The organism is Mycobacterium sp. NTMscope_MAC_12 (assembly GCF_976985675.1).
Genome location: NZ_CDRJYY010000001.1, coordinates 2,240,755 through 2,467,698, shown reverse-complemented (window position 1 = coordinate 2,467,698; position 226,944 = coordinate 2,240,755). Strand labels below are relative to the sequence as shown.

The 226,944-nt window shown below is 67.3% G+C and carries 216 protein-coding genes, 6 pseudogenes, 2 riboswitches and 1 other annotated feature (2 of these 225 cut by a window edge); of the genes and pseudogenes, 110 read left to right on the top strand and 112 right to left on the bottom strand.

The genetic code is table 11. The features are described 5' to 3' along the window. The 10 genes from AC0KS4_RS11370 to AC0KS4_RS11325 form a co-directional block, all read left to right on the top strand. Positions 1-889 carry the 3' portion of a PPE family protein gene (locus tag AC0KS4_RS11370; RefSeq protein ID WP_225329212.1) on the top strand. The gene continues 371 nt to the left of window position 1, outside the view, so 889 of the gene's 1,260 nt are visible here — the last part of the coding sequence; the start codon falls outside the window, past its left edge; the stop codon is at positions 887-889. Between the two features lie 67 nt (positions 890-956). Then, the gene (locus AC0KS4_RS11365; RefSeq protein ID WP_238955876.1) at positions 957-2,360 is read left to right on the top strand and encodes a PPE family protein; all 1,404 of its coding nucleotides are present in this window, start codon (positions 957-959) and stop codon (positions 2,358-2,360) included. A gap of 58 nt (positions 2,361-2,418) precedes the next feature. Further along, positions 2,419-2,745, top strand: a complete 327-nt coding sequence (locus AC0KS4_RS11360) for a DUF732 domain-containing protein (protein WP_238955875.1) — start codon at positions 2,419-2,421, stop codon at positions 2,743-2,745. Between the two features lie 112 nt (positions 2,746-2,857). Continuing rightward, complete coding sequence (locus tag AC0KS4_RS11355; RefSeq protein ID WP_225329215.1) at positions 2,858-3,181, top strand: DUF732 domain-containing protein; 324 nt, start codon at positions 2,858-2,860, stop codon at positions 3,179-3,181. 283 nt (positions 3,182-3,464) lie between these two features. Further along, positions 3,465-4,709 carry a PPE family protein gene (locus tag AC0KS4_RS11350; RefSeq protein WP_238955874.1) on the top strand — a complete coding sequence of 415 codons (1,245 nt, stop codon included), beginning with the start codon at positions 3,465-3,467 and terminating at the stop codon, positions 4,707-4,709. Between the two features lie 163 nt (positions 4,710-4,872). Further along, positions 4,873-6,264, top strand: coding sequence for a PPE family protein (locus AC0KS4_RS11345; protein WP_238955873.1), 1,392 nt, complete (start codon positions 4,873-4,875; stop codon positions 6,262-6,264). Further along, complete coding sequence (locus AC0KS4_RS11340; RefSeq protein WP_238955872.1) at positions 6,261-6,578, top strand: DUF732 domain-containing protein; 318 nt, start codon at positions 6,261-6,263, stop codon at positions 6,576-6,578. Before AC0KS4_RS11345 ends, AC0KS4_RS11340 begins: the two co-directional genes overlap by 4 nt. A gap of 121 nt (positions 6,579-6,699) precedes the next feature. Beyond that, positions 6,700-7,416, top strand: coding sequence for an MgtC/SapB family protein (locus AC0KS4_RS11335; protein ID WP_225329219.1), 717 nt, complete (start codon positions 6,700-6,702; stop codon positions 7,414-7,416). 31 nt (positions 7,417-7,447) lie between these two features. Next, positions 7,448-8,383: a sterol desaturase family protein gene (locus tag AC0KS4_RS11330; RefSeq protein ID WP_238955871.1), complete on the top strand. Its 936-nt coding sequence runs from the start codon at positions 7,448-7,450 to the stop codon at positions 8,381-8,383. A gap of 94 nt (positions 8,384-8,477) precedes the next feature. Then, the gene (locus tag AC0KS4_RS11325) at positions 8,478-9,155 is read left to right on the top strand and encodes an Rv1815 family serine proteinase (RefSeq protein WP_225329221.1); all 678 of its coding nucleotides are present in this window, start codon (positions 8,478-8,480) and stop codon (positions 9,153-9,155) included. A gap of 18 nt (positions 9,156-9,173) precedes the next feature. On the opposite strand, the gene AC0KS4_RS11320 is transcribed toward AC0KS4_RS11325, so the two are convergent. Next, positions 9,174-9,620 (bottom strand): nitroreductase/quinone reductase family protein, encoded by a 447-nt coding sequence (locus tag AC0KS4_RS11320; protein ID WP_225329222.1) that lies wholly within the window; start codon positions 9,618-9,620, stop codon positions 9,174-9,176. 122 nt (positions 9,621-9,742) lie between these two features. Between AC0KS4_RS11320 and AC0KS4_RS11315 the strand changes: the two genes are divergently transcribed. From AC0KS4_RS11315 to AC0KS4_RS11305, 3 genes are all read left to right on the top strand, one after another. Beyond that, entirely contained in the window at positions 9,743-10,426 is a 684-nt protein-coding gene (locus AC0KS4_RS11315; protein ID WP_225329223.1) for a TetR/AcrR family transcriptional regulator, read from the top strand. Between the two features lie 132 nt (positions 10,427-10,558). Beyond that, positions 10,559-11,062, top strand: a complete 504-nt coding sequence (locus AC0KS4_RS11310) for a VOC family protein (RefSeq protein ID WP_225329224.1) — start codon at positions 10,559-10,561, stop codon at positions 11,060-11,062. Continuing rightward, positions 11,059-12,552: an FAD-binding protein gene (locus AC0KS4_RS11305; protein WP_225329225.1), complete on the top strand. Its 1,494-nt coding sequence runs from the start codon at positions 11,059-11,061 to the stop codon at positions 12,550-12,552. The genes AC0KS4_RS11310 and AC0KS4_RS11305 overlap by 4 nt, the downstream gene beginning before the upstream one ends. 67 nt (positions 12,553-12,619) lie before the next feature. On the opposite strand, the gene AC0KS4_RS11300 is transcribed toward AC0KS4_RS11305, so the two are convergent. Then, complete coding sequence (locus AC0KS4_RS11300; protein ID WP_238955870.1) at positions 12,620-14,539, bottom strand: ABC transporter ATP-binding protein/permease; 1,920 nt, start codon at positions 14,537-14,539, stop codon at positions 12,620-12,622. Positions 14,540-14,608: 69 nt separating this feature from the next. On the opposite strand from AC0KS4_RS11300, the gene AC0KS4_RS11295 reads away from it, so the two are divergent. The 12 genes from AC0KS4_RS11295 to gcvP all read left to right on the top strand — a co-directional run bounded on the left by AC0KS4_RS11295 (position 14,609) and on the right by gcvP (position 28,092). Next, the gene (locus tag AC0KS4_RS11295) at positions 14,609-16,258 is read left to right on the top strand and encodes an acetolactate synthase (RefSeq protein ID WP_238955869.1); all 1,650 of its coding nucleotides are present in this window, start codon (positions 14,609-14,611) and stop codon (positions 16,256-16,258) included. A gap of 37 nt (positions 16,259-16,295) precedes the next feature. Next, on the top strand, positions 16,296-18,620 hold the full coding sequence (gene secA2 / locus AC0KS4_RS11290) for an accessory Sec system translocase SecA2 (protein WP_225329227.1): 2,325 nt from the start codon (positions 16,296-16,298) through the stop codon (positions 18,618-18,620). 94 nt (positions 18,621-18,714) lie between these two features. After that, positions 18,715-19,344, top strand: a complete 630-nt coding sequence (locus AC0KS4_RS11285; RefSeq protein WP_225329228.1) for a CDP-alcohol phosphatidyltransferase family protein — start codon at positions 18,715-18,717, stop codon at positions 19,342-19,344. Continuing rightward, positions 19,337-20,251 carry a DUF881 domain-containing protein gene (locus AC0KS4_RS11280; RefSeq protein ID WP_225329229.1) on the top strand — a complete coding sequence of 305 codons (915 nt, stop codon included), beginning with the start codon at positions 19,337-19,339 and terminating at the stop codon, positions 20,249-20,251. The genes AC0KS4_RS11285 and AC0KS4_RS11280 overlap by 8 nt, the downstream gene beginning before the upstream one ends. A gap of 49 nt (positions 20,252-20,300) precedes the next feature. Then, positions 20,301-20,633 carry a small basic family protein gene (locus tag AC0KS4_RS11275; RefSeq protein ID WP_014942127.1) on the top strand — a complete coding sequence of 111 codons (333 nt, stop codon included), beginning with the start codon at positions 20,301-20,303 and terminating at the stop codon, positions 20,631-20,633. Positions 20,634-20,657: 24 nt separating this feature from the next. After that, positions 20,658-21,494: a DUF881 domain-containing protein gene (locus tag AC0KS4_RS11270; protein WP_225329231.1), complete on the top strand. Its 837-nt coding sequence runs from the start codon at positions 20,658-20,660 to the stop codon at positions 21,492-21,494. Positions 21,495-21,522: 28 nt separating this feature from the next. Next, positions 21,523-21,921, top strand: coding sequence for a glycine cleavage system protein GcvH (gcvH, locus tag AC0KS4_RS11265; RefSeq protein WP_225329232.1), 399 nt, complete (start codon positions 21,523-21,525; stop codon positions 21,919-21,921). Positions 21,922-22,159: 238 nt separating this feature from the next. Then, positions 22,160-22,633, top strand: a complete 474-nt coding sequence (gene garA, locus AC0KS4_RS11260) for a glycogen accumulation regulator GarA (RefSeq protein ID WP_014382626.1) — start codon at positions 22,160-22,162, stop codon at positions 22,631-22,633. After that, complete coding sequence (ftsR, locus tag AC0KS4_RS11255; protein WP_225329233.1) at positions 22,633-23,400, top strand: transcriptional regulator FtsR; 768 nt, start codon at positions 22,633-22,635, stop codon at positions 23,398-23,400. The genes garA and ftsR overlap by 1 nt, the downstream gene beginning before the upstream one ends. A gap of 111 nt (positions 23,401-23,511) precedes the next feature. Beyond that, a complete protein-coding gene (locus tag AC0KS4_RS11250) occupies positions 23,512-24,006 on the top strand; it encodes a bifunctional nuclease family protein (protein ID WP_008256980.1) in 495 nt (164 codons plus the stop codon). A gap of 293 nt (positions 24,007-24,299) precedes the next feature. Continuing rightward, positions 24,300-24,929: a MerR family transcriptional regulator gene (locus tag AC0KS4_RS11245; protein ID WP_225329234.1), complete on the top strand. Its 630-nt coding sequence runs from the start codon at positions 24,300-24,302 to the stop codon at positions 24,927-24,929. Between the two features lie 61 nt (positions 24,930-24,990). Further along, positions 24,991-25,088, top strand: a riboswitch (glycine riboswitch). After that, positions 25,089-25,214, top strand: a riboswitch (glycine riboswitch). It begins immediately after the preceding riboswitch. Positions 25,215-25,266: 52 nt separating this feature from the next. Further along, positions 25,267-28,092 carry an aminomethyl-transferring glycine dehydrogenase gene (gcvP, locus tag AC0KS4_RS11240; protein WP_238955868.1) on the top strand — a complete coding sequence of 942 codons (2,826 nt, stop codon included), beginning with the start codon at positions 25,267-25,269 and terminating at the stop codon, positions 28,090-28,092. Positions 28,093-28,111: 19 nt separating this feature from the next. Here gcvP and AC0KS4_RS11235 read toward each other — a convergent pair whose 3' ends face one another. The 7 genes from AC0KS4_RS11235 to AC0KS4_RS11205 form a co-directional block, all read right to left on the bottom strand. Beyond that, the gene (locus AC0KS4_RS11235) at positions 28,112-28,756 is read right to left on the bottom strand and encodes a TetR/AcrR family transcriptional regulator (protein ID WP_238955867.1); all 645 of its coding nucleotides are present in this window, start codon (positions 28,754-28,756) and stop codon (positions 28,112-28,114) included. A 109-nt stretch (positions 28,757-28,865) separates the two neighbouring features. Next, positions 28,866-29,849, bottom strand: a complete 984-nt coding sequence (locus tag AC0KS4_RS11230; RefSeq protein WP_238955866.1) for an oxygenase MpaB family protein — start codon at positions 29,847-29,849, stop codon at positions 28,866-28,868. 31 nt (positions 29,850-29,880) lie between these two features. Further along, positions 29,881-30,771, bottom strand: coding sequence for an oxygenase MpaB family protein (locus AC0KS4_RS11225; protein ID WP_238955865.1), 891 nt, complete (start codon positions 30,769-30,771; stop codon positions 29,881-29,883). 250 nt (positions 30,772-31,021) lie between these two features. Then, positions 31,022-33,130: a substrate-binding domain-containing protein gene (locus AC0KS4_RS11220; protein WP_225329239.1), complete on the bottom strand. Its 2,109-nt coding sequence runs from the start codon at positions 33,128-33,130 to the stop codon at positions 31,022-31,024. Positions 33,131-33,233: 103 nt separating this feature from the next. Continuing rightward, positions 33,234-35,438, bottom strand: coding sequence for a malate synthase G (locus tag AC0KS4_RS11215; RefSeq protein WP_225329240.1), 2,205 nt, complete (start codon positions 35,436-35,438; stop codon positions 33,234-33,236). Between the two features lie 312 nt (positions 35,439-35,750). Next, on the bottom strand, positions 35,751-36,791 hold the full coding sequence (locus AC0KS4_RS11210; RefSeq protein WP_238955864.1) for a hemolysin family protein: 1,041 nt from the start codon (positions 36,789-36,791) through the stop codon (positions 35,751-35,753). Then, positions 36,788-38,158, bottom strand: a complete 1,371-nt coding sequence (locus AC0KS4_RS11205) for a hemolysin family protein (RefSeq protein WP_225329242.1) — start codon at positions 38,156-38,158, stop codon at positions 36,788-36,790. Before AC0KS4_RS11205 ends, AC0KS4_RS11210 begins: the two co-directional genes overlap by 4 nt. A 307-nt stretch (positions 38,159-38,465) precedes the next feature. Here AC0KS4_RS11205 and AC0KS4_RS11200 point away from each other — a divergent pair, with 307 nt between their 5' ends. Next, a complete protein-coding gene (locus AC0KS4_RS11200) occupies positions 38,466-39,098 on the top strand; it encodes a GNAT family N-acetyltransferase (RefSeq protein WP_238955863.1) in 633 nt (210 codons plus the stop codon). Here the strand turns inward: AC0KS4_RS11200 and mbtN are convergent. The 7 genes and pseudogenes from mbtN to AC0KS4_RS11165 all read right to left on the bottom strand — a co-directional run bounded on the left by mbtN (position 39,056) and on the right by AC0KS4_RS11165 (position 46,227). Beyond that, positions 39,056-40,240, bottom strand: a complete 1,185-nt coding sequence (mbtN, locus tag AC0KS4_RS11195; RefSeq protein WP_238955862.1) for a mycobactin biosynthesis acyl-ACP dehydrogenase MbtN — start codon at positions 40,238-40,240, stop codon at positions 39,056-39,058. The two genes, AC0KS4_RS11200 and mbtN, sit on opposite strands and share 43 nt — an antisense overlap. Continuing rightward, a pseudogene (gene mbtM / locus AC0KS4_RS11190) lies at positions 40,241-41,492 on the bottom strand (long-chain-fatty acid--ACP ligase MbtM). Beyond that, positions 41,485-41,739: an acyl carrier protein gene (locus tag AC0KS4_RS11185; protein WP_238955861.1), complete on the bottom strand. Its 255-nt coding sequence runs from the start codon at positions 41,737-41,739 to the stop codon at positions 41,485-41,487. The pseudogene mbtM and the gene AC0KS4_RS11185 overlap by 8 nt, the downstream one beginning before the upstream one ends. Positions 41,740-41,796: 57 nt before the next feature. Continuing rightward, positions 41,797-43,233 (bottom strand): GuaB1 family IMP dehydrogenase-related protein, encoded by a 1,437-nt coding sequence (locus AC0KS4_RS11180; protein ID WP_225329248.1) that lies wholly within the window; start codon positions 43,231-43,233, stop codon positions 41,797-41,799. Between the two features lie 39 nt (positions 43,234-43,272). Beyond that, the gene (gene gndA / locus AC0KS4_RS11175; RefSeq protein ID WP_238955860.1) at positions 43,273-44,742 is read right to left on the bottom strand and encodes an NADP-dependent phosphogluconate dehydrogenase; all 1,470 of its coding nucleotides are present in this window, start codon (positions 44,740-44,742) and stop codon (positions 43,273-43,275) included. Between the two features lie 100 nt (positions 44,743-44,842). Continuing rightward, positions 44,843-45,793 (bottom strand): M56 family metallopeptidase, encoded by a 951-nt coding sequence (locus AC0KS4_RS11170; protein ID WP_225341308.1) that lies wholly within the window; start codon positions 45,791-45,793, stop codon positions 44,843-44,845. Between the two features lie 14 nt (positions 45,794-45,807). Continuing rightward, positions 45,808-46,227 carry a BlaI/MecI/CopY family transcriptional regulator gene (locus AC0KS4_RS11165; protein WP_238955859.1) on the bottom strand — a complete coding sequence of 140 codons (420 nt, stop codon included), beginning with the start codon at positions 46,225-46,227 and terminating at the stop codon, positions 45,808-45,810. Positions 46,228-46,562: 335 nt separating this feature from the next. Between AC0KS4_RS11165 and AC0KS4_RS11160 the strand changes: the two genes are divergently transcribed. Beyond that, on the top strand, positions 46,563-46,985 hold the full coding sequence (locus AC0KS4_RS11160; RefSeq protein ID WP_225330536.1) for a PaaI family thioesterase: 423 nt from the start codon (positions 46,563-46,565) through the stop codon (positions 46,983-46,985). 70 nt (positions 46,986-47,055) lie between these two features. On the opposite strand, the gene AC0KS4_RS11155 is transcribed toward AC0KS4_RS11160, so the two are convergent. The 3 genes from AC0KS4_RS11155 to AC0KS4_RS11145 all read right to left on the bottom strand — a co-directional run bounded on the left by AC0KS4_RS11155 (position 47,056) and on the right by AC0KS4_RS11145 (position 50,285). Next, a complete protein-coding gene (locus tag AC0KS4_RS11155; RefSeq protein WP_225330537.1) occupies positions 47,056-48,441 on the bottom strand; it encodes an NAD(P)/FAD-dependent oxidoreductase in 1,386 nt (461 codons plus the stop codon). Between the two features lie 185 nt (positions 48,442-48,626). Next, positions 48,627-49,550, bottom strand: coding sequence for an LLM class F420-dependent oxidoreductase (locus tag AC0KS4_RS11150; protein ID WP_238957285.1), 924 nt, complete (start codon positions 49,548-49,550; stop codon positions 48,627-48,629). A 57-nt stretch (positions 49,551-49,607) separates the two neighbouring features. After that, positions 49,608-50,285: an SDR family oxidoreductase gene (locus tag AC0KS4_RS11145; RefSeq protein WP_225330538.1), complete on the bottom strand. Its 678-nt coding sequence runs from the start codon at positions 50,283-50,285 to the stop codon at positions 49,608-49,610. Between the two features lie 188 nt (positions 50,286-50,473). Between AC0KS4_RS11145 and modA the strand changes: the two genes are divergently transcribed. Further along, complete coding sequence (gene modA / locus AC0KS4_RS11140; RefSeq protein ID WP_225330539.1) at positions 50,474-51,247, top strand: molybdate ABC transporter substrate-binding protein; 774 nt, start codon at positions 50,474-50,476, stop codon at positions 51,245-51,247. A 27-nt stretch (positions 51,248-51,274) separates the two neighbouring features. On the opposite strand, the gene AC0KS4_RS11135 is transcribed toward modA, so the two are convergent. Continuing rightward, positions 51,275-51,958, bottom strand: coding sequence for a DUF2510 domain-containing protein (locus AC0KS4_RS11135; protein ID WP_225330540.1), 684 nt, complete (start codon positions 51,956-51,958; stop codon positions 51,275-51,277). A gap of 204 nt (positions 51,959-52,162) precedes the next feature. Here AC0KS4_RS11135 and AC0KS4_RS11130 point away from each other — a divergent pair, with 204 nt between their 5' ends. The 5 genes from AC0KS4_RS11130 to AC0KS4_RS11110 all read left to right on the top strand — a co-directional run bounded on the left by AC0KS4_RS11130 (position 52,163) and on the right by AC0KS4_RS11110 (position 56,900). Beyond that, entirely contained in the window at positions 52,163-52,960 is a 798-nt protein-coding gene (locus AC0KS4_RS11130) for an ABC transporter permease (RefSeq protein WP_225330543.1), read from the top strand. Positions 52,961-52,993: 33 nt separating this feature from the next. Then, positions 52,994-54,097 carry a sulfate/molybdate ABC transporter ATP-binding protein gene (locus tag AC0KS4_RS11125; protein WP_225330541.1) on the top strand — a complete coding sequence of 368 codons (1,104 nt, stop codon included), beginning with the start codon at positions 52,994-52,996 and terminating at the stop codon, positions 54,095-54,097. A 142-nt stretch (positions 54,098-54,239) separates the two neighbouring features. Further along, positions 54,240-55,376: an alanine and proline-rich secreted protein Apa gene (locus AC0KS4_RS11120; protein WP_225341309.1), complete on the top strand. Its 1,137-nt coding sequence runs from the start codon at positions 54,240-54,242 to the stop codon at positions 55,374-55,376. Between the two features lie 148 nt (positions 55,377-55,524). Further along, positions 55,525-55,824, top strand: a complete 300-nt coding sequence (locus tag AC0KS4_RS11115; protein ID WP_225328828.1) for a GlsB/YeaQ/YmgE family stress response membrane protein — start codon at positions 55,525-55,527, stop codon at positions 55,822-55,824. Between the two features lie 47 nt (positions 55,825-55,871). Beyond that, entirely contained in the window at positions 55,872-56,900 is a 1,029-nt protein-coding gene (locus tag AC0KS4_RS11110) for a zinc-binding alcohol dehydrogenase family protein (protein ID WP_225328829.1), read from the top strand. 6 nt (positions 56,901-56,906) lie between these two features. Here AC0KS4_RS11110 and AC0KS4_RS11105 read toward each other — a convergent pair whose 3' ends face one another. The 4 genes from AC0KS4_RS11105 to AC0KS4_RS11090 all read right to left on the bottom strand — a co-directional run bounded on the left by AC0KS4_RS11105 (position 56,907) and on the right by AC0KS4_RS11090 (position 62,069). Continuing rightward, entirely contained in the window at positions 56,907-57,668 is a 762-nt protein-coding gene (locus AC0KS4_RS11105; RefSeq protein ID WP_225328830.1) for a CPBP family intramembrane glutamic endopeptidase, read from the bottom strand. Positions 57,669-57,773: 105 nt separating this feature from the next. Next, a complete protein-coding gene (locus tag AC0KS4_RS11100) occupies positions 57,774-60,155 on the bottom strand; it encodes a phosphoketolase family protein (RefSeq protein WP_238955858.1) in 2,382 nt (793 codons plus the stop codon). A 30-nt stretch (positions 60,156-60,185) separates the two neighbouring features. Next, the gene (locus AC0KS4_RS11095; protein WP_238955857.1) at positions 60,186-61,034 is read right to left on the bottom strand and encodes an SDR family oxidoreductase; all 849 of its coding nucleotides are present in this window, start codon (positions 61,032-61,034) and stop codon (positions 60,186-60,188) included. A 111-nt stretch (positions 61,035-61,145) separates the two neighbouring features. Then, positions 61,146-62,069 (bottom strand): undecaprenyl-diphosphate phosphatase, encoded by a 924-nt coding sequence (locus tag AC0KS4_RS11090; protein WP_225328833.1) that lies wholly within the window; start codon positions 62,067-62,069, stop codon positions 61,146-61,148. A 212-nt stretch (positions 62,070-62,281) separates the two neighbouring features. Between AC0KS4_RS11090 and AC0KS4_RS11085 the strand changes: the two genes are divergently transcribed. The 3 genes from AC0KS4_RS11085 (at position 62,282) to AC0KS4_RS11075 (ending at position 68,534) form a co-directional block, all read left to right on the top strand. Further along, entirely contained in the window at positions 62,282-64,684 is a 2,403-nt protein-coding gene (locus AC0KS4_RS11085) for a CaiB/BaiF CoA-transferase family protein (protein WP_275254124.1), read from the top strand. Positions 64,685-64,777: 93 nt separating this feature from the next. After that, positions 64,778-66,262, top strand: a complete 1,485-nt coding sequence (locus AC0KS4_RS11080; protein ID WP_238955855.1) for an acetyl-CoA acetyltransferase — start codon at positions 64,778-64,780, stop codon at positions 66,260-66,262. A gap of 112 nt (positions 66,263-66,374) precedes the next feature. Then, on the top strand, positions 66,375-68,534 hold the full coding sequence (locus tag AC0KS4_RS11075) for an NAD-dependent epimerase/dehydratase family protein (RefSeq protein WP_225328836.1): 2,160 nt from the start codon (positions 66,375-66,377) through the stop codon (positions 68,532-68,534). Here the strand turns inward: AC0KS4_RS11075 and AC0KS4_RS11070 are convergent. From AC0KS4_RS11070 to AC0KS4_RS11040, 7 genes are all read right to left on the bottom strand, one after another. Continuing rightward, positions 68,508-69,740: an NAD(P)/FAD-dependent oxidoreductase gene (locus tag AC0KS4_RS11070; protein WP_238955854.1), complete on the bottom strand. Its 1,233-nt coding sequence runs from the start codon at positions 69,738-69,740 to the stop codon at positions 68,508-68,510. The two genes, AC0KS4_RS11075 and AC0KS4_RS11070, sit on opposite strands and share 27 nt — an antisense overlap. Before the next feature lie 46 nt (positions 69,741-69,786). Beyond that, positions 69,787-70,512 carry a DUF72 domain-containing protein gene (locus tag AC0KS4_RS11065; RefSeq protein WP_238955853.1) on the bottom strand — a complete coding sequence of 242 codons (726 nt, stop codon included), beginning with the start codon at positions 70,510-70,512 and terminating at the stop codon, positions 69,787-69,789. Positions 70,513-70,519: 7 nt separating this feature from the next. After that, complete coding sequence (locus AC0KS4_RS11060; protein WP_225328839.1) at positions 70,520-71,146, bottom strand: endonuclease; 627 nt, start codon at positions 71,144-71,146, stop codon at positions 70,520-70,522. A 41-nt stretch (positions 71,147-71,187) separates the two neighbouring features. Next, positions 71,188-71,520: a TfoX/Sxy family protein gene (locus AC0KS4_RS11055; RefSeq protein WP_238955852.1), complete on the bottom strand. Its 333-nt coding sequence runs from the start codon at positions 71,518-71,520 to the stop codon at positions 71,188-71,190. A gap of 8 nt (positions 71,521-71,528) precedes the next feature. Further along, on the bottom strand, positions 71,529-71,906 hold the full coding sequence (locus tag AC0KS4_RS11050) for a nitroreductase family deazaflavin-dependent oxidoreductase (RefSeq protein WP_374109746.1): 378 nt from the start codon (positions 71,904-71,906) through the stop codon (positions 71,529-71,531). Positions 71,907-71,967: 61 nt separating this feature from the next. Beyond that, complete coding sequence (gene lon / locus AC0KS4_RS11045) at positions 71,968-74,289, bottom strand: endopeptidase La (RefSeq protein WP_238955851.1); 2,322 nt, start codon at positions 74,287-74,289, stop codon at positions 71,968-71,970. A gap of 122 nt (positions 74,290-74,411) precedes the next feature. Further along, entirely contained in the window at positions 74,412-75,671 is a 1,260-nt protein-coding gene (locus tag AC0KS4_RS11040; RefSeq protein ID WP_225328843.1) for an alpha-hydroxy acid oxidase, read from the bottom strand. Between the two features lie 19 nt (positions 75,672-75,690). On the opposite strand from AC0KS4_RS11040, the gene AC0KS4_RS11035 reads away from it, so the two are divergent. Continuing rightward, positions 75,691-76,128 (top strand): DUF1810 domain-containing protein, encoded by a 438-nt coding sequence (locus AC0KS4_RS11035; RefSeq protein WP_225328844.1) that lies wholly within the window; start codon positions 75,691-75,693, stop codon positions 76,126-76,128. 107 nt (positions 76,129-76,235) lie between these two features. On the opposite strand, the gene AC0KS4_RS11030 is transcribed toward AC0KS4_RS11035, so the two are convergent. Genes AC0KS4_RS11030 through AC0KS4_RS11020 form a run of 3 tightly spaced genes read right to left on the bottom strand, consistent with a single transcriptional unit; the run spans position 76,236 to position 78,737 of the window. After that, a complete protein-coding gene (locus AC0KS4_RS11030) occupies positions 76,236-77,564 on the bottom strand; it encodes an alpha-amylase family protein (protein WP_238955850.1) in 1,329 nt (442 codons plus the stop codon). 10 nt (positions 77,565-77,574) lie between these two features. After that, positions 77,575-78,111 carry an alkyl hydroperoxide reductase gene (locus tag AC0KS4_RS11025; protein ID WP_225328846.1) on the bottom strand — a complete coding sequence of 179 codons (537 nt, stop codon included), beginning with the start codon at positions 78,109-78,111 and terminating at the stop codon, positions 77,575-77,577. Between the two features lie 38 nt (positions 78,112-78,149). Next, the gene (locus AC0KS4_RS11020) at positions 78,150-78,737 is read right to left on the bottom strand and encodes a peroxiredoxin (RefSeq protein WP_225328847.1); all 588 of its coding nucleotides are present in this window, start codon (positions 78,735-78,737) and stop codon (positions 78,150-78,152) included. Positions 78,738-78,839: 102 nt separating this feature from the next. Here AC0KS4_RS11020 and AC0KS4_RS11015 point away from each other — a divergent pair, with 102 nt between their 5' ends. Genes AC0KS4_RS11015 through AC0KS4_RS11000 form a run of 4 tightly spaced genes read left to right on the top strand, consistent with a single transcriptional unit; the run spans position 78,840 to position 81,735 of the window. Beyond that, positions 78,840-79,775, top strand: coding sequence for a hydrogen peroxide-inducible genes activator (locus AC0KS4_RS11015; RefSeq protein WP_225328848.1), 936 nt, complete (start codon positions 78,840-78,842; stop codon positions 79,773-79,775). 36 nt (positions 79,776-79,811) lie between these two features. Further along, on the top strand, positions 79,812-80,513 hold the full coding sequence (locus tag AC0KS4_RS11010) for an EthD domain-containing protein (protein ID WP_225328849.1): 702 nt from the start codon (positions 79,812-79,814) through the stop codon (positions 80,511-80,513). A gap of 10 nt (positions 80,514-80,523) precedes the next feature. Next, complete coding sequence (locus tag AC0KS4_RS11005) at positions 80,524-80,967, top strand: TIGR03618 family F420-dependent PPOX class oxidoreductase (RefSeq protein WP_225328850.1); 444 nt, start codon at positions 80,524-80,526, stop codon at positions 80,965-80,967. An 18-nt stretch (positions 80,968-80,985) separates the two neighbouring features. After that, entirely contained in the window at positions 80,986-81,735 is a 750-nt protein-coding gene (locus AC0KS4_RS11000) for an enoyl-CoA hydratase/isomerase family protein (protein WP_225328851.1), read from the top strand. A 14-nt stretch (positions 81,736-81,749) separates the two neighbouring features. Here the strand turns inward: AC0KS4_RS11000 and AC0KS4_RS10995 are convergent, their stop codons facing one another. Further along, complete coding sequence (locus AC0KS4_RS10995) at positions 81,750-81,935, bottom strand: (2Fe-2S)-binding protein (protein WP_225328852.1); 186 nt, start codon at positions 81,933-81,935, stop codon at positions 81,750-81,752. 339 nt (positions 81,936-82,274) lie between these two features. Between AC0KS4_RS10995 and bfr the strand changes: the two genes are divergently transcribed. From bfr to AC0KS4_RS10965, 6 genes are all read left to right on the top strand, one after another. Continuing rightward, positions 82,275-82,754 (top strand): bacterioferritin, encoded by a 480-nt coding sequence (gene bfr / locus AC0KS4_RS10990; protein WP_225328853.1) that lies wholly within the window; start codon positions 82,275-82,277, stop codon positions 82,752-82,754. Positions 82,755-82,790: 36 nt separating this feature from the next. Further along, positions 82,791-84,863, top strand: coding sequence for an MDR family MFS transporter (locus tag AC0KS4_RS10985; protein WP_225328854.1), 2,073 nt, complete (start codon positions 82,791-82,793; stop codon positions 84,861-84,863). 65 nt (positions 84,864-84,928) lie between these two features. Then, complete coding sequence (locus AC0KS4_RS10980) at positions 84,929-85,423, top strand: carboxymuconolactone decarboxylase family protein (RefSeq protein ID WP_225328855.1); 495 nt, start codon at positions 84,929-84,931, stop codon at positions 85,421-85,423. 112 nt (positions 85,424-85,535) lie between these two features. Continuing rightward, positions 85,536-86,417 (top strand): TIGR03854 family LLM class F420-dependent oxidoreductase, encoded by an 882-nt coding sequence (locus AC0KS4_RS10975; protein WP_225328856.1) that lies wholly within the window; start codon positions 85,536-85,538, stop codon positions 86,415-86,417. Positions 86,418-86,481: 64 nt separating this feature from the next. Next, complete coding sequence (locus AC0KS4_RS10970; protein ID WP_225328857.1) at positions 86,482-87,834, top strand: type I glutamate--ammonia ligase; 1,353 nt, start codon at positions 86,482-86,484, stop codon at positions 87,832-87,834. Positions 87,835-87,844: 10 nt separating this feature from the next. Continuing rightward, positions 87,845-88,978: an amidohydrolase family protein gene (locus tag AC0KS4_RS10965; RefSeq protein WP_225328858.1), complete on the top strand. Its 1,134-nt coding sequence runs from the start codon at positions 87,845-87,847 to the stop codon at positions 88,976-88,978. A 415-nt stretch (positions 88,979-89,393) separates the two neighbouring features. On the opposite strand, the gene AC0KS4_RS10960 is transcribed toward AC0KS4_RS10965, so the two are convergent. The 8 genes from AC0KS4_RS10960 to ag85B form a co-directional block, all read right to left on the bottom strand. Further along, positions 89,394-89,837, bottom strand: a complete 444-nt coding sequence (locus AC0KS4_RS10960) for a nuclear transport factor 2 family protein (RefSeq protein ID WP_225328879.1) — start codon at positions 89,835-89,837, stop codon at positions 89,394-89,396. A gap of 87 nt (positions 89,838-89,924) precedes the next feature. Then, the gene (locus AC0KS4_RS10955; RefSeq protein WP_225328859.1) at positions 89,925-91,247 is read right to left on the bottom strand and encodes a cytochrome P450; all 1,323 of its coding nucleotides are present in this window, start codon (positions 91,245-91,247) and stop codon (positions 89,925-89,927) included. Positions 91,248-91,302: 55 nt separating this feature from the next. After that, positions 91,303-91,725, bottom strand: coding sequence for a lipoprotein LpqH (locus AC0KS4_RS10950; protein WP_225328860.1), 423 nt, complete (start codon positions 91,723-91,725; stop codon positions 91,303-91,305). Between the two features lie 12 nt (positions 91,726-91,737). After that, positions 91,738-92,571 carry an SDR family oxidoreductase gene (locus AC0KS4_RS10945; protein ID WP_225328861.1) on the bottom strand — a complete coding sequence of 278 codons (834 nt, stop codon included), beginning with the start codon at positions 92,569-92,571 and terminating at the stop codon, positions 91,738-91,740. Next, positions 92,568-93,047, bottom strand: coding sequence for an SRPBCC family protein (locus AC0KS4_RS10940; RefSeq protein ID WP_225328880.1), 480 nt, complete (start codon positions 93,045-93,047; stop codon positions 92,568-92,570). Before AC0KS4_RS10940 ends, AC0KS4_RS10945 begins: the two co-directional genes overlap by 4 nt. A gap of 35 nt (positions 93,048-93,082) precedes the next feature. Continuing rightward, entirely contained in the window at positions 93,083-93,520 is a 438-nt protein-coding gene (rpfC, locus tag AC0KS4_RS10935; RefSeq protein WP_374109747.1) for a resuscitation-promoting factor RpfC, read from the bottom strand. A gap of 105 nt (positions 93,521-93,625) precedes the next feature. Beyond that, positions 93,626-94,216, bottom strand: coding sequence for a chorismate mutase (locus AC0KS4_RS10930; RefSeq protein WP_225328863.1), 591 nt, complete (start codon positions 94,214-94,216; stop codon positions 93,626-93,628). Positions 94,217-94,304: 88 nt separating this feature from the next. After that, positions 94,305-95,297, bottom strand: coding sequence for a diacylglycerol acyltransferase/mycolyltransferase Ag85B (ag85B, locus tag AC0KS4_RS10925; protein WP_225328864.1), 993 nt, complete (start codon positions 95,295-95,297; stop codon positions 94,305-94,307). 502 nt (positions 95,298-95,799) lie between these two features. Here ag85B and AC0KS4_RS10920 point away from each other — a divergent pair. Beyond that, complete coding sequence (locus AC0KS4_RS10920; RefSeq protein WP_238955849.1) at positions 95,800-96,942, top strand: DUF7159 family protein; 1,143 nt, start codon at positions 95,800-95,802, stop codon at positions 96,940-96,942. Positions 96,943-96,960: 18 nt separating this feature from the next. On the opposite strand, the gene AC0KS4_RS10915 is transcribed toward AC0KS4_RS10920, so the two are convergent. The 3 genes from AC0KS4_RS10915 to AC0KS4_RS10905 are packed head-to-tail and all read right to left on the bottom strand — an operon-like array spanning position 96,961 to position 99,843. Then, positions 96,961-97,521, bottom strand: coding sequence for a YceI family protein (locus AC0KS4_RS10915; RefSeq protein ID WP_238955848.1), 561 nt, complete (start codon positions 97,519-97,521; stop codon positions 96,961-96,963). Between the two features lie 12 nt (positions 97,522-97,533). Further along, positions 97,534-98,547: an alcohol dehydrogenase gene (locus AC0KS4_RS10910; protein WP_238955847.1), complete on the bottom strand. Its 1,014-nt coding sequence runs from the start codon at positions 98,545-98,547 to the stop codon at positions 97,534-97,536. A gap of 9 nt (positions 98,548-98,556) precedes the next feature. Beyond that, on the bottom strand, positions 98,557-99,843 hold the full coding sequence (locus tag AC0KS4_RS10905) for a cytochrome P450 (RefSeq protein ID WP_238955846.1): 1,287 nt from the start codon (positions 99,841-99,843) through the stop codon (positions 98,557-98,559). A gap of 245 nt (positions 99,844-100,088) precedes the next feature. Between AC0KS4_RS10905 and AC0KS4_RS10900 the strand changes: the two genes are divergently transcribed. The 3 genes from AC0KS4_RS10900 (at position 100,089) to AC0KS4_RS10890 (ending at position 101,105) form a co-directional block, all read left to right on the top strand. Beyond that, a complete protein-coding gene (locus AC0KS4_RS10900; RefSeq protein WP_238955845.1) occupies positions 100,089-100,493 on the top strand; it encodes a hypothetical protein in 405 nt (134 codons plus the stop codon). 11 nt (positions 100,494-100,504) lie between these two features. After that, on the top strand, positions 100,505-100,795 hold the full coding sequence (locus AC0KS4_RS10895; protein WP_238955844.1) for a hypothetical protein: 291 nt from the start codon (positions 100,505-100,507) through the stop codon (positions 100,793-100,795). Positions 100,796-100,883: 88 nt separating this feature from the next. Beyond that, complete coding sequence (locus tag AC0KS4_RS10890) at positions 100,884-101,105, top strand: Rv1893 family protein (protein ID WP_008256834.1); 222 nt, start codon at positions 100,884-100,886, stop codon at positions 101,103-101,105. Between the two features lie 27 nt (positions 101,106-101,132). Here AC0KS4_RS10890 and AC0KS4_RS10885 read toward each other — a convergent pair whose 3' ends face one another. After that, positions 101,133-102,263 carry a nitronate monooxygenase gene (locus AC0KS4_RS10885; protein ID WP_067248280.1) on the bottom strand — a complete coding sequence of 377 codons (1,131 nt, stop codon included), beginning with the start codon at positions 102,261-102,263 and terminating at the stop codon, positions 101,133-101,135. Positions 102,264-102,514: 251 nt separating this feature from the next. Here AC0KS4_RS10885 and AC0KS4_RS10880 point away from each other — a divergent pair, with 251 nt between their 5' ends. Further along, positions 102,515-104,464 (top strand): flavin-containing monooxygenase, encoded by a 1,950-nt coding sequence (locus tag AC0KS4_RS10880; protein WP_225328871.1) that lies wholly within the window; start codon positions 102,515-102,517, stop codon positions 104,462-104,464. A gap of 10 nt (positions 104,465-104,474) precedes the next feature. Next, positions 104,475-105,500 (top strand): alcohol dehydrogenase catalytic domain-containing protein, encoded by a 1,026-nt coding sequence (locus AC0KS4_RS10875; RefSeq protein WP_225328872.1) that lies wholly within the window; start codon positions 104,475-104,477, stop codon positions 105,498-105,500. A gap of 4 nt (positions 105,501-105,504) precedes the next feature. Here the strand turns inward: AC0KS4_RS10875 and AC0KS4_RS10870 are convergent, their stop codons facing one another. After that, entirely contained in the window at positions 105,505-106,416 is a 912-nt protein-coding gene (locus AC0KS4_RS10870) for a class I SAM-dependent methyltransferase (RefSeq protein WP_225328873.1), read from the bottom strand. Positions 106,417-106,433: 17 nt separating this feature from the next. Further along, positions 106,434-106,865: a D-aminoacyl-tRNA deacylase gene (gene dtd, locus AC0KS4_RS10865; RefSeq protein WP_225328874.1), complete on the bottom strand. Its 432-nt coding sequence runs from the start codon at positions 106,863-106,865 to the stop codon at positions 106,434-106,436. Between the two features lie 50 nt (positions 106,866-106,915). On the opposite strand from dtd, the gene AC0KS4_RS10860 reads away from it, so the two are divergent. Further along, complete coding sequence (locus AC0KS4_RS10860; protein WP_225328875.1) at positions 106,916-107,221, top strand: MTH1187 family thiamine-binding protein; 306 nt, start codon at positions 106,916-106,918, stop codon at positions 107,219-107,221. On the opposite strand, the gene AC0KS4_RS10855 is transcribed toward AC0KS4_RS10860, so the two are convergent. After that, positions 107,218-107,712 carry a macro domain-containing protein gene (locus AC0KS4_RS10855; protein ID WP_225328876.1) on the bottom strand — a complete coding sequence of 165 codons (495 nt, stop codon included), beginning with the start codon at positions 107,710-107,712 and terminating at the stop codon, positions 107,218-107,220. The two genes, AC0KS4_RS10860 and AC0KS4_RS10855, sit on opposite strands and share 4 nt — an antisense overlap. Positions 107,713-107,752: 40 nt before the next feature. Here AC0KS4_RS10855 and AC0KS4_RS10850 point away from each other — a divergent pair, with 40 nt between their 5' ends. After that, on the top strand, positions 107,753-109,042 hold the full coding sequence (locus AC0KS4_RS10850; RefSeq protein WP_472408512.1) for a competence/damage-inducible protein A: 1,290 nt from the start codon (positions 107,753-107,755) through the stop codon (positions 109,040-109,042). A gap of 2 nt (positions 109,043-109,044) precedes the next feature. Here the strand turns inward: AC0KS4_RS10850 and AC0KS4_RS10845 are convergent, their stop codons facing one another. Further along, positions 109,045-110,397, bottom strand: a complete 1,353-nt coding sequence (locus tag AC0KS4_RS10845; RefSeq protein ID WP_225328877.1) for a sialate:H+ symport family MFS transporter — start codon at positions 110,395-110,397, stop codon at positions 109,045-109,047. Between AC0KS4_RS10845 and AC0KS4_RS10840 the strand changes: the two genes are divergently transcribed. Continuing rightward, complete coding sequence (locus AC0KS4_RS10840; protein ID WP_225328878.1) at positions 110,396-111,463, top strand: amidohydrolase family protein; 1,068 nt, start codon at positions 110,396-110,398, stop codon at positions 111,461-111,463. The two genes, AC0KS4_RS10845 and AC0KS4_RS10840, sit on opposite strands and share 2 nt — an antisense overlap. A gap of 73 nt (positions 111,464-111,536) precedes the next feature. On the opposite strand, the gene AC0KS4_RS10835 is transcribed toward AC0KS4_RS10840, so the two are convergent. Beyond that, positions 111,537-112,922 (bottom strand): HNH endonuclease signature motif containing protein, encoded by a 1,386-nt coding sequence (locus AC0KS4_RS10835; protein WP_472408511.1) that lies wholly within the window; start codon positions 112,920-112,922, stop codon positions 111,537-111,539. A 212-nt stretch (positions 112,923-113,134) separates the two neighbouring features. On the opposite strand from AC0KS4_RS10835, the gene AC0KS4_RS10830 reads away from it, so the two are divergent. Then, positions 113,135-113,524 carry a phage holin family protein gene (locus tag AC0KS4_RS10830; protein ID WP_225329249.1) on the top strand — a complete coding sequence of 130 codons (390 nt, stop codon included), beginning with the start codon at positions 113,135-113,137 and terminating at the stop codon, positions 113,522-113,524. Positions 113,525-113,526: 2 nt separating this feature from the next. Here AC0KS4_RS10830 and AC0KS4_RS10825 read toward each other — a convergent pair whose 3' ends face one another. From AC0KS4_RS10825 to AC0KS4_RS10805, 5 genes are all read right to left on the bottom strand, one after another. Beyond that, positions 113,527-114,489, bottom strand: coding sequence for an FAD-dependent oxidoreductase (locus tag AC0KS4_RS10825; protein ID WP_238955842.1), 963 nt, complete (start codon positions 114,487-114,489; stop codon positions 113,527-113,529). A gap of 16 nt (positions 114,490-114,505) precedes the next feature. Then, positions 114,506-115,162 (bottom strand): hypothetical protein, encoded by a 657-nt coding sequence (locus AC0KS4_RS10820; RefSeq protein ID WP_225329251.1) that lies wholly within the window; start codon positions 115,160-115,162, stop codon positions 114,506-114,508. 69 nt (positions 115,163-115,231) lie between these two features. Further along, the gene (locus AC0KS4_RS10815) at positions 115,232-115,861 is read right to left on the bottom strand and encodes a nitroreductase family protein (RefSeq protein ID WP_225329252.1); all 630 of its coding nucleotides are present in this window, start codon (positions 115,859-115,861) and stop codon (positions 115,232-115,234) included. A gap of 155 nt (positions 115,862-116,016) precedes the next feature. Then, positions 116,017-116,988 carry an NAD(P)H-dependent flavin oxidoreductase gene (locus AC0KS4_RS10810; protein WP_238955841.1) on the bottom strand — a complete coding sequence of 324 codons (972 nt, stop codon included), beginning with the start codon at positions 116,986-116,988 and terminating at the stop codon, positions 116,017-116,019. Between the two features lie 77 nt (positions 116,989-117,065). Continuing rightward, positions 117,066-117,665 carry a TetR/AcrR family transcriptional regulator gene (locus AC0KS4_RS10805; protein ID WP_238955840.1) on the bottom strand — a complete coding sequence of 200 codons (600 nt, stop codon included), beginning with the start codon at positions 117,663-117,665 and terminating at the stop codon, positions 117,066-117,068. Positions 117,666-117,769: 104 nt separating this feature from the next. On the opposite strand from AC0KS4_RS10805, the gene AC0KS4_RS10800 reads away from it, so the two are divergent. Next, the gene (locus tag AC0KS4_RS10800; protein ID WP_238955839.1) at positions 117,770-119,338 is read left to right on the top strand and encodes a phytoene desaturase family protein; all 1,569 of its coding nucleotides are present in this window, start codon (positions 117,770-117,772) and stop codon (positions 119,336-119,338) included. A gap of 10 nt (positions 119,339-119,348) precedes the next feature. Here AC0KS4_RS10800 and AC0KS4_RS10795 read toward each other — a convergent pair whose 3' ends face one another. Continuing rightward, the gene (locus tag AC0KS4_RS10795; protein WP_238955838.1) at positions 119,349-119,951 is read right to left on the bottom strand and encodes a YbhB/YbcL family Raf kinase inhibitor-like protein; all 603 of its coding nucleotides are present in this window, start codon (positions 119,949-119,951) and stop codon (positions 119,349-119,351) included. A 61-nt stretch (positions 119,952-120,012) separates the two neighbouring features. Next, entirely contained in the window at positions 120,013-120,459 is a 447-nt protein-coding gene (locus tag AC0KS4_RS10790) for an SRPBCC family protein (RefSeq protein ID WP_225329257.1), read from the bottom strand. A gap of 84 nt (positions 120,460-120,543) precedes the next feature. On the opposite strand from AC0KS4_RS10790, the gene AC0KS4_RS10785 reads away from it, so the two are divergent. The 4 genes from AC0KS4_RS10785 to AC0KS4_RS10770 all read left to right on the top strand — a co-directional run bounded on the left by AC0KS4_RS10785 (position 120,544) and on the right by AC0KS4_RS10770 (position 125,803). Then, on the top strand, positions 120,544-121,263 hold the full coding sequence (locus AC0KS4_RS10785; RefSeq protein ID WP_238957283.1) for an MBL fold metallo-hydrolase: 720 nt from the start codon (positions 120,544-120,546) through the stop codon (positions 121,261-121,263). Positions 121,264-121,393: 130 nt separating this feature from the next. Further along, positions 121,394-123,682 (top strand): isocitrate lyase ICL2, encoded by a 2,289-nt coding sequence (gene aceA / locus AC0KS4_RS10780; RefSeq protein WP_238955837.1) that lies wholly within the window; start codon positions 121,394-121,396, stop codon positions 123,680-123,682. 408 nt (positions 123,683-124,090) lie between these two features. After that, positions 124,091-124,468: a hypothetical protein gene (locus AC0KS4_RS10775; RefSeq protein WP_225329259.1), complete on the top strand. Its 378-nt coding sequence runs from the start codon at positions 124,091-124,093 to the stop codon at positions 124,466-124,468. Between the two features lie 171 nt (positions 124,469-124,639). Further along, entirely contained in the window at positions 124,640-125,803 is a 1,164-nt protein-coding gene (locus tag AC0KS4_RS10770; RefSeq protein ID WP_238955836.1) for an LLM class flavin-dependent oxidoreductase, read from the top strand. A 61-nt stretch (positions 125,804-125,864) separates the two neighbouring features. Here the strand turns inward: AC0KS4_RS10770 and AC0KS4_RS10765 are convergent. Further along, positions 125,865-126,333 (bottom strand): annotated as a pseudogene (locus AC0KS4_RS10765) (SRPBCC family protein). A 201-nt stretch (positions 126,334-126,534) separates the two neighbouring features. Here AC0KS4_RS10765 and AC0KS4_RS10760 point away from each other — a divergent pair. After that, a complete protein-coding gene (locus AC0KS4_RS10760) occupies positions 126,535-128,379 on the top strand; it encodes a fatty acyl-AMP ligase (RefSeq protein WP_238955835.1) in 1,845 nt (614 codons plus the stop codon). A gap of 61 nt (positions 128,380-128,440) precedes the next feature. Beyond that, entirely contained in the window at positions 128,441-129,118 is a 678-nt protein-coding gene (locus tag AC0KS4_RS10755; protein ID WP_238955834.1) for a hypothetical protein, read from the top strand. A 7-nt stretch (positions 129,119-129,125) separates the two neighbouring features. Here the strand turns inward: AC0KS4_RS10755 and AC0KS4_RS10750 are convergent, their stop codons facing one another. Continuing rightward, the gene (locus AC0KS4_RS10750) at positions 129,126-129,896 is read right to left on the bottom strand and encodes an SDR family oxidoreductase (protein WP_238955833.1); all 771 of its coding nucleotides are present in this window, start codon (positions 129,894-129,896) and stop codon (positions 129,126-129,128) included. 59 nt (positions 129,897-129,955) lie between these two features. Between AC0KS4_RS10750 and AC0KS4_RS10745 the strand changes: the two genes are divergently transcribed. After that, on the top strand, positions 129,956-130,432 hold the full coding sequence (locus tag AC0KS4_RS10745; protein ID WP_238955832.1) for a nuclear transport factor 2 family protein: 477 nt from the start codon (positions 129,956-129,958) through the stop codon (positions 130,430-130,432). Between the two features lie 76 nt (positions 130,433-130,508). On the opposite strand, the gene AC0KS4_RS10740 is transcribed toward AC0KS4_RS10745, so the two are convergent. Then, positions 130,509-131,252 carry a DJ-1/PfpI family protein gene (locus AC0KS4_RS10740; RefSeq protein ID WP_238955831.1) on the bottom strand — a complete coding sequence of 248 codons (744 nt, stop codon included), beginning with the start codon at positions 131,250-131,252 and terminating at the stop codon, positions 130,509-130,511. 18 nt (positions 131,253-131,270) lie between these two features. Continuing rightward, entirely contained in the window at positions 131,271-132,221 is a 951-nt protein-coding gene (locus AC0KS4_RS10735) for a GlxA family transcriptional regulator (RefSeq protein ID WP_238955830.1), read from the bottom strand. Between the two features lie 122 nt (positions 132,222-132,343). Between AC0KS4_RS10735 and tpx the strand changes: the two genes are divergently transcribed. After that, entirely contained in the window at positions 132,344-132,838 is a 495-nt protein-coding gene (tpx, locus tag AC0KS4_RS10730; protein ID WP_238955829.1) for a thiol peroxidase, read from the top strand. 13 nt (positions 132,839-132,851) lie between these two features. Here the strand turns inward: tpx and AC0KS4_RS10725 are convergent, their stop codons facing one another. Beyond that, positions 132,852-133,823, bottom strand: coding sequence for an NAD(P)H-dependent flavin oxidoreductase (locus AC0KS4_RS10725; RefSeq protein ID WP_275254119.1), 972 nt, complete (start codon positions 133,821-133,823; stop codon positions 132,852-132,854). Beyond that, complete coding sequence (locus AC0KS4_RS10720) at positions 133,820-134,200, bottom strand: NYN domain-containing protein (protein ID WP_238955828.1); 381 nt, start codon at positions 134,198-134,200, stop codon at positions 133,820-133,822. Before AC0KS4_RS10720 ends, AC0KS4_RS10725 begins: the two co-directional genes overlap by 4 nt. Before the next feature lie 76 nt (positions 134,201-134,276). Between AC0KS4_RS10720 and AC0KS4_RS10715 the strand changes: the two genes are divergently transcribed. Both AC0KS4_RS10715 and AC0KS4_RS10710 read left to right on the top strand, forming a co-directional pair. Next, the gene (locus AC0KS4_RS10715; protein ID WP_238955827.1) at positions 134,277-135,461 is read left to right on the top strand and encodes an acyl-CoA dehydrogenase family protein; all 1,185 of its coding nucleotides are present in this window, start codon (positions 134,277-134,279) and stop codon (positions 135,459-135,461) included. Between the two features lie 62 nt (positions 135,462-135,523). Beyond that, positions 135,524-136,426: an NAD-dependent epimerase/dehydratase family protein gene (locus AC0KS4_RS10710; protein WP_225329271.1), complete on the top strand. Its 903-nt coding sequence runs from the start codon at positions 135,524-135,526 to the stop codon at positions 136,424-136,426. Positions 136,427-136,474: 48 nt separating this feature from the next. Here the strand turns inward: AC0KS4_RS10710 and AC0KS4_RS10705 are convergent, their stop codons facing one another. After that, a complete protein-coding gene (locus AC0KS4_RS10705) occupies positions 136,475-137,044 on the bottom strand; it encodes a TetR/AcrR family transcriptional regulator (protein WP_225329272.1) in 570 nt (189 codons plus the stop codon). 79 nt (positions 137,045-137,123) lie between these two features. Between AC0KS4_RS10705 and AC0KS4_RS10700 the strand changes: the two genes are divergently transcribed. From AC0KS4_RS10700 to AC0KS4_RS10670, 7 genes and pseudogenes are all read left to right on the top strand, one after another. After that, the gene (locus tag AC0KS4_RS10700) at positions 137,124-137,942 is read left to right on the top strand and encodes a class I SAM-dependent methyltransferase (RefSeq protein ID WP_225329273.1); all 819 of its coding nucleotides are present in this window, start codon (positions 137,124-137,126) and stop codon (positions 137,940-137,942) included. Then, entirely contained in the window at positions 137,935-138,789 is an 855-nt protein-coding gene (locus AC0KS4_RS10695) for a lysophospholipid acyltransferase family protein (protein ID WP_238955826.1), read from the top strand. Before AC0KS4_RS10700 ends, AC0KS4_RS10695 begins: the two co-directional genes overlap by 8 nt. A gap of 69 nt (positions 138,790-138,858) precedes the next feature. Next, complete coding sequence (locus tag AC0KS4_RS10690; RefSeq protein ID WP_238955825.1) at positions 138,859-139,311, top strand: helix-turn-helix transcriptional regulator; 453 nt, start codon at positions 138,859-138,861, stop codon at positions 139,309-139,311. A gap of 4 nt (positions 139,312-139,315) precedes the next feature. Next, positions 139,316-139,726 (top strand): VOC family protein, encoded by a 411-nt coding sequence (locus tag AC0KS4_RS10685; RefSeq protein WP_238955824.1) that lies wholly within the window; start codon positions 139,316-139,318, stop codon positions 139,724-139,726. A gap of 110 nt (positions 139,727-139,836) precedes the next feature. Then, positions 139,837-141,291, top strand: a complete 1,455-nt coding sequence (locus AC0KS4_RS10680) for an aldehyde dehydrogenase family protein (protein ID WP_238957281.1) — start codon at positions 139,837-139,839, stop codon at positions 141,289-141,291. Positions 141,292-141,408: 117 nt separating this feature from the next. Beyond that, positions 141,409-142,644: pseudogene (locus AC0KS4_RS10675) on the top strand (IS30 family transposase); the annotation flags it as partial. A gap of 128 nt (positions 142,645-142,772) precedes the next feature. Next, positions 142,773-143,618 (top strand): class I SAM-dependent methyltransferase, encoded by an 846-nt coding sequence (locus tag AC0KS4_RS10670; RefSeq protein ID WP_238955823.1) that lies wholly within the window; start codon positions 142,773-142,775, stop codon positions 143,616-143,618. A gap of 10 nt (positions 143,619-143,628) precedes the next feature. Here AC0KS4_RS10670 and AC0KS4_RS10665 read toward each other — a convergent pair whose 3' ends face one another. Then, positions 143,629-144,477 carry a glycoside hydrolase family 16 protein gene (locus AC0KS4_RS10665; protein WP_225329279.1) on the bottom strand — a complete coding sequence of 283 codons (849 nt, stop codon included), beginning with the start codon at positions 144,475-144,477 and terminating at the stop codon, positions 143,629-143,631. Between the two features lie 254 nt (positions 144,478-144,731). On the opposite strand from AC0KS4_RS10665, the gene AC0KS4_RS10660 reads away from it, so the two are divergent. Then, the gene (locus AC0KS4_RS10660; RefSeq protein WP_238955822.1) at positions 144,732-144,938 is read left to right on the top strand and encodes a hypothetical protein; all 207 of its coding nucleotides are present in this window, start codon (positions 144,732-144,734) and stop codon (positions 144,936-144,938) included. Between the two features lie 440 nt (positions 144,939-145,378). On the opposite strand, the gene AC0KS4_RS10655 is transcribed toward AC0KS4_RS10660, so the two are convergent. Continuing rightward, positions 145,379-145,678 carry a PE family protein gene (locus AC0KS4_RS10655; RefSeq protein WP_225329282.1) on the bottom strand — a complete coding sequence of 100 codons (300 nt, stop codon included), beginning with the start codon at positions 145,676-145,678 and terminating at the stop codon, positions 145,379-145,381. 400 nt (positions 145,679-146,078) lie between these two features. Between AC0KS4_RS10655 and AC0KS4_RS10650 the strand changes: the two genes are divergently transcribed. After that, positions 146,079-146,690, top strand: coding sequence for an LLM class flavin-dependent oxidoreductase (locus tag AC0KS4_RS10650; RefSeq protein ID WP_275254311.1), 612 nt, complete (start codon positions 146,079-146,081; stop codon positions 146,688-146,690). A 456-nt stretch (positions 146,691-147,146) separates the two neighbouring features. Here AC0KS4_RS10650 and AC0KS4_RS10645 read toward each other — a convergent pair whose 3' ends face one another. The 3 genes from AC0KS4_RS10645 to AC0KS4_RS10635 form a co-directional block, all read right to left on the bottom strand. Then, positions 147,147-147,797 (bottom strand): UbiX family flavin prenyltransferase, encoded by a 651-nt coding sequence (locus AC0KS4_RS10645; RefSeq protein ID WP_238955821.1) that lies wholly within the window; start codon positions 147,795-147,797, stop codon positions 147,147-147,149. After that, positions 147,797-149,281 carry a UbiD family decarboxylase gene (locus tag AC0KS4_RS10640; RefSeq protein WP_238955820.1) on the bottom strand — a complete coding sequence of 495 codons (1,485 nt, stop codon included), beginning with the start codon at positions 149,279-149,281 and terminating at the stop codon, positions 147,797-147,799. Before AC0KS4_RS10640 ends, AC0KS4_RS10645 begins: the two co-directional genes overlap by 1 nt. Positions 149,282-149,408: 127 nt before the next feature. Beyond that, complete coding sequence (locus tag AC0KS4_RS10635; protein WP_225329297.1) at positions 149,409-150,104, bottom strand: cutinase family protein; 696 nt, start codon at positions 150,102-150,104, stop codon at positions 149,409-149,411. A gap of 119 nt (positions 150,105-150,223) precedes the next feature. Between AC0KS4_RS10635 and AC0KS4_RS10630 the strand changes: the two genes are divergently transcribed. After that, positions 150,224-150,886: a class I SAM-dependent methyltransferase gene (locus tag AC0KS4_RS10630; RefSeq protein WP_225329285.1), complete on the top strand. Its 663-nt coding sequence runs from the start codon at positions 150,224-150,226 to the stop codon at positions 150,884-150,886. A gap of 13 nt (positions 150,887-150,899) precedes the next feature. Here AC0KS4_RS10630 and AC0KS4_RS10625 read toward each other — a convergent pair whose 3' ends face one another. Genes AC0KS4_RS10625 through AC0KS4_RS10615 form a run of 3 tightly spaced genes read right to left on the bottom strand, consistent with a single transcriptional unit; the run spans position 150,900 to position 153,965 of the window. Then, complete coding sequence (locus AC0KS4_RS10625) at positions 150,900-151,976, bottom strand: prenyltransferase (RefSeq protein ID WP_238955819.1); 1,077 nt, start codon at positions 151,974-151,976, stop codon at positions 150,900-150,902. Further along, positions 151,963-152,721 (bottom strand): class I SAM-dependent methyltransferase, encoded by a 759-nt coding sequence (locus AC0KS4_RS10620; RefSeq protein WP_238955818.1) that lies wholly within the window; start codon positions 152,719-152,721, stop codon positions 151,963-151,965. Before AC0KS4_RS10620 ends, AC0KS4_RS10625 begins: the two co-directional genes overlap by 14 nt. Continuing rightward, positions 152,715-153,965, bottom strand: coding sequence for a glycosyltransferase family 4 protein (locus AC0KS4_RS10615; protein WP_225329288.1), 1,251 nt, complete (start codon positions 153,963-153,965; stop codon positions 152,715-152,717). Before AC0KS4_RS10615 ends, AC0KS4_RS10620 begins: the two co-directional genes overlap by 7 nt. A gap of 290 nt (positions 153,966-154,255) precedes the next feature. On the opposite strand from AC0KS4_RS10615, the gene AC0KS4_RS10610 reads away from it, so the two are divergent. Beyond that, entirely contained in the window at positions 154,256-155,059 is an 804-nt protein-coding gene (locus AC0KS4_RS10610) for a DUF1906 domain-containing protein (RefSeq protein ID WP_238955817.1), read from the top strand. Positions 155,060-155,182: 123 nt separating this feature from the next. Here AC0KS4_RS10610 and katG read toward each other — a convergent pair whose 3' ends face one another. The 3 genes from katG to AC0KS4_RS10595 all read right to left on the bottom strand — a co-directional run bounded on the left by katG (position 155,183) and on the right by AC0KS4_RS10595 (position 159,252). Continuing rightward, on the bottom strand, positions 155,183-157,423 hold the full coding sequence (gene katG / locus AC0KS4_RS10605) for a catalase/peroxidase HPI (RefSeq protein WP_225329289.1): 2,241 nt from the start codon (positions 157,421-157,423) through the stop codon (positions 155,183-155,185). A 50-nt stretch (positions 157,424-157,473) separates the two neighbouring features. Next, positions 157,474-157,914, bottom strand: coding sequence for a Fur family transcriptional regulator (locus AC0KS4_RS10600; RefSeq protein WP_238955816.1), 441 nt, complete (start codon positions 157,912-157,914; stop codon positions 157,474-157,476). A 111-nt stretch (positions 157,915-158,025) separates the two neighbouring features. Next, positions 158,026-159,252, bottom strand: coding sequence for a L,D-transpeptidase (locus AC0KS4_RS10595; protein WP_238955815.1), 1,227 nt, complete (start codon positions 159,250-159,252; stop codon positions 158,026-158,028). 99 nt (positions 159,253-159,351) lie between these two features. Here AC0KS4_RS10595 and AC0KS4_RS10590 point away from each other — a divergent pair, with 99 nt between their 5' ends. Together AC0KS4_RS10590 and AC0KS4_RS10585 are read left to right on the top strand one after the other, a co-directional pair. Beyond that, positions 159,352-160,104: a hypothetical protein gene (locus tag AC0KS4_RS10590; RefSeq protein ID WP_238955814.1), complete on the top strand. Its 753-nt coding sequence runs from the start codon at positions 159,352-159,354 to the stop codon at positions 160,102-160,104. A gap of 60 nt (positions 160,105-160,164) precedes the next feature. Beyond that, entirely contained in the window at positions 160,165-161,655 is a 1,491-nt protein-coding gene (locus tag AC0KS4_RS10585) for an FAD-dependent oxidoreductase (RefSeq protein ID WP_238955813.1), read from the top strand. A 13-nt stretch (positions 161,656-161,668) separates the two neighbouring features. Here the strand turns inward: AC0KS4_RS10585 and AC0KS4_RS10580 are convergent, their stop codons facing one another. Both AC0KS4_RS10580 and AC0KS4_RS10575 read right to left on the bottom strand, forming a co-directional pair. After that, positions 161,669-162,715, bottom strand: a complete 1,047-nt coding sequence (locus AC0KS4_RS10580) for a class I SAM-dependent methyltransferase (protein WP_238955812.1) — start codon at positions 162,713-162,715, stop codon at positions 161,669-161,671. A 49-nt stretch (positions 162,716-162,764) separates the two neighbouring features. Further along, positions 162,765-163,946, bottom strand: coding sequence for a glycosyltransferase (locus AC0KS4_RS10575; RefSeq protein WP_238955811.1), 1,182 nt, complete (start codon positions 163,944-163,946; stop codon positions 162,765-162,767). 461 nt (positions 163,947-164,407) lie between these two features. Between AC0KS4_RS10575 and AC0KS4_RS10570 the strand changes: the two genes are divergently transcribed. Together AC0KS4_RS10570 and AC0KS4_RS10565 are read left to right on the top strand one after the other, a co-directional pair. Further along, positions 164,408-165,784, top strand: a complete 1,377-nt coding sequence (locus tag AC0KS4_RS10570) for a PPE family protein, SVP subgroup (RefSeq protein ID WP_238955810.1) — start codon at positions 164,408-164,410, stop codon at positions 165,782-165,784. Positions 165,785-165,883: 99 nt separating this feature from the next. Beyond that, positions 165,884-166,729, top strand: coding sequence for an MOSC domain-containing protein (locus AC0KS4_RS10565; RefSeq protein ID WP_238955809.1), 846 nt, complete (start codon positions 165,884-165,886; stop codon positions 166,727-166,729). Positions 166,730-166,812: 83 nt separating this feature from the next. Here the strand turns inward: AC0KS4_RS10565 and AC0KS4_RS10560 are convergent. From AC0KS4_RS10560 to AC0KS4_RS10550, 3 genes and pseudogenes are all read right to left on the bottom strand, one after another. Next, positions 166,813-166,971: pseudogene (locus AC0KS4_RS10560) on the bottom strand (glutathione-dependent formaldehyde dehydrogenase); the annotation flags it as partial. Positions 166,972-167,051: 80 nt separating this feature from the next. Beyond that, positions 167,052-167,306 (bottom strand): hypothetical protein, encoded by a 255-nt coding sequence (locus AC0KS4_RS10555; protein ID WP_225328885.1) that lies wholly within the window; start codon positions 167,304-167,306, stop codon positions 167,052-167,054. Between the two features lie 45 nt (positions 167,307-167,351). Continuing rightward, positions 167,352-168,368, bottom strand: coding sequence for a zinc-dependent alcohol dehydrogenase family protein (locus AC0KS4_RS10550; protein ID WP_238955808.1), 1,017 nt, complete (start codon positions 168,366-168,368; stop codon positions 167,352-167,354). 323 nt (positions 168,369-168,691) lie between these two features. Between AC0KS4_RS10550 and AC0KS4_RS10545 the strand changes: the two genes are divergently transcribed. Next, positions 168,692-169,249, top strand: coding sequence for a CsbD family protein (locus AC0KS4_RS10545; protein ID WP_238955807.1), 558 nt, complete (start codon positions 168,692-168,694; stop codon positions 169,247-169,249). A 26-nt stretch (positions 169,250-169,275) separates the two neighbouring features. Next, positions 169,276-169,950, top strand: coding sequence for an IF2 family translation initiation factor (locus tag AC0KS4_RS10540; protein WP_238955806.1), 675 nt, complete (start codon positions 169,276-169,278; stop codon positions 169,948-169,950). 7 nt (positions 169,951-169,957) lie between these two features. Here AC0KS4_RS10540 and AC0KS4_RS10535 read toward each other — a convergent pair whose 3' ends face one another. The 3 genes from AC0KS4_RS10535 to AC0KS4_RS10525 form a co-directional block, all read right to left on the bottom strand. Next, the gene (locus tag AC0KS4_RS10535) at positions 169,958-170,620 is read right to left on the bottom strand and encodes a cutinase family protein (RefSeq protein ID WP_238955805.1); all 663 of its coding nucleotides are present in this window, start codon (positions 170,618-170,620) and stop codon (positions 169,958-169,960) included. Between the two features lie 67 nt (positions 170,621-170,687). Next, positions 170,688-171,461, bottom strand: a complete 774-nt coding sequence (locus tag AC0KS4_RS10530; protein ID WP_225328890.1) for an enoyl-CoA hydratase/isomerase family protein — start codon at positions 171,459-171,461, stop codon at positions 170,688-170,690. A gap of 59 nt (positions 171,462-171,520) precedes the next feature. Further along, positions 171,521-172,543: a YhjD/YihY/BrkB family envelope integrity protein gene (locus tag AC0KS4_RS10525; RefSeq protein WP_238955804.1), complete on the bottom strand. Its 1,023-nt coding sequence runs from the start codon at positions 172,541-172,543 to the stop codon at positions 171,521-171,523. A 133-nt stretch (positions 172,544-172,676) separates the two neighbouring features. Between AC0KS4_RS10525 and hrpA the strand changes: the two genes are divergently transcribed. The 3 genes from hrpA to AC0KS4_RS10510 all read left to right on the top strand — a co-directional run bounded on the left by hrpA (position 172,677) and on the right by AC0KS4_RS10510 (position 179,282). Then, entirely contained in the window at positions 172,677-176,582 is a 3,906-nt protein-coding gene (gene hrpA, locus AC0KS4_RS10520; RefSeq protein ID WP_238955803.1) for an ATP-dependent RNA helicase HrpA, read from the top strand. A 153-nt stretch (positions 176,583-176,735) separates the two neighbouring features. After that, positions 176,736-178,208, top strand: a complete 1,473-nt coding sequence (locus AC0KS4_RS10515) for an FAD-dependent monooxygenase (RefSeq protein ID WP_472408544.1) — start codon at positions 176,736-176,738, stop codon at positions 178,206-178,208. 96 nt (positions 178,209-178,304) lie between these two features. After that, complete coding sequence (locus AC0KS4_RS10510) at positions 178,305-179,282, top strand: DUF1444 domain-containing protein (protein WP_238957278.1); 978 nt, start codon at positions 178,305-178,307, stop codon at positions 179,280-179,282. Between the two features lie 4 nt (positions 179,283-179,286). Here AC0KS4_RS10510 and AC0KS4_RS10505 read toward each other — a convergent pair whose 3' ends face one another. After that, entirely contained in the window at positions 179,287-179,457 is a 171-nt protein-coding gene (locus AC0KS4_RS10505; protein ID WP_238955802.1) for a hypothetical protein, read from the bottom strand. Positions 179,458-179,601: 144 nt separating this feature from the next. On the opposite strand from AC0KS4_RS10505, the gene zwf reads away from it, so the two are divergent. Further along, positions 179,602-181,101 (top strand): glucose-6-phosphate dehydrogenase, encoded by a 1,500-nt coding sequence (gene zwf / locus AC0KS4_RS10500; RefSeq protein ID WP_238955801.1) that lies wholly within the window; start codon positions 179,602-179,604, stop codon positions 181,099-181,101. Between the two features lie 10 nt (positions 181,102-181,111). Here the strand turns inward: zwf and AC0KS4_RS10495 are convergent, their stop codons facing one another. Next, entirely contained in the window at positions 181,112-182,035 is a 924-nt protein-coding gene (locus tag AC0KS4_RS10495; protein ID WP_238955800.1) for a class I SAM-dependent methyltransferase, read from the bottom strand. Between the two features lie 197 nt (positions 182,036-182,232). Here AC0KS4_RS10495 and AC0KS4_RS10490 point away from each other — a divergent pair, with 197 nt between their 5' ends. Continuing rightward, entirely contained in the window at positions 182,233-183,114 is an 882-nt protein-coding gene (locus AC0KS4_RS10490) for an HpcH/HpaI aldolase/citrate lyase family protein (protein ID WP_238955799.1), read from the top strand. A gap of 82 nt (positions 183,115-183,196) precedes the next feature. After that, a complete protein-coding gene (locus AC0KS4_RS10485) occupies positions 183,197-184,432 on the top strand; it encodes an osmoprotectant NAGGN system M42 family peptidase (RefSeq protein WP_225328897.1) in 1,236 nt (411 codons plus the stop codon). Here AC0KS4_RS10485 and AC0KS4_RS10480 read toward each other — a convergent pair. Together AC0KS4_RS10480 and AC0KS4_RS10475 are read right to left on the bottom strand one after the other, a co-directional pair. Beyond that, entirely contained in the window at positions 184,429-185,196 is a 768-nt protein-coding gene (locus AC0KS4_RS10480; protein ID WP_238955798.1) for a class I SAM-dependent methyltransferase, read from the bottom strand. The genes AC0KS4_RS10485 and AC0KS4_RS10480 overlap by 4 nt on opposite strands. A gap of 52 nt (positions 185,197-185,248) precedes the next feature. Beyond that, the gene (locus AC0KS4_RS10475) at positions 185,249-185,932 is read right to left on the bottom strand and encodes a GAP family protein (RefSeq protein WP_238955797.1); all 684 of its coding nucleotides are present in this window, start codon (positions 185,930-185,932) and stop codon (positions 185,249-185,251) included. A 396-nt stretch (positions 185,933-186,328) separates the two neighbouring features. Between AC0KS4_RS10475 and AC0KS4_RS10470 the strand changes: the two genes are divergently transcribed. After that, a complete protein-coding gene (locus AC0KS4_RS10470; protein ID WP_238955796.1) occupies positions 186,329-187,090 on the top strand; it encodes an SDR family NAD(P)-dependent oxidoreductase in 762 nt (253 codons plus the stop codon). A gap of 165 nt (positions 187,091-187,255) precedes the next feature. Further along, positions 187,256-187,699, top strand: coding sequence for a limonene-1,2-epoxide hydrolase family protein (locus AC0KS4_RS10465; RefSeq protein ID WP_238955795.1), 444 nt, complete (start codon positions 187,256-187,258; stop codon positions 187,697-187,699). 28 nt (positions 187,700-187,727) lie between these two features. On the opposite strand, the gene AC0KS4_RS10460 is transcribed toward AC0KS4_RS10465, so the two are convergent. Continuing rightward, positions 187,728-188,270, bottom strand: a complete 543-nt coding sequence (locus tag AC0KS4_RS10460) for an FKBP-type peptidyl-prolyl cis-trans isomerase (RefSeq protein WP_425326367.1) — start codon at positions 188,268-188,270, stop codon at positions 187,728-187,730. 384 nt (positions 188,271-188,654) lie between these two features. Between AC0KS4_RS10460 and AC0KS4_RS10455 the strand changes: the two genes are divergently transcribed. The 3 genes from AC0KS4_RS10455 (at position 188,655) to AC0KS4_RS10445 (ending at position 190,314) form a co-directional block, all read left to right on the top strand. Then, complete coding sequence (locus tag AC0KS4_RS10455) at positions 188,655-189,011, top strand: type II toxin-antitoxin system prevent-host-death family antitoxin (RefSeq protein ID WP_308011570.1); 357 nt, start codon at positions 188,655-188,657, stop codon at positions 189,009-189,011. Between the two features lie 31 nt (positions 189,012-189,042). Continuing rightward, positions 189,043-189,678: an AAA family ATPase gene (locus AC0KS4_RS10450; protein WP_275254301.1), complete on the top strand. Its 636-nt coding sequence runs from the start codon at positions 189,043-189,045 to the stop codon at positions 189,676-189,678. Between the two features lie 171 nt (positions 189,679-189,849). Further along, complete coding sequence (locus AC0KS4_RS10445; RefSeq protein WP_238955792.1) at positions 189,850-190,314, top strand: SRPBCC family protein; 465 nt, start codon at positions 189,850-189,852, stop codon at positions 190,312-190,314. Positions 190,315-190,425: 111 nt separating this feature from the next. Here AC0KS4_RS10445 and AC0KS4_RS10440 read toward each other — a convergent pair. The 5 genes and pseudogenes from AC0KS4_RS10440 to AC0KS4_RS10420 all read right to left on the bottom strand — a co-directional run. Next, a pseudogene (locus AC0KS4_RS10440) lies at positions 190,426-190,623 on the bottom strand (DUF732 domain-containing protein); the annotation flags it as partial. A gap of 22 nt (positions 190,624-190,645) precedes the next feature. Beyond that, a protein-coding gene (locus tag AC0KS4_RS10435) for an IS3 family transposase (RefSeq protein ID WP_472408499.1) occupies positions 190,646-191,886 on the bottom strand; the annotation gives its coding sequence in 2 pieces (ribosomal slippage) (positions 190,646-191,599 and positions 191,602-191,886; 1,239 coding nt in all). Then, positions 191,494-191,611, bottom strand: a sequence feature (AL1L pseudoknot). It overlaps the preceding gene by 118 nt. A 48-nt stretch (positions 191,887-191,934) precedes the next feature. After that, positions 191,935-193,173: pseudogene (locus tag AC0KS4_RS10430) on the bottom strand (PPE family protein); the annotation flags it as partial. A 14-nt stretch (positions 193,174-193,187) separates the two neighbouring features. Continuing rightward, on the bottom strand, positions 193,188-194,453 hold the full coding sequence (locus tag AC0KS4_RS10425; protein ID WP_238955790.1) for a PPE family protein: 1,266 nt from the start codon (positions 194,451-194,453) through the stop codon (positions 193,188-193,190). Positions 194,454-195,037: 584 nt separating this feature from the next. After that, positions 195,038-196,000 carry a LysR family transcriptional regulator gene (locus AC0KS4_RS10420; protein WP_238955789.1) on the bottom strand — a complete coding sequence of 321 codons (963 nt, stop codon included), beginning with the start codon at positions 195,998-196,000 and terminating at the stop codon, positions 195,038-195,040. A 78-nt stretch (positions 196,001-196,078) separates the two neighbouring features. Between AC0KS4_RS10420 and AC0KS4_RS10415 the strand changes: the two genes are divergently transcribed. The 6 genes from AC0KS4_RS10415 to AC0KS4_RS10390 all read left to right on the top strand — a co-directional run bounded on the left by AC0KS4_RS10415 (position 196,079) and on the right by AC0KS4_RS10390 (position 203,505). Then, a complete protein-coding gene (locus AC0KS4_RS10415; protein WP_238955788.1) occupies positions 196,079-198,433 on the top strand; it encodes a CehA/McbA family metallohydrolase domain-containing protein in 2,355 nt (784 codons plus the stop codon). A 203-nt stretch (positions 198,434-198,636) separates the two neighbouring features. Further along, entirely contained in the window at positions 198,637-199,656 is a 1,020-nt protein-coding gene (locus AC0KS4_RS10410; protein ID WP_238955787.1) for an ABC transporter substrate-binding protein, read from the top strand. Positions 199,657-199,731: 75 nt separating this feature from the next. After that, the gene (locus tag AC0KS4_RS10405; protein WP_238955786.1) at positions 199,732-200,466 is read left to right on the top strand and encodes an ABC transporter ATP-binding protein; all 735 of its coding nucleotides are present in this window, start codon (positions 199,732-199,734) and stop codon (positions 200,464-200,466) included. A 118-nt stretch (positions 200,467-200,584) separates the two neighbouring features. Next, a complete protein-coding gene (locus AC0KS4_RS10400; RefSeq protein WP_275254299.1) occupies positions 200,585-201,322 on the top strand; it encodes an ABC transporter permease in 738 nt (245 codons plus the stop codon). 29 nt (positions 201,323-201,351) lie between these two features. After that, positions 201,352-202,509 carry a hypothetical protein gene (locus AC0KS4_RS10395; RefSeq protein ID WP_238955784.1) on the top strand — a complete coding sequence of 386 codons (1,158 nt, stop codon included), beginning with the start codon at positions 201,352-201,354 and terminating at the stop codon, positions 202,507-202,509. A gap of 21 nt (positions 202,510-202,530) precedes the next feature. After that, entirely contained in the window at positions 202,531-203,505 is a 975-nt protein-coding gene (locus AC0KS4_RS10390) for a PPE family protein (RefSeq protein WP_238955783.1), read from the top strand. A 15-nt stretch (positions 203,506-203,520) separates the two neighbouring features. On the opposite strand, the gene AC0KS4_RS10385 is transcribed toward AC0KS4_RS10390, so the two are convergent. From AC0KS4_RS10385 to AC0KS4_RS10360, 6 genes are all read right to left on the bottom strand, one after another. After that, positions 203,521-204,231, bottom strand: a complete 711-nt coding sequence (locus AC0KS4_RS10385; protein WP_238955782.1) for a cutinase family protein — start codon at positions 204,229-204,231, stop codon at positions 203,521-203,523. Between the two features lie 121 nt (positions 204,232-204,352). Beyond that, complete coding sequence (locus tag AC0KS4_RS10380) at positions 204,353-205,495, bottom strand: PP2C family protein-serine/threonine phosphatase (RefSeq protein ID WP_238957277.1); 1,143 nt, start codon at positions 205,493-205,495, stop codon at positions 204,353-204,355. Positions 205,496-205,572: 77 nt separating this feature from the next. After that, positions 205,573-206,328 carry a GAF and ANTAR domain-containing protein gene (locus AC0KS4_RS10375; protein WP_238955781.1) on the bottom strand — a complete coding sequence of 252 codons (756 nt, stop codon included), beginning with the start codon at positions 206,326-206,328 and terminating at the stop codon, positions 205,573-205,575. 27 nt (positions 206,329-206,355) lie between these two features. Further along, on the bottom strand, positions 206,356-207,297 hold the full coding sequence (locus AC0KS4_RS10370) for an MEDS domain-containing protein (RefSeq protein ID WP_238955780.1): 942 nt from the start codon (positions 207,295-207,297) through the stop codon (positions 206,356-206,358). Continuing rightward, positions 207,297-208,043, bottom strand: coding sequence for a cutinase family protein (locus AC0KS4_RS10365; RefSeq protein WP_308193078.1), 747 nt, complete (start codon positions 208,041-208,043; stop codon positions 207,297-207,299). The genes AC0KS4_RS10370 and AC0KS4_RS10365 overlap by 1 nt, the downstream gene beginning before the upstream one ends. A gap of 186 nt (positions 208,044-208,229) precedes the next feature. Continuing rightward, the gene (locus AC0KS4_RS10360; protein ID WP_238957275.1) at positions 208,230-208,988 is read right to left on the bottom strand and encodes a TetR/AcrR family transcriptional regulator C-terminal domain-containing protein; all 759 of its coding nucleotides are present in this window, start codon (positions 208,986-208,988) and stop codon (positions 208,230-208,232) included. A gap of 458 nt (positions 208,989-209,446) precedes the next feature. Here AC0KS4_RS10360 and AC0KS4_RS10355 point away from each other — a divergent pair, with 458 nt between their 5' ends. Beyond that, positions 209,447-210,085 (top strand): maleylpyruvate isomerase family mycothiol-dependent enzyme, encoded by a 639-nt coding sequence (locus AC0KS4_RS10355; protein ID WP_238957274.1) that lies wholly within the window; start codon positions 209,447-209,449, stop codon positions 210,083-210,085. Positions 210,086-210,101: 16 nt separating this feature from the next. Here AC0KS4_RS10355 and AC0KS4_RS10350 read toward each other — a convergent pair whose 3' ends face one another. From AC0KS4_RS10350 to AC0KS4_RS10340, 3 genes are all read right to left on the bottom strand, one after another. Next, positions 210,102-211,412, bottom strand: a complete 1,311-nt coding sequence (locus AC0KS4_RS10350; protein WP_238955779.1) for a cytochrome P450 — start codon at positions 211,410-211,412, stop codon at positions 210,102-210,104. A gap of 154 nt (positions 211,413-211,566) precedes the next feature. Beyond that, positions 211,567-212,043 (bottom strand): SRPBCC family protein, encoded by a 477-nt coding sequence (locus AC0KS4_RS10345; protein WP_238955778.1) that lies wholly within the window; start codon positions 212,041-212,043, stop codon positions 211,567-211,569. Beyond that, complete coding sequence (locus AC0KS4_RS10340) at positions 212,040-212,750, bottom strand: DUF899 domain-containing protein (protein ID WP_238955777.1); 711 nt, start codon at positions 212,748-212,750, stop codon at positions 212,040-212,042. Before AC0KS4_RS10340 ends, AC0KS4_RS10345 begins: the two co-directional genes overlap by 4 nt. Before the next feature lie 213 nt (positions 212,751-212,963). Between AC0KS4_RS10340 and AC0KS4_RS10335 the strand changes: the two genes are divergently transcribed. From AC0KS4_RS10335 to AC0KS4_RS10325, 3 genes are all read left to right on the top strand, one after another. Continuing rightward, positions 212,964-213,764 (top strand): PPOX class F420-dependent oxidoreductase, encoded by an 801-nt coding sequence (locus AC0KS4_RS10335; RefSeq protein WP_308193053.1) that lies wholly within the window; start codon positions 212,964-212,966, stop codon positions 213,762-213,764. A gap of 338 nt (positions 213,765-214,102) precedes the next feature. Further along, complete coding sequence (locus tag AC0KS4_RS10330; RefSeq protein WP_238955775.1) at positions 214,103-214,531, top strand: cellulose-binding domain-containing protein; 429 nt, start codon at positions 214,103-214,105, stop codon at positions 214,529-214,531. Between the two features lie 206 nt (positions 214,532-214,737). After that, the gene (locus AC0KS4_RS10325; protein WP_238955774.1) at positions 214,738-215,613 is read left to right on the top strand and encodes an SAM-dependent methyltransferase; all 876 of its coding nucleotides are present in this window, start codon (positions 214,738-214,740) and stop codon (positions 215,611-215,613) included. Between the two features lie 158 nt (positions 215,614-215,771). Here the strand turns inward: AC0KS4_RS10325 and AC0KS4_RS10320 are convergent, their stop codons facing one another. From AC0KS4_RS10320 to AC0KS4_RS10310, 3 genes are read right to left on the bottom strand one after another with little or no spacing between them, the layout of a single operon-like run. After that, the gene (locus tag AC0KS4_RS10320) at positions 215,772-216,758 is read right to left on the bottom strand and encodes an NAD(P)H-quinone oxidoreductase (RefSeq protein ID WP_238955773.1); all 987 of its coding nucleotides are present in this window, start codon (positions 216,756-216,758) and stop codon (positions 215,772-215,774) included. A gap of 11 nt (positions 216,759-216,769) precedes the next feature. Then, entirely contained in the window at positions 216,770-217,831 is a 1,062-nt protein-coding gene (locus AC0KS4_RS10315) for an AraC family transcriptional regulator (protein WP_472408510.1), read from the bottom strand. After that, a complete protein-coding gene (locus tag AC0KS4_RS10310; RefSeq protein WP_338341728.1) occupies positions 217,828-218,898 on the bottom strand; it encodes an AraC family transcriptional regulator in 1,071 nt (356 codons plus the stop codon). Before AC0KS4_RS10310 ends, AC0KS4_RS10315 begins: the two co-directional genes overlap by 4 nt. Before the next feature lie 103 nt (positions 218,899-219,001). On the opposite strand from AC0KS4_RS10310, the gene AC0KS4_RS10305 reads away from it, so the two are divergent. Continuing rightward, positions 219,002-219,691 carry a type 1 glutamine amidotransferase domain-containing protein gene (locus AC0KS4_RS10305; protein ID WP_238955771.1) on the top strand — a complete coding sequence of 230 codons (690 nt, stop codon included), beginning with the start codon at positions 219,002-219,004 and terminating at the stop codon, positions 219,689-219,691. Here the strand turns inward: AC0KS4_RS10305 and AC0KS4_RS10300 are convergent. After that, on the bottom strand, positions 219,688-220,797 hold the full coding sequence (locus AC0KS4_RS10300; protein ID WP_238955770.1) for a saccharopine dehydrogenase family protein: 1,110 nt from the start codon (positions 220,795-220,797) through the stop codon (positions 219,688-219,690). The genes AC0KS4_RS10305 and AC0KS4_RS10300 overlap by 4 nt on opposite strands. A gap of 36 nt (positions 220,798-220,833) precedes the next feature. Continuing rightward, positions 220,834-221,235, bottom strand: a complete 402-nt coding sequence (locus AC0KS4_RS10295) for a nitroreductase family deazaflavin-dependent oxidoreductase (RefSeq protein ID WP_275254295.1) — start codon at positions 221,233-221,235, stop codon at positions 220,834-220,836. A gap of 309 nt (positions 221,236-221,544) precedes the next feature. Here AC0KS4_RS10295 and AC0KS4_RS10290 point away from each other — a divergent pair, with 309 nt between their 5' ends. Both AC0KS4_RS10290 and AC0KS4_RS10285 read left to right on the top strand, forming a co-directional pair. Further along, positions 221,545-222,459 (top strand): acetoacetate decarboxylase family protein, encoded by a 915-nt coding sequence (locus tag AC0KS4_RS10290; RefSeq protein ID WP_238955768.1) that lies wholly within the window; start codon positions 221,545-221,547, stop codon positions 222,457-222,459. 235 nt (positions 222,460-222,694) lie between these two features. After that, on the top strand, positions 222,695-223,303 hold the full coding sequence (locus tag AC0KS4_RS10285) for an LGFP repeat-containing protein (protein WP_225330418.1): 609 nt from the start codon (positions 222,695-222,697) through the stop codon (positions 223,301-223,303). Positions 223,304-223,332: 29 nt separating this feature from the next. On the opposite strand, the gene AC0KS4_RS10280 is transcribed toward AC0KS4_RS10285, so the two are convergent. The 3 genes from AC0KS4_RS10280 to AC0KS4_RS10270 all read right to left on the bottom strand — a co-directional run bounded on the left by AC0KS4_RS10280 (position 223,333) and on the right by AC0KS4_RS10270 (position 226,519). Further along, on the bottom strand, positions 223,333-223,764 hold the full coding sequence (locus AC0KS4_RS10280; RefSeq protein WP_225330415.1) for a ParB N-terminal domain-containing protein: 432 nt from the start codon (positions 223,762-223,764) through the stop codon (positions 223,333-223,335). Positions 223,765-223,843: 79 nt separating this feature from the next. After that, on the bottom strand, positions 223,844-225,307 hold the full coding sequence (locus AC0KS4_RS10275; RefSeq protein ID WP_238955767.1) for a flavin-containing monooxygenase: 1,464 nt from the start codon (positions 225,305-225,307) through the stop codon (positions 223,844-223,846). Positions 225,308-225,922: 615 nt separating this feature from the next. Then, positions 225,923-226,519 carry a TetR/AcrR family transcriptional regulator gene (locus tag AC0KS4_RS10270; RefSeq protein WP_225330413.1) on the bottom strand — a complete coding sequence of 199 codons (597 nt, stop codon included), beginning with the start codon at positions 226,517-226,519 and terminating at the stop codon, positions 225,923-225,925. Between the two features lie 61 nt (positions 226,520-226,580). On the opposite strand from AC0KS4_RS10270, the gene AC0KS4_RS10265 reads away from it, so the two are divergent. Then, a protein-coding gene (locus tag AC0KS4_RS10265) for an ABC1 kinase family protein (RefSeq protein WP_238955766.1) crosses the window boundary here: on the top strand, positions 226,581-226,944 show its 5' portion. The gene runs 1,055 nt beyond the window's last position; the window shows 364 of its 1,419 coding nt (coding positions 1-364); its start codon is at positions 226,581-226,583; its stop codon lies beyond the right edge, outside the window.

Below are 226,944 nucleotides of genomic sequence, written 5' to 3'. Positions count from 1 at the left end.
CAACATCCTGGGCCAGAACACCCCGGCGATCGCCGCCACCGAGGCCCATTACATGGAGATGTGGGCGCAGGACGCCGCCGCGATGTACGGCTATGCGGCATCCTCGGCGAGCGCCTCCCAGCTGACCCCGTTCGCACCGCCCCCGCGCACCACCAACGATTCGGCCGGGCCCGCCCAAGCCGCAGCGGTCGCTCAGAGTAGCGGCCAGTCCGGCACCACCACCGCCACCCAGCTGTCGCACCTGAGCGGCACGCTGCAGCCTGCGGTGCAATCCGTGGCGAACGCCGGCTCGTCGGGAACGTCATCCGCCGAACTGACGACGCCGAGTTTCATCACCAACTGGAACGAGTTCTGGTCGGTGGTGACCGGGGTGTACTCGCCGCAGTCGTGGACCACCATCCCCGGCGGCCCATTCCTGTCGTTCGGCCAGGCGTACGCCTGGGGGCAGAACGGGCAGGGCGCGGCCGCCTATCTGGCTGGGCCGAAAGCCATCTCGGGCGCGTTGGCCCCGCTCACCGGTGGCGCCGATGCCGTCAAGCCCATGCTCAGCTCCGCGGTCGGGGCGGGGCAGGTGTCGGGATCGATGGGCAAAGCCGCTCTGGTCGGCGGCATGTCGGTGCCGCAGGGCTGGACGGAAGCCGCCCCGGCGATCCGAACGCTGGCCCAGGGGTTGCCGACGAACTTGGCGGCGGCGCCGGCCGCGTTGGCCGGCGAGGAGGGCGTCTTCAGCCAGATGGCCCTGTCGAGCTTGGCCGGACGCGCCGTCGCCGCCGCCGCAACCCGTCCGGTCGGCGGCGCCGCCACGGCAATGGGAGCGCTGGGCGGCGTTGCCGCGGAGGCCGATCCGGCCGCGGCCACCATCATCGTGATCCCGTGCATCGAGGAATGACCGCGATGACCAAACCGCATGGCAGCCAGGTGCTTTCGCTCGAATTCCGAGGTAAGGGGTAACACGGATGTTTTACGGAGCCTTTCCGCCGGAGTTCAATTCGGGCCGGATGTACAGCGGCCCGGGCGCCGGATCGCTGGTGGCCGCGGCGACGGCCTGGCAGGGCCTGGCCACCGAATTGCAGTCCACCGCGACCTCCTACGCGGCGACGATCTCGAGCCTGACCGCCGGCCCCTGGGCGGGTCCGTCGTCGTTTGCCATGGCGTCCGCGGCCGCCCCGTACGTGGCCTGGATGCAGCAAACCGCCGCCGCCGCCGCGCAATCCGCGACCCAGGCCACCGAAGCGGCAACCGCCTACGAGGCGGCCTTCGCCGCCCATGTGCCGCCGGCGGTGATCGCCGAAAACCGGGCGCTGCTGGCGCAATTGGTGGCGACGAACCTCTTCGGGCAGAACACGTCCGCGATCGCCGCGAACGAGGCCCAATACGGCGAGTTCTGGGCGCAGGACGCCACGGCGATGGACACCTACTTCGCCTCCTCGGCGACCGCTTCCAACAAATTGACGGAGTTCAGCCCGGCGCCCCAGACCACCAGCGCGGCGGCCGAACCGATGCAAGCGGCCGCGGTGACGTCGGCGGCCGGCACCCCCGCCGCCAACGTGGCGAACGCCGCGGCGACGGCGGCGACCACCACGCTGCCCTACAGCGGGCCCTTCTCCGGGGCGGCGAACCTGGCGTACCTCTATCAGACGTTCATGACGAATCTCTTCAACACCGTCCCGGGCGGGGCGAGCTTCTACACCGCGATGTACAACGCCGTGAAGGTGCCATTGGGACTGACCACCCAGTTCAACGACGTCGGATTGCTGGTCAACTTTCCGCTGTCACAGTGGCTCAAGTTCGCCCCTCCCGTCGCGTACGGTGCGTTGCCCAAGGACGCTCTCGGCGCGGGGCTTGGGGCGTTGGGCTTCGGTCGCGGGACGCTCTACAGCGCGATCAGCCCCATCGCCGGCATGGGCAATGCCGGCACCCTGGTGGGCAAGCTCTCGATCCCGCCCAGCTGGGCCACGGCCACGCCGTCGGTGAGGACCGTCGCGGCCGCCCTGTCGGCCGCCGGGACCGAGGCCGTGCCCGCGGCGGCGCTGGGCGAGGGAAGCCTGTTCAGTTCGATGGGCCTGGCCGGGATGCTGGGCAGCGCGCTGGGCTCCGGGGGGCCCACCGCGGTCCGCGGTGGGGTGCGCAACCGGATGGCCGCGATCAAGGACCTCAAGGACAAGCAATCGCCCGAACAGCTGAAACGCCTTGTCGCACAGATCTCGGAGAAGCCCGAAAGCGTGCAGCACCACAACGTCGATCAGGAAAACCTCGACGCGCTGCTCGAGCAGCTGGCCAAGAAACCCGGCATCCACGCGGTGCATCTGAAAAAGGGGGGCAAGTCCAACGTCCTACCGACCGACGCCCAGTCGGGTTAGGGGACAGCGCAATCCGTGTTCACGCCGCCGGCCGCGCGTGATGACAGAAGGGTGATGAGTGATGACAAAACTACTGGCGCTCCTGGGTGCGTTCGCGATGATCGGCCTTGCCGCACCGGCTTACGCCGATCCCGGGCCAGAACCGAACGGTGACGACGGCGGCTTCATCACGGCGCTGCACCAAGCCGGATTCAGCTTCGCCAGCCCGGGTTCGGCCGTCGCCGCCGGACAGGCCGTGTGCTCGTGCTTGAACAACGGTGAACCGGGATTGGAGGTCGTCCACGACGTGAAGGCCCGCAACCCCGGCATGGATATGGAGATGGCGTCGAATTTCGCTGTGCTGTCCGCGAAGTTCTACTGCCCCAACCAGCTCTCCAAAGCCTGATCCGCAGGCGGCCCTTCGGGCCGGTGACGCTGAATGTTTTGTCGCGCAGCATGTCTGCGGCCTCGAGGCTGGGCGCTGCGCGCGTCGCGGCGGCATGGGAGAATCTCGAGTCATGAGACTGCTGCTGGCGCTGGGCGTCGGCGTTTCGGCCGCCATCGGTCTGTCCCCGCTCGCGCATGGCGAACCGGGGTCGACCGGTGGCGACGAGGCCGGGTTCCTCGCTTCGCTGCGCGGCGCGGGCATCACGTACGCGACCCCGGATGGGGCCGTAAAGTTCGCCAAAGCCGTCTGCGTGTCGATGGGAAACGGCGAGTTGGGCCCCCAAATGGTGGACGAATTGAAGAGCCAAAACCCCGGACTCACCGACGACCACGCGACGTCGTTCTTGGCGATCGCGGCGAAATTCTATTGCCCGCAGCAACTTAACAGAAGATAGCTGCGTAGCACGCGGCGACCGTGCAATCGGCCGGGCCGGTTTCGCGCCCGAAATCCCTTGCGCGCGGCGCGCATTCACCTCGCTGGCATCAGCGGTTGGCGGAGCGGACTGCCGATCCTGAGAATTTCTCAGCCGAAGGACGCTTTGCAGCGCTGCCGTAAACACATGGAATACACATATGCTCCATCGGCGAATCTCATGAATTCCATGTGAGCCGCACCTTGTTCGCGGGATGCCCGCGTATCCGCTCCTACCCTGGCGCCAGAAGGACGGGAGGCAATGGGTGGACTTCGGGGCGCTGCCACCAGAGGTCAATTCAGGACGGATGTACGTGGGTGCCGGATCGGGGCCCTTGCTGGTCGCCGCCGCGGAATGGGATGCCTTAGGAGCCGAACTGTATTCCTACGCGGCGGCCTACGGCTCGACGGTCGCCGGCATGACCGCGGGGTCCTGGCTGGGACCGGCAGCGTCGTCGATGAGCGCCGCGGTCGCGCCGTACGTGGCGTGGGCGACGGCGACCGCTGCCCAGGCGGAGCAGGCGGCGACGCAGGCCCGGCTCGCTGCCGCGGCCTACGAGACCGCGTTCGCCGCGACGGTTCCCCCGCCGGTGATTGCCGCCAACCGCAGCCTGTTGATGACGCTGATCGCCACCAATATCCTTGGCCAGAACACCGCGGCCATCGCGGCGGCCGAAGCGGAGTACGCCGAGATGTGGGCGCAGGACGCCGTGGCGATGTATACCTACGCCGCCTCGTCGGCGGCGGCCACGCAGCTGGCGCCCTTCACCGAGCCGCCGCAGACCACCGATTCATCCGCGGCGGCACGGCAATCCGCCGCCGTGGCGCAAAGCGCCGGTTCGGATCTCCAATCTGAGCTGTCAGCGATGGTCAACGCGGCGCCCATCATGTTGCAAGCCCTGGCGACGACCCCGTCGGCCGCGGCGGCGACGCCGGCGGCGTCGATCATCGAAGCCATCTACCCGATTACGGCCGCTCTGCGGCCCTTTTTCGCCGCTGTCACCGGTGCTTACAGCCCCATTGGGGCACTCATCGTGCCCGGCGGCTGGTTCCTGTTCGCCCTCCAGCCCTTAGGCGTAGCCCAGAACGCGCCGGGTGTCGCCGAACTGCTCGGCGGCGGGAAGGACATCGTCGGGGGACTCTCGCCGCTGGCGCCGCTGCGGGGCGGCTACGTCTCCGCGGTGACACCGGACATCGGGGGCGTGGCGGGGTCGATGGGCCGCGCGACCCTGGTCGGATCGCTGTCGGTTCCCCAAGCCTGGGCCACCGCCGCGCCCGTGATGAAAACGATCGCGTCGATACTGCCGGGTGCGAGTTTGGGCGCCGTCCCGCCGATGACCGCCACGGCGCAGGGGGCGATGTTCGGCGAGATGGCCATGGCGAGCGTGGCCGGACGCGCGCTCGCGGGCGCCGGCGTGCGCACCGTTAGCAACGGCACGACCGGCGTCGCCGCGGCGGCCGCCGACGGCGTCGCGACCACCGCCACGATCATCGTGGTGCCGGCGGATTGAGGGGCTTCGACATGACACCTCAGACCGCGTTCGACCGTGCAGGACGGCCCATGTCAGCCGTGACTCCACCGCCGCAAACGCCCGCGCTGCACGCGATGTTTGCCGGCACCCTCGCTTCGTCCGCGGCGGCCACCGGCCCGGCAGGCGCGGGAAGGCCATCGCCATGACTTTCGCCTTCCAGCCACCCGAAATCACCTCCGGCCAGATGTATACGGGTCCGGGGGTGGGGCCGATGTTGGCGGCCGCCGCCGCGTGGGACGCGCTCGCGGCCGAACTGCAGTCCACGGCGTCGTCCTACGGCTCGATCGTCGAGGGCCTGGCCAACGAGGCGTGGGCCGGCCCGTCGGCAGCCGCCATGGCCGCGGCGGCCGCGCCGTACGTCGCATGGATGTCGGCGACCTCGGCGCAGGCCAAGACGGCGGCCGTCCAAGCCACGGCGGCCGCGGGCGCCTACGAGAGCGCATTCGCGGCGGTGGTGCCGCCGCCCGAGATCGCGGCCAACCGCGTCCGGCTGGCAACGCTGTTGGCTACCAACGCTTTTGGGCAGAACACCGCAGCGATCGCCGCCACCGAGGCCGAATACGGGGAAATGTGGGCCCAGGACGCCGCCGCGATGTACGCCTACGCCGGCGCGTCCGCTGCCGCCACGCGACTGGCACCGTTCACCGAGCCACCCCAGACCACCAACCCGACGGGGATCGCCGCCCAGGCGGCCGCGCTGGGCGAGGCAACCGGCGTGGCAAGCGGCACCGCCGCCACCGCGGAGGCCGCGGCCCCACCGTCGGGCATCATCAGCCAGCTGCTCGAGGCCATCGGCAACGCGTCCCGCGGCTACATGGACTTCTGGGACCAGGTGCTCAACACCCTGACCGGGTCACCGTTGGCCGGGACGACGTGGCAGAACACGTTCGGGATCCTGGCCGACATCGGCCGGTTCAACACGGTAGCCAGCGAAGCCCTGGCTCCGATCAATCTCGGCATGACCGAGTTCAAGTATTTCTACAACCTCCCGGTTGAGGGCCTGGACATCCCGAAGTCCGCGCTGGGAGCCGGGCTCGGGATGCGGTCGGCCGGCGCGGGCCTGACCAGCGCGGTATCGGCGGGCATGGGCGAGGCGAACGTGGTGGGCAAGCTATCGGTGCCACCGACCTGGGCGTCGGCGACCCCGGCCATCCGGCTGGCCAGCGGCCTGGCGCCGAGCGCCGGCATCGCCGCGGCGCCCGCGGCCGGAATTCCGGGCAGCCTGCTGGGTCAGATGGCGCTGGGAAGCCTGACCGGGGGCGCACTCGGCGCCGTCACGCCGCAGGTCGTGAGCGGCAGGGGGGCCCGCGCCGGGGGCGCGGCGAAGCCCGCCGAGCCCGTCAAACTCGACGACGTCATCGCGAAGCTGCAAAAGCAACCGGAAGCCGTGCAGCACTGGAACGTCGACAAGGCCGGACTCGACGATCTGCTCGACCAACTGTCGAAGAAACCCGGCATCCATGCGGTGCACGTGTCCGGCGGAGACAAGCCCAAGGTGACGTTGCCAACTCTCGGAAAGGCGGGATCGGCATGAAAAGTCTCGTTGCGCTGCTGTGCGCCGCCGGCGTGGTCGGTTTCGCGGCGCCCGCGCACGCCGAGCCCGAGGGCGACGATGCGGCGTTTTTGGCCAACCTCAGCAACTCCGGCATCACCTACAGCAGCCCGAGCCAAGTCATCACGTCCGCCAAGGCCGTGTGCGGGTTGATGGGCAGGGGCGAAACGGGTTTGCAGGTCGTCAGCGACATCAAGGACCAAAATCCCGGCATGACGATGGACGCCGCCGCCAAATTCGCGGCACTCGCATCGAACGCCTACTGCCCCCACCACCTCACGCCCAAAGCCGGTTAGCCTGAGACTCGCCGCCCGCCGGGGGACATACCCGACGCCAGCGGTTCGGTTGGGCTCCACTTGCGGTTAACCCGGATTTGGTTGGCTCCCTTCGCCGTCTGCAACCGGGAAGGAGCGGGTCGTGGAAACGCTGAGCGCCGTCGATTTCGCGCTGCGCCTGGGCGTCGGTGTGGGCTGCGGCGCCCTCATCGGCCTGGAACGGCAGTGGCGGGCCCGTCGGGCCGGCCTGCGCACCAACGCGCTGGTTGCCGGGGGCGCAACCCTGTTCGTCCTCTACGCGGCGGCCACCTCGGATTCCAGCCCGACCCGGGTCGCGTCCTATGTGGTGTCCGGTATCGGCTTCCTCGGCGGTGGGGTGATCTTGCGGGAGGGGGTCAACGTCCGGGGCCTCAACACGGCCGCCACCCTGTGGTGCTCAGCGGCCATCGGCGTGCTGGCCGCTTCCGGGCACCTGGTCTTCGCGTTGATCGGCACCGGCACGGTCATCGGCATTCATGTGCTGGGGCGCCCGCTCGGCCGGCTCATCGACCGCGATAACAGCGCCGACGAAGACGAAAGCCTGCTGCCGTATCTGGTGCAGGTGGTCTGCCGCCCCAAGCACGAGAAGTACGCGCGCGCCCAGATCGTCCAGCATGCCGGCGGCAATGACATCACGCTTCGCGGGATCCACACCGGGCATCCCGCCGACGACGAGATCACCCTGACCGCCCACCTGCTGATGGATAGTGACGCCCCGGCCCGGCTGGAGCGGCTGGTGGCAGAGCTCTCCCTGCTGCCCGGCGTTCGGGCGGTCCAGTGGTATGCCGGGAACGACGTGCAGTCCGACGATCGCCGGTGAGCATCACGGCGTTCGTCGTAGTCTTACCTGTGTGAGTGCCCTTTCCGGCGTCCTGTCCGCGCTGCCTCCGCAGATGCGGGACCCGGTGCTGTTCGCCATTCCGTTCTTCGTGTTGCTGCTGACCCTCGAATGGACCGCGGCCCGCAAGCTGGAACACCTCGCGGCCGACGCCGAGCGTCCGGCTTCGGGGGCGCACCGCACCCGCGACTCGCTGACCAGCATCTCGATGGGGCTGGTCTCGGTGGCCACCACCGCCGGCTGGAAGACGCTGGCCCTGCTCGGCTACGCCGCGATCTACGCCTACCTGGCGCCGTGGCACCTGTCGGCGACCCAGTGGTACACCTGGGTGATCGCTATTCTCGGCGTCGACCTGCTGTACTACGCCTACCACCGAATCGCCCACCGGGTGCGGTTGATGTGGGCGACGCACCAGGCCCACCACTCCAGTGAGTACTACAACCTCGCCACCGCGCTGCGTCAGAAATGGAACAACAGCGGCGAGATCTTGATGTGGATTCCGTTGCCGCTGTTGGGAATTCCGCCGTGGATGGTGTTCTTCAGTTTCTCGGTGAACTTGATCTACCAGTTCTGGATCCACACCGAGCGGATCGACAAGCTGCCCCGGCCGTTCGAGTTCGTCTTCAACACACCGTCGCATCACCGGGTGCACCACGGAATGGACAAGGTGTACCTGGACAAAAACTACGGTGGCATCTTCATCATCTGGGACCGGCTCTTCGGCACCTTCCAGCCCGAGCTGTTCCGCCCGCACTACGGCCTCACGAAGCAGGTGGACACCTTCAACATCTGGAAGCTGCAGACGCGCGAATACGTTGCGATCGCCCGCGACTGGCGGACGGCCACCCGGCTGCGGGACCGGCTGGGCTACGTGTTCGGCCCGCCCGGCTGGGCGCCGCGCACCGCCGGTCAAACCGGTGCGACGGCCCCGCTCGTGACCACTCTGTAACATCGGCGCTGCCCGGCGCGAAAAGCTGAACGTGGAGGCCGGTTACGCCGTAACCTCGACCTCCCGTCGGTATCCGCCCGATGGATCGGAGTGAATGGTGCATCGCCTGGCAATGCGCGCCTTCGCCGCGTCGGTTACTGTCGCGGCGCTCGCCTCCTTGCTGCCGGCGGCGCCGGCAAAAGCGGACGTCGTGGTGTATCCCGGCATGGAGATACGCCAGGACAACCGCGTCTGCACGTTGGGATATGTCGACCCCGCCCTGAAAGTCGCGTTCACCGCCGGACACTGCCGCGGCGGGGGCGGAGTGGTCACGGATCGGGGCGGCGCCGTGATCGGCCGTCTGGCGGCCTTCCGGGACAACACACCCAGCGGGACGACGGTGTCCACGAGCCAGGTGATCAACGATTACGAGGCGATCGTGCTGGACAACGACGTCACGGCGAACAACATCCTGCCGGGCGGTCGTCCGCTGGTCTCCGACCCCGGCCTGGCGCTGACGCCCGGGCAGCCGATCTGTCATTACGGCGTGATCACCGGGGAAACCTGCGGGACGGTGCAAAGCGTGAACAACGGCTGGTTCACCATGTCCAACGGCGTGCAGAGCCACAACGGTGACTCCGGTGGGCCGGTGTATCTGGCGCCCAGTGGCGGCCCGGGACAGCTCGTCGGGATCTTCAACAGCGTGTGGGGGGACTTTCCGGCGGCGGTGTCGTGGGGGGCCACCTCGCAGCAGGTCCGCGAGGATCTCGGGGCGCGCGACAACGCGCGTTAGCGGCCCGGCCGGATCGCCTCAGCCCGCCTTGGTGAGCGCAAACACCGGAATCGTCGGCGCCGCGGCGCGGAACTGCTCGTCGCTGCTGTCCGGCGTCAGCCCCGCGACGTAATCCTTGACCTGCCAATACCACCGGGCCAGGTAACGCCTCAGCAGATCGGGCTTGACCGCGTCGTCGACCTCGCTGGCCCGAACGCGTTGGCGACGCCACCGTGGACCCACCTCGACGACGGCCGCAGCCCGGACGTTGCGCGCCCACTGGGTGTTGCCCCGGGGCGAGACCAGGTAGTCCACCCCGTCGACCGTCAGCAGGTTGACCACGACCGCGCGCTGCTTGCCCGACTTGCGCCCACGAACGCGCAGCGCGCGGGTGCCGGCGATGCTGATCCCCGCGTCGGCCAGCCAGCGGATCGCCAGGTTGGCCGCGCGGGCGGCCCGGTTCGGCTCCTCATAACGCGTGGACATGGTGCATCCTCTCGGCTAATCCCGTCAGAATTGTTGAGAGCGGCGCTCTCACTTCTGATGAAGCTGCCACAACGCGCTCCAGAAAGCAAGAGCAGTGTTCTCGGTTGTGTCAGACTGATCGCGTGGGCAAACGCCAGGAGTCACGGGAACAGATCGAGGCGCGAATCATCGAACTCGGTCGCCGCCAACTGGTCGAGCGCGGTGCGGCCGGATTGTCGGTGCGGGCGATAGCCCGCGACCTGGGCATGGTCTCCTCAGCGGTGTACCGCTACGTCTCCAGCCGCGACGAGCTGCTGACCTTGCTGCTGGTCGACGCCTATTCCGACCTGGCCGACACCGTGGAACGCGCCCGCGAAACCGCGGGGGAGCTGTGGAGCGACGACGTCACCGCCATCGCGCGGGCGACCCGGCGGTGGGCCGTCGCCCACCCGGCGTGCTGGGCCCTGCTGTACGGCAGTCCGGTCCCCGGCTATCACGCGCCGCCGGAGCGCACGGTCGCCGTCGGCACCCGGGTGGTCGCGGCCCTGTTCGACGCCGTCGCGTCCGGCATCGCCACCGGGGACATCCGGCTCACCAATGATCTTGCGCCGCAACCGATGTCCTCCGACTTCGAGCGGATTCGACACGAATTCGGATTCCCCGGTGACGATCAGGTGCTTGCCAAGTGCTTCTTGCTATGGGCCGGGGTGCTCGGCGCCATCAGCCTCGAGGTGTTCGGGCAATACGGCACGGACACCCTCACCGACCCGGAGGAGATCTTCGACGCCCAGCTGCGGCTGCTGGTGGATGTGCTGAGCCAACATTGATGCCCCGGGGACCGGCGAACACACGGAATTAGAACGTGTTCACCCGGGGATTTCCGGCGCGGAACGGCCCGGCATGGCAAAGTCGTTCGGCCCCTTTCTGGCGGCCCGGCGGCTGGACTATTCTGCGAGACGATGACCCTTCCCGTTGAATCGCCAACGCAGATCGCGTGGGTTACCGCCGACCTCGACGCCACAGAAACGGCGCTCACCGGCCTGTTAGGTGTCCGGAAGTGGGTGCGAATACCCGACGTGCACTTTGCTCCGGAAGCCTGCAGCTACCACGGCAAGCCCGCCGATTTCGTCGCCAGCATCTCTTTGAGCTACCTCGGCGACATGCAGTTAGAGCTGATCCAACCGGTGCGCGGCGAGAACATCTATAGTGACTTTTTGCGCGATTGCGGGCCGGGTTTGCACCACATCTGCATGGAGGCCGAAAGCCCCGAGCAATTCGAGGCGGCGTTGGTCCAGGCGGCCGAGCGAGGCGCCGCGATCGTGCAGCAAGGCGTGATGCCCGGCGGAATCCAGTTCGCCTACGTCGCGGCGCCACAGGCGGGTGTGCCGTTCGTGGAGTTCGCGTACATCGCGCCCGAAATGAGGGCGTTTTACGACTACATCAAACAGGAGCAGCGCCAATGAGCACCGAGATTCCGGCGACAGTCAGTGCCAACGACGTGACGTCGTGGTCCGACGAGGTCGACGTACTGGTGATCGGCTTCGGCATCGCCGGCGGCTGCGCCGCGGTCAGCGCGGCGGCCGAAGGGGCGCGGGTGCTGGTGCTCGAACGCGCGGCCGCGGCCGGCGGCACCACTTCGCTTGCCGGGGGCCACTTTTACCTCGGCGGCGGGACCGCGGTGCAGCAGGCGACCGGTCAGGACGACTCGGCCGAGGAGATGTACAAGTATCTCGTCGAGGTCTCGCGTGAGCCCGAACTCGACAAGATCCGCGCCTACTGCGACGGCAGCGTCGAGCATTTCAACTGGCTGGAAGACTTGGGCTTTCAGTTCGAGCGCAGTTACTACCCGGGCAAAGTCGTCGTGCCGCCGGGCACCGAGGGACTCAGCTACACGGGCAACGAAAAGGTGTGGCCCTTCTGCGAGCGGGCCAAGCCGGCGCCGCGCGGGCACTCCGTGCCGGTCCCCGGCGAGCTGGGCGGCGCGGCCATGGTCATCGACCTGTTGGTGAAGCGGGCCGACTCGCTGGGCGTGCAGACCCGCTACGAGACCGGCGCCACCAATCTCATCCTGGACGACGACGGCGCCGTGGTCGGCGTCGCCTGGAAGCACTTCACCGAAACGGGCGCCATCAAGGCCAAAGCCGTCATCATCGCGGCCGGTGGTTTCGCAATGAACCCGGAGATGGTCGCCGAGCACACTCCCGCTCTGGGCCAGCCGCGGCGCACCAAGCACCACGGCCTCGCGGCGCCCTACATCCTGGGCAACCCCAACGACGACGGGCTGTCCATCCGGATGGGGGTCTCGGCGGGTGGCGCCACCAAGCACATGGACGAGTTGTTCATCACCGCGGCCGCCTACCCGCCCGAGATCCTGCTGACCGGTGTCATCGTCAACAAGGAGGGCAAGCGCTTCGTCGCCGAGGACTCCTACCATTCGCGCACTTCGGCTTTCGTGCTCGAGCAGCCGGAGCAGACCGCATACCTCGTCGTCGACGAGGCGCACACGGAGATGCCGGCGATGCCGCTGATCCGTTTCCTCGATGGTTACGAGACGATCGCGGAAATGGAAGCCGCGCTTGGCATCCCGGCCGGCAACCTCGCGGCCACCCTGGACCGCTACAACGAGTTCGCCGCCGCCGGTGAGGATCCCGACTTCCACAAGCAGCCGGAATACCTTGCGCCGCAAGACAACGGCCCGTGGGCGGTGTTCGATCTGTCGCTCGGGCGTGCGATGTACTCGGGCTTCACGATCGGCGGCCTCGCGGTGACCGTTGACGGCGAGGTGCAGCGGGCCGACGGCACCGTGGTGCCCGGCCTGTACGCCGCGGGCGCGTGCGCGTCCAACCTCGCCCAGGACGGCAAGGGTTACGCGAGCGGGACGCAGCTGGGTGAGGGATCGTTCTTCGGGCGCCGCGCCGGAGCGCACGCGGCCCGGCGGACCGGGGCAGCGTAGGCGCGCGACGACCCAGCGCCGGAGTGTACGCGGCGCGCAGGCGTTAAGGGCCGGGGCAGCGTAGGCGCTAGACCTGCGCGGGCTCCTTTTCGACGGGCCCCAGCTGCCACGCGCCGCCGCCGAGCAGGTGGAGCTGCTGCTCGTGGTGCTGTTCGACGGCGGGCCGATGGCTCACGCTGACCATGACGCACTCCGGCAGCTCCGCCCGAACCAATTGATACAGGGCGAATTCCAGGCCGGCGTCCAGCGCGGAGGTCGCCTCGTCGAGGAAGACCGCCTTCGGCCGGGTGAGCAGGACGCGCGCGAACGCGACGCGCTGCTGCTCGCCGGGGGACAGCACCTTGGCCCAGTCCTGTTCCTCGTCCAGCCGGCTGATGAGCGGCGCCAGAACAACCTTGGTGAGCACGTCGCGCAGTTGGTCATCGGAGACGCCGTCCGGCGAATTCGGGTAACACACCACGGTGCGCAAAGTGCCGAGCGGCACATATGGCAACTGCGACAAGAACATCGTCTCGTTGTCGCCATCCGGACGGCACAGCGTTCCCGAGGCGTACGGCCACAATTCGGCCAGGCTGCGCAGCAGCGTCGTCTTGCCGGCTCCGGAGCGTCCGGTGATCACCAGGCTGTCGCCCAAATCGAGCTGGATGTCCAGCGAGTCGACCAGCTGGTCGCCCTCCGGCGTGCGCACCTCGATGCCGCGCAGTTCGACCGCGGTCTCCTCGCTGGGTTTGACGAGAATGGTGGGCAGCGCGCGGCCCTTGTCGTTCGCGTCGACGAGGCCGTGCAAACGGATGATCGCCGCCCGGAAGGCCGCGAACGCGTCATAGTTGTTGCGGAAGAACGACAGTGAGTCGTTGATGTTGCCGAAAGCCTGCGCGGTCTGGGTGACATCGCCGAAAGCGATCTCCCCGCTGAACAGGCGCGGCGCCTGAATCGCCAACGGCAGCGGAATGATGGTCTGCGTCGCCGACCAGTTCCATCCATTGAAGATGATGGTCCGGCGGACGTACCTGCGGTAGTTGTCGATGATCGGCGTGAAGCGCCGCCACAATTGGGTGCGTTCGACGCGCTCGCCACGGTAGAAGCCCACCGCCTCCGCGGCGTCGCGCAACCGCACCAGGGCGTAACGGAACGCGGCGTTGAGTTTCTCGTTGTTGAAGCTCAGCCAAATCAGCGGGCGCCCAAGCCAAATCGCGACCACCGTCACGATCAAGACATAGACCAGGACGGTCCAGAACATCGCACGCGGCACGTTCACACCGAAGAGATCGAAGTCCCCGGACAGGTTCCACAGGATCGCGGCGAACGAGATCACCGACGCCACCGCGTTGACGGCACCGAACAGCAGGGTGCTGGTCGTCCCGTTGGACGGGATGTTCGGGGTGCCACCCACCCCCGCGGTGAAGATGTCGATATCCTGTTGGATGCGCTGATCGGGGTTGTCAATCGTCTTGTCGATGAACAGATCCCGGTAATAGGCCCGGCCCGCGAGCCAGTCGTCGGTGAGATGGCCCGTCAGCCACATGCGCCAGGCGATGATGAACCGCTGCGTCAGGTAGATGTCGAGGATCACCCGGGCGATGAAGATGGCCGCCAGCAGGATGAAGATCCCGAGCGAGACCCAAAAGTTGTGGATCCCGGAATGTTTGACTTCGTCGTTACCCGTGGCGAGCCCTTTGAGTGCCACCTGCAACGCCGTGTACATGTCGTTGCTCTGATAGCTGAACAGCACGTTGAGCCGGACCGAGAACAGCACCAGCAGTAGCAGCACACCGAGCCCCAGCCACGCCCTGACGCTGGTCGGCCCGACGAAGTAGCCGCGCGTGATCCGCCAGAATTGGCGGCCCCACGGGGTCAGATACCTGGCGGCGACCAGCGCGGCCAACAGGCAGACGGCACCGATGACCCACGCGATGGCGAGCCACTGCAGGGAATCCTGAAATGCCGACGACCAATCGATGGACGGTTTGAACAGCTTCGAGTCCAATTTCGGCGTCTCCTTCTGCGGTCGGCACTTCCCCGCAAGCTACCCGAGCGGTTCTCGCTAGGCTGCGAGATGAGCGCCGATCTGTCCAGCCAGACCGTACATGCCGGCCGCCTCGTCGCGCGGCGCCTGCGGGCCAGCGGAATCGACACCGTCTTCACACTGTCCGGCGGTCACCTGTTCTCGATCTACGACGGCTGCCGCGACGAGGGTATCCGGCTGATCGACACCCGCCACGAACAGACCGCGACCTTCGCCGCCGAGGGCTGGTCGAAGGTGACCAGGAGCCCGGGCGTGGCGGCGCTGACCGCGGGGCCGGGCATCACCAACGGGATGAGCGCGATGGCGGCGGCGCAGCAGAACCAGTCGCCCCTGGTGGTGCTGGGCGGCCGCGCGCCGGCACAGCGCTGGGGGATGGGCTCGCTGCAGGAGATCGACCACGTGCCGTTCGTGGCGCCGCTGGCGCGGTTCGCCGCCACCGCGCAGTCGGCCGACGAGGCCGGGCGCCTCGTCGATGACGCGTTGCGCGCCGCGGTCGGTGCGCCGTCGGGCGTGGGTTTCGTCGACTTCCCGATGGACCACGTGTTCTCCATGTCGGACGACCCCGACGTGTTGGGGCGCCCCGGGGCCCTCGTCGACGTGCCGCCGGGGCCCGCACCGGATGACCAGGCGCTGACCCGAGCCGTCGGTCTACTGGCGGCGGCGAAGCGCCCTGTCATCATGGCCGGCACCAACGTGTGGTGGGGGCACGGCGAAGCCGCGCTGCTGCGCCTGGCCGAGGAACTCCAGATCCCCGTGTTGATGAACGGGATGGCCCGCGGCGCGGTCCCGGCCGACCATGCGTTGGCGTTTTCCCGGGCGCGCGGAAAAGCCTTGGGGGAGGCCGACGTTGCGCTGATCGTCGGCGTGCCGATGGATTTCCGGCTCGGCTTCGGCGCGGTGTTCGGGCAACAGACCCAGCTCGTCGTGGTCGACCGTGTCCAACCCGAGCGACGCCATCCGCGGCCGGTGCAGGCCGAGCTCTACGGCGACCTGCTGACGATCCTGGCGGCGCTGGCCACCGCCGGCGGCGCCGGGCACCGAGAGTGGATCGAGGAACTGCGAGCGGCCGAGACCGCGGCGCGCGCCAAGGAGACTGCCGAGCTCGCCGACGACCGCGTCCCCCTGCACCCCATGCGGGTGTACGCGGAGTTGGCGCCCATGCTGGACCGCGACGCCATCGTCGTGATCGACGCCGGCGATTTCGGGTCCTACGCCGGCCGGGTGATCGACAGCTATCTGCCGGGGTGCTGGCTGGACAGCGGGCCGTTCGGCTGCCTGGGTTCGGGCCCGGGCTATGCCCTGGCCGCCAAGCTGGCCCGGCCGGAGCGCCAGGTGGTCCTGTTGCAGGGCGACGGCGCGTTCGGCTTCAGCGGGATGGAATGGGACACCCTGGTCCGGCACAACGTGCCCGTCGTGTCGGTGATCGGCAACAACGGAATCTGGGGTTTGGAAAAGCACCCCATGGAGGCGTTGTACGGCTATTCGGTGGTGGCCGAGTTGCGCCCGGGGACCCGCTACGACGAGGTGGCGCGCGCCCTGGGCGCCCACGGCGAGCTGGTCGCCGCGCCCGGCGAGCTGCGGCCCGCCCTGGAACGGGCCTTCGCCAGCGGCCTGCCCGCCGTCGTCAATGTGCTCACCGACCCGAACGTCGCCTATCCACGCCGATCCAACCTCGCGTGATGGAAGTGCGCGGCGGCCCACCGCGTACCGTTGACCTGTGCCTAAGACGACCCGCGCTCAACCCGGCCGGCTGAGCAGCCGCTTCTGGAAGCTGCTCGGCGCCAGCACTGAAAAGGACCGCAGCCGCTCTCTCACCCAGGTCACCGACTCGTCGGAATACGACGACGAGGCGGCCGGTCTGACCGACGAGCAGCTCCGCAAGGCGGCCGGGCTGCTCAACCTCGAGGACCTCGCTGACTCCGAGGACATCCCGCAGTTCCTCGCGATCGCCCGGGAGGCGGGCGAGCGGGCCAGCGGGTTGCGTCCATTCGATGTGCAGCTGCTCGGGGCGCTGCGGATGCTGGCCGGCGACGTGATCGAGATGGCCACCGGTGAGGGCAAAACCCTGGCCGGCGCGATCGCCGCGGCCGGGTACGCGCTCGCCGGGCGGCACGTGCACGTGGTGACGATCAACGACTACCTGGCGCGTCGTGACGCGGAATGGATGGGCCCGCTGATCGAGGCCATGGGGCTGACGGTCGGCTGGATCACCGCCGAGTCGTCCAGCGAAGAGCGCAAGGCGGCCTACGGCTGCGACGTCACCTACGCCTCGGTCAACGAGATCGGCTTCGACGTGCTGCGCGACCAGCTGGTGACCGACGTCGACGACCTGGTGTCGCCCAACCCCGACGTGGCCCTCATCGACGAGGCCGACTCGGTGCTGGTCGACGAGGCGCTGGTGCCGCTGGTGCTGGCGGGGACCACCCATCGGGAGACGCCGCGACTCGAAATCATCAGGCTGGTCGGCGAACTGAGCGCCGATACCGACTTCGACACGGACTCCGACAGCCGCAACGTCCACCTGACCGAGGCCGGCGCGCGCAAGGTCGAAAAGGCGCTCGGCGGCATCGATCTGTACTCCGAGGAGCACGTCGGCACCACGCTGACCGAGGTCAACGTCGCGCTGCACGCGCACGTGCTGCTGCAACGCGACGTGCACTACATCGTCCGCGACGACGCGGTGCATCTGATCAATTCCTCGCGCGGCCGCATCGCGCAACTGCAGCGCTGGCCCGACGGGCTGCAGGCCGCCGTCGAGGCCAAGGAGGGCATCGAGACCACCGAGACCGGCGAGGTGCTCGACACGATCACCGTGCAGGCGCTGATCAACCGCTACGCCACCGTGTGCGGCATGACCGGCACCGCGCTGGCCGCCGGCGAGCAGCTGCGCCAGTTCTACAAGCTCGGTGTGTCGCCAATTCCGCCGAACAAGCCCAACATTCGCGAAGACGAGTCCGACCGGGTCTACATCACGGGCGCGGCCAAGAACGACGCGATCGTCGCGCACATCGCCGACGTCCACGAGACCGGGCAGCCGGTGCTGGTCGGCACCCGCGACGTCGCCGAGTCCGAGGACCTGCACGAACGGCTGTTGCGCCGCGGCGTGCCCGCGGTGGTGCTCAACGCGAAGAACGACGCCGAGGAAGCCCAGGTGATCGCCGAGGCCGGTAAGTTCGGCGTGGTCACCGTGTCGACACAGATGGCCGGGCGCGGCACCGACATCCGGCTCGGGGGATCCGACGAAGCCGACCACGACCGCGTCGCCGAGCTGGGCGGGCTGCACGTCGTGGGCACCGGCCGGCACCACACCGAGCGGCTGGACAACCAGCTGCGGGGCCGCGCCGGGCGCCAGGGCGACCCGGGGTCGTCGGTGTTCTTCTCCAGCTGGGAAGACGACGTCGTGGCGGCCAACCTCGACCACAACAAGCTGCCGATGGAGACCGACGAGGACGGCCGGATCGTCAGCCCCAAGGCGGCCGGGCTGCTCGACCATGCCCAGCGGGTCGCCGAGGGCCGCATGCTCGACGTGCACGCGAACACCTGGCGCTACAACCAGTTGATCGCCCAGCAGCGCGCCATCATCGTCGATCGACGAAATACGTTGCTGCGCACCGCGACCGCGCGTGAGGAACTCGCCGAGCTGGCGCCGAAGCGCTACGAGGAACTGGCCGAGGAAATCTCCGAAGAACGCCTCGAGACGATCTGCCGGCAGATCATGCTCTATCACCTGGACCGCGGCTGGGCCGACCATCTGGCGTACCTGGCCGACATCCGCGAGAGCATCCACTTGCGGGCGCTGGGCCGGCAGAATCCGCTGGACGAGTTTCACCGGTTGGCGGTCGACGCGTTCGCGTCGCTGGCCGCGGACGCGGTCGAGGCGGCCCAACAGACCTTCGAAACCGCGAACGTCCTCGAAGAGGAGCAGGGACTGGACCTGTCCAAGCTGGCGCGGCCGACGTCGACGTGGACATACATGGTCAACGACAACCCGCTGTCGGATGACACGCTGTCCACCCTCAGCCTGCCCGGCGTGTTCCGCTAGACCCACTCGCCGAGCGTGCGGCCAGCCGGGCGTTCGCGCCCGAGTGTGCGCCCAGCCGGGCGTTCGGCGTGGAGTCGCGTTAAGGTCACGGCTCATGGAGCCGGTGCTTCCGCCCAACCGGGTGCTGACGGTCCCCAACGCGCTCAGCGTCATCCGCCTGGCGCTCATTCCGGTGTTCATCTACGCCTTGCTGGTGACGCACGCCCACGGATGGGCCGTCGCGATCTTGATGTTCAGCGGCGCCTCGGACTGGGCCGACGGCAAGATCGCGCGGCTGCTCAATCAGTCCTCGCGCCTGGGTGTGCTGCTCGACCCCGCCGTCGACCGCCTCTACATGGTCGCCGTCCCCGTGGTGATGGCGTTCAGCGGGATCGTGCCGTGGTGGTTCGTCGTCATCCTGCTCGCCCGCGATAGCCTGCTGGCCGCGACGCTGCCCCTGCTGTGGAGCCGCGGACTCACGGCGCTGCCGGTGACCTACATCGGCAAGGCCGCGACGTTCGCGCTGATGTCGGGCTTCCCGCTGGTGCTGCTGGGCACGTGGGACGCGCTGTGGAGCCGCGTGGTGGGCGCCTGCGGGTGGGCCTTCCTGATCTGGGGCTTGTATGGCTACCTGTGGGCGTTCGTGCAGTATGCGGTCCAGATGACGCTGGTGCTGCGCCGCATGCCCAAGGTCGATCGCGGGTCGCGCCCGTCGGCCGTGGCGAAAGCGACCGACCATGGCTGACGTGGACCGCAGGCTCGGCGGCTACGACCCCAACGCCGGTCACAGCGCGCACGTGGCGGCGCGGCCACAACACATTCCGGTGCCCTCCCTGCTGCGCGCGCTGCTGTCCGAGCACCTGGATCCCGGCTACGCCGCGGCGGCGGCCAGGCGAGCGACCACCGAAGGACGCCAACGTGCCTTCGGCTGGCTCTGGCAGGCGTTGGCGGCGCTGCTCATCGCGACGGTCTTCGCCGCCGCGGTCGCGCAGGCCCGTTCGGTCGCGCCCGGGGTGCGCGACGCCCAGCAACTGCTGTTGGGCAACGTGCGGTCGGCGGAGGGCTCCGCGACCAAGCTGGCCCAGCGCCGCAACCAGCTCTCCACGCGACTCGACGACGTGCAGCGCCACGCGCTGGCCGACGACGCCGAGGGGCAGCGGCTGCTGAAACGCCTCGACGCGCTCAGCCTCGCGGCCGGCAGCACGGCGATCATCGGTCCCGGCCTGAAGCTGACCGTGACCGATCCGGGCGCCAGCCCGAACCTTTCCGACGTGTCCAAGCAGCGGGTCAGCGGCAGCAGGCAGATCATCCTCGACCGCGACCTGCAGCTGGTGGTCAACTCGTTGTGGGCCAGCGGCGCCGAGGCGATCTCGGTCGGCGGCGTGCGGATCGGGCCCAACGTGACCATCCGGCAAGCCGGCGGCGCGATCCTCGTCGACAACAACCCGACCAGCAGTCCGTACACGATCCTGGCCATCGGGGCGCCGCGGTCGATGCGCGATGTCTTCGACAACAGCCCGGGGCTGCAGCGCCTGAGGCTGCTGGAGATTTCCTACGGCGTGGTGGTTACGGTGGATGTCGCCGACGGTCTTTCGCTGCCTGCCGGATCCGTCCGGGATGTCAAGTTCGCCAAGCAGATTGGGCCACAGTGAGAAAAGTCCCGACCAGACAGCTTCGCCTGTGCGAGACGGGAAACCCCGCATGATCGGTCTCGCGGCGCTGGCGATCGGCATCGTGCTCGGCCTGGTGTTTCACCCCGCGGTGCCCGAAGTCGTCCAGCCCTATCTGCCGATCGCGGTGGTCGCGGCCCTCGATGCCGTGTTCGGTGGGTTGCGTGCCTATCTGGAACGGATCTTCGACCCCAAGGTCTTCGTGATTTCGTTCGTGTTCAACGTCTTCGTGGCCGCGCTCATCGTCTACGTCGGCGACCAACTGGGTGTGGGCACCCAGTTGTCCACGGCCATCATCGTCGTGCTGGGCATTCGCATCTTCGGCAACGCCGCGGCCCTGCGCCGCCGGCTGTTCGGGGCGTGACGCCATGACCCGATCGAGCCCGGCGTGAGCCAGGATCCGGGAGATCGCGGCGCCGACGCGGCGCCGGATCCGGGCGCGCCGCGCGGACGTCACGAACTGCCCGGGAAACACCCCCGTCCCGAGATCGGGCCGCTGCGCCGGCGCGGATTGTCCGGCATGCTGCGCGGCGGCCGCTCCCGACTGGGTTTCGCGACGCTGGCCGTGCTGCTGTGTCTGCTTCTCGGCATCGCCATCGTCACCCAGGTCCGCCAGACCGAATCGGGCGATTCGCTGGACACGGCCCGGCCCGCGGACCTGTTGGTGCTGCTGGATTCGTTGCGGCAGCGCGAGGGCACCCTCCGCGGCGAGGTGAACGAGCTGGAGAACACGCTGAATTCACTGCAGGCGTCCGGCAACAACGACCAGGCCGCCATCCAGTCCGCCCAATCCAGGCTCGCGGCGCTGTCCATCCTGGTCGGCGCCGTGGGCGCCACCGGGCCCGGCGTCACCGTCACGATCGAGGACCCCGGGCCGGGGGTTTCCCCCGAGGCGATGCTCGACGTGATCAACGAGTTGCGTGCCGCCGGGGCCGAGGCGATCGAAATCAACGATGCGCACCAGTCCGTGCGGGTGGGCGTCGACACCTGGGTCGCCGGTGTGCCCGGGTCGCTGACCGTCGACTCCAAGACGCTGTCGCCCGCGTATTCGATTCTGGCGATTGGTGATCCGCCCACCCTGGCCGCGGCGATGAACATCCCCGGCGGCGCGCAGGACACGGTCAAACGCGTCGGTGCGCGGATGTCCGTCCAGCAGTCCGACCGGGTGGACGTGACCACCTTGCGGCAACCAAAACCGCACCAATACGCTCAGCCCGTCAAGTGAGCATTTTTCCGAACAGACAGGATCACTCGTGAGCGATATCCCGCCCGATCTGCACTACACCGCCGAACACGAGTGGGTTCGTCGAAGTGGTGATGACACCGTGCGGGTGGGCATCACCGACTTCGCGCAGTCGGCGTTGGGCGATGTCGTTTTCGTACAGCTGCCCGACGTGGGCGCCGAGCTGACCGCCGGTGAATCCTTCGGCGAGGTCGAATCCACGAAATCGGTGTCGGACTTGTACGCCCCGGTGTCGGGCAAAGTGTCGGCCGTCAACACCGACCTGGAAGGCAGCCCGCAACTGGTCAACTCCGATCCGTACGGGGCGGGCTGGTTGCTGGATGTGCAGGTATCCGACGTCGCCGCAGCGGAGTCCGCCATTTCTTCGTTGCTCGACGCGGAGGCCTACCGCGGAACGCTGACCGAATGACGGTTGCTAATGTCCCTGCAGCCCCGCACGGCCAGGCGAGCGGTGCAGCCGGCACACGGGGGGATCGCAGTTTCGGATCGTCAGGCGGTGGGCGCATTGCAGGCAGGTGCGCGGTACCGTCGACACATCTACCTTTTGAAGACCGGCAAACCGGGCAACACGACCTGGTGCGGAAGCCGGCCGAGCGGCCCGGACAGACAACGCCACAGCGGCCAGTGAGGAGCAGCGCGTGACGGACATGGACTCAGGAAGTCAGCAAGACCAGAATTCGGACGAAGTCACGGTAGAGACGACCTCGGTCTTTCGTGCCGACTTCCTCAACGAGCTCGACGCGCCCGCGCAAGCGGGCACGGAAAGCGCGGTATCCGGAGTCGAGGGACTCCCGGCGGGTTCGGCGCTGCTGGTCGTCAAACGGGGCCCCAATGCGGGATCGCGATTCCTGCTCGACCAGCCCACCACGTCGGCCGGCCGGCACCCCGACAGCGACATCTTCCTCGACGACGTGACCGTCAGCCGCCGGCACGCCGAATTCAGGTTGGAAAACAACGAATTCAGCGTGGTCGACGTTGGTAGTCTCAACGGCACTTACGTCAACCGTGAGCCCGTGGATTCCGCGGTGCTTGCCAACGGTGACGAAGTGCAGATCGGCAAGTTCCGCTTGGTGTTTCTGACCGGACCCAAGCAGGGTGAGGATGGAGGATCTTCAGGCTAGTGAGCGCACCCGATAGCTCGGCACTGGCCGGGATGTCGATCGGGGCGGTCCTGGAATTGTTGAGGCCGGACTTCCCCGATGTCACCATCTCCAAAATTCGCTTCTTGGAGGCCGAGGGGCTGGTGACGCCGCAACGGGCTGCGTCGGGGTATCGAAGGTTCACCGCGTACGACTGCGCGCGGTTGCGATTCATCCTTACCGCGCAGCGCGATCACTATTTGCCGCTGAAGGTCATCCGGGCGCAACTGGACGCCCAGCCCGACGGCGAGCTACCGCCTTTCAAAACCTCCTATGCCGTCCCGCGCCTGGTGTCGGTCACGGGAATCGGTGACACCGGGGACGGGGCGGACGGCAGCGTCGGACCCGGCTCCGACGCGTCGGCGGTGGCGCCCACGCACGTCCGGCTGAGCCGCGAAGAGCTGCTGGCGCGTGCGGGCGTGGATGACGACTTGCTGACCGCGTTACTCAAAGCCGGCGTCATCACCACCGGCCCCGCCGGTTTCTTCGACGAGCACGCCGTCGTCATCCTGCAGTGCGCGCGGGCGCTGTCGGATTACGGCGTCGAGCCGCGGCATCTGCGCGCATTCCGCTCGGCGGCCGACCGGCAGTCGGACCTGATCGCCCAAATCGCCGGTCCGGTAGTCAAAGCCGGCAAGGCCGGTGCCCGCGATCGCGCCGACGATTTGGCGCGTGAAGTTGCGGCGCTGGCTATCACGTTGCACACGTCGTTGATCAAATCCGCCGTTCGCGACGTTCTGGATCGCTGAGGACTAGACTTCGGTCGACAGCTTGGTTTCGGCGGTAGGGCGGATTTTTGGCCTCGCCGTCGCTGGAAGTACCAATCCAACCGGCGCCACGAATGCGGAGGACAGACACAAATGGGTGAGGTTCGTGTTGTCGGCATTCGCGTAGAGCAGCCGCAAAACCAGCCGGTGTTGTTGCTGCGCGAAACCGACGGTGACCGTTACCTGCCAATCTGGATCGGCCAGTCGGAGGCCGCCGCGATCGCCCTCGAGCAGCAGGGCGTCGAGCCGCCTCGTCCGTTGACGCACGATTTGATCAGGGATGTCATTGCCGCGCTTGGGCATTCGCTGAAAGAGGTGCGGATCGTCGATCTGCAGGAAGGCACTTTCTACGCCGACCTGGTGTTCGACCGCAACATCACCGTGTCGGCGCGCCCATCGGATTCGGTGGCGATAGCGCTGCGCGTCGGCGTCCCCATCTACGTCGAGGAGCCCGTGCTTGCCCAGGCCGGGCTGCTGATCCCCGACGAGACCGACGAAGAGGGCGGCACCGCCGTCCGCGAGGACGAGGTGGAGAAGTTCAAAGAATTTCTCGACAGCGTGTCTCCCGACGATTTCAAAGCCACCTAGCTCCTGCCCGGCCTTGCCACCAGCGTTTGCCACCAGCGTTTAGGAGAGGCGGGTGTCGCTGGACTAGCCTGGTGGGGACATCACGGATGCGTCTCAACTGGCAACGTGATGTCGACACGCTGGCGGATAGCCCGCCCAGTTGGCCCCGAGGCGGCCATACTTTGATCACGACTTCAGGCGCGGCGGCTCTAGGAAAGCGTAAGCTCACTAGCACTCGGGCCTGAGCAGACGTGGCTGCGGTGCAGCCAGAGACGCAGCTAACGACGAGAGCGCGATCGCGGAGAGGAACCACCGTGAGCGAGCAGCCACGCCAAGAGCAGCTCAACCTAGCTGAGCAGGAAAACGGCGCGAGTAACGACCGCAGCGTCACCGCGGCCAGCGCCCCCGTGCAGCCCGGACTTTTCCCGGACGACTCCGTGCCCGACGAACTGGTCGGCTACCGCGGTCCCAGCGCGTGCCAGATCGCCGGCATCACCTACCGGCAGCTGGACTACTGGGCGCGCACCTCGCTGGTCGTCCCGTCGATCCGCAGCGCGGCGGGCTCCGGAAGCCAGCGCCTCTACTCGTTCAAAGACATCCTGGTTCTCAAGATCGTCAAGCGGTTGCTCGACACCGGCATCTCGTTGCACAACATCCGCGTCGCGGTCGACCACCTGCGCCAGCGCGGGGTTCAGGACCTGGCCAACATCACCCTGTTCTCCGACGGCACCACCGTCTACGAGTGCACATCGGCCGAAGAGGTCGTCGACCTGCTCCAGGGCGGGCAGGGCGTGTTCGGCATCGCCGTGTCCGGCGCCATGCGGGAGCTGACCGGCGTCATCGCGGACTTCCCGGGCGAGCGGGCCGACGGCGGCGAGTCGATCGCCGAGCCGGAGGACGAGCTGGCGTCCCGGCGCAAGCACCGCGACCGCAAGATCGGCTGACGGCGCGCCCCGAGAGCGCGCAACTTCGCGCCCACGCGGCCGAGTAAACTGGGCCGCGCATCGTATTCGAGCGGGAGAGTTCCGTGACTGCCAGTCACGGGCGCCGAAGGAGCAACACCTCTCCGTCAACCTCTCAGGCACCCGGACCGCGCGAAACAATGATGCCTCTGGAAAGCGGTGAAGACCTGCGGGTCGACACCCGCCGATGGGGAAAGGCGCGCAGGACAAGCATCCGGCGCCGAATCTCTCAGGCGCCCGGCGAAGGGTGAAGACAGAGGGAGAGGACCGTTCGTCCTCTGCCTTGATCTGTCGTTGTCCGCCTACTCAGGAGTTTCCAGTGTCCGATCAATCCCCGTTCGCAGCTCGGCACATCGGCCCGGACAGCCAGGCCGTCGCGGCCATGCTCGCCGTCATCGGTGTCGACTCCCTCGACGAGCTGGCGTCCAAAGCCGTCCCGTCGGGCATCCTGGACAAACTCACCGACAACGGCGCGGCGCCCGGCCTCGACCGGCTGCCGGCACCCGCCACTGAAACCGAGGCGCTGGCCGAGCTGCGGGCCTTGGCCGACGCCAACACCGTGGCCGTGTCCATGATCGGTCAGGGCTACTACGACACGCTCACGCCCCCGGTGTTGCTGCGCAACATCTTGGAGAACCCGGCCTGGTACACGGCGTACACGCCGTATCAGCCGGAGATCAGCCAGGGCCGGCTCGAGGCGCTGCTGAATTTCCAGACGATGGTGGCCGACCTGACCGGCCTGGAGGTCGCCAATGCCTCCATGCTCGACGAGGGCACCGCCGCCGCCGAGGCCATGACGCTGATGCACCGCGCGGCCCGCGGCAAAACCAACCGGCTTGCCGTCGACGCCGACGTCTTCGCCCAGACCGCCGCCATCCTGGCCACCCGCGCCGCGCCTCTGGGCATCGAGATCGTCACCGCCGACCTGCGCGACGGACTGCCCGACGGCGACTTCTTCGGCGTCATCGCCCAGCTGCCCGGCGCGAGCGGCCGGGTCACCGACTGGGCGCCGCTGGTCGGGCAGGCGCACGACCGCGGCGCGCTGATCGCGATCGGCGCCGACCTGCTCGCGTGCACGCTGATCACGCCGCCCGGTGAGATCGGCGCCGACGTCGCGTTCGGCACCACCCAAAGATTCGGTGTGCCAATGGGATTCGGCGGACCGCACGCCGGCTACCTGGCGGTGCACGCCAACCACGCGCGCCAACTGCCGGGCCGGCTGGTGGGTGTGTCGCTGGACGCCGACGGTTCACCCGCCTACCGGCTGGCGCTGCAGACCCGCGAGCAGCACATCCGCCGCGACAAGGCGACCAGCAACATCTGCACCGCGCAGGTGCTGCTGGCGGTGATGGCCGCGATGTACGCCAGCTACCACGGCGCCGAGGGGCTGACCGCCATCGCGCGCCGCGTCCACGGTCACGCCGAGGCGATCGCCGCGGGCATCGGCGATGCGCTGGTGCACGACAAGTACTTCGACACCGTGCTGGCCCGTGTGCCGGGCCGCGCCGACGAGGTGATCGCCGCGGCGAAAGCCCACGGCATCAACCTGTGGCGCGTCGACGGCGACCACGTGTCGGTGGCCTGCGACGAGGCCACCACCGACGAGCACGTCGCCGCGGTGTTGGAGGCGTTCGGCGTGCCGGCCGCCCAGCCGGTGTGCGCGGGCATCATCACCCGCACATCAGAGTTCCTGACCCATTCCGCCTTCACCCAGTACCGCACCGAGACGGCGATGATGCGCTACCTGCGCACCCTGGCCGACAAAGATATCGCCTTGGACCGCAGCATGATTCCGCTCGGCTCGTGCACCATGAAGCTCAACGCCGCCGCCGAGATGGAGCCGATCACCTGGCCGGAATTCGCCCGCCAGCATCCGTTCGCACCGGCATCCGACACCCCGGGCCTGCGGCGGCTCATCGCCGACCTGGAGGCCTGGTTGGTGCACATCACCGGCTACGACGCCGTCTCGCTGCAACCCAACGCCGGATCGCAGGGCGAGTACGCCGGCCTGCTGGCCATCCACGACTACCACGCCAGCCGCGGCGAACCGCACCGCGACATCTGCCTCATCCCGTCGAGCGCGCACGGCACCAACGCGGCGTCGGCGGCCCTGGCCGGGATGCGGGTCGTCGTGGTGGCCTGCCACTCCAACGGCGACGTGGACCTCGACGACCTGCGCGCCAAGGTCGCCGAGCACGGGGAGCGGCTGTCGACGCTGATGATCACCTACCCGTCCACCCACGGCGTCTACGAGCACGACATCGCCGAGATCTGCGCGGCCACCCACGACGCGGGGGGCCAGGTTTATGTGGACGGCGCCAACCTCAACGCGCTGGTCGGCCTGGCGCGGCCGGGGAAGTTCGGCGGTGACGTCAGCCACCTGAACCTGCACAAGACGTTCTGCATCCCGCACGGGGGCGGGGGCCCGGGGGTCGGGCCGGTGGCGGTGCGCTCGCACCTGGCGCCGTTCCTGCCGGGTCACCCGCACGCGCCCGAACTGCCCGAGGGGCATCCGGTGTCGTCGGCGCCCTACGGGTCCGCCTCGATCCTGCCGATCAGCTGGGCCTACATCCGGATGATGGGCGCCGAGGGCCTGCGCGCGGCGTCGCTGACCGCGATCACCTCGGCCAACTACATCGCCCGTCGCCTCGACGAGTACTTCCCGGTGCTCTACACGGGCGAGAACGGCATGGTGGCCCACGAATGCATCCTGGATCTGCGGGGCATCACCAAGGCCACCGGCGTGACCGTGGACGACGTCGCAAAACGCTTGGCGGACTACGGCTTTCACGCGCCCACGATGAGCTTCCCGGTGGCGGGCACGCTGATGGTGGAACCCACCGAGAGCGAGACCCTGACCGAAGTCGACGCCTTCTGCGAGGCCATGATCGCGATTCGCGGCGAGATCGACCGGGTGGGTGCGGGGGAGTGGTCCGTCGACGACAACCCGCTGCGGGGCGCCCCGCACACGGCCGAATGCCTGGTGATCGGCGAGTGGGACCATCCGTACACCCGGGAAGAGGCCGCCTACCCGCTGGGCAAGGACTTCCGGCCCAAGGTGTGGCCGCCGGTGCGCCGCATCGACGGCGCCTACGGCGACCGCAATCTGGTCTGCTCGTGCCCGCCCGTGGAGGCGTTCGCCTGACGATCGGGTCGGGGCGGGCTCACCCCGGCGTTCGCGCCGGGGCCTGTAACGCCAGCGGCACCAGGTACCGGCGGGCGAAATCGCGGGCCTCGTTGAGGTTGTAGACCGGGATGACGGACTTCGGCGTCTTGATCAGCGAAATGATCAGCCGTCCGATCATCTCCCCGACGACCTCGGTGTCCAGGTCGGCGGCCAGTTCGCCACGCTCCTGCCAGCGGCGCAGCCACGTCGCGATGTAGCCGCGAGTCATGGCGATCAGGTTCTCGTCGGTCAGGTAGGCGGTCAACTCCCCGGCGGCGGGCGATTCGCGGATGCTTCGCGTCAGCAGCTTGGGGGCGGAGGCCTCGTGAACGAACGCGGCGAAGACTTCGGCGATCCCTTCTTCCGGTGAACCCGCGCGACCCGCGACCTCGGAAACCAGCGTGCTCAGCCGCAGCGATTCGTCCATGATGGTCAGCCGCACCAGGTTTCGCTTGTGCCGGAACCGGCGGTAGACGGTGGCGACGCCGACACCGGCGGTGTCGGCGATGTCTTGCATGGTGGTGTTGGAGAATCCGCGCTCGGTGAAGCAGGTGCGCGCGGCGGTGACGATCGAGCGGGCGGTCGGATCGAGGGCGGCCAGGCCGTCGGGCAGCGCGCCGAGCAGCATCGCGGGGTCTACCATCTGCCCTCCAGCCGATTGGGGTATCGCGGCAATTCTGCGCTCCCTCAGCCTATTCATCCGCATTCGCGCCGTTGCGGTGCGCTGCCATCGCTTCAGCGATCGCGCCGGATCAATTCCGGTCGGGCGCCGCGAAGGAGTCCAACAGCACGGAACGGTAGCGGTCCCGGAGCCGCTCGTATCGGTAACGGTTGTAGGCCAACGGTTCCAGCGTGAGCCGGCGCGGCAGCCATCGCCAGCCCATCTGCAACGCCGCGACGTAGACGACGAACTCGGCCTGCTCGCGGGCGCCCCACCGCACCCCGAGCAGCCGGCGCATCGTGGGATGGGCCACGGCGGCCGAACATACGACCACCGGACGCGATGCGAGCGTGGTCAGCACCGGCCAGACCAATTGCAGCACGGGCCGAATCTGCCGGGAAACCAACAACTTCGGGATCGGTGGGGCGACGAAGCTGCGATTGGCGAATTGCAGAAACTCGTTGTCGGCCAAGTCTTTTGCCGCGACTGCATCGTAATGCTCGAGCATGTCGTGCAAGGTCGCCGGCAGCTTCCCCTGCTTGCTGGGCAGCTCCAGGAACTGCAGTTCCGAGCGCAGCGTCTGATACACGACTTCCTTTTCGGCCAGGGTGAGGCGACGCCCGCACACTCGCAGATAACCCTGATACAAAAGGTTGAGACCACTCACGGCCACCCAGGTCCACACCTCGGGATTGAGCGCGCTGTAGCGGGTGTCGCTGAACGAGTCCTTCCCCGTCCCGCGCACGTCGCGGTGCAACCGTTTGAGATCGGCCCGCGACGCCGGCACGTCCGAGCTGTCACCGAAGGCGGCGAGGGCGGTGAACGCGGCGCTGCGGATCCCACGGTCGGTGAAGTTGTCGGCAAAGCGTCCGCTGCGGTCCACTGCGGCCGCGATTTCGCGATGCGCCACCTGGTCGAGGGCCAGGCGGCCGAACGCCGCCGCCAACGGCGACCCCGCGAACCACCTGACATCGTCGGCCAACGCGCGATGCGCGGAATTCCATTCCGCTTCGGGGGGTACGAACGTCGCAGCGGAAGCGTTGCCGCGTCGCTCGATTCGGCTTGTCGTCGTCATACCGTTCCTCCTTGTGCGCGTCGGTCTGTCGTCACACGACGGTTGCCCCGATCCGGTGCCGCAGACGCATGTCCCACACCACCGCGTGCACGCCGAGGCGCGTCAAGAACCGCGGCGTGAACAGGTCCAGCACCCCGAAGACGCGTTGCCAGCGGTCGAATCGGCGTTGTTGCGCGTCCGACCAACCGAACCCGAGCTTTTCGCGCAGCTGCGGCGGCAGGTATCCCAGCGTCATGAAGAGATTCCATCCGCCGAACAGCGCCGGAATCGGGGCGGGCAGGAAATCCAGGCGCGCGATGCCGATCAGGTAGCTACGCATGCGATCGTCGAAGTCGAGCCGATCGAGTTGCTCCTGCCAGTACCGGTCGGCGGCCTGCCGGTCGGCAGGCCACATTTCAGGCGGCACCTGCAAGGTGGTGGCGAACACCGACGCCGCCTCGTGCACGGTTTCGGGGTCGCGCCGGGAACGGCCGCCCCGCAGCCTACGGGTGTCCTCGAAGACCGCGGCCATGCAGGAGGCAACCCAGAGCTGTAACTCCGGATCGAAGGCGTTGTAGCGCACCGGGCTTTGCGGGCCGGAGCGCACCTCGACGTGTGCGGCGTTGACGGCCTCCCGGTACACCCGACGATCCTGCGCGTTGCCGGCGATGGCCACGGCGATGTAGGTGAAGGTGGTGCGGGCCCGTTTGAACGGATGCTTGTACAGGTTGCCGCTGTCGACCTTGCTCTCCATCACGCCATAGGCCACACCGGAATTCGCCAGCTGCATCACCACATTCGCCGCGCCGTAGGCGGGGGACAGCCACGGCGACATCTCCTCGGCGAGAAACGACGTGTCGGCCGAATCCGTGTCCGCCCGCCGGGCGCGCCGCTCGATCCGGGCCTGCGGGTCCTCCGGATCGGTGGGCAGGGGGTGGGCCATGGTGCGCCTTCCTGGGTTGGCCAACAGCTCAACGAGATTCGGCGGTCTTTGCGGTGCGTCTTCCTAGATCAACGTTGATAGAAAGAACGGTTCGTTCTATCACGAGTGTGGCACAACCGGCCGCGATCGGATAGGTGGCGGCGGGAATTTCCGGGTTTTCCGCCGACGATGCCGTCGGGCTCGGGGGATCACGCCGGCGTATCCATCGCCGGCCGGCTGCGGCGCGCGATGGCGCCGGCCGCCCGCGTCGTCAGCTCAAGAAGGCGTTGATCGCCGTCGCGAGCTCGGGGGACGCCGATGTCGCGATGTTCTGATAGCTGCCGCCGCTGAGCTGGGCGACCGCTTCCCAGGTGGATCGGTCCGGATCGGCACCGAAGTTGATGACGTTCACCGCGATCGGCTTGGCCGGATCGGCGCTCTTGCGGATGAAATCCTGTAGCCCCGGGCCGTCCAGGGATTGGTCGGTGTGCGGCCCGGCGGTGATCACGAGAAGCGAATTGGCTTGGCCCGCACGGTAATTGGCCTGCATGTCTTGGTAGATCATGCGCAGCGTGGTGAATGACACCGCACCGCCACCCGACGAGTACTGCTTGTCCAGCGCGGCCGACAGAGCCGCCGAGCGCGGCTGCCCGTTAACGGTATCGGCCAGCGGCCCACTCGCCACCTCGGAGCGGCCCTCGTGACCGTCGAAAGTCCACAGGCCGACGACGGCGGTGGGGGGCAGGGCCTTGATCCTGTCCTGCAGCGCCGCGATGACGTTTGCCAGCCGGGACTTTGCGCCTTCCTGGCCGGGCATCGACTGGTCAAGCATGATGGTCGTGGCCTGTCCGGCCGACGGGGCGGCCATGGCCTCGGCAAGCGTGGCGCGCATCGGGTCATCGCCGATCGACAGCGTGGACGGCAGCGCCGGGAAGGCGGTCACCGGGCTGCTCGGGGTTTTGACCCCGTTGACCCGGAAGCCCGCCTTCGCCAGCTTCGCCAGCTGATCGGGCTTGTGCATGAAGCGGGAGAATTCGCTGGCCGCCGTGGCCTGTTCGCGGGTAAGCCACGAACCGCTGAGCAGCACGGTGGGGTAGTCGGCCACCGGCGCGGGCCCCGGCGGAAGCCAGGACGCCAGGGCGCTCTTGGCGTCCTGCAGCGATTGGCCGCGCTGGAACAGCTGCTGTTCGGTGGTGATCACCGCGTGCACCGGCGCGGTCGCCGCGTCGCCGGGCTTCAGCAGCGTGTTCATCGCCTCGGTCAGCGAGCTGTCGGCGAGTTTGGGTTGTGCGCTCAACAGGGTGCGCACCGCGCCGGTGCCCTGCGTCACCGGGGCGCCGGGCGGCACCGACGCGGCCGCCACCGCCTCACCGGCGAGAAACGATGCGTCCCCGTTGCCGCCCGTCGGCAGCGCCAGTCGCAGCGATCCCCAGGCGGGTAAGTTCAACGCGGCCAACGCATTCGGGTTGGTTTGCAGCCCGGGCAGTGCCGCCCAGTTCTGCTTGGCGAGGGCCGGTGCCAGTTCGGGGCGCACGGCAAGCACCACCGGGGAGCTGACCAGTGAATGGCTCTCGCTGATCGTCTTCTGAGCCGTGGCTCCCGCGAGCCGTGCGGCGGAGATCGAGCTGCCGGGGATCCACAGCGCCGGCTGGCCGCCCAGTTCGGCGGGCCACTTGCCGATGAAGCCGTTGAGCACGGCGTCGGAGTCGGCGGGTTTGACGTTGACCACCATGCAGCGGTCGCCGACCGGCCCCGCCGATTTGTTGTAGCTTTCCGCGAATTCCTGGACGGCCGTGGCGATCGACGGGTCCGCGACGACGGCGACGGTCTCTTGACCGCCCACGCAGCGGCCGGCCGCGTTGTGCGATCGCTTGGACAGCACGTCGCCGAAGAAGCTCCACAGGATCACCGACCCCACCACGACGACGACGGCGATCAGCGCGACGATCACACCGATGCTGACGCCCCGCCGCCCGCCCTCGCTCCGATGGCCGCCCCGCCAGTCGGTCAGCCCCCGATGCCCGCCCCGGAACAGCGACGGCGAGGCGGCCGGCGGCTCCGCACTCGACGGGGCGGGCTGCCGCGGCGGAAACTCCGGGTACTCGTCGGCCGTGCTGTCGGCGAACGCGTCGCCCGCGGCGTACGGCTCGTCGTCGGCGTAGGGCTCCTCGTCGTCGGCGTAGTGACGTTCGTCCGAGTAGTAATCCTCGTCCGCAAAGTCGTCGGCGTCCGAGTAGTAATCCTCGTCCGCCGCCTCGCCGGCGCCGGCATCCCGCCGCTGATGTCCTGCGTCGTCACCTCGGGACGGCTCGTCGACCGCGTCGTCGCGAGAAGGCTCGTCGAGGGAGTCGTCAGGGTCGGGCGCACTGTGCCTACCCATAGCAGTGCCCGCGGCCTTTCCGTCGATCCATCCGAATGAACTCGCCGCCGATCTTAGTCATCCGCGGCACTATTACACGTGCGAACCCGAATTGAGCGCAGGCTCAATTCGACTGCGCGGCGCGCGCCTTGGCCTCGCGCCGACGACGGTGCAGGATCGGCTCGGTGTAGCCGTTGGGCTGCTGCGTTCCGGTCAGGATGAGGTCCTGCGCCGCCAGGAATGCCACGCTGTCGTCGAAGTTGGGCGCCATCGGCAAATACGCCGCATCCTTGGCGTTTTGCTCGTCCACCAGCGGGGCCATTCGCTCGAGGCTGGCCCGCACGTCCTCCTCGGTGATCACACCGTGGCGCAGCCAGTTGGCCAGCAGCTGGCTCGAAATCCGCAGCGTCGCACGGTCTTCCATGAGCGCCACGTCGTGGATGTCGGGCACCTTCGAGCAGCCGACGCCCTGCGCGACCCAGCGCACCACGTAACCGAGGATGGACTGGCAGTTGTTGTCGACCTCCTCGCGGATCTCCTCGGAAGCCCACGCCAATTCCTTGGCCAGCGGGATGGTCAGCAACTCGTCGATGTTGGTGCGCTTCCTGCCCGCCAGCTCCTCCTGCACGGCACCCACGTCGACGTAGTGGTAATGCATCGCGTGCAGGGTGGCCGCCGTCGGCGAGGGCACCCACGCGGTGGTCGCGCCGGCCTTCGGCTGGCCGATCTTCTGCTCGACCATGTCGGCCATCAGTTCGGTCATCGCCCACATGCCCTTACCGATCTGCGCCTTGCCCTTGAAGCCGGCGGCCAGGCCGATGTCGACGTTCGCGTCCTCGTAGGCCTTGATCCAGGTGGTGCTCTTCATCGCGCCCTTGCGGATCATCGGACCGGCCTCCATCGAGGTGTGGATCTCGTCGCCGGTGCGGTCCAGGAACCCGGTGTTGATGAACACCACCCGGTCGGCCGCGGCCTTGATGCAGGCCTTGAGGTTGACGGTGGTGCGCCGCTCCTCGTCCATGATGCCGACCTTGAGGGTGCCCTGCGGCAGGCCGAGGACGTCTTCGACCCGGCTGAACAGCTCGCAGGTGAACGCGACCTCGTCGGGCCCGTGCATCTTGGGCTTGACGATGTAGATGGACCCGGTGCGGCTGTTGGCCAGCGGCCCGTTCGCGTCGCCGGTCTTGAGCCCGTGGATCGCGGTGAGGCCGGTGAACAGCGCATCCATGATGCCCTCGAACACCTCTTTTTCCTCGTCGCCGTCGCTCCACACGATCGCGTCGTTGGTCATCAGGTGTCCGACGTTGCGGACGAACATCAGGCTGCGGCCCGGCAGTGTCAGCTCGCCCTCGCCGTCGGGCGTGGAGTAGGTCCGGTCCTCGTTGAGCACCCGGGTGAAGGTCTTGCCGTCCTTGTCGACACTTTCGGACAGGTCGCCCTTGTTCAGGCCGAGCCAGTTGCGGTAGCCGAGCACCTTGTCGTCGGCGTCGACGGCGGCCACCGAGTCCTCGAAGTCCATGATCGTGGTGACGGCCGACTCCAGGACCACGTCCTTGATGCCCGCGGCGTCGGTCCTGCCGATCGGCGAGTCCGGATCAATGAGGATCTCGATGTGCAGGCCGTGATTGACCAACAGCACCGACCAGTTGGGGGAACCGAGCTCGCCGGTGTAGCCGGCGAACTTCTCCGGGTCGGCCAGGCCGACGGAGCCGTCGGCGGTCGCGACCTTCAGGCGGCCGTCCTCGACGGACAGGCCGGTCGCGTCGGACCATGAGCCGGACTCCAGCGGCGCGGCCTCGTCCAGGAACTTGCGCGCGTAGGCGATCACCTTGTCGCCGCGCACCTTGTTGTAGCTCGACCCCTTCTCGGCGCCGTCGTCTTCTCCGATGACATCTGTGCCGTACAGGGCGTCGTACAGCGAGCCCCACCGGGCGTTGGCGGCGTTCAGCGCGAAGCGGGCGTTGAGCACCGGCACCACCAGCTGGGGGCCCGCGGTCGTGGTGATCTCGTCGTCGACACCCGAGGTGGTGATCGTGAAATCCGCGGGTTCGGGCAGCAGGTAACCGATTTCGGTGAGGAACTCGCGGTAGGCGTCGATGTCGAGCGGCTCGATGACCCGCTGTCGGTGCCACTTGTCGATCTGGGCCTGCAGCTCGTCACGGCGGCGCAGCAGATCCTGGTTCTTCGGGGTGAGGTCGGTGACGACCTTGTCGACGCCCGCCCAGAAGCTGTCCGGGTCGATATCGGTGCCGGGCAAGGCCTCTTCGTTCACGAAGTCGTAAAGCACCCGGGCGACGCGCAAGTTCCCCGCCGACACGCGATCAGTCATGATTCTCCTCCGTCATGGGCCGCCCTGGACCGTCCATGGGCCGTCCATGGGCCAGAAAGGCCCAAATTAGCTATGTCATCAGCCTACCGAGCGCAGCCTGGCGAGCGTTATCCGTCGACCCGCCACAGCAGGTCAAGACACGCTGACAGCCCCAAGAATGATGCTGCGGCGGTCACCGGAATCGATGTCCAGCAACGCACATTCCGTGCGCAAGCGGCGTGCTGCCCTCCAGCGCCCTCCAGCATTTTCTTAACTGGTAGCCGTGAAAGATCATACGGGCTGCGCGCGGTCGGAACCGTCGGGCCAGTGCGGCTAGGCCTCGCGCATCGTCCCGACGAAGTCTTCGACCAGGTCTTCCATCGCCACCATCGCCACCGCGGCGCCGATCTCGTCGGTGACCAGCGCCAGGTGGCTGTTGTTGCGGCGCAGCCGCGACAACGCCTCGGCCAGCGGCAGCGACCGCGGCAGCCCCGGCAAGGGCCGCACCTTTGCCAGATCGATCACCGTCTGGGGACCGTCGTCGAGCGTCAGCACGTCCTTGATGTGCAGATAGCCGACGAAGCTGCCGTCGACGTTTGCCACGGGGAAGCGGGAGTAGCCGCTCTGGGCCAGGGCTTCCTCGACCGCGCCGACGGTGGGGCCCTTGCCCGCCGCGGCCACCGGCACCGCGCGCACCCCGGAGAGGGGCACCGCCACGTCGCCGACCACGCGGTGACGGATCTGCAGCGCCCGGGCCAGCCGGGTGCCCTCCTCCTGGTCCAACAGGCCTTCCGACGCGGACTCGGCGATCATCTCGCTCAGCTCGACGGGCGAGACCGTGATCTCCAGCTCCTCCTTGCGCTCGACGCCGAGCGCGCGCACCACCACGCTGGCGCACTTGTCGTAGAACACGATGAACGGCCGGGCCACCCGCACGTACGCCAGATACGGCGGGACGAGCAGCATCGCCGTGCGCTCCGGACCGGCCAACGCGATGTTCTTGGGCACCATCTCGCCCAGCAGCACGTGCAGCGTCACCACGATGGCCAGGGCGATCACGAACGACAACGTGTGCAGCAGCGCCGGGTGAATCGCGGTCAGCCCGAGCGCCGTTTGCAACAGGTCGGAGACCGCCGACTCACCGATCCGGCCGAGCAGCAGCGACGCGGCCGTGACGCCCAGTTGCGCGCCGGCCAGCATGGACGGCAGCTGCTCGCCGGCGCGGATCACCGCGACGGCGGCCGCCTTGCCCTGCTCGGCCAGCGCTTCGAGGCGGTCGCGCCGCGCCGAGATCAGCGAGAACTCCGCCCCGACGAAGAACGCGTTCACCGCGATCAGCAGGCACGCCAGCAGCACGCCCATGGTCTCGCTCATCGGCGTCCTTCCGCCGCGGGAATGTCGCCGTGACCGCTGAGTTCGGTCAACTCGAGCAGGTCGATACGGCGGCCGTCCATCCGGATGACCCGCGCCTGCCAGCGCGTCACCGCGTCGAGCAGCCCGTCGGCGTCCAGCCCGGGAAGCTTCACCGTTTCACCGGCCTCCGGGATGTGACCGATCTCGCGCAGCACCAACCCGCCGATCGTCTCGTAGGGTCCTTCGGGCGCCCGGAAGCCGGTGGCGGCGGCCACCTCGTCGATGCGCAACAGGCCCGACACCCGCCAGCCGGTGCCGGCGGGCACCACATCGGGAGTGGCGTCGTCGTGCTCGTCGCGGACATCGCCGACGATCTCTTCGATCAAGTCCTCGAGGGTCACCATGCCCGCGGTGCCGCCGTATTCGTCGACGACGAGCGCGGTTTGCAGGCTGCTGGCCCGGATCTCGGCCATCACCGCGTCACCGTCCAGTGTGGACGGCACCACGGCCACGGGTTGGGCCACCGTCGTCAGCAGCGTGCGGACCCGGTCGGCCCGCGGGATCGCGAACACCTGTTTGACGTGCACGATGCCGACGGTCTCGTCGAGGTCACCGTCGACGATGGGGAAGCGGGAAAACCCGGACTCGGCGGCCGCGGTCACCAGGTCGGCCACCGTGTCGTCGGTCTGCAGCGCCACGATCTTGGACCGCGGTGTCATCAGCTCCTCAGCGCTCAGGGTGCCGAACTGCAATGATCGGCGCACCAGGGCGGCTGTCGGGGCGTCCAGGGCGCCGCTGCGCGCCGACGAACGCACGAGTGACAACAGCTCTTGCGGCGACCGGGCGGACCGCAGCTCCTCGGCGGGCTCGATGCCCAGCCGGCGCACGATCCAGTTCGCCGCGCCGTTGGTCAATCGGATCGCCGGGGTCAGCAGCAGCGAGAACAGCAGCTGGGCGGCCACGACGGCGCGGGCGGTCGACAGAGGTCGCGCCACCGCCAAATATTTCGGGACGAGCTCGCCGAACACCATCGACACCGACGTCACGATCACCAGCACCAGGACGGCCATGATCGCGTCGCCGACCCTGTCGGGGATACCGAGCGCGTCCAGCCACGGGTGCGGCAGGTCCTCCACCATCGGATCGGTCAGGTAACCGGCCGCCAGCGTCGTGACGGAGATCCCGAGCTGCGCGCCCGACAACTGAAACGACAGCCGCTGATGCGCGCGGCGGATCCAGCGGTCGCGGCGGCCGCCGCCGCGGGCGTTTGCCTCGACCGCGCTGCGGTCCAGGGTGGTCAACGAGAATTCGGCGGCGACGAACACGGCGTTGCCGAAGATCAGCACCGCGATCGCCACAATGCTGATCACGGTGACGGTGACGTTCATGAATCACGCCGCCCGCGGATCGAATGTGGCGAGGCGGTGACCGGGGGAGGCTCCGCATCGGGCGGCTCGTCCGACGGCCCGTGCGCCGGCAAGCCGATGGCCTGCACGGGTGCCTGCGGCACGTCGATCCTTTCGCTGCCTGGTCGCGGGCGGACGCGGTTGCTTCCGTCTTTGCTGCCTTATGCTAGCCCGGGTTTCGGCCCTGCGGCGGCGACGCCGCCGCGACGCTGGTGCCGGCGCCGGAAGCGACCGCCGGCCCGGGGCAACTACGGTATGCCTACCCTTACTCAGGTACGCTCTGCGCACTATGTCCGACGCCCCACCGGAAACGCCGTCCGTTCACATCCTGCCCCGCGAGCGCTTCGACATCGCCGACCACGTCGCACAGATCCCCCGGCCACCCACGCCCTCTCTGGATGCCCCCTTCGCGCTGCGCGTCGCGCAGCTTGCCGATGCGGACATGGTGGCCGAGTGGATGAACCAGCCGCATCTGGCCGAGGCGTGGGAGTACGACTGGCCGACGCCGCGCTGGCGGCAGCACCTGGACGCCCAACTCGGGGGCACCTACTCCCTGCCGTTGATCGGGAACGTGCGCGGCGCGGATTGCGCCTACCTCGAACTGTATTGGGGCGCAAGGGATCTCATCTCACGTTATTACGACGCCGAGCCCTACGACCTGGGGCTGCACGCCGCCATCGCCGATGTGAAGCTGGTGAACCGGGGCCTGGGCCCGATGCTGTTGCCCCGGATCGTGGCCAGCGCCTTTTCGATGGAGCCGCGGTGCCGCCGGATCATGTTCGATCCCGATCACCGCAACACCGCCGCGCGCAGGCTGTGCGAGTACGTCGGATGCGAGTTCCTCGGCGAGCACGACACGACGAACCGGCGCATGGCGCTCTACGCGCTGGAAGCCCCGGCATCGCCGACCAGGGACGCATAGCCGCCGTAATCGGGCGCCATTCCGGCGGCCACCAACTCCCACAACACCTCGTCGGTGCCGCCACCGACCCGGGCGAGCTTCATGTCGCGCCACCATTCGCCCAGCGGCGTCTCGTCGACGAGGTAACCCGCCCCGCCGAAGATGTGCATGCATTCCGAAATCACTTCCTCGCCAAGGCGGGCCGCGGTCACCTTGACTCCCGCGGCCGCGCGCAGATCCAGCCGGCCCTGCGCCGCGATGCCGTGCAGGCCATGCCGCAGCAGGTCGACGCGCGCCTGCAAATCCGCGATCCGCAGGCGCAGCGCCTGGTGTTCGAACAGCGTGTGACCGAACTGGCGTCGAGACATCATGCGGGCCAACGTGATCCCGATCGCCCGCTGGCACGACGCCGCGATCTGACCGGCGATCGACATCCGCTCGTGGGCCAGTCCCCAGCTGATGGCCGCCAGCCCGGTGCCGGCCCGCGCCACCAGGGCGTCGGCGGGAACCCAGGTATCGATGTGCACGGCGGCGGTGTCCAGCGGCCCGGCGCCAACCTTGTCGTAGGGCCGCTGCACGCTGACCTGGGCCGTCGGCACCGCGACCAGCGCGACGTTGCCGTGCCTGCTGGACGAGTCGTGGTCGACGCTGCGCGCCACCACCATGATGTGATCGGCGATGGGGGACAGCGAGACGAACTTCTTGATCCCGCGGACGTCGAAACCGCCTTCCCGAGAGGAGATCTCGGTCTCGACGATCTGCAGGTCGGAGCCGCCGGACTCCTCGGAGGCCCCGATGCACAGCACGGCCTGCCCGCGGATCGCTCGTTCGCAGATGTCCCGCAGGTAGTCCGACTTGCCGAACCGGCGCAGGACGGCGATCGCCGAGTCGTGCAGGCTGACGCCCACCCCGATGCCGGCCGAGGACAACCTGCCGAGGGCGAAGGCGAGCTCGACCAGTTTGCCGACGTCGGGCAGCGGGCCGTCGCCCCACTTCTCGCGGAAAACTCCGCGGGCGCCGAGGTGTTCGATCAGCTCACGTGGAAACCGTTGCCGCGCTTCGGCTTCCGCCGTCCAGGCCAGGACTTGCTCGTCGAACGCGTCGGTCAGCAGGTCCCGGTAGCCGTCGAGGTCGGTTGCGGTCGTCTCAGGCGTTGCCGTCACTTAATCCACCGTCTCTAGAGAGCGCCGCACTTCCAGGCGGCGCAGTTTGCCCGACGACGTTCGGGGCAACGACCCCGGGGCCATGAAGATGACGTCGGAGGGAACGACGCCGCACACGGATGCGACGCGCGCGATGACGTCGGCGCGCGCGGCCGCCTGATCTGACCCCCGGAATTCGGCGGCGACGATCAGGCCGGGGCGCGCGGAACGTTCGCCGGTGGCCAGCGCCACCACGGCGCCTTCGCGCACGCCGCGGACCCCGGCCGCGACCATCTCGATCTCGGTCGGGAAGATGTTGCGCCCGGCGATGGTGATGAGCTCCTTGGCGCGGCCGCACACCACCAGGCCGCCGTCGGCAAGGAAGCCGAGATCGCCGGTGGGAAACCAGTTTTCGGTATTGACGCGGGCGTGGCCCAGGTACCCGTCCATCATCGACGCGCCGCGGATCTCGATCTCACCGATGTCGCCCTGCGCGCCGTCGCGCGGCGAGATCCGGATCTCGGTGCCGGGGATGGCCTCGCCCAGCACCGCGTGGCGGCGCGAGCCGGTCTCGTCGGTGACGTCGGCGAACCGTAGCCCGGTGCCCGGGGCGGGCACGCTCACCGCGCACGTCGACTCCGCCAGCCCGTAGGACGGGGTGGCCGCCCCGGGGTCGAACCCGAAGGGGCCCATCGCTTGCGCGAAGCGCTCGAATCCCTCGCAGTCGATCGGCTCCCCGCCGTTGATCGCCACCCGCACAGCGCCGAGGTCGACATCGGAGACCCGGCGGGCGTACCGGCCGACCAGGTTGTAGGCGAAGTTCGGTGCCGCGGTGATCGTCGCGCGGCTTTCCGACAGCCAGCTCAACCATCGAAACGGCGAGGCGGTGAAAGCCGATGTGGGCGCGAGCCATACCGACATGCCCCCCAACGACGACGCGAGCAAGAAGGACAGACCCATGTCGTGGTAGAGCGGCAGCCACGAGCAGCCGACGTCCGCGGGGGTCACCGAGAGCCGCTGATTGAGGCCGCGCAGGTTGGCCCGTCAGCCACGCGCCCGCGATCGCGGCGACGAACTCGACGGTCGGTTCGCCGACCAGCCCCACGGCGGCGGGCCGGCCCCGGTCGAGCAGCCAGGCGGCGATGCCCTCGGCCATCCCGTGCACCTCGGGCCACGGATGGCGGCGCCAGGCCGAGGACTCGCGGTCGAAGACGACCAGATCGCTGTTGGCGCCGCGCATCGCGGCCGTCAGCGCCGCGGCCAGCTCACTCATTGCGGTGTTTGGCGGCGATCGCGGCCTGCAGGTCGCCGACCGTGTCGCAGTTCAACAGCTCCTCTTCCGACAGCGAGACGCCCAGCCGTTCTTCGATGGCCACCATGCCCACGGCGAAGGCCACCGAGTCCAGTCCGACGTCGTCGACCAACCTGGCGTCGGGGGTCAGGCGGGACGCGTCGACGTTGAGGTCGTCGCGCAGGATGCTCAGCAGCTCGGCGCTGACGGCAGGGGAAGAGGAGGTCATGGCGCAGTAGGTTAGCAGTCCTTATTAGGCAAGGCTAGCCTTACTGCATGGCGCGTGTCACCAGCCCAGCGGTAGCGGATGCCCCTCGGCGAAGCCCGCGGTCGACTGCACCCCGACGACGACCCGTTCGTACAGTTCCGCCAGGCTCGCGGCGCCGACATAGGTGCAGGTGCTGCGCACGCCCGAGGTGATGTGATCGAGCAGGTCCTCGACGCCGCCGCGGGCGGGGTCCAGCCCCATCCGCGACGTCGAAATGCCTTCCTCGAACAGGGCTTTGCGGGCGCGGTCGAACGCCGTGTCGGCGCCGCTGCGGGCGACCACGGCCCGCTTGGACGCCATGCCGTAGCTCTCCTTGTACGGCTGGTCCTCGCGGTCGCGCATCAGGTCGCCGGGCGACTCGTAGGTGCCGGCGAACCATGACCCGATCATCACGTTGGACGCGCCTGCCGCCAGCGCCAGCGCCACATCGCGCGGATGGCGGATGCCGCCGTCGGCCCACACATGCCCGCCCAATTCCCGTGCCGCCGAAGCGCATTCGACGATAGCCGAGAATTGCGGGCGCCCGACCCCGGTCATCATCCGGGTGGTGCACATCGCGCCCGGGCCCACGCCGACCTTCACGATGCTCGCCCCGGCGGCGAGCAGGTCGCGGGTGCCCTCGGCCGAGACCACGTTGCCCGCCGCCAGCGGCACGCCGAGATCGAGCGACGCGACCGTCCGGATCGCCTCGAGCGTCTTGACCTGATGCCCGTGGGCGGTGTCGATCACCAGGAGATCGATTCCGGCCTCGACCAGCGAGCGCGCCTTGGCCCCCACGTCGCCGTTGATGCCGACGGCCGCGCCCACCCGCAGGCGGCCACGCGCGTCGACGGCCGGGGTGTACAGCCCGGCGCGGATGGCGCCGGTGCGGGTGAGCACCCCGGCCAGCGTGCCGTCGGCATTGGTGACGACCGCGACACCGATCGGGGACTGCTCGAGCAGGTCGAAGATCTTGCGCGGCTCGGTGCCCACCGGGGCGGTGACGAAGTCGGTCATCGCGACGTCGCGCACCCGGGTGAAGCGGTCCACGCCCAGGTAGGACGATTCGCTCACCAGTCCCAGGGGACGGCCCTCGAAGGCGACGACGGCGACCCCGTGCGCCCGCTTGTGGATCAGCGCCATCGCGTCGGACACCGAGTCGTCGGGCTCGAGCACCACCGGGGTGTCGAGGACCAGGTCGCGGCCCTTGACGAACTCGACCGTCTGCTCGACCGCGGTGATGGGCAGATCCTGCGGCAGGATCACGAGCCCGCCGCGGCGCGCCACCGTCTCGGCCATCCGCTTGCCGGCCACCGCGGTCATGTTGGCGACGACGACCGGAATCGTGGTGCCCGAGCCGTCCCCGGTGGACAGGTCGACGTCAAACCGCGACGCGACCTCCGAGCGGTTCGGCATGATGAAGACGTCGTTGTAGGTCAAGTCGTATCCGGGTCGGTGCCCGTCGAGAAACCTCATCGCAACCCAAGCCCCCTTACGCCCTCCAGTGTGGCCCGGCTAGGCGGGCACTTCGGTGCGATCGCCGCTCCACAGCGTGTGGAAGCGCTTGTCGGGGTCGTCATCGATGCGCCCGTAGGTGTGGGCGCCGAAGAAGTCCCGCAACCCCTGGGTCAGCGCGGCGGGGAGCCGCTCGGTGCGCAGCGCGTCGTAGTACGACAGCGCCGAGGAGAAGCCGGGGATCGGGATGCCCAGCCGGGTGGCGGTCACCACAACCCGGCGCCAGCCGTCGATGGCGGCCTCGATGGCGCTGCGGAAGTAGGGGGCGACGATCAGCGTCGGCAGGTCGGGGTCTTCGTCGAAGGCGTCTTTGATCCGGTTGAGGAACTTCGCCCTGATGATGCAGCCGCCGCGCCAGATGGTGGCCAGGTCGCCGGGCGTGATGCCCCAGTCGTATTCGGCGCTGCCGGCCTGAATCTGGTTGAAGCCCTGCGCATAGGCGATGATCTTCGACGCGTAGAGCGCCTGCCGGATGTCCTCGGTGAATTGCCGTGCGTCGGTGGGCTTTTCACCGAGCTCACCCGAGGCCAGCCCGGTGGTGGCCTTGCGCTGGGTGACCGATCCCGACAGCGCGCGGGCGAACACCGCCTCGGCGATGCCGGTGACGGGCACACCGAGGTCGAGGGCGGACTTGACCGTCCACCGGCCGGTGCCCTTCTGCTCGGCCTCGTCGAGGATCAGGTCCACGAGCGGCTTGCCGGTCTTGGCGTCGGTCTGGCGCAAGACCTGGGCGGTGATTTCGACGAGGAAGCTGTCCAGGTCGCCGGAGTTCCACTCGTCGAACACGTCGGCGATCTCGCCGGCGGTCTTGCCGAGGCCGTCGCGCAGCAGCTGGTAGGCCTCGCCGATCAACTGCATGTCGGAGTACTCGATGCCGTTGTGCACCATCTTGACGAAGTGCCCGGCGCCGTCGGGACCGATGTGGGTGCAGCACGGCACCCCGTCGACGTGCGCGGAGATCTCCTCGAGCAGCGGGCCCAGCGACTTGTACGACTCGGCCGGGCCGCCCGGCATGATCGACGGGCCGTTGAGCGCGCCCTCCTCGCCGCCGGAGATGCCGGCGCCGACGAAATGCAGGCCGCGCTCGCGCATCGCCTTCTCGCGGCGGATGGTGTCGGTGTAGAGGGCGTTGCCGCCGTCGATGATGATGTCGCCGTCCTCCATGGCGTCGGCGAGCTCGTTGATCACCGCGTCCGTCGGGTCACCGGCCTTGACCATGATCAGCACCCGTCGCGGCTTTTCCAGCGCGTCGAGGAATTCGGCGATGGTCTCGGTACGCACGAACGTGCCGTCTCCGCCGTGCTCTTTGAGCAGCGCATCGGTTTTGGCGATCGACCGGTTGTGCAGCGCCACGGTGTAGCCGTGCCGGGCGAAATTGCGGGCGATGTTCGACCCCATCACGGCCAGGCCCGTGACGCCGATCTGCGCGGTGCCGGTCTGGGAACCCGCCTGCGTGTCCGACGAACTCATGTCTTGCCTCTCAAATCGGGAGAACATTTCGCAAAAGCTTTCGGTGACACTGTGGCACAGCGCATGGACACGCGCCCGGGGTGATCGGCCCTCGGCGGCGTCAGAGGTTGAAGAGGCGTTCCAGCTCCGTGAGCCAGGGCACGGCGAGCGCGATGGTGGGCACCACGAAGACCGCCGCCGCGGCAAGGTACGCGACCGCCGACAGCGTGGCGCTGTTGCCGCGTCCGCCCAGCCGGCGCACTCGCAGCACCGTGCTGGGGCCGCTCGCCGCGAGCGCGCCCGACGGCGCCCGCCCCGACGCGCAGGCGACCAGTGCCCGGGCCAGGGGAGCGCGGCCGGCGGCGCGCACCGCCGCGTCGTCGGCGAGCAGCTCGACCAGAAGCTGGACGGCCCCCAGCGCGTTGGCGCTGCGGACCACCCGCGGGAAGGCGGCGTGCACGGCGGTGAACGCCTCGAGCACCAGATCATGCCGGGCCCGCAGGTGGGCCCGTTCGTGGGTGAGGATGGCGGCGACTTCGGCGTCGGCGAGCGTGCTCAGCGTTCCTTCGCTGACCACCACCCGGCTGCGCACACCCGGCAGGCAGTAGGCGAGCGGTTGCGGGACATCCAGTACGCGAAGGTCGCGCCTGCGGGTGCAGGACTGGGACAGCGCCGCGTCGTGGCCGACTCCGACCAGGTCGACGACCATGCGGTGATGGGCCCGTCGCTTGCGATTGGCGATGGCCACCCGGGCGAGTGCGACCATCAATCGGGCGCCGACCAGCACGGTTAGCGCGAAAACCCCGATGTATGCCGTCCACAGCGGCCATCCGAGCCGGTCGGCGGCGCCGACGATGCTGGTCGTGGGTCGCCCGTCGGGACCGGGCATGAGCAGCCGGGTGGCGATCGCGATCCCGGCGCTGAAGGCCGACAGGACCGCGGCCAGCGCGACGGCTTGCCACAACACCATGGCGGCACGGGGGGCGCGCAGCGGCCAGCGCGCGCGTGCCAACATGGCCGGCACGGGGCCGGTCAGTAGCACCGCGAGAATGGTGAAAGCCAGCGCGGACACACTGTTAGTGTCCCTCAGCCCTCCGGGGCTGCGCCAGCAGATGGCGAGTTGTTGCGTTGATTGGCTTCCAGTTCGGCGAGCGCGCGCCGAAGCGCCGCGGCCTCGTCGGCGCCGACGCGCTCGACGAAGTGCACCAGCGCGGCCTGCCGGCCCCCGGAGTCCTCGGCCTGGGCCAGTGCGTCCACCATGAGCCCGGCGACCAGTTCGTCGCGGCCGTGCACGGGGGCGTACCGGTGCGCGCGGTCGTCACGGATCTGGGAGACCAGGTTCTTCTTGGCCAGCCGCTGCAGCACGGTCATGATCGTGGTGTAGGCAAGGTCGCGCTGGGCCGCCAACGCCTCATGGACCTGGCGAACCGTCTGAGGCTCGGGCGTGGACCACAGATGGTCCATGACGGCCCGTTCCAGATCCCCCAGCCGTGTCAGTTTGGCCATAGTTCGTTCATCTCCTGAGCGTCGAAACCAGACTACTCCCGCTTACTACCGACCGTCGTACGGAAAGCTGACGAATCTCTGTGCCGGCCCGCCGTCGCGCCCCGGCGCGAACAAGTCGAACAATACCCCTTGCAAAGTTAGGGCAGCCTTGCCTATGCTAATCCAGTCGAGCGATAACGGACCGCGTGAGAGTCCTGAGGGCTGCAGTGACCCCCGGTCTACTCGATCGGCGAGCCCCGTGCCTAGTGCACGGGGCTCAGCCGTTTTCGGGGTATATCCGGCGAGTTGTGCTGCCGCCAAAGCCGTCCCGCACGCGATGGTGTAGACACAGGGGCGTGCCAGAGCCGCAGGAAACGATCATCCCGCCGCATTTCTCCGCGCCCTTCGACCGCGAGATCGGCTTGCAGTTCACCGAACTCGGCCCCGACGGCGCCCGCGCCCAACTCGAGGTCACGCCCAAGCTGTTGCAGCCGATGGGTCTGGTGCACGGCGGCGTTTACTGCTCGATGATCGAAAGCATGGCCAGCGTGGCGGCCTACACCTGGCTGGCCACCCGCGGTGGCGGAAATGTCGTGGGAGTCAACAACAACACCGACTTCCTGCGCTCCATCGGCTCGGGCATGGTCTACGGCAGGGTCGAACCGATTCACCGCGGCCGGCGCCAGCAATTGTGGTTGGTCACCATCACCGACGACGACGATCGCGTGGTTGCCCGCGGCCAGGTGCGACTGCAGAACCTCGAGCTTCGCGAAGGCTGATCGCAGGGCACTCCGGTTGCGCGATCGCCGAATACCTAGGTCCCGCAACGGGACTGGCGACGGCGCGCGGCTAGCTGGCCCGTCGGGCGACCGGGCGCTTGGTCTCCGCGGCGAGCACCGCCAGCTGTTCGAGCCGGGTGCGGGCGAACGCCTGCTGCTCGGTGATGGTGAGTTGACCCCGTCGGGTGCTCAGGAACGTCACCGTCCACGACAGCAGCGTGCTGATCTTGGTCTTGAACCCGACCAGGTAGACCAGGTGCAGGACCAGCCACGCGAACCAGGCGAACAGGCCGCTGAATTCGACCGGACCGATCTTGGCCACCGCGGAAAATCGCGACACCGTGGCCATCGATCCCTTGTCGAAGTACTGGAACGGTTCCCGCTCGGCCGGGTCGGCGCCGTCGAGTTCGGCCTTGATCGTGCTCGCGACGTACTTGGCGCCCTGAATGGCGCCCTGGGCTACCCCCGGCACGCCTTCGACCGCGGCCAGGTCGCCGATGACGAACACGTCGGGGTGGCCCGGGATGGACAGGTCGGGCAGCACCTTGACGCGTCCGGCCCGGTCGAGTTCGACCGTCGACTGGTCGGCGAGGTCGCGGCCCAGCGGGCTGGCCGAAACGCCGGCGGACCAGACCTTGCAAGCGGATTCGATGCGCCGGACCGTGCCGTCGGAGTCCTTGACGGTGATGCCGTTGCGGTCGACGTCGGTGACCATGGCGCCCAGCTGGATCTCCACGCCCATCTTTTCCAGCCGGTCGGCGGCCCGCTGACCCAGCTTGTCGCCGAAGGGCGGAAGCACCGCGGGGGCGGCGTCGAGCAGGATCACGCGCGCCTTGGTGGAGTCGATGTGGCGGAACGAGCCTTTAAGCGTGTAGGTCGCTAATTCCGCGATCTGCCCGGCCATTTCGACGCCGGTGGGGCCGGCACCGATCACGGTGAACGTCAGCAGCTTGGCGCGTCGTTCCGGATCACGGGACCGCTCGGCCTGTTCGAAGGCGCTCAGGATCCGCCCGCGGACCTCGAGCGCGTCGTCGATCGACTTCATGCCCGGGGCGAACTCGGCGAAATGGTCGTTCCCGAAGTAGGACTGGCCCGCGCCGGCGGCGACAATCAAGCTGTCGTAAGGGGTTTCGTAGGTGTGGCCGAGCAGATCCGACACGACGAACTTGCCGTCCAAGTCGATGTGGGTGACGTCGCCGAGCAACACCTGGACGTTGCGCTGCCGACGCAGGACGACCCGGGTGGGCGGGGCGATGTCGCCCTCGGACACGATGCCGGTCGCCACTTGGTACAGCAGCGGCTGGAAGAGGTGGTGCGTGGTGCGGGCGATCAGTTTGATGTCGACGTTCGCGTGCTTGAGTTTCTTGGCAGCGTTGAGCCCGCCGAAGCCCGACCCGATGATGACGACCTGATGGCGACGCTCCGGTCCAGCTTTGGTACCTGGCTGGGGGCTCATGTTTCCGCTGCTCCTGACGAGGGCTTTTGGACGCGCGACTGCGATTAGCAACCACGCTAGTCAGGCGGATACCCCGAAACCCAACTCACAACGTGTGTAATCAACCACACCGCGCGCATCACTCCTGGTCGGCGAACGTGATTCTCGTCATGTTCGCCGACCGGGTGCGCGCTGAGCCCTGCCGCCTAGAGCCCGACGAGCGGGCGCAGCGCCTCGCCGGCCGCCTCGACGATGCCCGGTGTGTAGAACGGCAGGTTGATGATCACGCCGTCGATGCCCGCGTCGATGACCTTGGTCTTGATCTGATCGGCGACCGAGTCCGGGGTGCCGACCACCATGCGCTGTTTCATCTCCGCGGGAATCTGGTCAAGGCTCGCGTTCTCGTCGATCAGCACCGTGGTCAGCGAGCTGGTCTCCAGGGTCGCCGGGTCGCGGCCCACCTCCTCGCACGAGCGCCGCACCACCTCCAACTTGCCGGGCAGTTCGTCGAAGCCCGCGATCACGTTGAGGTGGTCGAAATGCCTTGCGGCGAGCGGGATTGTCTTCTTCTCGCCGCTGCCGCCGATCATCAGCGGAATGTGGTCTCGGAAGCGGGGATTGGCGACCGCGTCGCTGGCGCGATACCACTTGCCCGAGAAGGTCGCCTGCTCGCCCTTGATCATCGGCAGGATGATTTCGAGGGCTTCGTCGAGCCGGTTGAATCTGTCGGTGAAGGTGCCGAATTCGAAACCCAACTGGTCATGCTCGAGCTCGAACCAGCCGGTGCCGATGCCCAGGATCGCGCGGCCCTGGCTCACCACGTCCAGTGTGGTGATGATCTTCGCCAGCAGGGTGGGGTTGCGATACGTATTGCCGGTGACCAAGGTGCCCAGCTGCACCCGCTCGGTGGCGGTGGCCAGCGCCCCCAGGGCGGTGTAGGCCTCCAGCATGGGCTGATCGGGCGATCCCAGCATCGGCAGTTGGTAGAAGTGGTCCATCACGAAAACCGAGTCGAATCCCGCGGATTCGGCCTCGCGTGCCTGGGCGATGACGGTGGGGAAGAGTTGCTCTACCCCCGTGCCGTAGGAAAAGTTGGGAATCTGCAGACCAAGTCGAATAGCCACGCTGATTACCGTAGCGATCGGCCGGGCGCGGGAGAAGGGTTTGCGGCGGGCGCGGGTTACGCCTCAGGCGAACTGAGCCAGCGCGCCGTGGCTCACGTGCAACGTCTGACCGGTGATGTGGCGCGCCGCCGACGTGGTCAAGAACAGCGCCAGGCGGGCGACCTCCGCGGCCACCGGCGCGGCGGTGCGCGAAAGCCCGTCGTAGCCGGCCTGAGCGCTGCGCCCACTGGCGACGGCGTTGACCGTGATTCCGCGCGTGCCGAAGACGCTCGCCTGTCCCGCGGTCCAAGTCGCCAGCGTCGCTTTGATCGCCGCGTCGGCGCTGCCCGCCGGCGGGTTCTCGGGTACCACGCTGATGATCGACCCGCCCGAACGCAGATGATCGCCCACGGTCTGAAGGGTCAGCACCGCCGAAAGCACCGTCGCGTCAAGGGCATTGCGCCACGCGTTGGCGGTGTCGGCGATCGAGTAGGTGCGCGGGTCGCCGGCCTCCCAGGTGGGCGCCGGCACGTTGACGATGGTGTCCAGGTGATGGGGGAACAGCGGGCGAGCCTCTTCGAGGCTGGCCGGGTCGGTGGTGTTGCAGACGATCGCCTCGACCTCTAGTTCCTTGGCGGCGATCTCCAGATCGCTCTTGCGCGCGCCCACGAGGGTCACTCTGTGGCCGTCGTCGCGGAAGCCCTCGGCCACCGCGCGCCCCAGCTCCGTGTCTCCGCCGGTAACCAGTACCTCCACTGCCATGACCTCCTCTGCCTGGGACCTCAGCGCGTTATGGCGTCAATCCCCGTATATGTTACTGGACAGTAGCTAGCCGGCGAAATTTTTGCCGCCGCGACGCGCGGATCAGTTCGGTAACTATTTGTGCGTCACTTTTTGCGGCGATTTGGGCGCCACGCGCACCGCAGCATCGGCGGGTTAGGGTGCATCCCATGCGTCGGATCGGGATCCTGGCCAGTTTGGTTTCGACGGTGTTGGTGGCCGGGCTGGTCGGGTGCGGTTCCAAACCGCCGGCGCAGTCGCCGCAGGCGTCCGGGAAGGCGATGGTGTTTGCCGCCGCGTCGCTCAAACCGGCGTTCACCCGGATCGGTCAGCAGTTCACGGCCGAAAACCCGGGCACCGGCGTCGATTTCGAGTTCGCGGGCTCCTCCGAGCTGGCCACCCAGTTGACGCAGGGCGCCACCGCCGACGTCTTCGCGTCGGCCGACACCGCGCAGATGGACACGGTCGGCAAGGCGGGCCTGCTGAGCGGCGAGCCGAGGAACTTCGCGGCGAACACGTTGGTCATCGTCACCGCGCCGGGCAACCCGAAGAAGATCGAAAGCTTCGCCGACCTGGCCAAGCCCGGCCTCAACGTGGTGATCTGCCAGCAGCCGGTGCCGTGCGGGGCGGCCGCGCGTCGCGTCGAAGACAGCGCCGGGGTGCGGCTCAACCCGGTCAGCGAGGAACTCAGCGTGACCGACGCCCTCAACAAGGTCACCACCGGTCAGGCCGACGCCGCGCTCGTCTACGTCACCGACGCCAAGACGGCCGCCGGCAAGGTCGCGACCGTGACCTTCCCCGAGGCGGCCGGCGCGGTGAACGTCTACCCCATCGGGGTGCTGCGGAACGCCGCGCATGCCGCGCAGGCGCAGAAGTTCGTCGACCTGGTGACTTCCCCGGCCGGCCAGCAGATCCTGGCCCAGGCGGGCTTCGCCAAGCCCTGACCGCCGGCCCACCGCCACCGCCGTCGGCTAGGGCTGAAAGGCCGGAAGAATGGCGCCGGAATCGCGAATCTCCCAGATGCTGTTCTTGCTCACGCCATCGAAGTTGATCTTGTTCAACGTCGCCCGCGAGTAGGTGAGGTCGATGGCGACCTGGGTCGAAGTGTTGCCGTACGGGTCGGTCATCGGGAAAGTGCCCTGAACGTTCACCGCGGCGGCCTCGGGATAGGTCGCTCGCGCGTACTTGAGAATCGCGATGGTGTCGAGCCGCGCGCCGTCCCTGATCATCGCCTCGGTGTAGTTGTCTCGAATGGCAAAGCGGGCGTTGACGATGTCGCCGTCCGGGCCTGGAGCGGTCGTGAAGGTCACTCCGTCGGGCTTCTTCGGACCGGCCGGCGTCGACGGCGCCGCCTCGGTCGGTGTCGACGGTCCCGCCACGGTCGCACCACCCGACGGGGACGATTGGCCGCCATCCTTTCCGTCGAAGCCCCAGCTTCTGCCGACGATGACGAGGAGCACGAGCGCGGTGAGTACCGCCAGGGCCAGGGCCGCCTTTCCCGAGACGCCCTTCTTCGGCGGCTCGGTGGCGAAAGCCCATTCGCTGGTCCAGTTGGTGCCGTCGAAATACCGTTGCAGCCCATGGCCTACCCCGGCGGGATCGGGGTACCAGCCCGGCGCCGATTTGGGCGGGGGCGGCGCCTGTTCAGATGGCATCCATGCACCTTCGTCCTGGCGGTGACCTTCCGGCTACCCGCGGCGATGGCCGCGCAAAACCATTCTCGTCGCACCGGCGGACTACCGCTCGGCGGGTATCGGCCCCGCTTCGGCGCGCCGCCCGCGGCATTCCGGTGTAATGCGGAGAGTGGGTGAGCGGGTCCCGCGTGAGTGTTCGAAGTGACCGTCGGCAGGAGGGCATGTATTAGCGCGCATAGCACGGATCTGCCCCGCTGGGTGTATCTCCCCGCGGCCGTCGGGACCGTCTTCGTGGTGCTGCCATTGCTGGCCATCGCGGTCAAGGTCGATTGGCCGCATTTCTGGTCGCTGATCACGAGCTCCTCGTCGAGGACGGCGCTGGCGCTCAGCCTTCAGACCGCCGCCGCCAGCACGGTGTTGTGCGTGGCGCTGGGCGTGCCGATGGCGCTGGTGCTGGCCCGCAGCACCGCGCGGGCGGTGCGGTTGCTGCGGCCGTTGATCCTGCTGCCGCTGGTGCTGCCGCCGGTCGTGGGGGGGATCGCCCTGTTGTATGCGTTCGGACGGTTCGGATTGCTCGGCCAGTACCTGGAGGCTGCCGGCGTCCGCATCGCGTTCAGCACCACCGCGGTGGTGCTGGCGCAGACGTTCGTCTCGCTGCCATTCCTGGTGATTTCCCTCGAGGGCGCCGCGCGCACCGCGGGGTCCGATTTCGAGGTGGTGGCCGCGACGCTGGGGGCGCGGCCCAGCGCGGTCTGGTGGCGGGTCACCCTGCCGCTGTTGGTGCCCGGCGTCGTATCGGGCGCGGTGCTGGCGTTCGCCCGCTCGCTGGGGGAGTTCGGCGCCACGCTGACCTTCGCCGGCTCGCGCCAAGGGGTGACCCGCACGCTTCCGCTGGAGATCTATCTGCAGCGGGTGACTGACGCCGACGCCGCCGTGGCGTTGTCGATCCTGCTGGTGGTGGTGGCGGCCCTGGTGGTGCTGGGGCTGGGCACGCGCCGGCTGACCGGCGCGGACGCCAGGTAGGGCCGGACCATGAGTGACAGGTAGGGCCGGACCATGAGTGAATTGCAGCTGCGCGCGGTCGTCTCCGAGCGTCACGTGGACGTGGAGTTCTCCGTGGCCGCGGGGGAGGTGCTCGCGGTGCTGGGCCCCAACGGCGCGGGCAAATCGACTGTCCTGCACGTCATCGCGGGCCTGCTTCGACCCGACCGCGGGGTGGTGCGGCTGGGCGACCGAGTCCTGACCGACACCGCGACCGGGGTCGACGTCCCGACGCACGACCGCCGGGTGGGGCTGCTGCTGCAAGACGCATTGTTGTTCCCGCACATGAGTGTTGCCGCCAACGTCGCGTTCGGACCGCACAGTCGCCGCGCGAGGCTGCGCTCGGCCCGCGCGGCGGAGAAGGCGACGGCAGCGCGCTGGTTGCGCGAGGTGGACGCCGAGCGCTTCGCCGACCGCAAACCGCGGCAACTCTCCGGCGGACAGGCACAGCGGGTCGCGATCGCGCGGGCGCTGGCGGCCGAACCCGATGTGTTGCTGCTCGACGAGCCGCTGGCCGGGCTCGACGTCGCCGCGGCCGCGGCGATCCGGGCGGTGCTGCGCAAGGTCGTCACCCGCATCGGCTGTGCGGCGATCCTGGTCACCCACGACCTGCTGGACGTGTTCACGCTGGCCGATCGAGTGCTGGTGCTCGAGTCGGGCAGGGTCGCCGAAATCGGCCCGGTGCCCGAGGTGCTCACCGCGCCCCGCAGTCATTTCGCCGCCCGGATCGCGGGTATCAACCTGGTCAATGGCACGGTCGACACCGACGGCTCGCTGGTCGCGCACTCCGGCGACCGCTGGTATGCGGCCCCACAAGAGCGCGGCGATCTGGTCTCACCCGGGCAGCACGCGATCGCGGTTTTCCCGCCCACGGTGGTGGCCGTGTATCGCGATCGGCCGCACGGCAGCCCCCGCAACGCCGTCGAGGTCACCGTGTCCGAGATGGATATCCGCGGGTCGGCGGTGCTGGTGCGCGGCGCTCAGCAACCCGACGGTGCCCCCGGCCTCGCCGCGGAGATCACCGCGGACGCCGCCGCGGAGTTGCGATTGGCGCCGGGCGACCGGGTGTGGTTCTCCGTGAAAGCCCATGAGGTGACGCTGTATCCGACCGCGCACTGAGCGCCGGCGGCCGAATGTCCGTGCGGCACTCGATCTCCGGGCGGCACTCGGCAGGTTGCACATTGGCAACATCGGCACAACTGCGCTGCATTAGTCCGCAAAGCTCCTTGCGTCACAGCGGTAACACGGTAGGTTCGTCGCCATGGAGCAGGTGGAACCGACCTCGACACGCCGCCAAGGACTGTGGACGACGCTGGCGATCACCACGGTGAGTGGTGCCAGCGCCCTCGCCATCGCATTGCCGGCGACCTCGTATGCCGATCCCGAGGTCCCGACCCCCGTCCCGCCGAGCACGGCCACGGCCCCGCCCGCGGCACCGGCCGCACCCGCGGCACCGGCCGCACCCGCGGCGCCCGCGGCGCCGGCCGCACCCGCGCCGAACGGGCAACCGGCACCGGGTGACCCCAACGCGGTCCCGCCGGCCGTCGCCCCGAACGGGGCACCGCCACCGCCGGTCGACCCCAACGCCCCCCCGCCGCCCGTGGACCCGAATGCGCCCCCGCCACCGCCGGTCGACCCCAACGCCGGGCGCATCAACAACGCCGTGGGGGGATTCAGCTACGTCCTGCCCGCCGGGTGGGTGGAGTCGGACGCTTCCCATCTGGACTACGGCTCGGCGCTGCTGAGCAAGGTGACGGGCCCGCCACCGATGCCCGACCAGCCGCCGCCGGTTGCCAACGACACCCGCATCGTGATGGGCCGCCTCGACCAAAAGCTTTACGCCAGTGCGGAAGCCGACAATGCCAAGGCCGCGGTGCGGTTGGGTTCGGACATGGGTGAGTTCTTCATGCCCTATCCCGGCACCCGCGTCAACCAGGAGAGCACCCCGCTCACCGGCGCCAATGGAAGCACCGGGAGCGGCTCGTACTACGAAGTCAAATTCAGTGATGCCTCCAAGCCGAACGGCCAGATCTGGACGGGCGTCATCGGCTCGGCCAACGGCGGGAATGCGCAGCGCTGGTTCGTGGTGTGGCTCGGAACCTCGAACGACCCGGTGGACCGGGGCGCGGCCAAGGCGCTGACCGAGTCGATCCAGGCGTGGACACCGCCGGCGGCTCCGCCACCGCCGCCGGGCGCCCCGGGAGCGCCGGCGGCCCCGGGAGCCCCTGCGCCCGCACCGGCTCCCGCACCGGTGGCTCCGGGAGCGCCCGCACCGGCGCCAGCGCCTGCGGCTCCGGGAGCCCCGGCGCCGGCTCCCGCACCGGTTCCGGGTCAGGCGCCGGCCGTGGAGGTCAGTCCCACCCCCACACCGGCACCGCAACAAACCCTTTCGGCCTGACCGGTCGGCCCTGATCGCACGGGCCGACGGAAAACCGACTGGTCAACCGTCTCCAATTCGGCACTCGTTTTGTGACCCAAACTGGGTATACCGAAGTGACGGCCCAGCAAAGTGCTGGGCTTTGCCAGCGATTGCAAGGAGACCCGCGATGGACATCATGGCAGCTACGGAATTCCTCGCTCGATCAAGCACACTCACCAGCGTCGGCTGGATCGGCTACATCATCATCGGCGGTATCGCCGGTGCGATCGCCAGCAAGATCATCCGCGGTAGCGGAGCCGGCATCCTGATGGACATCGTGATCGGCATTGTGGGCGCCCTGGTCGGCGGGTTCATCCTGAGCTTCTTCGTCGACACCGCGAGCGGCGGCTATTTCTTCACCTTCTTCACCGCCCTGCTCGGCTCGGTGATCCTGCTCTGGATCGTCGGCATGGTGCGCAGGACGTAGCGGGCCTAACCCGTTGCGGCCGTGGTGGTTAGCGGCATGATGGTGTGATGGCGTCACCGGTGACCACCACGGCAATGCGGGCCTGGCGGGTGCGTCGGCCCGGGCCGATGGACACCGGCCCGCTCGAGCAGGTCACCGCCGAGGTGCCGCGGCCGGCGCCGGCCGAACTGCTGGTGGCGGTGCGCGCGTGCGGGGTGTGCCGCACCGACTTGCACGTCACCGAAGGCGACCTTCCCGTCCACCGCGACCGGGTCACCCCCGGCCACGAGGTGGTCGGCGAGGTCGTCGAAATCGGCCCGGAGGCCGGCGACGAGTTCCGGGTGGGGGACCGGGTGGGCATCGCCTGGCTGCGCCACACCTGCGGCGTGTGCAAATACTGCCGCCGCGGCGACGAAAACCTCTGCCCGAAATCCCGCTACACCGGCTGGGACGCCGACGGCGGCTACGCCGAATTCGCCACCGTCCCGGCCGCTTTCGCGCATCCCCTGCCCAGCGGCTACAGCGACAGCGAACTCGCCCCGTTGCTGTGCGCGGGCATCATCGGTTATCGCTCGCTCCTTCGCGCCGACCTGCCGCCCGGTGGGCGCCTGGGCCTCTATGGCTTCGGCGGTAGCGCCCACCTCACCGCGCAGGTCGCCCTGGCCCAAGGCGCCGAGGTGCACGTAATGACCCGCGGATCACGCGCCCGCGAGCTGGCGCTGGAACTCGGCGCCGCGTCCGCGCAAGGCGCGGCGGATCGGCCGCCTGCGCCGCTGGACTCCGCGATCCTCTTTGCCCCGGTCGGTGATCTGGTGCTGCCCGCGCTCGAGGCGCTGGATCGCGGTGGCACGCTGGCGATCGCCGGGATCCACCTGTCGGACATCCCGGCGCTGAGTTACCAGCGTCACCTGTTTCAGGAACGCCAGGTGCGATCGGTCACGTCCAACACCCGGGCCGACGCGCGGGCCTTCCTCGACTTCGCGGCTCAGCACCACATCGAGGTGACCACCCCGGAATACCCTCTGGGACAAGCCGATCGGGCGTTGGCGGATTTGAGCGCGGGGCGCATTGCGGGCGCGGCGGTGCTGCTGGTGTGACCGGCGTCAGGTGGACAGATGCCACACGAACGCGGCGGCGAGCGCACCGAGGCCATTCAGTGACCAGTGCAGTGCGATCGGCGCGATCAGGCTGCCGCTGCGCCGGCGCAGCCAGCTGAAGACGAATCCCGCGGCGCCCGTCGCCAACACGGCGCCGGCCACCCCGGCCAGCATTCCCACGATTCCGCCGCCGAACAGCCGGGTGAAGCCCACGTTGCTGCTGGTCAGTCCGAACGACGTGGCGACGTGCCAGAGTCCGAACAGCAGCGAGCCCGCCAGCGCGACCCCGCGAAAGCCCCACGCCCGGTTGAGCGCGCCGTGCAGGACGCCCCGGAAGGCCAGCTCCTCGGGGATGACGGTCTGCAGCGGGATGATGACCATCGAGGCGACCATCGCCCCCGAGATCGTGGCGTAGCGGTTGTTCAGGAACATCGGCCGCGTCGCCGGCAGCAGCACGCCGATCGCGATCACCGTGGCCACGACGGCCACGGCCGCCAGCGCATAACCCAGTCCCGGCTTCCAGTGCTCGCGGCCGAGGCCGAGGTCCGCCCAGCCCAAACCGCGGCACCGCATCAAGATGACCAGCCCGACGGCGGCGGCCGGGACGGTCGCGATGCTCGCCCACGGCGTTGTGAAATGCGCGATCAGGTCCGTCAGCACGAGCACCACGACGACGACGGCGATGTCGAGATGGATCCGGAACCGGTGGGCCGCCGAAAGCTGGGGCACCACAGGGTGAACGTCGGCTATCCCGGTGGCCTCAAGCATCCGGCCAGTCTACCGGCGGCCCCCCGGCGCACCAGGGCAACGCGATTGCCGTCACACGAATCTCATCGTCGCTTTGTTCCAGTTGGATGGGTCGCCTCGCTCGCATCACTCACTTCGCTCGTTCTGCTCGCTCGGCTCCCAGGTCCACCCCGAAATCTTCGGGTCGTCCTCGCCGTGCTCGCGGGTGTACATCCGCGCGGCCAGGCGGGCGTCGACCATGCGCTGCCGCAGCATGGCGGCGCGGCTGGCCAATCCGTCGACGCGGTCGATGACGTCGATGACCAGATGGAAGCGGTCCAAATCGTTGAGCATCACCATGTCGAAGGGCGTCGTCGTGGTGCCGCGTTCCTTGAAGCCGCGCACGTGCATGTGCGCGTGGTTGGTGCGGCTGTAGGTGAGCCGGTGGATCAGCCACGGATAGCCGTGGTAGGCGAAGATGACCGGCCGGTCCGGGGTGAACAGCGCGTCGAACTCGCGGTCCGGCAGGCCGTGCGGGTGCTCGGTATCGGGCTGCAACCGCATCAGGTCGACGACGTTGACCACCCGGACGGCCAGCTCCGGCAGCTCGGAGCGCAGGATGTCGGCGGCGGCCAGCGTCTCCAACGTCGGGATGTCCCCGGCGCACGCCAGCACCACGTCGGGCTCGTCGGTGGCGGTGCTCGCCCACTCCCAGATGCCCAGTCCGCGGGTGCAGTGCGCGATGGCCTGGTCCATGTCGAGATAGGCCAGCGCGGGCTGCTTGCCGGCGACGATGACGTTGATGTAGTCGCGGCTGCGCAGGCAGTGATCGGCCACCGACAGCAGCGTGTTCCCGTCCGGCGGCAGGTACACCCGGGTCAGCTCGGGTCGCTTGTTGGCGACGAGGTCGATGAAACCCGGGTCCTGATGCGATGCGCCGTTGTGGTCCTGCCGCCACACATGCGAGCTCAGCAGGTAGTTCAGCGACGCGATCGGCCGCCGCCACGGCAACTCCCGGCTGGTGGCAAGCCATTTCGCGTGCTGGTTCATCATCGAGTCGACGATGTGCACGAACGCCTCGTAGCAGTTGAACAGGCCGTGCCGCCCGGTCAGCAAATAGCCCTCCAGCCAGCCCTGGCACAGGTGCTCCGACAGCACCTCCATCACGCGGCCGTCGGGCGCCAGGTGCTCGTCGTCGGGCTCGATCTCGGACAGCCACACCTTGTCGGTCGATCCGTAGACGGCGTCGAGCCGATTCGAGGCCGTCTCGTCGGGGCCCATGAGCCGGAATCGGTCCTTGTTGCGGGCGATCACGTCGCGCAGGAAGCCGCCCAGCACCCGGGTGGCCTCGTGCGTGACGGCCGCCGGCCGCTCGACCGCGACGGCGTAGTCACGAAAGTCCGGCAGGTCGAGGTCGTGCAGCAACAGCCCGCCGTTGGCGTGGGGGTTGGCGCTCATCCGCCGATCACCGGTGGGCGCCAGCGCCCGCAGCTCCGGACGCAGCCGGCCGGTTTCGTCGAAAAGCTCCTCGGGTCGGTAGCTGCGCAGCCACTCCTCGAGCTGGGCGCGGTGTTCGGGATTGCCGTGCGTCTCGGCCAGTGGCACCTGGTGCGAGCGCCAGGTGCCCTCGACCTTCTTGCCGTCCACCACCTTTGGCCCGGTCCAGCCCTTGGGGGTGCGCAGCACGATCATCGGCCACACCGGCCGCTCGACCCCGTTGCCGCCGCGCGCCGCGCTCTGGATGGCCGCGATGTCGTCGAAGGCGTCGTCGAGGGCGGCGGCGAGCTGTTGGTGCACGTCGGCCGGGTCGTCACCGGCCACCGTGATCGGCCGGTACCCGTAGCCGCGCAGCAGCGATTCCAGTTCCGCGTGCGGGATGCGGGCCAGCACCGTCGGGTTGGCGATCTTGTAGCCGTTGAGCGCCAGGATCGGCAGCACGGCGCCGTCGGTCACCGGGTCGAGGAATTTGTTGGAGTGCCAGCTGGCGGCCAGCGGCCCGGTTTCGGCCTCGCCGTCACCGACGACGCAGGCCACCACCAGATACGGGTTGTCCAGGGCGGCGCCGAAGGCGTGCACCAGCGCGTAGCCGAGCTCGCCGCCTTCGTGGATGGATCCCGGCGTCTGGGCCGCGACGTGGCTGGGGATGCCGCCGGGGAAGGAGAACTGCCGGAACAGCTTGCGCAGGCCCTCGGTGTCCTCCTCGATGCCGGTGTAGACCTCGCTGTAGGTGCCCTCGAGGTAGGCGTTGGCGACCAGCCCGGGTCCGCCGTGACCCGGCCCGGTCACGTAGATGACGTCGGCGTCGCGGCGGCGGATGACCCGATTCAGGTGCGCGTAGACAAGGTTCAGCCCCGGTGTCGTGCCCCAGTGCCCCAGCAACCGCGGTTTGACGTGCTCGGTGGTCAGCGGCTCGGTGAGCAGCGGGTTGTCGAGGAGATAGATCTGCCCGACCGACAAATAATTGGCGGCGCGCCAGTACTTGTCGATCAGGGCGAGTTCGTCGTCGGAGAGCGCGGTTGCGTCGGTCATCTCACCGATTGTTCCCACCGATCCCTCCCGCTACTCCTCCCCGCGGGCGCGGGCTTCGTACGCCTGCCGCTTTTCGACGTCGACGTCGTCGGTGAAGACGTGGTCGCCGCCGAGCATCCGGTTGAGGCCCTCGGCGATCCGGCGCGGCCAGAATTTCTGGGACACCACCATCGCTCCCGCGGCCTTGGTGACCCGCACCCGCGGCTTGGGGTGGGCCACCAGCTTGACGATCGCGTCGGCGATCTCGGCGGGCTCGGCGTTGCGGAACCCCTTGGCCCCGTTGGTGCCCGCGGTGAGCTCGGTGTTGACGAACGTCGGCAACACCGCCGAGAACTTCACCCCGGCCGAGCGGTACTCCAGCCGCGCCGAGTCGGTGAACGCGACCACCGCGTGCTTGCTGGCGCAGTAGGTCGCCAGGCCGACGATGTAGAGCTCACCGGCCAGGGAGGCGACGTTGATGACGTGGCCGGTGCCGCGGGGGACCATGCGCTGGGCCGCCAGCTTGCTGCCCAGGATCACGCCGTAGACGTTGATGTCCAGAATCCGCCGGGTGACCGCGTCCGGCTCGTCGACGATCCGGCCGACCGGCATGATGCCGGCGTTGTTGATCAGCACGTCGATCGGGCCGAGCCGGCGTTCGACCTGGTCGAGGAAATCGGAGAAGGAGTGCGGGTCGGTGACGTCGAGTTTGCCGTAGACGTCGAGGCCGAGGTCGGCGCCCGACTCCTTCACCCGCACCTCGTCGACGTCGCCGATGGCGACCTTGGCGCCCAGATTGTGCAGCGCGGTCGCGGTCGCCAGCCCGATTCCCCGGGCTCCGCCGGTGATGACGATGACCTTTCCGCGGACTTTGAGGCCGAGGGAACCCGTGTCTGCCATATTCGGTGCCTTCCAGATTCTTGACGGGTGTCAACTAGACAATCCGGTAAGCACAGCACTCGAAGTCCGGCCGCGCAACAGCCGGTGGGCCTCACGTGCGACGCGCGAGGTTCAGTGCACGGCGAGCCACACCAGGCTGGCGGCCCCGGCCAGGGCGCAGTAGATCGCGAACGGGGTCAGCGTCCGGGTCTGGAAGTACCGGGTGAGGAAGCGCACGGCCAGGTAGGCGCAGACGAAGGAGGCGACGCTGCCGGCCAGCACCTGGCCGCCGATGCCGGCGCCCAGCGGCCCGAAGAGCTCCGGAATCTTGTACACCCCGGCGGCCAGGATGATCGGCGTCGCGAGCAGGAAGGAGAAGCGGGCGGCGTCCTCGTGCGACAGGCCGCGCCACAGGCCGGCCACGATGGTGATCCCCGAACGGCTGATACCGGGAAACAGGGCGAGGATCTGCGCGGCGCCGATCACCAGGCCGCGGGGCAGCGGAAGTTGGGCGAGCCGCTGGTCCGAGGCCTCGTCGCCGTGTTCGAGCTCCGCGTCGGCCGTTGCGGGTGTGCCCGGCGCGGGCGCGGGCGCGATGCGGCGGCGCAGGACCTCGCCCACGTACAGGGCGATGCCGTTGAGCAACAGGAACGTCGCCGCCGGGACGGGCTTGCCGAGCGTGGTGCGGAACAGCTGCTCGAGCGCCAGCCCGGCCAGGCCCACCGGGATGGTGCCCGCCACGATCAGCCAGGCCAGCCGCTCGTCGGGCGTCTGAATGCGGCGATACCGCAGCGACGAGAAGAACCCCGACAGGATGCGCGCCCAGTCGCGCCAGAAAAAGAGCAGCAGGGCGGCGGCGGTGGCCACATGCAGGCCGACGATGAACGCCAGGTAGGGCGAGTGGGGGGCCGAGACGCTGAGGTCTTCAGCCCACCGGCCGCCGACGAGCGCCGGCACCAACACCGCGTGCCCCAGGCTGGAGACCGGGAACAGCTCGGTGACGCCCTGGAACGCGCCGACCACCACGGCCTCGACGTAGCTCAGGTGCGCGGTCATAGCGGAGGCCTCCATCGGACGACGGGTCGCGGTCGGCCTGTGACGATAGCCCACGCCGCGCCGGCGCGGGTCCCCGACTGAGCCTTCGGGCCGACCCCGACCGGCGGGCGCCGAATCCGCTTGCCCACCCGGCCTTTTCACCGCATCCCGCCCCGTCAGGGTGGGTGAGCGCCCGTCGTGCAGCGCCCTGACCAGGCAGGTACGGTGTGCAGATGGTCGACGGGTTGCTCGATGCCGTGCGCGTCCTCGACGTGACGAGTGGGGTGGCCGACGCGGTGACCCGCCTGTTCGCCGACCTGGGTGCCGACGTTCTGAAGGTGGAACCGCCGGGCGGCTGCCTGGGGCGTGACGCGCTGCCGACGCTGCGCGGCGCCAGCATCCCGTTCGCCGTGCACAACGCCAACAAGCGCAGCGCGGCGCTCGACCCCTTCGATGACGACGACTGCGCCCGCTTCCTCGATCTGGCCGCCGACGCCGACATCGTCGTGGACGCCGGCGCCGACGAGCGCGGCGCCATGTTCGGGACCTCCGGCGAGGAGCTGGCCGCCCGCTACCCACACCTGGTGGTGCTGTCGATCACCGACTTCGGCGCGACGGGCCCGCGCTCCTCGTGGCGCGCCACCGATCCGGTGCTGTACGCGATGTGCGGCGCGCTGTCGCGGTCCGGCCCCACCACCGGCACCCCGGTGTTGCCGCCGGACGGCATCGCGTCGGCCACCGCGGCCGTCCAGGCGGCGTGGGCCGCGCTCGCGGCGTACTACAACCGACTGCGTTGCGGCACGGGAGATTACATCGACTTCTCGTGGTTCGACGCGGTCGTCATGGCCCTCGACCCGGCCTTCGGCGCGCACGGGCAGGCCGCCGCCGGCATCCGGCGGACGGGGCGGTGGCGGGGGCGCCCGAAGAACCAGGACGCCTACCCGATCTATCCCTGCCGGGACGGCTACGTCCGGCTGTGCGTGATGGCGCCCCGGCAGTGGCGGGGTCTGCGGCGCTGGCTGGGGGAGCCCGAAGATTTCCAAGACCCCAGATACGACGTGATCGGCGCGCGGTTCGCGGTGTGGCCACAGATCAGCGAGCTGCTGGAGAAGCTGTTCGCCGGACAGACCATGAAGGATCTGGTGGCCGCCGGCCAGGCGCACGGGGTGCCCATCGCGGCGGTGCTGACGCCGGCGCGGATCCTGGGGTCCGAACACTTCCAGGCGGTCGGCGCGATCACCGACGCCGAACTCGTCCCGGGCGTGCGCACCGGCGTGCCGACCGGATATTTCGTGGTCGACGGCCGGCGCGCGGGTTTTCGCACGCCGGCGCCCGCCGCGGGGCACGACGAACCGTATTGGCGCGGCAACCCGTCGGTGGTGCCGTCGGCCTCGGGCCGGCTCGGCGATTATCCCTTTGCGGGACTGCGGATTTTGGATCTCGGCATCATCGTCGCCGGCGGTGAGCTGAGCCGGCTGTTCGGCGACCTGGGCGCCGACGTGATCAAGGTCGAAAGCGCCGATTACCCCGACGGGCTGCGGCAGGCCCGCGTCGGCGAGGCCATGAGCGAGTCCTTCGCCTGGACGCACCGCAACAACCGCGGTTTGGGGCTGGACCTGCGCAGCGCGGAGGGCAAGAAGGTCTTCGGCCGGCTGGTCGCCGAGGCCGACGCGGTCTTCGCCAACTTCAAGCCGGGAACCCTTACCGCACTGGGGTTTTCCTACGACGAGCTGCGCGCCCTCAACCCGCGGATCGTGCTCGCCGAGAGCAGCGCGTTCGGCGACACGGGGCCGTGGAACGCGCGGCTGGGATACGGCCCACTGGTGCGCGCCACGACCGGCGTCACCCGGCTCTGGACGAGCGACGGCCCGGGGGAGGGCACCGAGGCGGCGCGGCACGCGTTTTACGACGCGACGACGGTATTCCCCGACCACGTGGTGGGCCGCGTCACCGCGATCGCCGCGCTCGCCGCGCTGATCCACCGCGACCGGACGGGCAACGGAGCCCACGTCCACATCTCCCAGGCCGAAGTCGTGGTCAACCAGCTCGACACCCTGTACGTCACGCAAGCCGCGCTGGCCGCGGGCGTCGCCCAGATCCGGCAGGACACCAGCCTGCACGCCGTCTACCCCTGCGCGGGCGACGACGAATGGTGCGTCATCTCGATCCGCTCGGACGACGAATGGCGGCGCGCCGCCTCGGTTTTCGACCACCCCGAATGGGCGGATGACCCACGGTTCGCCACCGGGGAAGCCCGACTGGACAATCGGGGCGAGTTAGAGGAACGGGTCTCGGCCTGGACCCGCACCCGCACCCCGCCGCGGGCCGCCGAACTGCTGCAGTCCGCGGGTGTTCCGGCCGGACCGATGAACCGTCCGCCCGACATACTCGAGGATCCGCAGCTGATCGCGCGAAATGTGTACAGCGCCATGACTCATCCGCTGATCGAGAACCCACTGCCCGCCGAGACGGGCCCGGCGCCCTACCGCCACATCCCGTCGGCCCGGCGGGCGCCGGCACCGCAGCCCGGGCAGGACACCGTCGAGATCTGCCGAAACGTGCTGGGAATGAATGCCGCCGACATTCAGCGGCTGATCGACGACCGCGTGCTGTTCGCCCCGCCCGCCGACGCCTGAGCCACCCCCAGATCGCCCGAGTGTGCGGCCAGCCGCACGCTCGCGGCCGAATGTGCGGCGAGCCGCCCGTTGGGGGTCCGATAAGTTCGTCGTATGACCGTCGACCCCAGGACCCCGGTGTTGGTCGGCTACGGCCAGGTCAACCATCGCGACGAGATCGACCCGTCGAAGCGGTCCGTCGAGCCGATGGACCTGATGGTGGCCGCCGTCGAGCGGGCCGCCGGCACCGCGGTGATCGAGGCCGTCGATTCCATTCGGATCGTGAACATCCTGTCGGCCCAGTACCGCGATCCCGGCCTGTTGCTCGGCCAGCGCATCGGCGCCTCCGACTTCACCACGCTGTACAGCCCGGTCGGCGGCAATGTGCCGCAATCCCTGCTCAACCAGGCCTGCCTGGACATCCAGCGCGGCCGCGCGGGCGTCGTGCTGCTGGCCGGCGCCGAAACCTGGCGTACCCGGCGGGGGCTGCGGGCCCAGGGCGGCAAGCTGGTGTGGACCGAGCAGGACCGCTCCGTGCCGATGGCCGAGGTCAGCGGCGACGACGTCCCGATGGCCGGCGACGCCGAGATCAGGATCCAGCTCGACCGGCCTTCCTACGTCTACCCGCTGTTCGAGGAGGCGCTGCGGGTGGCAAACGGCGAGTCGATCGACGATCACCTCGAGCGCATCGGGGAGCTGTGGGCGCGGTTCAACGCGGTGGCGGTCGACAACCCGCACGCATGGATCCGCACGCCGTCGAGCGCCGACGAGATCCGCCGGGCGGGCCCGCAGAACCGCATGATCAGCTGGCCCTACACCAAGCTGATGAACTCCAACAACATGGTCGACCAGGGCGCGGCGCTCGTCCTGACCTCGGTCGAGCAGGCCAGGAGGCTGAAGATCCCGGCCGATCAATGGGTGTACCCGCACGCGGGCACCGACGCGCACGACACACCGTCCATCGCGGAGCGTCACGAACTGCACCGGTCCACGGCCATCCGGATCGCCGGTGCACGCGCGCTCGAGTTGGCCGGGCTGGGCATCGACGACGTCGACTACGTCGACCTGTACTCGTGCTTTCCCTCCGCGGTGCAAGTGGCGGCGGCCGAACTCGGGCTGGGGGTCGACGACCCCGCCCGGCCGCTGACCGTGACCGGCGGGCTGACGTTCGCCGGCGGCCCGTGGAGCAACTACGTGATGCATTCGATCGCCACCATGGCGGAGTTGCTGGTGGCCAATCCGGGCCGGCGCGGGCTGATCACCGCCAACGGCGGCTACCTGACCAAACACAGCTTCGGCGTCTACAGCACCGAACCGCCGGCCGAATTTCGTTGGGAGGACACGCAACCGGCCGTCGATCGGGAGCCGACGACCGACGCGGTGGTCGAGTGGGAGGGTGTCGGCACCGTCGAGGCCTGGACCACGCCGTACGACCGCGAGGGGCGGCCGGAGAAGGCCTTTCTGGCCGTGCGCACACCCGATGGGTCGCGTGCGCTGGCCGTGGTCACCGATGACGCCGCGACGCAGGCATCGGTGCGTGAAGATATCGGTGGCGCCAAGGTTGCCGTCGCCGCGGACGGCAGCGCTTCGCTGCAATAGGCCCGTCGCGGGCACGACGCCAGGTCAGGGCGCCGATCGTGCGGTAACGGTCGCGTAGCCCAGGCCGACTTGCCTATTGTTGAGTGCTGAGGGTTGGGGGAGGTGAGCCCAGGTGCACATCCTGGTTACCGACGCCACCGGCGCACTCGGGCGCCTGGTCGCTGGGCAGCTCATCGCTGCCGGGCACACGGTCAGCGGCATTGCTGAGCTCCCGCATCCCTGCCTGGACCGCAACGTCGAATTTGTTTGCGCATCGCTGCGCGACCGCGTCTTGCGGGAACTCACCGACGAGGCCGACGCGGTCATCCATCTGGCCCCGATCGATCCCACCGCGCCCGGCAGCGCCGGCATGGACGGGCTGGCGCGGGTCACCGACGCGGCGGCCCGGGCCGGTTCCCGTCTGTTGTTCGTGTCGCAGGCCGCGGGCCGGCCCGAGCTGTATCGACCGGCGGAGGACCTGGTGTCCTCGAGTTGGGGGCCCACCGCGGTCATCCGGATCGCGCCACCGGTCGGGCGCCAACTCGACTGGATGGTGTGCCGCACCGTGGCCACGCTGTTGCGCAGCAAGGTCTCCGCGCAACCCATGCGCGTGCTGCATCTCGACGACCTGATGCGTTTTCTGGTCCTGTCTTTGAACACCGATCGCACCGGCGTGGTGGACCTCGCCAGCCCGGACACCGTCAACATGGTCACGGCCTGGCGGGTGTTGCGAGCCACCGACCCACGCTCCCGGCTGCATCGGGTCCGCAGTTGGGCGCAGCTGATGCCGGAGTTCGACGTCGCTGCGGCACAAGAGGATTGGATGTTCGAGTACGGCTGGCACGCGCTTGACGCGGTCGCCGACACCGCGCGCGGACTCGTCGGGCGCCGGCTCGACACCGCCGGCGCGATCAACCAGGGGGGACAGCTCGCGCTGCCCGTCGAGGTGCTGCCGCAATCCCGGCGACCGGCCGGCGACGACGTGCGCACCGCCGCGCCGGAAGGCATGGAAGGCGAATTCGACGATCAGATCGATGCGCGGTTCCCGGTTTTCAGCGGCGCCGCGCTGGCCGAGGCGCTGCCCGGACCGCTCACCCCGATCACGCTGGACGTCCAGCTGAGCGGGCTGCGCACCGCGAGCCGGGTGTTGGGACAGGTGCTCGCGCTCGGCGGCGTGGCCGAGGCCGAATGGGGCAGCCGGGCCATCGCGGTGTTCGGGCACCGCGCCTACGTCGGGGTGTCGGTCAACATGGTCGCGGCCGGCCAGCTGCCCGGGTGGGACCAGGACGCCGTGGTCCGCGACGCCCTCGTCGGCCAGCCCCAGGTCGGCGATCCGCTGCCGTTCGGCGAGCCGGCCGGGACGACGGGCGCGCTTGGCTCGGTCGCCAAGGCGGTCGCCGCGGGACGGTCGGTTGCGCTCTTGCGTCACCTGCGGGCCGACACCCGGGCGTATTGCGCCGTCGCGGAAGCCGAGCACCTCGATGCCACCCAACTGGCGTTGCTGCCCGAAGCCGCTCTGGAAGTGCGGCTGCGGCTGTTGCGCGACCGGATCCACCAAGGCTGGATCCTCAACGCGCTCTGGTTGATCGACACCGGTGTCAGCGCCGCGGCGCCGGTCCGCCGCCAGGCCGGCCGCAGCGTGCCGGGGATGGGCATGATCACCGACAGCGGGCTCGTCGCGGCGGAGATCGCGGAGTTGGCGTCGGCGCTGCGGGCCGACCCGCCGTTGTGCGGGCTGGCGGCCGAGGGCAACCTCGCGAGCATTCGTGCGCTGTCACCGAAGACCGCCGCCACCGTGGATGCGGTCGTCGCACGCATCGGGCACCGCGGCCCGGGCGAGGCCGAGCTGGCCAGCACGACCTTCGCCGACGACCCGACGATGTTGCTGACCGCCGCCGCGGCGGCCGCGCCCCCCGACCCCGCGTCGGCCACGCTGGCCGAGCGGCTTGCCGCCAACGCGCGCGGTTCGCGGGAGCTGGCCCACGACACCACGATGCGGTTCACGCACGAGCTGCGGATGACGTTGCGCGCGTTGGGATCTCTGCGGGTCGAGGCGGACCTGATCGACGCCGTCGACGACGTGTACTACTTGACCTGCAATGAACTGGTCACCATGCCGGGCGACGCGCGGCTGCGGATCAAACGCCGCCGCACCGAACGCGAACGCCTGCAGGCGCAGTGCCCACCGGACGTCATCGACGGAGCCTGGGCGCCCGTCCCGCCCGGCGCCGACGGCTCGGGCGCCGAGCCCACCGCCGAGGACGGCTCAGCCGAGCAGCTCGCCCAGGGGTGATTGCGGGTCGGCCAGTTTGGCGGGGTCGACGGACGCCTTGGAGCGGATCAGCGCTTTGACGTCGTCAAGCACGTCCCAGATGTTGACGTTCATTCCGGCCAGCACCCGGTTCTCGCCGTCGAGCCAGAAGGCGACGAACTCGCGGCCGGCGACATCGCCGCGGAACACCACCCGCTCAAAGCTGGGGGCGTGGCCGGCGTACTCCATGCCGAGGTCGTATTGATCGGTGAAGAAATAGGGTAGCTCCGCGTATTCGCTTGGCCTGCCCAGCATCCCAGCCGCCGCCACGGCGGGCTGCTTGAGCGCGTTGGCCCAGTGCTCGGTGCGGATGCGGGTGCCGAATAGGGGGTGTTCGGCGGCGGCGATGTCGCCGACCGCATAGATGTCGGGATCGCTGGTGCGCAACGACGCGTCGACGAGCACCCCGCCGTCACCCAGGGAGAGCCCGGCCTGCTCGGCCAGTTCGATGTTGGGTTTGGCGCCGACGGCCACCAGCACGGCGTCGGCGGCGATCGTCTCGCCGTCCCGCATTCGCAGGCCGGTCGCCGAACCGTCGGCCCGGGTGATCTCCTCGACCTGCGTCTCGAGCCGAAGATCCACCCCGTGCTCGCGATGCAGGGCGGCGAACACCTCGCCGACGGTCTCACCCAGCGCGGCCATCAGCGGTTGTTTGGCGGCTTCGACGACGGTGACGTCGACGCCTCGCTGACGCGCACTCGCGGCCACTTCCAGCCCGATCCACCCGGCCCCGACGACCGCGAGCGAAGTCCCTTCGGTCAGCACGGCATTCAACGCGGCGGCGTCTTCATAGGTGCGTAGGTAATGCACACCGCCGGAGTCCGATCCCGGTATCGGCGGGCGCCGCGAGGCCGATCCCGTCGCCAACAGCAGCTTGTCGTAGGGAACGGTGGCGCCGTCGGGCAACCCCACGGTGTGGCCGGCCGCGTCCAGGGCGGTCACCCGCGTGTTGAGCCGGAGGTCGACGTTGTTGTCGCGGTACCAGTCGGAGTTCTGCACGGTGAAATCGTTCAGCGACTTTTTGCCGGCCAGATAGTCCTTCGACAGCGGGGGCCGCTCGTAGGGCAGATGCTCCTCGTCGGCGAACACAATGATGTGTCCATCAAAACTGTTGTCGCGCAACGCTTCTATGGCTTTGGCTGCCGCGAGTCCGCCGCCGATGATGACGAAGCTGGTCGAATTGGCCATGGTTCGTGCTCCGTTCTCCTGGATTTTTCAGCCTACCCGTGGGCGCTCAACGCAACAGCTCGCGCAGGTCGAGCGCATTGCGGACCGCGTGGCCGCCCAGGTCGTTGTTGAAGTACATCCACACGTCTTTTCCGTCACCGTCCCACGCGGTGATCCGGTCGGCCCAGCGCCGCAAGTCGTCGTCGGTGTAGGAACCGGCATAGTTCGCCTCCGGATCCGGCCCGTGCATCCGGATGTACACCAAATCGGTCGTCGCGCGGGGAATGCACGCAAGGCCGAGCCCACTCATGACCACATACGCGGCGCGATGGCGCTCCAATATCTCGAACACCGCGGGGTGATTCCACGACGGGTGCCGCAGTTCGACGGCGACGCGGATCGACGCGGGCATGAGCTGTAAGAACGAATCCAGGCGCGCGTCATCGCGCTGCTGTTCGGGGTGCAGTTGTACCAGCAGCACGCCACGGCGATCACCCAGGAGTTGCCAGCACCGTTCGAATCGTTCGATCCACGGCTCGGGGGAGGCCAGGCGACGGTAGTGCGTCAGACCGCGATGCGCCTTGACCGACATCGCGAAGCCGTCCGGCAGCTGATCGCGCCAGCCCTCGAACGTCGAATCCTTGGGCCACCGGTAGAAACTGGCGTTCAGTTCGACGGTGTCGAACACCTCGACATAGCGGGCGAGACGGCGCGCCGACGGTGTTCCCGGTGGATACAGCACATCGTTCCAGTGGTTGTACGACCACCCCGAGGTACCGATACGTATGGCCACTGCGCGCTCAGCCAGCCACCTGCTGACGCACATCGTCGTCCAGCGACGCCCTGACCAGAGCGGCGGCCAGCCGCGCATTATCCCGCGGCGCAAGGGTTCCCAGCTTCTTCGGCTCAGCGGGCAGCCCCAACCGCTTGGCGGTCCCGGTGGCCCGATCATCGAAGTACGGGCGCACCCAGGTCCACACGTCCTGCACCTCGCGGAGGTAGATGTCGGCACCGGTGTCGCCAATTCCCTTGAATTGCTTGAGCATCCGTTTCGCCGCGGCCACATCGTGCCCACTGCGATCGGCCAGTTCACGCAGATCACCCGAGTAGTCGTCGCGAATCCGTTGGGCCATATCGGTGAGCCGGGTGGCCGAGCTCTCGTCGTAACGCACGTAGTGCGCGCGCCCGAAGGCGTCGATCATGGTTTGTCGATCCGCGGCCAGCACCGCTTTGGGCGTCCGCAGGCCCGCCTTGAAGAGTTCACGCGCGGCGCCCATGGCGATGGCCGCGTCGATGGGTTTGCTGGCCAGCATGCACAGCACGAGAAGCTGGAACAGCGGCATCGGCTTGTCGCTCATCGTGATGCGCGCCTGTGCCGCATAAGTCGTGCCGGCAACGTCGAGCAGCCGTCGCACCCGGGAGTCCATACCGCATCGCGTACCCCCACGCTGCCGGGGCAAACCGCTCGCTATTTGGGCGGCAGGCTGCGGGCGTGCTCGACGCCGCGGGTGACCCAACTGTGAAGCTGGCGTTTGGTTTGCACCCCGGCGGCCTCGACGCGCAACCAGCCCCGGGCTTCCCGCCCGGCCATCACCATGGGGCCGACGTGCGCGCGCCCGGCGAGTTTGTCGGTGTCCTCGCGCGGCACCCGCACCAACAGTCCGCCCTGGCCGCTGACGGCCACCGACATGTTGCCGTTGACCAGGAACGCCAGACCGCCGAACATGCGCTTCTCGTCGATGCCGGGCTGGCCTGCGAGCAGTTCGCGGATCCGATTGGCCAGGTCTTCGTCGTAGGCCATGCGCCGGGTCAGTCGAGATCGACTCGGACGGTCAGCAGGTCGCTGCCCATCAGGCGCACCATCGCGCTGTTCAGCCGCGGCAGGTTGCCCAGGCGCTGCACCGCGTCGTCGTCGGGCAGGAGGTGGGCGGTGCCGTTGCGCCATTTGCCGGCGACGCGCACCCGCACAGCGGGATCGGCTTTGATATTGCGGATGTAGTCCGAGTGTTCGCCGTGTTCGGAGACCATCCAGAACTGGTTGTCCACGACGCGCCCGCCCACCGCGGTGCGCCGCGGTTGCCCGCTCTTGCGTCCCGTTGTTTCGAGCATGGTCATGGGCAGCTGCCGGCCGACCGGATTGACCAGCAGGCGTTGAACACGATGGACCACTTGTCGTTTGAGAGTCACGGGTTCATTCAACGCCGGGCGTGACCACGGGGAAAGCCCTGGGTCACGCCCGGCGTCGAGATCAGGCGGCCACCGTGGCGGCCCCGGCCGGCGGTTCGAGCGCCTGGGCCACGATCTCGGCGACGTCGGTCATGGGCCGCACGTCCAGCGCCTCGAGCACCTCGGCGGGCACGTCATCGAGATCCGGCTCATTGCGCGATGGAATGAAAACCGTTGACAGCCCGGCGCGTTGGGCGGCCAGCAGCTTTTGCTTCACACCGCCGATGGGCAGCACCCGGCCGTTCAGCGTGACCTCGCCGGTCATGCCGACGTCGGAGCGGACCTGGCGTCCGGTGGCCATGGAGACCAGGGCGGTCACCATGGTGACACCGGCCGACGGGCCGTCCTTGGGCACCGCGCCCGCCGGCACGTGCACGTGGATGCGCCGGTCCAGGGCCTTGGGATCCACACCGAGCTCGGCGGAGTGCGAGCGCACGTAGGACAGCGCGATCTGCGCCGACTCCTTCATCACGTCACCCAGTTGGCCCGTCAGTTGCAGGCCCGGCTCACCGTCGGTGGAGCCGGCCTCGATGTAGAGCACGTCACCGCCCAGGCCCGTCACGGCCAGGCCGGTGGCCACACCGGGCACCGCCGTCCGTTCGGCCGATTCCGGCATGAACCGCGGACGGCCCAGGTAGTCAACCAGATCCGGCTCATCGATGGTGATCGGTCCCGGATGGTCGGCCAGCCTGGTGGTCGCCTTGCGCAGCGCCTTGGCCAGCAGCCGTTCGAACTGTCGCACACCGGGTTCGCGGGTGTAGTCGGCGGCGATCTTGCGCAGCGCCGCGTCGGTCACCGCGACCTCGTCCTCGGTCAGCGCCGCGCGCTCCCGCTGCCGGGGCAGCAGGTAGTCCCGCGCGATGGCGACCTTGTCGTCCTCGGTGTAGCCGTCGATGGTCACCAGCTCCATGCGGTCCAGCAGGGCCGACGGGATGTTCTCGATCACGTTGGCGGTGGCCAGGAACACCACATCGGACAGATCCAGGTCCAGATCCAGGTAGTGGTCCCGGAAGGTGTGGTTCTGCGCCGGGTCGAGCACCTCGAGCAGCGCCGCGCTCGGGTCGCCGCGGTAGTCGGAACCGACCTTGTCGATTTCGTCCAGCAGCACAACGGGATTCATCGATCCCGCCTCACCGATCGCGCGCACGATCCGGCCCGGCAACGCGCCCACGTAGGTGCGACGGTGCCCGCGGATCTCGGCCTCGTCGCGCACGCCGCCCAGGGCGACGCGGACGAACTTGCGGCCCAACGCGCGGGCCACGCTCTCACCCAGCGACGTCTTGCCGACGCCGGGGGGACCGGCCAGGACCATCACGGCGCCGGAGCCGCGCCCGCCGACCACCTGCAGCCCGCGCTGGGCGCGACGGGCCCGCACGGCGAGGTATTCGACGATGCGATCTTTGACGTCGTCGAGGCCGTGGTGATCGGCGTCCAGCACCTCCCGCGCCGCCTTCAGGTCGGTGGAATCCTCGGTCTTGACGTTCCACGGCAGGTCGAGCACGGTGTCCAGCCAGGTGCGAATCCAGCCGCTCTCCGGGCTCTGGTCGCTCGAGCGTTCCAGCTTGCCGACCTCGCGCAGCGCCGCCTCGCGCACCGTCTCGGGCAGATCGGCCTGCTCGACGCGGGCCCGGTAATCATCCGAGCCGTCGGGTTCGCCCTCGCCCAGTTCCTTGCGGATGGCGGCCAGCTGCTGGCGCAGCAGGAATTCCTTCTGCGTCTTCTCCATGCCCTCGCGCACGTCTTCGGCGATCTTGTCGCTGACCTCGACCTCGGCGAGGTGATCGCTGGTCCAGTCGATCAGCACGCGCAGCCGCTCGGCGACGTCGATCGTCTCCAGCAGCTGTCTCTTCTGCGTGTTGGTCAGGTAGGACGCGTACCCGGAGGTGTCGGCCAGCGCCGACGGATCGGTCAGCCGGTTGACGTAGTCGATGATCTCCCAGGCCTCGCGGCGTTGCAGCATGGCCAGCAGCAGCTTCTTGTATTCCGCTGTCAGCGCCTTGATCTCGTCGGTCGCCTCGGTCTCGGGGACCTCGGTCACCTCGACCCACAGCGCCGCCCCGGGGCCGGATGCGCCCGCCCCGATCTGGGCCCTGCGCTCACCGCGCACCACCGCGGCGGTGCCGCCGCCGGCGATGCGCCCGACCTGCAGGATCTTCGCGATCACGCCGTGCGAGGGGTACCGGTCCTCGAGCCGGGGGGCGATCAGCAGCTGCCCCGACTCGCTGGCCTGGGCGGCGTCGGTCGCCGCGCGGGCCGCGTCGTCCAGCGCGATCGGCACCACCATTCCGGGCAGCACGATGGTGTCGGTGACAAACAGCACCGGCACCGACTTGGCTTCAGCCATCAAATCCTCCAAAAGTTGAGTCTGATGCGCTTAACCCAGCCGGGCGCCGGTTTGTTCCCGTGGGCCCCGCGGTCGCGAGTGTGCGGCCAGCCTCACATTGAGGCCCGAGTGTGCGGCCAGCTTCACGCTGGCGGCACGGGGCCCAGCCGCCGCAGCTGCGTGACGTGCTGGGGCGAAAGCTCCTCGAGGCACGTGACGCCGAGCAGGCGCATGGTCCGGATCACCCCTTCGGCCAGGATGTCGATCGCACGGCTCACCCCCGCCTCACCGCCGGCCATCAGGCCGTACAGGTACGCCCGCCCGACCAGCGTGCACCGGGCGCCGAGCGCGATCGCCGCGACGATGTCGGCGCCCGACATGATGCCGGTGTCCACCAGGATCTCGGTGTGCTGACCCAGCTCACGCGCCACCGTGGGCAGCAGATGGAACGGCACCGGCGCCCGATCCAGTTGGCGCCCACCGTGATTGGACAACACGATGCCGTCGACGCCGCGGTCGACGACCGCGCGGGCATCGGCAAGCGTCTGAATCCCTTTCACGACGAGCTTGCCGGGCCATCGCTCCTTGATCCACTCCAGGTCGTCGAACGTGAGACTCGGGTCGAACATCGTGCTCAGGTATTCGGCGACCGTGCCGGGCCAGCGGTCCAGCGACGCAAACGCCAACGGCTCGGTGGTCAACAGATCGAACCACCACTTCGGGTGGGGCAACGCGTCCAGCACGGTGCGCAGCGTCAGCGTGGGCGGGATCGTCATCCCGTTGCGGTTGTCGCGCAGCCGCGCGCCGGAGACCGGGACGTCCACGGTGGCCAGCAGGGTGTCGAAGCCGGCGTCGGCCGCGCGTTTCACCAGCTCCATCGAGCGTTCGCGGTCGCGCCACATGTAGAGCTGAAACCACTTGCGGCCCTGCGGGACGGCGGTGACGAGGTCCTCGATCGCGCAGGTGCCCAAGGTGGACAGGGAAAACGGGATCCCCGCCCTGGCCGCCGCGTGCGCGCCGCCGATCTCGCCCTCGGTGTGCATCAGCCGGGTGAATCCGGTGGGCGCGATCGCGAACGGCAGCACGACCGGCTGGCCGAGCACGTTCCACCCTGCGGTCACTTGGGAGACGTCGCGCAGGATCGTCGGATGAAATTCGATGTCGCGGAAGGCTTGTCGGGCGCGTTCGATGGACAGCTCGTCTTCGGCGGCGCCGTCGGTGTAGTCGAACGCCGCCTTGGGGGTGCGCCGTTTGGCGATGCGCCGCAGGTCTTCGATGGTGTAGGCGGCGTCGAGCCGGCGCTTGGTCGCGTTGAGCTCGGGCCGCTTGAACTGCAGGAGCGGGGCGAGGTCGCGCACTTTGGGCACTCGTCGTCGGACGGCCTGTCGTCTTTCGAGTTCCATACTGTGCAACGGTAGTCGTATGGACTCGGCAGGCGACCCGTTCGATCTCCAACGCTTTGTGGACGCCCAGGAGCCGGCCTACGCCAATGTCGTCGACGAGTTACGCGGCGGGCGAAAGCGCAGTCACTGGATGTGGTTCGTCTTCCCGCAGCTGCGCGGCCTGGGCGGCAGCCCGACCGCGGTCCGCTACGGCATCTCCTCGCTGGACGAGGCTCGCGCGTACCTGCGCCATGAGCTGCTGGGCCCACGGCTGCGCGAGTGCGCCCGGCTGGTCACCGCGGTGCAAGGGCGATCGGTCGGGCAGATCTTCGGTTCGCCCGATGACCTCAAGCTGTGCTCGTCGATGACGCTGTTCGCCCACGCCACCGAGGACGACGGGGACTTCGTCGCGGTGCTCGAGAAGTATTACGGCGGACGCCAAGACGAGCTGACCCTGGCGCGCCTGGCGTCGCACTAGATCGGATGGCGGCGACCCGCTTCGCCCGGCTACGCCGCGTTCGCGATCGCCCCTAGACCAGATGGGGCGACCCGCTTCGCCCGGCTACGCCGCGTTCGCGATCGCCCCTAGACCGGACGCAGGATTCGCCAGCCGTGCGGTTCCACGACCAGCCTGTCGACGACGTCCGGCGGCGGCGCCGCCGATCCGCCGATGACCTGGGCGCGTCCCTTACCCAGCTCCGACAACGACACACGCAGGGGTTCGTCGTCGATGTTGAGCACCACCAGCAGGGCGTCGTCACCGTTGCGCGTCTCGTAGATATAGTGCCGGTTTTCCAGTCGCAGCGCGGTGGTGGATGCCGCATGCAGCCAGGGGTGACGGCGTCGCAGCCCGACCAGGTACTGGTGCAGCGCCCAGGTCTCGACACCGACGTCATCCAGTTGCAGTGGGGGAGAGCCGAATTCGGGACGAACCGCGTCGTCGCCGCCGAAACGTTCTTCCTTGACGCCGCGAAAACCGAGCTCGTCGCCCGCGTAGACGCTGGGCACCCCGCCGATGGTGAGCAGTAACACCAGCGCGTGGGCCGCATGCGCGGGGTTTTCCATCCGGCTGGCGATGCGGGTCACGTCGTGATTGCCGATGAACGTCAGCGGCGCGAATCGGCTCAGAAAGTCGTTGTGGCGCTGCAGCGCCCAGTCCAGTTCGAAGAAGTTGCCATCGTTGAGGCTGCTCCAGATCGCCTTCCACAACTCGTATTGGGTGGCCGAGTCGAAGGTGGCGGCCCCGACGACCGCGGCATAGTCGCCGTGGATGAGTTCGCCGACGAACCAGGCCTGCGGATAGCGCTCGCGCACGCGCGGCAAGGTCGAGGCCCAGAACTGTTGGGGCACGGCGTAAGCCGCATCGAGGCGCCAGCCGTCGGCGCCGCGCCCCAACCAGTGCGCCATTACCTCGACGGTGTAGTCGACGACGTCGGGGTTGTCGTGGTTGAGGGTGATCAGCCCGTCGTGGCCCTCGAACGTGTGAAAGCGTCCGGGACGCCCGCGAAACCAGCGCGCCGCGGCGTCGTCCTCGGCCGCCTCGCGATGGCGCGGGAAATCCACCCCGACGTGGTTGAACACGCCGTCGAGCAGGACGCGCAGGCCGCGTCGGTGCGCTTCGGCGACGAGGTGATCGAAATCGGCGTCGTCACCGAGCCGGGGATCGATGCGGTAGTGGTCGGTGGTGTCGTAACCGTGTGTGCGCGAGGCGAAGATCGGGCCCAGCGCGATGCCCGATGCCCCGAGTTCGATGGCGTGGTCCAACCAGTCGACGAGCCGCCGCAACCGGTGTTCGTCCGGTTGCGGCGGCTCGTTTGACTGCGGTACGGGGAACGCGCCCACGAACCCCAGCGGGTAGACCTGCCACCAGATGGCGTGCTGGACCCAGTCGGGTCCCGGCACGGCGCTGGTCACGACGGCGCGATCAGCCGACGGTCGCCAGCGTCTGGGAAGCGACAATCGCCTGGGCCACACCGGAAACGATCGCCGCGGCCTTCAGTGCCTCCTGGATGGTTTCCCGGCTGACACCGGCCTCGCGCAGCGTGTGCTCATGGGAAGCCACGCAGTCCGGGCATCCGTTGATCGACGACACCGCGAAGCACCACAGCTCGAAGTTCGCCTTTTCCACACCGGGATTGGCGATGATGTTCATCCGCAATCCCGCGCGCAGGTCGTCGTACTTGCCGTCGAGGAATCCCCGGCCACGGTAGAACACGTTGTTCATGGCCATGACCGATGCCGCTCCCAGCGCCGCGTTGTATGCCTCCGCGGACAAGATGTCGGCCGCCTCGGCGCCAATCTCGCTGAGCACCTGCGTGTTCCGAGTCGCCGCGGCGCTCGCCAAGAGCGTGCCCCACAGCTGCTCCTCGTTGAGCTCGGTCGTGCGGGTGATCGAGCCCAGGTTGAGCTTGAGGTCCTTGGCGTACTCCGGCAGCGCTTCCTTGAGATTCTCTACGCTCATCTCGCCTCCTATTCAGACCCTACGGGATCAGGCCCGGATCAGGCCGACTGCTTGAGCAACTCGGTGGCGTCCAGCGTCGGGTCGCCCTTGCGCCAGTTGCACGCGCACAACTCGTCGGACTGCAGTGCGTCGAGCACGCGCAGCACTTCCTCGACGTTGCGGCCCACCGAACCCGCGGTGACCGAAACGAACTGGATCTCGTTGTTGGGGTCGACGAGGAAGGTCGCCCGGTCGGCCACGCCGTCGGCGTTGAGCACGCCGGTGGCCAGGCTCAGCTCCCGCTTGATGTCCGAGAGCATCGGGAAGGGCAGCTTCTTGAGGTCCTCGTGCTGCGCGCGCCAGTTGAAGTGCACGAACTCGCTGTCGATCGAGACACCCAGAACCTGTGCGTCGCGGTCGGAGAACTCGTCGTTGAGCTTGCCGAAGGCGGCGATCTCGGTCGGGCACACGAAGGTGAAGTCCTTCGGCCAGAAGAACACCACGCGCCACTTGCCGGCGTGGTCCTCGGAGGTGATGGTGGTGAAGTAGTCGTCGGGCTGCTTGGCGTCGACCTTGGACAGATCGCCCGCGATCAACGCAGTGAGCTCGTAGTCGGGGAACTGGTCGCCGATGGTCAGCAGAGGCATATCCGCTCCTTATTTGGATTTACTCAAGATTAGCTTTCTGCCACCATGTTGCCGCCTACCCTTGTTGAAGTAAAGGTGATATTTCCCACTATACTTATAGGCATGTCCGATAAGAGTTATCAGCCGACGATCGCCGGCCTTCGCGCGTTCGTGGCGGTGGCCGAGAAGCACCAATTCAGCGGTGCCGCAACCGCTCTCGGGGTCAGCCAGTCGACGCTCTCGCAGGCCCTCTCCGCGCTGGAGACGGGACTGGCCACCCGCCTCGTCGAGCGCTCGACACGGCGTGTCTTCTTGACACCCCAGGGCACGGAGTTGTTGCCGCGGGCCCAGGCCGTCGTCGAGGCGGCCGACGCGTTCACCGCCGCCGCGGCGGGAACCTCGGACCCGTTGCGGACCGACATGCGGCTGGGGCTGATACCCACCGTGGCGCCCTACGTGCTGCCGACCGTGCTGGCCGGGGTGGCCGAGCAACTCCCGGAGCTGACCCTGCGGGTGACCGAGGACCAGACCGAACGGTTGCTGGCGGTCTTGCGCGAAGGGGCATTGGATGCGGCATTGATCGCCCTGCCCGCCGAGACCGCAGGCGTCAGCGCGATCCCCATCTACGACGAAGATTTCGTTCTCGCCCTGCCCCCCGGCCATCCGCTGGCGGGCAAGCGCCGCGTTCCGGCGACGGCGCTGGCCGACCTGCCACTGCTGCTGCTGGACGAGGGGCATTGCCTGCGCGATCAGGCGCTGGACGTCTGCCACAAGGCGGGGGTCCGAGCGGAGCTCGCCAACACCCGGGCGGCCTCACTGGCCACCGCGGTGCAATGCGTGACAGGCGGTTTGGGCGTGACGCTGATCCCGCAGAGCGCGGTGCCGGTCGAGGCCTCGCGAAGCCGCCTGGGCCTGGCGCAGTTCGCGGCGCCGCGCCCGGGCCGGCGAATCGGCTTGGTCTACCGCTCATCGAGCGGTCGCGACGAGTCCTACCGCCAGCTGGCCGCGCTCATCGGGAAATTGATCAGCAGCCAGCACCAAGTGCGCCTGGCGAAGTAGACCTGCCCGGCGGCCCCGCACCGGTAGGTTCGGCCTATGGAAAAGGTAATCGCCGTGCTCATGCGCGCCGACTCCGACGACGATTGGTGCGCCCGGCAGCGGGGGCCGGTCGCCGATGCGCTGCTGGAGCTGGGTGTGCTCGGATTGTCGGTCAATGTCCGTGACGACGCCGTGCGCCAGTCGTTGATGACGCTCACGACGCTGGACCCACCGGTCGCCGCGGTGGTGAGCATGTGGACCCAGCAGTGCTACGGCGAGCAGATGACGTCCGCGCTCGAGCTGCTCGCAAAGGAGTGTGAGCAGCTCGCCGCGTACCTGGTGACCGAATCGGTCCCGCTGAGCGCACCTGCCGTCGAGTCTGGTTCCCGCACACCGGGTTTGGCCAACATCGCGTTGCTGCGCCGGCCCGCGGACATGGACCAGGCGACGTGGCTGACCCGGTGGCAACGCGACCACACGCCGGTAGCCATCGAGACACAGTCGACGTTCGGCTACACCCAGAATTGGGTGGTGCGCACGCTCACCCCGGACGCGCCGGGAATCGCGGGCATCGTCGAGGAGTTGTTCCCTGCGGAGGCGATCACCGATCTTCAGGCGTTCTTCGGAGCCGCCGACGACGACGATCTACAACATCGATTGGGACGAATGGTGGCCAGCACGACGGCCTTTGGCGCCAACGAGAACATCGACACCGTGCCGACGAGCCGCTACGTCATCAGCACGCCGTTCGGGGACTGAGGATGACACGATGACGACACTGCGCGACGCCGTGGCATTGGCCGCGGCCGAAAGCGGACTGGCCGTCGTATCGACCGTTCGCGCTGACGGGACGGTGCAGGCGTCGCTGGTCAACGTCGGCCTGTTGTCACACCCGGCGAATGGTCAACCGGTCCTGGGGTTTACCACCTACGGCAGGGTCAAGCTGGCCAACCTGCGCGCCCGGCCGCAGTTGGCGATTACCTTCCGCAACGGGTGGCAGTGGGCGACGGTCGAGGGCCGCGCGGAGCTGGTCGGCCCCGACGACACCCAGCCATGGCTGACGGATCCCGATCGGCTACGAGTGCTGCTGCGCGATGTGTTCACCGCAGCGGGCGGCACCCACGACAACTGGGACGAGTACGACCGGGTGATGGCTTCGGAGGGGCGCGCCGTGGTGCTGATCGCGCCGACCCGCGTCTACAGCAATGGTTAGCCTCGCTAGGCTGCGGGGGTGACGCTGCAGATCGATGACGACAACCGGGTACGCACCCTCACGCTGAACCGGCCGGAGGCGCTCAACGCCTTCAACGAAGCCCTCTATGACGCCACGGCCGAGGCACTGCTGGCCGCCGCCGACGATCCCGAGGTGGCCGTGGTCCTGCTGACCGGTGCGGGTCGCGGGTTCAGCGCCGGTACCGACCTGGGCGAGATGCAGGCCCGCATCACGGACCCGGACTTCACCCCGGGCAAGCACGGCTTCATCGGACTCATCAACGCGCTCAGCGCCTTTCCCAAACCACTGATCTGCGCGGTCAACGGTGTCGGGGTGGGGATCGGCGCCACGATTCTGGGCTATGCCGATCTGACGTTCATGTCCTCGACGGCCCGCCTGAAGTGCCCGTTCACCAGCTTGGGTGTAGCCCCGGAGGCGGCGTCGTCCTATCTGCTGCCGCAGCTGGTGGGCCGGCAGAACGCCGCGTGGCTGTTGATGTCGTCCGAATGGGTCGACGCCGAGGAGGCGTTGCGGATGGGCCTGGTTTGGCGGGTGTGCCAACCGGACGAGCTGCTGCCGCAGGCCCGCCACCACGCCGAAATCCTTGCCTCCCGGCCGATTTCGAGCTTGATGGCCGTCAAACACACGATGATGGAGCCGGTCCGCCCCGAGATCGCCGCGGCCACCGCGCGCGAGAACGCGCACTTCGCCGAGCTCATGGGTGCGCAAGCCAACGCGGCGGCGCTGGCCGATTTCAATAAGGGCTGAAGCGGCGTTCGGCGTCAGGCCAACGGCGCCGTCTCTAACTTCGCCGAGTCGGCGAGGATCGCGCGCAGGGTGCGCCGGCAGCGACCGCAGTCACCGCCCGCCCCGCATGCGGCGGCGATTTCCTTGGAGGTCGACGCGCCCTGCGCGACGACGTCGCACACGGTTTGACTGGTAGCCCCGACGCACAGGCACACGTACATCAGCGCACCTCATGCATCTGGGCATCCCCTTCGTCGACAACTCGTCCGAGTGACCGGATGTCCGCCCCGCGCCTGGCCTCCCGGGGACTCGAGGCCCCGGCCGGAGGTGCCGAACGAACATGCCGCATATTAGTGGAGTCTAACCTAACCTGATTAGTGCAGTCTAACCTAACAACAGGGTGCTTAGACTAGCTCGGCAACGCACTGAGCGCAGCCAAACCTTGCTAGAACATTTGCGGCGGCCGTGGCAAAGTGCTGCTACAGGCCGGGTTTGTGCGCTCCAGCCCAGCGCACCGACCGCGGCCGAACATGCCAGCCGCAGCCACCGTAGGAGTGAAAATGCAAGGGGATCCGGAAGTTTTGCGTCTGCTCAACGAGCAGTTGACCAGCGAGCTCACCGCGATCAACCAATACTTCCTGCACTCCAAGATGCAGGACAACTGGGGTTTCACCGAGTTAGCTGAGCACACCCGCGCCGAGTCTTTCGATGAGATGCGACACGCCGAGGCGATCACCGATCGTATCCTGTTGCTCGACGGGTTGCCGAACTACCAGCGCCTCTTCTCGCTGCGCATCGGCCAGACCTTGCGTGAGCAATTCGAGGCCGACCTGGCCATTGAATACGAGGTGATGGAGCGCCTCAAGCCGGCCATCGTCTTATGCCGGGACAAGCAGGACTCCACCACCGCCACGCTGTTCGAGGACATCGTGGCCGACGAGGAAAAGCACATCGACTACCTCGAGACCCAGCTGGAGTTGATGGACAAGCTGGGCGTGGAGCTCTACTCGGCGCAGTGCGTCTCCCGGCCACCCAGCTGACGCGGGCGGCGGCGACGTAGGTAACGTCGGGCCGGCATGACGAGCCCGAGAGCAGCGGTGACCCAGGCGACCCCGGCGGCGAATTCCGCGGCCAGCGGCGAGCTGATCAGTCCGCAACGGCGCAACCTGATCTTCGTCGCGATCGTGCTCGGGATGCTACTCGCGGCGTTGGACCAGACCATCGTCGCCACGGCGCTGCCGACGATCGTCGCCAACCTGGGCGACGCCGGCCACCAGTCCTGGGTGGTCACCAGCTATCTGCTCGCGTCGACCGTCGTCACCGCGCTGGCCGGCAAGCTTGGGGACTCCTATGGGCGCAAGCGGGTGTTCCAGGCGGCCATCGTCTTCTTCGTCATCGGATCGGCGCTGTGCGGGTTGTCCCAGTCGATGGCCATGCTGGTGGGATCGCGTGCCCTGCAAGGGATCGGCGGCGGCGCCATCACGGTCACCGCCAGCGCGCTGATCGGCGAGGTCGTTCCGCTGCGGGAGCGGGGCCGGTACCAGGGCATCCTCGGAGCGGTCTTCGGCGTCACGACCGTCATCGGTCCCTTGCTGGGCGGCTACTTCACCGACTATCTGACCTGGCGGTGGGCGTTCTGGATCAACGTGCCGATCTCGGTGGTCGTGATTTTCGTTGCCGCCGCGGCGATTCCGGCCCTGGGCGCGTCGACCAAACCGATCATCGACTACTCCGGAATCGCGTTCGTCGGGTTGGGCGCCGCGGGGCTGACGCTGGCCACCAGCTGGGGCGGGACCCTGTACGCGTGGGGCTCGCCGACGATCATCGGCTTGTTCGTCGGCGCCGCGGTGGCGCTGGGTGTTTTCGTGGTGGTGGAACGTCGCGCCGCCGAGCCGATCCTGCCCATCCGGTTGTTCGCCAGTCCGGTGTTCACCGTGTGCTGCGTGCTGTCCTTCGTCGTGGGTTTCGCCATGCTGGGCGCGCTGACGTTCCTGCCGACCTATATGCAGTATGTCAACGGCGTTTCGGCGACCACCTCCGGCCTGCGGACGCTGCCCATGGTGGTCGGGATGCTGATCACCTCGACGGGCAGCGGCATCCTGGTCGGCCGCACCGGCCGCTACAAGATCTTTCCGGTGGCCGGCACCGCGCTGATGGCGCTGGCGTTTCTGCTGATGTCGCGGATGGAGCCGTCCACGTCCACCCTGATCCAGTCGCTGTACCTGGTCATCCTGGGCGCGGGCATCGGGCTGTCCATGCAGGTGCTGGTTCTCATCGTGCAAAACACCTCGAACTTCGAAGATCTCGGCGTCGCCACGTCGGGGGTGACGTTCTTCCGCACCATCGGAAGTTCGTTCGGCGCCGCGATATTCGGCTCGCTGTTCGTGAACTTCCTCGATCGCCGCATCGGTCCGGCCCTGGCCGCCAGCGGCGCGCCGCCCAGCGCGGTCAGTTCGCCCGGGGCCCTGCACCGGCAGCCACCTGACGTGGCCGCGCCCATCGTGACGGCCTACGCCGATTCGCTCACCGAGGTTTTCTTGTGGGCGGCGCCGGTCGCCGTGGTCGGTTTCGTGCTGGCCCTGTGCCTGCGTGAGGTCCCGCTGCGGGACATCCACGCCAGCACAGTCGATCTCGGCGACGCGTTCGGCATGCCGACCACCGAGACACCGGACCAGATGCTGGAGAACGCGATCGCGCGGATGTTGCGCGGCGAAACCGGCATGCGGTTGCGCAGCATCGCCATGCGGCCCGATTGCCGGCTCGATGTGGCCGGCCTATGGGGGGTTTTGCGCATCAATCGCTACACGCAGGTGTACGGGATCGCCCGTCTCACCGACATGGCCGACTATCACCGGATACCGTTCGAGGTTCTCGAGCCGACGTTCTCGCGCTTGGCGGCCAACGGTTACGCGCAAAGCGACGGCGACCAGATGTGGCTCACCCCCGCCGGCGCCCAACAAGTCGGCTACGTGCACTCGCTGCTGGTGGCCTGGCTCGTGGACAAACTCGCCCGCTCGCCGGGCTTCGAGGGCCGGCCGGACCGCCGCGCGGTGCAGGCCGCGCTCGAACGCGTCGCGCATCGGGTTCTGGCCCAACGCGATTGGCATGAGGAAACGCCGACCACGGCGATCGGTCCGCCCGCTCGCTAACCGGTGGCGACACCCGTTTGCGGACAACCCCGACCCGGGCCCTTAGGCGGGCGTACCATCACGCCATGAGCCGAATCGGAACATTTGCTGACGACGACCTGGCCGGCTGGTTTGTGAAGTCTCCGGACATCGGCGGCGCGCTCGCCGGCTTCAGCGAGGCGGTGTACAGCATGAACCGGTTGCCGTTGCGCACCCGCGAAGTGGCGCGCGCCGTGATCGCCCACCGCAACGAATGCGTCGTCTGCGTCAACACCCGCGATGAAGACGGGCCCGCCGCGGGCGTCGACGAAGAGCTGTACGACCACGTCCACGAGTGGCGCACCTGGCCCGGTTACAGCGACCAGGAGCGGCTGGCGGCCGAGTTCGCCGACCGGTTCGCCACCGATCACACCGGCCTGCGCGAAGACGAAGACTTCTGGAGCCGCTGCGCCGGACACTTCTCCGATGAGTTGCTGGCCGACCTGGCGCTGTCCTGCGCGTTGTGGGTGGGCATGGGTCGGGTGCTGCGGACCCTCGACATCGGCCAGGCCTGCAAGCTGACGATTCCCAGCCGCGTATAGCCGTTTTGGGCTCGCCGAAATCCGGGCAACCGGGCGATGACGCGCGCCGCGGGCACAAAGGGTGGAGCCGCGGCGTTGCGCCAGGGGTGAGACCACGCGTTAGGAGGCGCCGGTGAAGGTTCGTTTCGGCGTCGGGCTGGGTGCGGACACCGCTCCGAATCAGTTGGCCGCCATCGTCGATCATCTCGAGGCCAGCGGCGTGGATTCGCTGTGGTTTTCCGAGCTGGTGTACTCGCCGGCGGTCGACCCGACGGTCGGGATGGCGTACGCGCCCGCCCGGACGAGCCGGTTGAAGGTGGGCACCTCGGTGGCGGTGCTGCCCGGCCGGCACCCGGTGCTGGTGGCCAAGCAGTTGGCGTCGTTGGCGGCCGTCGCCCCGAAGCGGGTCCTTCCGGTGTTCGGTCTGCGGTCGGCGATTCCGGCCGAGCGCGAGGTGTTCGTGGTTCCCGACGGCGAGCGGGCGGCGGTGTTCGACGAGTCGCTGCGGGTGTTGCGCGCGGCATTGGAAGGGGAGCCGGCCACGTTCACGGGCGAATACTTTACCGTCACGGGCGCGGCCGTCGCCCCGAAGCCGGCACCGCCGCTGGACATTTGGTTGGGCGGGTCGGCGCCGGCCGCGTTTCGGCGTATCGGGGCGCTGGGCGACGGGTGGCTGGGCAGTTTCCTCACCCCGGCGGAGGCCGGGGCCGGGCGGGAGGCGATCGAGCGCGCCGCGGAGCGGGCCGGCCGGCACATCGAACCCGACCACTTCGGGATCTCGTTGGCCGTCACCGATGGCGAGCTGCCCGCGGAGTTGGCCGCGGCGGTCCGCAAGCGGCGACCGGACCTCGACCCCGGTGAGCTGATCGCCGCCGGGTGGGATGCCCTGCACCGCCAACTGGACGCCTACCTCGCGGCGGGGTTGACGAAGTTCGTCATCCGGCCCGCCGGTAAGGCGCCCCTGGACGCGTTCCTCTATCGGTTCGTCTCCGAACTCGTCGGCCGCCAGAACTGACCGGCCACACGGGCGACGGCACGGTTCTCCCTACCGGGGCCCCAGAGGCTGCACAATGACTGCCATGACCGGCACACCGCTCGCGGCCGCGGCGATTGCCCAGCTGGAGGCCGAGGGCGTCGACACGGTCATCGGCACCGTCGTCAACCCCGCCGGGCTTACCCTGGCCAAGGCGGTGCCGATCCGCCAGACCAACATGTTCGCCGATCCCGGCCTGGGCGCCAGCCCTTCCTGGCATGCGTTCGCCATCGACCAGACCGGGATCGCCTTCACCGCCGACGTCGGCGTGGTGGGGGACCAACGCCTCCGGATCGACCTGTCGGCCTTGCGAATCGTGGGCGACGGCCTGGCGTGGGCGCCCGCCGCGTTTTTCTGTCAGGACGGCACGCCGGTCCCCACGTGCGGCCGGGGAACGCTGCGACGGATCGAGACGACGCTCGCCGACGCCGGCATTGAGGCTGCCGTAGGGCACGAGATCGAATTCCTCTTGGTCGCGCCGGACGGCGGCCGGCTGCCGTCGACGCTGTGGGCCCAGTACGGCCTCGCCGGTGTGCTGGAGCGCGAAACGTTCATCCGGGAGGTGATCGGGTCGGCGACGGCGGCCGGGATCGCGATCGAACAGTTCCACCCCGAGTATGGCGCCAACCAGTTCGAGATCTCGCTGCCGCCGCAACCACCGGTGGCCGCCGCCGATCAGCTGATCCTGATGCGGCTCATCATCGGCCGCGTGGCGCGCCGCCACGGCCTTCGCATCAGCTTGTCGCCCGCGCCCTTTGCCGGTGGTGTCGGATCGGGTGCCCACCAACACTTTTCGTTGACGACGCCGGAAGGCCGGTTGTTCTCCGACGGCGCGGGCGCCGCGGGCATGACGGCGGCGGGGGAGAGCGCGGTGGCGGGAGTGGTTCGCGGCCTGCCGGAAGCCCAGGGCGTGCTGTGCGGTTCGATCGTCTCGGGTCTGCGGATGCGGCCCGGCAATTGGGCGGGCGCCTACGCCTGCTGGGGCACCGAAAACCGCGAAGCCGCGGTGCGATTCGTCACCGGCGGACCCGCCAGCCCGCGGGGTGGAAACGTCGAGGTCAAGATCGTCGATCCCTCTGCCAATCCATATCTGGCGTCGGCGGCCATCCTGGGACTCGCGCTGGACGGCATCACATCGCGGGCCGCGCTGCCGCCGGAGATCACGGTCGACCCTGCGACCCGGTCCGATGCCGACCGCGCGCGTGACGGCGTCGTGCGCCTGACCGCATCGCAGGCCGAAGCGATCGCGGCGCTGGATGCTTCGGCGCGGATGCGGTGCATCCTGGGCGATCCGGCGGTCGACATGGTGGTCGCGGTGCGCCGACTGGAACACGAACGTTACGGCGATCTGGAACCCGAGCAACTGGCGGATCGGTTCCGCATGGCCTGGAGTCTGTGACGGACTGGTGATGAGCGCCGACACCCGCGACCTGGCCGAGCACATCGGCGCGGTGTCGCTGATCGATCAGCACGTCCACGGTTGCTGGTTGACGGCCGCAGACCGGCAGCGATTCGAGAACGCGCTCAACGAGGCCAATACCGAGCCCATCACCGATTCGGGTTTCGACTCACAACTCGGGTTTGCCGTGCGCGCTCACTGCGCCCCCGCCCTGGGGCTGCCCAAACACGCCGACCCGCAGGCCTATTGGGACCGTCGCCGCCAGTTCGCCGAAGACGAACTGGCCCGCCTGTTCCTTTCGGCCGCCGGCGTCAGCGACTGGTTGGTGGACACCGGGATCGGCGGAGGTGAGGTCGCCGGGGTTGGGGAGGTGGCTCGGCTGTCGGGCAAGCGTGCGCACGAAATCGTGCGCCTCGAGGAGGTGGCCGAGCAGGCCGCCCGAGCGCCGGGTGACTACGCGGCGGCGTTCGGAGAGATCCTGCACCGGCGCGCGGCGGGAGCCGTTGGCACCAAATCGATACTGGCCTACCGCGGCGGTTTCGAGGGTGACCTCAGTGAGCCGTCGGCGCGGGAGGTCGCCGACGCGGCCGGCCGGTGGCGCGAGCGCGGCGGGATACGATTGCGGGATCGGGTCCTGCTGCGGTTCGGGTTGCACCAGGCGTTGCGACTGGGCAAGCCATTGCAATTCCACGTCGGGTTCGGCGATCGTGACTGCGACCTGCGCAAGGCCAATCCTCTCCTGCTGCTTGACTTTCTGCGCCAGTCGGCGGACGTCCCGATCGTGCTGTTGCACTGCTATCCGTACGAGCGTGAGGCCGGCTATTTGGCGCAGGCGTTCAACAACGTCTATCTCGACGGCGGACTGAGCGTGAATTACTTGGGGGCGCGGTCGCCGGCGTTTCTCGCGCGACTTCTGGAGCTGGCGCCCTTTTCCAAGATCCTCTACTCGTCAGACGGATTCGGCCCCGCGGAACTGCACTTTCTCGGAGCGGTTCTGTGGCGCCGGGGCCTGCACAGGGTGCTACGCGAATTCGTCGACGGCGGCGACTGGAGCGAGGCCGACGCCATCCGGGTGGTCGATCTCATCGCCCGCGAGAACGCTCGAAGGATCTACGACCTCGCCTCGCCCGGTCAGCGGCCGTGAGAAACCGGCGCGTGCACAAAATTTTCACAAATTCCGATGTAACCAACCACCGGGGCGCATAGGCTTCGAGAGACGAATCGGGCAACGTCACCAAACTGAGGCATCAAGGAGGTTTGGGCACATGTTGTCCCGCGCTGCGTTCGTCGACGCCGCCATCGTTACCGTCGCCGCCGCTTCGGCGCCTCCGACCTACGCGTCACCCAGTGGTGGTTGCTACGCCGCCAGTTCTGGTGACTGCGTGTCATATCCGCATCAGGGCGGGGTGTAGCCGAGCCCGATCGCCGTTTGTGCCGAGGGATTGCCGGAATGGTCTATGAGGGGTGGCCATGCCGGCATTCCACGGCACCACGCGCCGATCTGGCGTATTGCCGTGGGCGGCAATGCCATCCGCGAGCGCCGCGTTACATGGGAACTGTCAGACCAATGCTGACGCGTCGTACACCCAACTCGTGTCGCCGGTCGCCAGGGCTTCGAAGTGGTTCGGGGGAGCGAAGGCGACGAGGCTGTTCATGTCCCAATAATCTTTCCAGACGGTGACCTTGCCGTCGACGACCTTGTGAACGGTCACGAATCGCAGAACACCCTGTTCCCCGGTCGCGAATGTCCATGTCTCCGAGTGCTCGTAGAGCACGTCGGAACCATTGGACACCAGCACGCCGGTGTGGTTCTCATAGCCCGCCAAATGCTCGAGACCCATCCTGAGGCGTTTGACGATGCCCTCGGGACCGCGGGCCGACACGGCCGGAACCGGCATGTCGACGTAGAGGCAGTCGTCGGACAAAAACGTCGGGATCGCCTCCCAATCACGACGCGAAAGGGCCTGCCACAGCCCACGGACGACATCCTCGACCGCGATCATAGAAACCTCTGTCATACCGGCAAATAAACTCGGTTAGCGCGCCGGTGTCAACCATGGGGGGTCTACTCGCGCCGCAGTCGCGATCGGTCAGCTGTCGGCGGCAGCCATCGACCGGGCCGGCCCGAGCGCCACCGGCAGTGACGACCATCCCCGCAGCACCCGGGTCTCTCGCCGGCATCCGGCGCCCGCCGCGCGCACCTCGGGGAAGCGGTCGAAGAACGTCCGCAGGCCCACCTCGCCCTCGGCGCGGGCGAGCGCGGCGCCCAGGCAAAAGTGTCGGCCACCGGAAAAGGCGAGATGCCTTCCAGCATTGGGTCTTTCGATGTCGAATCGGTGCGGATCGGGAAACACGGCCGGATCCCGGTTGGCGGCAGCCAGATACACCAGCACCAGGTCGCCACGCGCGAGCTGCCGTCCCGCGATCTCGACATCGCGCAGCGCCACCCGCGCGGTCAGCTGCACCGGCGATTCCAGTCGCAGGATCTCTTCGACGGCGTTGGGCCACAGCTCCGGGCGTCGCCGTAGCGCTTCGAGGTGCCCGGGCGCGTCCAGCAGCATGCGAATCCCGTTGCCGAGCAGGTTCACCGTGGTCTCGAAGCCGGCCGCCAGCACCAGACCGGCGATCGCCTGAAGCTCGTTGTCGTTGAGATAGGTGTCCGCCGAGCCGCTTTCGGCGGTCTGGATCAGCTGGCTCATCAGATTGTCGCTGGGGTCCAGGCGCAGCCGTTGTAGATGCTCGGCGAGCCAGGAGCTGAAGCCGGCGATCCCTTCCTGCACGCTGCGGTACTGCCGCCACGGTAATCCGATGTCCAGGCTCGGCGCGGCCAGCTCGCCGAATTCCAGGACGCGCGGCCGGTCCGGCTCGGGCACACCGAGGATGTCGCTGATGATCGAGACCGGAAGTTGCGCGCAATAGCGTCCGACGATGTCGACCACGCCGGACTCGCCGGTCAGCTGTTCGAGCAGGTCGGCGGCCGTCTGCTCGACCCGCTCCCGCAGTGCGGCGACCGCCCTGGGCGTGAACACCGCGGACACGGTCTTGCGGTAACGGGTGTGGTCGGGGGGTTCGACGGCCAGCAGGGAGGGCGCCCGTAGCGGATGCAGAAGCTCGTCGCGGGTGCGACGTTCCAGCCATCGCAACGGTGCCGGGAGATTCGATCCGAAGATCAGCACCCGGAAATCGTCGGACCGCAACAGCTCGTGGGCGATTGCGTGATCGGCTGTCAGATAGGCGACGCGGCCCTTCACCAGTTTGCCCCGAGCCCGGACTTCGTCGTAGAAGCGCACCGGATCGGCGGCCACCGCCGGATCGGCGATCAGCCTCGCCTGGACGTCACCGCGGCGGGCGCCGAACGCTGCGACGCCGCGGATGAAGCCGTGCATCGCGAACCAGTGCAGTCGTTCCTTCACCGGCCCTCCCTCGCTCAGGTGTCGGTACGAGCGTAGGCCGCACGCACCGAGCCGGTCAGCACTGCGCGACGATTTTGAAGTCGGTGGTCACCACTTTGTTGGGGTTGCTGCTGTTGATGCCGTAGGCGCTGCCGGTGATGGTGTACGCGTCGTTGTTGAGGTCGACGTGCGCGTCTCCCACCCCGCCTTGCCAGAAGCTGCCGGTGAAGCCGTCGACGTTGCGAATCTTCACCCACTGCGGCATGACCCGGTAACCGCTGAGCAGCACGACCGCTTCGACGCCGCCATCGTGGTCCGGAATTTTGATGGTCCGATACATCTGGTCTTGCCGGCACGCCGGGGGACGTGTCGTGTGCGTGGCGCCGTCGATGGTCAGGCGGGCGGCCCGACGGGGTGTCGTTTGCGCCGCGCTGCACCCCGCGACGCTGACGACGACCGCCGCCAAGACCAAAGCGACTGTGGGCAAGCGGTTTTGCACCAGCCGACCTCCTTACTGCCGCTTCGGCGCTAGCGCGGGTAGGGCTTTGACGATACTGCGTCGCACGAATTCGGGGCTCAGGCCCTTGAAGAAGTCAATCAAGCGAATGCTTTTCGGCACATACCAATGCAGCCGCTTCTGATGGTGGTAGGCCTGCCACGCCGCCTCGGCCACGCTGCTGGCCGGCATCAACCGCAGCGGACCCTTTTTCGGGGCGGTGGCGCGCAACTCCTCGGCGGTTCTGGGCGCGCCGCCGTCGTCGGAGTGGTTGGTCGTGCTGGTGAGGATGGCGGTGTCGATCAGGCCGGGCAGCACGTCGGCGACGCGCACCCCGTGCCGCCGCCACTCCACGCTCAGCGCCTCGGTCAGCCCCTTGACCGCGTGCTTGGTCGACGAGTAGACGGCGAGGCGGGGCATGCCGTAAGTCGCCGACGAGGACGACGTCGAAAACATCAGGCTGCCGGGCGTTTTCTTGAGGTACGGCAGCGCGCCGTAGGCACCGGTCAGCACCGATTTGTAGTTCACCTCGACGAGGCGCATCGCGGCGTCATACGGCACGTCCTCGAACCACCCGGATTCGCCGATGCCGGCGTTGTTCCACATCATGTCGAGGCCGCCGCCGGTGTTGCCGGAGCAGAAGTCGGCGAGGGCGCCGTCCAGGGCCGCCTTGTCCGTCACGTCGACGGCGCGGGTCCACAGCCGGTCGGCGCCGAGTTCTTCGGTCAGCGTCGCCAGGCCGTCGCCGTTGCGGTCCACGGCGCCCACCCGCCAACCCTTGGCATGGAACAGCTTTGCGCCTTCGCGCCCCATGCCGCTGCCCGCGCCGGTGATGAAGACCGATTTCACGACTGGTCGGCCTCGACGACATCTTTGATGCGGTTCAGCGTCTTGGTCATGTCGCGGACGTTGCGGCGCTTGCGCAGAAAGCCGCCGAACAACCAGTACACGCCCAGCCACGGCGCGGGGTTGAGCCGAAACGACTCGGTGACGTCGGTCCCGCCGCCGCTGGGCGCCAAGCGGTAATGCCAGTTGTTGACCTCCCGATCACCGAGCAGCACCGTAAAGCCGAATTCGCGGCCCGGTTCGCACGCGGTGACCTTGCAGGTCGTCCAATACACCGGTCCCATCTCATTGCGCCGGACGTGACCGCGGAATTTCGCGCCGAGGGCCGGGCCGGTCGCATCGCCCAGCCACTCGGCTTCGAAAACTTCCGGGGAAAACCGTCCGGTGTTGCGGACGTCCGCGATGAGATCCCAGATTTTGGCCGCGGGCGCCGCCATGTGAACAGTCGCCGAACCTTCCATGGGCTGATCCAAACACAGCTTCGTGTCGGGTCATAGACCGCGCGGGCGTGTCATCAGTGCGGGACGGCCGCCTGGATCAGCCCGTTGATGATCTGCTTGATGCCCTGCGCCGGGTGCGAATACCAACCGATCGGCAGGCCGGACTGTGCACCGCATTTGGGCCAGGGCTCCACGCCCTCTTCGGCGAAAACCCGGTTGGCGACGGCGATTTGCTGCTCCCGGGACGCGGCCGCCGGGTTGCCGACGCCGCCGTAGCGAGCCCAGGTGCCCGGTTTGAATTGCAGCCCACCGTAGTTGCCGTTTCCGGTGTTGGCGTGCCAGTTGCCGCCGGATTCGCATTGAGCGATCGCGTCCCAGTTGGGAGCGGCGTCCGCGCTCACCACACCCGTGGACGAAGCCATCGATGCTGCAACGAACCCGCCGACCGCTACGGACTTGACGAGAAGCTTGCAGAGATTCTTCATGTCAAGGTTTTCGGCGCGTGTGGCCAAAGCGTTACCTATTCGAAAATGGCGCGAGATATGCCTTCTATCTGCGGAAATCGCCTTTTCGCCAGGCCAAATTCGACGGTTAGGAAATGGTGAGGAAAAATTAAATTATTGCTGGCAATACGATTGCGTCGCCGACCACAGGGCCCGTCGGTAGAGGCCGTCGAGCTGACGACTCTGGACGACGTCGCTCCTTGCGGTATCGAGTTGCAGCGCGCACGCCGGCGAGTGCAGCACGTCCCAGTTGACCGATATCTGAGTCAGTATCGCCTGGTTGAGGCCGTCGATCACCGACCGCGACGCCGCCAGGTCCGGGGGATCGGCCGGCGCTTGGCCCGGATCGAGCTTCCAGTCCGCGAAGCGGCTGTACTCGATGGCCTCGGTGGCACCGATCTGGTCACCGAAGACCCGGATGACGTAGTCGCGGTCGATGCGCGCGGCGACGGCTTCGTCGCCCAGCCGTGCTAATTCCTGCCGGACGCGTACCGGGTCTTCAATGGCCCCATGGCTGTGCCATTTATAAGCGGCCACCGACTCGGCGATCTGCAACCGCTGTGCGGCGGCGTCGACCAACGGGGTCAAGGGGCTCACGCTGTCGGCCCGGGCCGACGGCGCCCACAGCGCCAGGGCGCCGGCCACCACGGCACAGCACAGGGGAACGAGGTGGACGCGGCGCGGCGAGCGCGTGCTGCGGGGCATGACGACGATTCTGGCGTGATCGCCGCCCCTTAACGCACTACTGCGCCTGACGTGTCGTCAAGCGCAGTAGTGGCGTCAGGTGAATGGGTTATCCGCCGCCACCCGCCGAAGCGCCCAGAGCGCTCTGCAGGTCACCCTTCATGGCGTTGAGCTGGGCACCCCAGTACTCCCAGCTGTGTGTGCCGTTGGCATCGAAGTTGAACACGGCGTTGTGGCCGCCGGCCGCGTTGTACGCGTCCTGGAACTTCAGGTTGCTGCTGCGCACGAAGTTCTCCAGAAACTCGGCGGGCATGTTCGCTCCGCCCAGCTCCGACGGTGTGCCGTTACCGACGTAGATCCACAGCCGGGTGTTGTTGCCGACCAGCGCGGGGATCTGGACCGTCGGGTCGTTGCGCTGCCAGGCCGGGTCGCTCGACGGGCCCCACATGGCGTCGGGCTTGTAGCCGCCGGCGTCTCCCATGGCCAAGCCGATCAGCGACGGTCCCATGCCCTGGGACGGGTCCAGCAGCGCCGACAGCGAGCCGGCGTAGATGAACTGGTTGGGGTGGTTCACGGCCAGGATCATCGCCGAGGAGCCCGACATCGAGATGCCGATCGCGGCGCTGCCGGTGGACTTGACGCTCTTGTTCGAGGCCAGGTATTGCGGCAGTTCGCTGGTCAGGAAGGTCTCCCACTTGTAGGTGGAGCAGCCGGCCTTCCCACACGCCGGCTGGTACCAGTCGGCGTAAAAGCTGGACTGACCGCCGACCGGCATGATGACCGACAGGCCCGACTGGTAGTACCACTCGAACGCCGGGGTGTTGATGTCCCAGCCGTTGTAGTCGTCTTGAGCCCGGAGCCCGTCCAGCAGGTAGACCGCGGGGGAGCCGTTGCCGCCGCTCTGGAACTGGACCTTGATGTCGCGACCCATTCCGGCGGACGGCACTTGCAGGTACTCGACGGGCAGGCCCGGACGCGAAAATGCATTCGCGGTCGCCGCGCCGCCGGCAATGCCGATCAGGCCCGGCAGGGTTACAGCCGCGGCTGCACCGACCACAAGTCGGCGCCCCCAGGCCCGGACCTTCTCGTTCAGATCTGTCATACCTGCCCCTTGTCGGATGTGATCGAATGTGATCGCGGTCTCACAGGAATTTACCGTGTAAGTCCGTCAAATGTCGATTGGGACGCGGACGCGTCTCGATTTTGCATCGCTTTTTACCTCGCAATTTCGCCACCCGGTGATCCGAGCGGCGACGATCGGCGGGTACCCGCTCGGCGACCACCTAACCGGTTCACCGCGAAAACGGCCGGTCCGCAGCGGCGTCCGGTTTGCCGAGACCGAAAGCCGTTGATACCGCGCGATAGAAAAAAGCGCCCCGATGAACCCAGAGCGGATTCGTGCGGGGCATCGCCGGCGTGTCGCGAGGCGATGCGGACCGGGGCGACCGGGATTTCGCCGACCGCGTAGGCTCTGTCGAAGCAAGCCGATGAAGACCACGCTATCCCGGGTCTGTTCCGGCTCTCACGAACCTCCGCACCAGCGGCTTCATGGTGCGCGTCGGTGTGTCTGGGAGCCGAGGCGCGGGACCGATTGGGGCATAGATTTGGACACGGTACTTGGCCTATCAGTGACGTCGACCGCCGTCGGGTGGGTCCTCGCTGAAGGACACGGCGCAGACGGCACCATCCTGGATCACCAGGAGTTGGCGCTGCGCGCCGGCCGGGGCGTCCGCGCCGTGAGCACCGCGGAGCAAGTGGTAGACGAGGTACTGCGGGTCGACACGGCGGCGGCCGCGAGTGATCACCGCCTGCGTGTCATCGGGGTGACCTGGAACGACGACGCATCCGCTCAGGCCGCACTGGTGCTGGAGGCGTTGACCGACGCGGGCTTCGACAATGTCGTGCCGATCCGGTTCCTCGAGGCCATCGAGACCTTGGCGCAGGCCATTGCGCCCGTCATCGGTTACGAGCAGACCGCGGTCTGCATTCTCGACCATGACGCCACGACCGTCGTCATGGTCGACACCCATGACGGGGAGACCCAGACGGCAACCAAACATGTGCGCGGCGGCCTCGATGGCCTGACCCGATGGCTGACCGGCATGTTCGACCGCGACGGATGGCAGCCGGGCGGGGTTGTCGTCGTCGGCGCCGACATCGACGGGTTCTCATGGCAACTCGAAAAGGCGTTGCCGGTGCCGGTTTTCGTGCAATCGATGGCCCAGGTGACGATCGCGCGCGGCGCAGCGCTGTCGGCGGCTCGCAGCACCGAGTTCACCGACGAACAACTCGTGGAGCACCACAGCGAACCCCTTTCCGCGGCGCCCGCACGCCAGCGGCACCTCTCGTATTCCGGAGCCCTCACCGCGTTGGCGGCCGGCGCGATCACCTTCGTCGGCTCGGTGTCGCTCGCGGTGGGGATTCACGTGGGCCCGGCCAGCGCGCCCGCGGCCAAGCACACCACCCATCCAGCCACGCCCCAGGCCGCCGAGGCGGCCAAGGCCGTCGCGCCGCTTCCGGCGGCCCCCCAGCTCAAGCGCCCCGCCGCGCACGCCCAGCCGCCCGCGGGCGAACCCGCCCCCGCGCCGGCCGCTCCGGAAGAGCAAGCGGGCATTGGCGGCGACCGGCAGCCGGATTCCGGTAACGGGCAGCCCTATTTGACCCGAGTGCTCGAGCACATCCCCGGCGACGCGGGCGACGCGGCAGCCGATTCAGCGCCGCGCGCAGCGGCCGAGCCGCAACCCTGATTCTCCCGAGCGGGTGGCTCACCCGTCCTTGGCGTGAACCGCGGTAAAGGTCAAGGACACATCGTCCGCGACTTGAACCGAGCCCATCAGCAGCGAGTAGGGCTTCACGCCGTAATCGGTTTGACGGACGGTGGTTTCAGCGGACATGCGCCAGGCGTCTTTGAGATCCTCGGTGCGCACGTCGATGACGTGGTCTCGTGAGGTGCCCCGGATCGCGAGCGTGCCGGTGAGTCGGTACCCGTCGTCGGCCTGCTCGATGACGTCCGCGGTGTAGCGGATCTCGGGAAAGCGGTTGGCGTGCAACGACTTCAAAGCGTTGGACCGGACCTGTGCTTTCTCGATCGCGGACAGCCCTTTGACGCCACCCTTGCCGCTCAGTACGTCGAGCGAATCGACCTCGACCACAAGCTCCGCACCGACGGGTCGGGAACCGGCCCAACCCACGGTCGCACGCCAGCGCGACATCGCGATGGTGAGGCGGTGGCCCATTCGTGCGGCTCGGCCGGCAACCCCGGTGTGGAGCAACAATTCACCGTCGGATGGCCCGATCGTCCACGCCGCGCCCTCGTCAGCAGTCACGGACCAACGGTGTCACATGGTCAAGACGGTGCGGTAATGCGCTCGTCCCTGCTCCAGCGCCGCATAGCCCTCGGCCGCCTGCGCCAACGGCAACTCCTCGATCCACGCCCGGACGCCGGACAGGACCGCGAAACGCATGGTGTCTTCGACATCTTTGGCCGTCCCGGAGGGGTGGCCGACGATGCTGACTCCGGGGGTTATCAGCTGTACGGGGCTGATCGGCAGCGGTTCGGGCGTGACGCCGACGGTGACCAGTTCGCCCCGGGGGACTATGCCACCGACCGTGGCGGCCATGGCCTTCGAATTGCCCGCGGTGGCCAGGACGACCGTCGCGCCACCCAAGTCCTTCAACGCCTCGGCGGGATCGTTGGCTGTCGAATCGATGTAGTGATGGGCGCCCAGTTTCCGGGCGTCGTCGGCTTTGCCGGTACCGCGGTTGATCGCGATGGTCTCGAAGCCCATCGCCCGGGCGAACTGCACGCCGAGGTGCCCCAGGCCGCCGACGCCGAGTATCGCCACCCGATCGCCGGGCAGCGCCTTGGCGTGACGTAAGGCGTTGTAGGTGGTGACGCCCGCGCAACCCAAGGGGGCAGCTTCGGCGTCGGAGAGCTCGTCCGGTATCCGGGCCAGGGCGCTGGCCGGAACCGTCACCGACTCCGCGTACCCGCCGGGGTACTGCCAGCTCGGCACCTTCCCGTTCTCGCAGTGAATGAACAGGCCTTTGCGGCACTGCTCGCAGTGATAGCAGCATCCACCGAACCAGCCGACCGCGACGCGATCGCCGATCGCGAAATCCTCGACGCCGTCGCCGATTTCGGCGACCTTGCCCGCGATTTCATGCCCGGGGGTCAGCGGCCACGACATGCCCGGGAACCCACCGTTAACGAAGTGCGCGTCGGTGCCGCAGATGCCGCACGCGGCGACCGTCAGTCGCACCTCGTCGCGACCGGGTGGTTGGGTTTCGACTTCGGCCAGCTCTAGGGGGCCGCCCGCGGACTGTATCCGGACAGCTTGATGTGTGGGCATCGGCCTAGCTTAGTGCGCGGCAGGCGATTTCGCTGCTCCATCGGTGTGGTAGTCCACCTGCCAGTGCTTGATCCCGTTGAGCCAGCCCGACCGGAGGCGTTCGGGCTTGCCGATGGACTCGAGATCGGGGATGCCGTCGGCGATCGCGTTGAACATCAGGTCGATCGTCATGCGCGCCAGGTTCGCGCCGATGCAGTAGTGGGCGCCCGTTCCGCCGAAGCCGACGTGCGGGTTGGGATCGCGCAGGATGTTGAAGGTGAACGGATCGTCGAAGACTTCCTCGTCGAAATTGGCTGAGCGGTAGACCATTACGACCCGCTGGCCCTTTTTGATCTGCACGCCGGACAGTTCGTAGTCCTCGAGCGCGGTGCGCTGAAACGACGTGACCGGGGTGGCCCACCGGACGATCTCGTCGGCCGCGGTGCCGGGCCGCTCCTTCTTGAACAGCTCCCACTGGTCGGGGAAATCGGTGAAGGCCATCATGCCCTGGGTGATGGAGTTGCGGGTGGTCTCGTTTCCGGCCACCGCCAAAAGGATCACGAAAAAGCCGAATTCATCGTCGGACAGCTTGTGCCCGTCGATGTCGGCCTGGACCAGCTTGGTGACGAGGTCTTCCCCCGGATTCTTTGTCCGCTCGGCCGCCATCTGCATGCCGTACATGATGAGTTCGACCGAGGCGGTGATCGCGTCGTTGTTGGCGAATTCGGGATCCTGGTCGCCGACCATCTCGTTGGACCAGTGGAAGAGTTTCTTGCGTTCTTCCTGCGGCACACCCATCAGTCCGGCGATGGCCTGCAGCGGCAGCTCGCACGACACCTGTTCGACGAAGTCGCCGCGGCCCTCGGCGGCCGCCTCCTCGACGATGTGGCGGGCGCGCTCGGCGAGGTCTGAACGCAGGCGCTCGATGGCTCGGGGAGTGAAGGCCCGCGAGATGATCTTGCGCAGCCGGGTGTGCTGCGGCGCGTCCATGTTGAGCAGGACGAACTTGCCGCGCTCGATCTGCTCGCCGACCGTGCCGTCCTTATAGCGCGGCAGCGCTGTCTTCTGCAGGCTGGAGAACACGTCACTGCGCAGCGAGACCTCTTTGACGTCCTTGTGCTTGGACACCACCCAAAAGCCGCCGTCGTCGAACCCGCCGGCCCCGATCGGTTGTTCGTTCCACCAGATCGGCGCCGTGCGGCGCAGCTCGGCCAGTTCCTCGACCGGCAATCGCTCGGCGTGGATGTCCGGATCGGTGAAGTCGAAGCCGGGAGGCAGATTGGGGACCGGCTTGGTGCTGGACTCGACGGTTGACATGGCGCACTCCTCGATACGAAGTCGTCTAGGCGTCCTTGTGCAAGGAAACCACTGCCGGACCACGGTTGGGAAGCATTGACGCAAGATCGCCGAGGGCAAATTGGAACGTGTTCCGCAGGTGCGCTTTGTCCGCCGCGGCGGGCCTACACGGGGGATCGCGGCCGCACGCCGAAACCGTCTTGTGGCCGGCGACGCGACCGATATGCTTTGGTGCAGGTCACCGGCGACGACAGGCGGGGTGGAAGATGATTCGGGAATTGCTGAGCGCCGCTTCGATAGCGGGCATCACGATCGGCATGGCGCCGTGCGCGGCCGCCGACCCGCATTACGACGGAGACGTTCCGGGCATGAATTACCAAGCTTCGCTGGGCGCTCCGTGCGACAACTACGAGCGCTTCATCTTCGGACGAGGGCCCAGCGGCCAGGCCGAGGCCTGCCACTTCCCGCCGCCCAATCAGTTCCCGGCCGCCACCATCGGGTACTGGGTGGCTTCCTACCCGCTGTATGGAGTCCAGCAGACCGGCGCGAAATGCCCCGGCTCGCAGGCGGCGGCGCAGACCCCGGACGGGCTTCCCATGCTGTGCCTGGGAGACCAGGGGTGGCAGCCCGGATGGTTTACCGGGGCAGGGTTTTTCCCACCCTCCGACTGATCGGCACGACGATGAAACGGAGCGAGCCCGGCGCGGTGCCCGTGCCCCGCTGGCTGCGTTTCGTCTTGGCCTCGGATCGCGCCGGGTCGGCGTGGTACATCGGCACCGGATTTTTCTTCGCGCCGGTGCTGGCCGTGTTCTCGCCGTGGCCGGCGGTCACTACCGTGTTGTGGTGCATCATCGCGGTGGTCGGGCTTTGGTTGGGGCTGCTGGGCATCGCGATGGCCATCGGGCTGGCCCGAATACTGCGCTCCGGGGCCGAAATTCCCGAAGACTTCTGGCGCTCCCTGGTGCACTACTGAGCCTCGGCAGGCATTGGCGCCGTCGAGAAATGGTGCCTCAGCCCGTCTAGAGTCAGAGCAACGAACCTGCGACAAAAGGAGACTCGAGATGGCCTTCAATCCCAAAGATGCGGTCGACGCGGCGAGGGACATCGCGACCAACGCCGTCGAGAAAGCGTCCGACATCGTCGAGCACGCCAGCGACATCATCCGGGGTGACCTCGCCGGCGGCGCCAGCGGAATCGTTCAGAATTCCATCGACATTGGCACGTACGCGCTGGACCGGACGAAGGAAGTCTTCACCGGCCGGCAGGACGTCGACGACGTCTAGCCCCGCCGGCCGGGCCAGCCTCCGTCGTCAGACGGAGGCGGCCTCGTTCAGCTCGTCCAGCCTGTTGGTGGCTTCCAGGTATTCCTGCACCCACCGCTCGATGACCGTCGACGTCTTCTCCACCTTGGTGAACTGCCCGACGACCTGGCCGACGGGGTTGAACGCGACGTCGACGGATTCGTTGGGGTACCTATTGGTGGCGCGAACCGCCATGCCGGACACCATGTACTGCAGCGGCATGCCGAGGGGCTTCGGGTTGTCGGGGGCCTCCCACGCCTCGGTCCAGTCGTTGCGCAGCATGCGGGCCGGCTTGCCGGTGAACGAGCGGCTGCGGACGGTGTCGCGGCTGCCGGCCTTGACGTAGGCCTCCTGCTGGACCGGGGTGTTCGAGGACTCCTCGACCATCAACCATTGCGATCCGGTCCACGCGCCCTGCGCGCCGAGAGCCAGCGCGGCCGCGATCTGCTCGCCGCTGCCGATGCCGCCGGCGGCCAGCACCGGAACCGGGGCGACCTCCTTGACGACCTGCGGCCACAGCACGATCGAGCCCACCTCGCCGCAGTGCCCGCCGGCCTCGCCGCCCTGCGCGATGATGATGTCGACTCCCGCGTCGGCGTGCTTGCGGGCCTGCGAGGGGGAGCCGCACAGCGCGGCGACCTTGAGCCCGGCGTCGTGAATGTGCTTGATCATGTCGGCCGGCGGGGTGCCGAGCGCGTTGGCGATCATCTTCACCTTGGGGTGCTTGAGCGCCACCTCGACCTGGGGCGTGGCCGTCGCCTCGGTCCAGCCGAGGAGCTGCAGGCTGTCGCCGTCGCTGTCCTCGACCGGCACGCCGTGGTCGGCGAGGATCTTCTTCCCGAAGTCCAGGTGCTCCTGGGGCACCATCTTGCGCAGCGTCTCGGCCAGCTCCTCGGCGGACAGGTGCGAGTCCATGCCCTCGTACTTGTTGGGGATGACGATGTCGACGCCGTAGGGGTGGTCGCCGATGTTCTCGTCGATCCAGTTGAGCTCGATCTCGAGCTGCTCGGGCGTGAAGCCGACGGCCCCGAGCACGCCGAACCCCCCGGCCTTGCTGACCGCCACGACGACATCGCGACAGTGGGTGAAGGCGAAGATCGGGAACTCGATGCCGAGTTCGTCGCAAATAGGGGTGTGCATTACAACTCCTGGGATGCTCGCCGAATTGGAACGTGTTCTAGTTTAGTACGGAGCGCACTGACGTGGCCAGCGGGTCCCGAACTGCGCCCTATCACTACGACCCGTCGCCGGAACCGCGGCTGCGGCGGCATCCGCCGGCCACCCGGCCCGATCCCTTGATCCTGCACCGAGCGACCGGGTAGCGTAGTGCTGCCAATTACGAAACTACGCGTAGCGTAATTGGCTTCCAAACCACCGAGAGGATCGGCTTGATGCGCAGCCGCTACGCCGGCGATCCCTTCACCACGTCCACGCCCGAGATCGCCACCGCCCTAGAGGATGTCAGCGTCCCGACGCTGTTGCTCTCCCTCGTCCACATCACCGGCGACCCCCGATTCATCCGCGACTTTAAGCAGATGGGCGTCTTCCTCAACGAGGTCCAGGGGTTCATGTCGGAGGAGGACAAGGCGCGCGCCCGCGCCGAGGCGCTGACGGCGATCACCGAGTATCGGGACCGCGGTTGCCCCGAACCGGAGCCGCTGAGCCCGGAACTCATCAGGGAAATGATGGACTGGGCGGCGTGTGAGCACGTTCCCGACGACTATCTGTCGTTGGTGTCCGAAGAGCTGGACCTCGACGGGGTCGACCCCCGGCGGCCAGCCGCGTTGCCGGCCGAGCGCGCGGCGCAGCTTCCCGTTCTCGTCGTCGGGTGTGGCGAATCCGGCATCCTGGCCGGCGTGCGCCTCAAGCAGGCCAACATTCCGTTCACCATCGTCGAGAAGAACGCCGGGCCCGGCGGAACATGGTGGGAGAACAGCTATCCCGGCGCCCGGGTGGATGTGGCGAACCATTTCTACTGCTACAGCTTCGCACCCAACAACGACTGGACCCATTTCTTCGCCGAGCAGTACGAGCTGCAGGACTATTTCACCAAGGTCATCGACGAACACGACCTGGCCGACCGGATACGTTGGCAGACCGAGGTTCTCGCGGCCGAATGGGACGACGAAGACGGCACCTGGAACGTTTCGCTGCGGTCGGCCGACGGTGGCACGTCGACCCTGCGCGCACGCGCGCTCATCACGGCGGTGGGCCAGCTGAACAGGCCCAACATTCCCGAATTCGCCGGAGCGCAGACTTTTCGGGGCCCGTCGTTTCACTCGGCGGCCTGGGATCACTCGGTGGATCTCAAAGGCAAGCGGGTCGCGCTCGTCGGCGCCGGCGCCAGCGGGTTCCAGATCGCGCCCGCCATCGCCGAGGAGGTCGAGCACCTGACGGTGTTCCAGCGGACCGCGCAGTGGATGTTCCCGAACCCGATGTATCACGACGAGGTCGGCGACGGTGTGCGCTGGGCGATGCGCCACCTGCCGTTCTACGGCAGGTGGTATCGGTTCCTGGTGCTGTGGCCCGGCTCGGACAAGGGCCTCGACGCCGCCGAGGGCGACCCGAACTATGCCGATCAGGACCACGCCGTCAGCGACATCAATGCCGCCGCGCACATGATGTTCTCGCAGTGGATCACCAGCCAGGTCGGCGAAGACTCGGAGTTGTTGGCCAAGGTGATGCCGGACTATCCCGCCTGCGGCAAACGCACCCTGCAGGACAACGGCACCTGGTTGCGAACGCTGCAGCGCGACAACGTCGAATTGGTGCGCACCCCCATCGACCGGATCACGCCGCACGGCATCGTCACCGAGGACGGAGTGACGCACGACGTCGACGTCATCGTCTACGCCACCGGGTTCCGGCACACCGATGTGCTGTGGCCGCTGAAGGTCACCGGCCGAAACGGCGTCGACCTGCACGAGATGTGGGGGAGCAGGCCCTATGCCTACCTCGGGATCACCGTGCCGGACTTCCCGAACTTCTTCATCGTGTACGGGCCCGGGACGCACCTCGCCCACGGCGGCAGCCTGATCTTCCAGTCCGAACTGCAGATGCGCTACATCGACCAGTGCCTGGCACGACTGGCCGATTCCGACGTGCACTCCGTCGAGCCGAAACCCGACGCCGCCACGGATTGGCACCGGCGGACGCAGACCCAGATCAAGAAGATGGTGTGGTCACACCCGGCGGTCACGCATTCGTATTTCAAAAACGCCGACGGCGAGATTCACACCGTCAGCCCGTGGCGGCTCAACGAATACTGGTCAGCGGTGTGCGAACCCGACTGGTCACAATTTGTAGTACGCCAGAAAGACCAAGCGCGACAAGGGAAGTGAGCACACCGATATGCGCACGGTAGTCGTCGAAGGGCCCCGCACCATCCGGGTCGACACCCGCCCCGACCCAACGCTGCCGGGCCCGGACGGAGCGATCGTCGAGGTGTCCGCCGCCGGAATCTGCGGCTCCGATCTGCACTTCTACGAGGCCGACTTCCCGATGCCCGACCCCATCGCGCTCGGCCACGAAGCCGTCGGCACGGTCGTGGAGGCCGGGCCGCAGGTGCGCAACGTCAAGGTCGGCGATCAGGTCCTGGTGTCGTCGGTCGCCGGCTGCGGCGCCTGCGCGGGGTGCGCCACCCGCGATCCGGTCATGTGCCACTCCGGTTTTCAGATCTTCGGCGGCGGCGTGCTCGGTGGCGCGCAGGCCGATCTGCTCGCGGTGCCCGCCGCCGATTTCCAGCTGCTGAAGATGCCCGAGGGCATCAGCACCGAGCAGGCGTTGCTGCTCACCGACAATCTCGCCACCGGCTGGGCAGCGGCGCAGCGCGCCGACATTCCGCCGGGCGGGACCGTGGCCGTCATCGGACTGGGGGCGGTCGGCCTGTGTTCGCTGCGTAGCGCGCTTTTCCAGGGCGCCGCAACGGTTTTCGCGGTCGATCAGGTCGACGGCCGGCTGCAGCGCGCCGCCCAGTGGGGGGCGACCCCCGTCAAAGCGCCGGCGCTCGAGGCCATACTCGCGGCCACCGGCGGCCGAGGCGTCGACGCGGTGATCGACGCCGTCGCCACGGACGCTTCGCTGACCGAGGCGCTCAACGCCGTGCGGGCGGGTGGAACCGTCTCGGTCGTCGGCGTGCACGACATGAATCCGTATCCCCTCAACGCCCTGGGCTGCCTGATCCGCAGCATCACGCTGCGGATGACCACGGCGCCGGTGCAGCGAACCTGGCCGGAATTGATCCCGCTGCTGCAGTCCGGCCGCCTCGACGTCGACGGCATCTTCACCACGACAATGCCTTTGGACGACGCGGCCAAGGGCTACGCGACCGCGGAATCGCGCTCCGGCGACGATGTGAAGATCCTGCTGAAGCCCTAGGCCCTCACCGGGTCGCCATGATGTATTGGGACCGCATAAAACTGTCGATCTTGACGTCGACCTCCGGCGGGGTCATGCCGTACCCGGCTTGCAAGTCGAGCGTGTTGCGGACGGGTTCGACGGCCCAGCCGTGCGCGGTCAGCCACTCCGCGGGGTCGGACTGCGGTTGGTAGGTCAGGGCCGAAAAGTCAACGTTGCCCGACACGTTGACCCCCGGGTGATTCGCCTCCAGGGCGTGGAGTTGGTCGTGGTCCAGCCGCGACCCCAGTGCGCCGATGGCGATCCGGCTGCCCGGCGCGCTGAGCCCGCTGATCCGGGTGAACAGCGCGTGTTGGGCCTCGTCGGTCAGGTAGGGCAACAACCCCTCCACCGACCAGGCGCTCGGGCTCTCCACGTCAAACCCGGCCGCCTCCAACGGCCGCGACCAGTCGGTGCGCAGGTCGGCGGCGACCTCGATCCGACTGGCCTTCGGCGCCGCCCCCTGCTCACCGAGCACGCGTGCCTTGAATTCGAGAACCTTGGGCAAATCGACTTCGAACACCCTTGTGCCGTCCGGCCATTCGAGGCGGAACGCCCGCGAGTCCAGCCCGGCGGCCACGATCACCGCCTGTCGTATGCCCGCCTGGCCGGAAGCGACGAAGAAGTCGTCGAAGAACCGGGTCTGCACGCCGTAAAGGCGTGGGAAGGCCATCTCGTCCTCGGAGCTGCCCGGGTTGGCCAGCACCCCCGCCAGATACGGGTCCTGCGAGGCGGCGATGAAGACTTTCGCGTATTCGTCGCGTACCAACGGCCGCGGGCTCTCGGCGTGCAGGGCACGCCAACCCGCCACGAGCAGCGCGGTGTAGCCGACGCTGCTGACGATGTCCCAGTTGTCGTCGTCGGAGCGCAGCGATCCGAAGTCCGGTGTCGTGCCCACGGTGGCCAACGTACCCTTCAGAGTTCGAGAAGCACCGTCACCGGGCCGTCGTTGACCAGCTCGACCTGCATGTTGGCGCCGAACACCCCGGTCTGCACCTCGGCTCCCAGCCCCCGCAGCGCCGCGGCGAACTCCGCTACCAGCGGCTCGGCGACGGCCCCGGGAGCGGCCGCATTCCATGACGGGCGGCGGCCCTTGGCGGTGTCGGCGTACAGGGTGAACTGGCTGACGACGAGGATGGGGGCTCTTGCGTCGGCCGCGGACCGCTCCTCGGCGAGAATCCTTAGGTTCCAGAGCTTCTCGGCGAGCCGGCGCGCGGTGTCCCCGTCATCGGTATGGGTGACGCCGACGAATGCCAACAGCCCCTGGCCATCCGGCCGGATCGCGCCCACCACCTCGCCCTCGACCGACACCGTGGCCGACGAGACCCGTTGCACCAAGACCCGCATGGGCCTCGATGGTGCCAGACCGGCCGGGCGGGGGTGGGTACGCTCGAAGGGTGTCCGTGCTCGTCGCGTTTTCCGTCACCCCGATGGGGGTCGGCGAGGGTGTCGGCGAGATCGTCGCCGACGCGGTTCGGGTTGTCCGTCAGTCCGGCCTGCCCAACAAGACCGACTCGATGTTCACGGTGATCGAGGGCGACACCTGGGAAGAAGTCATGGCGGTGGTGCAGCGGGCCGTCGAGGCCGTGGCCGCCCGGGCCCCCCGGGTCAGCACGGTGATCAAGGCTGACTGGCGCACCGGGGCCAGCGACGCGATGACGCAGAAGGTCGCCTCGGTCGAGCGCTACCTTTCCGAGCGCTAGCCCCGCACCGCCGCCCGGAAAGCTTGCTCCGCCGCGTCACCGTGCACGGCGAACACCACCTTGCGCAGCGAGTCCGGCTGGTGCCGCCGGACGGCGTCGACCATCAGCCGGGCCGCCTCGTCGAGCGGGAAACCGCCGACGCCGGTGCCGAAGGCCACCAGCGCCAGCGTGCGGCAGCCGAGTTCGTCGGCCTTGCGCAATGTCGAAGCCGTGGCGGCACCGATGATCTCGGCCGAGGTGGGTCCCCCGAGCTCCATGGTCGCCGCGTGGATGACGTATCGCGCCGGCATGTCGCCGGCCGTGGTTTCGATCGCTTCACCGAGCCCGATCGGCGCCTTCTCCGTCGATTCGCGCTGCACGTCGGGCCCGCCCGCGCGCGAGATGGCCGCGGCGACGCCGCCGCCGTGCCGCAGCTGCGTGTTGGCCGCGTTGGCGATCGCGTCGACGTCGAGCTTGGTCACGTCGGCCGCAAGCACCTCTAACTCGATCATCGGCTTATTGTCCCGCAAACCCATGCGTAGGCTCATCCCGGTGAGCGCACGCGCAGGCATCGTTGTCACCGGAACAGAGGTCCTCACCGGACGCGTCCAAGACGCCAACGGACCCTGGATCGCCGACCGTCTCCTGGAGCTGGGCGTCGAGCTGGCGCACATCACGATCTGCGGCGACCGCCCCGCCGACATCGAGGCGCAGCTGCGGTTTCTCGCCGACCAAGGCGTGGACCTGATCGTCACCAGCGGCGGCCTGGGCCCCACGGCCGACGACATGACCGTCGAGGTGGTGGCCCGCTTCTGCGGGCGCGAGCTGCTGTTGGACGCCGAGGTCGAAGAGAAGATCGCGAACATCCTCAAGAAGCTGATGGCGCGTAATCCCGCCTTCCAATCCGCCTTGGATCCGGGCACTTTCGAGTCGCTGCGGGCCGCCAACCGCAAGCAGGCCATGGTTCCCGCCGGGGCGCAGGTGCTCGACCCGGTCGGCACGGCGCCCGGCGTCGTGGTGCCCGGCAAGCCCACGGTGATCGTGCTCCCGGGGCCGCCGCGCGAGCTGCAGCCGATGTGGCACACGGCGATCCAGACGCCGGCCGCGCAGGATGCGATCGCCGGCCGGACCATTTATCGGCAGGAGATGCTGCGGATGTTCGGGCTGCCCGAGTCGGGGCTGGCCGAAACGCTGCGCGACGCCGAAAAGGCCGTGCCCGGCTTCGACCAGCTCGAGATCACCACCTGCCTGCGGCGCGGGGAGATCGAAATGGTCACCCGCTACGAGCCGGGCGCCGCCGACGCATACGCGCAACTGACCAAGCTGCTGCGCGAACGGCACGGGCATCAGCTCTACTCAGAGGACGGCTCCCGCGTCGACGACCTTGTTGCGCAGCTTCTCGCCGGGCACCGGATTGCGACGGCGGAGTCCTGCACCGCGGGCCTGCTGGCCGCGCGGCTGACCGACCGGCCGGGATCGTCGGACTACGTGGCCGGCGGGGTGGTGTCCTATTCGAACGAGGCGAAAGCGGAGGTGCTGGGCGTCGACCCCGCGCTGATCGAAACCCATGGCGCGGTGTCCGAGCCGGTGGCCGAGGCGATGGCCGCGGGCGCGCTGCAACGCTTCGGCGCCGACACCGCGGTCGCGATCACCGGGATCGCCGGACCGGGCGGGGGCACCGAAGAAAAGCCGGTGGGCACGGTCTGCTTCAGCGTGAAGGCGCCCGACGGCCGCACGGATACCCGCACCTTGCGTCTTCCCGGCAACCGGTCCGATATCCGGGAACGCTCGACGACGGTGGCCATGCACCTGCTCCGGCGCATGCTGGGCGACCCCCACTAGCTTTACGTCGCTTCCGTTGCGAGGAAAGCACTTTCCGTCGTGCCGAAGCGGATTCCCGTCGCATCCTTTCCGATCAGCGTCAGGACCACAACCGCGGCCAGCACCGGCACGATCGTCGCCGCCAACGCGAACGGGTAGCCGTGGGATTCGGCGAGACGTTCCTGAATCGGTAAGTTGAACGCCGCCAACAGGTTTCCGAGTTGGTACGTCACACCGGGGTAGAGGCCGCGGATGGCGTCAGGCGACATCTCCGTGAGGTGGGCGGGAATCACGCCCCACGCGCCCTGCACGAAGAGCTGCATCAAAAACGAACCCAGGCACAGCATGGCAGCGCTGCGCGAGTAGGCGAACAGTGGCACGATCGGCAGCGCCAACACCGCACAGAAGACGACCGTGTAGCGGCGACTCCATCGTTGTGACAGCGTTCCGAAGACGAGCCCTCCGATGATGGCGCCGACGTTGTAGGCCACCACGATCCACTTGACCGTCGTGCTGGACAGGCCGGCCCCCTGATTGGCGTGCGCGCCCAGGAAGGTGGGGTAGACGTCCTGCGTGCCGTGGCTCATCCAGTTGAACGCCGTCATCAGCAACGCCAAATAGACGAATCTCCGGATGATCGCACCGTTGCGCAGCACGTCCCGGATTCTGGTGCTGGTGAGCTTCATCCGGTCTTGCGCGGCCTCCCACACCTCGGATTCCTCCACCCGGTAGCGAATGATCAAGCTGATCAGGGCGGGAACGATGCTCAGGCCGAACAACCAGCGCCACGACAGCCCGAGCCAATCCATCACCACCAGCGAGGCCACGCTCGCCAGCAGGTAGCCGAATGCGTAACCCTCCTGCAGCAGCCCGGAGAAAAATCCGCGCCGCTGAACCGGCACCTTCTCCATGGCGAGCGCGGCGCCAAGCCCCCATTCGCCGCCCATGCCGATGCCGTACAGCAGGCGCAGGATCACCAGCACGGTGAAGTTGGGCGCGAAGGCGCACAGGAAGCCCACGACGGAATAGAACATGACGTCGACCATCAGCGGCAGCCGCCGGCCGACGCGGTCGGCCCACAGCCCGAACAGCAACGCGCCGACGGGACGCATGAACAGGGTGGCCGTGGTGACGAAGGCGACCTCGGCCTTGCTGTGGTGAAACGTCTTCGCGATGTCGGCGTAGACGAGCACCACGATGAAGTAATCAAAGGCGTCCATCGTCCAACCCAACAGGGCGGCGATGAAGGAATTGCGCTGATCGGCGGTCAACTTGTTTTGCGGGCTCTGCGTTGTCACGTCAGCATCGTGGCCTACCGAGCGCGTCGGCGCGACCCGTTTCGCCGCGCACCACGCGGGAGTAAGTTCCGGAGACATGCGGATCATCGACGCCGACGGCCATGTCGCCGAAAATTCTTCGCTGGCAGTCGAAGCGATCAAGCGATGGCCGGACCACGTCAAGCCAGGCACACACGGGCAGCTCGGGTTGACGCTTGAAGGCCGCAACTACCCCGAGGACCGCGGCCCGGGCGCAGGCTGCCCGCCCGAACACGGGATCAGTAAGGCGCCCGATATCAACTGCCGGTCGGCCGAAGGCGTGCTGGGCGACGCCGACCGCGACCACATCGACACGATGGTGCTCTACCCCAGCCTCGGCCTGTGCGCGCCGAGTCTCGAAGACCCGGACTTCGCGGCCGGATTCGCCCGGCTCTACAACGAGTGGATCGCCGATTATTGCGCCGCCTCGGGCGGGCGGCTACGCGGCGTCGCGGTAACTCCGATCGAGCACGGCCGGCTGGCGATCGATGTCATGACCGAAGCCAAAGACCTTGGGCTGGTGGCGACTCTGGTGCCGCCGGCGCTCAAGACGCGCAACCTCGACCATCCCGACCTCGATCCGTTCTACGCCGCCGCCGTCGACCTCGGGATGCCGCTGGGTGTGCATGGCGCCCCCGGCATTCATCTGCCCAAGATCGGCGTGGACCGCTTCACGAATTACATTCAGGTGCACTGCATCAGCTTTCCGTTCGACCAGATGACCGCGATGACCGCGATGGTCTCCGGCGGCGTCTTCGAGCGCCATCCGGCGTTGCGGGTGGCCTTCCTCGAGGCGGGCGCGGGGTGGGTTCCGTTCTTCATCGATCGGCTGCACGAGCATTACGAGAAGCGCGGCGACTGGGTGGAGCGCGGCTGGCGTCGCGATCCGCACGATTATCTGGCCGCGGGCAATATCTGGGTGACGTGTGAACCGGAGGAACCGATTCTGCCCGGGGTGATCGATGTGCTGGGCGCCGATTTCATCATGTTCGCCAGCGACTACCCGCATTGGGACGGCGAGTGGCCGGAAAGCACCAAACACCTGCGGACTCGCTCCGATATCAGCGAGGAGGCCCGCGAGAAGATCGGCGGGCGCAACGCGCAGCGCTTCTACAACCTGAACTAGCAGCGATCGCGAGCGCGGCGCAGCCGGGCGAGGCGGGTCGCCGCCCTCGGGTCTAGCGGCGATCGCGAAAGGGTTATGCCGCGCCGGAGTTGTCGGCTTCGTCGTCGTCGTGTTCGTGGTGGAGGAGTTTTTCGGGGTGGTGGTAGGTGTTGGTGCGGGGTTGGCCGCGCTCGAGGTGGGGCGGGGGTTTCCATTCGGTGTCGCCGCGGGCGTTTGTGCGGGTGTGCCATCCGCCGGGGTTGAGCATGCGGTGATGCGGGCCGCAGGCGAAGGTGAGGTCGTCGATGTCGGTGCTGTGACACTTGCTGTAGTCCGTGGTGTGGTGGACTTCGCAGTAGTAGCCCTTAACCCCGCAGCCTGGGGCGGTGCAGCCGCGGTCCTTGGCGTACAACACAATCCGCTGCCCCGGGGAAGCGATCCGCTTGGTGTGATACAACGCCAGGGCCTTGCCTTTATCGAAGATCGCCAGGTAGTGGTGGGCGTGGCGGCCCAGGCGGATCACCTCACTCATCGGCAGGATGGTGCCCCCACCGGTGAGGGCGCGTCCGGCGGCGGCCTCCAACTCGGCCAGGGTGGTGGTGACGATGATGGAGGCCGGCAACCCGTTGTGCTGACCCAACTCCCCGGAGGCCAACAGCGCCCGCAGCGCGGCCAGCAGGGCGTCATGGCCGCGCTGAGCCTTGGAGCGGGTGTCACCGTCGATGGCGGCCTGGCTGGGCGTCCCCTCCACACACGGCATCTCATCAAGCGGGTTGCACATGCCCGGCGCGCCGAGTTTGGCCTCCACGGCTTCGACGGTGGCCCGTAGTTCGGGAGTGATCAGCCCCCGCAACTCCGACATGCCGTCGGGTCGTTGGTTGCCCAGGGTCACCCCGCGGCGACGGGCCCGGTCCTCGTCGGTGAAAAGACCGTCGGGATTGAGGCAATCTTCCAGGACGTGGGCCAGGCCGTCGAGTTCGTCGGGCCGGTGATACGCGGCGTGGCCGGCCAGATCGGCCTCGACGCGCTCGCGGGTGACCGGGTCGATCCAGCCGGGCAGCCGGTGAAAGAACCTGCGGATCACCGCGATGTGTCCGGCGCCGAGTTCACCGCGGGCCTGGGCGGCGGCGGTGGCGGCCAACACCGGGGGCAAGGGTTCACCGGTCAGACCATGGCGCGGGCCCAGATCGGCGGCCTCTGTGACCCGCCGGCCGGCCTCGGCGTGGCTGATCCGCAACCGGTCGGCGATCGCCTGATCGAGTTTGGCGCCGAGTTCTTGGATGCTGGCTTGGCGGGCCAGGTGATTGATCAACGCATGCTCGGGCACGGGCAGCCGGCGGCGCACCTTTTCGCAGCGCTCCAACAGCGCCACACACTCCCGAGGGGCCAGCGCATCAAAACTCAGCCCTGCCACGCCCTCGAGGGCGGCGTCGAGCGCGTCGAAGGCTTCGACGATCTCCTCACGCGTACTCGAACCCATGCCGCAGACATTACGAAGACCCACCGACACAAAACCCCGAATTGTGACCACTGAAAACACAGTGACACAAGGGAATTCAATATACGTTCCCGATATCCGAAATCGCGAGCGAGCGAGGCACGAGAACCGACGGGCGAAGCCGGTCACCCCGATCAGAACTAACCGCGCGATTCCTCCTTACCTTCGCGGGCCGGATGGCAGGATTTACGAGCATGGGCCCTTTTTTGGTGCGTGCCGCGCTGACCGGATTCGCGTTGTGGATCGTCACCCTTTTCGTGCATGGCCTGAGCTTCGTGGGCGGCAGCACGAGGCTCGAGCGGGTCGGCATCATCTTCGTCGTCGCCGTGATCTTTGGTTTGGTCAACGCGTTCATCAAGCCGATCGTCCAGATCTTGTCGATCCCGCTCTACATCGTGACGCTCGGCCTGTTCCATGTCGTCATCAACGCGCTGATGCTCTGGATCACCGCGAGGATCACCGAGCACACCACCCACTGGGGGCTGCAGATCGACCACTTTTGGTGGACCGCCATCTGGGCGGCGATCGTCTTGTCGATCGTTAGTTGGTTGCTGTCCTTGATAATTCGCCGCACCGGTGCGTGAGATCAGCGGCTGCCGGCCAGGCTCACCACGTCACGCGCACAGCCCCAGGACAGGGTGACGCCGTTGCTGCTGTGACCGTAGTTGTGGATGCAGCGCGCCCGCCCGAGCGGTTCGGCCTCCACGCGCACCGAGGGGCGGTCGGGCCGCAGCCCGGTGATGACCTCGATCACCTCGGCGTCGCCCAGTCGCGGCTCGATTCGGCGGCAGCGTTGCAGGATGCGTTCGGTCACTTCGGGTTCCGGGGCGGTGTCCCAGCGGTCGGGGATGCTGATTCCGCCGCACACCACCCGCTGCGGGTGAGGGAAGTAGCAGGTCCATTCCGGGCCGTCGTTCAGTTCCAGAAACAGTTGCCGCAGACCGGGATTGGTGAGCACCACATGCTGGCCGAAAAGCGGCCGCACGGTGGGGTCGCCGGTGAGCGCGCCCGCGGCGAGGCCGGTGCAGTTGACCACGATTTCGGCGGTGTCGGCCGCCTCGGCCAGGGATCGAACGGGATGTTCTTCGATGTCGCAGCCGGCCGCAGCCAGCCGCCGGGTCAGGTAATCGAGATAGTGCGGCATGTCGATCATCGGCACGGTGGCGCGAAATCCGGTTCCGAAACCCGGTGGGATGTCGGCGGGGTCGGCCGGCCGCAGGCCGGGGATCAGCGCGGCCGCGGACGACATCGCCTCGGCGGCGGTCAGCTCGCCGACGGCCAGGGCCGGCGCCAGCAGCACGCCGGAGTCGGGATCCCCGGCGAGATCACGGAACACCTGCAAAGAGTGCTCGGTCCAACGCAGCGTCTCGCCCGCGCGTTCCGCGGGCCGCGGGGGCGCCCACACGGCGCCCGCCACCGCCGAAGTCGTTTGTTTGGGCGTGGCATCCGCCCATACCCGGACCGGCCAGCCCGCCTCGGCCAAACAGATGGCCGACGTCAATCCGCTGACGCCGGCGCCGACCACGACGATCTGCTGCGTGCTGGCCACGGCGCCGGCGGGCCGATCAGGAATGCGCGGCTTGCGGGGCGGGCGCAGCCGGGGCCGGCGCCGGTGCCGGCGATGGGGCCGGTGCCGGGGCTTGCGGAGCAGGCGACGCCTGCGGAGGCCGCTGCGCGTTCCCACCCAACAGACCGTTGAGGATGCCGAGCGTGCCCTGCACGCCCGCGGGCGGCGCTTGCGAGGGCGGAACCGCGTCCGGCGTCAGTTGCCAGGGCTGGCAGCCCGAGGTCTTGAACGATTTGTCGCCCGGCTCGATCTGAACTACCTGCGCCTTTTTGGTCATGGCATTGTCGATGAGCGCGCCGTCGGGGTTGCCGGTCCGTTTCCAGTAGCACGTGCCGTTGCCGACGGGACCACCTGAGCTGTAGATGCCCGGGACGATGTCAGTCCCCACCGCGTAGATGCCGTCCTTGTCGATGGTGGTCTTCGGCCCTGCCGGGGCGGGTGCCGGCGAGGCCCCAGGCGACGCTGCGGGCGACGGGGCTGCCGAAGGTGCAGGTGACGGCGCCGGGGAGGCGGCCGGTGCTGGTGAGGCCGCGGGCCCGGGCGCGGGACCCCGCGTCTCGTCGGGATCGGCGCTGGCAACGACCGTCGACGCGGCCCACCCCGCGATCATCAGGCTCGCGGCAGCCAACCGTGCCGCCCTAGGTACTCCACCCATAGGGATCGAGGGTACCGGGGTCAAGAACCTAATTCATCTCGTTGTGAAATCGCGCGGCGTGGGACTGCATCAGCTTTCCCCCCAGCCATCCCAGAAGGTGATGGTCGCCGCCGGCGGCCGCACGGCCGGCCGGAAGTCGGTGCCGAGCGTGTAGGCGACGGGGAACAGCGCGGCCTGCGTGACGGTGGGGGGAATGCCGAGCAGGTCGGCCACCTCCCGCTCCTTGAACAGATGCATTGTCGTCCACACCGATCCCAGCCCACGCGAGCGGAGCGCCAGCAGAAAGCTCCAGCCGGCCGGGATGATGGACGCCCATGCCGCCGCGGCGATGCCCGGTTCGGCGGTGTCGATGCGCTGGTTGAGGCAGGGGATGACGTGTACCGGGACGTCCCCCAACGTTTCGGTCAGGCTCATCGCGCTCTGGTACACCCGCTGCGTCTGCGGATCCGTCGCGTTGTCCGCCGCGTACGCCAGGTACTGCGCGCCGACGCTCCGGTAGATCTCGGCGATGGCGGCGCGTTTGTCCGGGTCCGTGATCACCAGCCAACGCCAGTCCTGCGTGTTGCTCGCCGTGGGCGCCTGCATTGCCAGTTGGATGCACTCGAGGATCACGTCGCGGCCGACCGGCCGGGTCAGGTCGAGCCGTTTGCGCACCGATCGGGTGGTGCTCAGCAGTTCGTCGACGGTGGCGATGTCCATGGGGTCCTTACATGTGTCGGTAGGGAGCGGGTAAAGGTCGATAGCACAGGGTCGTTCGATGTTGCGGCCGATCATCGCGGCGGGGATTCCGTCGGCGAATCCTGCCCGCGCAATGGGGTATCGAGCTGAGCAAACCAGACCCCTCGCTCGGCTGTCTAGGCCGTCGCGTCGCGATTCAGGATGTGCGCCGCTTCGCTGACCATGTCGGCGACGATGTCAGCCGCGGGACGGACGCCGCGGACGCCCCCCACGCCTTCGCCGATCAGTATCGCGGCCGTATCGAAATCCCCGGCGGCAACGGCCTTCTCGTAGTCAGTGACCGCCTGGTCCAGCTGTGCCGACAGCTCGGACTCGCGACCGTGCCAGGTGTCCAGGAAGGCGCTGCGCAGCGCCCGCGCGTTGTACTCGGCGGGCCAATCGAGGCGGCGCACAACGTCATAGGCGCGGGTGCGCACGGTGTCGTCTCCGCGGGCGGCCACCGCCCGCTGCTGCGCCCGCGGTGACACCAGCGCCTCCGGCGACGCCCAGAACCTGGTGCCCACGAGGGCGCCGTCAGCACCCAAGGCCAGCGCGGCCGCCAGCCCACGGCCATCGCCCACGCCGCCGGCGGCCACGACCAATGTGTCGGGGGAGCGTTCGTTGACGAAGTCGACGACCTCGGGCACCAACGTGAACGTCGAACGCACGCTCATCCCGTGCCCGCCCGCCTCGCCGCCCTGCGCCACGATGACCTCTGCCCCGGCATCCAGGGCCCGGCGCGCCTGGTCCAGGTTCTGCACCTGGGCGGTGAGCGGAACGCCGGCGGCGTGGATGCGATCGGCGAAGGGCCGCAACTCGCCGAAGGACAACATGACCGTCGCCGGTCGCCGAGCCAGCGCGATGTCGAGCAGACGCGGATCGCGGGCCAGGCTCCAGGTGATGAATCCGCATCCGACTCGCGTGCCGTCGGCGTGGTCGAATTCGCGCTCCAGCCATTCGGCATCGCCATAGCCCCCGCCGATCAGGCCCAGGCCACCCGCCGATGTCACCGCCGCCGCGAGCCGGCCCCCAGAGACCAGGGCCATCGGCGCGAGCAGGATGGGGTGCCCGATACCGAAAAACTCCGTCAGACGCGTAGGCAGTGGCATGGTGTTACTCGCTTCAGCTGGCGCGGACGGGACGTCTACTGCAACCGACGTTAGGGCCGCGGAAATCCCTCGGTTGCTCAGGCAAGCCGCGCCAGACCGGAGCGCACCAGATCCAGACTCGCGGCAACGTCTTCGCCGAGGTCGCCCGCGCAACCCTTACGACCCCAATTCTCCACTGCCGCAACGAGGGCGGCGGCCAGCGCAGAACCCGCGACCTCGGCGGCGAGGTCGATGTCCGCCAGATCCGGGTTGCGCTTCCTGACGAAATCGGTGAGCACGCCGGCGAACGAGGATTGCACCACCCGTAGGTGGCCGGCGATCCGGTCGGCGCTGATCAGCTCGGCGCGCGCGGTCGCGGCCTGGCGGACCACTTCGAGGTCGTGGGGAAACGCGGAAACGCTTGCCAGCACCGCATCGAACAACGACTCGGACGGCGGGCGTTGCGCGAGCGCCTCGGCCAGCCATTCCAGCTGTGTCTCGTAGTCCTGGAAAAGAACGGCTTCCTTGGTGGGGAAGTGCCGGAAGAAGGTGCGCTCGGTGACGCCGGCCTCGCGCGCCAGCTCGGTGACGGTGACATTCGCAAAACCCTTGCGGGCGAAGCTCTTCAACGCCGCACGACGAAGTGCCTCATGCGTCGATCGTCGTCGTTGTTCATGACGGTTGCCCAGGGCGGTCATCTCAGGGGAGATCGTATCCCAGCCGAAGTGGTCAATACTGACACCTTCCAATTATGTCAGTACTGACATATTCTGCATTCGATAACCCGACGAAGGCGAGGGCCATGAGCACAACGGATTACGACGCCATCGTGGTGGGCGCCGGGCACAACGGGCTGACCGCTGCGGCGATTCTGCAACGCGCGGGCCTGCGCACGGTGTGCCTGGAAGCCAACACCTATGCCGGGGGCATGGCGGCGACGGTCGAATTGATCGACGGCTTCCGATACGAGATCGCCGGTTCGGTGCAGTTCCCCATGGCAAGCGAGCTCACCAAAGACCTCGGGCTCGACACGCTGCCGGCGGTGGAGCCCGAGGTGATGTCGATCAACCTCGGCGAACACGGCGAAGAACCGATGATCTTCTATCGCGATCCGATGCAACTGATGACGCACCTGGGCGAGAGACACGGAATCGAGGCCGTCACCGGCATGGCCGAATTGATCGGTTGGAGCCAGGCACCGGCGAAGGCGCTGGGTCGCTTCGAAGTGCGCCGGCCGCCCAAGACCCTCGACGAAATGTATGCCTGCGCAACCAACGACGCCGAACGCCGGGCCATCCACGAAATGCTGTTCGGCTCGGCGATGGACGTGATCGACCGCTACCTGCCCGACAAGCAAAGGCACGCGGTCATGCGCGGGATGCTGGCGTTCCTAGCCGTCAACTCGACCTACCGCGGCCCGTATACCCCGGGCAGCGCAACATGTTTGGCGTTCGCGCTGGCGGTGCCCGACGGCAGCACCGCGATGATGACCAAGCTGAAGGGCGGCATCGGCGCACTCACCGAACACCTACGCGAGCTCTTCATCTCCCATGGCGGCGAGATCCGCTTTCGCACCAAGGCCGGGCAGATCCTCGTCGACAAGCAGAGGGTGACCGGCGTGCGACTGCGCGACGGGTCGACGATCTCGGCTCCGATCGTCGTGTCCAACCTGTCACCCGATGTCACTCTCACCGACCTCGTCGCACCCGAACACGTTCCGGCGGAGCTTGTCTCGCGCGTGTCCGGTCGCGACCACCGCGCCTCGTTCGTGCAGATCCACTTCGCCCTGGACGGGCTGCCCGAGTTCGCCCCGCCGTACGAGTTCCTCAACGCCGACGGCATGCAACAGTCGATCGGCATCTTCGGGTCGCCCGAATCCCAACAGCTGCACTGGGAAAACTGCCGGCGGGGCATCGTCCCGGACAATCCGTCGATGGGCATGCAGATCCCGTCGGTCCACGACCCCGCAATGGCGCCGCCGGGCAAGCACGCGGCGAGCGCGTTCGCCTATGCGTTTCCGGTCGAAGTCAGCCGCTCGCAGCATGGGCACCTCAAAAACGAGATGGCGCAACGGGTTATCGACAAGATCACCAGGTTCGCGCCGAACTTCAAGGACATCGTGATACGGCACATCACGTTCGCGCCCTACCACATGAACACGATGTTCGGAGCGCCCGACGGCGACTTCTGCCACGGGCTGTTGCACCCAGACCTGATGGGCCCCAACCGGCCCGGACCGAGGGGCTTCCTCGATCTGCCCATCCCGATCGACGGCCTCTACCTGGGCGGCGCCGGCTGTCATGGCGGACCGGGCATCACCTTCACCCCCGGGTACAACGCCGGCTATCAGGTGCTCGACGACGCGTCCTGACGAGGACGGATCAGCCGCCGAACGCCCCCACGAGCTGGGCCTGGGCGGTCGCGGCGCCGGCGATCGCCTGCGCGGCCTGCACGCCGGCCAGGCCGCCGGGCAGCCGGTAGTCGTTGGGAAGCTGATAGAGCGTGAACCGATAACGGTGCGTGCCGGTTCCGGCCGGGGGACAGGGACCCTGATACGCCGACTGGCCGGCCGTATTCGGCAGGGTGATGGCGCCGGCCGGGGTCTGGCCCTCGGCCGTGCTGCCGGCCCCGGGCGCGATTCCGATCACCACCCAGTGGACGTACAACCCGGCCGGGGCGTCGGGGTCATCGACGACAAGGGCCGCACCCAGCGGGGCCGACCACGCCAACGGCGGTGCGATGTCGGCGCCTTTACACGTGTACTGCACCGGAATCGGCGCGCCGTCGGCGAAGGCCGGACTGCTGATCGTCAGCGGCCCACCCACGGGCGCGTTGGGCGCCGTCTTCCCGAGCGTCGTGACCTTCGGCGCCGGAGACGACGTCGGAGGGCTATCACCAGCGGAGCCGCAGCCGGCCAGCGTCCCCAGCAGCGTCGCCCCGCCCATGAGCGCTGCGATTCGACGAAACACCGGAGTCGTGTCCATGAAGACAGTCTGACCCGCCCGGTCGCGCTGCGGAAGCACCCGTTTCGCGGCGACGCACGCGTTACTTACCGCGCTTCTCGACTTCGAGTACCCGCTTGCGCAATCCCTCGGTGGCCGTGTCCATCAGGCTCTTGGCGCCCTTCTTGACCAGAAATCCGGGAACGGGTGCCACCAGGTCGACGGTGAGATCGAAGCGGACCCGGGTCGAGTCCCCGTCGGGCGTCAACGTGTACCGCCCCTCCTGAGCGCGTTGTTGTTTGGAGCTGACCAGGGTCCAGCCGACGCCATCGTCGTGAACGGTGTAGGCGAGCTCCTGTTCATCGCTGACGCCGACGAGTTTGACCACCTGTCTGGATCTAATCGGGTGGTTCTGGTCGTCGCGCTCGAGCACCTCGACCTTTTTGTGCGCCGACGACCATTCGGTCAACGACTCGAGGTCGAACAGCACATCCAGGATTTCGTCCGGTGTCGCTTCGATGACGACTTCGCGGGAATCGGTGATAGCCATGTCGGGGAGATAGCCGGTGCGATGACGCTCGAAACCGACCGCGTCAGCGCCCGGAGGCAAGCCCCGGGGGTTACCTTCCAGGGTGTGCATTTCGCCTGGGAAACGCTGACCGGCGGTGTGCATCGCTGCCGGCTCCCGTTCTGCGATGTCACGATCGGTCTGGTGTGCGGCCGCGCGGCAACGTTACTCATCGACACGGGCACCACGCTGACCGAAGCGGCCGCGATCGACGCCGACGTCCGTCGGCTTGCCGGGCGGCCGGTGAGCCATATCGTCTTGACGCACAAGCACTTCGACCACGTCCTGGGCTCCTCGCTCTTCGGGCAGGCGGAGATATTTTGCGCGCCCGAGGTGGTCGGGCACCTCACGTCGTCGACCGACCAGATCCGCGCGGACGCGCTGCGTCACGGTGCCGACGCCGCCGAGGTGGACGCGGCGATCGCCGCGTTACGGCCTCCGCTCCGCGGGGTCTATGACGCCTCGGTCGATATGGGGGACCGGACGGTGACGATCTCATACCTCGGGCGCGGCCACACCGCCTCGGACCTGGTGGTCCTCGCGCCGGCAACCAACGCCGGCGAGCGGGTGGTGGTGTTCACCGGTGATCTGGTCGAGGAGTCCGCCGACCCCGCGATCGACGCCGATTCCGACGTGGCGGCGTGGCCGGCCACCCTCGACCGGCTGCTCGCGGTCGGTGGCCCCGACGCCATCTACGTTCCGGGCCATGGCAAGGTCGTCGATGCGGCATTCGTCCGTCGTCAGCGGGACTGGCTGGCCGCGTGGCGGCCCAGCCTTAAGCGATAGTGAACTGAAACATGTTGTGTCCCAAGCGTTTCACGACTGTTTTGGCCCGATCTTTCGACTCCTGATTGAACTGCCGTTCGCGGGGATAGACTCACGTTCAGTGGAGTCGTGCCGGAGAGGGGCGTAAGACATGGCGATCATCGATAAGGACACACAAGTCCGGGCGTCGTTCGACGACGAGGTCGCTGCCACGCAGCAATACTTCGACGATCCGCGCTTCTCCCGGATCACCCGCCTGTACACCGCCCGCCAGGTAGCCGAGCAGCGCGGCACCATCCCGACCGACTACACCGTGGCACGCGACGCGGCGGCGGCCTTCTATGAGCGGTTGCGCGAGCTGTTCGCCCAGAAGAAGAGCATCACGACGTTCGGCCCGTACTCGCCCGGCCAGGCGGTGGCGATGAAGCGGATGGGCATCGAGGGGATCTATCTGGGCGGCTGGGCCACCTCGGCCAAGGGCTCCACCACCGAAGATCCCGGACCCGACCTGGCCAGCTATCCCCTGAGCCAGGTGCCCGACGACGCCGCGGTGCTGGTGCGCGCCCTGCTCACCGCCGACCGCAACCAGCAGTACCAGCGCCTGCAGATGAGCGAGAAGCAGCGCGCCGCGGCCACGACCTACGACTACCGGCCGTTCATCATCGCCGACGCGGACACCGGCCACGGCGGTGACCCGCACGTGCGCAACCTGATCCGCCGGTTCGTCGAGGTCGGCGTGCCCGGCTACCACATCGAGGACCAGCGCCCCGGCACCAAGAAGTGCGGCCACCAGGGCGGAAAGGTCTTGGTGCCATCCGACGAACAGATCAAACGCCTCAATACCGCGCGCTTCCAGCTCGACATCATGAAGGTGCCGGGAATCATCGTCGCGCGCACCGACGCCGAGGCCGCCAACCTGCTGGACAGCCGGGCCGACGAGCGCGATCAGCCGTTCCTGCTCGGCGCCACCAACCTCAAGATTCCTTCGTACAAGTCGTGCTTCCTGGCGTTGGTGCGTCGCTTCTACGAGTTGGGCGTCAAGGATCTCAACGGGCACCTGCTTTACGCGCTGCCCGAAGGCGAGTACGCGGAGGCCGCCGCATGGCTTGAGCGCCAAGGGATCCAGGGCGTGATCTCCGACGCCGTCAACGCCTGGCGCGAGAACGGCCAACAATCGATCGACGACCTGTTCGACCAAGTCGAGTCGCGGTTCGTGGCCGCCTGGGAGGACGACGCCGGCCTGATGACCTACGGCGAGGCCGTCGCCGATGTGCTCGCGTTCGCCGCCAGCGAGGGCGAACCGGCCGATATGAGCGCCGACGAATGGCGGGCTTTCGCGGCGACTGCCTCGCTGTACTCCGCCAAGGCCAAGGCGAAGGAGTTGGGTGTCGACCCCGGTTGGGACTGCGAACTGTCGAAGACGCCCGAGGGTTACTACCAGATCCGTGGCGGCATCCCGTACGCCATCGCCAAATCGCTGGCGGCCGCGCCGTTCGCCGACATTCTCTGGATGGAGACCAAGACCGCCGACTTGGACGACGCCCGGCAGTTCGCCGACGCCATCCACGCCAAGTTCCCCGGCCAGATGCTGGCCTACAACCTGTCCCCGTCGTTCAACTGGGACACCACCGGCATGACCGACGAGCAGATGAAGCAGTTCCCCGAGGAACTGGGCAAGATGGGTTTCGTCTTCAACTTCATCACCTACGGCGGACACCAGATCGACGGCGTCGCCGCCGAGGAGTTCGCCACCTCGCTGCAACAGGACGGCATGCTGGCGCTGGCCCGGCTGCAGCGCAAGATGCGCCTGGTCGAATCCCCTTACCGCACACCGCAAACCCTGGTCGGGGGGCCGCGCAGCGACGCCGCGCTGACGGCATCCTCGGGGCGCACCGCCACCACCAAGTCGATGGGCGAGGGCTCGACCCAGCACCAGCACCTGGTGCAGACCGAGGTGCCCAAGAAGCTGCTCGAGGAGTGGCTGGCGATGTGGAGCGAAAACTACGACCTCGGCGAGAAACTGCGGGTGCAACTGCGGCCCCGCCGGGCCGGCTCGGACGTGCTCGAACTCGGCATCTACGGCAACGGCGACGAGCAGCTGGCCAACGTGGTCGTCGATCCGATCAAGGACCGGCACGGCCGCAGCATCCTGCAGGTGCGCGACCAGAACACCTTCGCGGAGAAGCTCCGGCAAAAGCGGCTGATGACCTTGATTCACCTCTGGCTGGTGCACCGCTTCAAGGCCGACGGGGTGATCTACGTGACGCCGACCGAGGACAACCTCTATCAGACCTCGAAGATGAAGTCCCACGGTATCTTCAGCGAGGTCTACCAGGAGGTCGGCGAGATCATCGTCGCCGAGGTGAACCAGCCCCGCATCGCCGAACTGCTCAAGCCCGATCGCGTGGCGCTGCGCAAGCTGATCACCAAGGAGGGGTAGCCGCGATGCAGCCGCGGCCCTGGTCACGGCCTTTCGCGGCCGCCTGAGTTCGCTCCGAGGACGGTCTACTTAGTGAATATAAGAAATTTTCTAATTTGCGAGTAAGACATTTCGCCCACGGCAAGCGCCGGACACAGATACGATTTGTTTCGCCGATGGTCCATAGGCCCGAGATGGGCCATCGGCTTCAAAGCCTCGATGGTGCCCCGCGTTGGCACATTCCCTTGTGCCGCTACGGCTCCGCCCGTGAATCGCTAACCCGCTCTTTCCCGATGGCCCGCGATCGCCCGCGTGACGGCCACCGTCGTGCATCGCAAACTCGCCGCCGGAAGTAGTTTGCGCGCCCATGCCCCGGGGTAAGAAACAGTGGGCGCCGCGACGTGGCGCACGTGGAGATTGGGGGATCTGATGGGATCTGGACCGAGGACAACGGTCGCCCTGTTCGGCGGCGCGGCCATGCTCGTACTGGCGGTCGGCTGCGGCGGCGGGCACAAAGAAGGGCCAAGCAGCACGACCACCCCGACGACCACGCCGTCTTCGAGCGTCGCGCCCTCCACGACACCCGGTGAGGGCGGCGGTGGTCCCGGCGGCGGTGGTGGCAATGTGCCCGGTGGCCCGACCGGTGGCGGCGGTCCCGGTGGCGGCGGGGGCAGCATCCCCGGTGGCCCGACCGGTGGCGGCGGTCCCGGTGGCGGCGGCGGCAGCATCCCCGGCGTCGGCGGTGGCGGCGGTGGCCCGGGCGGTGGCGGCGGGTGCGTCGGCAACGTCTGCGGCGGCTACCCGTGATCAGCCACTGTCGTTGAGCCCGTTCTAGTTCGAAGTCCCAGACTTGTTGCCCTAGCCGGTGGGGTCATGGTTACCTGGCCCCACCGGCTGATAACTCTGGGCTTATTTCTTCCGGCTTCCCGCAGCGTCCTTTGAGCTATGGTTCGGGGGACTCGACTGCAAAGGGATCCCATGGGCAAGCTCAGGTTTGGATATTTCATCGCCCCCTTCCATCGCGCGGGCACCAATCCGACGCTGGCCCTGCAACGCGATCTCGAGTTCATCGAGCACCTCGACGCCCTCGGCTTTGACGAAGTCTGGATGGGCGAGCACCACTCGGCCGGGAGCGAAATCATCAGCTCCCCGGAGATCTTCATCGCCGCCGCCGCCGAACGTGCGAAGCGAATCCGGTTCGGCACCGGGGTCATTTCGCTGTCGTATCACAATCCGCTGTGGGTCGCGGACCGCCTGATGCTGCTGGACCATCTCACACATGGCCGCATCATCGGCGGCGTCGGTCCGGGCTCGCTGCCCAGCGACTCGTCGATGATCGGTCTCACCCCCACCGACACGCGGGAGCTGCTGGAAACGAACCTCGACATCGTCGTCCGGCTGCTCGCGGGGGAGACGGTGAGCGCCAAAACGGCGACCCACCAGCTGTTCGATGCCCGGTTGCAGCTTGCCCCGTACTCCGACGGCGGGATCCCGCTGTCGGTGGCCGCGGTCGCCTCGCCGACGGGCGCGCGGCTGGCCGGCAAGCACGGCATCGGCCTGCTGTCCATCGGGGCGACGCTGACCGTCGAGGGCTTCAACGCGCTGTCCTACCACTGGGACATCGTCGAGGAGCGCGCGGCGACGTTCGGCGCGCAGGTCGACCGCGGGAACTGGAGCCTGGTCGGTCTGTTCCATCTCGCCGAGACCGAAAAGCAGGCCCGCGAAGAGGTCAAGTTCGGCATCGAGCCGTGGTTCCGGTACTTCCAGAAGGTGGCCGCCTTCCCGCAGATGACGATGCCGGGAGAACAGCTCGACGAGATGATCGATGTGATCAACGACAACGGGGCCGGCGTGATCGGCACGCCCGAGCGGGCGCGCGAGCAGGTGCAGCGGCTGTGGGACCAGTCCGGCGGGTTCGGTTGCATGCTGCAGATGGGTCACGAGTGGGCGAACCCCGCCGCCACCAAACGGTCCGCCGAATTGTTCGCCGCCGAAGTGATGCCGCACTTCCAGGGCCAGGCGCAGCCGACGCTGGACGCCGCGGCGCGCGCCGGGCAGGCCCGGGAGAGCCTCGCGCAGTCACAGCTCGACGCCGTCGCGCACATGACCAAGAAGTATCAGGACGAGGTCGGCTCCAAGTAGCGGCGCACAGCCGCGACCATCCTCGCGAGTGTGCTTCGCGTATCGCGTATTTCGCGGACTGCTACCGCCCGGTGTTCGACTCGCGTTCGGCGGCCTTGACCAAGCGGCCGGCGAAGAATCGGACCGCCCCGCCCATCGCGGCGCGCATCACCGGTCCCGTTCCGCGAACGCCCTCGGTGAATGAGCCGGTCCACCGGATGTCCGTGCCGCCGGCCGCATTCGGCGTGAAGACCACCTCGCCGGCGTAGTCCTGGGCCGGGGTCGGCGGTCCCACCAGCTTGTAGGCGTGGCGGCGGTCCGGCTCGTACGCGACGGTCTCCTCCTGCACGAAGACGGGCCACATGCCCACCTTGCGGATGGCCCCGATCCCACCCGGCGCGGGATCGCCCTGGCGGGCCCAACTCGAGCGCAAAACGATCGGCTTGGCCCACTGCGACCAGTTGGCGCCATCGGCGACGAGCCGAAACAGCGTCCGCGGCGGGCGCGCTGCTGGTACGGGTGATTTCGAAGGAGAACTTGCGGCCCGACATGACAACTCCTGGTGATAGCAAACGCTACGGCCCTCGATGGCCCTGGACTGCGCTCGCCGGTAGGCTACCGCCCACCCGCCGAACCCCCGGCTCGGGGGCCACCTACACCTCACGGAATGAGCGAATGCGGCCGCGTCGCTTGGCGTTTGCCCGCTTCGTCGGCGCAGGGACCGCGGAAACGGCTTGCCTAGACTGGCACCCATGGATCACGGCTCCCGGCATGACGCCGGTGTCCCCGGGCTGCTTCGAATCGAGGACTGCCTGGACGGCGACGGAAATATCGCGCTGCCGCCCGGCGTCAACCTGATATCGCTGATCGACCGCAACATCGCCAACGTCGGTGACGCCGTGGCCTATCGTTACCTCGACTACAGCGGCCAGGGGAATGGCAAAGCCGAAGAGGTGACGTGGACCCGGTTCGGCGTGCGGCTGGAAGCCATCGGCGCGCGCATCCAACAAGTCGCGAGCCGTGGTGAGCGCGTTGCGGTCCTCGCGCCGCAGGGCATCGACTACGTCGCCGGCTTCTACGCGGCGGTCAAGGCGGGAACCATCGCGGTGCCGCTGTTCGCCCCGGAATTGCCCGGGCATGCCGAGCGCCTCGATACCGCGTTGCGCGACTCGAAGCCCACGGTCCTGCTCACCACCACCGCCGCGGAAGGCGCGGTCGCGGGATTCTTAGCCGGTCACCCGCACCTGGGCCGGCCGCAGGTGATCGCCATCGACCGGATTCCCGACTCGGCGGGTGAGTCGTTCGTGGCGACCGAGCTCGGCATGGACGATGTGTCGCACCTGCAGTACACGTCGGGCTCCACCCGGCCGCCGGTCGGCGTCGAGATCACCCACCGCGCGGTCGGCACCAACCTGGTGCAGATGATTCTGTCGATCGACCTGCTGGACCGAAACACTCACGGCGTCAGCTGGTTACCGCTCTACCACGACATGGGTTTGTCGATGATCGGCTTTCCGGCCGTCTACGGCGGCCATTCCACCCTGATGTCTCCAGCCGCGTTCGTCCGCCGGCCGCTGCGGTGGATCCAGGCATTGTCCGACGGCTCGCGGCAGGGCAATGTCGTCACCGCGGCGCCGAACTTCGCCTACGAGTGGGCGGCGCAGCGCGGCCTGCCCACCGGCGGCGAGGACATCGACCTGCGCAACGTGGTGATGATCATCGGCTCCGAGCCCGTCAGCATCGACGCGATCAGGACGTTCAACAAGGCGTTCGCGCCATACGGGTTGCCCCGCACCGCGTTCAATCCGTCCTACGGCATCGCCGAGGGAACGTTGCTCGTCGCGACCATCGCGCCGGTGGCCGAGGCGACGGCGGTGTACTTCGACCGCGAACAGCTGGGCGCCGGGCACGCGGTGCGCGTGCCCGCGGACGCCCCCAACGCCGTCGCTCAGGTGTCATGCGGGCAGGTGGCACGCAGCGAATGGGCCGTGATCGTCGACCCCGGCAGCGCCGCCGAATTGCCGGACGGCGAGGTGGGTGAAATCTGGTTGCAGGGCAACAACATTGGTCGCGGATACTGGGGACTCCCCGAAGAGACCCGGCTGGCGTTCGGCGCCGCACTGCGATCGCGACGCACCGATGGCAGCCACGCTGAGGGCGCCGACCTCGAACGCCCATGGCTGCGCACCGGCGATTTGGGCGTGTACCTCGACGGCGAGCTGTACGTGACGGGGCGGATGGCGGACCTCATCACGATCGAGGGCCGCAACCACTATCCGCACGATATCGAGGCCACCGTCGCGGAGGCGTCCCCGATGGTTCGGCGCGGATACGTGACGGCGTTTTCCGTACCGGCCCAGGAGGACCCGGCCGTCGACCGGCTCGTCGTCGTCGCCGAACGCGCCGCCGGCACCAGCCGTCAGGACCCACAGCCGGCGATCGGGGCGATTCGTGAAGCGGTCTCGCAGCGCCACGGTCTGACCGTCGCGGACGTGCGCCTCTTACCGGCGGGGGCCATCCCACGGACGACCAGCGGCAAGCTCGCCCGTCGCGCATGCCGCGCCGAATACCTCGGTGGCGGCCTGGGCGCCCACTGATCGGATTCGCGCGGCGGCGGAGCAGGCCGGACACCGACCGTCCTGATGGCATCCTGGCCATGTGGGCTTGCTATTCCGATTGGCGGAGCTGCTGATCCTCATCCTGCCGCTGACGGGCGCGATCGTGGCCGCGGTGCGTGCGTTCGGCGCCTACCGGCGGCGCGCCGACGAGCGGGCGCGGGAATCCGAGCGGACACCGCTGCCCGACGCGCCCGCCGGCCCAGCCGCAGCGAACAACCACGCGGCCCAATGGCGCGCGATCCGGCGCGTCCTCGACGAACACAGCCGCACCGATGATCGTTGGCTCGAGTACGAACTCGACGTCGCAAAGCTCCTGGACTTTCCGCTCATGACCGACATGCGCGATGCGCTGACGGTCGCGTTCCACAAAGCCAAACTCCGCGCCGACTTCCTGCGGCCCGTCAAGGCCGAAGATCTCCTCGACGATCGGGAAGCCGCCGCGCAATACATGGCCGCCGTCGAGGATTACGCGACCGCGTTCAACGCCGCGGAGGCCGAGGCGATGCGCCGACGCCGCAACGACTTTTCCCGGGCGGATCAGCAACGGATCGCCCGCGCGCAGAGCCTGCTTCGGGTGGCGGCCGACCCCGCGGCGGCGGCGCACGAACGTCAGCGCGCCTACGAGGTGGCCCGTAACGAACTCGACGGCCTCTTGGTGCTGCCGTCGGGCGCACGGGCGAACATCGAACGCGGGATCTCCGGCGAGATCGAGCGCTGACGTCCCGTTACGGGCAGCTGTACCCGCCGTCGATCACGAGGTCCGAACCGGTCATGTAGCTGGACGCCTCGCTGGCCAGATACAGGTAGAGGCCGATGAGTTCCTCAGGCCGGCCGATGCGGCCCAGCGGAATCTTGGGCTCCCACAGGCGGTGATACTCCTCGAGGGGCTCGACGAGTTCGGTGAGGATGTAGCCGGGGCTGACGCTGTTGACCCGAATGTTGTGGGGCGCGAATTCGACGGCCATCGCCTTGGTCAGATGGATGACGGCCGCCTTGGAGGCGCAGTAGTGGCCGACCTGCTGCGGCACGTTGATGATGTGGCCCGACATCGAGGCGGTGGTGATGATGGCGCCACCGTGTCCCTGCCGGACCATCGCCCGGGCCGCCGCCTGCGCGGTGAGAAAGACTCCGGTCACGTTGGTGTCCTGGATGCGCTGGAATTCTTCCGGTGACATCTCCAGCATCGGGGTGACGGCGATGATCCCGGCGTTGCACACGGCGATGTCGATGCCGCCCAACTCCGCGATCACCCGGTCCACCATGGTGCCCACCTGGTCCGGTTGCGTGACGTCACAACGGATCGGCACCACGTTGCCTTCTCCGTCTGCGGACAGCTCGCCGGCGATGCGTTGCAAGGCTTCGAAATTCCGTGCCGCAAGGGCGACCTGGGCGCCGGCTTGCAGATACGCCTGTGCCACCTGCTTGCCGATGCCGCTGGACGCGCCGGTCACCAACGCGCGCTTGCCGCGCAAGTCGAACAGGTCCCACACGTTCATTCGATAACCCTATTCGCAACCGGCAACCCAAAACCGAAACACGTTCTAGTGTGTCCGCTATGGGCAAATTCACCAGGGCAGAAATCGACGAAGCCGTCGAGAACTACACCAAGGTCGTCGAAGGGTGCAGCGCGTCGGGCGACTGGCGCCCGTTCGCGGATCTGTTCACCGAAGATGTCGTCTACACCGAGCATCACTACGGCGTCTTCCACGGGCGCGAGGCGGTGCGGGACTGGATCGTCGCGGTGATGGCGCCGTTTCCGCACATGCGCTTCCCCAACGACTGGATCGCGCACGACGAGGACAACGACGCCGTCGTCGTCATGATCAAGAACCTGCTGGACCACCCCACCGATCCGGACGGCGAACCGTTCTGGTTCCCCAACTGGACCCGGCTGGTCTACGCCGGCGACGGTCTGTTCTCCAGCGAGGAGGACATCTACAACCCCGACCGTGACGCACCCCGCGTCGTCGCGGCCTGGATGCAGGCCGGCGGGAAGCTCGCCACGACCGAGATCCTGCAGCCCAACGCCTAACTAGGCCGACCCGAGCGTGCGGTCTGCGACGCATCACCAGCGTGTCGCGTCGTGAATCGCACACTCGGCGTTGGTGTTAGCGCGCGACCACCGGGGCGACGCGCCGCCGGCGCCGCGACCGGACCTTGCCCAGCGCCTGCTCCCAGGCCAGCAAGGTCGTGGCCTTCACGTTGGCCGGCTTCACGCTGTCCTTGGACAGCAGCGCGGTCGCCGCGGCCTTGGTGGTCGCCGACGCCTTCGACATGTGGCCCGAGTCGAACGGTGGTTGCGGGTCGTATTCCAGCGCGAGTTGGATTGCCTTGGCGCGGCTTTCGCCGCCGATCTGTCCGGCCAGCCACAGCGCGAGGTCGAGTCCGGCGGACACGCCCGCGCTGGTGACGACGTTGCCCTCGTGCACGATTCGCTCGTCTCCCACCGGAACGGCGCCGAAGGCTTTCAGCGCGGGAATCGTCAGCCAGTGCGACGTCGCCCGCCGGCCCTGCAATAGCCCCGCGGCCGCCAGGATCACCGAGCCCGAACACACCGACGCCGTCCAGCTCGCGGTGCGGTGCGCGCGGCGCAGCCAGTCGAGCAGCGCGTCGTCGCGCGCATGGACCGGGGTCGAGGGGCCTCCCGGGACGAGAATCACGTCGGGAGAAGGCGTTTCGGCCAGCGAGTGCGTGGCGCCGATGACCAGCACGCCGGAGTCGGCGGTGATCGGCCCGGCGTCGTGCCAGACGAACCGCACGTCGGCGCCCGGGAGGTTGCGCAACACCTCGTAGGGGCCGATCATGTCCAGCGCGGTGAATCCTGGATAGGCCACGATGGCGATCTGGGTCATTGGTGTCGTCCTTTCCGGCTAAGCGAAGGCCTTGCGGTACTGGTCGGGCGAAATGCCCACGCGGCGAAGGAAATTGCGGCGCATCGTCTCCGCGGTACCGAAGCCGCATCGGGCGGCGATCGCGACGACGGTGTCGTCGGTCTCCTCCAACTGTCGGCGCGCGGCTTCGGTGCGGATGCGCTCGACGTATTGGCCGGGCGCCTCACCGATCTCGGCCGTGAACACCCGGGTGAAGTGGCGCGGGCTCATCGCGGCCCGGCGGGCCAGATCGTCGACGGTGTGCGGGCCGCCCGGTTCGGCCTCGATCGTCTCCTGCACCTCGCGAATCGAGTCGCGCCTGGCCCGCGGCATCCACACCGGCGCCGCGAACTGCGTCTGTCCGCCGGGCCGGCGCAGATACAGCACCAGCCAGCGAGCCACCGTCTGGGCGACCTCGGTGCCGTGGTCCTCCTCGATCAGCGCCAGGGCGAGGTCGATTCCCGCGGTGACCCCCGCGGCGGTCCATACGGTGTCCGAGGTGCGGACGAAGATCGGGTCGGCGTCGACGTCGATGGCGGGAAACTCGCTCGCCAGACGTTCGGCGAAGGCCCAGTGCGTGGTCACGCGCTGCCCGTCGAGCAGACCCGCCTCGGCGGCAAGGAACGCGCCGGTGCACACCGTCACCATGCGGCGGGCATGTCCGGCGACGGCCTTGACCCAGGCCACCAGCTCGGCATCGGCCCGCGCCGCGTCGACGCCCGCGCCGCCGGGCAGCACGACCGTGTCGATCGGCTCGCCCGGGTCCGGCAACGGCGTCGCGACGAGGGCCAGCCCGGTGGCCGTCGACACCGGTTGGCCGTCGACCGAGGCGACGGTGACGTCGTAGCTTCCGCCCGTCAACAGCGATGCGGTCGTGAACACGTCGTGCGGCCCGATCACGTCGAGCGCCTGCACGCCGGGGTAACCGGCGATGACCACCTTGCGAGGCATGAACCCAGTGTTGGACACAGCGGGGTGCGTCGTCTACGCCATGTATCCCACCAATTAGGACACGAAAGGCTGCGCCCCACCCTGCCCCGGGGCGTCCGGGGCGGTGTTGGCAGACTGTGCGCATGGCACAGATAACGTTGCGTGGAAACCCGATCAACACAGTCGGCGAGCTACCTGCCGTCGGATCCAAAGCCCCCGGCTTCAGCCTGACGGGCGGCGATCTGGCGCCGGTCAGCAGTGAGCAGTTCGGCGGTAAGCCCGTGGTGCTCAACATCTTTCCGTCCGTGGATACCCCGGTCTGCGCGACGAGCGTGCGGACTTTCAACGAGCGCGCCGCCGGGGGCGGGGCGACCGTGGTGAACGTCTCGAAGGATCTGCCGTTCGCGCAGGCGCGTTTCTGTGGCGCCGAGGGCATCGAGAACGTCAAGACCGCGTCGGCGTTCCGGGACAGCTTCGGCGAGGATTACGGCGTCACCATCGCCGACGGCCCGATGGCCGGGCTGCTCGCGCGGGCGATCGTGGTGATCGGCGCCGACGGCAATGTCGCCTACACCGAATTGGTGCCCGAGATCGCGCAGGAGCCCAACTACGACGCGGCGCTGGCCGCGGCGGGCTGATCTCGCCGGACAGCTAGGCGCCGGCCTCGCTGCCGACCGTCCCGAGGCGGTCGGCGGTGGTGGCCAGCGCCTCGCGGCAGCCTTTCCACATCTGATCGATGATGTCGGCGGCCGGGGGCAGGTCGTGGATACGGCCGGCCACCTGGCCGGTGTTGGCGACGCTGGCGTCCAGGTCGCCCTCGAAGTAGAGCCGCTGCACCCGTTGTAGCGCCGCCGCGCCCTCGCCGGCCGACGTCGCGGTGTCCAGCCGCTCGGCGGCGGGCGTGCGGATGACGCGCATCATTCGTTTGCCGTCGAGGGGGAGCAGGACCGTGCCCGTCTCGTCGGCCTCGACGACCGCTCGCTTGAGGTTGCCGTGCACGGGGGAGTCCGCCGAGGCGAGTAACCGCGTGCCCATCTGCACCGCTTCGGCGCCGAGGACGAAGGCGGCCGCCATCGACCGGGCGTCGCAGATCCCGCCGGCGGCCACGATCGGGACGTCGACGTGGGCCGCCACCAAGGGCAGCAGCACCATGGTGGAGGCACCGAAGCGGTTCTTGAATCCGCCGCCCTCGACGCCTTCGACCACGAGCCCGTCCACGCCGGCGTCGACGGCCTTGCGCGCCGCGGCCAGGGTACCCACCACGTGGAAGACCGTGATGCCCGCGTCGTGCAGCCGATCGGTGAACAGCGAGGGGTCCCCGGCCGAGGTGGTCACGAACCGAATGTCGTTGGCGACAAGCAGATCCAGCATGGCGGGATCACGGTTGAAGAGCAGGGCGATGTTGGCGCCGACGGCGCCGTCGGTCAGGTCGCGCACGCGCCGCAGGTCGGCTCGACCTTGATCTGAGGTGGTCTCGATGATGCCGAGGCCCCCGGCGTTCGATACCGCCGCGGCCAGCTGGGCGCCGGCGATGTAGGTCATCGGCGCCTGAATGATCGGGATGTCGATGCCCGCGAGCGTGCAGACCCGGTTGGGCGCTGGGGCTCCGCCGGCGGTACTCATCGGCCGCGCGGGTCGACGAGGTCGCGAAAGCTCTCCGACCGATGGACGGACGCGCCCAGGCTTCGCACTCGCTCGGCCAGGGTTCGGTCGGATGTCACGACGCGAATGTCGTGCGGGTGGGCGTCGGCCGCGACGAGCCGGACGATCTCGTCGTCGGCCGAGTTCGCGGCGGCCCTGGGGGCGTGGGCTATGTCGACCGCCGATGAGGTGAGGGCGGTCGCGGGCGGACGTTCGAACACCACGGTCACCCCGTCTCCTTGGGTGGCTGCCCATCGGTCCAGGCGCTGCACCAACGCGACCATCGCGCCGTTGCGATCCTTCCACCAGCCGTCGGGCCGGCTCCCGATCACGTTCATGCCGTCAACGATCCAGCGCACGAATACACGGTAAGCGACGCGGCGTGACACGCGATTTTCATTCGTCGTGCGTCGGCTGGTTGATACGGTCACCCTCATGACGTCGATCGCCGACACCGAAAACCGGGTCGTTTCGCTGGCGCGCGGTATGCGCGAGCTGGTGGCTGCCCAGGCCGCCGAATCCGAACGCTTGCGCACCCTGACTCCGGCGATCGTCGACGAGATGTGGGCCAGCGGGCTGATGTCCGCGTTCAACCCGGTCGTGGCCGGCGGCGTCGAGCCGTCCTTCACCGAGATGATCGAAACCTGGATCGAAATGGCTTGGCAGGACGGCTCGTTCGGCTGGGTGGGGATCGCCAATCTGCCGTCGTCCTTCGCGGCCGCCGCGTACTTGCCGGACGAGGGCTTCGCCGAAGTGTTCACCGCCCACGACAACCGCGTCACCATGGGCGGTCAGTTCTTTCCCAATGGGCAGGGGTCGGCCGTCGACGGCGGTTACCTCGTCACCGGGGCGTGGAACTTCGGTTCGGGGATCGGGCACTCGCAATACGTTGCGGCCGGATTCCTTCCGACGGACAACGGCGAGATGCGCTGGATCAGTGAGGGTTTCCCCGAGATGCGGGTTGCCATCATTCCCCGGTCCGAGATCAGCTTCGACGACGGCTGGTTTGTCCAGGGGCTCAAGGGAACCGGTTCCTACGACTACAGCGCCACCGACGTGTTCGTCCCCGCCGGCCGCACGTTCGAACTGTTCACGCGGCGCCCGTACCGGGGCACGTCGCCGGCCACCCGGATGGGCCTGATGCCCGTCAGCGCCGCCGGGCACGCCTCGTGGGCGCTGGGGGTGGCCAAGAGCATGCTCGACGACGTGCAAGAGCTGGCCGCGACGAAATTCCGGATGAGCGACATGGCGTCGCTGGCCAGCCGCCCGACCTTCCAGAAGGGACTGGCGCACCACCGAGCGGCCTGGCGAGCGGCCCGCCTGCTGGTGCTCGACGCGTTCACCACCGCCGAGGCGGCGGTGGCGTCGGGGGAGGAGCTCACGCCGGCCCTGCGCGCCGACATGCGAGTGGCCGCCGTCTACGCCACCGACACCGCCCGAGGCTGCGCCGAGTGGGCCCACCTGGTCGCGGGGACCAGCTCGATCCGGGAGGGCAGCCGGCTGGAACGCGCCTTCCGTGACATCTACACCGGAACCCAGCACGCCTTCATCAGTGAGAAGGTGGCCATCGACGTCGCGCAGATATGGCTGGGCATCATCGACGACCAGCCCGGGCTGTGATTCGCCGGCGAACGTTGACGGATCCACTGACGGCCAATCAGCTCCTCGCTAGCATTGCGCCCATGCGCGGCTCCAAGATCCTGATCACCGGTCCGACCGGTCAAATCGCCACCCCCATCGCCCGGGCGCTCGCGGCCGACAACGAAGTGTGGGGAATCGCCCGCTTCACCGATCCCGCCGCGCGAGAAGCCCTGGAGGCGGCCGGAATTCGTTGCGAGGCGGTGAATTTGGCCGCCGGCGACTTCTCCGGTCTGCCAACGGATTTCGATTACGTCCTCAACTTGGCGGTGGCCAAGAGCGGCAGTTGGGACAAGGACCTGGCGGCCAACGCGGAGTCGGTCGGCCTGCTCATGGCCCACTGCCGCGAGGCGAAGGCCTTCCTGCATTGTTCGTCGGCCGCCGTGTACGACCCGCCGGACGACGCCCCGCGCAGCGAGCGCTCCGCCCTGGGCGACAACCACAAGCCGCTGTTTCCCACCTATTCCATCTCCAAGATCGCCGGCGAGGTGGTCGCCCGTTCGGTGGCGCGGGTCATCGGGCTGCCCACCACGATCGCCCGGCTCAACGTCCCCTACGGCGACAACGGCGGGTGGCCGTTCTACCACATGGAGATGATGCTGGCGGGCATCCCGATCCCGGTCCCGCCCGGTGAGCCCGCCCGCTACAACCCGATTCACGAGGACGACATCATCGCCACCATCCCCAAGCTGCTGGAGGTCGCGTCGGTCCCGGCGACCACCGTCAACTGGTGTGGTGACCAGACCGTCAGCCTGCAGGAGTGGTGTGACTACCTCGGCTCCCTGGTCGGCAAGGAGCCGATCTTCGAGGCGAACGAGCAAGCGCTACGCGGCAACCCGACCACCATCGACCGGATGCACGAGCTCATCGGCGGCACCACGGTCGACTGGCAGGACGGAATTCGGCGCATGGCGGCCAAGTTCCACCCTGAACTTGTCGGCGTCTAATACGTTGCAGCACAATACTATTCGACGGCAAATTCGTCGACGACCGGGCTAAGCTCGCGCGCTGACGATGCGGGCAGCCGCCTCCACCGCGGCCGCGCGCCGCTCTGCGATGACGTCCGCGTCCGTGGTCGCCGCGTCGGGGTCGGGCCAGTGGGCCCAGGAGAGCCCGATTCCGAACAGCAGTACCAGCAGTTGGCGAGGGTCCCACCACGGGTCGACGTGGCCGTCGAGCCGGGCCTGTTCCAGCGCGGCGATGGCCGTATCGGGTGGGGATTCGCCCTCGAACTCCGGCTTGTCGAGGGGAAAGCCCTCCAGCTGCGCCCAGGTGATCATCCGCAGATGCTCCGGCCTGTTCTGGGCGAGATCGAAGATGTCACCGACGAACTCGGGCACGGCATCGGGACGCAACTCCACCGCGCGGAAGAACTCCGCGCCGTCGGCGGCTACCACGCCGCGAAAGAGCGTTTCCTTGTCGCCGAAGTGCGCGTACAGGCGTTCCTTGCTCGCGCTCGCGGCCCGCGCGATGCGATCGATGCGCGCGCCCGCCAATCCGTACTGCGCGAATTCCGCTCGGGCAGCGGCGAGAATTTCGCCGCGCAGCTCAGTGGTCGTCCTCACACGGTCATCATAGGCGGACGAACTGGTTCGTTTGTTAGGGTGGTGGGAGCACAAGGTAAATCGTGAAGGAGACGTTGTGATGGGCACGGCCAAGACGCTCGACCAGACCGCTATTGCGACGATGCCGCGGGGCGGCCCTGATGCGTCGTGGCTGGATCGTCGGTTCGAGACCGATGCGCTGGAGTACCTCGACCGCGACGACATCGCCGACGAGGTCAAGCAGAAGGTCATCGGGATGCTGGATCGCATCGGCACCCTGACCAACCAGCACGAAACTTTCGCCCGGATCGCCCTGGACGTTGTCGGCGACATCCCCAACCCACGCGTCCTCGAGCTGGGCGCGGGTCACGGCAAGCTGTCCGCCAAGCTCCTCGAACTGCACCCCACGGCTACGGTCACCGTCTCCGATGTGGACTCCACCTCGGTCGCCAACATCAACGCGAGTGAGCTCGGCGCTCACCCTCGGGCGCACGCCGAGGTGATCGACGCAACCGCCATTGACGCCCCGGACGACAGCTATGACCTGGTGGTGTTTGCGATGGCGTTTCACCACTTGCCGCCGGCGATCGCCTGTCGCGCCATCGCCGAGGCCACCCGGGTCGGGAAGCGGTTCTTGGTCATTGACCTCAAGAGGCGAACGCCGTTGGCTACCTTGCTGTTTCCGGTGATGGCGTTGCCGGTGAACCTCGCGCTATTGCCGTGGTCCTGGATACCACCGACGTTGCACGACGGGTTCATCAGCGCGTTGCGGGCATACAGCACATCGGCGCTCGAGACCCTTGGCCACGCCGCCGCCCCGGGGATACGGGTCGAGGTCCTGACCTCGCCGCGCCGACTCGGGATGCCGGCGAGCATCGTCGTGTTCTCGCGTCCGGACGGCCCCGCCGACCATGAGTGACGACGTTGATCTGGTTGGCATCATGGAACCCAGTGGGCGCGTCCGGTCGCTGCGCCGGGTGCTCGATGTGGTGACCAACCGGCTGCAACCCGTTCTGGACCTGTCCCGGCCGTACGTCGACGGCCTGGAGAATCTGCCGCCCGACGGGCGATTCCTGTTGGTGGGTAACCACACTCAGTTCGGCTCCGAGGTCTTTCTGATCCCAGACACGGTGCGCCGCAGCATCGGAACGCGGGTGCGGCCGCTGGCTGACCGGAATTTCGGGCGGCTGCGGGGGCTGCCCGCCGACCTGATGGCGGCGTTCGGCGGCGTCATCGGCGCACCCGAGACTGTCCGCGAACTGATGCGCCACGACGAAACCATCCTGGTGTTTCCCGGCGGCGGACGCGAGATCGCGAAATTCAAGGGCGAGGAGTACGCGCTGCGTTGGCAAGGACGCTCCGGATTCGCCCGCGTTTCGGTGGAGAACGGCTACCCGATCGTGCCGGTCGGGCTGGTCGGGGGCGACGACGTCTATCGCAGTTGGACCACACGCGACAGCGCGTACGCGAAGTTCAGTGCGGCGCTGACTCGACGACTGAATGGCCGACCGGACATGGCGATGCCGTTGGTGCGGGGGATTGGCCCCACCCTCATCCCGCGGCCGCAGCGGATGTATTTGCGGTTCGGCGCCCCGATCGACACCACGACACCGCTCGGTGTCGAGAACCAGCAGTGGGTGGACATCGTAAAAGAGCGGACTCGACGGCGACTGGAAACCCTACTGGCCGAACTGCTTCGGTTGCGGGAAAAGGATCCCTACCGCGGGCTCAACCCGCTGGCATGGCGCAGCGCCACGACAGCCTGAAGGTTCGACGCACGGTCAGAGACGCACGGGTTTAGGCGATTTGCGGCCCGGGGTGGCAGCATCGAACGAGTGACCGGCAGATCGGACGCGACGGCGCAGCGGCTGCGGACCCTGGCGCTGTTGCGTCGCGTCCGGGACCGCATCGACCGGGACTACACGCAACCGTTGAACGTCGAAGCGCTGGCACGTGACGCGCACATGTCCGCCGGCCACCTCAGCCGCGAATTCCGGTCTGCCTACGGCGAATCGCCGTACTCCTACTTGATGACGCGGCGCATCGAGCGCGCGATGGCGCTGCTTCGCCGCGGCGATCTGAGCGTCACCGAGGTGTGCTTCGCGGTCGGCTGCTCGTCATTGGGCACCTTCAGCAGCCGATTCACCGATTTGGTCGGTGTGCCGCCCAGCACCTACCGCCGGCAGTCGGCGGATGCGCTGGCCGGCATACCTCCATGCGTGGAAAAACAGGTGACGAGACCGATCAGGAATCGAGAAGCAGCCGCCGTCGCACCGGGCCTAGCCTGACCGCATGAACATCACCATTCACTCGAGCTTCCTTCCCCATGACGATCCGGAATCGTCGCTCGCCTTCTATCGCGACGTCCTCGGCTTCGAAGTCCGCCTCGACGTCGGCAAGGGCACGATGCGCTGGATCACGGTCGGCCCGCCGAACCAGCCGGACACCTCCATCGTCTTGAACCCCCCCGCCGCCAACCCGGGCCTCACCGACGACGAGCGCCGCTCCATCGCCGAGATGATGGCCAAGGGCAGCTACGCCATGCTGCTGCTGGCCACCAAGGACCTGGACGGCACCTTCGAACGCCTGCAGGACAACGATGTCGACATCGTCCAGGAGCCCACCGACCAGCCGTACGGCCTTCGCGACTGTGCCGTCCGCGATCCCGCGGGCAACCTCATTCGCATCCAAGAACTGCGCTGAGGCCATCCGCCTGCGAATGCTTGACCAGCCGTGTGCAGAATGCTAAGCAAGTGCTCAGCACTGAGCGCATTCGGCGCTGGTGCGACGACTGGCAAGACGAAAGGGATCAGATGACGGTGCAGGCGGTACTGGACGACATTCGAAAGCGCCCCGGAACGGGGGACGTCATCACGGTCATCGATCCCGCGACCGAAGAGACGATCACCGAATTCACCGACTGCGGGCAGGAAGCGGTCAACGACGCCGCCGCGCGGGCGAAGGAGTCGTTCGAGTCGGGTGTCTGGTCCGAGCTTCCCGGCCGCGAGCGGGCCAAGGTCTTGTGGCGGATCGGGGATTTGATCGACGAACACGCCGAGGAGTTCGCCCAACTCGACTCCCTGAACACGGGAATGCCGTTGATGCAGGCCCAGTTACAGATGTCCACCTGTTCGGAGTTCTTCCGCTACTACGCCGGTTGGTGTTCGAAGATCAACGGCGTCGCCTACGACGTGAAGACCGACGGCATCGCCACCGACAACTACGTCAACATGCACGCCTACACGCTCAAAGAGCCCTACAGCGTGGTGGGCCTGATCTTCCCGTGGAACGGCCCGATCTTCAATGCCAGCGCGAAGCTCGCGCCGGCCCTGGCCGCGGGCGGCAGCCTGCTCGTCAAGCCCGCCGAGGAGACGCCGCTGTCGGCGGTGCTGTTGGACAGGCTCATTCACGAGGCCGGCGTGCCCGAGGGCGTCGTCAACCTGCTGACCGGTTACGGCCACACCGCGGGCGCCGCGATCACCGCACACCCCGACGTCCAGAAGGTCGCCTTCACCGGCTCGACCGAGGTCGGCAAGGAGATCGTGCGGGCCTCGGCGGACAACCTGAAGAAGGTCACGCTGGAACTGGGCGGGAAATCGCCGGTGCTGATCTTCGACGACGCCAACCTCGACAACGCCATCATGATGGCGTCGCTGGGCATCTTCGTGCACTCCGGCCAGGGCTGCGTGTGCGGGTCACGCATCTTCGCCCAGCGCGGCGTCTACGACCGGGTCGTGGAAGGCGTTGCGATGATGGCGAATTCGTTCAAGCTGGGCGCCCCCAGCGAGGAGGGCTGCGTCAGTGGCCCGCTGATCAGCCAGAAGCAGCTGAACCGGGTCATGGGCTTCATCGACGAGGGCAAGCAGGACGGCGTGGAGGTGGTCACCGGCGGCCACCGCCTGGACCGCAAGGGCTACTTCGTCCACCCGACGGTCCTCACCAACGTCGGCACGAGCATGCGGCTGTACCAGCAGGAGATCTTCGGGCCGGTGGTCACCATCCTGCCGTTCGACGACGAAGACGAGGCCGTGGCCCTGGCCAACGACACCACCTACGGCCTGGCGGCCACCGCGTGGACGGAGAACCTCGGTCGGGCCCACCGGATCATGAGGCGGTTGCAGGCCGGCAGCGTTCAGGTCAACTGCCAGCTGGTCTTCGACCACGATGTGCCGTTCGGCGGCTACAAGCAGTCCGGCTGGGGTCACGAGTTCGGTAAAGAGGGCCTGGAGATCTACCTGAAGACGAAGTCGGTCTGGGCCCAGCTCTAGACCCCTGTCAGACCCCGCCGCCGGCTATCCGACGCGCGAGAGTGCAACTGCCGACACGTTTTTCGACTTGATTTCAAGGGATGGATGCAACACATCTTCTGAGTGAGGAGTGTTGCGATGGCCAATGGGACGTTGCGGTCGCGGGTTCCGGTGTTTTGGGAATGTGTTCGGCGGGGCCTTGATCCGGGCTCGGCGGGCGTGGCCGTCGGCGTGTCGCAAGGCACGGGTCGGCAGTGGTTCCGTGAGGCTGGCGGGGTGAAACCCCGTTTCAGGACACCGAATATCTGCGGTCCCCGGCCGCGGTTGAGCTTGCAGGAACGCATCGAGATCCAGGCCGGTGTGCATGCCCAGGAATCTTTGCGCTCGATCGGGCGCCGGTTGGGCCGGCCAGCATCGACGATTAAGCGTGAGATCGACAGCAACTGCGAGTTGCGTAACCGCCATACGGGCTGCAAATCGGGGTATCGGCGCAAAGAGGCGTTCGGGGCCCGCCAAAGCGGCAAGACCGCGAGCGTGCGCTATCTGGCCGTGTCGGCGCATGACCGTGCCGCTGATCGGGCGCGGCGCCCCAAGACCCGCAAGCTCGCGATCAATGACAGGCTGCACGCCGAAGTGCAGACTCGGTTAAAACAGTTGCATAGCCCAACTCAGATAGCCGCGCGGCTGCGCCGCGACTTCCCTGATGATCCGGAGATGCGGGTGTCCCACGAGGCCATTTACCAGGCCATTTACGTTCAGGGCCGCGGCTCGTTGCGCCGCGAGCTGCATCGGTGCCTGCGGACCAAACGCGCGGTGCGCCGATCCCAGCACCAGCCCGGGGCCCGCCGCCACGGACGTATCCCCGACATGGTCAATATCAGCCAACGCCCACCCGAGGTCGCCGACCGTGCCGTCCCCGGTCACTGGGAAGGCGACCTGATCCTGGGCAGCACCAAATCGGGGTCCGCGATTGGCACTCTGGTTGAGCGCACCACCCGTTTTGTCATGCTCTTGCACCTGCCCGATGACCACGGCGCCCTGGCGGTGCAAAACGCCATCGTGGCCAAAATGGCCGAGTTGCCCGACCATCTACGCCGCTCGTTGACCTGGGACCAGGGCAAGGAGTTGACCAACCACCTCGCCATCGCTGACGCCACTGACTTGGATATCTACTTCTGCGATCCACACTCGCCGTGGCAACGCGGTAGCAACGAGAACACCAATGGGCTTTTGCGCCAATACTTTCCGAAAGGCACCGACCTATCGGTCTATGGCGCCGGCTACCTGGACTACGTCGCCGCCGAACTCAACGGACGACCACGCCAAACCCTGGACTGGAATACACCCGCCGAAGCCCTCAACGAACTATTGTCCAAACCACCCACCGTGCATCCACCGCGTGAAACCGCCCGAGAGAGACCGTCGGTAGTCGCACTCTCGCGCGCAAGCTGCACGGACGGGGCAGGTCAGTAGGGCGGCGACGAGGCTGCTATAACGCACGTATGTCAGGCCCAGCGCACACGATCACCCATGTTTCGGATACGGCCCGCTGGACGGCGTTGCACCGGGCGACCGAATCGGCCCGTCCCGACGCGTTGTTCAGCGACCCGCTCGCCGGGCTTCTCGCCGGTGACCACGGCCGCGCGATCGTCGACAACGTGCCCCGCACGACCCGCAATGGTTGGTGGCTGGTCGCCCGGACCAAGATCATCGATGACGCCATCGCCGAAGCGATCGCCGACGGTTGCGACCGGGTGCTGAATCTGGCCGCCGGGTTGGACACCCGGCCGTATCGGCTCGACCTTCCGCCCGACTTCGTCTGGGTGGAGGCGGATCTGCCGAAGCTGCTCTCCGAAAAGACGGAAGTGCTGGCCGACCAGGTACCGCGCTGCCGGTTGACGCGGGCCGCCGTCGACCTTGCCGACCCGCAGGCCCGGGATGCCTTCCTAAACGAGGCGCTCGACGGCGCGACCAAGGCGTTGGTGCTCACCGAAGGCCTGTTGATGTATCTGGAAGACGCTGACGTGACAGCCCTTTCCGCGGCGATCAAGCGGCCCGAGGTCCACTGGTGGATGCTCGACTTCGCCGGGCCCGGTTTGAAGAAGATGATGAACAAGAAGATGGCGGGCATGTTGCAGAACGCGCCATTCAAGTTCGCGCCCGAGAACGGGCTGGCCTACTTCGAAAACCTCGGCTGGCGCACCGTCGACGTGGAAGCGCTGTATCTAGCCGCTCGCCGGATGCATCGCTTGCCGCTCGTGATGCGCCCACTTGCCTGGCTGCCGCAGCCAGATCCCCGCAGCCCGGGTGGCAGGGCATGGAGCGCGACCGCCCTGCTGACGCAGTGAGAGCGCCCGTCTACCAGACACGGATCCAGTCGATGAGCATGTCGGCGGGGTAGGTGCCGGGGCCCGGGTCTTCGCCGCCCGATCCGGCCACCGCCAGGTTGAAGACCGGATAGGCCGCGTAGCCCGGCCCGTTGAAAGGCCAATCGGGCAGGGAACTGGCCGGCACGTCGAAGTAGGGCGCGGCACCGTCGGTGTAGTCCTTCCAGAACCGGATGCCCGCCTCGTCCCACTGCGTGCGCCAGGTATGCCAGGCGCTGTCCACCGCGATGTTGTGCGTCTTCCATTCGCCGCCGTTGGCCTTGGCGTGCACGGTGGTGGCCGACGGCCACTTGCCGTTGCCGTACCACTCCATGACGTCGATCTCGCCCTGATCGTCATTGCCGAGCCAGTACGCGGGCCAGGCGCCCGCGGTCAGGCAGTTCAGCTTGATCCGGGCCTCCCAGGTGTGGCCGACCCCGCCGCGCCACAGGCTCTGCACCTTGCCGCTGTAGTAGGTGGGCCCGTCCTTGGCGGCGCGCAGCACCAGATTCGACTTGCCGTCCAGGAACACGTTCCGGCGATCATCGCGGTACTGGCCGATGTTCTCGGGGCGCTCCCAATAGGTCGGGTCCTTGATCGTCTCGCGGGCCTTCGCCACTGCCCATTTGGACGCATCGGGTGCCGAACCGGCAGGGCCGTCGAACTCGTCGGCGAAAATATAGGTCCCCGACTGGCCGCTGGGTGCGGCAGGCGCCGGGATCCGACCGGCGGGTTCATCCCGTCCGGCCGGGTGGGCCCAGGCTTTCGGGGCCGGCAGCGCGGCTGCCAGCACGCCGATCCCGGTCGTCAGAATCATGCGGCGACGATCGATCTCCGGCATAAGCAAGGGACCATAGCAGCCAACCGTGCACGACGTTAAACGGGAATTGTCGGAGCGTGCCGCTATGGTGCGAATCGCGGCCGGGTCAGCGCGGACGGCGGCACGGCAGTGGCATCCGAACGAGGCCTGAGGAATTCATGGTCAATTCTCATCTTGACGGATGGTTTGGTCTCAGGATTCGGCGGGCATTCTGGAATCACGATCCAATAACCACTGTCCTAGCTTTTGCGCGTGGTCTGAGAGGAGTGACGATCGTGGCGAATAACCAAGAAGGCACGGTTATCTTCCTTCAGTCCCACCCGGTATGGGCCGCCGCCCAACGTCGGGAACGCGAACGTAACGAAGCGATGCGTCGCCACCCTTCGTTTCGCGCCCGTCAGCGCGCCGCGGTCTCGGGCAGTGCGGTTATTCCGCTGATCCGCAATTTCAGGGCCTGCTCCAGCAGTAACACCCCGGCCTGATCACCTTTTTGATTCGCCGGGCGCGCGTAGCGCCCTTTATCGTCCCAGCCGGCGGCCGGCGGCCTGGCCATCACCCCCGGCGTGAATCCGTACGCCGCAAGGGTGCGCCCCGCCGCGCATTTCCGCCGGCCCCGGCGGCGGCGGAACCCAGCGCATTAGCTCCACCCTCGACCGCCTTGGCCGCCCAGGCGGCCGCGGGCGTCAAACCTTTCATGAATGTCGTCACGGCAACAATGGCGTTAGTGCCCTGCGCGGCTGCCGTTGCCGTTGGCATGAATGGCCCGAGTACTTGCTGTGCAGCGCGACCATATCGTCGATCATCGTGTATTCCGAAATATAGTGGTCAATACTTTTCAGCGCGGCGTAAATGCGCGCCGAGTTGACCGCGGGCGGCAGCAAGCCATAGTCCGTTGCTCTGGTCCCTCAGTAGCCCCGCGCGCTCAGTCGGCCGACGCCGCGTTGGCCGCCTCGGTCGCCGCATACGAGCCGGCGCTCGCGGCCAACATCACCGCCAGCAAGTCTTGAATCGCGGCCGCGCGCGCACTCAGTTCCTGAAACCGCTGAGCATGAGCGGCAAACCGCACCGCGGCCAAGACCGAAACCTCATCGGCCGCCGCCGGAACGACCGCGACCGTCGGGCCCGCCGCGGCGGTGTTCTCGGCGTTCAGCGCGGCGCCGATCGATTGGAGGTTTGCGGCCGCGGCCGACAACTTGTCTGGAGCACCAGATACGAATGACATCCGATTTCCCTTCAGCGGACTTGGACCGGAACGAACACGTCGGCGTGCCCGGTTGCCCCGAGACGCTATTTATCGGGTTGCGGCGAACTCAACACGTCCGACGTAGCCAAAAGGACGCTGAACTTCGGTTTTCGTACACGTTCTCGTTGATTTTAATTGATCTTTTGGCGGCACTATAAACAGGCACAATCCACCTTATGAATTTGCTATAGACATATATATCGCGGCCGGAAAAACATATACTGCGGCTGAACATATGTATTCTATTTTAGTTTCCGCTCGCACATTGACTCAGCGGTCCTCGGGCCTGATCCGGCGACGGTCCGCCGCGCCGGGTTCCGGGCGGGATATTTACACCGATTGCCATAGATACTACGGTTCGTAGTAGTCGCCCCTCGAGCTGATCGAGTGGTGCGACCGCTGGGGATTCGACGAGGCATGGGTCGGTGAGCATCACTCCGCCGCCTGGGAGAATATCGCCGATCCGGCGATGTTCCTGGCGGTTGCCGGGCAACGGACCCAACGGATCCGGCTTGGTTCCGGGATGGTCAGCCTGCCGTACCACCATCCGATGATGGTGGCCGACCGGTTCGTGCAACTCGACTACCTGACCCAGGGCCGCGCCATGCTGGGCGTCGGTCCGGGCACACTGGTCTCCGACGCGACGATGATGGGCATCGACCCGGTGACCCAGCGGCCGCGGATGAACGAGGCGCTCGGCGTGATCATTCGGCTGCTGGCCGGTAAGACCGTCACCCACCACAGCGACTGGTTCACGTTGGAGGAGGCTCGGCTGCAACTGCTTCCGATGAACGGTTCGATGCCGATCGCCGTCGCGTCGAGCACCTCGCCGTCGGGTATGACGGCGGCGGGCACGCATGGGGTCGGCGTGCTGTCACTCGGCGCCGGCCTGATCGGCGGCAAGAAGGATCTGGCTGCGCACTGGGCGCTGGGGAGAAGGCCGCCGCGGAGAGCGGCAAACAACTGCGGCGCGAGGAGTGGCGCTTGGTGATCCGCGCACATCTGGCGCCCACGCGGGAACAGGCCAAGGCCGAGGTGCGCGAAGGCCGCGAGGCGGAACGTGTCGGGTGCTCAAGCGAGTGGCCGGGCTGAGGAACGACTACACGCTCGATCAGGAGATCGAGGAGGACGCCGCCATCGTCGGCACGCCGGACGGACATGATCGAGGCGTTGCACCGGCTGCAGAACGTCACCGGCGGGTCAGGCGGCTTCCTGGTGCTGGCCGGCGACTGGGGCCGACCGTGAGACCACGCTGCGCAGCTACGAGTTGATGGGGCGCTACGTGATCCCAGAATTCCGTGGGCATTTGGACCCGCTTCGGGCCAGCTACGACACGGTGGTGGCCAAGAAGCGCGACTATTGGCGCGCCTGCGATGGCCGCGATCAAGAAGGCCTACGAGGACGCCGGCCAGCAGATCCCCGAGGATCTGAACCCCACCCACCTGCGTTAGGCGTGGCCCGTCGGAACTTCCTGCGATTCCTGCACTTCCGGCGTACCGCGTTGCGCGACGGCCCGGCGCAGGTCGTCGTCCCACCGGGGGAAGACGTCGGTGTGGATGCCGAATTGGTCGAGAGCGCGGCCGACGGAGTGGTCGACAATGTCCTCGATGCTGGTGGGCCGGAAATAGAAGGCCGGCACCGGCGGAAAGATGGTGCCGCCGGATTCGCTGATGGTCGCCATGTTGCGCAGGTGGATCAGGTTGAGTGGCGCTTCGCGCACCATGAGCACCAAACGGCGACGTTCCTTGAGGACGACGTCCGCCGCCCGGGACAGTAGCGAGCTGGACACGCCGTTGGCTATCTCGCCCACGCTGCGCATCGATGCGGGCGCGATCAGCATGCCCCGCGTGAGGAAGGAACCTGACGCCATGGGGGCGCCGACGTCGGTGACGCTGTACACGTGGTCGGCGCGGGCCTCAATTTCCTCTCGGGTCAGGTCGGTTTCGTAGGCGCGGGTCAGGTGCCCGGCGCGGGTGACGATGAGGTGGGTCTCGATGCCGACGCTGCGCAGCACGTCGAGGGCCCGGACACCGTAGACGATTCCGGTGGCGCCGGTGATCCCGACGATGAGGCGGTCGGGCTGGGTCGGCTGGATCATCACGGATACTCCAAGTCGAGATCGGGGGCATACGGGCGGGGGTCGACGTCGCGGAAGTGCGCGCGTTCGAACTGGGCTTGCATGTGAAACGGTGCGGTGGCGTCGAAAATTGTTTTGCAGCTGGTGCCTTTAGCCGGCAGCGTCGGGTCGTACTCCGGCTGCTGGGTCGGATCCAGAACGTGGCCGGCCACACCGGGAATGGTGATGATGTCGCGGTTACCCTGCATCCGGGTTTGCATCGCCCACAGCACGTCGTCGCTGTCGAAGATGTCGACGTCGGCATCCACCAGGATGACGTTCTTCAACTCCGAATAGACACCCAACGCCACGAGCGCGGCTTGGCGCGCGCGACCGTCATCAAAGGCCTTGGTCTTGTTGCACTTGAGGATGGCCAGGAACTTGCCGCCCCCGGCGCTATGGGAGTAGACGTCGGTCACGAAGCCGGGCATGGCGTCGTGCAGGGCGTGGAAAATGCTGGCCTCCGTGGGGATTCCGGCGAGACTGACGTGCTCTTCGCCGGGGCCGACCAGGGTCTGCAAAATCGGATCGGTGCGGGTGGTCACCGCGGTCACCTTGATCACCGGCAACGCGGGGTTGGCCGGCCCGTCGTAACCGGGGAACTCCGGCATGGCGTGCCCGGTGTGGGTGTTCTGGTCTTCGGCCTGCCGTTCCCCGGGAATGATGTGCCCCTCGATGACGACCTCGGCCGAGGCGATTGCCTTCTGTTCGACCGTGACGCCCCTGACAAGTTCGACCGGCCTGCCGCGCAGGCCGCCGGCGATGGCCAGCTCGTCGTAGCCGAGCGGGGTTGTCGGCGCTTCGAAGGTGGCGCCGATCGGGATCGCCGGGTCCAGGCCCATGTTGACCGTGATCTCGAATTTTCGTCCCTCGGCTTCGGCGCGTTGCCGGAAGGCGTCGATGTGGCGGCCGGGCGCGAAGAAGATCGTCATCTCGTCGCGGCCCTGCACGCACAACCGGTGAATGGTGACATCGGTGCCGAGTTCTGGGTCGCTGCCCAGCACCAAACCGAGGCAGAAGTAGGGGCCGGCATCCAGGTCGGTGTTGGTGGGCGCGGGCAGCAGAGTCCGCAGATCGAAGTCCGGGGCGTCGGCGCGATGCACGACCTCTTGACAGGGCGCCTGGTCGCCACTGAAATCCGTTGGTCCCAAGGCGTTTTCGTAGGCTTCGGCCATGCGTTGGGTGAGCCGGTTCGCCGGTGATTCGAGCAGGATGCCGACACGTTTGCGGCTGGCCATCAGTCCGACGAGCACCCGCCAGCCGGGGAAGCCGGTCACGTTGTTGAAAATCATGGCCGGTCCGATGCGTGTCGGTCGTTCGACGGTTCCACCGGCGCCGATGCGGCGGTAGACGCCGGCGAGTTCGCCGATAGGGTCGATCGGACGGTCGGTCTCGATCAGCTGCTTGGGATGGCGCGCTAGCCTGGCGAGCGCGGATCTGAGGTCGACGATCTGGTCATCCGGCAATGGCTAAATCCCTCCGCGCGCAGCTGGAGTTCCTAATACCCGTCTGTGCCGGGATCAACGCACGCACCAGCCGCCGGAAACAACACGGGCGTCTGGAGCCTGGGCTATCGGCGCCTAGCCGAATCGATCAGAGCTTGCCCGCGACGAAGTCGGCGGCCTCATTGGCCATGCCCGCGTCGATGTAGGCGCCGGCGAGATGCTGCGGCCAGTTCTGCTTCCACGTGTTGGGGTCGGCCGGGTTGCAGATCGGGTCGGCGCCGTGGCACAGCTCGATGGTCCGGTCGTTATAGGTCGGGTTGAAGTTGGTGATCGGACCCACCCATTGGCTTCCGTTACCGAACAACGCGACCGCGGCGATGTGCTGATCGACGCCCGGCGGCAGGGGGCTGTCGAAACCGAACGCGCCGATGGGCGCCGCGAGCACGACGTCGGTGACGGCCGCGCCCAGCGAGTAGCCGCCGAGCACCAGCCGCGTGTCGGGGCAACTGTTGACCACGTCCTGGATGTGGTGGCTCATGTCGTTGGCGCCCTGGGCGACCTCGGTGTCGGCGGGGTATCGCACGGCATAGGCGTCGACGGTCCGGTTCACCTTGGACCGCAGGGCACTGATGAACGCGTTGCCCAGCACGCCGGGTCCGGGCGACTCATTGCGGCCGCGGGCAAACACAACCTGCACCGGCGGGCAGGCGGCCGCCGCCGGTGGCGCCGCGAGTGGCGACGCGGGCGGAAGGGGTGCGGCAGCCAGCACAAGGGCGGCCGCGACCGTGACCGCGGCAAGGCCGACAGCACCGAATTTACGAATAGGCAAGGCGCGCACGCCCATGATGGTAAAGGGATCGCGCCGCGCCCGCTGGCCGGCCGGCACGACGACCTCGTGTGATCGCTCAGCGCGAACATCGACCACGGCGACGGCGGCGCCGATCCAGACGATAGGTTCACCTGATGGATCACGTCGACGCGGGCGCGCCCGAGCGCTTGTTCGCACTGGCCGAACAGGTACAAGGTTTCATGCCGGCCGACGAAGGGCGCGCGCTCTACGACGCCGCGCTGCGCTATCTCCGCGGCGGCACCGGCGTGGAGATCGGGACATACTGCGGCAAGTCCACGCTGTTGCTGGGCGCGGCGGCGCAGCAGACCGCCAGCGTGCTCTACACGATCGACCACCACCACGGCTCCGAGGAGCATCAGGCCGGCTGGGAATACCACGACGCCTCGCTGGTGGACGAGGTCACGGGCTTGTTCGACACCCTGCCGACGTTTCGTCGCACCCTCGACACCGCCCAGTTGGACGAACACGTCGTCACGATCGTCGGCAAGTCGCCCCTGGTGGCGCGGGCGTGGCGGGCCCCGTTGCAGTTCCTGTTCATCGACGGCGGCCACAGCGAGGACGCCTCGAACCGGGACTTCGACGGTTGGGCCAAGTGGGTCGATGCCGGTGGGGCGCTGGTCATCCACGACGTGTTCCCCGACCCCAAAGACGGTGGGCGTCCGCCGTATTACATCTACTGCCGCGCAATCGATTCCGGGAAGTTCCGGGAGGTATCGGCCACCGGATCGCTACGGGTGCTCGAACGGGTCGGCGGCCAGCCCGGGGAGCCGGTGTAGCGGAGGTCTGCGCTTACCGGCCCGGCCCGGTGACGACGCATTCGCAGTCGAAGTCGGTCTGCAGGCCCATCGGTAGCGCGTCGCCGCGGAAGATCCCCGCGCCGGCGGTCGCGCCCGACAGGGCGTCCGCCGCCAGGATCATCGCGGCGCCGGTCCAGGTGGTGCGCTCCTCGGGCCACCGTTTCCCGTCCGCGAAAACCAGGCCCGTCCAATAGGATCCGTCGTCCTCGCGAAGGTGCTGCATCGCGGCGAACTGGCGATGGGCGTCCTGGCGCTGGCCGAGGGCATCCAGCGCCATCACCAGCTCGCACGTCTCGGCGCCGGTGACCCAGGGGCGATCGCCGACGCATCGGATGCCCAGACCATCGACCACGAAGTCATCCCAGCGCTGCTTGATGCGCGCGGCCGCCGCCGGACCACGCAAGGCGCTGCCGAGGATCGGGTAGTACCAGTCCATCGAGTAGCGCTCTTTTTCGGTGAACGCCTCCGGGTGGTCGGTGATGGCGTGGCCCAGTCTGCCCACCGCCAATTCCCACTCCGGCTGGGGATCGTCAACGAAGGCGGCCAGCGCGAGCGCGCAGCGGATGCTGTGAAACACGCTGGAGCACCCGGTCAGCAGGGCCTCCGGCAACAGACCGGCTTCGCTTCGAGCCCAAGCGATCTCGCCGTTGCCGATCTGCATGTCGATGACGAAGTCAATCGCCTTGTGCACCACCGGCCACATCTCGGCCGCGAACGACGCGTCGCCGGTGACCACTACGTGGTGCCAGACACCCGCGGCAATGTAGGCGCAGAAGTTGCTGTCACTGTTGGCGTCTTCGATCACACCCGCCCGAAACTGGATGGGCCAGGAGCCATCCGACCGCTGGGTGCGGCGGCTCCAGTCGAAGGCCGCCCGCGCCGGCTCCAGCAGCCCGGCGGTGGTGAGCGCCATCGCGCACTCCACGTGATCCCACGGGTCGGTGTGGCCGCCGTCGAACCAGGGGATGGCTCCCGAGGATTCCTGTGCGGCGGCAATGGACAGCGCGGTCTGTCGGCATTGTTCGGGAGTGAGTACCCCCGCGACCGCGGGCAGGTTAGACCGATGCAACTGAATATCCCGCGGTCGCTTGGCTATCGGCCTGCTGTTGTTTGACGAAGTACATCGCCACGCTCTTGCCCACCAGCGGGTTGAGCAGCGACTCGGCCAGCTGGGTGACCTTGGGTCGCTGCATCAGATCCCAGACCAGAAGCTTGTGGTAGGCGGTCACCGCCCGGTGGTCGGTGTTGGAGACGCCCACAGCGCATTTGAGCCACCAGAAAGGGGAGTGCAGCGCGTGCGCGTGATGGGTATGCGTCAATTCCATTCCGCCATCGAGGATCTTGCCGCGCAATTCGTTGGCCCGGTAGATCCGCACGTGGCCGCCCTCGTTGGCGTGGTATTCGTCGGACAGCAACCAGCACACCCGCTCGGGCAGCCAGCGCGGCACGCTGACCGCCAGCGTGCCACCGACTTTGAGCACCCTGATCAGTTCGGCGATGGCGATGTCGTCGTGCGGTATGTGCTCCAGAATCTCCGAGGCGATGACGCAGTCGAATGTCTGGTCGGCGTAGGGCAACTTGAGCGCATCCCCGACGACCACCTTCGCCGAGGCGCCGGCGGGCGCCTCGCCGTTGTCGGCCATCGCGCGCAAAATGGTGTCCACCGACCGTAATTCGTCCTCATCGCGGTCAAAGGCGACAACGTCGGCACCACGCCGGTACGCTTCGAAGGCGTGCCGGCCCGCGCCGCAACCCACGTCGATGACCTTGCTCGACGGCCCGATCCCCAGCCGGTCGAAATCGACTGTCAGCATGTCGCTTCGCCTCGCGCGGCGCGTGCGATCGCCCGCTCGTAGACCCGAACGGTTTGGGCGGCGACGGCTTCCCAGCTGAACACGTCGACTGCGCGTGTCCGTCCCGCCTTGCCGAGGTGGCGGCGCTTTTCCGGAGAATCCAGGAGTTCACCGAGCGCGCGGGTCAGGGCGTCCACGTCGGCGGGTGGCACCAGCTCGGCGCAAGCGCCGTCCGTCCCAAGGACTTCCGGCAGCGCGCCCACCCGGCTGGCGACGATCGGGGTGCCGCTGGCCATGGCCTCCACGGCCGGCAGCGAGAAGCCTTCGTAGAGCGACGGGATGCAGGCCACCTCCGCGGACGCGAACAACGCCGCGAGCTCGGCGTCGGAGAGCCCGCTGGTGATGTGCACGATGTCGGAGATGCCGAGCTCGGCGATGAGCTTGTGGGTCGGGCCGTTGGGTTCGACCTTGGCGACGAGCCGCAGCTCGAGATCCCGGACGGTGCGCAGCCTGGCGACGGCCTGCAGCAGGGTGCGGACGCCTTTCAGCGGGGTGTCGGCGCTGGCGATCGCGATGATGCGGCCCGGCTCCCGCGGGCCGGAGCCCGGTTTGAACAGCTCGGTGTTCACCCCGAGCGGCACCACGTGCAGCTGGTCCGGCGAGACACCGAAGTCACTGATGATGTCGGCGGCCGACGACGACGAGACCGTCAACAGGTCGGGGATGTGGCGGGCGACCTCCTGCTGCATGTCCAAGAACCCATACCAGCGGCGCACCAACGGTTTTCGCCACCATCGCGCCGCCGCCAGATCCAGCACCCGATCGCGGGTGATCGGGTGGTGCACCGTGGCCACCACCGGCAGCCCCGCGCCCGCGATGCTGAGCAGTCCGGTGCCCAGGCTCTGGTTGTCGTGGACGACGTCGAAATCGGCTGCCCGCTCGGCCAACAACCGTGCGGCCCGCATCGTGAAGGTCCGCGGTTCGGGAAAGCCCGCGGTCCATGTGGTCAGCAATTCCAGAAGGTCGATGGAGTCGCGGATTTCGCTCGGCCGCGGCACCCGGAACGGGTCGGGTTCCCGATAGAGATCAAGGCTCGGAACCTCGGTGAGCCGGACGCGGGGGTCGAGCAGGTCGGGATAGGGCTGGCCGGAAAACACCTCGACGTCATGACCGAGTTCCACCAGGCCGTGGCTGAGATGGCGCACGTAGACGCCCTGTCCGCCGCAATGGGTCTTACTACGGTAGGACAGCAGGGCAATTCGCATACTCAACTCTTCTGTGCTGGAAAATGACCGCGGAAAGGCGCCGAATCCATCGCGGTCAACGGGCTCCCGAACTCCGTGACAGCAAACTGGACATGTGTCCAGACTATAGTTCGGTCACCTAAGTGAGCGCAACGAGCCCGAGATCCACCGCCCCGCGCGACGACGGCTTCCGGGATATCCGACACGCCAAGATCATGCCACTGGCCGACGGCGGCCGGCTTTCCGGCCGGTGGGTCGCGGCCGCTGACCGGCGACAACGCGCGGTCGGGGGGCTTTGTTACCATCGCGCGGTGCGGGATTCGGCTGCACCGGCGGGACACACGCCGCGCTCTGTTTCCAGACGCGACGTCCTGAAGTACGCGCTCGCCCCGGCCCTGCTGAGCGTGGGCGCGGTCGGCGCGATTGCCGAGGGGCCGCAAGCGGCGGCCGCCGGTCTGACGCTGATCGATTTCGCCGAGAAGAGGATCGCACCGGAGGAGATCAAGGCCGCGGGATACGGCGGGGTGGTCAATTACGTGTCGGAGTCGCGCCCCGGCGCGAACTTCGAGGCGAAGCCCATTACCCGCCAGTACGCGGACTCGCTGCGCGCGGCGGGGTTGCAGATCGTCAGCAACTTCCAGTACGGCAAGCCGGGTTGGCCCGACCCGTCGGACTGCACCCGCGGGCACGACGGCGGCGTGGCCGACGCCCAGACGGCGATGCGGCTGCACGCCGCGGCCGGGGGACCGGATTCGGCGCCGATCTTCTTCAGCATCGACGACGATATCGACGACAACACCTGGAATAGCGTTGGTGTCGACTGGTTTCGGGGGATCAACTCCGTGCTGGGCGTCGCTCGTACCGGCATCTACGGGCATGCCAGGGCGTGCGTGTGGGCCATCCGCGACGGCGTCATCGGGAGTTCCAGCACGCCGGGCCACCGGTGGGCGTGGCAGACGCGTTCGTGGTCGCACGGGGAGCGCGAACCGGCGGCGGTGCTCTATCAGGCCGTCGTCAACAGCCCGTCGAACCCGGGCCCGCTGCTCGGCGGGATCAACGTGGACGTCGACGCCGTCCTCGCGGCCGATTATGGGCAATGGGATCTGGCCCGCTGATCCGCGCGTCGACCGTGGGGCTCATGCACGAAAAGCGGCGGCCCGTTTCAGTGCACAAGCCCCACACTCGAAACGGCACCCCGCGCGCCGATGGCCCGCGGGGTGCCGCTCGCTGTCCGGCCTTTACTTGAGGTCGAACCGGTCGCTGTTCATGACCTTCACCCACGCCGCGACGAAGTCCTCGACGAACTTCCCGTGGGCGTCATCCTGGGCGTAGACCTCGACCAGTCCACGCAGCACCGAGTTGGAGCCGAAGACAAGGTCATTCGCGGTCGCGGTCCACTTGAGCGCGCCGGAAGCCCGGTCGTGTCCCTCGTAGACGTTCTCCGCGGTCTCCGACGCCTTCCACTCGGTGCCCATGTCGAGCAGGTTGACGAAGAAGTCGTTGGTCAACGCGCCCGGCCTGTCGGTGAACACGCCGTGCTTGCTGCCGCCGTGGTTGGCGCCGAGGGCACGCAGGCCCCCGACGAGCACCGTCATCTCCGGACCGGTCACGCCCAACAGGTACGCCCGCTCCAGCAGCAGCTGCTCCAGCGGAGCCTTCTCGCCCGGCCGGATGTAGTTGCGGAACCCGTCGGCCCGCGGTTCGAGCACCGCGAACGACTCCACGTCGGTGCTCTCCTGCGAGGCGTCGGTACGCCCCGGCGCGAAGTGCACCGAGATCTCGTAGCCGGCGTCCTTGGCGGCCTTTTCGACGGCGGCCGAGCCCGCCAGCACGATCAGGTCGGCCAGCGAGATCTTCTTGCCGCCGGATGCCGAGGCGTTGAAGTCCTGCTGGATCTTTTCCAGCACCGGCAGCACCTTGTCCAGCTCGGAGGGCTCGTTGGCCTCCCAGTTGCGCTGCGGCTGCAGGCGCAGCCGACCGCCGTTCGCTCCGCCGCGCTTGTCGGTGTTGCGATAACTCGCCGCCGCCGACCAGGCCGTTTTGACGAGCTGCGGAATGGACAGCCCGGAGTCGAGCACCTTTTTCTTCAGCGCCGCGACGTCGTTGTCGTCGACGAGTTCGTGGTCGACGGCGGGGACGGGGTCCTGCCAGAGCTGCGGCTCGGCGACCCACGGGCCCAGGTAGCGGGTGATCGGGCCCATGTCGCGGTGCAGCAGCTTGTACCACGCCTTGGCGAACGCGTCGGCGAGCTCCTCGGGATGGTCCAACCAGCGCCGCGTGATGTCGGCGTAGATCGGGGACTCCCGCAACGAGATGTCGGTGACCAGCATCGTCGGGGGGCGGCCCGCACCGCCGAACGGGTCGGGGATCGTGCCCGCTCCCGCACCGTCCTTGGCGGTGAACTGCCACGCCCCGGCGGGGCTCTTGGTCAGCTCCCATTCGTAGCCGTACAGCGTCTCGAGGAAGCTGTTGTCCCACTTCGTCGGGGTGGGCGTCCAGACCACCTCGAGGCCGCTGGTGATCGCATCCTTGCCCGAACCGGTGCCATACGAGCTCTTCCACCCGAGCCCCTGCTGTTCGATCGGGGCGGCCTCCGGCTCGGGACCGACCAGGTCGGCGTCGCCGGCGCCGTGGGTCTTGCCGAAGCTGTGACCCCCGACGATGAGCGCGGCGGTCTCCTCGTCGTTCATCGCCATCCGGCCGAACGTCTCGCGGATGTCGATCGCCGCGGCGATCGGATCGGGCTTGCCCTCCGGGCCTTCGGGGTTGACGTAGATCAGGCCCATGGTCGTCGCGCCGTAGGGCTGCGCGAGATCGCGCTCACCCGAGTAGCGCTTGTCGGTGCCCAACCATTCCTCCTCTTCTCCCCAGAGGATCTCTTCGGGCTCCCAGACGTCTTCGCGACCGAAGCCGAAACCGAAGGTCTTGAAGCCCATCGACTCCAGGGCCACGTTGCCGGCGAAGGTGATCAGGTCCGCCCAGGAGAGTTTGTTGCCGTACTTCTTCTTGATCGGCCAGAGCAGCCGTCGGGCCTTATCCAGGCTGGCGTTGTCCGGCCAGCTGTTCAGCGGGGCGAAACGCTGCATGCCCTGGCCGGCGCCGCCGCGGCCGTCGTGAATGCGGTAGGTGCCCGCGGCGTGCCAACTCATGCGGATGAACAGGCCGCCGTAGTGGCCGTAATCGGCGGGCCACCAGTCCTGCGACGTGGTCATCAGCGAGATCATGTCGGCCTTGAGCTCGTCGACGTCGAGCTTGGCGAACTCCGCGGCGTAGTCGAAGTCGTCCCCGAGCGGGTTGGACTGCGGCGAGTGCGGGTGCAGCCTGGAGACGTCGACCTGGTCGGGCCACCAGTCCTGGTTGGTCAGCGGGGCGTGGGCCTTCGGCTGCGGTGAAGGGATTGCTGGGTTTTCGCTCTCGCTCGTGCTAGCCGTCCCGCCGGCCGGTTGGGGTGGGCGGCTACCGGATGTATCAGATGACACAGCATTCCTTTCGAGGGTGGGTGAATCGGGCTGCGATCACGGGGCGTGATCTAGGAGCCTGCAGTCGAGCAATCGGCGCACAGGCCCCAGTAGATGACTTCGGCCTCGTCGAGAACGAAGCCATCAAGAACGTTGTCGTCGTCGGACGGTGTCAGGCACGGCGCCTCCCCGACGGCGCAGTCGATGTCGCCGATGATCCCGCAGGACCGGCACACGACGTGATGATGGTTGTCGCCGACCCGCGACTCGTAGCGCGCGACCATGCCCAACGGCTGGATGCGCCGGACCAGACCCACGGTGGTCAGCGCGTTCAGAACGTCGTAGACGGCCTGGCGCGACACATCGGGAAGCCCCATCCGGACCGCGGAGAAGATCGTCTCGGTGTCGGCGTGCGGGTTGGCGTCCACGACTTGCAGCACGGCAACCCTGGGGCGGGTGACCCGCAGATCGGCCATCCGCAACCTGTCCGCGTAATCGGCCGTCGATGACACCGCACCAATATGACGCACTTATCTGGAACGAGTCAAGAGTTTCTTGTGAAGTGGAGCACAATTTCGGGTGACCAATGGGCTGCGTCACTTTGCAGCCACGGCGCGCCGGCGTCAGGTGGGCTTGAGCGCGCTGCCTTCGCGCCACTGGTCCCAGCTGAGCGTCCAATCGCCGTTTTGCTCCAGCGCCAGCGGCGGCCCGCCGCTGTTGCGGACCTCGACCACGTCGCCGGGCACCGAAAAGTCGTAGAACCATTTCGCGTTGTCGGCGTTGAGGTTCAAGCACCCGTGCGACGTGTCGCGATGTCCCTGGGCCCACACCGTCGCCTCGAGCTCATGCAGGTAGATGCCGTCCGTGCTGATCTTGGTGGCGTAGTTGATGGTTTCGCGGTACCCGAGCCGGGAGTTTTTGGGCAACCCGAACGTCGAGGAGTCCATGACCACGGGATTGCCCTTGCCGAGCACGGTGTAGACGCCCGGCGGGGTCCACAGCGAGATCTTGCGGCCGCCGACATCTTCGGTGCCGCCCATTCCCATGCTGGTGGGCATCGTGCGCACCAACGCTCCGTTGTTGAAGACGCTGACCTGTTTGGTGGCGTCGTCGGCGATGGAGACGTGCGCGTCACCGATCCGGAACGAGACCCGGCTGTCGGTTTGGCCGAATAGCCCGTCGCCCAAGGCGATTCCGTAGACTTGCGCCTCGGCCGTGATCTGCGTACCCGGGGCGTAGTAGTGCTCCGGTCGCCAGTGCGCGTTTTGGCCGTCGACCCAGAACCACGACCCCTGGACCTTCGGGGTGGTGGTCACGGCCAGGCGTCGCTCGGCGGCGGCCCGGTCGGCGATCTGCTCGTCGAAGTGCGCGACGATCACCGTTCCGACACCGTAGGTGCCGCCGTCGCGCAGCGGGGCCTCCGCCGTGGTGGTGAACGACACCTTGGTCTGGTTGGACGGTCGCAAGGTAGTGAACGTCGAGACTTGTTTGGCCGCAACGCCATTGGTGCCACGGCTGGTGACCGTCAGCGTGTATGTGCGCCCGTATCCCAACGGGACGGTGGGCTTCCACACCAGGTTGTCCGGGGTCATGACGCCCTGGACCGAGGTGCCGGCCTCGTTGACCATGTCGACACCGGCCAGGGTGCCCACCTCGGCTTTGACCATGACGGGGGCGACGGGGTCGACATCGTGCGCGTCGGGGCCGGGGGTGAACGTCACTTGCGCCGGCCCGGGCGCCGTCGCGGCGGTTCCGGGGTGATGACCCCGCGCCGCGATCTGGATCGAGCCGACCACCCCGACGACTACGAACACGGCCAGCAGCAGCCGGCGGGACCAACGGATTGTCATGGTGTGCACCTGATAACCCCCGCAACGCTCTCGTAAACGTGGGGTGCCCTGCGCCCTTGGATGCGGGCCGTCGCCCGGGCCGTGAGAGATCATGGCTTCATGGCCGACGACGAACTCGACGATCTCTATGACGTGCCGCCCAAGGATTTCACGGCGGAGCGCGCCAGGTTGACCGCGGCGGCCAAGCAGCGCGGTGACGACGACGCCGCCCAACGCATTTCGGCGGCCAACAAACCGACGACGGCGGCGTGGATCGTCAACCGGCTGGCCCTGCGGCGCAAGGACACCCGGGAGCGTCTGGCCGACCTCGGTGAGCGGTTGCGAGCCGCGCACGCCGCGATGGACGGCGCACGCATCCGCGACCTGTCGGCCGAGCAACGCACGCTGATCGACGAACTCACTCGCGACGCGCTACACGTCGCCGATGTGAAACAGCCATCGGCGTCCGTGCGCGAAGACCTGACCAGCACGCTGCAAGCCGCCATCGCCGACCCGCAGGCGAGGGCGCGGCTGGGCCGGCTGACCCGGCCCGAGCAGTGGTCGGGCTTCGGCGCCTTCGGTGACGCGGCGCCGGGATCGTCGCGCAAGAAATCCCCGAGCCGGCGCGGCGAGAAGCTCGGCGCGGCCGTCGCCGCCGCCGAACGGGCGATAGCCGAGGCCGACGACCGGTTGACCGAGCGGGAAGCCCAGCGCGATGAGGCCCGGCAGCGCCGCGACGACGCCGCAAGGGCGCTGCGGAGAGCCGAGCGGGAACTCGCCAGCGCCGAACACGACTACGACAAGGCCAAGGAAGCCAGCCGAGCCGCCGCCGACGCGCTTAAGGAGGCGAAAGCCCGGTTGACGCAGGGGTGAGCCGCGCGGCGTTTCCCCGTGCCGGGTTGGGGTATCAGCACAGCCGTGACTTCTTTGTGGATGACCGACCGAACCGAACGGCCTTGGGCGGCAAGCCCGCTTGACCGGGGCCCCGCATCCGCCGATGTCATCGTCGTGGGCGCCGGCATCACCGGCCTGATGACGGCGGTACTGCTGGCCCGCGCGGGCAAGGACGTGCTGGTGCTGGAGGCGCGCACGGTGGGTGCCTGTGCGACCGGCAACACGACCGCCAAAATCAGCCTGCTGCAAGGTAGCCAGCTGTCGAAGGTGCTGCCGCGGCACGGCAGGGATGTGGCGCGCGCGTACGTCGACGGCAATCGCGAGGGACAGGAATGGGTGCTGGGCCACTGCGAGGCGCACGGGGTGGCAGTGCAGCGCGAGGATGCCTACACCTACGCCCAGTCGGCTCGGGGTGTGCCGTCGGCGCGCGCCGAACTCAAGGCGTGCCAGGCGGTCGGCCTGCCGGCGGTGTGGGAAGACGATGCCGACTTGCCGTTCGAATATCACGGCGGCGTGCGGCTGCCCGACCAGGCGCAGTTCGACCCCATGCCCTTCCTCGACTCGTTGGCCGTCGAGTTGCTCAATCGCGGTGGGCGGCTGGTCGAGCACACCCGGGTGCGGCGAGTCTCCTCGCGCGGCAAGGGGGTGCGGGTGCACGTCAACGACGCCGCCCAGCAGGACGTCGAACTCCAGGCCGGCCAGCTGGTGCTTGCCACCGGGATCCCGATCCTGGATCGCGGTGGCTACTTCGCGCGGGTCAAACCCAGCCGGTCTTACTGCCTGGCCTTCAAGGTCCCCGGCAACATCACCCGGCCGATGATGATCACCACCGACTCGCCGACACGTTCGGTGCGCTACGCGCCGGTCGCGGACGGCGAGCGGCTGATCGTGGGGGGAGCCGGCCACACCGTCGGTCGCGAGAAGAGCCCGTCCGAAGCGCTCGACGAACTGGCCGAGTGGACGCGCAAGCACTATCCCGGCGCCGTGCAAACCCATTTCTGGTCCGCGCAGGACTACACGCCCATCGACCATCTGCCCTACGTGGGTCCCATCCTACCGAACAACGAAAGCATCTTTGTCGCAACGGGTTTCAACAAATGGGGCATGACCAACGGGGCCGCGGCCGCCTTGGCGCTGTCGAGCCGGATGCTGGGCGGGCGGATGGACTGGGCCCGCGCGTTCGCCAGCTGGAGCCCGCACGAGCTGACGGGCTTGGCGACGGCCCTGCAGGCCAACCTCGAGGTCGGCTTCAACTTGACCAAGGGCTGGATCACCCCGGCGACACGCATCGGGCGCCGCAGCCCCGTCGACGGGGAAGGCGGCGTGGTGAGCGGTCCGCCGTGGCACCTGGAAGCCCGCTGCCGCGTCGACGGTGTCGAGCACCGCGTCTCACCGGTGTGCCCACACCTCGGTGGGATCGTGAACTGGAACGACGCCGACAAGGCGTGGGAATGCCCGCTGCACGGGTCGCGCTTCGCGCCCGACGGCACCTTGTTGGAAGGTCCGGCTACGCGCGACCTGACCGCATAGGCCGCAACCGATCTCAGCCGGTCTTCGCAAAGACGAGCCAGCGCAGCTCGATCGGGCAGTCGTCTCGCTCGACGTCGAACACGTCGATGCCGGTGGCCCATCCCTCGAACCACCCCGTGGGCGGCCACGCCTCGGCGGGCAACCGCGCCTTCTCGTATGCGTAGGCGGAGTCGTCGGCAACGGGCTCGAGAGGCAGCCCGGCCGCCGCGTCTTTCACCTCGTCTCGGGTGAAGATCATGCTGTTGCACTGTTGGCTGAGTTGCACCGCGGCGGCGTCGGGCGCGTAGCCCTCACGGGCCAGGAAGGTGTTGAAGACCAGGTGCCCACCCGGCGCCAGACATTCCGCGGCGAGCTCGAACATGCCGCGCAACTCGTGCGGAGTTCGGAAGTCGGGTACCACCTCCGAGAGCACCATCAGGTGGTAGTCCGCGTGCGCACCCTCCATCGCCGTGAACACGTCGCTTTGGATGACGTTCACGCGCAGCGCTGCACTGTCGGCTTCCGCGCGCATGACGTCGGCGAACTTCGGGGTCATCTCCACCGCATCAACCGGGTGACCGCGGCGGGCCAGGGCCAGGGCGTTGCGTCCGGTGCCCGCGCCGACGTCGAGCACCCGAAAGGCGGTGGGGTCGGCCGCTTGCGCGGCGAGATCCAGCACCCGCGCGTCCGGCTCGGTGCCGAACAGCGGCGGCGGGCGCGCGGCAACCCACTGCTCGTAGTCGGCCTCGATCGTCCGCGCGTCGGCTTGGACGCGGAAGTTCACGCCGCCCGACCCGAACGGGGAGTGGTAGGCGATGACCACGTCGGAGCGGGGGGAGGCCTTGAACGCCTTCGCCAACTCGACTTCCAGCGCGGCCCGCAGCTGCGCGGACTGTTCGGGGGTGTACCAGACGCCCAGCGTGGCGCAGACGTTGCCGCACAATTGCACGTACTCGTCGATCAGGCCCGGCACGGCCGGCACCCTGATCTGGCCCTCGGCCGACGACCGGCGATACATCCGCCGGATGAGCGCTTCGCGCAGCATCAACGGATCGAATGATCCATCCGGCGGTTCCTGCACCAGAACCTTCTACACGACATGGCGGCTTTGCACCACTGGCCTGCGCCGGTCAGTCCGGCCGCGCCGTGCGGGCGGCGTCTTCGAGGAGATCGGCGGCGCGGGCAACGCTCTGGGCGGGTTTTGTCATTTGGGTGGCGACCTCGCGGGCTCGGCCGAGATAGCGCGCGTCGAGCACGCAGCGCAGGTCCGCGGCCAGTGAGTCCAGGGTGGACTCTGAGAACGCCCGCGCTACGCCGACTTCCAATGCGCTGACGGCCTCGGCCCACATCGGCTGATCGAGCCAGAGCCACAGAATCAGCATGGGCACTCCGGCCCGCAAACCCGCGGCGGTGGTGCCGGCCCCCCCGTGGTGCGCGATCGCGCGGCAGGCCGGAAAGACGGCGGCGTGATTCACCGCCTCCACGATCTTGACGTGATCAGACGGCGGGATGCGGGTGAAATCGTTTGGGCCGCTGCAGATCAACGCCCGCTCGCCCAGGCGCGCACAGGCCGCGCTGATGACGGCGACCGTTTCGGCGGGGGAGGTGACGGGGGTGCTACCGAACCCGAAGTAGATGGGCGGGGCCCCGCCGGCGATCCAGGACAACACCTCGTCGTCGGCATCGCCGGGCATGCCCAGCGTCAGGGAACCGACGAACGGCCGTCGGTACTGCGGGGTGGCCCACCGCTTTGCCAGCTCGGGCACGCACAGCTCGTCATAGGTTTGCACCTCGAGCGTCGGCCCTGTCGACGGTGCGGCTGCCGCGGGCAAACCGAGCGCTGTACGTTGTGCGGCTTCGGCCGCGCTCGTGACGTGGGACTGTAACCAGCCGAGCTCCAGGGCGTCGGCGGGGAAGAAGTGCAGCGCGGCCAGCGGAATGCCGAAGCGCTCAGCGACGTTGGCGGCGAGCCGCTGCTCGTTCATGCCCGCCACCAGGAGGCCGGCATCGGCTGCCAGCGAGGCCAGCGTCTCGCTCTTTTCCGTCCAGATCTGGGTGACACGTTCGATGAGTTGGGGCAAGACGCCGATCGGCTCCTGGACGTTGCGGACGAAGTCGGTGGCCGTATCGAGCTGCTCGCGGCTGTCGGGCCCGTAGGCGACCGCGGCCAGCCCGGCCGACTCGGCCAAGGCGAGCTTGTCGGGCGGCACCGCGATCACGACGTCGTGGCCCCGGTGTTGCAGCTCCCGCGCGACGGCGGCGCAGGGTTCGACGTCGCCGCGACTGCCGTAGGCGGCCAGCACACATTTCATGAAAGGACCTCGCTCACGGTGGTGCCACAAATCCAAGCAGAACCGTCGACGCCTAACCCGCTGGGCATGAGACAGCCGTCTGACCACCGCTTTTATCGCCGCTCGGGAGATACGGGCCGCGCCGGGCCGATGGACGAAACCCTCGCGTCCCACTGAGAACGGGCTGAAAAGGATTTGCGCACCACGCGGATAACCCTTGTGAGTTTCCTGAGTCATGCGCCGGTAACCTATCGTTAACCCATCGCAACAACTTCGCTGTATTCGTTAACGTTGGGCCACACCTGCAAACGTGTGAGGCCGACCCCTCAGCAGTCGGGACGGTCTCATTAGGTCGCCTTTCTTCGCGGTACCGGCACTGCCCGAAGGATTGCGATTTGTTTGCTGTTCGGCTGGCTACCCCCATACGACGCGCACCGGAGCCGTCGATGCCCTCGCGGCCATGAGAGCGATCGGAGGAGAACGTGGACTTCGCAGTACTACCGCCGGAGGTCAACTCCGCGCGGATGTACGCCGGTCCGGGGTCGGGACCCATGCTGGCCGCCGCCATGGCCTGGGACGAATTGGCCGCCGCGCTGCAGTCGACGGCGGACTCCTACCAGGCGGAGATCACCGCCCTCACCTCCGGCCCGTGGGTCGGCCCGTCGGCAGCGACCATGACCGCGGCGATCGCCCCCTATCTGGAGTGGATGCGGACCACCGGCGCCCAGGCCGAAGAAACCGCCACCAAGGCCCGGGCCGCGGCGTTCGCCTACGAGACGGCCTTCGCCCAGACGGTGCCGCCCCCCGTGATCACGGCGAACCGCACCCTGCTGGCGTCCCTCGTCGCGACGAACTTCCTCGGGCAGAACACGCCGGCGATCGCCACCACCGAGACCGAGTATGCGGAGATGTGGGCGCGTGACACCGCGGCGATGTTCGGCTACGCGGGTTCCACGGCGTCGGCGACCACGCTGACACCGTTCGTCCAGCCGGATCAGACCACCAACCCCGGGGCCGACCAATCCGGAGCCGTAGCCCAGGCCACCGGCACCGCCGCCGGGAGCACACGCAACGCGGTTGCCCAGCAACCGTTCTCGGCGGTACCCAACATGTTGACCAGAGCCGCGGTGACTCCAGGCGCCATCGACCCGTCGCCGGTGGAAGCCCTGGACGTGGGTGCCGACCTCATCACGTATTTTCTGGATGCGCCGGGCAGCTTGGTCACGTTCTTTGTCGATGCACCCGCGGCTACGATTGCCCTTCCCTACGACATCGCCGGTGCCCTGACCGGTTTCCACACCGATGACATCGTCAGCGGCTGGGCCGGGGTGCAGTCCTTCCCGGGGATGGGCGCGGTTCCGCCATCGCCATTCCCCGTCATCACGAACCCGGCGGGTGGATTCGGAACTCTGGCGTCAGCGGGGCTCGGTGAGGCCAACACCGTCGGCGGCCTGTCGGTACCGCCCGGGTGGACGGCCGCCGCCCCGGCGATACGGCCGGCCGCCCTGGCGTTGCCGGCGACCAGCGCCGGCGCCGCCGCTGAAGCCGCCGCCGCAGCCGCCCCCAGCGGCACCGGAAGTCTGTTCGGCGAGATGGCGGTGGCGAGCATGGCCGGGCGCGCGATGGCCGGCACGAGCGCGATGGGTCGGGAGCGAAGCCGGGCCGAGACGGCGAAGGCCGGGCGCGACCCGAAGAAGAAAGACAAGACGGACGAATCCGCAACGACCCCTCAGGTGTCGGCGGGGGGACCGATCACGAGCATCGCCGCCGAGCTGCGCGAGCTGGCGTCGCTGCGCGACGCCGGAATCCTGACGCAGCAGGAATTCGAAGAGCAGAAAAAGCGCCTGCTTCCTGGCTGATCCGACCGACCATCGCCCTTGCCGCCCGCGCGTATAGATCAGTGGTGACGCGCTCCGGTTTGAGGCACAGTGGGCAGTGACGCTCGAGTGAAGGTGCCTATGGAGAAGTCGTCGGCCGGCCACGGCCCCGGTGCCGTGCAGATGCGCGTGGCGGCGTTGCTCCGCTACCCGGTGAAGTCCATGCTCGGCGAAACGCTCGATGCCCTGTCGGTCGACGAGCGTGGTGCCGAGGGCGACCGGCGGCTGGCACTCGTGGACGGCGAAACCGGCCACGTGGCCAGCGCCAAGAATCCACGGCTCTGGCGGAACCTCTTGACGTGCACCGCCCACGCGGGCGCCGAGGGCGTGAGCATCAGGCTGCCCGACGGGACGAACGTGGCCTTCGACGACCCCGGTGTCGACGAGCTGATCTCCCGATTGACCGGACGACCGGTCCAACTCGTGGCCCAGCGGCCCGAGGGGGCGACGCTGGTCCGCCCCGATCCGGAGAAACTGCTCGAACTCGGTCTCGACGCCGAGGTCGACGGCCGTATCCTGCGGATCGCCCAGGCCACCCCGGGGGACTCGTTCACCGACGAAGCCCCACTGCACGCGATCACGACGGCAACCCTCGAGCACATCGGTGTGGAGGCTCTGCGGTACCGGCCGAATCTGGTGATCGCGACACCGCCGGACTATCCGCCGTACGCCGAAAACGACTGGGTCGGAAGCGATATCACCGTCGGTGAGGCGCGACTGCGGGTGCTGACCGCCACCTCCCGGTGCGTGGTTCCCACGCTCGAACACGGCGCGCTGCCGCGGGCCCCGCAGGCGCTTCGCATCCCCGCGAAGGAAAACCGGTTGAACACGGGCGGTCACGGGGCGCAGGCCTGCGCGGGCGCCTACCTCTCGGTGGTCACCAAAGGCGTTATCCGCGTGGGGGATCCGGTCAGCATCCAGCCGTAGCCACGGCCGTCGCCCACCCAGATTGCGCAACGCCGTGTCGAGTTCTTCGGCTTGCTCGGCCAGCTCGCGCCAGCCGGCGACGGTCACACTCCTGGCCGCATCGCCACCCGGATGCAGTTGTCCTTCTTGTTCTTGAACAAGTCGTAGGCCCGTACGCCCTCGTCGAGCGGCACGTCGTGGGTGATCAGTTTCGCCGGGTCGAGGTCGCCCTGCTCGACGTAGTCGAAAAGCCGGGTTATGTAGTTGATCACCGAATGGCCGGCGGGCCAACACTTTCCGTGTGGACCACCGCGTTCATGTCTCGCGGTCGCCCGGGGTGTCCTTAGTTTTCCGAGTTCGGTGTGGGGCTTTGCGCGGACTCCCACTTCGCCTCGAGGGACCTTTCCACCGCGGTGCCGGCGGCCACGTCGAGCTGAAAGGTCTCCCCGCTGTCGCTTTCCAGCGTGACGAGGTATCCCGCATCGGTGGAGTCTTTGAACACGACTTTGTAGGGCTGTGCACCGGAGCCGCGGTCAACGGCGATGATGTCGCCAGGGGTGACGTCGTCGATGAGGTCGTTACCGGAGGCTTTGGACATACCGTCGACCGTAGCCGATGTCCGTCCGCCGCCGCCGAGGCCAGGTCAGGGCTGCAGGAATGCCTTGATCGCACGCCGCTCATCCATGGCCCGGTAGGCCTCGGCGACTTGTTCAAGGGGCAGGCGCAGGTCGAAAACCTTGCCGGGATTGATGCGCCCGTCGAGCACCGACTCGATCAGGTCGGGCAGGAAGTGCCGGACCGGGGCGGGACCACCGCGGAGCCCGACCTGCGTCCTGAAGAGTTGCTCGCCGGTGATGCTGACGTCGTGGGGGACGCCCACGAATCCGACGAAGGCGCCGGGGCGGGCGGATTGGATGGCTTGCTGCATGGATTGGCCGGTGCCCACGCATTCCAGCACGGCGTCGGCGCCGACGCCTTCGGTCATGTCCTTGATGACGGCGACACCGTCGTCGCCGCGCTCGGTGACGATGTCGGTGGCGCCGAACTCGCGCGCCAGCTTCTGTCGGGGCTCGTGGCGGCTCATCGCGATGATCCGCTCGGCGCCCTTTTCGCGGGCGGCCAGCACCGCGCACAATCCGACCGCGCCGTCACCGACGACGGCCACCGTCATGCCGGGAGCGACGTTGGCCGCTTCGGCGGCGAACCACCCGGTCCCCATCACGTCCGACAAGGTCAGTAGGTCCGGAATCGAGTCCTGGTCGGGTTGGTCGGGGAGTGCGACCAGGCTGCCGTCGGCCATCGGGATGCGCACCAACTCCGCTTGGCAACCGCTCATCAGCACCCCATGCACACACGAGGTTTGAACTCCGTTGCGGCAGTTCGGACAGGTGCCGTCGGACGCGAAAAAGGATCCGATGACGAACTCGCCGGGCTTGACCGAGGTGACCTCGCTACCAACGGCTTCGACGACGCCGCAGTATTCGTGACCGAACGGCTTGGGCTCGGGAACGGGGTTGATGCCGCGGTAGTCCCAGAGATCCGAGCCGCAGACGCAGGTGGCGGTGGTGCGGACGATGGCGTCGGTCGGGGCGACGATCTCGGGATCCGGGATGTCCTCGAAACGGACATCGCCGGCGCCGTAAATGACAGCTCCTCGCATAATGCCTTCCCTCTCGCGGCGGTGGCGGCCGACCTACCCAAATCGATGGGTTTCAACCGCGCCTGGACGCCATTGATGTTCCGCATCCGTCGAGTTGGACTCGATGGCCATGCCGGCAAGGGTAACGCCACGCCCGTCTTTCGCGCACGGCAAGGAGCCTTTGCGGCGAAAGATGTTGAGGCAGTTACCGATTCACGACCGCCGACCGCGGCGATGACGTCCTGGCGATCAGTGACCCAGTTCACGTCGTGTTTGATCGGCCGGGTCCGTGGAATCCCCATGCGTGAACGAACGTTCTTGGCCAACGCCTCAAGGAGATTTCGATGAGTAAGCACAACAAGGCCGACGAAGCGCGTAGGGGCCTGATCGATTCGGTCAAAGGCAAAGCCAAAGAGGTCGTCGGCGCCGTCACGGGCAATGATTCGCTGACCGCCGAAGGGCAGCTCGAGCAGACGCAGGCGCACGAGCGCAAAGAAGCGAACGCAACCGAGGCGGTCGCCGAGGCCCAGGCCCAGCAAGCGCGGGATGACGCGGCCGAAGCGAAGGCGGACGGCGCCCAGCAACGCCTGGCGGCGAACGCCCACGCGGTTGCCGCGGAGGACTCGATCGAAGCCCGACAGGCCGCTCAGAAGCGCGCGGCCGACCAGGCAGCGCAACGAAGCGCCGCCTCGGAACAAACTCGGGCTGAGCTCGACGCACAGCAGCAGATACAGCGGGCCCGGGCCGACGAGCGAGAGGAAATCGGTGAGGCGACGCAGGACGTCGTCGATGCCGCCGCCCAGCATCAAACCTCGGTGCAGGTGGCCGCCAACGAAAAAGCGGAGGCCGATCGCCTTCGCCACCATGCCCGGAACGTGTCCGACGAAGCCGACCTGCCCTGAGGGCGGGCCACGTACAGGAGAAGATGATGAAGATATCCGACGCCCCGTTGGCAGTTCTGCGGTTTCACTACCAACTCGCCCGGTTCCCCTTGCAGTTGATCGAGGATCGGGTCGTCACCCGGATCCCGGCGGAAGCGCGTGCGCGACTGCTCTATGAGCGCTCGCTCGGCATGCTTGACAGCACGGTCGGGAATGCGCTCGGCGACCCGCAGCTGGTCGAGCGGGGAACAGCGCTCGTCGAACGCAGCGACGCGCTGGGACGTGCCGCGCAGCTGGACGCGACCGCCGCGGTCAGGAAGAAGGAGGCCGACGCGAAGTTGACGGCTGCTCGTGACGAGGCGATCGAGGAACGTCAGGAAGCGCAGGCGGCAACGGCTCAGGAGATCGCGCAGGCGCGCAACGCCGCCGAGGACCGCAAAAGGCAAGCGGCACAGTCGGCCCAGAAGAAGAGCGCCTCGGCGAAGCAGCGCGTCGACGAGGTGGCCACCAAGCAGAAGGACGCGGTCGAATCGGCCAAACGACAGGTGGAGAACAGGACTCAGGCCGCCGAGCGCGCCGCGTCCAAGGCTTCCGCCGCCAAACTCGATGAGGCCGAGGACAAGCTAGGCGAGGCCGCCGACAAGCGCGCCGAAGCGGATCGTGTCGCGGAATTGGCGGCCGCCGAAAAGCAAGAACGGCAGGAGCAGCGGGCGAACGACTGACCGCGGCTCAGGTGCGCGGCGCAGTTTGGTTGACCTTGTCGGCCGCGAACGTCGCGGCCTGGGCGGTCATCCCGGCGTCGATGTAGGACACGTGCGCCATGATGTTGCCGCCGCCGGAGCAGATCGGGTCATCGGGGGCGCACAGGCTGATGGTCTTGGCGCCGTAGGCCGGATTGATCGTCGGGAGCGGTTGGCCGCCCCACAACATGGTGGAGAAGCCGCTGGTGGGTTCGCCGAAGAGGGCGACGGCGGTCACATGATCGGCCGCCGAGGCGGGCAGCGAGTTGGTGGCGAGGTCGATCACCGTCGAGCCCTGCGAGTATCCGCCGAGCACGATCCGGGAGTTCGGGCAGTTGGCCACGGTGTCCTGGATGTGAGCGCTCGCGTCATTGGCGCCGGCGTTCGCGCTGTTGTGGTAGTCGTCGTTGGCCGGGTAGTTGACGGCGTAGACGTCGACGGACCGTCCGCCGAGCTGCGACGTGAGCGAGTCGACGAATGCCTGGCCGATGTTGCCGAGGCCGGGCTCCTGGTGGGTGCCGCGGGCGAAGACCACCGAGACGTCCGAGCATGGATCGGCGGCCGCGGTAGGAGCACCGATGGGTGCACTCAGCGCCGCCCACGCCGTCACCATCGAGATACCAACGAAGCGAGCAAGTCTGCGTGCATTCATCCCCGAATCCTGACACATGCTCCGCCCCGACGGTGGCGGTGGCCGGTTCTGCGGGATCCGTGACGCGTCAGCGGCCACGCCACTGCGGTTTGCGTTTCTCACCCCACGCCCGCAGACCCTCCGCCACGTCTTCGGTCGCGCCGGCCACCTTGCGCATGGTCTCCCCGAAGCGCACCGACTCGATCCAGCCCATGTCCGCGGTCCGCCAGGCCACCTCCTTGGTCGCCCGCTGGGCCAAGGGCGCGGCCTCGGTGAGGGTGCGGGCCCAGGCCTGCGCTTCGGCCTGCAGTTGGTCGGGCTCGACGAGTCTCCAGACCAGGCCGACCTCTTTCGCCCGCTCGGCGCTCATCGGTTTCCCGGTCAGCAGCAGTTCCATGGCGTTGGCCCAGCCCACCCGCTGCGGCAGCCGGATCGCCCCGACGATGGTGGGCACCCCGATCGAGACCTCGGGGAAACAGAAGGTGGCCTCGGTGCTGGCGATGACGAAGTCACAGAACAACACGCCGGTCACGCCGTAGCCGATGCAGGGACCGTGCACGGCGGCGATGGTCGGCTTGAAGAGTTCCATGCCGCTCTCGAACGAGTTGATTGTCGGTTTCTCCCAGAAGGTGCCGCCGAACGTGCCGACGGAGCCCTCGCCGTCCTTGAGGTCGCCGCCGGCGCAGAAAACGCTGCCGTTGGCCGTCAGGATCCCGACCCAGGCGTCCAGGTCGTCGCGGAAACGATCCCAGGCGGCGTTGAGGTCCTGGCGCAGCGCGCCGTTGATGGCGTTGCGCGCCTCCGGGCGATTCAGGGTGATGGTGGCGACGTGATCGTGCAGCTCATAGGTGACCAGGCTCATGACTGCAGACTATTGCGCCGGGCACAGCGAGCACGCCATCAGCCGGGGGCGAACCGTCCTCATGGCGCGCGGGAGTGGTGGGAGTCGTCGGAAACCCCAAGGCGCCCAATGGCCTTCGCGGGCATCCGCTTGACGTCATCGAACCGCACGCTGACACGCTCGAAGGCCTTGACGCGTTCGGCCTTGACTTTCTTGGTGTAGGTCCTGCGGTCGGCCGGTGTGAGGTCCGCGTCGTCGCTGAACGCGCTGAGCAGCGCGCGCGGGTACAGCTTGTCCACCAAGACGACGTTCACCTCGGCGCACAGCACCAGCGCCACCGACGCGAGGAACAGAAAGGCCAACGCCCCCAACACCAGTGCGAACACACTGTTGGTCGCGCTGGCCCGCTTCACGGTGTGCGCAACGTAGCCCGCCCCGAACCACTGCAGCATCTGCCAAATCAAGGCCGCGGCGACCGCGCCGGGCAACACCTGCCGGTAGGTCAGTGCCCGCGCGGTTGTCACGCGGAAAGCTACCAGGCAGATCAACGCGTTGATCGCGACGGCGGCGAGTGCGAGGCCGACGGTTTCGGCGATGCCGACGGCGCCGGCGGCGTGTCCGGCCGCGGCCAACACGGTGGCTGCGATGGCCGCCGAACCGAGCACCAACAGCAGCAGGGCGCTCCGCAACCGGGACCGAATGGGGTTGGGCCGCTTGTGCTTCGGGACCGCCCACACCGAATCCATCGCGTTCTGCAGCGCCTGTCCCACGCCCAGCCCGCCGTAGAGCGCCCCGAGCAGGCCCACGACTACGCCCACCGTGCCCCCGCTGAGCCCCTCCGGGTGATGCAGCTGGCTGCCGAGGACCGGGAACTGGCTCAGCGTGCTGTGCAGCACCTGCGCCTGTAGATCGGGTCGGCCGGCCAGCACCACTCCCAGCGCGGTGGTCAGCAGCAACAGCAGCGGGAACAGGGATACCAGGCCGTAGTAGGTGAGCAGTGCGGCGAGGTAACCGCCTTGGTCGTCGTTGTATTTGTAGATGACGGCGACGATCACGCCGACGGTTCGATTCCGCCGCTGCAGCTCGTCTAACCAACCGACCATCGCCGATCACGTCCCCCGCACAAGCCCACAACAATTCGCTCGCGAGGTCATACCCGAATTCGGCTGCCGTCAATCGTGCTGGTCGCCGTGGGGTTTTGGGGCGCCGCCCGGGTGGGTGCCTATCGTGTGCGGGGTGGCCGAACCGTCTGTAGCGCAGTTGCGCAACGAGCTCGACGGCCTGACCTTGCGCGACGCCGCCCGCATCGGCAGGCGCCTGAAGAGCCTCCGCGGCGCCCCGCCCGAGAAGCTGCGGCGGCTCGCCGACGAGATCGCGGCGGCGCGGCCGATCGTCGCGGCCCGCCGCGCCGCCGTCCCGAACGTCTCCTATCCCGACCTGCCGGTCAGCGAACGGCGGCAGGAAATCGCCGATGCGATCCGCGCGCATCAGGTGGTGGTGATCGCGGGGGAGACCGGGTCGGGCAAAACCACCCAGTTGCCCAAGATCTGCCTGGAGGCAGGCCGCGGCATCCGCGGAACCATCGGGCACACCCAACCCCGCCGGCTGGCCGCGCGCACCGTCGCCCAGCGCATTGCCGACGAGCTGGGCAGCCAGCTCGGCGAGACCGTCGGCTACACCGTGCGGTTCACCGACCGGGTCAGCGACCGCACGCTGGTCAAGCTGATGACCGACGGCATCCTGCTCGCCGAGATCCAGCGCGACCGCCGCCTGCTGCGCTACGACACCCTGATCCTCGACGAGGCCCACGAGCGCAGCCTGAACATCGATTTCCTGCTCGGCTATCTGCGCGAGTTGTTGCCGCGCCGGCCCGATTTGAAGGTGATCATCACGTCGGCCACCATCGAGCCGCAGCGCTTCGCCGCACACTTCGGCGGCGCGCCGATCATCGAGGTGTCCGGGCGGGCGTACCCGGTGGAAATCCGCTATCGGCCACTGGAAGTCCCTGTGCCGGTTGGATCTGACGATGATCCCGACGACCCCGACCACGAGATCGTCCGCACCGAGACCCGCGACGAGGTCGAGGCGATCGTCGACGCCATCGGTGAACTGCAGGCCGAGCCGCCCGGGGACGTCCTCGTCTTCCTCTCGGGTGAACGCGAGATCCGTGACACCGCAGAGGCTTTGAGTGGTCTCAAGCACACCGAGGTGCTTCCGCTGTACGCCCGGCTGCCCACCGCCGAGCAACAAAAGGTGTTCGGGCCGCACACCGGCCGCCGCGTCGTGCTGGCGACCAACGTCGCCGAGACGTCGTTGACCGTGCCGGGGATCCGCTACGTCATCGACCCGGGCAACGCCCGGATTTCGCGCTATAGCCGCCGCCTGAAGGTGCAGCGTCTACCGATCGAGCCCATCTCCCAGGCGTCCGCGGCGCAGCGCGCCGGCCGGTGTGGCCGGGTCGCGCCCGGTGTCTGCATCCGGCTGTACTCCGAGCAGGACTTCGCGTCCCGGCCGCGCTACACCGAGCCCGAGATCCTGCGGACGAACCTCGCCGCCGTGCTGCTGCAGATGGCGGCGCTGCAGCTCGGCGACATCGACGAGTTCCCCTTCCTCGATCCGCCGGACCGGCGCAGCATCAGTGACGGCGTGCAACTGCTGCAGGAGCTCGGCGCGTTCGACGGCCAGGGCGCGATCACCGAGCTCGGCCGCCGCCTCGCCCGACTGCCCGTCGACCCGAGGCTGGGCCGGATGATCCTGCAGTCCGAGACCGAGGGGTGCGTGCGCGAAATGCTGGTACTGGCCGCCGCGCTGACCATCCCGGACCCGCGGGAACGGCCGAGCGACCGCGAGGAGGCCGCCCGCCAACAGCACGCCCGCTTCGCCGACGAGCACTCCGACTTCATGTCGTACCTGCGCCTGTGGAGCTATCTCCGCGAACAACGGAAAACGTTATCCGGCGACGCGTTTCGGCGGATGTGCCGCTCCGAATTCCTGCACTACCTGCGCATCCGCGAATGGCAGGACCTGGCGGGGCAGCTGCGCGGCATCGCCCGCGACCTGGGGATCGTCGAGGACACCTCCGACGAGCCCGCCGATCCGGCCCGGGTGCACGCGGCGCTGGTCGCCGGGCTGCTGTCGCATGTGGGCATGCGCCGCGAGGACACGCGCGAGTATCTGGGCGCGCGTAACGCGAACTTCGTGCTGGCGCCCGGCTCGGCGCTTACCAAACGGCCGCCGCGTTGGGTCGTGGTGGCCGAGCTGGTCGAGACCAGCCGCCTGTACGGGCGCACGGCCGCGCGCATCCAGCCGGAGGTCGTCGAGCGGGTCGCCGGCGACCTGGTGCAGCGCACCTACAGCGAGCCGCATTGGGACGCCAAGCGCGGCGAGGTGATGGCCTACGAGCGGGTGACCCTGTATGGGCTACCACTGGTGGCGCGCCGCCGCGTCGGGTACGCCCGCATCGAGCCGGTGCTGGCGCGGGAATTGTTCATCCGGCAGGCCCTGGTGGAAGGGCAGTGGCAGACCCGCCATCACTTCTTTCGCGACAATGCCCGGTTGCGGGCCGAGCTCGAGGAGCTCGAGGAGCGCGCCCGCCGCCGCGACCTACTAGTGAGCGACGACGACGTCTACGCGCTCTACGACGCCCGCATCCCCGCCGAGGTGGTCTCGGCGCGGCATTTCGACGCGTGGTGGAAACGCCAGCGGCACAAGACACCCGAGCTGCTGACCTTCACCCGCGCCGAGCTGTTGCGCACCGACGACAAGGCCGACGTCGATCGGCCCACCACGTGGCGGACGGGCGACGCCGCGCTGCCCCTGACCTACCGGTTCGAGCCGGGAGCCGCCGACGACGGGGTCACGGTGCATGTACCGATCGACGTGCTGGCGCGCTTGGGTGGCGACGAGTTCGCGTGGCAGGTGCCCGCGTTGCGCGAGGAACTGGTGACCGCGCTCATCCGCTCACTGCCGAAAGACCTGCGCCGCAACTTCGTTCCCGCCCCCGACACGGCCCGCGCGGTGCTGGCCGCGATCGACCCGGCCGGCGAGCCGCTGCTGCCGGCGTTGCAGCGCGAATTGCGCCGTCGCACCGGGGTTTCGGTACCCGTCGACGCGTTCGACCTGGACAAGCTGCCGCCGCACCTGCGGGTGACGTTCGCGGTGGAGTCCGCCGACGGCGTTGAGGTCGCCCGCGGCAAGGATCTGCGCCAGCTGCAGGAACGCCTTACGGCGCCGGCCCGCCGAGCCGTCGCGCACGCGGTCGCCGCCGAGTTGGAGCGCACGGGATTGCGCACCTGGCCCGACGATCTCGACGAACTGCCCCGCGTCGTCGAGCGCGCGATCGAGGGACGCACGGTGCGGGGCTTTCCCGCGTTCGTCGACACCGGCGGCGCCGTCGACCTGAAGGTGTTCGCGACGTCGGAGGAACAGGATCGGGCGTTGGGCCCCGGCCTTCGGCGGCTGGTCCGGCTCAGCGTCCCCTCTCCAGTGAAAGCACTTGCGCGTCAACTTGATCCGCGCACCCGATTGACGCTCGGCGTCAACCCCGACGGCGACCTGCCCGCCCTGCTGGAGGACTGCGCCGACGCCGCGGCCGACGCGCTCATCACGGCAACGGCGTGGACACTGGGGGAGTTCATCGCATTGCGGGAACGGGCGGGAAAGACCTTGGCGCCCATGACCGCCGAGATTGTGCGGGGAGTCGAGCGCGTGCTGGCCGCCGCCCAGGAGGTGCAACTCGTGCTGCCCGCCAACCCGTCGCCCGCGCAGGCCGACGCGGTCGCCGACGTGCGCGCCCAGCTGGACCGGCTCTTGACGCCCGGCTTCGTCACCGCCACCGGGCGCGCGCACCTCGCCGATCTCACCCGCTACTTGGTCGCGATCCGTCGCCGCCTGGACGCGCTCGCCCGTGGCGTTCAGGCCGATCGGGAGCGCATGGATCGGGTGCACATCGTGCAGGATGCCTACGACGAACTGCTGCGTGAGCTGCCGCACGCGGCGAAGACGGCCGCCGATGTCCGCGATATCGCCCGCCAGATCGAGGAACTCAGGGTGAGCCTGTGGGCCCAGCAGCTCGGCACGCCGCGGCCGGTCAGCGAGCAGCGGATCTACCGCGCCATCGACGCCGTCCGCGATCGTTCCTGATTCTTTTCCCCGCCACTTTCAACCTATAGCGCACCCGGGGGCTTGCCGCAAGACCCGGGTGTTGGCGCAAAATCGCTGTCCGAAACCGAAATTCGGGAGGAACGGGGTGGCGAAGTGGGTGTTACGCATAGGTCGGAGGAGTCGCGTGGCGAAATCGAACATGGGGTGCTCATCGCTGGCGGCGGCCCGACGGGGCTGATGCTGGCCGGCGAATTGGGTTTGGCCGGGGTCGACGTCGCGATCGTCGAGCGGCGCGCCAACCAGGACCTGATCGGCTCGCGCGCCGGCGGCCTGCACGCCCGCACCATCGAAATCCTCGACCAGCGCGGCATCGCCGACCGGTTCTTGTCGCAGAGTCAGGTGGCGCAGGTGGCGGGTTTCGCCCAGATTCGGCTGGACATCAGCGACTTTCCCACCCGCCACCCTTACGGACTGGCGCTGTGGCAGAACCAGATCGAACGAACTCTGGCCGAGTGGGTCGGCGAGCTCGGCGTGCGGATCTACCGCGGCCGGGAGGTCGCGACTCTCACCCAAGACGACACGGGCGTCGACGTCGTGCTCTCCGATGGCCGGGCGATGCGGGCGGGATATCTCGTCGGGTGCGACGGCGGACGCAGTGTCGTTCGCAAAGCGGCCGGCATCGAATTTCCGGGGTGGGATGCCACGACGAGCTATCTGCTTGCCGAGGCCGAAATGGATTGCAAGGACGGCCAATCCCCACCATGGGGTATCCGCCGGGACGCGCGCGGTGTCCATGCCCTGTCCAGCACCGAGGAGGGCGGACCGGTGCGGATCATGGTTACCGAACAGCACCTTCGAACCGGGGGCGAACCCGCACTGCACGAGTTGAGCCACGCGCTCGTCGCCGTCTACGGGACGGATTACGGAATCCACAGTCCCCGTTGGGTTTCGCGATTCACCGATGCCGCCCGGCAGGCCGCATCCTATCGCGACCGACGCGTGCTGCTGGCCGGCGATGCCGCCCACGTCCACCACCCGGTGGGCGGGCAGGGGCTGAACACCGGCGTCCAGGATGCGGTGAACCTGGGGTGGAAGCTGGCCCAAGTGGTCAACAAGACCTCGCCCGACAGCCTCCTCGACACCTATCACACCGAACGGCACCCGGTCGCCCAACGGGTGCTGCGCAACTCGATCGCGCAGCTGGCGCTCCTTCGTGCGGACGACGGCACCGAGGCCGTGAGAGACAGCATGTGCGAGCTGCTGGGCATGGAGGAGCCCCGCAAACGGTTCGCCGCGATGATGTCCGGACTGGACATCCGGTACGACCTCGGGCAGGGGCACCCGCTTCTGGGGCGCCGCATGCCCGACCTGGACCTGGTCACCGCTGACGGTCCGCTGCGGGTGTTTGCCCTGCTGCGCGGTGGCCGGCCCGTGCTGCTCAATTTCGGCCAGGCCGGGTGCATCGACCTCGCGCCGTGGGCGGGACGGGTGCGCGTGGTCGACGCGAAACACGCTGGGGATTGGGAACTTCCGGCGCTGGGGACGGTGAGCCCGCCGGCCACGGTGTTGGTTCGGCCGGACGGACACGTTGCGTGGGTCGGCGAGGGGCCCGACCCAGCGCTTCGTGATGCCCTCAGCGTCTGGTTCGGACCACCCGCGGGGTGACGGGCGCGGGTCGCGAGCCGGCGAATCGGTGACTTGTTTTGCCCCGCGCACGGTGTATCGTGCGTGTTCCTTGATCATGAGCAGGAAGCACGCACCGTGGACATGGCAAGCGACCAATCGTCGACACCGCCGCTGAATTGGGCCGAAGCCCAACCCCTGCTGAGGCCGGTGCTGCGGCCGCAAAGCTACGCCAATCAACTGGTCAACACCGGGGCGCAGCCCTGGGTGCGCCCGGTGTTCCCGCACATCAACGAGATGGTCGTCGTCGACCTGCCCACGGTGCGGGCCATGGTGACGACGGCCGAAACCGGCGCGTGGGGCATCACCGGCGATCAGGCGTTCGCGGTGGCCCGGGAGAATCTGACCGCGCGGCAGCAGAGCTTCACACCGGGCGAAAAGTACCTGTTGAAGGACGACGACGGCGCCAGCTACGTCGACTCGATGATTTTGGCCGCGGGGTGGCTGGGTTCGCTGGCGGTAGCGGGCGGGCCTCGACCTCTGGTGTTCTTCCCCGGGGACGGGGCGTTGGTGCTGGGCACCGACGCCCCGGACGAGGTGCCCGAGCTCTTCGAGGCCGCCGAGCAGCTGTACCTCGAGGCCGAACAACCCGTCTCGCCCCAGGGCTACACCATCGAGGGCGCCGTCATCGTCCCGTTCGACCAGGCCGGCCCGCACCCGCTGCGCAGTTTTGGCCTGACGGCTCGAAGCCTTTTGGCCGCAAGGGAATACCAATATCAGACCGAATATCTGCGGGCGCATTACGAGCGCGAACTATTCCCGCAATACGTCGGCGAGGCGCAGGTGATTGACACTCCGTGGGGGCGGCGCACGACGACGGTTTGGGGGGAGGGCCCGGCCTGGGAGCTGCCGCACACCGATTATGTGACGTTTCTCATCGGCGATCCGGCGAACGTGTCGGACAAGTTCGCCGTGCCGTTCGCCACGGTGGTCGACGTGGTGGGCATCCTTCCCGTTGCGGGGATCACCCCCGTGCGATTCCGCGCCAACGAGTGGCCGGCGGCGGAAACGCTGGCGACGTTGAAAGCTCACGCCGTAGATCTGCCGAGCGGATGACCCGCTAGTCCGGCGGCTCGGTTTCCGAGCCTCGGACGGCGGCATGCTCCCGGTCGCTGGGCTTACCGGGGACGTCTTCGGCTTCGCGGTCCTCGGCGACCTTCTCCTCGAGCCGATCGACGATGTTCTCCAGCTCCTGAGCGCGGCTCAATGGGTCTTTGTCGGGTCTTGTCATGTCGCTTTCCGTTGGCTTGGTGAGGGGCGAACCCCGATGCCGGGAGCCCGCCGCTATCCCATACCCGATCGTGCGATCGCTAACCGAGCCGGCGGGCAGGGGACATAGGCGACAGAGCGCCGCGACGGTGGAATTATCGCAAGGGTGGCCACCGCGAAACCTCAGACCATCTCGTATCCGGCGCCCGACGCACGCCCGCGCCGCCACCATTCCGATCCGCTGGACCCCCACGTCATCGTCCTTTTCGGGGCGACGGGGGATCTGGCCAAGCGAAAGCTGCTCCCCGGTCTGGCGTACTTGGACCAGTCCGAGCTGGCACCCGACATCCAAATCGTCGCCACGTCGCTGGAGGATTTGACCGACGACGAATTCCGCGACCTCGCCAAGAACGCGATCGATTCGTTCGGCACGCACAAGCTCACGCCCGACCAATGGGCGAACTTCGCGAACATCATCACCTACGTGCCGCAGGGCGCCGGACCCGAAGCGCTGGCCGCCGCCGTCGCGGAGGCCGAAGCCAATTTGGGCGCCAAGGCCCGGCGACTGCATTACCTGTCGGTGCCGCCCAAGGCGGCGCGCGCGGTGATCAGCATGCTGCGCGACGCGAAACTGGTCGAACGCTCACGGGTGGTGATGGAGAAGCCGTTCGGCACCGATCTGGCCAGTGCGGTGGCGCTCAACGACTTCGTGCACGAAACCTTCGAGGAATCCCAGATTTTCCGTATCGACCACTTCTTGGGCAAAGAGGCCGCCCAGAACATCTTGGCGTTCCGCTTCGCCAACGGTCTGTTCGAACCGATCTGGAACCGCAACTTCATCGACCACATCCAAATCGATATCCCCGAAGCTTTGGGCCTGGATCAACGGGCGAGCTTTTACGAAGAAACCGGCGCCTACAAGGACATGGTGGTCACCCATCTGTTCCAGGTGATGGCGTTCGTGGTGATGGAGCCGCCGACGGCGCTCGAACCGTTTGCGATCAGCGAAGAAAAGAACAAGGTGTTCCGATCGATGCTGCCGGTCAAGCCGTCGAATGTGGTTCGCGGCCAGTACCACGGATACCGCGACGAAGCCGGGGTGGCAAGGGATTCCGACACCGAGACGTTCATCGCCCTCAAGGTCGGCATCGACAACTGGAGGTGGGCCGGGGTGCCCATCTACCTGCGGACGGGTAAGAAGATGGCCGAAGGCATCCGCGTCATCTCGATCGCGTTCAAGGAGGCCCCGCGCACGATGTTCCCGCCCGGATCCGGAGTGGGAACCCAAGGCCCGGATCACCTCACGTTCGACCTGGCCGACAACTCGAAGGTGTCCCTGTCGTTCTACGGCAAGCGGCCCGGCCCCGGCATGAAGCTGGACAAGCTGTCGATGCAATTTTCGTCGCAGGAGATCGAGACGGTCGTGGATGTGCTGGAGGCCTACGAACGACTCATCCTCGACGCAATGCGCGGCGATCACACGCTGTTCAACACCGCCGAAGGCATCGAATCGTTATGGGAGCGTTCGGAAGAGCTGCTCACCGATCCGCCCGCGGTCAAGCTGTACCAGCCGGGGACGTGGGGGCCCAACGCGATTCACCAGTTGATCGCCCCCAACGCGTGGCGGTTGCCGTTCGAGCGGGAGTGGCGCGACGCCAGGCCCTGATGGGGGCGGCTCAGCTCAGTTCGGCGCTGAGATAACTGATGGCGTGGCGGAATTCCTTGAGGATCTCGTTGTCCGGCACCACGAAACCGTAGTCGGCATATACCTGTTCGGTGGGGTGGCGGGTGACGTTCCAGCCGGTATCGGCCAGGTGCTCGGCGGCCGGACGGCGTGCACCGAGCCAGACGAGTTCGGCGACGTCGATGTCGAGCCCGTGCTGACGCCAGGTGTTGCGCATGGCCCGAGCCCGTTCGTCGGTGAACACGCTCATATCGGTGATGTTCTCGGTGGCCAGGCGGCTGCCCGGCGCGCTGAGCGCGGTGATGTTGTCCAGCAGCCTGTCTTGGGCTTCCGGCGGCAGGTAGGGCAGCAGGCCTTCGGCGATCCAGGCGGTCGGGGAGTTGGTGTCAAACCCGCTGTCGCGCAGGGCGGTTGGCCAGTCATCGCGCAGATCGATGGCGACGGTCCGGCGCTCGGCGGTCGGTTCCGCGCCGAGCCGGGCGAGCGTGTCGGTCTTGAAGGAGATGACCTCGGGCTGGTCGACCTCGAAAACGACGGTGCCCGCCGGCCACGACAACCGGTAGGCCCGGGCATCGAGCCCGGCGGCCAGGATGACGGCCTGGCGCGCGCCGGCCGCCGTCGCGGCGCGGAGGAAATCGTCGAAGAACCTGGTCCGCACCGTCATCTGCTCGCGCCGCTGCTGCAGCGTCATCGGCGAATCGTCGCTGTCGAGCGAGATTTGGCCGTCCAGCATCCGGGTGAAAAAGGGGTGTCCGACCGCCCGCACCAACGGCTCGGCGAACCGGTCGTCGAGCAGTGGGTCCGGCTCGCGGGAGGCCAGCGCCCGGGAGGCCGCCACCATCGTCGCGGTCGCCCCCACGCTCGACGCCAGGTCCCAGCTATCGCCCTCGGTCCGTGCCGAATCAGTCGATGACATCCGTTTTCCCCTTCCGGGATCCAGTCGCCGCGTCGGCCGATCAGGCCCGCATTTGCGCGATGCGCGCGCCGCCACCCGCGACTACACATCGGTACCCGCAACGGTACTTTCTGCGTATGCCGCGGTCACCCCGCGCCCACCGCCTTGACCGCATTCCCGCGACGCTCGACGCTCGACGACAGGAAGTGAATCACGCTATGGCACCGACCTTGCGCCCGCGCCGATCCGCCCTGTACCTACCCGGAAACAAACCCCGGGCGCTGGAAAAGGGCAAATCGCTGCCGGCGGACGTGCTGATATTCGACCTCGAAGATGCCGTGGGGCCGGACGCGAAGGCCGAATCGCGGGCGTCGGTGTGCGAGGCGATCTCCTCGCAGAGCTACCGGCCGCGTGAGGTCGTGGTGCGCATCAACGGGCTGGACACCGACTGGCACAGCGACGATCTGGCCGCGGTGGCGGGATCGGCCGCCGACGGTGTGCTGGTGCCGAAAGTCGAGACGGGCCAACAGGTTCGGGCGCTGGCCGACGCGCTCGACGCGCTGGGCGCCCCGAAGGCGTTGCAGCTGTGGGTGATGATCGAGACGCCCCGGGCGTTTTTGAGGGCCGAGGAGGTCGCGTCGGCCAGCGAGCGGCTGGCCGGGCTGGTGGTCGGCACCAATGATCTCGTCAACGAGTTGCACGGCCTGCACGTCCCCGGGCGCGCGCCCGTCGTGCCCGCGCTGGGCATGGCCCTGTTGGGAGCGAGGGCGGCCGGAAAAATCATCTTGGATGGTGTGTTCAACGACATCACCGACGAGGGCGGATTCCGGGCCGAGGCGCGGCACGGCCGCGAAATGGGATTCGACGGGAAGACCCTGATCCATCCGTCACAGATCGCCCCGGCGAACGAACTGTTCGGCCCCTCGCGGGGGGAGCTGGACGACGCCCGCAAGGTCGTGTCGGCCTACGAGGAGGCGCGGGCCGCGGGCACCAGCGTCATCACGGTCGAGGGCCGCATGATCGAGAGCCTGCACGTGCGCGACGCCCAGCGGATTCTTGCCCTGGCCGATTTGATCTCGGAGATGGAAACCGCTTCCTAGCTCGGATTAGGCCGGGCAGAGCGATCGAGGTCGGCCACACGGTAGGTTGTACGCGATTCCCGACGACTCGAGAGGAGACAAGGTGGGCGAGACCGCGGCCATGGCCGAGGCCGACCGCACGTGGATGATCGACACGCTGCTGGCGCTGCTGCAGACCCCGAGTCCGTCGGGGCGCACGGACGCGGTGATGCAGTTGATCGGCGACATCCTCGACGACTTCGGCGTGCCGTTCACGCTGACGCGGCGCGGGGCGCTGACCGCGGAGCTGCCGGGGGAGTCGGCGACCACCGACCGGGCGCTGGTGGTTCACTCGGACACCATCGGCTGCATGGTGCGCGACCTCAAGGACAACGGCCGCCTGGAGCTGGTCCCGGTCGGCACCTTCTCGGCCCGGTTCGCCGCGGGAGCCCGCGTGCGTATCTTCATCGACGACCCCGACGAGTTCATCACCGGCACGGTCATGCCGCTCAAGTCCAGTGGCCACGCGTTCGGCGACGAGATCGACACCCAACCCACCGACTGGGACCACGTCGAGGTTCGGATCGACCGCAAAGTGTCCTCGCGCGAGGACCTGCTTCGTCTCGGCCTGCAGATCGGCGACTTCGTGGCGTTGATCACCAGCCCCGAGCTCACCGCCGACGGCTTCATCGTCTCCCGCCACCTGGACGGAAAGGCGGGTGTCGCGATCGCGCTCGCCCTGGCCAAGAACTTCTCCGAGAACAAGGTGGTGTTGCCGCACCGCACCACGATCATGGTCACCATCACCGAGGAGGTCGGTCACGGGGCCAGCCACGGGCTGCCCGCGGACGTCGCCGAATTGGTGTCGGTGGACAACGCGGTGTGCGCGCCCGGGCAGCACTCGCTCGAGGACGGCGTGACGATCCCGATGGCCGATATGCACGGCCCGTTCGACTATCACCTGACCCGCAAGCTCTGCCGCCTCGCCCAGGAGCGGGGAATCCCGTTCGCCCGCGACATCTTTCGCTACTACCGCTCCGACGCCGCCGCGGCGATCGAGGCGGGGGCGAACACCCGCGCCGCGCTCGTCGGCTTCGGCCTCGACGGCAGCCACGGCTGGGAGCGCACCCACATCGATTCGCTCGAAGCCGCCTACAACCTCCTGCACTGCTGGCTGCAGACGCCGTTGACGTTCGCCAAGTGGGACGCCAAGCCGACGGGCAGTCTGCGCGACTTTCCGTCGTCGAAGCAGCCCGCGCCCAGCGAGCGGTGGGTGCCGCTGTCTCGCGGCGATTACGAAAGCCCGGGCGAGGCGTCGCCCGGAACGCCGTGGCCGCCGTCGGAGGGACCCCAGGCCTAACAGCCGCGGGGCATCCGGTTGGCGCGCCAGCAGCGGGACTGCATGGGGACGTCGATCGCGTCGGCCGCTCCGAAGCGCTCGCGCAGCACGGCGCGGGCATTGGTGAGCCGGCGTTCGCGGTCCTCGGGAGACGCGGTGATGATCCTGCTGTAGGTGCCCACCATCTTGACGACGTCGTCGACCCGCATCGTGCGCACGAACGTGAACGCCTCGCGGGCCACATGGTGGAAGATCTGCGGATCGGGGAGCGCGACGTTTTCGTGGAGCCGGCGGAAGCGCTCGGGTCCATCCGCCTCGGTCTTTTCGTCGCCGGGCAGCAGGTCGAGGTCGCGGACCCAGTCCACGTCACGATCTCGACTGGTCCAAATCAGCCCGAAGCGCCCGCCGTCGCGAAGTACCCGCCCGATTTCCGGGACCGCCCGTTCGGGATCCATCCAGTGCCACGCCGCCGAGACGAACACCGCATCCGCGGCACGGTCGGGGAGTGGGATCGACTCACCGCTGCCCTCGACGACGCGGACACCGGGGGACCGGTCGGCCAGGACCGCCCGCATCCGGGCGTCGGGCTCAACGGCGATGACGCGCGCCGCCCGGCCGATGAGCGTGCGGGTGAACAAACCCGTGCCCGCGCCGACGTCGACGGCCACGTCGCACTCCGGCGGCATCAGCCAGTCCACCGCCTCCCGCGGGGCTTGCGGCCGCAGGCCGTCGTAGTCCTCGGCGATGGCTCCGAACGACATTGCGCGCGCTTGACGATCAGTCACATGCGACAACGTAATTCAGCTCGCTATGCAAAACGTGAGAAAGGATCGCGCGTCACCAGAGTGCGCTGTGATTGACGAGCGCATCGGCGATGAGCCCGACTCCGAAAACCAGAAACAAAAGTCGCACCGACATGGGCCCGTAGCGGGTGAGCACGCGTATCAGTCCCCGCTGAATGCGCGCGGCCCGCGCCGTGCGTCTCATCGACAGTGCAAGGATCGCCAGCGGTGGCGACACCGCGATTGCGCAGTAGGTGATGATGACCAGCGGCCACAGCGGCGGTCGTGGATGCAGCGCGGCCAGCATGGCCAGGCCCGTGAGGTACGGCACCGCGGTCGGCGCCTGTCCGCTTCCCACCGCCAGCCCGAGGAATCCGAGCAGCCACGGGCGTTTGCGCATGGCCGCCATTGCCCAGCCGGGAGCCGCGGATTGCGCGGTCAGCGGGAAGTACGCCAAGCAGATCAGCACGATTCCCAACAGCAGTTCGCCGCGAAACCGGATGGCCGGCGTGATGCGGAAATCGAGCGCCTCGGTGATGAAGCTGATTCCCAGCACCGTGCACAGGCCGAACGTGGTCGTCACGGCAAACACGCCCGCGACGAAGCTCAAGGCGCCCGGGATGGGGGAACGGCGGCTGAGCCGGCTATCGAAGATCACCGCCGAGACGACTCCGACGTTGAGGACGTTGAGTGAATCGAGAAACGCCAGGCCCGCAAGGGCAAGTATCAGAGCCGCCACGCGCCTGTACCGGGCCTAGCGTGCGGATTCGCCGGGCGCCCGAAAGCGGCTGGGCACTGACCACGGCGACACGATCAAAGCGGCGATCATGCTGCAGACAATACGGTCAGACGGGAGCGCGCAGGCAGGGGGCGATGGTGTCAGCGCGGGGGATCCGCGGCATGATCGAGTCGTCGGCGACGTGGCTGACGCATCCACACAACGACGGCACATCGAATCCGGAGGTGCGCCACCGATGACCGCGCTTTTCCCGCAGGGCCTTCGCGAATACCTCATCGGGGCTTGGACGTTGGAGTCCTATCAAAGCTCCGCGGGTGAATTCCGCCAAATAATCTGACTCCCAATGGCACTCGGACGTAGATCACCGAACCCCCTCGCCGACGTCAGGAGCACTGAATGGGACTGCTCGACCGCAAGACCGCCGTCGTCACCGGCGCCAACTCCGGGATCGGGCTGGCCACCGCCGAGCGATTCCTCGCCGAGGGCGCCGAACGGGTGTTCATCACGGGACGGCGCCGGCCCAAACTCGACGCCGCGGCAAGCCAATTGGGTCCTCGTGCCACCGCCGTGCCCGGCGACGTCGGCATTCCGAAGGACCTGGATCGGCTCTACGCAAAGGTCGCGTCCACCGGCAACGGCCTCGACATCGTCATGGCCAATGCCGGGTCGACCAGGGTGGCACGGCTGGGGGAGATCACCGACGATGACCTCGACGCACTGCTGACCACCAACGTCAAGGGGGTCGTGTACACCGTCCAGAAGGCGCTGCCGCTGCTCAACGACGGCGCCTCCGTCATCCTGACGGGCTCCACCACCGCGGACCGCGGCCGCGCCGGGCTGAGCATCTACGCCGCCACCAAAGCCGCCGTCCGGTCACTGGCCCGCGCCTGGGCCAACGAGCTCGCCGACCGCAACATCCGGGTCAACGTCATCGTCGCCGGATCCACCGCCACCCCGGGAAGCGATGCGCTGGCCGCGCAAACCAACCCCGACGCCTCCATCGAGGAGTTCCGCGCCGGCCGCATCGCGACCATCCCGTTGGGCCGCTTCGCCGATCCCATCGAGATCGCCAATGCTGCAGTGTTTTTGGCGAGCGATCTGTCCAGCTTCACCACCGGATCCACGGTGACCGCCGACGGCGGATTCAACCAAGTCTGAAGCGGAACACCCCGCGGCGGGCGCCCCTGAGGTACTCACCGCAGCATGGAGCTAAGCGCTTCGTATACCTGCGCTAATCGCGCGAAGTGCGAACGCCGACGGCCGCGGCCCTCTACAGTTCGACAAATAGCGAACACCCCGCACTGACACTTAAGGGAAAACGAGATGGCGAAAAGTGTTGCCACCAAGAATGACAACGAGAAGATCGTGGTCGATTTTATACATGCCGCTTACGGCGAGAGCATGGACGTCGACGCGATGACCGCGCTCATGGCCGACGACTTCGTGTGGCAACTCCACGTTCCTCTGTCTCCGGTCGTGCGGGGCCGCGACGCGGCGCGCGCAGAACTCGAGAAGCACAGCACGCTGTCAACCGGCATGATCGAGGGGAGCGAGATCCGCACCATCGTGTCCGACGGCGACACCGTCATCGTCGAACGAGTCGACGTGAACTCAATGAATGGCGTGGCCGTCACGTTCTGTGTCACCGCGATTTTCGAGGTTCGCGACGGCGCGATCACTCATTGGCGAGAGTATTGGGACACCGCCCACGTCGCGCAGCAACTCGGCATCGATCCCGCGCTGATGTTCGCCCCGCTGAGCAATTAGCCGACGGTGCAAGACCTTTGGCGGCGTCCTAGCCCGATGCGCCGAGGATCTTGATCGCGAAGACGAGCGTGTCGCCCGGCCGGATTCCGGCGCTGGGCTGACCTTCGGGGTAGCCATCCGCGGGGACCATCGCGACGGCGACCGTGGACCCGACCTTTTGTCCCGCGATGGCCTTTTGGAAGCCCGGCACGACTCCGGTCAGCGGGAAGTCAACGGGGGCGCCGCGTTGGTAGCTGCTGTCGAACACCGACCCGTCGCGACCATTGACGCCCATGTAGCAGACGGAGACCTTGGCGGTGCTCGGGACCACGGGTCCATCTCCGGCGCGCAGCGTGTGCACCTGGGTCTGGGTCACGGCGAACGGTGCCGTCACGGTGACACGCGGGGCCGTCGTATCGGTAGACCCGGTGACAGCGACGCTTCCCGTGTTCCCGGCGAGCGTCCAGTCGGGCGTTCCGCCATTCTGCGGGGCCGCGGTTGGGCACGAGTCGGCCGCGTTTGCCGTGCCCGATCCAGTGAGCAGGAGAGCGGTTGCCGCGGCACTGGCCGCGAGGGCCACAGACGAATGCATCCGGAAGGAGTTCACGACCGTCACGCTACAGCGACGCATGGCGCCCCTTCGTCGTAGCCCGAGTCCATGGTCACGGCCTGCGTCGTCGTTTCGGGTCTGCGCTCAAGACCACGTGTCTTCGCGTCGCCGAACACGGGGCCGCAGTGGTACCCCGCCGCCGGCGACCGGCGGCGGTAGTCGGCGCGGCGGCCACCAGATCGACGGCGAACCGGGCCGACGGCGCTGGTCGTCTCGTGCAAAGCGCAGGACTTCACCTGTAGACGACCGCGCTGGGCCAGTCCCCGATAAGCGCCGAGCACAGGTCGTCCGCATAAAATGGCCTGTTCGTACAAAATGGACAAAACAGCTAGAATGGCGGACATGCAGACCAAGCAGGGGAGCGCCATATCCACCGTCTCGTTCCGCAACCGCGACGGCAAGCTCGTCGATGTCCCCTCGGTGACCGCCAGCCGCCTCAAAAATGAGTTCGGCAGCGTCTTCGATGAGGCCGCGGTCAGCGGGGCGGTGGTGATCACCAAGCACAACACCCCCAGGGCCGTGCTGCTGTCGTACGCCGAATTCGAGGCCTTGGCCGCGACGGCGGCACCCGCGCTCGACGATCTCAGCGAGCGGTTCGACGAGCTGTTGGCGACGATGCAGGCGCCGAAGGCCAAAGCCGGGGTAGCCGCGGCATTCGACGCCACACCGGACGAGATGGGCGCCGCAGCGGTGAAGGCGGCACGCGCCGCGCAGCTGCGCTGATCCAACGCGGCCCGTGGCTCGCACGACAACGATGCCGGCGCAGATACACGTGTTGGCAGGCGTCAACGGCGCCGGCAAGAGCAGTGTCGTGGGCGCGACGATCCGCGATAAGGGCGGCGAGTACTACAACCCCGACGAGGCCGCACGCCAGATCATGGCGGCCAACCCCGGGCTGGGACAGGCCGACGCCGACGCGGCGGCATGGGAACAGGGCCGGAGGCTGCTGCAGCAGGCGATTGATCAGGGCCTCGATTTCACCTTTGAGACCACGCTCGGCGGCAACACGATGCCGGGACTGCTGGCTGAGGCCGCCAAGCGCGGACTCGAGATCCGCGTTTTTTATGTGGGGCTCGACAGCGCGGATACGTGCATCGCGCGGGTGCGACAACGGGTCCGCGCCGGCGGGCATGACATTTCCGACGCCGACATCCGCCGCCGTTATCGCCACAGCCTGATCAATCTCGTGAAATTACTGCCCGCACTCACCGGGCTGCGGGTGTATGACAACTCTGCGAGCGCCGATCCCGCAATCGGGCAGGCACCGAAGCCGGCCTTGGTGTTGCACATGGACCGCGGGCGCATCGTCGGGCCTTCCGATCTGACCAACACACCGCCTTGGGCCAAGCCCGTCGTCGCCGCCGCGCTGGAGCTCGCGCAGGGATCGTGAACGGGAGCCTGGATTTGCGCCCCGCTCACCGTTCGCGATCTGCCACAAGGTATTGATCCCCATCGGCCGGCTCGGTTCGATATCCCCATACACGAGGGAAGGGCCGCAAATGAAGGCACTCGTTCGCGTAACGGCTGCGAAGACTCGCGAACCTACCGGTCAGGATGAACGATGGCGGCAATGCGGACAATGAGCCTGCGCCGATCCATCGCTGCGCCAATCGATGCGGTGTTCGACTGGCTCATCGACGGAAACAATTGGAGCGACATACCGGGGATGTTCTACTCTCGCGTTCGCCCGGTCGATGGCCCAGAACCCTTCGGGGTCGGCTCAATTCGTGAATTCGCCAGCTCGGGTTCAAAGGTCACCGAAGTCGTCACAGCGTTCGAACGACCGCACTTGATGAGCTATCAAGCCCTGTCAACCGTGCCCCCGGCGCAACACAGCGGCGGATCGGTAACGCTGCGAGAGGTGCCGGGAGGCACCGAAGTTCTGTGGACGACAACCTTCCGGCTCAAAAGCCCCATCCTCGCTGGTTTCTTCACCCGGCTCTATGCACCGTTGATCGGATTGGGGATCCGCATGGTTCTGCGAACGGCGGAGCGGGCTTTGACTGGCGACCAAACGAATATCTGACGTCTCGCCGAGACCATCTCGAACACCGGTCACTTCTATTCATTATCACGCCGACGAGTTCACCCCTGTGCTGCAACAACATTGGGCGCAGCACCGCGCTTGACCGGCCAGTCAGCCCCCGCCTTTGCCCTTGCTTTCTTCGAGTTGTCCTGGGCAGTAGGCTTTGGCCGATATGGTGGCGAATTGGGCGGCGCCGCTGGTGGTCAGGGCGGGGTTGTTGTCGCGTATGTCGGTGAGGAGTTGTAGTCCGGATACGCCGCGGGTGATCATGGCGCACACGGATTTTCCCGCTGCGACGGCTTGGCTGGGTGAACTACCCCAGGTTTAGTTCCTACTCGGTTGCGAGGGCCGGGGTCGGCTGGCTCGCAGGGTGTGAGGTGCCGGTGAGGGCGGCCTCGTACTCGGCGGGTGGAACGTAGCCGAGGGCTTCGTGCAGGCGTTCCTGGTTGTACCAGGCCACCCATTCGGCGGTCGAGAGTTCGACATCATCGATGCACCGCCAGGGCTTGCCGCGGTTGATGAGCTCGGTCTTGTAGGCGGCGTTGACCGCTTCAGCGAGGGCGTTGTCATAACTATCGCCACGCGACCCGACCGAGGGCGCGATCCCCAGTTCAGCCAGCCGGTCGGTATAGGCCAGCGATAGGTACTGGGATCCGCGGTCGGAATGATGAACCAACTCGGATAGATCGGTATTCGACTGCCACACAGCGTGATTGAATGCTTGAAGCGGGAGGTCTTCGGTGCGCATCGTGGCCGAGACCGCCCAGCCAACGATCTTCTTGGTGCACGCATCAGTGACGAACGCGGTGTAACAGAACCCCTGCCAGGTCCGCACGAACGTGATGTCGGCGACCCATAGCCGGTTCGGTGCAGCGGCCCGGAATTGGCGGTTGACCAGATCGGCCGGCCGGATCGCGGCCGGGTCGCTGATCGTGGTGAACACCGGCTTGCCCCGCTGGGCGCCGCGCAACCCGGCCTTGCGCATCAACCGGCGGGTTTGTTCACGGCCCAGCTGCCAACCACGCCGTGTCATCGCCGCGTGCATCTTCTTGACCCCATACACCGAGTAGTTCTGCCGGTGCACCGCCTCAAGGTCAGCGATCAGCTGCTCATCGCGGATCTCCCGGTCCGACGGTGGTCGGGTCCGCGCGGCCCGATAACCCCGCGAGGTGAGGAATCCGGGGATAGCTGCCCGCAGCACACGGCAGATGAGCTCGACCCCGAACTGATCGCGATGAGCATCGATGTAGGCGATCATTTCGTCGCGGGGCGGTCGAACTCCGCGGCAAAAAACGCAGACGCTGACTTCAAAATCTCGTTAGCCCTGCGCAGTTCAGCGTTCTCGCGCTTGAGCTTACGGATCTCGGCATGCTCAGAACTGGTCATGCCCGGCCGTTCACCAGCATCGACTTGGGCCTTGCGTCGCCACCGACGCACCGACTCCTCCGAAATATCGAGTTTGCTGGCGACAGACTTTATGGCCTCGAACTCCGACACTTCCGAGGCTTCCATCACAGTGTCCAACAACCGCAACGCACGCTGCCGAAACTCCGGCGAATACTGACGGGGCATAGCTTCCAATCCTCCTATAAGGATCGGAACTAAACCTGGGGTAGTTCAGTGCTGTACCTGGTCGGGCATTTGTTGTAGTTGGGCGATGATGCGGTCGAGTTTGACTGGTTGGGTGCGGCGTTGGCCGGTGATCGCGCGGGTCTGAATGTGTGTTGTTGTGTTGATGGCGCGGGCGGCGGGCCCGCCCAGTGCGCCGCCGGCCAGGCTGCCCAGGGTGGCGTCGTTGACCAGCTCGGCGGGAAAACCCGCCGCGGCGGCCACGGCGGTGGTGGTGGTGGCCGGTAGGGCGGTGGAGGCCAACCGGATGGCGGGGGCGGCGCTGGCCCAGCTCGAGGGCACCGACAGCTTTCCCACGGTGGGTGCGCTGCCCAGCACCGCGGATACGGGCCGCACCGGGATGCCGGCGCCAAGACCTGCGGGTGAGGCCAGGCCGGCGCCCAACGATGCTTTGGGCATGCCGGCGCTCCAGGGCGCGTAGACGAAGGCGCCCTTCCATTCCGAGACGCCCAGCCCGCCGCTGGCGCCGACGACGTTGGTCCAGGTGGCCTGCCCGCCGATGCCTTTGACGCTGGAAAACAGCGCCTCCCATAGCGGCGCGATCTCCTTGCTGCCGGTCATGCCCTCGATCAGCTGCTGCCATGATTGGGTGTATCCGGTGGTCAGTGAGTTGATGTAGTCCTGCAGTTGTTGCATCCACGACGACGAGGTGCTCGAGGCCGCGGCGGCTGTGGTGGTTGCCTGCGCCGTCCCGGTGTCCTTGCTGACAGCGGGTGCCTGCTCGAAGGGGGTCAGCTCCCCGGCGGCCTGCGAGGAGCTGGCGTAGCCGAACATCGCGGTGACGTTTTGGGACCACATCTGGGCGTATTGGGCTTCGGTGGCCGCGATCGCTGCGCCGTTTTGCCCCAACAGGTTGGTTGCCTGCAGTGCTGCGAGCTGGGTGCGGTTGGCGGCGATCAGCGCCGGGGGGACGACGCAGGCCAGCGCGGCCTCATAGGCGGTGGCGGCGGCTTGGGCGTGGGCGGCGGTCTGCTCGGCCAGGCCCGCCGTGGTCGAGATCCAGCCCACATAGGGTGCGGCCGCGGCTGCCATGGAGGTCGAGGACGGGCCCTGCCACTCGGTGATGAGTTCGGAGATCACCGCGCCGTAAGAGGATGCGGTGGAATGTAATTCGGCGGCCAGCGCTCCCCACGCGGCGGCCGCCGATAGCATGGGTGCTGCGCCGGGGCCGGCGTAGAGCTGGGTGGAGATGACCTCGGGTGGCAGCGCTGCGAAATCGGCGAAAACCATGGCCGTGCCTTTCCTTATTTCGCGTTCGGCGGGATCACGATGACCGTGGAGGTGGTGGCGATGTCATCAACAGCCACCGCACCAGGCACCCGGACCGCCGGCCCGGCCACCGCACGGGTGGCGGTACCACCGACCGCGCGTCCGGCCAGGCTCGACAAGGCGGTGGGCCCGAACAGACCCTGCCCGGGGTTGACGGTCATCGCCGGCGCGGCATCGAGCATCGTCTCGGGCAACTCGGCTGCCAGGGTCCTGATCGCCGGCGCGGCCGAGGCCCAGTTCGCGGGAACCGACAACGACCCCACGACACCGGCACGGCCCACCGCCGCAGACACCGTTCCCACACCCGGCGCCTGCAACGAGGTGGATCCGGTCAGCAGTTCGCTGTGCAGCAACGGCGCCAAAACCCCGTGCAGAGCCTTGGGATGCAGTGTCCCACCGATGCTTTGCAGGTTGTTGCCCATCCCGCGCACATTGAGCGCAAGCTGATAAAAACCCTTCCCCGCGGTCCCGATCCCGAGCGGCGAGTACGGCCCGGTGAGTGCGTTGAGGAAGTTGTTGAAACTCTTCAAACCCCCCGTGGCTTCCCCAAGACCGAGCGAGACCCCGGTCGACGACGTCCCCGCCGCGTTCGCGGCGGCACTTTGCGCCGCGGCGGGAGCCTGCGAGACCGCCTGGGAGAGCGCGGTTTCCACGTGGGAGCTCGCCGACGACTGGGCCGCCGAGGCGACCGCGGCCGCCTGGTTCGTTTCCCCACTGCTGTCGGTGGTCGACGGCGGCGCGGTGAACGGGACCAGCTGGGCCGCGACCGCCGAGGAACCCGCATAGCCATACATCGCGGCCGCGTCTTGGGCCCACATCTCGGCGTACTGGGCCTCGGTGGCCGCGATGGCCGGGGTGTTTTGGCCCAAGATGTTGGTCGCGACCAGTGACGCCAACAACGCCCGGTTGGCCGCGATCACCGGCGGTGGCACCGTGGCCGCGAAGACGGCCTCATAAGCGCCTGCCGCCGCCTTCGCCTGACTTGCCGACTGCTCGGCCTGCGCGGCGCTGCTGCTCAGCCACGCAATGTACGGTGCGGCCGCGGCCGCCATCGACGCCGACGAGGGCCCATTCCATGCGGTTCTCAGCTCCGCGACGACAGATCCGTAAGACGCTGCCGTGGCGCGTAATTCGGCCGCTAATCCGTCCCAGCCGGCCGCAGCGGCCAACAACGGTGCCGGCCCGGGACCTGAGTAGATCCTGCCGGAGTTGATCTCCGGAGGCAACGCTCCGAATTCCATCTGGTTCCTCCGCATCCGGATATGACCAACGTCGACCCAGCATTGCTACCGCCGGATACCGTTGTCCTTCAACAGCATTCAGCACACTCGGCTTCGCAAACCCCTGGGCTGCCGATAGCTAGAATGCTCGTGTGCCCAGAAGACTAGCCAGCTCCGGCGGAAGCAACATCGACCAACAAGAGCCGACTCCGCACGGTCACCACCTCCCAAAGGGCAGTGGGAGCGCCTTGGCGGCGCGGTCGGCAAAAGCGCCCGTACGCCCCGTCTACCTCGGACGAATCGCGAACTACCCCGGCGTGAAGGGAGCCAGAATCTTGGAGGAAACGTTGCTAGATGAAACAGTTTTCATCAGTAAAAATCTCGCCGTCAAATAATTCGAATGGGGCGCTCTGGCTGCGAGCCCGTTCGCCGGCTTCCCGCTCGAACAGTGACGACCTTGCGTCGCCGTCGAATGTTGCCGTGCCTCAAGGTTTCCAGCGCCTGAGCTGCATCTCCATGTGCTGCACCGCACGACTATCGCTACGTCGACCGTACCGCGGACCAAGCGATGACATGCATGGCCAGCTCCGGCATACCCGCAATGATCAGTTAGTCCGGCGGGCCGGCTTTGAGGCTCCCGCAGCCTTTTTCGACAACTCGTCGCGAGATGGCACGGCCTGTTCGATGTGGTCGTCGACGCAACCGACAAAGGCCTGGCATGCGGCGGAGCGCTTATCAGGGCGCGGTGCCACGAGGTTTACTCGGCGGTACATGTCAGCACCGGCGACCGGCCGCAATGCCAGTCCCGAATCGGCGTTAGCGCGCGTGCGCGCAACGGATTCGGGCAGCAACGCGACACCCAGGTTTTTGCGCACGAAATGAGTGACCTCATCGACACGCGTCACTTCGAAAGCCACACGCCGGGTTACGTTGGCGAAGCCGCGGTCGGTTTCGTGTCGCAGACCGTAGCCAGGGGGAAAGTCGATGAACGGTAATGCGGCCAGCGCAGTTATCGACATCGATGATTTTTTTGTCAGCGGATGGTGAGCGGGCATGACGGCGACGAGCGGTTCGCTGAACAGATGGGTGAACGTCAAGACACCGCCGGTGCCGGATACGTTGGAGCCTACGATTGCCACGTCCAGTTTCCGGTCGCGGACCGCCTCGATCAGCACGTCACTGCCACCGCTGCGCAACGTCACGCTGACGTCGGGATAGTGCGAGTGAAAGGTCGCCATCAGGGTGGCCACATCGAGGCTTTCGGATGGGATCTCCATCATCCCGACCGTGAGCCGGCCAACGACCGTGCCGCCGAGAGCTTGTGCGTCAACGGCGATCTGGTCAATGCCGGCAACCACTTGGCGCACCAGCGGCATCAGCGCCTCGCCGGCGGGGGTCAGCGAGACCGAGCGAGTAGTCCGTTCGAACAGCCGTAAGCCGATTTCACTTTCGAACCGACCGACCTGCTGACTCAAGGCTGATGGCACGACGAACATCGCCTCGGCCGCCTTCGTGAAACTATTCGACTCGGCCAACGCCACGACGTAGCGCAATTGCTGCAGGTTCACAATCCTTCATCTTTCGTGATTAATCGCATCATATCTATTCACTGGACTAGTGGATGCGTTGCCTTCAGGATCAAGGGCATGTCCGCGGATCCGTCGTCACCGGCTGCCTTGGCGGCTGGCGGCATCGTGGTGCGTCCGCAGTCAGCGTTGGCCGGCAATGACTGCTCGGTGGCGGCGGTGCGCGACGAAATCACCGAACAGTTTGACCGCCTTGCGTTTCTGGGGGAGTTGCGTTGCTCCCATGACCGGGTGGTCGCGGGTTCTCTCGAGGAGTTGGTGTTCACCTACACCGTCGGCGGATCCGGCATTGCCGACAGCGGTTGGCTGAAGCTGTGCTTCCGCTACTACTCGGATTGGGATCTGCAGACAACGTCGCCGGACGCCCGCGACTTCGCGACCGCCCGCTTGGTGAGTCGGTCCCTGATCGGCGGGGCCTCCGAGGACAGTGCGGCGACGGTGCGGCAATTGGCCACGAAATATGACGTCAAAGGCGGTGAGCGGCCATTTCAGAAGTCGCTGCTGATCCACGTCGTGGACGGGTACCTGCGCCCCGGTGATGTGATCGAAATCCGCTGCGGCGACCGTCGTTTCGGTGGACCCGGCACGCGCGTGCAGACTTTCGTCGAAGACCAGTTCGAGGTCCACCTGTTCGTCGACCCGCTGGGCACTTCGCGTATGGCTCACGCTGATGTGCATCGGATTGCTGTCGTACCAGGTGCACCCGAACGAGTCGTCGTGCACGGTCCTCGCATTGTGCGCAGCGAGGCGCCGGCCGTGCACCTGCACGCCCACCTGCAAGACCGTTGGGGCAACACCTGTTCCGACATTGCCGCGACGATGCATGCGCTCATCGACGGTGTCGTCGTGGACAGCGCCCGTACGCCTGCGAAGGGGTGGTCCAAGGCGTCGCTCCGCGTGCCGTCGGTCGCCGCCCGCATCGACGTTGCCGCCGAGACAAGCACCGCCGTGCTTCAGAGCGCTGCGACCGTGATCGATGTCGTCGACGATTTCCCGTCGCCGCGGGCGTACTTCTGCGACCTGCACGTTCATTCCAACGACACCGTGGGCACTCAGGACACCGACTGGAATCTGCACTACGCGCGCGATATCGCCGCGCTCGACGTACTTGGCTATACCGCCAACGACTTCCAGATCACCGACGACACGTGGGACGACGTCGTCAGGGCCTGCCGGCAGATCGCCGAGGACGGCGCATTTGTCTGCTACCCCGGAGTGGAGTGGTGCGGCACCGCCGGCGCCGGCGGTGACCACAATGTCGTCTTCCTCGGTGAGGACACCACGTTGGCCCGCTCGCTGGAATGGCATCAGCGCATGGCCACCGCGGTACCCACGCCGCAGAACTGGCCGGTGACCCAGTTGTACGCCGCCTACGAGAAGGACCCGGAGTCTTACCTCTTGATCCCGCACGTGGGCGGGCGACGAGCGATCCTGGACTGGCATCACCCCGAGCTCGAGCGGCTGATCGAGGTGCACTCCGCCTGGGGGAGTAGCCCATGGTTCTTCGAAGACGCCTTGGCGCGCGGCCTACGACTCGGGGCGAGTGCCGCGAGCGATGAACACCGCGGACGGCCGGGTGCCGGGGCACCGGGAGCCAACATCTTCGGCGGCTTCGGCGGGCTCACCGGCGTCCTCGCGCCGACCCTTTCCGCCGCAGACGTCGGTCGTTCGTTGCGCGCCCGCCGCACCTGGGCCACAACCGGTGCGCGCGCGGTCGCCCTGCTGCGCAGCGGTGAGAACTGGATGGGTGACGAGTTCGCCACTGATGCCGGCGAACTGACCGCCGGTTACGCCTTGTATGGCACGACGGGATGGGATGACGTGACGGTCTACGACAGCGCCGGTTTGCTCTGGCGTCGTGACCTGCACGCCGAGACGGGCCTTTCGCCCAACCTGGTTCGCATCAGCTGGGGTGGGGCTCGGCACCGTGACCGCTACCGCTGGGCCACCTGGTCAGGCCGGCTGCGTATCGACGGCACCGCCGTCGAAGACGTAACCCCGTGGGCGATCACGCATCCCGAGCAGATCGTCGATGTAGACGGATCGGCCGTGGCCTGGGATACCACAACTTACGGGTCGGATATCGGCATCGTGGTACGGCTCACCGACCTGACCCGCGCGCAATTCGAGGTCGATGCGACGGTGCAGGAAGACGGCCTGCGCGCCCAGGCGAGCCTTTCCGGGGCAGAGCTCATCGCCGAAGGTCATCGGGACATCGCCGTCGGCGGTCTCAATCTGCGTGTCCGCCTCGAACGCATCGCCGACCCGAAGGCGCTGCCGAACACCGTCGCCGGCGAACTCAACCTGCAGCTGCCTGGGGGCGACAGCGCAATTTATCTGCGCGGCAAGCAATTCGATGGGCATCAGGTTTGGACAAGCCCGCTGTTCGTGACCCGAGCGGTAGGCAACCCGTAGTGACCCGACTTCGAACCGGTCTTACCCGCCGCCTCCACATCGACTTGCGGCGCATTACCTGCGCGGCTTGTCCGGCTCCCACGGCCGTCTGACACGCGCACCGCCGCGTCATCAGCACTCACCGTTTCAGCGGTACGGCAGCAACTCTCGTTGCCAGCCTCGGCCCAATCCGCCAGTTCTCATCCATTTCGATTCGAGGAACCATGTCACTGCACCGATCCGGCAGCAAGCTCATCGCGCTGATCGCCGCGTCAGCGACCGCCGCCGCGCTGTCCGGGTGCTCAAGCCAGGGCGCGTCGCCGACCGCCTCCGCCGTATCGCTGCGCCTGGGCTATCTGCCGCGCATCACGCACGCCTCGGCACTGGTGGCTGTCCACGACGGCTTCTTCACCAAGCAACTCGGACCCCAAGTCAACTTCACCGCAAAACCTTTCAGTCGAGGCACCGAGGAAGTGACCGCGCTGCTGTCGGGCCAACTTGACGCCGCCTACGTCGGCCCGAATCCCGCCTTCAACGCCTGGCAGAAGTCGGGAGGGAAAGCGATCAAGATCATCTCCGGCGCGGCCAGCGGAGGTACCTCGATGGTCGTCAAACCCGACATCAAGACGGCCGCAGACCTCAAAGGCAAGACCGTCGCGGACCCCGCGCTCGGCGGCACCCAGGACGTCAGCCTCCGCGACTGGCTCGCCCACAACGGTTTGAAGACGAATATCCAAGGAGGGGGCGATGTTTCGGTCAAACCGACCAGCCCGGAATCGGCCATCGTGCAACAATTCCTCACCGACCAAATCGCCGGCGCCATCGACTCCGCGCCATTTGATGTGCAGATGATCAAGGCCGGCGGGGTGCGACTGTGGTCGGACCCGAACACCATCACCGTCCTGGTTGTCCGCCAAGAATTCCTTGCGGCCCATCCTGACGCGGTCGCCGGACTGCTGCGCGCCCAGGCCGAGGCGACCGACCGTATCGCCGCTGACCGCAGTGGCGCGGCGCAATCGGCTAATGCCGCTCTGGCGAAAGATCTCGGCAAGGGGCTTGAACCGGACGTACTCGCGGCCTCCTTCGAGGAAACCACCTACACCAACGATCCCGGAATGGCCTCACTGCGCGACCAGGTCGCTAAGGCCGTGTCCATAGGGCTGCTGAAGCCGCTCGATATCAGCGGCCTGTACGAGCCGGGACCACTCAACAAAGTGCTCGCCGAGCCGGCAAGCCCCAGGTGACCCGTGATCCACTACGTTCAGTCTGATCACCTCACCGGTTCACGGCCCGAAGCCAACCCACATTCGCTACGCGCCGTGCGGCTCACGGACGTGACCAAGCAGTACGGCCGGGGCCCCTCGGCCGTCACGGCCCTCGATCGCATCACCTTGACGGTGAACGCCGGTGAATTCGTCTGCGTTGTAGGAGCATCCGGCTGCGGTAAGAGCTCACTGCTGTCGCTGATCGCAGGGATGGACCAACCGTCCACCGGCGAGCTCAGCACCGATGGGCAACGGGTGGCCTTGATGTTCCAGGAACCGGCGCTGTTCCCATGGCTGACGTCGGCCGCCAACGTGGAGTTGGCCTTGCGGGCGCGCTCGGTGCCACGCCCGGAACGCCGCCGGCGGACTACTCACTTGTTGCAGACGGTCGGCTTGGCTGACTTCGCCGACAAGCGTCCTCATCAGCTGTCCGGCGGCATGCAGCAGCGCGTCGCATTGGCGCGTGCGCTCGCCCAAGATGCGGACGTCTTGCTGATGGACGAGCCGTTCGGGGCGCTGGATGCCCTGACCCGTGATCGCCTGCACGAAGAGCTCGAGCGCATCGTTGACGAACGCGGGCTGACCGTTGTGTTTGTTACGCACAACGTTCGCGAGGCAGTGCGACTCGCCGACCGTGTCGTATTGCTCAGCCCGCGGCCCGGTCGCATCGTCGACGAGTTCGCGGTCCCGGTGGGGCGCCGCCACAGAGTCCACCACCCGGCCGTTGCCGAATTGGCCTCCCGCATCTCCACCCAGCTACGAAACGAGGGAAACCGTGGCGGTGCTTGACAGTGATCTCTCTGCCAAGAGTCACCGACCTGCGCTGACGCCCCAAGCGCCGCACCAGAACCGAGTTCGGATCACGTCGGTGCTGGCGGCCGTACGGGCGAAAGTCTTTGCCGTCGCGATGGTTCTGCTGATCTGGCAGCTCGTCTACCTCAGTGGCTGGAAGCCGTCCTTCGTGCTGCCCGGCCCGGGAACCGTCGCAGCCAACCTCTGGCAGCGCCTGCATGAGGCCGTGCTTTGGGACGCGATCGGGATCACGATGTGCCGGGCGCTGGCCGGCTTCGCGCTGGCATTGCTCATCGGGTCGCTCCTCGGCGCGGTGATCGCACAAAACCGACTGCTGCGCATGGCCTTCGGGCCGGTGATCACCGGTCTGCAGACCATGCCGGCCATCGCCTGGTTTCCCTTCGCCATCATCTTCTTCGGGCTGCACACGTCTGCGATCCTGTTCGTCGTCGTCATCGGCGCCGCGCCGTCGGTGGCCACCGGGGTGCTCGCCGGAGCCCGCCAAATCCCGCCGCTGCAACTGCGAGTGGCAAAAAACCTGGGATTGCACGGGTTCGGGCTATACCGGCATGTGATTCTGCCCGCCTCGCTACCGATGTTCGTCAGCGGTCTGCGGCAGGGGTGGGCGTTCGCCTGGCGTAGCTTGATGGCCGGCGAATTGGTGGTGCTGATCAGCGACACCGCGTCGATCGGGGTGCTGTTGGAAAACGCTCAGAACCTCAGCGATATGCCGTCGGCGATTGCCGTCATGATCGTGATCCTTCTGATCGGCATCGCCATCGACGCCGTCTTCGACGCGGCCGATCAGCGTATCCGCCGGTATTGGGGACTGATCGAGACCAATGCTGAATGACTCGACCATCCACTCAGACAAGGAGCCTCATGTCGGAGGACTGCCACGATCATCGCGTGCCGGACAACGCCTTTCGTCTTTGGACATTCGGTGATGCGCACGTCGGGACGGACAAACGCTTCGGAAGACAGAGCCTCGCCGAGGCGATCACGCATTCGGAGTCCGGCGGATCCGAAGGTGGGCCGCCGTTCGAGTGGGATATCGCCGTCGACGTCGGCGACATGTCCGGGGCCCATCACCATCTTCCCGACGACGCCGAGGGATCCGAACTTCGCCGCCAGTTCGCGAGCCTGCGTCGCCACCGACGCGAGGCCATTTACAGCGTCTGCGGCAATCACGACCGCAGCGGCCTACACGAGCCCGAGGCATGGTGGTGGCAGAAGTGGGTGGATCCCCTTGGACAGCACACCGAATTCTCCGGAGTCGACGCCAACGCGCGACCTTATCCAGTCGAGGGCGAGTGGGACCACTATTCCTTCCGGGTGGGCAACCTCTTGTTCCTCATGCTCAGCGACCGCAACGAACCCAGCCAGACCGTGGGGCGGGGCCCGCTCGGCGGCAACCCGGGCGGCGTCGTCAGCGGCAAAGCCTTCCGCTGGTGGAAACACATGGTGCTGACCAATCCCGACTCGATCATCATCGTCGTCCACCATTACGTCCTCAAGGACACCACCGTGGCCTCCGGGGAGTGGGAAGGCGTTCGCAAAGGGCCCGACGGGCAGCTGCTGGAGCACTACCACCGCCCCTTCGAACTCGGAACCCCACACGCGGCGTCCTATCTGTACTGGGTGGACAGCAAACCAGACTCCGGGGCGTTCGAAGACTTCCTCAATGAACATCCCGGCCGCGTCCACCTGTGGATCGCCGGGCACACCCACACCCACCCCGACGACAACTATGGCGGTAAAACCCACATCGAACAACGCTGGGGCACATGGTTTCTCAACGTCGCGTCACTGAGTCGCCACCATATGCCCATCACCACACTTCCGATCAGCAGGCTGCTCACCTTCACGCCCGGCAGCGCCGAGGTGCGTGTCCAGTGCTACCTGCACACCAGCCAATACGCACGCCAAGGCTGGTATCCGAAGGCCGAACGCAGCCTCACGCTCGATAAGGCATTCGTGGCGCCGACGACCTATTCGCTTGAGCGGACAGGCGCATCGCGCTCGGCCGTCGTTAGGTGACGCGCCTGAAGTGAGTGATCAGTGAGTCTCGGCGAACTGCCACCGGAAATCCATTCCGGCCGACTGCATTCAGGTCCCGGCTCGGCCTCGATGAGCCTGGCGGCTGAGGCGTGGGACGAAACGGCGGCGCAGTTGTACGACATCGCGGAGAGGTATCGCTCGGTGGCGTCGATGCTATTCCAGGCACGGCAGGACCGCGCGTCGATGGCGGTCGCCGGGGCGGTGGTGTCCTATACCCCATGGCTCAATGCCGTTGCTGCACGGGCGCAACAGGCCGCGCGACAAGCGAAAGCATCCGTCGACGCCTTCGAGTCCGCGTTAGCGTCGGTGGTGCCGCCGTCGGGGATCGACGCCAACCGCGCGCTGCGGATGGCGCTCGTGACGGCGAATTGCCTGGCCCAAAATGGCCCGGCAATCGCGGACACAGACGCTGCCTACGAACGGATGTGGGCCCACGACGTCGACGCCATGTACGCCTATGCCGCAGCCTCTGAAGCCTCGTCAGCTCTGACACCCTTCGACTCGCCGCCTACCGCGGGATCCGGCCAGCACGCTCCCGCGATCGCCGAAACCGCGTGGAGCCTGATCGCCGCGCCGCAAGTCGTATCCGCTGGCGGCCACGTGATGCCCGTGATTCCTCGAGCGCTGCGGTCACTGTCTCGTTCACCGATCATGACAGTCGACGCATGCCTGTCCGCAGTGACGTCACCGCTGTCAAAACTGGGTTCACTATCCGCTCCCACCGACTTCGCGATAAACCACCTGAATTCGCTTAACAAGACAGCGTCATTGAGTAGGGCCGCGGCGTTGTCGCCACTCTCGAGCCAAGCCGGTGGCGCTACCGCCTCGGCAACCGCGCGGTCAGGTCGCTCGAGCTCGGTGGGGGCACTGTCGGTGCCGCAATCCTGGGCGACAGCCGCGATGCCCGGCCGCAGTGATGTCGAAACATCGGACAGTGACTATCTGTTGATCGACCCGTCCAATCTACTGTGGTGACCGGGCATCAGGCGCCTAAAGACGTTGCGCAGCAAAATCCGCGCCCTGGTCGACCATGCCGTTCGCCGCGTACATGGTGTGCGCGATGCCAGGAGGTCCCGGAGGGGCGCCATTGCAGATGGTGTCATCGGTGGCGCACAACTGAATGGTCTTGTTCGCGTATAGCGGACCGATCGTGATGGGCGGGGCGCCGGCACCGCGCAGGAACTCGTTGGACGGTGTTCCGAAGAGGACCACCGCGGCCACGTGATCAGCGACCGCCCGCGGCAGCGGCTGCGGCACGTAGGACACGAATTCTTGTGGTACTTCCTTGGGCACGGCGGGGGAGGTGACGAACCCGGCCACGGCGGCGCCTTGGGAATACCCGCCGAGCACCGTTTTGGTGTTGGGGCAGCTTGACGCCGTGGATTCGATATGGCCGCCCGCGTCCTTGATTCCGTCCACAAAGGTTCGGGCGAAGGCGATGCCTCCGTTGAAGTCGCCGCTCGCCTCGTAGTTGACCGGGGAAACACCCACCGACTTGCCGCCGACTCGTGACCTGAGCGCATCGACGAACGCCTGACCGACCCCGCCGACACCGGGTGGTTCGCCGGTGCCGCGGGCAAAGACCACGTCGACGTCGGGACACGGCTCGGCGGAGGCCGCCGGGACGGGCGCGCTCAACAGCGCCGCCGAGGCTGTTACTACCGCAGTAGCGAGAAAACGAAGGGATCGTAGCGAGCTCATGCCTGCGAGTGCCCAGACGCCATTCACCCGAAACAGGCAATTGTTCGGCAATAGCGGTCTGAGGTTCTGGAAACCGCTGAGGCCCGCGCGTGATTGCGCCCGGCGGGCGCGGCGCTCATGGTCATCTGGCGGACCGTTCGAGGCGCAGCACGGCGATGTCATCGGTAAACCCGCCGTATGGCCGGGCCAGCTTTTGGGCACTGTCGATGAGCGCGTCGACGAATTTTGCGCCCGACAGATGTGCGTGGGAACGGGCCAGTGCGAGCAGGCCGTCCTCGTCCAGGGATTGGCTGCTGTTGCTTGAAAACCCTTGAAAGAGTCCGTCGGTCACCAACACCAGACCATGACCATCCGGCAGTTCCAGGTCGTGTTGTGGCCAGACGTCGGCGCGTAGACCCAGCGCTGGGCCGGCCGGAGGCATGATCCATTCCACGGTGCCGCCGCCGTGTAACAACATCCCGGGATGCCCGGCACGGATCGCTTTGAGATGGCCGTCGGGGGAGATTTGCAGGGTGAGCGCGGTGGCGCAGATCCCTGAGCCGGTTCGTTCCGAACGCAGCACCCGCTCGAGGTGGTGCATTCTCGTCACTTCGTGCACGCCGGCGAGGGTGAGCGCACGAAACGCGATCCGCAATGCCGCACCCAGTGGCGCCTCGTGGGGGCCGTGCTCGGCGACCTCACCGATCAGGACATGCACGGTGCGGTCAGCTGTTTGGACGACGTCATAGAAATCTCCGCACAGCAGCGCGTCCTCGCGGCTGGGCCGGTACCGGGCGATGACGTCGACGCCCGGGTTGTCCAGCAACAGCGGCGAGGCCAACAGGCCCCGTTCGAGGATGGCGTTCTCCCGGGCCCGCAGTTGGGTGGCATGCAGGTCGACGGCCATCAACTCAGCGCGCTTGCGTTCGATCGCGTACAGGAGCGCACGGCGCAGCATGTCGGGTCGGACGCGACCCTTGACCAGGAAGTCCTGGGCGCCGGCCGCCACCGCCGAAGCTCCGAAATCCTCATCGTTCAGCCCCGTCAGCACAATGATCGGGACCGTGGCATCACGTTTGATGATGCGGTCGAGAGCGTCCATTCCGCTGGCGTCTGGCAGGTGCAGGTCCAGCAGCACGCAGTCGGGCCGGGCCGAGGCCAACTCGACCTCGGCGTGTGCCATCGACTGCGCCCACACCACCTGTATGCCGCTGACGGCCTCATCGATGAGGTCTTCCACGAGTAGCGCGTCGGCGCGATCGTCCTCGATCAGCAGCACGGACAAGGACGTGGCGGTGGCGGCCCATGTCAACCGTGGTTCTTCGCGAGACCTGTCGTGCGTAGTTGGGAGGCCGACCACGTCTAGATCTCGCCCGCGGCCCTGTTGCTGTGACGTTTCACGGTTGCGGCGGCGACGTCGACGAGCTTGATGTTGGCCTCTTGGGAGACGCGTCGCAACGTGTCGAAGGCCTCGGCTTCGGTCAGGTCGTTGATCGCCATGAGCATGCCGATGGCTTTTCCGATTTCGCGGTTGCTGGCAAGGCCGCGTTGCAATGTCGCTGCGTCCTCACCTTGAGCTACGGCGTTGGCGGCGACGCCGGCGAAAGCGGCCAAAAGGATTGCGCGTTCGACGGCCACCGTGTCGAAGGCATTGGGGCTGTCGGAGAACAGGTTTAGCGCACCGACTTTGTGGGGCCCGACAAGCAGGCGAAAGCCCATGATTCCGTGCGCCGGTGTTTCGGTGAGGACCCGGGCGGCCAGAGCGGGCCACTGACTGCCGGCGCGGAGATCCGGATCGATTTGTGGGGTTTCCTCCGAGATGGCATCCAGACATGGACCCTCGCCGAGCGCTTGCTCGAGCTTGTCGATCTTTCGGGCGACGCTGTCGCTGGCTGCCGCCGTCGTGGCGATGTGGTTGTCGCGCAACATCACGCTGGCATGGTCGCAGCCCGGCACCATGAGTGTGGCTGCGATGCAGATCGCCGCGTAAATCTCTGCGGGCGTTGAGCCTTGGTAGACGATGTCGGCTAAGCCGGTAAATACCGTGGTGGGCTCGGCACGCGACGGCGGCGGTGATGGCGATGCCCCCATATCGGGGGTTTCCTTACGGTCTGGCATCCTGAACCCGCGTCGTCGTCCCCAGGTTCATCCCGCAGACCCTGCGTAGGTGATCTGGTCGCCGGAGGGGGTGGTCGCTTGCGTTGCGCTGTGGGGCGGTGCTGGCTGCAATTCCACGTTCGTCAGGTGAAGCACGTCGAGCAGCCGGGTGGGGATTCGTTGGCCGGTCCGCAGGATCACAGTGCGGCCGTCGGTGCGCGCGTAGTGATCGAGGGTGTACAGCTGCTGGTGACTGATGAACTCCAGGTCTTGCGCGTCGATGATCAGTGGGTCATCGACGAGCAGCGACCAAATGCGTTGCAATGCGGTGGTGTAGAGCCCGTCGCTGTGTAAGTCGATGTTTCCGGTTAGCGCGAATGTTGCCTGCGGTGCGGGGTGCAGCCGGAAACGTGGCGCACGCTCACCGACATCGGGGTGAAGGCAAATGAGCTCGTCGGCGGCTGGCAGCTGGTGGGTGTCGTAGGCGCACAGCGCCGAGAAGGGGAGACCTGCCATCGTGCGGGAGAGGAGAAACTCAAAATGCGACAGCGCGGCTCGTTGGTCGGGTCGATGGGCCAGTGTCGTAGCGTCGACGACCACACGAAAGCCGTTGTAACCATTTTGGATTGCGCGATCGAGGGCCGCGACGCTGATGGCTACTGCGGTATGCGGGTCCACAATGTCGGTGCCGTCTAAGACCGCGTAGAACTTCGATGCTGGTGTCACGCCGACACCGCCGGCCTTAAGCCGGTCGGCGATACCGGTCAGCTCTGTCAATTCCGCCCACAATTGCTCGCGGCTACCGTGCCCGACGAATTCAGTCCAGTAATCGTGAGCGAGCCCCTCGGCGATGTACTGCGCAGCGCGGGCGTGGAAGTCCGTGCGGTCCTGGAACTTCCAGCCGAGATGCTCGAACGACGCCAGGCCAGCAGCCGGGGTCACCAGTGCTGCTTGTGGCTGCGTGCAGAGCCAATCCTGATCCCGCGCCATCAGGCGGTGGGGTTTCCAGACCAGTCACCCGGCGCGGGTGGGGTATTAGGCTCTGGCCCTGGTACCGGGGAGTTGTCGGCACCTTGATTGAGCCGGCCGGCGGCGAAATTTGCGCCCTGGTCAATCATGCTGCTGTTGTCTGCATAGGTGTTGTGCGCGGCGAAATTGAGACCGTCAGAGCACACTGGGTCCTCGGGAACGCACACTTTGATGGTCTTGGCCGCATATGTCGGTCCGATGACCACCGGTGGCTGGCCCAGGAAGTTCATGGCCCGCACATTGGGCATTCCGAACAGCACCACCGCGGAAACGTGGTCGGCCACATCAGGCGCTAATGGTTTCGGCACGGTGGCGGGATCAACGCCGTCGGGCACCGCATCCGAGGTGACAAATCCCATCACGGCCGCGCCCTGGGAATAGCCTCCGAGCACCATCTTGGTCCTGGGGCATCCGTTGGCCGTGGAAACCACATGAGCGCCAGCGTCTTTGATGCCCTCGAGGCCGGTGTCCCACTGGTCGCTGGCGGGGTAGTTGACCGGGTACACATCGAACGACTTGGCGGGCACCCGCGAGCGCATAGCGTCAACGAACGCCTGTCCCGTCGGGCCCACGCCCGGTGGCTCACCCGTACCGCGCGCGAACACCACCTCCACATCGGGACATCCCCGGGCAACGGCGAGGGGAACCGCGGCAGACGGCAGCACCGATGCCAGCGCAATACCTAAAAATCCAGCGACCAAATGCACGCGCACGTTTCGTATTCCTCGTCGTTTCGGGCCTGACCGGAACGCAGTGCATCGTTAGGCCGCAACGAACAGAGTCGCGTTGCTGGTTGCTGACGAGCACGCCGTGTCGTTTACAGCGTAAACAGCACCGCTTACGTTGTAAACAGGTGGGCGCGATTGGTCGGCCATCGCCGGGCAGCGCCCGTACTAGCGACGGGCCACCAGAACTTCGATCCGGTCGAGCAACGACTCGAGTCCTTCTTCGAACTCTGCGGTGCTGTGATCCTCGGACAACATCGGTTGTAACCGCTGCAGGCACGGGTAGCCCGTGAGATGCCGACGCGGCGGCTCGCCGTCGAGAATGGCCTCATCCGGGTGTAGTTCGGCGCCGTGGGCGTGCACTTCCAAAAGCAACTGACCCAGCAGGAACGTGGTGTAGGCGCGGTATGCGGCCACCGCCGCATCGTCGTCGAAGCCGTAGGAAAACAGCGTCTCGAGGAAGGTTTCCATCCAGCGCAGGCTGCGCAGCGGCGGGCGGACCCATGGCGCTTCGGGCGCATGCGTGGCCAACAGCGGGAATATCTGGGGGTGTTCAAGTGCAATTTGGCGCACCCCGTGCGCCAGGCGTACCAAGTAGTCCTGCCAGCCGTCCTCTTGACGACGGGCCGCGAGTTGTTCGGCGTGTAGGCGATCAACGATGCGGTCAATGATGCCGGTGAGCAGGTCACCACGGCTGTGAACGTGGCGGTACAGCGCCATCGCCTCCACGCCGCAGGCCGCCCCCAACCGACGCATCGTCAGCTGCGGCAGACCGTCGCGGTCAACGAGCGCGATGGCGGTATCCAAAACCACTTCGCGAGTCAGCCGTGCGCCCCGGGGAGCATCCTCCCCATCACCTGACGTCACCAACTGCTGGTCGGCATCGGCTATGTCGCGCTGGGTGCGGTCGCGGCCTTCACCATTCACCGAATCGCCTCCTACGTTGGATCGGTGACGTGTCATCAAAGATTCGGCCTGTACAAGTGGTGTTTGTCGACCAGATGCGGCGAGATGATCACCTCGGTAATTCTTTCTATCGCCGACTCTACAACTGCTGCCGATCGCAATACGGCGGATTGCCGGCATCTCAGTAGATAAGGATGCCAGTCCGACAGCGATTCCTGCGATGAGGTGCGCTCGGCGCCCGTTTGCCCTCGAAGGCCGCGACGCTCCGCCGGCCGACACGAAGTTTTCCCGCCCGGTGACTCGGCAGATTCGAGTCCGGGCCGGTCCTGCTGCGGCGGGGCGCCCGTAGTGCACGCCAAATCTTCAGTCCCACAGTCGGATTCGTGCCACCAGCGATCAACGTCGATGCACGCCAGGCGCGCTAAACCTTCTTAGCCGCTACAGAGGTCGCGTCCCAGCGATAGAGTCTTCTCGTGCGCGTGGACCGCGAGCGTGTCTTCGCCGCTATCGCGAACGAGCGGCGCGAGATCGCGACACTGATCGAGGGGCTGGACGATACCCAGCTGGCAACGCCAAGCCTGTGTGCCGGCTGGGACGTCAAGACGGTGGCAGCCCATCTCGCCTGCTCTGTCGCTGACGGATTCTCGCCCGCCATGACGATGGCTCTGCGCCGCGGCAGCCTGGACCGCGCGATCGATGAGCTCGCGCGCCGTCGTGCGCAGTTGCCGGCCGCCGAGATCGTTGCCACCCTGCGTGAGTGCGCCGATTACCCGTTGAGCCCGCCGGTGATCGGGCCGGTGGCCCCCTTCACCGATATCTTGATTCACGGCGGCGACATCAGGATTCCTCTCAGCCTCCCGTTTGATCCCGACCCCGAACACGTCGGGCTTGCACTGGATTTCCTGACCGGGCCATGGCCCCTTGGCTTCGTGCGGCCGGGCCGACTGCGGAGCATCTCGGTGCACGCCACCGACATTGATCGTTCCTGGCGTAAGGGAGCCGAAATCCGCGGTCGTGCGTCGGCCTTGATGATGGCCGTCAGCGGCCGCACCGCGCTGCTGGACACACTCGATGGGCCGGGAATACCTCTACTGCGCCAACGGCTGCTGCCCTCTTGACGGTGGGAACATTCGTTCAGCCAGCGGTGACAGTTGCGGGTCCGAGGTTGACGGGGAGGTTTTTGATCCCGTGCAGCAGGGTGCTGTCGTTGAGGGTCGGTTCGCCGGCGAGGGTTAGTCGGGGGAACCGTTCGAACAGCGTTTGCAGGCCGATCTGCAGTTCGATGCGGGCAAGGGGCGCACCGAGGCAGGCGTGGACACCGGAGCCAAAACCGATGTGGTCGCGGGCATTTGCGCGAGCGGTGTCAAATTCGTCGGGGCGTTCGAAGATGGCCGGATCACGATTGGCGCCACCGCCGAGAAGGAAGATGGCCGAGCCTTCCCGCACGGTGTGGCCGTCGATTTGAAGTGTCTCCGTGGCCACCCTGACGCCGATTTGAAAGACGGAGTCGTAGCGCAGGACCTCCTCGATCGCGTTGGGCCAGCCGTCGGGCTGTGCCTGGAGGCGGGCCAGTTGATCTGGATGACGGACAAGGGCCACCACTGCGTTGCCGAATGCGTGCGCGGTGGTGATGAACCCGGCACCGAGCAGTAGGCCCGCGAACGTCCTGACCTCGATGTCGGTGAGGTCGCTGTCCTGTAAGACGGTGGACAAAATGCTGGTGTCGGCGCCGCTGTGGCGCAGCCGCTCGATGTGCGCGGCGATGTAGTCTTCGAATTCGCGCAATGCCGCGGTGGCGGTTTGGAAGTCGCGCCAGGAGACGGCCGTGCTGGTGAGCAGTTTCGTGACGGGATCGGCGACTGCGTAGAGGCGGGTTATCTCGTCACCGGGAATGCCCATCATCTCGGCGATGACTTCGATGGGGATTTGCGAGGCATAGTTGGTGATCAAATCGCAGCGGGCGGTGTCGCCGCCGAGATCGTTGAGCAGAGCGTTGGTGATCTCCTGGATGCGGTCACGAAGTCCATCGATCGCCCGCGGGGTGAATGCCCGCGACACCAGGCGTCGCAGCCGCGCATGCTCGGGTGGATCGACGACAAGCATTGACGGCGGTTCCACAGGATTGAGCAGGCCTAGATCGGTTTTGGCGAACATCCACTGAACGACGCGAAACTGTGATCGGTCCCGAGGCTTTACGGTGCGAAATTTGTTACTACGCAACACGTCACGGACGATCTGCGCATCAGCGGTGACCCACCCGCCGCCGACCACCGCAGAGATACGCCCGCGCTGGCGAATCTGCTCGATGAGGTGATACACGTTGGCGGGTTGGCTGTTGTCGATCAACAACTTGGCAAAAGGATCGCCGCGGCGAGCGAGCAGTTTCAGCGTCGCACGCGGCAATCCATACCCCATCAGCCAATGCGCCCGGCTTTGCAGGTCCATGCCTGTATTGTTCGCCACCACCCCGCCGTTTGAATAGAGGCGCGCGCCCAGTCACCGATGACCGCGCCCAGGCCGGGCAACGAGCTTCTACTGCTGACCGCGGTGCCTGTCTGAGCACGTCGGCGAGCGAGCGGTTCCAGTGCGCCTTGTCCGATCAGCCCGCGACCCATCGCTCTAAAGCGGCCAGCGATGCGACCAGGTAATCCTCAGTGAAAATGGGCATCTCGCCAACGCGTTCTCGGAAGTGCTGCGGCGTGCCGCTCCAGTCGTAAGTGAGGGTGACGTCCGTGCGGTGGTCGTTCGGGGCGAGGTCGTAACGCCAGAACCACCCGCCGGGCACATGATTGCCGGCGTCGTCGAGCACGCCCGGCATCCACCCGATGACACGGTTCTCGTCGAACACGTTGACCAGATTGTGCGTGACGTAGTCACCTCCCGCCCGGGTGAGGTACATGTTCATCGCGAACATTTGTCCCGCACCGGTGATCGGCGCGGGGTCCACGGGGTCGCGGACCCAGTCGGTGGGCTCGGTGTCCTGGTGGCGCGATGGATCGGCGAGGACAGCGAAGATCTCGGCCGGGGCCGCGGCGATGGTACGGCTGACGACGTAACGTTCCTCGCGGGCGCTCACGTGTTGTCCTCGTTTGTCTTTCGTCCGTAGGCGGCTGCGATAGCGGGGGAGTCGAGCCACCCCGAATAGGTGGGCCGCGAGGGCCAACCTTCGGGCGAATCGAGCCATTCCTCTTGGCGGCCCCACGGCAGCACGTCGATCAATGCAAACGTGTGGCTGAGTTGCTCGGTGCCCCGCCCGTTCGTATGCCACGTGCGGTACACGGTGTCGCCGTCGCGTAGGAAGACGTTGACGCCGAAACCGCCGCCGGGCGGCGCATCCATGTCAGAACCGAACGGGCTCTGCGATGACGAGTACCAGTCCATGTGATTGCCAACCTTGCGCTTGTAGGCGAGTGCTTCCTCGATCGGTCCGTTGGTCACGATCACGAACCGGGCGTCGTAGTTGTCGAGAAACTCCAATCGGGTGAATTGCGACGTGAAGCCGGTGCAGCCGCCGCACTGCCATTCCGCGCCGTCCGACCACATGTGGTGGTAGACGATGAGCTGGGACCGACCGTCGAACACGTCGACCAGTCGGATGGGCCCGTCGGCGCCGATGAGAATGTAGTCGGGCAACGCGACCATCGGCAGTCGGCGGCGCTGGGCGGCGATCGCATCCAGTTCGCGGGTGGCGGCCTTCTCGCGTTTGCGCAGTTTGTCGAGCTCGGCGCGCCAGGTTTGGTGATCGACGATCGGCGGCAGGGCCGCGGTCTTTTCGGGGGACATGGCATCCACCTTTGCTCTCGATTTGTTCGTCTGGAAGGTCTGACTGTCGGAGTGTCCGTAATTCATCGGTCGGGATCTTGGCCCGCGGGGCGACATCGTCGGCGTCGACCAACATTTGGGCGGCCCGTCGATGCCGTCGCTAGCGATGTCACATGTCGGTGCCCTATCCCGTCTAGGGAATGAGGAACAGACAAGCATTGTGGGAGAGGCGGCATGATGCAGCGCTTGAGTGCCATTGCGCGGGCATACCTGATCGCGGTGACGGCTTTGGTCGGGACGGTCACCTTCGGGATCGGGATCTGGTGTGTGCTCGATCCACCCTCATTCGCCCGTGTCGTCGGGTTTGGCGAGCACCAGCACTTTCTGCACGACGTCGGCGCGTTCCAAATCGGTCTGGGAATCACGCTGCTGCTCGCCCTGATCTGGGCAGACGCTCTGGCTGTCGCACTCGCGGGGTTCATTGTGGCCAACACGGTGCATACCGTGAACCACGTGATGGACCTCGACCTGGGAGGTTCGGCCGCCCAAGCCTGGGCCCTCGGTGCGGTGTCGGTGGCGCTGGTCGCGGCGTTCGTGCTGCGGCTATACCAACTGGGCTACGTCCTGGGGAGCGTTCCCACCGCCACCGACCGGACGTTGGCGCCATTCGTGCGGCAGAAGACGATCCGGCTGATCACTTTTCGCAAGGACGGCACTCCAGGCTCGAGCCCGGTGAGCATCGTGGTGGACGGTGATCGCGCCTACTTTCGGAGCTTCGAGCAAGCGATCAAGATCCGCCGGGTCCGGCGTAACCCGGGCGTCGAATTCGGGCCGTCCACCGGGTCGGGCAAGCCGACGGGACCCGTGCAGCCTGGCGTCGTGCGCTTGCTCGACGGGGACGAGGACCGGGAGGTGGGCCGCCTGCTGCGGCGGAAATATCCCTTCCTGCATGGCGTCCTGGTCCCGTCGGCGCACCGGCTGATGCGGTCCAAGTTCGGTCGCACGGTCCACGCGGAGCTGACCCCGTCGTCTTGATCCGAGTAGCTCAACCTCACGGTTCCAGATTCAGCAGCGCCGCGCCGGCCGTGACATCCAGCGGCACTGGGCGCTTACCTTCTATTCGCAGTCCCGCACTTGGTCTTCCACGTCACACACCTCGAGAACTTCACGACGGCGGCCGCGGTTGCGCAGACAACGACCCTCGCGATCGCCACGCTGCCGATCGCCTTGCTGATCCGCACCCCCGGCGCGACTGAGGGGAATTCAGGGTGGATCGTGGCTAGATTTCGTGACGGTTTCGGTTGTGCAAAGGTACTGCAGCGTACCCGCGCTGCGAGGCCCACTGTCGCCTATTCGGCTTTAGTGTTGCTGGTATGGCGGGACTGGACAATTGCGTGAAGCGCTGGCGCACAGTGCTTCACGCAGTCGTGTCTGCCTTGATGGTTGTCATCCTCGGACTCGCCATTGCGCCTGTAGCTCATGCGGCTGCGGCCACGGCGACGTTGTCGGTGTCACATTCGTGGCAGACCGGTTTCATCGCCCACTTCACCGTCACCAACTCGAGCATGGCGCCGCTAAACGATTGGAAGCTGGAATTCGATATGCCGGCGGGAGAATCCGTCTCGCACACGTGGAACGGCACCATCACGCAGTCTGGCACGCATTATGTTCTCACCCCCGCGAATTGGAACCGCACCATTGCGCCCGGCAGTTCGGCCACAGGTGGTTTCAGAGGCGTGCTGAGCGGTGCCTACTCGCCACCGGTGAATTGTGTGCTCAACGGGCAATATCCTTGCACATAGCGGTGTCTGCGCACTGAGGTAGGCTCGACCGCTCCGAGGCCCACCAGCCCCAAACCGGCGCTTGATGCCGTGCAGCGGCGAGTTCGGTACATCCCGAGACCGAGGGCCAGGGCGACGCTCTACGTAGCCAACAACTTCGGAGGTTGAGATTGCCACCTAAGAAAAGATCGTGGGATCCCGCCACGAGCGTAGGAACAACGGCGACGATGGTGGCCGCGGCGCGGGCCATTGCGACCACAAATGGTGACATCGACGATCCGTACGCGGAGCCCTTGGTCCGCGCGGTCGGCGTGACCTTTCTGACCCGCTGGGCAACCGGTGAGCTGTCCGCGTCGGATGTTGACGTGGAGGGCAGCACGTGGGGCCTGGCACAGATGCCTGCATCCATCGCGGCACGCACGCGGTACTTTGACGGATTCTCTGCTGATGCGGCCGCGGCGGGCATCCGCCAGGCCGTCATTCTCGCCTCGGGCCTGGATACCCGCGCCTATCGATTGGACTGGCCCGTAGGGATGACGGTGTTCGAGATCGATCAACCGGCGGTCATCGAGTTCAAGACAACGACTCTGGCCAGTATCGGCGCCGAACCGAAAGTCGACTTCCGGCCGGTCGCGATCGACCTGCGCGAGGACTGGCCGACTGTCCTGAACGCGGCGGGCTTCGAGCCAAACAAACCTTCGGCGTGGATCGCTGAGGGTCTGTTTGGCTACCTGACACCCGAGGCCCAAGACCAACTGCTCGACGCCGTCAGCGCGCTCAGCGCGCCAGGCAGTCGACTCGGCACCGAGGCCGTCCCGAATACGGTCGACATGGACCCCGACGCGGCCCGCGAACGCATGCACGCGGCGACCGCCAAGTGGCGCCAGCACGGCTTCGAACCCGACTTCACCGTGATCGAGTTCGAGCTCGAACGCCACGACGTCGGCGAGTATCTCGACGCGCGCGGCTGGACATCGGTCGCAACTCCCATGGGTCGACTGCTCGCGGACCACGAGCTGGGGGTGATCCCACAGACAATCGACAATCGACAAACGATGAACGGTGTCACCTACTACACGTCAACGCTGAACACAGCGGGATAAATTGGCGACAAGGGCGCCGTCACGTGTGAACTTGATGTATGCCAACATCTTTCGGAGGACTGTGTTGCCGCACTGGTCCGGATCAGGTGACACTTTTCATACATTTGTGATCGATGCGCATGCGTTCACCACTGGGCGTGGCCCGGTCGAAGTCAGGGTCAGCCTACGGTCAACAGAACTTTTCCCACCGTCTCGGCGGAGTCGAGCAGCTTATGCGCCTCGGCCGCATCGGTGATCGGAACTTCGGCTGCGACGACCGGCGCCACGGCCCCCTCGGCGATCATCGGCCACAGATGCTGCCGCAGTTCGGTGACGATCTCGGCCTTGGAGCCTGGGCCTTGCTCGGGACGCCGACGCAGGTTGGTCGCGTGCACCGATCCCCTTTTGAACAGCAGTGCACCGAGATTCAGTTCCGCGGTGGCACCGCCTTGTAACCCGATGATCGTCAGGTGGCCGTTCTCGGCAAGTGCTTCCAGGTTCTTGGCCAGGTAGCTGCCGCCCATGATGTCGAGAATGACGTTGGCGCCGGGGTACTCGGCGTTGACCACAGCCGGGAAATCCTGTTCGCGGTAGTTGATCAAAGTCTGTGAGCCAAGTTCGCGGCAGCGATCCAACTTGAACTGCGTTCCCGCGGTCACCGCCACATGAGCGCCCAACGCGCGGCCCACTTGTATTGCGTGCGTGCCGATTCCGCTGCCTCCGCCGTGAATCAGCAACGTCTGGCCCCGCTTGAGGCCCCCGGTCATCACCACGTTGGACCATACCGTCGCGGCGGCTTCCGGCAAGGCTGCCGCAGCAGTGACGCTGATGCCTTGCGGCACCGGCAGCACCTGGGTGGCGGCCACGTTGACTCGTGCGGCGTATCCGCCACCAGCCATTAGCGCACACACCGCGTCGCCGGGAGTCCAATCCTTCACTCCTGCACCGACTTCAGCGATAACACCGGACACCTCGAGTCCGGGGATCTCGCTGGTACCCGGCGGAGGTGGGTACAGGCCCATCCGTTGCATCACATCGGCGCGGTTCACCCCCGCAGCCACCACATCGATGGCGACTTCCCCAGGGCCCGGCGAGGGAAGGTCGTCGACTTGCGACCATTCCATCACCTCCGGGTCGCCAAAACCGTTGAGTGTTATGGCATACATCCAGATTCTCCTTACCTGTTCTTCGTGGTCATGGTTCGTCGCGTATACAGGGACGTGTTTCGCCGGGCTAAGTAGGCCCGCGGGCTATCGCCCTTCCATCGTTGGAACGCGTGCGAAAAATTGCTGACGTCGGTGTATCCCAGCCGGTTCGACACCTGCTCGACGGTCATGCCGCTTCGGAGTAATTCCGTCCCCAGATGTTGGCGCACTTCGTCGAGCAGCCGGCGGAACGAGGTTCCCTCCGCCTCCAGTTGCCGTCGCAGCGTCCTGGTGCTGGTAACCAGCCGATCCGCCACTTGGGCCAGACTCGGGGGCCGAGTCGGGTTGGCCAGCAACAGATCACGCACCAAACCGGCGCGGCCCGTTCTCGCTTCGCGCTGCTCGAGCAGCATTCGACATTGCTGCTCGGCGAGTTTGGCGGTGTGGGTGCTCGCCTGGGGGAGTGGAACGTGCAACTGTTCCGCACAGAGGGTGACGGAGGTTTCTGCGTGGTCGAATTCAGGCGCCGCACCGAACATCTCTTCATAGAACAGGAGGTCTGGCCCCGGATCTGGGAGAGCGAACGCGATACGGCTCGGTGGTGGCGACGCGCCGAAGATCTCGCGGTACAAGTTCGGGATGGCTGCGGCGTCGCGTTCCAGGACGAACCTGCGCACCGGCGCCGGCACGGAACGGGCATCGATGACGATCGAAAGTTCGTCCCCATGTTGACGTGTTTCGAAGGCGCAGAAAGCGTAGCTGAGTCGCACAAATCGCACGGCGACGTCGATCGCCTCACCCAGGGTCGGGCTGGTGAGGATGGCAAATCCCCACACCCCGAAGGCAGTGACCGGATATCTCGCCGCGACCTGCAGGCCGAGCCCCGGCCGGTCCCCGAGCGCGGAGACTATATTCGCGATCGCCTTGAGTTCTTGTTGTCCGCTGACTTCGGCGGCAGGGCTCCGGACGGCTGCCGGCGTCGTCCTGGTACCAGCGAGACAGTGTTTTGAGGTCAATCCGAGCTCAGCGGCCCAGTCGAGCATCACCACCAGACTCGCGGCCGACCTTTTGGATTGCAGGTCAAGTGTCGTCATCGGGTGCGCACCCGCTGGCGGTATTCGCGGGGGCCGACACCTTTCCAGCGTCGGAAGGCCTGGGTAAAACTTGACGCCTGCGAATAGCCAAGGCGTTCAGCAATTTCCGCGACGGTACGTCCGTCGCTGACGAGCAGTTCCTCGGCGAGCGCCTCACGTACCTCTTCCTGCAATACGCGCAACGACACCCCTTCGAGAGCGAGGTGCCGCCGAAGCGTCCGTGAGCTGACCGTCAGTTGCCGCGCGGCGTCGTCGAGCGACAGCGCCGGCGACGGGTTCGCCAACATCAGGTCGCGCAGCAGGCCCGCGACGCCGGCACGTGCGGACCTTTGCCGCAGCAGTTCGACGGCGTGCTTCTCTGCCATCGAGCGGGCGTACTGATTCGCCTGCGGCAGCGGCTTGGCCAGCGACTCCCGGTCGGCGATGAGGCAGTCCTGCGGTGCATCAAACTCGGGCTCGAGCCCGAACACCTCGATGTATTTCTGCACCACTTCCTCTGCTGGCCGTGTCATCGTGTAGGCAACCCGCAGTTCGACATCAGGCGCCATGAGCAGGTCGCGTTGCAAGGTCTGAATCCCGACGCTGTCGCGTTCGACCGCGAACGCGCGTAAGTCGACGGGCAGGGCCGAAGGGTCCAGAATCAACCGGACGGCATCTCCCTCCGGGTCGGCGGCGGCGCTGAGCCGGCACAGGCAGAAGCTCAGTGCGGCCAGTGACATGCCGACCGACATCGCATCTCCCAATGTCTCAGAGCTCATGAGTGCCAACCCCCAGATCCCGGGTGATGCGGCATGGCACCGCACGCCGGCCTCGACGCCCAACCCGGGGACGTCAGGAAGTGCGCCGAGGATGTTGCTGATGATCTGGAGTTCGTCACGAAGGCGGACCTGGACGTCGAGGTCATCGAGTGCTTCCCGAGTCAGCGGTGTGCCGCGCACTGCGTCGGTGTGCGACATTCCATGCTCTGCCGCCAGGTCGACGAGCAGCGCCGCACCTGCGGGTGAGCGCAGAACATCGTGCGTACTCACATCGACCCCACCTGGGCGTAGCTGGCTGATTGCTCTCATCATGCGCTAGGCCGGCCGCACACAACAGGTGATGGATGGCCAACTAGTTGTGAGAAGTGGCCAGCTCGGTGGCGCCCAGGACTTTCGGTGGAATCCTGGGAGGATGACCAAGAGCATTCTCAACGTCGTCTCCAACGTCGCCCATTACGACGACCCCGCCGAGCCGACCGGGCTGTGGCTTTCCGAGCTGACGCACGCCTACGAGATCTTCGCCGAAGCGGGTTACCAACAGACCATCGCCAGCCCGAAAGGCGGCACTTCACCGCTGGAGCCGCGTTCGTTGAAGTTCCCCAGTTTCGGCAAGAGCGCCAAGGCGTGGAAGGCCGACGATACGAAGATGGCGCTGCTGGCCAGCACCGCCTCACCCGATGAGATCGACTCGACGAATTATGACGCGATCTACTTCACCGGCGGTCACGCGGTCATGTACGACTTCCCGGACAGCGAAGGCCTGCAACGCATCACGCGCGAGATCTTCGAGCGCGGGGGAGTCGTGTCCTCGGTCTGCCACGGCTACTGCGGCCTACTCAACACCGGGCTGTCGGACGGATCCCTCTTGGTTGCCGGGCGCAAGCTCACCGGGTTCGCCTGGTCGGAGGAGGTCCTGGCCCGGGTCAACAAGCTGGTGCCCTACAACGCCGAGGCGGAAATCAAGAAGCGCGGCGCCCTTTACAACAAGGGGCTGATTCCCTTTGCCCCGCACGTCGTCGTCGACGGGCGGCTGGTCACGGGCCAGAATCCGGGATCGGCCAAGGCTACGGCCAAGAAGGTCGTCTCGGTGCTGGGCGGCTAACCGGCAAGTCGGACCTGCACCAGACCGGCGCCGGCACAACCGGTGACGAGTTCGTCGAGACCGAAGGCGTCAACCGGACCAACAACCCCGGGTGTGATACCGGCCCCGGAGGCGAGTTGGTGTGCAGCCCAGGCCATCAGCTCACCGGTCAACGAGTAGGGGCTGGGTCCTTCCAGGTGAACCTCCGCGACGGCCTCACCCGACGCGGCGCGTGCCACCGCGACGACGTGACTGAGCGTGCGGGCCCGCTCGGCCGTATCGGGACCGCCGCTGTCGCCGACCGTGCGCGCCGCCAGCGCTTCGACAAGGTTGCGGCCGTAGGGAAGTCTCGCGGTGGTGTTCGCCAGCGTCGACACAAGTTGGATCGCGCGGCTCAGCTGTGGAAACCAGCCGTTGTAGACCGTCACCGAGTCAAGTCGGGGCAGCTGCGAAGGCAGGAAGAGCACCTCGGTGCCCGAGACCAGAAACGCCTTCTTGCGCGTCGTGCGCACCGGGAATTCGCGGACCTGGCGCGCGGTGGTTTCGTCGACGAGCTGCCCGTGCCGCCACACCGGCGCGGGCAGGATCAGCCCCTCGGCCATGGTCTTCCGGGTGCCCTGGCTCAGCCCGTTGCGCAGCGAGCCGATGGCAAAATAGCCGACCTCGATCGCGCGGACCGCCGAACCGCCGGCTCGTGCGGCGAGCGCACCGGCAAGCACGCCCGGAACGTAGTCATAGCCGAACGCCGGTGCGATCACGGCTCCCGCCTCGCGGGCCCGAGCGTCGTGACGCTCCCGCAGCGTACGAACGAAGCCGACCTCACCGGTGGAATCCACGTAGTGGGCGCCGGCATCGACCGCCGCCTGCGCGACGGGGTGGCCGAACTGTTCGAATGGACCGACGGTCGTGACCAGGACGTCGCCCGCGTCGACCAGGGCGCGGACACTGGCGGGGTCGCTGACATCGGCAACCCGGTATTCCAGTCCGCCGAATCCTTCGGCCAGTCTGGCCAGACGTTCGGTTCCCCGTCCGGCCAACACTGGCCGAATCCCGCGCCGCACGAGGGCGTCGATCACCAGTCCACCGGTGTACCCGGTGGCCCCGAAGACGACGATCCGGTTGGTCATGAATTGGCCCTTTCGGTCCGCGAGTTCACAACGTCGTCAGCTCCGCAGCTCGCAGATCACCACGGGTATCTCACGACTGGTCCGCGTTTGGTAATCCGCATACCCCTTGTACGCCGCAACAATCTTCGGCCACAACTCGGCCCTCTCTTGCGCGGTTGCGGTGCGGGCGTGAATCTTTCGGCGGGTACCATCGATCACCAGCTCGGTGTCGGGATGCGCCTGAAGATTCCGGTACCAGTCGGGGTTGCGGTCGTCGCCACCCTTCGACGCGACGAGGACAACCCGATCCAAATCGTGAATGGGCGTCGTCAGGTAGCAGGACCGGGGCAGCCCAGACTTGCGCCCAGTCGTATGGAGCTCGACCACCGGCATCCCAAACGGCTTGGCCAACAGCCTGTTCCCGCTAACCGTGAGGATCAACCGGTGCATGCGGTTCATCAGCCTGGCTCCGGTGTCTTTCAGGGCGTAACTGCTCACCATAAAGTTCCTGTCTCGAATGATGTTGCTGTGAATAAAGGCTCTATCCAGTTCTGGGCGGCCACTTCGCACGCAGACCGACGGACAATGTGGTTGGGTCGGATCCGATTCTTGCCGAGATCTTTTTCGAACGGCATCTTCATGGCCACTAGTCACAACTTGTTGGCCATTCATCACCTGTGGATCTGCCTGGGACGTACATAGTCTTAGCGTTGGGGGTCGATACCCACCGAACGGCTACCGACCCATACAAGGACGAGGTCAACGACAATGGCAACGCAACTCACCGAGGTCGAATTCGCTGGACAGACCGTCGAGGTGCCGAAGGGTGGGTACTACGACCGATATCGCTCGAATCCCGACCTCGACGAGGTGGCACAAGACCCCGCCGCCGGAAACATCGACTGGTTCCGACGGATCCCGAAGGTCCAGGTCGACTCGCGGATCGGACCGATTTGGGCGCCGAACTTCTACTACCGCGCGACCATCGTTCAGGCGAACATGCTCGCTCCGTTCGACCGTCTGGCGGCGATGCTTCCAGAGCCTCTCGAGCCATTGCGGGCGGTCCCCGGTTATGGAGTCGCGGCCCTGACTTTCTTCTCGTATGCGGTCTGCGACAACGATCCATATGACGAAGTGTCCGTCGCGGTCGTCATCCGAAAGCCCGGTGAACGGGGTCTGCTGTCCGGCCTGCTTCCCGAGCTCGAACTGCTGAACACCATGCGGCGCAGGAAGTTCTACGCTCACGTCCTGGCGCTACCAGTCACCACCGAGATTGCCCGGGTCCGCGGCGTCGAAGGCTACCAGCTGCCGAAGTGGCGCACCGACATCAGTGTCGACATCAGCGATGCCGTGCGGGCCGGAATCGCTGGCCCCACAGGCAAACCGGATGTGAGCCTGCAGGCGCCGCTACCAGAGTTCACCGATTTCCCATCACAGTCCCGGCTCGGCACCAACACCATGGTTCATTTGGTCGACGGGCAATGGCGCCAAACCTCGGTGCAATCGAACACGCTGTCGTTCGCGCAACGCAGCTTCCCGCGTGACGTCACACTCACCCGACACGGCGGCCCGCTGAGCGATCTTCTCGACGGGCTTGGCGCCTCCACAATCCTGCGTCTAGAGGTCACCAAAGATGCGCAACTGGTGCTGAACCTGCCGCGGCCCCTGGAAGCATTCGGCTAAAAGCTGGGACTTTGGCATCACGCGAGACGCGCGTGCCCGGCATTCACGCTGGCTGTAACCGGCGACTGCGTGGTCGACATGCCATGGAATTTGCCCGCCGATGGCCACGGTGGATTTCATCGCACCGGTGATCCTTACCCCGGTCCTCTGGCTCGCCGTCTATGCCCGCGGCGTAAGTTCGGTCGGAGCCACGAAGACCGCGACCGCCTGCCTTAGGAAGACGCGAGAGGAAGCCATGAGAACGATCGCATACCGCCACGCGGCAGTCGCCGGCCTGGCCGCCGTCGCACTGATTGCTGTGGGCTGCAGCAATGGCAAGAGCGTCGACGCGTCGGCGCCGCCTTCGGCCGGGGCGAGCGCCACCTCCACGTCTAAACCCCCGGCGCCACCCACTGAGGTGAAAGTCCTCGGGGAGGGCAACGTTGAGGTAACTCTGACCGGCCCGATCGCTGCCAAGTACTCGTCGGCAACGCAGGATCAGAAGCAGGCTCTCGGCAAGCCGCTCACGGGTGACCGCAACGCGGGAAAGCGGGAGAGCGGCTTGGTATTCCAGCAGTTCCAGGGCGGCGTGATCACCGCCAAGAACGACGAGCCCGGTACACCCGCGTTCATCACCACAGGCAAGATCCGGGAGGCCTGGAATGTGCCACGCGACCCGAACGGCGTGCCTGCGGTCACGGGCACTAACGGGTCGGCGGGTGCGCTGGGCTTTCCGACCAGCGACGTGAACACCGTCGGCGATCTGCTCGTGTCGAATTTCGAGCACGGCAAAATCGAGTACAACCCGAAGACCGGCCGGGTCGAAGTGACGGTCAACGGCAACGTCGTACCATCCGGGCTGTAGCCCGAATCAGGCGAGGTGGCACGCGGGCGCTACACCGAGATGACCGCAAGATCTTCGTCGGTGACCACGCGAACTTGCACGCTGTCCTGGCCCAAGAGCGTTGCTTTCAGCAGACGGTGGATACCGTCCAATATGACTACTCTGTCCACATGATTCACTCGTGCGTGCAGCGGAAATCTCAGATCGCAGGCGAGGGTCCGCGCCCATTGCTCGCGATACCGATCCGGGTCATCGAGTACATCTTGCGGACACACCCGAAAAGGAATTCCACCATGCGACCAGAACGGTAAGCGCAGGTGCCACGCAAGTTCTCCGACAGGTACTTTCACCTCGACCAGGCCAGGCAATTCGTGCAACTTGCCCATGTCCCAATGAATGTCCGGGATTACACCACGCAGCACATCCGGAACCTGATCTCGCAGTGGAAAGGGCCGAACCACCGCGCCATCGTCCCACCACAACCCACGGATCTTCGGCACAACATCCCCACCGAAGGGCTTCGCAGGTTCCGACTGTCCGTGCCGGAGGCGAAGCGGGCGCTCATACGGTGAGGATGTAGTCCTCGTCGTGGGGGCGGCCCAGCATCTCAGTGAGCCGCTTGCGATCGAATGGCCACAGGTCAATGTGGTTATCGCCGACGAAGTACCACGAGTTGCAGCCGGTGTTCCATACCGTCGGACCCATCGCTTTGGCGACGTCGGCGGCGAAGCGATCGGTGGCTTCATCTGTGATCTCGACGGTCCTGATCTCGCCGTCTCGGAAACGACGCAGCCATCCGGTCACGTACTGGGCCGTCAGTTCGGCGACGAATTGCATGGACATCACCCCGGTCGCCGAGTTAGGGCCCAGCACGGTGAAGAAGTTGGGGAATCCCGGGATCGCTGTCATTGCCCAGGCCCGAGGACCCTTCGCCCATGCTTCATCGATGGACAGTCCACCGCGGCCACGCAGATCGATCGGACGCATGTAGTTGTGGGCCTGAAAGCCGGTGGCGAGCACAATCGCGTCCACTTCGTGGTGGACGCCGTCGGCGGTCCGTATGCCGGTCGGGGTAATCGCGCCGATGGGTTGGGTGACCAGACTCGCATTCGGCTTCGCGATTGCTCGGTAGTAGTTATTGGAGAGCACCTGCCGTTTGCAGAACGGTTCATACTCTGGAGTGAGTCTTGACCGTAGGTCTTTATCTGGCACCAGGATTCGCAAACACAACCGTGCATAGCCCTGGGCCAAGCGCCGGCGCCATGTTGGTCGGATGAGCACGTCGGCAAACAGATCGGAACCGATGCGCTGCGCCCATCCCACCGTCCATCTGAGCCCCGGAAGGACTCGCAGCAGCCAGCTCACGAGTCGTGGTTGGCGCAGTCCCATCGGCGCCCACATCACCCACTGTGGTGTGCGCACAAAATGCGTGATATGCCCAGCATCGGATTGCAACGCGGCAAAGATCTGAACCCCAGTCGATCCCATGCCGATCACCGCCACACGCTTGCCCGCGGTGTCGGCCCCTGTCCAGCAAGCGGTGTGCACGATGGGTCCAGTAAACGAGTCGATGCCGTCGATATCGGGGATCACTGGGTGGTGCAGCACGCCGGTGGCGGCCACGAGGAAGTCGGCGTCGAGTTCCTCGCCACTCTTGGTGGAGACCCGCCATCGGTTGTCGACAAACACCGCCGCGTTGACTTCGCAGCACAATCTCAAATGCCGGCCGAGCCCCAGGTGTTCGACCAAGTCGCGGTGGTAGCGCTGAATTTCCTCACCGGTGGCCCAAAAATGCGTCCAATCCGGTTTGGGTGCGAACGCGAATTGATATGCGTGGGAAGGGATGTCGCACCTCAGGCCAGGATATCGGTTCCAGTGCCACACACCACCGACGTCCGAGCCCTTTTCCAGAATTGTGAAGTTCGTGAAGCCTGCCTCCAGCAAGGTGTGCGCGACAGCAATGCCGGCCATACCGGCACCCACGATCACGATGTAAGGATCTCTGTGGCGACCTGGCTTGGTCATGTCGCTGCTCCTCCGAGTGCGCTCATCAGCATGTAAACCCGCTGCCGAACCAATCGCCCCTCATCATCCCAACGGGCGGACGTTGTGGATAGACATGGCGATCCACTATTTCTCGATGGGACCGAGCCAGATCGGGACCATGCTGTACCAACAAGATCGCCAGTCGCACCCGCCCTTCTGCCAGCCGCGGACCTAATCCTTCAAGGCATTTTGCAGTCGATGTCGGCACCGTCGAGCGTGTCCAACTGATGCAATAACGGCCTGGTCTCGACAACTATGGATTGCCTTGTACTGCAACGACTTAAGGCAGCGATCGGCGCTGCGTTGGCGCGATCGGCCCGTGCTTACATGGTTATTTCACCGCTTTCCCGACTGGGGAGGAACCACTTAAGGTCGATTACCCGCCATGTTCGTGGCCCCCGTATTCCTTCGATACGAATCACGAATCGCCCGAGGTTTATGGAGGAAGAGCCAGTCCGCATGCATGTCTGCGACACGGATTTCGCCGCATCATGTAGAGCGCGGCATAGTTCAGCAGTTGGCGGGTGCGAGGCCGCCGGCACGGCCGAACATCTGTGTACGGGACAAATCGCCGCCCGCACACCTGCCGGCCAATTACTGTTCGATCCGGCCGGCGATCATCTCGGTCCACTCGGTGACATATTGCTCGTCGGTTGTGTCGAAGTGGTTGGAGTCGAACATGATTCGGGAGGTGCGTCTGCCGACCAAGGCGTCGACACCGACTGCGGCGATCTGCCCGACCTCGGAGAGGTCCGGGGCGCAAGTTTTGATCCAGTCGCCGAGTGCGCTGTATAGGCCGTCGATCAGCGCAGCGTAGGCGTCGGCGAGCCGTTGTGATTCGCCGGCCGGGGTACGGGCAACGACTTGCAGGAACTCGCTTTCTTGGTCGACCACGCTCATCAAATACCGGCACAGCAACGACAATTCGGTGCGCAGGTCGCCGCGACCCGCGAACAGCGCGCTGATGTCGTGCATGGCGCGACGCCGGTCGAGCTGGCGGTCGATCACCGCAGTTAGCAACTCCTGCTTGGACTTGAAGTGGTTGTAGAGCCCTCCACACCCTGGCACCAGTCCGGCCGCTTGCTCGATCTGCTTGACGCTGGTCGCACGATAGCCCTGCTGGCCGAAGAGACGCATCGCCTCGGTGATTAAACGCTCTTTGGTCGGGAGATCGACCCTTGACCCGCTCATAATCATCCGATTATATTTGGTAATCAAGCGCTATATCAAGTCCTGCTAGGGAGGGGGCGCGATGACCGAGATCGGAGCGCAGATTCCCCGCGGCCGGGTGCGCCGCACCATGCCGATGGCCGGCTTCACTGCCCGCGCCGCCGGTGGGCGCATGCTGGCCGGGCTACGGGAAAAAGCCGGCGACGCCGGAGCGGTGCAACGATTCCACGAGCGCACCGCCGAGCGCTACGTCGAGCTGCTCGGTCACTCCAAAGGCGTGCTGATGAAAGCCGGTCAGATGATCTCGATGGTCGACACCGGTGCGCTGGGAGCTGGTGAATTGTCCCCATATCAACAGGCGCTGACACGGCTGCAGGCTGACGCGCCGCCCATGGATCCCGCGCTGGCGCTGGAGATCCTGCAGGCTCAGCTGGGCCGCCCGGTGG

What these genes read in the sequence shown, in the direction of transcription:
- AC0KS4_RS11365 (WP_238955876.1), top strand. Translation starts at nt 957, where the DNA reads ATGTTTTACGGAGCCTTTCCGCCGGAGTTCAATTCGGGCCGGATGTAC.
- AC0KS4_RS11355 (WP_225329215.1), top strand. Translation starts at nt 2,858, where the DNA reads ATGAGACTGCTGCTGGCGCTGGGCGTCGGCGTTTCGGCCGCCATCGGT.
- AC0KS4_RS11345 (WP_238955873.1), top strand. Translation starts at nt 4,873, where the DNA reads ATGACTTTCGCCTTCCAGCCACCCGAAATCACCTCCGGCCAGATGTAT.
- AC0KS4_RS11340 (WP_238955872.1), top strand. Translation starts at nt 6,261, where the DNA reads ATGAAAAGTCTCGTTGCGCTGCTGTGCGCCGCCGGCGTGGTCGGTTTC.
- AC0KS4_RS11325 (WP_225329221.1), top strand. Translation starts at nt 8,478, where the DNA reads ATGGTGCATCGCCTGGCAATGCGCGCCTTCGCCGCGTCGGTTACTGTC.
- AC0KS4_RS11320 (WP_225329222.1), bottom strand. Translation starts at nt 9,620, where the DNA reads ATGTCCACGCGTTATGAGGAGCCGAACCGGGCCGCCCGCGCGGCCAAC.
- AC0KS4_RS11310 (WP_225329224.1), top strand. Translation starts at nt 10,559, where the DNA reads ATGACCCTTCCCGTTGAATCGCCAACGCAGATCGCGTGGGTTACCGCC.
- AC0KS4_RS11305 (WP_225329225.1), top strand. Translation starts at nt 11,059, where the DNA reads ATGAGCACCGAGATTCCGGCGACAGTCAGTGCCAACGACGTGACGTCG.
- AC0KS4_RS11295 (WP_238955869.1), top strand. Translation starts at nt 14,609, where the DNA reads ATGAGCGCCGATCTGTCCAGCCAGACCGTACATGCCGGCCGCCTCGTC.
- AC0KS4_RS11285 (WP_225329228.1), top strand. Translation starts at nt 18,715, where the DNA reads ATGGAGCCGGTGCTTCCGCCCAACCGGGTGCTGACGGTCCCCAACGCG.
- AC0KS4_RS11280 (WP_225329229.1), top strand. Translation starts at nt 19,337, where the DNA reads ATGGCTGACGTGGACCGCAGGCTCGGCGGCTACGACCCCAACGCCGGT.
- AC0KS4_RS11275 (WP_014942127.1), top strand. Translation starts at nt 20,301, where the DNA reads ATGATCGGTCTCGCGGCGCTGGCGATCGGCATCGTGCTCGGCCTGGTG.
- garA (WP_014382626.1), top strand. Translation starts at nt 22,160, where the DNA reads ATGGACTCAGGAAGTCAGCAAGACCAGAATTCGGACGAAGTCACGGTA.
- AC0KS4_RS11250 (WP_008256980.1), top strand. Translation starts at nt 23,512, where the DNA reads ATGGGTGAGGTTCGTGTTGTCGGCATTCGCGTAGAGCAGCCGCAAAAC.
- AC0KS4_RS11235 (WP_238955867.1), bottom strand. Translation starts at nt 28,756, where the DNA reads ATGGTAGACCCCGCGATGCTGCTCGGCGCGCTGCCCGACGGCCTGGCC.
- AC0KS4_RS11230 (WP_238955866.1), bottom strand. Translation starts at nt 29,849, where the DNA reads ATGACGACGACAAGCCGAATCGAGCGACGCGGCAACGCTTCCGCTGCG.
- AC0KS4_RS11225 (WP_238955865.1), bottom strand. Translation starts at nt 30,771, where the DNA reads ATGGCCCACCCCCTGCCCACCGATCCGGAGGACCCGCAGGCCCGGATC.
- AC0KS4_RS11220 (WP_225329239.1), bottom strand. Translation starts at nt 33,130, where the DNA reads ATGGGTAGGCACAGTGCGCCCGACCCTGACGACTCCCTCGACGAGCCT.
- AC0KS4_RS11215 (WP_225329240.1), bottom strand. Translation starts at nt 35,438, where the DNA reads ATGACTGATCGCGTGTCGGCGGGGAACTTGCGCGTCGCCCGGGTGCTT.
- AC0KS4_RS11210 (WP_238955864.1), bottom strand. Translation starts at nt 36,791, where the DNA reads ATGAGCGAGACCATGGGCGTGCTGCTGGCGTGCCTGCTGATCGCGGTG.
- AC0KS4_RS11205 (WP_225329242.1), bottom strand. Translation starts at nt 38,158, where the DNA reads ATGAACGTCACCGTCACCGTGATCAGCATTGTGGCGATCGCGGTGCTG.
- AC0KS4_RS11200 (WP_238955863.1), top strand. Translation starts at nt 38,466, where the DNA reads ATGTCCGACGCCCCACCGGAAACGCCGTCCGTTCACATCCTGCCCCGC.
- AC0KS4_RS11185 (WP_238955861.1), bottom strand. Translation starts at nt 41,739, where the DNA reads ATGACCTCCTCTTCCCCTGCCGTCAGCGCCGAGCTGCTGAGCATCCTG.
- AC0KS4_RS11180 (WP_225329248.1), bottom strand. Translation starts at nt 43,233, where the DNA reads ATGAGGTTTCTCGACGGGCACCGACCCGGATACGACTTGACCTACAAC.
- gndA (WP_238955860.1), bottom strand. Translation starts at nt 44,742, where the DNA reads ATGAGTTCGTCGGACACGCAGGCGGGTTCCCAGACCGGCACCGCGCAG.
- AC0KS4_RS11165 (WP_238955859.1), bottom strand. Translation starts at nt 46,227, where the DNA reads ATGGCCAAACTGACACGGCTGGGGGATCTGGAACGGGCCGTCATGGAC.
- AC0KS4_RS11155 (WP_225330537.1), bottom strand. Translation starts at nt 48,441, where the DNA reads ATGAGCCCCCAGCCAGGTACCAAAGCTGGACCGGAGCGTCGCCATCAG.
- AC0KS4_RS11145 (WP_225330538.1), bottom strand. Translation starts at nt 50,285, where the DNA reads ATGGCAGTGGAGGTACTGGTTACCGGCGGAGACACGGAGCTGGGGCGC.
- modA (WP_225330539.1), top strand. Translation starts at nt 50,474, where the DNA reads ATGCGTCGGATCGGGATCCTGGCCAGTTTGGTTTCGACGGTGTTGGTG.
- AC0KS4_RS11135 (WP_225330540.1), bottom strand. Translation starts at nt 51,958, where the DNA reads ATGCCATCTGAACAGGCGCCGCCCCCGCCCAAATCGGCGCCGGGCTGG.
- AC0KS4_RS11125 (WP_225330541.1), top strand. Translation starts at nt 52,994, where the DNA reads ATGAGTGAATTGCAGCTGCGCGCGGTCGTCTCCGAGCGTCACGTGGAC.
- AC0KS4_RS11120 (WP_225341309.1), top strand. Translation starts at nt 54,240, where the DNA reads ATGGAGCAGGTGGAACCGACCTCGACACGCCGCCAAGGACTGTGGACG.
- AC0KS4_RS11115 (WP_225328828.1), top strand. Translation starts at nt 55,525, where the DNA reads ATGGACATCATGGCAGCTACGGAATTCCTCGCTCGATCAAGCACACTC.
- AC0KS4_RS11110 (WP_225328829.1), top strand. Translation starts at nt 55,872, where the DNA reads ATGGCGTCACCGGTGACCACCACGGCAATGCGGGCCTGGCGGGTGCGT.
- AC0KS4_RS11105 (WP_225328830.1), bottom strand. Translation starts at nt 57,668, where the DNA reads ATGCTTGAGGCCACCGGGATAGCCGACGTTCACCCTGTGGTGCCCCAG.
- AC0KS4_RS11100 (WP_238955858.1), bottom strand. Translation starts at nt 60,155, where the DNA reads ATGACCGACGCAACCGCGCTCTCCGACGACGAACTCGCCCTGATCGAC.
- AC0KS4_RS11095 (WP_238955857.1), bottom strand. Translation starts at nt 61,034, where the DNA reads ATGGCAGACACGGGTTCCCTCGGCCTCAAAGTCCGCGGAAAGGTCATC.
- AC0KS4_RS11090 (WP_225328833.1), bottom strand. Translation starts at nt 62,069, where the DNA reads ATGACCGCGCACCTGAGCTACGTCGAGGCCGTGGTGGTCGGCGCGTTC.
- AC0KS4_RS11085 (WP_275254124.1), top strand. Translation starts at nt 62,282, where the DNA reads ATGGTCGACGGGTTGCTCGATGCCGTGCGCGTCCTCGACGTGACGAGT.
- AC0KS4_RS11080 (WP_238955855.1), top strand. Translation starts at nt 64,778, where the DNA reads ATGACCGTCGACCCCAGGACCCCGGTGTTGGTCGGCTACGGCCAGGTC.
- AC0KS4_RS11070 (WP_238955854.1), bottom strand. Translation starts at nt 69,740, where the DNA reads ATGGCCAATTCGACCAGCTTCGTCATCATCGGCGGCGGACTCGCGGCA.
- AC0KS4_RS11060 (WP_225328839.1), bottom strand. Translation starts at nt 71,146, where the DNA reads ATGGACTCCCGGGTGCGACGGCTGCTCGACGTTGCCGGCACGACTTAT.
- AC0KS4_RS11055 (WP_238955852.1), bottom strand. Translation starts at nt 71,520, where the DNA reads ATGGCCTACGACGAAGACCTGGCCAATCGGATCCGCGAACTGCTCGCA.
- lon (WP_238955851.1), bottom strand. Translation starts at nt 74,289, where the DNA reads ATGGCTGAAGCCAAGTCGGTGCCGGTGCTGTTTGTCACCGACACCATC.
- AC0KS4_RS11040 (WP_225328843.1), bottom strand. Translation starts at nt 75,671, where the DNA reads ATGGAACTCGAAAGACGACAGGCCGTCCGACGACGAGTGCCCAAAGTG.
- AC0KS4_RS11035 (WP_225328844.1), top strand. Translation starts at nt 75,691, where the DNA reads ATGGACTCGGCAGGCGACCCGTTCGATCTCCAACGCTTTGTGGACGCC.
- AC0KS4_RS11025 (WP_225328846.1), bottom strand. Translation starts at nt 78,111, where the DNA reads ATGAGCGTAGAGAATCTCAAGGAAGCGCTGCCGGAGTACGCCAAGGAC.
- AC0KS4_RS11020 (WP_225328847.1), bottom strand. Translation starts at nt 78,737, where the DNA reads ATGCCTCTGCTGACCATCGGCGACCAGTTCCCCGACTACGAGCTCACT.
- AC0KS4_RS11015 (WP_225328848.1), top strand. Translation starts at nt 78,840, where the DNA reads ATGTCCGATAAGAGTTATCAGCCGACGATCGCCGGCCTTCGCGCGTTC.
- AC0KS4_RS11010 (WP_225328849.1), top strand. Translation starts at nt 79,812, where the DNA reads ATGGAAAAGGTAATCGCCGTGCTCATGCGCGCCGACTCCGACGACGAT.
- AC0KS4_RS11005 (WP_225328850.1), top strand. Translation starts at nt 80,524, where the DNA reads ATGACGACACTGCGCGACGCCGTGGCATTGGCCGCGGCCGAAAGCGGA.
- AC0KS4_RS10995 (WP_225328852.1), bottom strand. Translation starts at nt 81,935, where the DNA reads ATGTACGTGTGCCTGTGCGTCGGGGCTACCAGTCAAACCGTGTGCGAC.
- bfr (WP_225328853.1), top strand. Translation starts at nt 82,275, where the DNA reads ATGCAAGGGGATCCGGAAGTTTTGCGTCTGCTCAACGAGCAGTTGACC.
- AC0KS4_RS10985 (WP_225328854.1), top strand. Translation starts at nt 82,791, where the DNA reads ATGACGAGCCCGAGAGCAGCGGTGACCCAGGCGACCCCGGCGGCGAAT.
- AC0KS4_RS10980 (WP_225328855.1), top strand. Translation starts at nt 84,929, where the DNA reads ATGAGCCGAATCGGAACATTTGCTGACGACGACCTGGCCGGCTGGTTT.
- AC0KS4_RS10970 (WP_225328857.1), top strand. Translation starts at nt 86,482, where the DNA reads ATGACCGGCACACCGCTCGCGGCCGCGGCGATTGCCCAGCTGGAGGCC.
- AC0KS4_RS10965 (WP_225328858.1), top strand. Translation starts at nt 87,845, where the DNA reads ATGAGCGCCGACACCCGCGACCTGGCCGAGCACATCGGCGCGGTGTCG.
- AC0KS4_RS10960 (WP_225328879.1), bottom strand. Translation starts at nt 89,837, where the DNA reads ATGATCGCGGTCGAGGATGTCGTCCGTGGGCTGTGGCAGGCCCTTTCG.
- AC0KS4_RS10930 (WP_225328863.1), bottom strand. Translation starts at nt 94,216, where the DNA reads ATGCCCCGCAGCACGCGCTCGCCGCGCCGCGTCCACCTCGTTCCCCTG.
- ag85B (WP_225328864.1), bottom strand. Translation starts at nt 95,297, where the DNA reads ATGACAGATCTGAACGAGAAGGTCCGGGCCTGGGGGCGCCGACTTGTG.
- AC0KS4_RS10910 (WP_238955847.1), bottom strand. Translation starts at nt 98,547, where the DNA reads ATGCCCACACATCAAGCTGTCCGGATACAGTCCGCGGGCGGCCCCCTA.
- AC0KS4_RS10905 (WP_238955846.1), bottom strand. Translation starts at nt 99,843, where the DNA reads ATGTCAACCGTCGAGTCCAGCACCAAGCCGGTCCCCAATCTGCCTCCC.
- AC0KS4_RS10900 (WP_238955845.1), top strand. Translation starts at nt 100,089, where the DNA reads ATGATTCGGGAATTGCTGAGCGCCGCTTCGATAGCGGGCATCACGATC.
- AC0KS4_RS10895 (WP_238955844.1), top strand. Translation starts at nt 100,505, where the DNA reads ATGAAACGGAGCGAGCCCGGCGCGGTGCCCGTGCCCCGCTGGCTGCGT.
- AC0KS4_RS10890 (WP_008256834.1), top strand. Translation starts at nt 100,884, where the DNA reads ATGGCCTTCAATCCCAAAGATGCGGTCGACGCGGCGAGGGACATCGCG.
- AC0KS4_RS10885 (WP_067248280.1), bottom strand. Translation starts at nt 102,263, where the DNA reads ATGCACACCCCTATTTGCGACGAACTCGGCATCGAGTTCCCGATCTTC.
- AC0KS4_RS10880 (WP_225328871.1), top strand. Translation starts at nt 102,515, where the DNA reads ATGCGCAGCCGCTACGCCGGCGATCCCTTCACCACGTCCACGCCCGAG.
- AC0KS4_RS10875 (WP_225328872.1), top strand. Translation starts at nt 104,475, where the DNA reads ATGCGCACGGTAGTCGTCGAAGGGCCCCGCACCATCCGGGTCGACACC.
- dtd (WP_225328874.1), bottom strand. Translation starts at nt 106,865, where the DNA reads ATGCGGGTCTTGGTGCAACGGGTCTCGTCGGCCACGGTGTCGGTCGAG.
- AC0KS4_RS10855 (WP_225328876.1), bottom strand. Translation starts at nt 107,712, where the DNA reads ATGATCGAGTTAGAGGTGCTTGCGGCCGACGTGACCAAGCTCGACGTC.
- AC0KS4_RS10840 (WP_225328878.1), top strand. Translation starts at nt 110,396, where the DNA reads ATGCGGATCATCGACGCCGACGGCCATGTCGCCGAAAATTCTTCGCTG.
- AC0KS4_RS10845 (WP_225328877.1), bottom strand. Translation starts at nt 110,397, where the DNA reads ATGTCTCCGGAACTTACTCCCGCGTGGTGCGCGGCGAAACGGGTCGCG.
- AC0KS4_RS10835 (WP_472408511.1), bottom strand. Translation starts at nt 112,922, where the DNA reads ATGGGTTCGAGTACGCGTGAGGAGATCGTCGAAGCCTTCGACGCGCTC.
- AC0KS4_RS10830 (WP_225329249.1), top strand. Translation starts at nt 113,135, where the DNA reads ATGGGCCCTTTTTTGGTGCGTGCCGCGCTGACCGGATTCGCGTTGTGG.
- AC0KS4_RS10820 (WP_225329251.1), bottom strand. Translation starts at nt 115,162, where the DNA reads ATGGGTGGAGTACCTAGGGCGGCACGGTTGGCTGCCGCGAGCCTGATG.
- AC0KS4_RS10815 (WP_225329252.1), bottom strand. Translation starts at nt 115,861, where the DNA reads ATGGACATCGCCACCGTCGACGAACTGCTGAGCACCACCCGATCGGTG.
- AC0KS4_RS10810 (WP_238955841.1), bottom strand. Translation starts at nt 116,988, where the DNA reads ATGCCACTGCCTACGCGTCTGACGGAGTTTTTCGGTATCGGGCACCCC.
- AC0KS4_RS10805 (WP_238955840.1), bottom strand. Translation starts at nt 117,665, where the DNA reads ATGACCGCCCTGGGCAACCGTCATGAACAACGACGACGATCGACGCAT.
- AC0KS4_RS10800 (WP_238955839.1), top strand. Translation starts at nt 117,770, where the DNA reads ATGAGCACAACGGATTACGACGCCATCGTGGTGGGCGCCGGGCACAAC.
- AC0KS4_RS10795 (WP_238955838.1), bottom strand. Translation starts at nt 119,951, where the DNA reads ATGGACACGACTCCGGTGTTTCGTCGAATCGCAGCGCTCATGGGCGGG.
- AC0KS4_RS10790 (WP_225329257.1), bottom strand. Translation starts at nt 120,459, where the DNA reads ATGGCTATCACCGATTCCCGCGAAGTCGTCATCGAAGCGACACCGGAC.
- aceA (WP_238955837.1), top strand. Translation starts at nt 121,394, where the DNA reads ATGGCGATCATCGATAAGGACACACAAGTCCGGGCGTCGTTCGACGAC.
- AC0KS4_RS10775 (WP_225329259.1), top strand. Translation starts at nt 124,091, where the DNA reads ATGGGATCTGGACCGAGGACAACGGTCGCCCTGTTCGGCGGCGCGGCC.
- AC0KS4_RS10770 (WP_238955836.1), top strand. Translation starts at nt 124,640, where the DNA reads ATGGGCAAGCTCAGGTTTGGATATTTCATCGCCCCCTTCCATCGCGCG.
- AC0KS4_RS10760 (WP_238955835.1), top strand. Translation starts at nt 126,535, where the DNA reads ATGGATCACGGCTCCCGGCATGACGCCGGTGTCCCCGGGCTGCTTCGA.
- AC0KS4_RS10750 (WP_238955833.1), bottom strand. Translation starts at nt 129,896, where the DNA reads ATGAACGTGTGGGACCTGTTCGACTTGCGCGGCAAGCGCGCGTTGGTG.
- AC0KS4_RS10745 (WP_238955832.1), top strand. Translation starts at nt 129,956, where the DNA reads ATGGGCAAATTCACCAGGGCAGAAATCGACGAAGCCGTCGAGAACTAC.
- AC0KS4_RS10740 (WP_238955831.1), bottom strand. Translation starts at nt 131,252, where the DNA reads ATGACCCAGATCGCCATCGTGGCCTATCCAGGATTCACCGCGCTGGAC.
- AC0KS4_RS10735 (WP_238955830.1), bottom strand. Translation starts at nt 132,221, where the DNA reads ATGCCTCGCAAGGTGGTCATCGCCGGTTACCCCGGCGTGCAGGCGCTC.
- tpx (WP_238955829.1), top strand. Translation starts at nt 132,344, where the DNA reads ATGGCACAGATAACGTTGCGTGGAAACCCGATCAACACAGTCGGCGAG.
- AC0KS4_RS10725 (WP_275254119.1), bottom strand. Translation starts at nt 133,823, where the DNA reads ATGAGTACCGCCGGCGGAGCCCCAGCGCCCAACCGGGTCTGCACGCTC.
- AC0KS4_RS10715 (WP_238955827.1), top strand. Translation starts at nt 134,277, where the DNA reads ATGACGTCGATCGCCGACACCGAAAACCGGGTCGTTTCGCTGGCGCGC.
- AC0KS4_RS10710 (WP_225329271.1), top strand. Translation starts at nt 135,524, where the DNA reads ATGCGCGGCTCCAAGATCCTGATCACCGGTCCGACCGGTCAAATCGCC.
- AC0KS4_RS10700 (WP_225329273.1), top strand. Translation starts at nt 137,124, where the DNA reads ATGGGCACGGCCAAGACGCTCGACCAGACCGCTATTGCGACGATGCCG.
- AC0KS4_RS10695 (WP_238955826.1), top strand. Translation starts at nt 137,935, where the DNA reads ATGAGTGACGACGTTGATCTGGTTGGCATCATGGAACCCAGTGGGCGC.
- AC0KS4_RS10685 (WP_238955824.1), top strand. Translation starts at nt 139,316, where the DNA reads ATGAACATCACCATTCACTCGAGCTTCCTTCCCCATGACGATCCGGAA.
- AC0KS4_RS10680 (WP_238957281.1), top strand. Translation starts at nt 139,837, where the DNA reads ATGACGGTGCAGGCGGTACTGGACGACATTCGAAAGCGCCCCGGAACG.
- AC0KS4_RS10670 (WP_238955823.1), top strand. Translation starts at nt 142,773, where the DNA reads ATGTCAGGCCCAGCGCACACGATCACCCATGTTTCGGATACGGCCCGC.
- AC0KS4_RS10665 (WP_225329279.1), bottom strand. Translation starts at nt 144,477, where the DNA reads ATGCCGGAGATCGATCGTCGCCGCATGATTCTGACGACCGGGATCGGC.
- AC0KS4_RS10655 (WP_225329282.1), bottom strand. Translation starts at nt 145,678, where the DNA reads ATGTCATTCGTATCTGGTGCTCCAGACAAGTTGTCGGCCGCGGCCGCA.
- AC0KS4_RS10645 (WP_238955821.1), bottom strand. Translation starts at nt 147,797, where the DNA reads ATGATCCAGCCGACCCAGCCCGACCGCCTCATCGTCGGGATCACCGGC.
- AC0KS4_RS10635 (WP_225329297.1), bottom strand. Translation starts at nt 150,104, where the DNA reads ATGGGCGTGCGCGCCTTGCCTATTCGTAAATTCGGTGCTGTCGGCCTT.
- AC0KS4_RS10630 (WP_225329285.1), top strand. Translation starts at nt 150,224, where the DNA reads ATGGATCACGTCGACGCGGGCGCGCCCGAGCGCTTGTTCGCACTGGCC.
- AC0KS4_RS10620 (WP_238955818.1), bottom strand. Translation starts at nt 152,721, where the DNA reads ATGCTGACAGTCGATTTCGACCGGCTGGGGATCGGGCCGTCGAGCAAG.
- AC0KS4_RS10615 (WP_225329288.1), bottom strand. Translation starts at nt 153,965, where the DNA reads ATGCGAATTGCCCTGCTGTCCTACCGTAGTAAGACCCATTGCGGCGGA.
- AC0KS4_RS10595 (WP_238955815.1), bottom strand. Translation starts at nt 159,252, where the DNA reads ATGACAATCCGTTGGTCCCGCCGGCTGCTGCTGGCCGTGTTCGTAGTC.
- AC0KS4_RS10590 (WP_238955814.1), top strand. Translation starts at nt 159,352, where the DNA reads ATGGCCGACGACGAACTCGACGATCTCTATGACGTGCCGCCCAAGGAT.
- AC0KS4_RS10585 (WP_238955813.1), top strand. Translation starts at nt 160,165, where the DNA reads ATGACCGACCGAACCGAACGGCCTTGGGCGGCAAGCCCGCTTGACCGG.
- AC0KS4_RS10575 (WP_238955811.1), bottom strand. Translation starts at nt 163,946, where the DNA reads ATGAAATGTGTGCTGGCCGCCTACGGCAGTCGCGGCGACGTCGAACCC.
- AC0KS4_RS10565 (WP_238955809.1), top strand. Translation starts at nt 165,884, where the DNA reads ATGGAGAAGTCGTCGGCCGGCCACGGCCCCGGTGCCGTGCAGATGCGC.
- AC0KS4_RS10555 (WP_225328885.1), bottom strand. Translation starts at nt 167,306, where the DNA reads ATGTCCAAAGCCTCCGGTAACGACCTCATCGACGACGTCACCCCTGGC.
- AC0KS4_RS10550 (WP_238955808.1), bottom strand. Translation starts at nt 168,368, where the DNA reads ATGCGAGGAGCTGTCATTTACGGCGCCGGCGATGTCCGTTTCGAGGAC.
- AC0KS4_RS10545 (WP_238955807.1), top strand. Translation starts at nt 168,692, where the DNA reads ATGAGTAAGCACAACAAGGCCGACGAAGCGCGTAGGGGCCTGATCGAT.
- AC0KS4_RS10540 (WP_238955806.1), top strand. Translation starts at nt 169,276, where the DNA reads ATGAAGATATCCGACGCCCCGTTGGCAGTTCTGCGGTTTCACTACCAA.
- AC0KS4_RS10535 (WP_238955805.1), bottom strand. Translation starts at nt 170,620, where the DNA reads ATGAATGCACGCAGACTTGCTCGCTTCGTTGGTATCTCGATGGTGACG.
- AC0KS4_RS10530 (WP_225328890.1), bottom strand. Translation starts at nt 171,461, where the DNA reads ATGAGCCTGGTCACCTATGAGCTGCACGATCACGTCGCCACCATCACC.
- AC0KS4_RS10525 (WP_238955804.1), bottom strand. Translation starts at nt 172,543, where the DNA reads ATGGTCGGTTGGTTAGACGAGCTGCAGCGGCGGAATCGAACCGTCGGC.
- AC0KS4_RS10505 (WP_238955802.1), bottom strand. Translation starts at nt 179,457, where the DNA reads ATGACAAGACCCGACAAAGACCCATTGAGCCGCGCTCAGGAGCTGGAG.
- AC0KS4_RS10495 (WP_238955800.1), bottom strand. Translation starts at nt 182,035, where the DNA reads ATGTCATCGACTGATTCGGCACGGACCGAGGGCGATAGCTGGGACCTG.
- AC0KS4_RS10490 (WP_238955799.1), top strand. Translation starts at nt 182,233, where the DNA reads ATGGCACCGACCTTGCGCCCGCGCCGATCCGCCCTGTACCTACCCGGA.
- AC0KS4_RS10470 (WP_238955796.1), top strand. Translation starts at nt 186,329, where the DNA reads ATGGGACTGCTCGACCGCAAGACCGCCGTCGTCACCGGCGCCAACTCC.
- AC0KS4_RS10465 (WP_238955795.1), top strand. Translation starts at nt 187,256, where the DNA reads ATGGCGAAAAGTGTTGCCACCAAGAATGACAACGAGAAGATCGTGGTC.
- AC0KS4_RS10460 (WP_425326367.1), bottom strand. Translation starts at nt 188,270, where the DNA reads ATGCATTCGTCTGTGGCCCTCGCGGCCAGTGCCGCGGCAACCGCTCTC.
- AC0KS4_RS10450 (WP_275254301.1), top strand. Translation starts at nt 189,043, where the DNA reads ATGCCGGCGCAGATACACGTGTTGGCAGGCGTCAACGGCGCCGGCAAG.
- AC0KS4_RS10445 (WP_238955792.1), top strand. Translation starts at nt 189,850, where the DNA reads ATGGCGGCAATGCGGACAATGAGCCTGCGCCGATCCATCGCTGCGCCA.
- AC0KS4_RS10425 (WP_238955790.1), bottom strand. Translation starts at nt 194,453, where the DNA reads ATGGAATTCGGAGCGTTGCCTCCGGAGATCAACTCCGGCAGGATCTAC.
- AC0KS4_RS10415 (WP_238955788.1), top strand. Translation starts at nt 196,079, where the DNA reads ATGTCCGCGGATCCGTCGTCACCGGCTGCCTTGGCGGCTGGCGGCATC.
- AC0KS4_RS10410 (WP_238955787.1), top strand. Translation starts at nt 198,637, where the DNA reads ATGTCACTGCACCGATCCGGCAGCAAGCTCATCGCGCTGATCGCCGCG.
- AC0KS4_RS10400 (WP_275254299.1), top strand. Translation starts at nt 200,585, where the DNA reads ATGGTTCTGCTGATCTGGCAGCTCGTCTACCTCAGTGGCTGGAAGCCG.
- AC0KS4_RS10395 (WP_238955784.1), top strand. Translation starts at nt 201,352, where the DNA reads ATGTCGGAGGACTGCCACGATCATCGCGTGCCGGACAACGCCTTTCGT.
- AC0KS4_RS10385 (WP_238955782.1), bottom strand. Translation starts at nt 204,231, where the DNA reads ATGAGCTCGCTACGATCCCTTCGTTTTCTCGCTACTGCGGTAGTAACA.
- AC0KS4_RS10375 (WP_238955781.1), bottom strand. Translation starts at nt 206,328, where the DNA reads ATGCCAGACCGTAAGGAAACCCCCGATATGGGGGCATCGCCATCACCG.
- AC0KS4_RS10370 (WP_238955780.1), bottom strand. Translation starts at nt 207,297, where the DNA reads ATGGCGCGGGATCAGGATTGGCTCTGCACGCAGCCACAAGCAGCACTG.
- AC0KS4_RS10350 (WP_238955779.1), bottom strand. Translation starts at nt 211,412, where the DNA reads ATGGACCTGCAAAGCCGGGCGCATTGGCTGATGGGGTATGGATTGCCG.
- AC0KS4_RS10340 (WP_238955777.1), bottom strand. Translation starts at nt 212,750, where the DNA reads ATGTCCCCCGAAAAGACCGCGGCCCTGCCGCCGATCGTCGATCACCAA.
- AC0KS4_RS10335 (WP_308193053.1), top strand. Translation starts at nt 212,964, where the DNA reads ATGATGCAGCGCTTGAGTGCCATTGCGCGGGCATACCTGATCGCGGTG.
- AC0KS4_RS10330 (WP_238955775.1), top strand. Translation starts at nt 214,103, where the DNA reads ATGGCGGGACTGGACAATTGCGTGAAGCGCTGGCGCACAGTGCTTCAC.
- AC0KS4_RS10325 (WP_238955774.1), top strand. Translation starts at nt 214,738, where the DNA reads ATGGTGGCCGCGGCGCGGGCCATTGCGACCACAAATGGTGACATCGAC.
- AC0KS4_RS10320 (WP_238955773.1), bottom strand. Translation starts at nt 216,758, where the DNA reads ATGTATGCCATAACACTCAACGGTTTTGGCGACCCGGAGGTGATGGAA.
- AC0KS4_RS10315 (WP_472408510.1), bottom strand. Translation starts at nt 217,831, where the DNA reads ATGACGACACTTGACCTGCAATCCAAAAGGTCGGCCGCGAGTCTGGTG.
- AC0KS4_RS10310 (WP_338341728.1), bottom strand. Translation starts at nt 218,898, where the DNA reads ATGAGAGCAATCAGCCAGCTACGCCCAGGTGGGGTCGATGTGAGTACG.
- AC0KS4_RS10305 (WP_238955771.1), top strand. Translation starts at nt 219,002, where the DNA reads ATGACCAAGAGCATTCTCAACGTCGTCTCCAACGTCGCCCATTACGAC.
- AC0KS4_RS10300 (WP_238955770.1), bottom strand. Translation starts at nt 220,797, where the DNA reads ATGACCAACCGGATCGTCGTCTTCGGGGCCACCGGGTACACCGGTGGA.
- AC0KS4_RS10295 (WP_275254295.1), bottom strand. Translation starts at nt 221,235, where the DNA reads ATGAACCGCATGCACCGGTTGATCCTCACGGTTAGCGGGAACAGGCTG.
- AC0KS4_RS10290 (WP_238955768.1), top strand. Translation starts at nt 221,545, where the DNA reads ATGGCAACGCAACTCACCGAGGTCGAATTCGCTGGACAGACCGTCGAG.
- AC0KS4_RS10285 (WP_225330418.1), top strand. Translation starts at nt 222,695, where the DNA reads ATGAGAACGATCGCATACCGCCACGCGGCAGTCGCCGGCCTGGCCGCC.
- AC0KS4_RS10275 (WP_238955767.1), bottom strand. Translation starts at nt 225,307, where the DNA reads ATGACCAAGCCAGGTCGCCACAGAGATCCTTACATCGTGATCGTGGGT.
- AC0KS4_RS10270 (WP_225330413.1), bottom strand. Translation starts at nt 226,519, where the DNA reads ATGAGCGGGTCAAGGGTCGATCTCCCGACCAAAGAGCGTTTAATCACC.